The 226424-nt window shown below is 71.7% G+C and carries 208 protein-coding genes, 2 tRNA genes and 1 riboswitch (2 of these 211 only partly in view); of the genes, 67 read left to right on the forward strand and 143 right to left on the reverse strand.

The window, feature by feature from the left end; genetic code table 11:
- Window positions 1-16 carry the start of an HAD family hydrolase gene (locus AC4BGC_RS11910; protein ID WP_490555935.1) on the reverse strand. Its footprint begins 674 nt before the window's first position, so 16 of the gene's 690 nt are visible here — the first part of the coding sequence; it begins with the start codon at window positions 14-16; the stop codon falls past the left edge of the window.
- A gap of 29 nt (window positions 17-45) precedes the next feature.
- Window positions 46-276 carry a hypothetical protein gene (locus tag AC4BGC_RS11915; RefSeq protein WP_490555937.1) on the reverse strand — a complete coding sequence of 77 codons (231 nt, stop codon included), beginning with the start codon at window positions 274-276 and terminating at the stop codon, window positions 46-48.
- 75 nt (window positions 277-351) lie between these two features.
- Here AC4BGC_RS11915 and AC4BGC_RS11920 point away from each other — a divergent pair, with 75 nt between their 5' ends.
- Window positions 352-1053, forward strand: a complete 702-nt coding sequence (locus tag AC4BGC_RS11920; RefSeq protein ID WP_490555938.1) for a hypothetical protein — start codon at window positions 352-354, stop codon at window positions 1051-1053.
- Window positions 1040-1633 carry a TetR/AcrR family transcriptional regulator gene (locus AC4BGC_RS11925; RefSeq protein WP_490555940.1) on the forward strand — a complete coding sequence of 198 codons (594 nt, stop codon included), beginning with the start codon at window positions 1040-1042 and terminating at the stop codon, window positions 1631-1633. The genes AC4BGC_RS11920 and AC4BGC_RS11925 overlap by 14 nt, the downstream gene beginning before the upstream one ends.
- A 15-nt stretch (window positions 1634-1648) precedes the next feature.
- Here AC4BGC_RS11925 and AC4BGC_RS11930 read toward each other — a convergent pair whose 3' ends face one another.
- Window positions 1649-3415, reverse strand: a complete 1767-nt coding sequence (locus AC4BGC_RS11930; RefSeq protein ID WP_490555942.1) for a proline--tRNA ligase — start codon at window positions 3413-3415, stop codon at window positions 1649-1651.
- A gap of 89 nt (window positions 3416-3504) precedes the next feature.
- Between AC4BGC_RS11930 and AC4BGC_RS11935 the strand changes: the two genes are divergently transcribed.
- The gene (locus AC4BGC_RS11935; protein WP_490555944.1) at window positions 3505-4140 is read left to right on the forward strand and encodes a nucleoside/nucleotide kinase family protein; all 636 of its coding nucleotides are present in this window, start codon (window positions 3505-3507) and stop codon (window positions 4138-4140) included.
- A gap of 99 nt (window positions 4141-4239) precedes the next feature.
- On the opposite strand, the gene AC4BGC_RS11940 is transcribed toward AC4BGC_RS11935, so the two are convergent.
- Window positions 4240-4608 carry a DoxX family protein gene (locus AC4BGC_RS11940; protein ID WP_490555945.1) on the reverse strand — a complete coding sequence of 123 codons (369 nt, stop codon included), beginning with the start codon at window positions 4606-4608 and terminating at the stop codon, window positions 4240-4242.
- Window positions 4609-4627: 19 nt separating this feature from the next.
- On the reverse strand, window positions 4628-5473 hold the full coding sequence (locus AC4BGC_RS11945) for a GNAT family N-acetyltransferase (protein ID WP_490555947.1): 846 nt from the start codon (window positions 5471-5473) through the stop codon (window positions 4628-4630).
- A gap of 70 nt (window positions 5474-5543) precedes the next feature.
- Between AC4BGC_RS11945 and AC4BGC_RS11950 the strand changes: the two genes are divergently transcribed.
- Window positions 5544-6299: a hypothetical protein gene (locus AC4BGC_RS11950; protein ID WP_490555949.1), complete on the forward strand. Its 756-nt coding sequence runs from the start codon at window positions 5544-5546 to the stop codon at window positions 6297-6299.
- A gap of 16 nt (window positions 6300-6315) precedes the next feature.
- Here AC4BGC_RS11950 and ispG read toward each other — a convergent pair whose 3' ends face one another.
- From ispG to AC4BGC_RS12005, 11 genes are all read right to left on the reverse strand, one after another.
- Window positions 6316-7446: a flavodoxin-dependent (E)-4-hydroxy-3-methylbut-2-enyl-diphosphate synthase gene (ispG, locus tag AC4BGC_RS11955; RefSeq protein ID WP_490557180.1), complete on the reverse strand. Its 1131-nt coding sequence runs from the start codon at window positions 7444-7446 to the stop codon at window positions 6316-6318.
- Window positions 7447-7493: 47 nt separating this feature from the next.
- A complete protein-coding gene (locus AC4BGC_RS11960; RefSeq protein WP_490555950.1) occupies window positions 7494-8810 on the reverse strand; it encodes a M50 family metallopeptidase in 1317 nt (438 codons plus the stop codon).
- 10 nt (window positions 8811-8820) lie between these two features.
- Entirely contained in the window at window positions 8821-9939 is a 1119-nt protein-coding gene (locus AC4BGC_RS11965) for a 1-deoxy-D-xylulose-5-phosphate reductoisomerase (protein WP_490555952.1), read from the reverse strand.
- A 35-nt stretch (window positions 9940-9974) separates the two neighbouring features.
- Complete coding sequence (locus AC4BGC_RS11970; protein WP_490555954.1) at window positions 9975-10493, reverse strand: AMP-binding protein; 519 nt, start codon at window positions 10491-10493, stop codon at window positions 9975-9977.
- A gap of 34 nt (window positions 10494-10527) precedes the next feature.
- Window positions 10528-11532 (reverse strand): adenylate/guanylate cyclase domain-containing protein, encoded by a 1005-nt coding sequence (locus AC4BGC_RS11975; RefSeq protein WP_490555956.1) that lies wholly within the window; start codon window positions 11530-11532, stop codon window positions 10528-10530.
- 4 nt (window positions 11533-11536) lie between these two features.
- Window positions 11537-11947 carry a Crp/Fnr family transcriptional regulator gene (locus AC4BGC_RS11980; RefSeq protein WP_490548231.1) on the reverse strand — a complete coding sequence of 137 codons (411 nt, stop codon included), beginning with the start codon at window positions 11945-11947 and terminating at the stop codon, window positions 11537-11539.
- A gap of 86 nt (window positions 11948-12033) precedes the next feature.
- On the reverse strand, window positions 12034-13158 hold the full coding sequence (rlmN, locus tag AC4BGC_RS11985) for a dual-specificity RNA methyltransferase RlmN (RefSeq protein ID WP_490555957.1): 1125 nt from the start codon (window positions 13156-13158) through the stop codon (window positions 12034-12036).
- A 90-nt stretch (window positions 13159-13248) separates the two neighbouring features.
- A complete protein-coding gene (locus AC4BGC_RS11990; protein ID WP_490555958.1) occupies window positions 13249-13521 on the reverse strand; it encodes a hypothetical protein in 273 nt (90 codons plus the stop codon).
- A gap of 230 nt (window positions 13522-13751) precedes the next feature.
- Window positions 13752-14051 carry a hypothetical protein gene (locus tag AC4BGC_RS11995; RefSeq protein WP_490555959.1) on the reverse strand — a complete coding sequence of 100 codons (300 nt, stop codon included), beginning with the start codon at window positions 14049-14051 and terminating at the stop codon, window positions 13752-13754.
- Entirely contained in the window at window positions 14048-15676 is a 1629-nt protein-coding gene (locus AC4BGC_RS12000) for a radical SAM protein (protein ID WP_490555960.1), read from the reverse strand. The genes AC4BGC_RS11995 and AC4BGC_RS12000 overlap by 4 nt, the downstream gene beginning before the upstream one ends.
- The gene (locus AC4BGC_RS12005) at window positions 15673-16449 is read right to left on the reverse strand and encodes a prolipoprotein diacylglyceryl transferase (protein WP_490555961.1); all 777 of its coding nucleotides are present in this window, start codon (window positions 16447-16449) and stop codon (window positions 15673-15675) included. The genes AC4BGC_RS12000 and AC4BGC_RS12005 overlap by 4 nt, the downstream gene beginning before the upstream one ends.
- A 73-nt stretch (window positions 16450-16522) precedes the next feature.
- On the opposite strand from AC4BGC_RS12005, the gene AC4BGC_RS12010 reads away from it, so the two are divergent.
- Complete coding sequence (locus tag AC4BGC_RS12010) at window positions 16523-17608, forward strand: DNA polymerase IV (RefSeq protein ID WP_490555962.1); 1086 nt, start codon at window positions 16523-16525, stop codon at window positions 17606-17608.
- Window positions 17609-17621: 13 nt separating this feature from the next.
- Here the strand turns inward: AC4BGC_RS12010 and AC4BGC_RS12015 are convergent, their stop codons facing one another.
- The 5 genes from AC4BGC_RS12015 to rpsB all read right to left on the reverse strand — a co-directional run bounded on the left by AC4BGC_RS12015 (window position 17622) and on the right by rpsB (window position 21796).
- Window positions 17622-18479 (reverse strand): phosphatidate cytidylyltransferase, encoded by an 858-nt coding sequence (locus AC4BGC_RS12015; protein ID WP_490548224.1) that lies wholly within the window; start codon window positions 18477-18479, stop codon window positions 17622-17624.
- A gap of 8 nt (window positions 18480-18487) precedes the next feature.
- Window positions 18488-19042, reverse strand: coding sequence for a ribosome recycling factor (gene frr, locus AC4BGC_RS12020; protein ID WP_490548462.1), 555 nt, complete (start codon window positions 19040-19042; stop codon window positions 18488-18490).
- A gap of 38 nt (window positions 19043-19080) precedes the next feature.
- Entirely contained in the window at window positions 19081-19824 is a 744-nt protein-coding gene (pyrH, locus tag AC4BGC_RS12025; protein ID WP_490548223.1) for a UMP kinase, read from the reverse strand.
- A 107-nt stretch (window positions 19825-19931) separates the two neighbouring features.
- Entirely contained in the window at window positions 19932-20750 is an 819-nt protein-coding gene (tsf, locus tag AC4BGC_RS12030) for a translation elongation factor Ts (RefSeq protein ID WP_490548222.1), read from the reverse strand.
- A 2-nt stretch (window positions 20751-20752) separates the two neighbouring features.
- On the reverse strand, window positions 20753-21796 hold the full coding sequence (gene rpsB / locus AC4BGC_RS12035) for a 30S ribosomal protein S2 (RefSeq protein ID WP_490555963.1): 1044 nt from the start codon (window positions 21794-21796) through the stop codon (window positions 20753-20755).
- Window positions 21797-22167: 371 nt separating this feature from the next.
- Between rpsB and AC4BGC_RS12040 the strand changes: the two genes are divergently transcribed.
- The gene (locus tag AC4BGC_RS12040; protein ID WP_490555964.1) at window positions 22168-22704 is read left to right on the forward strand and encodes a murein hydrolase activator EnvC family protein; all 537 of its coding nucleotides are present in this window, start codon (window positions 22168-22170) and stop codon (window positions 22702-22704) included.
- Here AC4BGC_RS12040 and AC4BGC_RS12045 read toward each other — a convergent pair.
- From AC4BGC_RS12045 to AC4BGC_RS12065, 5 genes are all read right to left on the reverse strand, one after another.
- Window positions 22701-24170 (reverse strand): MFS transporter, encoded by a 1470-nt coding sequence (locus tag AC4BGC_RS12045; protein ID WP_490555967.1) that lies wholly within the window; start codon window positions 24168-24170, stop codon window positions 22701-22703. The genes AC4BGC_RS12040 and AC4BGC_RS12045 overlap by 4 nt on opposite strands.
- A 123-nt stretch (window positions 24171-24293) precedes the next feature.
- Window positions 24294-25193, reverse strand: a complete 900-nt coding sequence (locus tag AC4BGC_RS12050) for a tyrosine recombinase XerC (RefSeq protein ID WP_490548461.1) — start codon at window positions 25191-25193, stop codon at window positions 24294-24296.
- A 107-nt stretch (window positions 25194-25300) separates the two neighbouring features.
- Window positions 25301-26446 carry a DNA-processing protein DprA gene (dprA, locus tag AC4BGC_RS12055; protein ID WP_490555968.1) on the reverse strand — a complete coding sequence of 382 codons (1146 nt, stop codon included), beginning with the start codon at window positions 26444-26446 and terminating at the stop codon, window positions 25301-25303.
- Window positions 26443-28059 carry a YifB family Mg chelatase-like AAA ATPase gene (locus AC4BGC_RS12060; protein WP_490555969.1) on the reverse strand — a complete coding sequence of 539 codons (1617 nt, stop codon included), beginning with the start codon at window positions 28057-28059 and terminating at the stop codon, window positions 26443-26445. Before AC4BGC_RS12060 ends, dprA begins: the two co-directional genes overlap by 4 nt.
- Window positions 28059-28424, reverse strand: coding sequence for a YraN family protein (locus AC4BGC_RS12065; protein ID WP_490555970.1), 366 nt, complete (start codon window positions 28422-28424; stop codon window positions 28059-28061). The genes AC4BGC_RS12060 and AC4BGC_RS12065 overlap by 1 nt, the downstream gene beginning before the upstream one ends.
- A gap of 260 nt (window positions 28425-28684) precedes the next feature.
- On the opposite strand from AC4BGC_RS12065, the gene AC4BGC_RS12070 reads away from it, so the two are divergent.
- Window positions 28685-29320, forward strand: a complete 636-nt coding sequence (locus tag AC4BGC_RS12070) for a TadE/TadG family type IV pilus assembly protein (protein WP_490548215.1) — start codon at window positions 28685-28687, stop codon at window positions 29318-29320.
- The gene (locus AC4BGC_RS12075; protein WP_490555971.1) at window positions 29317-31077 is read left to right on the forward strand and encodes a pilus assembly protein TadG-related protein; all 1761 of its coding nucleotides are present in this window, start codon (window positions 29317-29319) and stop codon (window positions 31075-31077) included. Before AC4BGC_RS12070 ends, AC4BGC_RS12075 begins: the two co-directional genes overlap by 4 nt.
- Window positions 31078-31084: 7 nt before the next feature.
- Here AC4BGC_RS12075 and AC4BGC_RS12080 read toward each other — a convergent pair whose 3' ends face one another.
- From AC4BGC_RS12080 to rplS, 4 genes are read right to left on the reverse strand one after another with little or no spacing between them, the layout of a single operon-like run.
- On the reverse strand, window positions 31085-31396 hold the full coding sequence (locus tag AC4BGC_RS12080; RefSeq protein ID WP_490548213.1) for a DUF2469 domain-containing protein: 312 nt from the start codon (window positions 31394-31396) through the stop codon (window positions 31085-31087).
- Window positions 31393-32151 (reverse strand): ribonuclease HII, encoded by a 759-nt coding sequence (locus AC4BGC_RS12085; RefSeq protein ID WP_490555972.1) that lies wholly within the window; start codon window positions 32149-32151, stop codon window positions 31393-31395. The genes AC4BGC_RS12080 and AC4BGC_RS12085 overlap by 4 nt, the downstream gene beginning before the upstream one ends.
- 7 nt (window positions 32152-32158) lie before the next feature.
- Complete coding sequence (gene lepB, locus AC4BGC_RS12090; RefSeq protein WP_490555973.1) at window positions 32159-32887, reverse strand: signal peptidase I; 729 nt, start codon at window positions 32885-32887, stop codon at window positions 32159-32161.
- Between the two features lie 36 nt (window positions 32888-32923).
- Entirely contained in the window at window positions 32924-33274 is a 351-nt protein-coding gene (gene rplS / locus AC4BGC_RS12095; protein ID WP_490548210.1) for a 50S ribosomal protein L19, read from the reverse strand.
- A 232-nt stretch (window positions 33275-33506) separates the two neighbouring features.
- Between rplS and AC4BGC_RS12100 the strand changes: the two genes are divergently transcribed.
- On the forward strand, window positions 33507-34592 hold the full coding sequence (locus tag AC4BGC_RS12100) for a DNA glycosylase AlkZ-like family protein (protein WP_490555975.1): 1086 nt from the start codon (window positions 33507-33509) through the stop codon (window positions 34590-34592).
- Window positions 34593-34595: 3 nt separating this feature from the next.
- Here AC4BGC_RS12100 and trmD read toward each other — a convergent pair whose 3' ends face one another.
- The 11 genes from trmD to AC4BGC_RS12155 all read right to left on the reverse strand — a co-directional run bounded on the left by trmD (window position 34596) and on the right by AC4BGC_RS12155 (window position 45299).
- On the reverse strand, window positions 34596-35765 hold the full coding sequence (gene trmD / locus AC4BGC_RS12105) for a tRNA (guanosine(37)-N1)-methyltransferase TrmD (protein WP_490555977.1): 1170 nt from the start codon (window positions 35763-35765) through the stop codon (window positions 34596-34598).
- A 1-nt stretch (window position 35766) separates the two neighbouring features.
- Window positions 35767-36276 (reverse strand): ribosome maturation factor RimM, encoded by a 510-nt coding sequence (rimM, locus tag AC4BGC_RS12110; RefSeq protein ID WP_490548207.1) that lies wholly within the window; start codon window positions 36274-36276, stop codon window positions 35767-35769.
- A gap of 146 nt (window positions 36277-36422) precedes the next feature.
- The gene (locus tag AC4BGC_RS12115) at window positions 36423-36665 is read right to left on the reverse strand and encodes an RNA-binding protein (protein WP_490548206.1); all 243 of its coding nucleotides are present in this window, start codon (window positions 36663-36665) and stop codon (window positions 36423-36425) included.
- A 5-nt stretch (window positions 36666-36670) separates the two neighbouring features.
- On the reverse strand, window positions 36671-37183 hold the full coding sequence (gene rpsP / locus AC4BGC_RS12120) for a 30S ribosomal protein S16 (RefSeq protein WP_490555981.1): 513 nt from the start codon (window positions 37181-37183) through the stop codon (window positions 36671-36673).
- A 150-nt stretch (window positions 37184-37333) separates the two neighbouring features.
- A complete protein-coding gene (locus tag AC4BGC_RS12125; protein ID WP_490555985.1) occupies window positions 37334-38125 on the reverse strand; it encodes a putative protein N(5)-glutamine methyltransferase in 792 nt (263 codons plus the stop codon).
- Window positions 38106-39179, reverse strand: a complete 1074-nt coding sequence (locus AC4BGC_RS12130; RefSeq protein ID WP_490555986.1) for an amidohydrolase family protein — start codon at window positions 39177-39179, stop codon at window positions 38106-38108. The genes AC4BGC_RS12125 and AC4BGC_RS12130 overlap by 20 nt, the downstream gene beginning before the upstream one ends.
- An 82-nt stretch (window positions 39180-39261) precedes the next feature.
- Complete coding sequence (gene ffh, locus AC4BGC_RS12135) at window positions 39262-40818, reverse strand: signal recognition particle protein (protein WP_490548202.1); 1557 nt, start codon at window positions 40816-40818, stop codon at window positions 39262-39264.
- Window positions 40819-40887: 69 nt separating this feature from the next.
- Window positions 40888-43113: a [protein-PII] uridylyltransferase gene (locus tag AC4BGC_RS12140; RefSeq protein ID WP_490548201.1), complete on the reverse strand. Its 2226-nt coding sequence runs from the start codon at window positions 43111-43113 to the stop codon at window positions 40888-40890.
- Window positions 43114-43158: 45 nt separating this feature from the next.
- Complete coding sequence (locus AC4BGC_RS12145) at window positions 43159-43497, reverse strand: P-II family nitrogen regulator (protein ID WP_490555988.1); 339 nt, start codon at window positions 43495-43497, stop codon at window positions 43159-43161.
- Window positions 43498-43632: 135 nt separating this feature from the next.
- On the reverse strand, window positions 43633-43971 hold the full coding sequence (locus tag AC4BGC_RS12150; protein ID WP_490548199.1) for a P-II family nitrogen regulator: 339 nt from the start codon (window positions 43969-43971) through the stop codon (window positions 43633-43635).
- Complete coding sequence (locus tag AC4BGC_RS12155; RefSeq protein ID WP_490555989.1) at window positions 43968-45299, reverse strand: ammonium transporter; 1332 nt, start codon at window positions 45297-45299, stop codon at window positions 43968-43970. The genes AC4BGC_RS12150 and AC4BGC_RS12155 overlap by 4 nt, the downstream gene beginning before the upstream one ends.
- A 229-nt stretch (window positions 45300-45528) precedes the next feature.
- Between AC4BGC_RS12155 and AC4BGC_RS12160 the strand changes: the two genes are divergently transcribed.
- Window positions 45529-46164 carry a TetR/AcrR family transcriptional regulator gene (locus AC4BGC_RS12160; RefSeq protein ID WP_490548197.1) on the forward strand — a complete coding sequence of 212 codons (636 nt, stop codon included), beginning with the start codon at window positions 45529-45531 and terminating at the stop codon, window positions 46162-46164.
- Here the strand turns inward: AC4BGC_RS12160 and ftsY are convergent.
- From ftsY to mutM, 7 genes are all read right to left on the reverse strand, one after another.
- A complete protein-coding gene (gene ftsY, locus AC4BGC_RS12165; RefSeq protein ID WP_490555991.1) occupies window positions 46161-47294 on the reverse strand; it encodes a signal recognition particle-docking protein FtsY in 1134 nt (377 codons plus the stop codon). The two genes, AC4BGC_RS12160 and ftsY, sit on opposite strands and share 4 nt — an antisense overlap.
- 110 nt (window positions 47295-47404) lie before the next feature.
- Window positions 47405-47695 carry a hypothetical protein gene (locus AC4BGC_RS12170; protein WP_490548195.1) on the reverse strand — a complete coding sequence of 97 codons (291 nt, stop codon included), beginning with the start codon at window positions 47693-47695 and terminating at the stop codon, window positions 47405-47407.
- 89 nt (window positions 47696-47784) lie between these two features.
- The gene (locus AC4BGC_RS12175) at window positions 47785-48258 is read right to left on the reverse strand and encodes an acyl-CoA thioesterase (RefSeq protein ID WP_490557181.1); all 474 of its coding nucleotides are present in this window, start codon (window positions 48256-48258) and stop codon (window positions 47785-47787) included.
- Entirely contained in the window at window positions 48258-49271 is a 1014-nt protein-coding gene (locus AC4BGC_RS12180; protein ID WP_490555994.1) for an AF_0692 family protein, read from the reverse strand. The genes AC4BGC_RS12175 and AC4BGC_RS12180 overlap by 1 nt, the downstream gene beginning before the upstream one ends.
- 55 nt (window positions 49272-49326) lie before the next feature.
- Complete coding sequence (smc, locus tag AC4BGC_RS12185) at window positions 49327-52884, reverse strand: chromosome segregation protein SMC (protein ID WP_490555998.1); 3558 nt, start codon at window positions 52882-52884, stop codon at window positions 49327-49329.
- A 195-nt stretch (window positions 52885-53079) separates the two neighbouring features.
- Complete coding sequence (locus tag AC4BGC_RS12190) at window positions 53080-53286, reverse strand: hypothetical protein (protein WP_490548191.1); 207 nt, start codon at window positions 53284-53286, stop codon at window positions 53080-53082.
- A gap of 79 nt (window positions 53287-53365) precedes the next feature.
- Window positions 53366-54229 (reverse strand): bifunctional DNA-formamidopyrimidine glycosylase/DNA-(apurinic or apyrimidinic site) lyase, encoded by an 864-nt coding sequence (mutM, locus tag AC4BGC_RS12195; RefSeq protein ID WP_490556000.1) that lies wholly within the window; start codon window positions 54227-54229, stop codon window positions 53366-53368.
- 160 nt (window positions 54230-54389) lie between these two features.
- Between mutM and AC4BGC_RS12200 the strand changes: the two genes are divergently transcribed.
- Window positions 54390-56015 carry an alpha/beta hydrolase gene (locus AC4BGC_RS12200; RefSeq protein WP_490556002.1) on the forward strand — a complete coding sequence of 542 codons (1626 nt, stop codon included), beginning with the start codon at window positions 54390-54392 and terminating at the stop codon, window positions 56013-56015.
- Between the two features lie 24 nt (window positions 56016-56039).
- Here AC4BGC_RS12200 and rnc read toward each other — a convergent pair whose 3' ends face one another.
- The 7 genes from rnc to AC4BGC_RS12235 all read right to left on the reverse strand — a co-directional run bounded on the left by rnc (window position 56040) and on the right by AC4BGC_RS12235 (window position 62612).
- Window positions 56040-56777 carry a ribonuclease III gene (gene rnc / locus AC4BGC_RS12205; RefSeq protein ID WP_490548188.1) on the reverse strand — a complete coding sequence of 246 codons (738 nt, stop codon included), beginning with the start codon at window positions 56775-56777 and terminating at the stop codon, window positions 56040-56042.
- A 14-nt stretch (window positions 56778-56791) separates the two neighbouring features.
- Window positions 56792-56977 carry a 50S ribosomal protein L32 gene (gene rpmF, locus AC4BGC_RS12210; RefSeq protein ID WP_490548187.1) on the reverse strand — a complete coding sequence of 62 codons (186 nt, stop codon included), beginning with the start codon at window positions 56975-56977 and terminating at the stop codon, window positions 56792-56794.
- A 75-nt stretch (window positions 56978-57052) separates the two neighbouring features.
- Complete coding sequence (locus AC4BGC_RS12215) at window positions 57053-57583, reverse strand: YceD family protein (protein ID WP_490556005.1); 531 nt, start codon at window positions 57581-57583, stop codon at window positions 57053-57055.
- Window positions 57584-57711: 128 nt separating this feature from the next.
- The gene (gene coaD, locus AC4BGC_RS12220; protein WP_490556008.1) at window positions 57712-58215 is read right to left on the reverse strand and encodes a pantetheine-phosphate adenylyltransferase; all 504 of its coding nucleotides are present in this window, start codon (window positions 58213-58215) and stop codon (window positions 57712-57714) included.
- A 13-nt stretch (window positions 58216-58228) separates the two neighbouring features.
- Complete coding sequence (rsmD, locus tag AC4BGC_RS12225) at window positions 58229-58801, reverse strand: 16S rRNA (guanine(966)-N(2))-methyltransferase RsmD (protein ID WP_490556010.1); 573 nt, start codon at window positions 58799-58801, stop codon at window positions 58229-58231.
- A complete protein-coding gene (locus tag AC4BGC_RS12230; RefSeq protein ID WP_490556013.1) occupies window positions 58798-60972 on the reverse strand; it encodes an ATP-dependent DNA helicase RecG in 2175 nt (724 codons plus the stop codon). The genes rsmD and AC4BGC_RS12230 overlap by 4 nt, the downstream gene beginning before the upstream one ends.
- A complete protein-coding gene (locus tag AC4BGC_RS12235) occupies window positions 60972-62612 on the reverse strand; it encodes a DAK2 domain-containing protein (RefSeq protein ID WP_490556015.1) in 1641 nt (546 codons plus the stop codon). The genes AC4BGC_RS12230 and AC4BGC_RS12235 overlap by 1 nt, the downstream gene beginning before the upstream one ends.
- A gap of 166 nt (window positions 62613-62778) precedes the next feature.
- On the opposite strand from AC4BGC_RS12235, the gene rpmB reads away from it, so the two are divergent.
- Window positions 62779-62964, forward strand: a complete 186-nt coding sequence (rpmB, locus tag AC4BGC_RS12240; RefSeq protein WP_348089035.1) for a 50S ribosomal protein L28 — start codon at window positions 62779-62781, stop codon at window positions 62962-62964.
- Between the two features lie 82 nt (window positions 62965-63046).
- Here the strand turns inward: rpmB and AC4BGC_RS12245 are convergent, their stop codons facing one another.
- The gene (locus tag AC4BGC_RS12245; RefSeq protein WP_490548181.1) at window positions 63047-64021 is read right to left on the reverse strand and encodes a thiamine-phosphate kinase; all 975 of its coding nucleotides are present in this window, start codon (window positions 64019-64021) and stop codon (window positions 63047-63049) included.
- A 123-nt stretch (window positions 64022-64144) separates the two neighbouring features.
- Between AC4BGC_RS12245 and AC4BGC_RS12250 the strand changes: the two genes are divergently transcribed.
- A complete protein-coding gene (locus tag AC4BGC_RS12250) occupies window positions 64145-64381 on the forward strand; it encodes an Lrp/AsnC family transcriptional regulator (RefSeq protein ID WP_490548180.1) in 237 nt (78 codons plus the stop codon).
- The gene (locus AC4BGC_RS12255) at window positions 64360-64890 is read left to right on the forward strand and encodes a DUF3515 domain-containing protein (protein WP_490556016.1); all 531 of its coding nucleotides are present in this window, start codon (window positions 64360-64362) and stop codon (window positions 64888-64890) included. Before AC4BGC_RS12250 ends, AC4BGC_RS12255 begins: the two co-directional genes overlap by 22 nt.
- Window positions 64891-64972: 82 nt before the next feature.
- On the opposite strand, the gene AC4BGC_RS12260 is transcribed toward AC4BGC_RS12255, so the two are convergent.
- Entirely contained in the window at window positions 64973-66085 is a 1113-nt protein-coding gene (locus tag AC4BGC_RS12260; protein ID WP_490556019.1) for a D-alanine--D-alanine ligase family protein, read from the reverse strand.
- A 45-nt stretch (window positions 66086-66130) separates the two neighbouring features.
- Here AC4BGC_RS12260 and AC4BGC_RS12265 point away from each other — a divergent pair, with 45 nt between their 5' ends.
- Entirely contained in the window at window positions 66131-67183 is a 1053-nt protein-coding gene (locus tag AC4BGC_RS12265; RefSeq protein WP_490556021.1) for a trans-sulfuration enzyme family protein, read from the forward strand.
- Window positions 67184-67202: 19 nt separating this feature from the next.
- Here AC4BGC_RS12265 and AC4BGC_RS12270 read toward each other — a convergent pair whose 3' ends face one another.
- Both AC4BGC_RS12270 and AC4BGC_RS12275 read right to left on the reverse strand, forming a co-directional pair.
- Entirely contained in the window at window positions 67203-68204 is a 1002-nt protein-coding gene (locus AC4BGC_RS12270) for an NAD(P)H-dependent glycerol-3-phosphate dehydrogenase (protein WP_490548176.1), read from the reverse strand.
- Entirely contained in the window at window positions 68201-68971 is a 771-nt protein-coding gene (locus AC4BGC_RS12275; RefSeq protein ID WP_490548175.1) for a lysophospholipid acyltransferase family protein, read from the reverse strand. Before AC4BGC_RS12275 ends, AC4BGC_RS12270 begins: the two co-directional genes overlap by 4 nt.
- 139 nt (window positions 68972-69110) lie before the next feature.
- Here AC4BGC_RS12275 and cofC point away from each other — a divergent pair, with 139 nt between their 5' ends.
- Window positions 69111-69734, forward strand: coding sequence for a 2-phospho-L-lactate guanylyltransferase (gene cofC, locus AC4BGC_RS12280; protein WP_490556023.1), 624 nt, complete (start codon window positions 69111-69113; stop codon window positions 69732-69734).
- Between the two features lie 68 nt (window positions 69735-69802).
- Here cofC and AC4BGC_RS12285 read toward each other — a convergent pair whose 3' ends face one another.
- The 3 genes from AC4BGC_RS12285 to leuC all read right to left on the reverse strand — a co-directional run bounded on the left by AC4BGC_RS12285 (window position 69803) and on the right by leuC (window position 72753).
- Window positions 69803-70579 (reverse strand): HU family DNA-binding protein, encoded by a 777-nt coding sequence (locus AC4BGC_RS12285; protein ID WP_490556025.1) that lies wholly within the window; start codon window positions 70577-70579, stop codon window positions 69803-69805.
- 132 nt (window positions 70580-70711) lie between these two features.
- Window positions 70712-71314 carry a 3-isopropylmalate dehydratase small subunit gene (leuD, locus tag AC4BGC_RS12290; protein ID WP_490556027.1) on the reverse strand — a complete coding sequence of 201 codons (603 nt, stop codon included), beginning with the start codon at window positions 71312-71314 and terminating at the stop codon, window positions 70712-70714.
- A 2-nt stretch (window positions 71315-71316) separates the two neighbouring features.
- Entirely contained in the window at window positions 71317-72753 is a 1437-nt protein-coding gene (leuC, locus tag AC4BGC_RS12295; RefSeq protein ID WP_490556028.1) for a 3-isopropylmalate dehydratase large subunit, read from the reverse strand.
- Window positions 72754-72858: 105 nt separating this feature from the next.
- Between leuC and AC4BGC_RS12300 the strand changes: the two genes are divergently transcribed.
- The 3 genes from AC4BGC_RS12300 to AC4BGC_RS12310 all read left to right on the forward strand — a co-directional run bounded on the left by AC4BGC_RS12300 (window position 72859) and on the right by AC4BGC_RS12310 (window position 76531).
- On the forward strand, window positions 72859-73581 hold the full coding sequence (locus AC4BGC_RS12300) for an IclR family transcriptional regulator (RefSeq protein WP_297605168.1): 723 nt from the start codon (window positions 72859-72861) through the stop codon (window positions 73579-73581).
- A 112-nt stretch (window positions 73582-73693) separates the two neighbouring features.
- Window positions 73694-74563 carry an NAD(P)H-binding protein gene (locus tag AC4BGC_RS12305; RefSeq protein WP_490556029.1) on the forward strand — a complete coding sequence of 290 codons (870 nt, stop codon included), beginning with the start codon at window positions 73694-73696 and terminating at the stop codon, window positions 74561-74563.
- Between the two features lie 153 nt (window positions 74564-74716).
- The gene (locus AC4BGC_RS12310) at window positions 74717-76531 is read left to right on the forward strand and encodes a DUF6752 domain-containing protein (RefSeq protein ID WP_490556030.1); all 1815 of its coding nucleotides are present in this window, start codon (window positions 74717-74719) and stop codon (window positions 76529-76531) included.
- A 45-nt stretch (window positions 76532-76576) separates the two neighbouring features.
- Here AC4BGC_RS12310 and AC4BGC_RS12315 read toward each other — a convergent pair whose 3' ends face one another.
- The 9 genes from AC4BGC_RS12315 to AC4BGC_RS12355 form a co-directional block, all read right to left on the reverse strand.
- Complete coding sequence (locus AC4BGC_RS12315; protein ID WP_490556031.1) at window positions 76577-77068, reverse strand: methylated-DNA--[protein]-cysteine S-methyltransferase; 492 nt, start codon at window positions 77066-77068, stop codon at window positions 76577-76579.
- A 17-nt stretch (window positions 77069-77085) separates the two neighbouring features.
- Entirely contained in the window at window positions 77086-78576 is a 1491-nt protein-coding gene (locus AC4BGC_RS12320; RefSeq protein WP_490556032.1) for an AlkA N-terminal domain-containing protein, read from the reverse strand.
- Between the two features lie 58 nt (window positions 78577-78634).
- Window positions 78635-78871, reverse strand: coding sequence for a hypothetical protein (locus tag AC4BGC_RS12325; RefSeq protein ID WP_490556033.1), 237 nt, complete (start codon window positions 78869-78871; stop codon window positions 78635-78637).
- 96 nt (window positions 78872-78967) lie between these two features.
- The gene (locus AC4BGC_RS12330; protein WP_490556034.1) at window positions 78968-79837 is read right to left on the reverse strand and encodes a sigma-70 family RNA polymerase sigma factor; all 870 of its coding nucleotides are present in this window, start codon (window positions 79835-79837) and stop codon (window positions 78968-78970) included.
- A gap of 117 nt (window positions 79838-79954) precedes the next feature.
- A tRNA-Glu gene (locus AC4BGC_RS12335) sits at window positions 79955-80030 on the reverse strand.
- Between the two features lie 69 nt (window positions 80031-80099).
- Window positions 80100-80171: transfer RNA gene (locus AC4BGC_RS12340), tRNA-Gln, on the reverse strand.
- A 105-nt stretch (window positions 80172-80276) separates the two neighbouring features.
- Window positions 80277-81353 (reverse strand): CPBP family intramembrane glutamic endopeptidase, encoded by a 1077-nt coding sequence (locus AC4BGC_RS12345; protein ID WP_490548162.1) that lies wholly within the window; start codon window positions 81351-81353, stop codon window positions 80277-80279.
- Window positions 81353-82870 (reverse strand): glutamate--tRNA ligase, encoded by a 1518-nt coding sequence (gltX, locus tag AC4BGC_RS12350; protein ID WP_490556036.1) that lies wholly within the window; start codon window positions 82868-82870, stop codon window positions 81353-81355. The genes AC4BGC_RS12345 and gltX overlap by 1 nt, the downstream gene beginning before the upstream one ends.
- A complete protein-coding gene (locus AC4BGC_RS12355) occupies window positions 82867-83664 on the reverse strand; it encodes a fumarylacetoacetate hydrolase family protein (RefSeq protein ID WP_490548160.1) in 798 nt (265 codons plus the stop codon). Before AC4BGC_RS12355 ends, gltX begins: the two co-directional genes overlap by 4 nt.
- Before the next feature lie 51 nt (window positions 83665-83715).
- Here AC4BGC_RS12355 and AC4BGC_RS12360 point away from each other — a divergent pair, with 51 nt between their 5' ends.
- The 3 genes from AC4BGC_RS12360 to AC4BGC_RS12370 are packed head-to-tail and all read left to right on the forward strand — an operon-like array spanning window position 83716 to window position 88524.
- Complete coding sequence (locus AC4BGC_RS12360) at window positions 83716-84207, forward strand: MmcQ/YjbR family DNA-binding protein (protein WP_490556038.1); 492 nt, start codon at window positions 83716-83718, stop codon at window positions 84205-84207.
- Between the two features lie 2 nt (window positions 84208-84209).
- On the forward strand, window positions 84210-85124 hold the full coding sequence (locus tag AC4BGC_RS12365) for a 3-methyladenine DNA glycosylase (RefSeq protein WP_490556039.1): 915 nt from the start codon (window positions 84210-84212) through the stop codon (window positions 85122-85124).
- A gap of 46 nt (window positions 85125-85170) precedes the next feature.
- Window positions 85171-88524 carry an ATP-binding protein gene (locus AC4BGC_RS12370; RefSeq protein WP_490556040.1) on the forward strand — a complete coding sequence of 1118 codons (3354 nt, stop codon included), beginning with the start codon at window positions 85171-85173 and terminating at the stop codon, window positions 88522-88524.
- A gap of 19 nt (window positions 88525-88543) precedes the next feature.
- Here the strand turns inward: AC4BGC_RS12370 and AC4BGC_RS12375 are convergent, their stop codons facing one another.
- The 8 genes from AC4BGC_RS12375 to AC4BGC_RS12410 all read right to left on the reverse strand — a co-directional run bounded on the left by AC4BGC_RS12375 (window position 88544) and on the right by AC4BGC_RS12410 (window position 98082).
- Entirely contained in the window at window positions 88544-89260 is a 717-nt protein-coding gene (locus AC4BGC_RS12375; protein WP_490556041.1) for a hemerythrin domain-containing protein, read from the reverse strand.
- 126 nt (window positions 89261-89386) lie between these two features.
- The gene (locus AC4BGC_RS12380) at window positions 89387-90778 is read right to left on the reverse strand and encodes an amidase (RefSeq protein ID WP_490556043.1); all 1392 of its coding nucleotides are present in this window, start codon (window positions 90776-90778) and stop codon (window positions 89387-89389) included.
- 45 nt (window positions 90779-90823) lie between these two features.
- A complete protein-coding gene (cimA, locus tag AC4BGC_RS12385) occupies window positions 90824-92395 on the reverse strand; it encodes a citramalate synthase (protein WP_490556044.1) in 1572 nt (523 codons plus the stop codon).
- A 217-nt stretch (window positions 92396-92612) separates the two neighbouring features.
- On the reverse strand, window positions 92613-93653 hold the full coding sequence (locus AC4BGC_RS12390) for a matrixin family metalloprotease (protein ID WP_490548153.1): 1041 nt from the start codon (window positions 93651-93653) through the stop codon (window positions 92613-92615).
- Window positions 93654-93776: 123 nt separating this feature from the next.
- Window positions 93777-95474 (reverse strand): protein kinase domain-containing protein, encoded by a 1698-nt coding sequence (locus AC4BGC_RS12395; protein WP_490556045.1) that lies wholly within the window; start codon window positions 95472-95474, stop codon window positions 93777-93779.
- A 22-nt stretch (window positions 95475-95496) separates the two neighbouring features.
- Complete coding sequence (locus tag AC4BGC_RS12400; protein WP_490556046.1) at window positions 95497-96579, reverse strand: branched-chain amino acid aminotransferase; 1083 nt, start codon at window positions 96577-96579, stop codon at window positions 95497-95499.
- Window positions 96580-96873: 294 nt separating this feature from the next.
- The gene (locus AC4BGC_RS12405) at window positions 96874-97932 is read right to left on the reverse strand and encodes a 3-isopropylmalate dehydrogenase (protein WP_490556047.1); all 1059 of its coding nucleotides are present in this window, start codon (window positions 97930-97932) and stop codon (window positions 96874-96876) included.
- Between the two features lie 24 nt (window positions 97933-97956).
- Window positions 97957-98082: a hypothetical protein gene (locus tag AC4BGC_RS12410; protein WP_490548148.1), complete on the reverse strand. Its 126-nt coding sequence runs from the start codon at window positions 98080-98082 to the stop codon at window positions 97957-97959.
- 359 nt (window positions 98083-98441) lie between these two features.
- Between AC4BGC_RS12410 and AC4BGC_RS12415 the strand changes: the two genes are divergently transcribed.
- Window positions 98442-99008 carry an O-methyltransferase gene (locus AC4BGC_RS12415; RefSeq protein ID WP_490556048.1) on the forward strand — a complete coding sequence of 189 codons (567 nt, stop codon included), beginning with the start codon at window positions 98442-98444 and terminating at the stop codon, window positions 99006-99008.
- Here the strand turns inward: AC4BGC_RS12415 and yczE are convergent, their stop codons facing one another.
- Entirely contained in the window at window positions 99009-99722 is a 714-nt protein-coding gene (gene yczE, locus AC4BGC_RS12420; RefSeq protein ID WP_490556049.1) for a membrane protein YczE, read from the reverse strand. It lies immediately after the preceding gene.
- 61 nt (window positions 99723-99783) lie between these two features.
- Between yczE and yczR the strand changes: the two genes are divergently transcribed.
- Window positions 99784-101217: a MocR-like transcription factor YczR gene (yczR, locus tag AC4BGC_RS12425; protein WP_490556050.1), complete on the forward strand. Its 1434-nt coding sequence runs from the start codon at window positions 99784-99786 to the stop codon at window positions 101215-101217.
- Window positions 101218-101244: 27 nt separating this feature from the next.
- On the opposite strand, the gene serA is transcribed toward yczR, so the two are convergent.
- Window positions 101245-102846, reverse strand: a complete 1602-nt coding sequence (gene serA / locus AC4BGC_RS12430) for a phosphoglycerate dehydrogenase (protein ID WP_490556051.1) — start codon at window positions 102844-102846, stop codon at window positions 101245-101247.
- Window positions 102847-102948: 102 nt separating this feature from the next.
- The gene (locus AC4BGC_RS12435) at window positions 102949-103665 is read right to left on the reverse strand and encodes a DsbA family oxidoreductase (RefSeq protein WP_490556053.1); all 717 of its coding nucleotides are present in this window, start codon (window positions 103663-103665) and stop codon (window positions 102949-102951) included.
- 149 nt (window positions 103666-103814) lie between these two features.
- Here AC4BGC_RS12435 and AC4BGC_RS12440 point away from each other — a divergent pair, with 149 nt between their 5' ends.
- The 3 genes from AC4BGC_RS12440 (at window position 103815) to AC4BGC_RS12450 (ending at window position 106210) form a co-directional block, all read left to right on the forward strand.
- On the forward strand, window positions 103815-104714 hold the full coding sequence (locus tag AC4BGC_RS12440) for an ABC transporter ATP-binding protein (protein ID WP_490556055.1): 900 nt from the start codon (window positions 103815-103817) through the stop codon (window positions 104712-104714).
- Window positions 104711-105577 carry an ABC transporter permease gene (locus tag AC4BGC_RS12445; protein WP_490556057.1) on the forward strand — a complete coding sequence of 289 codons (867 nt, stop codon included), beginning with the start codon at window positions 104711-104713 and terminating at the stop codon, window positions 105575-105577. Before AC4BGC_RS12440 ends, AC4BGC_RS12445 begins: the two co-directional genes overlap by 4 nt.
- A gap of 81 nt (window positions 105578-105658) precedes the next feature.
- A complete protein-coding gene (locus AC4BGC_RS12450) occupies window positions 105659-106210 on the forward strand; it encodes a GtrA family protein (RefSeq protein WP_490548139.1) in 552 nt (183 codons plus the stop codon).
- A 22-nt stretch (window positions 106211-106232) separates the two neighbouring features.
- Here the strand turns inward: AC4BGC_RS12450 and AC4BGC_RS12455 are convergent, their stop codons facing one another.
- From AC4BGC_RS12455 to AC4BGC_RS12490, 8 genes are all read right to left on the reverse strand, one after another.
- Window positions 106233-107798 carry a hypothetical protein gene (locus tag AC4BGC_RS12455; RefSeq protein ID WP_490556059.1) on the reverse strand — a complete coding sequence of 522 codons (1566 nt, stop codon included), beginning with the start codon at window positions 107796-107798 and terminating at the stop codon, window positions 106233-106235.
- Between the two features lie 64 nt (window positions 107799-107862).
- Window positions 107863-108219 carry a hypothetical protein gene (locus AC4BGC_RS12460; protein WP_490548137.1) on the reverse strand — a complete coding sequence of 119 codons (357 nt, stop codon included), beginning with the start codon at window positions 108217-108219 and terminating at the stop codon, window positions 107863-107865.
- Between the two features lie 99 nt (window positions 108220-108318).
- On the reverse strand, window positions 108319-108666 hold the full coding sequence (locus AC4BGC_RS12465; protein ID WP_490556060.1) for a DNA polymerase ligase N-terminal domain-containing protein: 348 nt from the start codon (window positions 108664-108666) through the stop codon (window positions 108319-108321).
- Window positions 108667-108791: 125 nt separating this feature from the next.
- Window positions 108792-109820, reverse strand: coding sequence for a ketol-acid reductoisomerase (ilvC, locus tag AC4BGC_RS12470; protein ID WP_490556062.1), 1029 nt, complete (start codon window positions 109818-109820; stop codon window positions 108792-108794).
- A 107-nt stretch (window positions 109821-109927) separates the two neighbouring features.
- On the reverse strand, window positions 109928-110482 hold the full coding sequence (gene ilvN, locus AC4BGC_RS12475) for an acetolactate synthase small subunit (protein WP_490548133.1): 555 nt from the start codon (window positions 110480-110482) through the stop codon (window positions 109928-109930).
- Window positions 110482-112239, reverse strand: a complete 1758-nt coding sequence (locus AC4BGC_RS12480) for an acetolactate synthase large subunit (protein ID WP_490548132.1) — start codon at window positions 112237-112239, stop codon at window positions 110482-110484. Before AC4BGC_RS12480 ends, ilvN begins: the two co-directional genes overlap by 1 nt.
- A 238-nt stretch (window positions 112240-112477) precedes the next feature.
- Window positions 112478-113149: a 4a-hydroxytetrahydrobiopterin dehydratase gene (locus AC4BGC_RS12485; RefSeq protein ID WP_490556064.1), complete on the reverse strand. Its 672-nt coding sequence runs from the start codon at window positions 113147-113149 to the stop codon at window positions 112478-112480.
- Window positions 113150-113172: 23 nt separating this feature from the next.
- Window positions 113173-113859, reverse strand: coding sequence for a GNAT family N-acetyltransferase (locus AC4BGC_RS12490; RefSeq protein WP_490556066.1), 687 nt, complete (start codon window positions 113857-113859; stop codon window positions 113173-113175).
- A gap of 22 nt (window positions 113860-113881) precedes the next feature.
- Here AC4BGC_RS12490 and AC4BGC_RS12495 point away from each other — a divergent pair, with 22 nt between their 5' ends.
- Complete coding sequence (locus tag AC4BGC_RS12495) at window positions 113882-115567, forward strand: aminotransferase class V-fold PLP-dependent enzyme (protein ID WP_490556068.1); 1686 nt, start codon at window positions 113882-113884, stop codon at window positions 115565-115567.
- A 12-nt stretch (window positions 115568-115579) separates the two neighbouring features.
- Here AC4BGC_RS12495 and AC4BGC_RS12500 read toward each other — a convergent pair whose 3' ends face one another.
- Window positions 115580-116140 carry a GNAT family N-acetyltransferase gene (locus AC4BGC_RS12500; RefSeq protein ID WP_490556070.1) on the reverse strand — a complete coding sequence of 187 codons (561 nt, stop codon included), beginning with the start codon at window positions 116138-116140 and terminating at the stop codon, window positions 115580-115582.
- 38 nt (window positions 116141-116178) lie between these two features.
- Here AC4BGC_RS12500 and AC4BGC_RS12505 point away from each other — a divergent pair, with 38 nt between their 5' ends.
- Window positions 116179-116484: an antibiotic biosynthesis monooxygenase family protein gene (locus AC4BGC_RS12505; protein ID WP_490548127.1), complete on the forward strand. Its 306-nt coding sequence runs from the start codon at window positions 116179-116181 to the stop codon at window positions 116482-116484.
- A gap of 4 nt (window positions 116485-116488) precedes the next feature.
- Here the strand turns inward: AC4BGC_RS12505 and AC4BGC_RS12510 are convergent, their stop codons facing one another.
- The 4 genes from AC4BGC_RS12510 to ilvD form a co-directional block, all read right to left on the reverse strand.
- Window positions 116489-116899: a VOC family protein gene (locus tag AC4BGC_RS12510; protein WP_490556071.1), complete on the reverse strand. Its 411-nt coding sequence runs from the start codon at window positions 116897-116899 to the stop codon at window positions 116489-116491.
- A 5-nt stretch (window positions 116900-116904) separates the two neighbouring features.
- Window positions 116905-117402, reverse strand: a complete 498-nt coding sequence (locus tag AC4BGC_RS12515) for an SRPBCC family protein (RefSeq protein ID WP_490548124.1) — start codon at window positions 117400-117402, stop codon at window positions 116905-116907.
- Window positions 117399-117767 carry an ArsR/SmtB family transcription factor gene (locus tag AC4BGC_RS12520; RefSeq protein ID WP_490556073.1) on the reverse strand — a complete coding sequence of 123 codons (369 nt, stop codon included), beginning with the start codon at window positions 117765-117767 and terminating at the stop codon, window positions 117399-117401. Before AC4BGC_RS12520 ends, AC4BGC_RS12515 begins: the two co-directional genes overlap by 4 nt.
- A gap of 101 nt (window positions 117768-117868) precedes the next feature.
- Window positions 117869-119572 (reverse strand): dihydroxy-acid dehydratase, encoded by a 1704-nt coding sequence (gene ilvD, locus AC4BGC_RS12525; RefSeq protein ID WP_490548121.1) that lies wholly within the window; start codon window positions 119570-119572, stop codon window positions 117869-117871.
- Between the two features lie 122 nt (window positions 119573-119694).
- Here ilvD and AC4BGC_RS12530 point away from each other — a divergent pair, with 122 nt between their 5' ends.
- Both AC4BGC_RS12530 and AC4BGC_RS12535 read left to right on the forward strand, forming a co-directional pair.
- Window positions 119695-120492: an HAD family hydrolase gene (locus tag AC4BGC_RS12530; RefSeq protein WP_490556075.1), complete on the forward strand. Its 798-nt coding sequence runs from the start codon at window positions 119695-119697 to the stop codon at window positions 120490-120492.
- Complete coding sequence (locus tag AC4BGC_RS12535) at window positions 120489-123050, forward strand: glycoside hydrolase family 65 protein (RefSeq protein ID WP_490556076.1); 2562 nt, start codon at window positions 120489-120491, stop codon at window positions 123048-123050. Before AC4BGC_RS12530 ends, AC4BGC_RS12535 begins: the two co-directional genes overlap by 4 nt.
- A gap of 4 nt (window positions 123051-123054) precedes the next feature.
- Here the strand turns inward: AC4BGC_RS12535 and AC4BGC_RS12540 are convergent, their stop codons facing one another.
- Window positions 123055-124137, reverse strand: a complete 1083-nt coding sequence (locus AC4BGC_RS12540; RefSeq protein ID WP_490548118.1) for a WD40/YVTN/BNR-like repeat-containing protein — start codon at window positions 124135-124137, stop codon at window positions 123055-123057.
- A 52-nt stretch (window positions 124138-124189) separates the two neighbouring features.
- Between AC4BGC_RS12540 and AC4BGC_RS12545 the strand changes: the two genes are divergently transcribed.
- The 4 genes from AC4BGC_RS12545 to AC4BGC_RS12560 all read left to right on the forward strand — a co-directional run bounded on the left by AC4BGC_RS12545 (window position 124190) and on the right by AC4BGC_RS12560 (window position 127278).
- On the forward strand, window positions 124190-124735 hold the full coding sequence (locus AC4BGC_RS12545) for a helix-turn-helix transcriptional regulator (RefSeq protein ID WP_490548117.1): 546 nt from the start codon (window positions 124190-124192) through the stop codon (window positions 124733-124735).
- Between the two features lie 113 nt (window positions 124736-124848).
- Entirely contained in the window at window positions 124849-125067 is a 219-nt protein-coding gene (locus AC4BGC_RS12550; RefSeq protein WP_490556078.1) for a hypothetical protein, read from the forward strand.
- 120 nt (window positions 125068-125187) lie between these two features.
- The gene (locus AC4BGC_RS12555; protein ID WP_490556080.1) at window positions 125188-126108 is read left to right on the forward strand and encodes an alpha/beta fold hydrolase; all 921 of its coding nucleotides are present in this window, start codon (window positions 125188-125190) and stop codon (window positions 126106-126108) included.
- 21 nt (window positions 126109-126129) lie between these two features.
- On the forward strand, window positions 126130-127278 hold the full coding sequence (locus AC4BGC_RS12560) for a PQQ-dependent sugar dehydrogenase (RefSeq protein ID WP_490556082.1): 1149 nt from the start codon (window positions 126130-126132) through the stop codon (window positions 127276-127278).
- Between the two features lie 7 nt (window positions 127279-127285).
- Here AC4BGC_RS12560 and AC4BGC_RS12565 read toward each other — a convergent pair whose 3' ends face one another.
- From AC4BGC_RS12565 to AC4BGC_RS12610, 10 genes are all read right to left on the reverse strand, one after another.
- Window positions 127286-128107 (reverse strand): ECF transporter S component, encoded by an 822-nt coding sequence (locus AC4BGC_RS12565; protein ID WP_490548112.1) that lies wholly within the window; start codon window positions 128105-128107, stop codon window positions 127286-127288.
- A complete protein-coding gene (locus tag AC4BGC_RS12570; RefSeq protein ID WP_490556084.1) occupies window positions 128104-129687 on the reverse strand; it encodes an ABC transporter ATP-binding protein in 1584 nt (527 codons plus the stop codon). The genes AC4BGC_RS12565 and AC4BGC_RS12570 overlap by 4 nt, the downstream gene beginning before the upstream one ends.
- Window positions 129671-130789: a CbiQ family ECF transporter T component gene (locus AC4BGC_RS12575; protein WP_490556086.1), complete on the reverse strand. Its 1119-nt coding sequence runs from the start codon at window positions 130787-130789 to the stop codon at window positions 129671-129673. The genes AC4BGC_RS12570 and AC4BGC_RS12575 overlap by 17 nt, the downstream gene beginning before the upstream one ends.
- Window positions 130786-131439, reverse strand: a complete 654-nt coding sequence (locus AC4BGC_RS12580) for a hypothetical protein (protein WP_490556088.1) — start codon at window positions 131437-131439, stop codon at window positions 130786-130788. The genes AC4BGC_RS12575 and AC4BGC_RS12580 overlap by 4 nt, the downstream gene beginning before the upstream one ends.
- Before the next feature lie 88 nt (window positions 131440-131527).
- A riboswitch (cobalamin riboswitch) is annotated at window positions 131528-131675 on the reverse strand.
- A 27-nt stretch (window positions 131676-131702) separates the two neighbouring features.
- Complete coding sequence (locus AC4BGC_RS12585) at window positions 131703-132671, reverse strand: hypothetical protein (RefSeq protein WP_490556089.1); 969 nt, start codon at window positions 132669-132671, stop codon at window positions 131703-131705.
- A complete protein-coding gene (locus AC4BGC_RS12590) occupies window positions 132668-134236 on the reverse strand; it encodes a prenyltransferase/squalene oxidase repeat-containing protein (protein WP_490556090.1) in 1569 nt (522 codons plus the stop codon). Before AC4BGC_RS12590 ends, AC4BGC_RS12585 begins: the two co-directional genes overlap by 4 nt.
- A gap of 1042 nt (window positions 134237-135278) precedes the next feature.
- Window positions 135279-136799 carry an Asp-tRNA(Asn)/Glu-tRNA(Gln) amidotransferase subunit GatB gene (gene gatB / locus AC4BGC_RS12595; RefSeq protein WP_490556092.1) on the reverse strand — a complete coding sequence of 507 codons (1521 nt, stop codon included), beginning with the start codon at window positions 136797-136799 and terminating at the stop codon, window positions 135279-135281.
- The gene (gene gatA, locus AC4BGC_RS12600; RefSeq protein WP_490556094.1) at window positions 136796-138355 is read right to left on the reverse strand and encodes an Asp-tRNA(Asn)/Glu-tRNA(Gln) amidotransferase subunit GatA; all 1560 of its coding nucleotides are present in this window, start codon (window positions 138353-138355) and stop codon (window positions 136796-136798) included. Before gatA ends, gatB begins: the two co-directional genes overlap by 4 nt.
- Complete coding sequence (gene gatC, locus AC4BGC_RS12605; RefSeq protein WP_490556096.1) at window positions 138352-138663, reverse strand: Asp-tRNA(Asn)/Glu-tRNA(Gln) amidotransferase subunit GatC; 312 nt, start codon at window positions 138661-138663, stop codon at window positions 138352-138354. Before gatC ends, gatA begins: the two co-directional genes overlap by 4 nt.
- A 49-nt stretch (window positions 138664-138712) precedes the next feature.
- Entirely contained in the window at window positions 138713-139120 is a 408-nt protein-coding gene (locus AC4BGC_RS12610; RefSeq protein ID WP_490556097.1) for a nuclear transport factor 2 family protein, read from the reverse strand.
- 105 nt (window positions 139121-139225) lie between these two features.
- On the opposite strand from AC4BGC_RS12610, the gene AC4BGC_RS12615 reads away from it, so the two are divergent.
- Window positions 139226-140128 carry an SGNH/GDSL hydrolase family protein gene (locus tag AC4BGC_RS12615; RefSeq protein ID WP_490556100.1) on the forward strand — a complete coding sequence of 301 codons (903 nt, stop codon included), beginning with the start codon at window positions 139226-139228 and terminating at the stop codon, window positions 140126-140128.
- 3 nt (window positions 140129-140131) lie between these two features.
- Here AC4BGC_RS12615 and ligA read toward each other — a convergent pair whose 3' ends face one another.
- Window positions 140132-142246, reverse strand: coding sequence for an NAD-dependent DNA ligase LigA (gene ligA, locus AC4BGC_RS12620; protein WP_490556102.1), 2115 nt, complete (start codon window positions 142244-142246; stop codon window positions 140132-140134).
- A gap of 96 nt (window positions 142247-142342) precedes the next feature.
- On the opposite strand from ligA, the gene AC4BGC_RS12625 reads away from it, so the two are divergent.
- Window positions 142343-143683, forward strand: coding sequence for an MFS transporter (locus AC4BGC_RS12625; protein ID WP_490548097.1), 1341 nt, complete (start codon window positions 142343-142345; stop codon window positions 143681-143683).
- A 126-nt stretch (window positions 143684-143809) separates the two neighbouring features.
- Window positions 143810-144589, forward strand: a complete 780-nt coding sequence (locus tag AC4BGC_RS12630; protein WP_490556103.1) for a hypothetical protein — start codon at window positions 143810-143812, stop codon at window positions 144587-144589.
- Window positions 144590-144615: 26 nt separating this feature from the next.
- On the opposite strand, the gene AC4BGC_RS12635 is transcribed toward AC4BGC_RS12630, so the two are convergent.
- The 4 genes from AC4BGC_RS12635 to AC4BGC_RS12650 form a co-directional block, all read right to left on the reverse strand.
- Window positions 144616-145155 (reverse strand): type 1 glutamine amidotransferase domain-containing protein, encoded by a 540-nt coding sequence (locus tag AC4BGC_RS12635; RefSeq protein WP_490556105.1) that lies wholly within the window; start codon window positions 145153-145155, stop codon window positions 144616-144618.
- Between the two features lie 59 nt (window positions 145156-145214).
- A complete protein-coding gene (locus AC4BGC_RS12640; protein WP_490556106.1) occupies window positions 145215-146186 on the reverse strand; it encodes a uroporphyrinogen decarboxylase/cobalamine-independent methonine synthase family protein in 972 nt (323 codons plus the stop codon).
- 72 nt (window positions 146187-146258) lie between these two features.
- Window positions 146259-147389, reverse strand: a complete 1131-nt coding sequence (mnmA, locus tag AC4BGC_RS12645) for a tRNA 2-thiouridine(34) synthase MnmA (protein ID WP_490556108.1) — start codon at window positions 147387-147389, stop codon at window positions 146259-146261.
- On the reverse strand, window positions 147389-148573 hold the full coding sequence (locus tag AC4BGC_RS12650; RefSeq protein WP_490556109.1) for a cysteine desulfurase family protein: 1185 nt from the start codon (window positions 148571-148573) through the stop codon (window positions 147389-147391). Before AC4BGC_RS12650 ends, mnmA begins: the two co-directional genes overlap by 1 nt.
- Window positions 148574-148659: 86 nt before the next feature.
- Between AC4BGC_RS12650 and AC4BGC_RS12655 the strand changes: the two genes are divergently transcribed.
- Window positions 148660-149004, forward strand: coding sequence for a GntR family transcriptional regulator (locus tag AC4BGC_RS12655; protein WP_490548090.1), 345 nt, complete (start codon window positions 148660-148662; stop codon window positions 149002-149004).
- A gap of 6 nt (window positions 149005-149010) precedes the next feature.
- On the opposite strand, the gene AC4BGC_RS12660 is transcribed toward AC4BGC_RS12655, so the two are convergent.
- Window positions 149011-149835, reverse strand: a complete 825-nt coding sequence (locus AC4BGC_RS12660; protein WP_490556111.1) for a hypothetical protein — start codon at window positions 149833-149835, stop codon at window positions 149011-149013.
- Between the two features lie 193 nt (window positions 149836-150028).
- Between AC4BGC_RS12660 and AC4BGC_RS12665 the strand changes: the two genes are divergently transcribed.
- From AC4BGC_RS12665 to AC4BGC_RS12685, 5 genes are all read left to right on the forward strand, one after another.
- Complete coding sequence (locus tag AC4BGC_RS12665; RefSeq protein ID WP_490556112.1) at window positions 150029-150712, forward strand: SipW-dependent-type signal peptide-containing protein; 684 nt, start codon at window positions 150029-150031, stop codon at window positions 150710-150712.
- Window positions 150713-150816: 104 nt separating this feature from the next.
- A complete protein-coding gene (locus AC4BGC_RS12670) occupies window positions 150817-151695 on the forward strand; it encodes a signal peptidase I (RefSeq protein ID WP_490556113.1) in 879 nt (292 codons plus the stop codon).
- A complete protein-coding gene (locus AC4BGC_RS12675; protein WP_490556114.1) occupies window positions 151682-152332 on the forward strand; it encodes a calcium-binding protein in 651 nt (216 codons plus the stop codon). The genes AC4BGC_RS12670 and AC4BGC_RS12675 overlap by 14 nt, the downstream gene beginning before the upstream one ends.
- 132 nt (window positions 152333-152464) lie before the next feature.
- On the forward strand, window positions 152465-154009 hold the full coding sequence (locus tag AC4BGC_RS12680; protein WP_490556115.1) for a sensor histidine kinase: 1545 nt from the start codon (window positions 152465-152467) through the stop codon (window positions 154007-154009).
- Window positions 154006-154704 (forward strand): response regulator, encoded by a 699-nt coding sequence (locus tag AC4BGC_RS12685; RefSeq protein WP_490556117.1) that lies wholly within the window; start codon window positions 154006-154008, stop codon window positions 154702-154704. Before AC4BGC_RS12680 ends, AC4BGC_RS12685 begins: the two co-directional genes overlap by 4 nt.
- On the opposite strand, the gene glyA is transcribed toward AC4BGC_RS12685, so the two are convergent.
- From glyA to AC4BGC_RS12770, 17 genes are all read right to left on the reverse strand, one after another.
- Window positions 154690-156051 (reverse strand): serine hydroxymethyltransferase, encoded by a 1362-nt coding sequence (glyA, locus tag AC4BGC_RS12690; protein WP_490556119.1) that lies wholly within the window; start codon window positions 156049-156051, stop codon window positions 154690-154692. The genes AC4BGC_RS12685 and glyA overlap by 15 nt on opposite strands.
- A gap of 16 nt (window positions 156052-156067) precedes the next feature.
- The gene (locus tag AC4BGC_RS12695; protein WP_490556121.1) at window positions 156068-156610 is read right to left on the reverse strand and encodes a carboxymuconolactone decarboxylase family protein; all 543 of its coding nucleotides are present in this window, start codon (window positions 156608-156610) and stop codon (window positions 156068-156070) included.
- Entirely contained in the window at window positions 156607-157491 is an 885-nt protein-coding gene (locus AC4BGC_RS12700) for an SDR family oxidoreductase (protein WP_490556123.1), read from the reverse strand. The genes AC4BGC_RS12695 and AC4BGC_RS12700 overlap by 4 nt, the downstream gene beginning before the upstream one ends.
- 29 nt (window positions 157492-157520) lie before the next feature.
- Complete coding sequence (locus tag AC4BGC_RS12705; RefSeq protein WP_490556125.1) at window positions 157521-158606, reverse strand: MlaD family protein; 1086 nt, start codon at window positions 158604-158606, stop codon at window positions 157521-157523.
- Window positions 158603-159733, reverse strand: a complete 1131-nt coding sequence (locus AC4BGC_RS12710) for an MlaD family protein (RefSeq protein ID WP_490556127.1) — start codon at window positions 159731-159733, stop codon at window positions 158603-158605. Before AC4BGC_RS12710 ends, AC4BGC_RS12705 begins: the two co-directional genes overlap by 4 nt.
- Window positions 159730-160806 (reverse strand): MCE family protein, encoded by a 1077-nt coding sequence (locus tag AC4BGC_RS12715; protein ID WP_490548077.1) that lies wholly within the window; start codon window positions 160804-160806, stop codon window positions 159730-159732. The genes AC4BGC_RS12710 and AC4BGC_RS12715 overlap by 4 nt, the downstream gene beginning before the upstream one ends.
- Window positions 160803-161777 carry an MCE family protein gene (locus tag AC4BGC_RS12720; RefSeq protein WP_490556129.1) on the reverse strand — a complete coding sequence of 325 codons (975 nt, stop codon included), beginning with the start codon at window positions 161775-161777 and terminating at the stop codon, window positions 160803-160805. The genes AC4BGC_RS12715 and AC4BGC_RS12720 overlap by 4 nt, the downstream gene beginning before the upstream one ends.
- Window positions 161774-162781, reverse strand: coding sequence for an MCE family protein (locus AC4BGC_RS12725; protein ID WP_490548075.1), 1008 nt, complete (start codon window positions 162779-162781; stop codon window positions 161774-161776). Before AC4BGC_RS12725 ends, AC4BGC_RS12720 begins: the two co-directional genes overlap by 4 nt.
- An 11-nt stretch (window positions 162782-162792) precedes the next feature.
- Complete coding sequence (locus AC4BGC_RS12730) at window positions 162793-163875, reverse strand: MCE family protein (protein WP_490556131.1); 1083 nt, start codon at window positions 163873-163875, stop codon at window positions 162793-162795.
- Window positions 163876-163879: 4 nt separating this feature from the next.
- A complete protein-coding gene (locus AC4BGC_RS12735; protein ID WP_490556133.1) occupies window positions 163880-164704 on the reverse strand; it encodes an MlaE family ABC transporter permease in 825 nt (274 codons plus the stop codon).
- Between the two features lie 9 nt (window positions 164705-164713).
- Window positions 164714-165511 carry an MlaE family ABC transporter permease gene (locus tag AC4BGC_RS12740; RefSeq protein ID WP_490557182.1) on the reverse strand — a complete coding sequence of 266 codons (798 nt, stop codon included), beginning with the start codon at window positions 165509-165511 and terminating at the stop codon, window positions 164714-164716.
- A gap of 5 nt (window positions 165512-165516) precedes the next feature.
- Window positions 165517-167421 carry a CocE/NonD family hydrolase gene (locus AC4BGC_RS12745; RefSeq protein WP_490556135.1) on the reverse strand — a complete coding sequence of 635 codons (1905 nt, stop codon included), beginning with the start codon at window positions 167419-167421 and terminating at the stop codon, window positions 165517-165519.
- An 82-nt stretch (window positions 167422-167503) separates the two neighbouring features.
- Window positions 167504-168526 carry an endonuclease/exonuclease/phosphatase family protein gene (locus AC4BGC_RS12750; RefSeq protein ID WP_490556137.1) on the reverse strand — a complete coding sequence of 341 codons (1023 nt, stop codon included), beginning with the start codon at window positions 168524-168526 and terminating at the stop codon, window positions 167504-167506.
- 18 nt (window positions 168527-168544) lie between these two features.
- Window positions 168545-169498 (reverse strand): electron transfer flavoprotein subunit alpha/FixB family protein, encoded by a 954-nt coding sequence (locus tag AC4BGC_RS12755; RefSeq protein WP_490548071.1) that lies wholly within the window; start codon window positions 169496-169498, stop codon window positions 168545-168547.
- Between the two features lie 42 nt (window positions 169499-169540).
- Entirely contained in the window at window positions 169541-170335 is a 795-nt protein-coding gene (locus AC4BGC_RS12760; protein WP_490556139.1) for an electron transfer flavoprotein subunit beta/FixA family protein, read from the reverse strand.
- A 184-nt stretch (window positions 170336-170519) separates the two neighbouring features.
- Window positions 170520-170897 (reverse strand): hypothetical protein, encoded by a 378-nt coding sequence (locus AC4BGC_RS12765; protein ID WP_490548069.1) that lies wholly within the window; start codon window positions 170895-170897, stop codon window positions 170520-170522.
- Between the two features lie 38 nt (window positions 170898-170935).
- The gene (locus AC4BGC_RS12770; protein WP_490556140.1) at window positions 170936-171715 is read right to left on the reverse strand and encodes an enoyl-CoA hydratase/isomerase family protein; all 780 of its coding nucleotides are present in this window, start codon (window positions 171713-171715) and stop codon (window positions 170936-170938) included.
- Between the two features lie 110 nt (window positions 171716-171825).
- On the opposite strand from AC4BGC_RS12770, the gene AC4BGC_RS12775 reads away from it, so the two are divergent.
- Window positions 171826-173055: an NRAMP family divalent metal transporter gene (locus AC4BGC_RS12775; protein ID WP_490556141.1), complete on the forward strand. Its 1230-nt coding sequence runs from the start codon at window positions 171826-171828 to the stop codon at window positions 173053-173055.
- 31 nt (window positions 173056-173086) lie between these two features.
- Window positions 173087-175270 carry a glycogen debranching protein GlgX gene (gene glgX / locus AC4BGC_RS12780; RefSeq protein ID WP_490556142.1) on the forward strand — a complete coding sequence of 728 codons (2184 nt, stop codon included), beginning with the start codon at window positions 173087-173089 and terminating at the stop codon, window positions 175268-175270.
- Between the two features lie 24 nt (window positions 175271-175294).
- Here glgX and map read toward each other — a convergent pair whose 3' ends face one another.
- Window positions 175295-176062 (reverse strand): type I methionyl aminopeptidase, encoded by a 768-nt coding sequence (gene map, locus AC4BGC_RS12785; RefSeq protein ID WP_490556143.1) that lies wholly within the window; start codon window positions 176060-176062, stop codon window positions 175295-175297.
- A gap of 9 nt (window positions 176063-176071) precedes the next feature.
- A complete protein-coding gene (glgP, locus tag AC4BGC_RS12790; RefSeq protein ID WP_490556144.1) occupies window positions 176072-178663 on the reverse strand; it encodes an alpha-glucan family phosphorylase in 2592 nt (863 codons plus the stop codon).
- Between the two features lie 108 nt (window positions 178664-178771).
- Between glgP and AC4BGC_RS12795 the strand changes: the two genes are divergently transcribed.
- The 5 genes from AC4BGC_RS12795 to AC4BGC_RS12815 are packed head-to-tail and all read left to right on the forward strand — an operon-like array spanning window position 178772 to window position 186687.
- Complete coding sequence (locus tag AC4BGC_RS12795) at window positions 178772-180769, forward strand: alpha-1,4-glucan--maltose-1-phosphate maltosyltransferase (RefSeq protein WP_490556145.1); 1998 nt, start codon at window positions 178772-178774, stop codon at window positions 180767-180769.
- A complete protein-coding gene (treS, locus tag AC4BGC_RS12800; RefSeq protein ID WP_490556146.1) occupies window positions 180766-182562 on the forward strand; it encodes a maltose alpha-D-glucosyltransferase in 1797 nt (598 codons plus the stop codon). The genes AC4BGC_RS12795 and treS overlap by 4 nt, the downstream gene beginning before the upstream one ends.
- Complete coding sequence (locus AC4BGC_RS12805) at window positions 182559-184022, forward strand: maltokinase N-terminal cap-like domain-containing protein (RefSeq protein WP_490548058.1); 1464 nt, start codon at window positions 182559-182561, stop codon at window positions 184020-184022. The genes treS and AC4BGC_RS12805 overlap by 4 nt, the downstream gene beginning before the upstream one ends.
- The gene (gene glgB / locus AC4BGC_RS12810; RefSeq protein WP_490556147.1) at window positions 184019-185899 is read left to right on the forward strand and encodes a 1,4-alpha-glucan branching protein GlgB; all 1881 of its coding nucleotides are present in this window, start codon (window positions 184019-184021) and stop codon (window positions 185897-185899) included. Before AC4BGC_RS12805 ends, glgB begins: the two co-directional genes overlap by 4 nt.
- A gap of 8 nt (window positions 185900-185907) precedes the next feature.
- Window positions 185908-186687, forward strand: coding sequence for an NUDIX domain-containing protein (locus tag AC4BGC_RS12815; RefSeq protein ID WP_490556149.1), 780 nt, complete (start codon window positions 185908-185910; stop codon window positions 186685-186687).
- Between the two features lie 1164 nt (window positions 186688-187851).
- On the opposite strand, the gene AC4BGC_RS12820 is transcribed toward AC4BGC_RS12815, so the two are convergent.
- On the reverse strand, window positions 187852-188229 hold the full coding sequence (locus AC4BGC_RS12820) for a hypothetical protein (protein WP_490556150.1): 378 nt from the start codon (window positions 188227-188229) through the stop codon (window positions 187852-187854).
- 39 nt (window positions 188230-188268) lie between these two features.
- Window positions 188269-189078 (reverse strand): co-chaperone YbbN, encoded by an 810-nt coding sequence (locus tag AC4BGC_RS12825; protein WP_490556151.1) that lies wholly within the window; start codon window positions 189076-189078, stop codon window positions 188269-188271.
- A gap of 176 nt (window positions 189079-189254) precedes the next feature.
- On the opposite strand from AC4BGC_RS12825, the gene AC4BGC_RS12830 reads away from it, so the two are divergent.
- A complete protein-coding gene (locus AC4BGC_RS12830) occupies window positions 189255-191306 on the forward strand; it encodes an ATP-binding protein (RefSeq protein ID WP_490556152.1) in 2052 nt (683 codons plus the stop codon).
- A gap of 22 nt (window positions 191307-191328) precedes the next feature.
- Here the strand turns inward: AC4BGC_RS12830 and icmA are convergent, their stop codons facing one another.
- On the reverse strand, window positions 191329-193041 hold the full coding sequence (gene icmA / locus AC4BGC_RS12835; protein ID WP_490556153.1) for a coenzyme B12-dependent isobutyryl-CoA mutase large subunit: 1713 nt from the start codon (window positions 193039-193041) through the stop codon (window positions 191329-191331).
- Between the two features lie 52 nt (window positions 193042-193093).
- Entirely contained in the window at window positions 193094-193711 is a 618-nt protein-coding gene (locus AC4BGC_RS12840) for a TetR/AcrR family transcriptional regulator (RefSeq protein ID WP_490556154.1), read from the reverse strand.
- 60 nt (window positions 193712-193771) lie between these two features.
- On the opposite strand from AC4BGC_RS12840, the gene AC4BGC_RS12845 reads away from it, so the two are divergent.
- The 5 genes from AC4BGC_RS12845 to AC4BGC_RS12865 all read left to right on the forward strand — a co-directional run bounded on the left by AC4BGC_RS12845 (window position 193772) and on the right by AC4BGC_RS12865 (window position 201544).
- Entirely contained in the window at window positions 193772-195025 is a 1254-nt protein-coding gene (locus tag AC4BGC_RS12845) for an oxygenase MpaB family protein (protein WP_490556155.1), read from the forward strand.
- Window positions 195026-195109: 84 nt separating this feature from the next.
- Window positions 195110-196900: an acetyl/propionyl/methylcrotonyl-CoA carboxylase subunit alpha gene (locus AC4BGC_RS12850; RefSeq protein ID WP_490556156.1), complete on the forward strand. Its 1791-nt coding sequence runs from the start codon at window positions 195110-195112 to the stop codon at window positions 196898-196900.
- Window positions 196901-197000: 100 nt separating this feature from the next.
- On the forward strand, window positions 197001-199667 hold the full coding sequence (locus AC4BGC_RS12855) for an FAD/NAD(P)-binding protein (RefSeq protein WP_490557183.1): 2667 nt from the start codon (window positions 197001-197003) through the stop codon (window positions 199665-199667).
- A gap of 48 nt (window positions 199668-199715) precedes the next feature.
- Window positions 199716-200075 (forward strand): hypothetical protein, encoded by a 360-nt coding sequence (locus AC4BGC_RS12860; protein WP_490556157.1) that lies wholly within the window; start codon window positions 199716-199718, stop codon window positions 200073-200075.
- 143 nt (window positions 200076-200218) lie between these two features.
- Complete coding sequence (locus AC4BGC_RS12865) at window positions 200219-201544, forward strand: HNH endonuclease signature motif containing protein (protein WP_490556158.1); 1326 nt, start codon at window positions 200219-200221, stop codon at window positions 201542-201544.
- Here the strand turns inward: AC4BGC_RS12865 and AC4BGC_RS12870 are convergent.
- The gene (locus tag AC4BGC_RS12870; protein WP_490556160.1) at window positions 201541-202344 is read right to left on the reverse strand and encodes an SDR family NAD(P)-dependent oxidoreductase; all 804 of its coding nucleotides are present in this window, start codon (window positions 202342-202344) and stop codon (window positions 201541-201543) included. The two genes, AC4BGC_RS12865 and AC4BGC_RS12870, sit on opposite strands and share 4 nt — an antisense overlap.
- A gap of 112 nt (window positions 202345-202456) precedes the next feature.
- On the opposite strand from AC4BGC_RS12870, the gene AC4BGC_RS12875 reads away from it, so the two are divergent.
- Genes AC4BGC_RS12875 through AC4BGC_RS12895 form a run of 5 tightly spaced genes read left to right on the forward strand, consistent with a single transcriptional unit; the run spans window position 202457 to window position 215405 of the window.
- On the forward strand, window positions 202457-211543 hold the full coding sequence (locus tag AC4BGC_RS12875) for a fatty acid synthase subunit beta domain-containing protein (protein WP_490556162.1): 9087 nt from the start codon (window positions 202457-202459) through the stop codon (window positions 211541-211543).
- Entirely contained in the window at window positions 211540-212016 is a 477-nt protein-coding gene (gene acpS, locus AC4BGC_RS12880) for a holo-ACP synthase AcpS (protein WP_490548040.1), read from the forward strand. Before AC4BGC_RS12875 ends, acpS begins: the two co-directional genes overlap by 4 nt.
- Window positions 212017-212020: 4 nt before the next feature.
- Complete coding sequence (locus tag AC4BGC_RS12885) at window positions 212021-214048, forward strand: carboxyl transferase domain-containing protein (protein ID WP_490548039.1); 2028 nt, start codon at window positions 212021-212023, stop codon at window positions 214046-214048.
- Between the two features lie 47 nt (window positions 214049-214095).
- Window positions 214096-214740, forward strand: a complete 645-nt coding sequence (locus tag AC4BGC_RS12890) for a TetR family transcriptional regulator (protein WP_490556163.1) — start codon at window positions 214096-214098, stop codon at window positions 214738-214740.
- Complete coding sequence (locus AC4BGC_RS12895) at window positions 214737-215405, forward strand: VC0807 family protein (RefSeq protein WP_490548037.1); 669 nt, start codon at window positions 214737-214739, stop codon at window positions 215403-215405. Before AC4BGC_RS12890 ends, AC4BGC_RS12895 begins: the two co-directional genes overlap by 4 nt.
- 1 nt (window position 215406) lies before the next feature.
- Here the strand turns inward: AC4BGC_RS12895 and AC4BGC_RS12900 are convergent, their stop codons facing one another.
- The gene (locus AC4BGC_RS12900) at window positions 215407-216066 is read right to left on the reverse strand and encodes a TetR/AcrR family transcriptional regulator (RefSeq protein ID WP_490548036.1); all 660 of its coding nucleotides are present in this window, start codon (window positions 216064-216066) and stop codon (window positions 215407-215409) included.
- Window positions 216067-216144: 78 nt separating this feature from the next.
- A complete protein-coding gene (locus AC4BGC_RS12905) occupies window positions 216145-216513 on the reverse strand; it encodes a VOC family protein (RefSeq protein ID WP_490556165.1) in 369 nt (122 codons plus the stop codon).
- A 53-nt stretch (window positions 216514-216566) separates the two neighbouring features.
- Here AC4BGC_RS12905 and AC4BGC_RS12910 point away from each other — a divergent pair, with 53 nt between their 5' ends.
- Complete coding sequence (locus AC4BGC_RS12910; protein WP_490556168.1) at window positions 216567-217418, forward strand: AraC family transcriptional regulator; 852 nt, start codon at window positions 216567-216569, stop codon at window positions 217416-217418.
- Between the two features lie 129 nt (window positions 217419-217547).
- On the opposite strand, the gene AC4BGC_RS12915 is transcribed toward AC4BGC_RS12910, so the two are convergent.
- On the reverse strand, window positions 217548-219131 hold the full coding sequence (locus AC4BGC_RS12915) for a SpoIID/LytB domain-containing protein (protein WP_490556169.1): 1584 nt from the start codon (window positions 219129-219131) through the stop codon (window positions 217548-217550).
- A gap of 92 nt (window positions 219132-219223) precedes the next feature.
- Window positions 219224-220645, reverse strand: coding sequence for an NAD(P)H-quinone dehydrogenase (locus AC4BGC_RS12920; RefSeq protein ID WP_490548032.1), 1422 nt, complete (start codon window positions 220643-220645; stop codon window positions 219224-219226).
- Window positions 220646-220734: 89 nt separating this feature from the next.
- Between AC4BGC_RS12920 and AC4BGC_RS12925 the strand changes: the two genes are divergently transcribed.
- From AC4BGC_RS12925 to AC4BGC_RS12940, 4 genes are all read left to right on the forward strand, one after another.
- Window positions 220735-221190 (forward strand): gamma-glutamylcyclotransferase family protein, encoded by a 456-nt coding sequence (locus AC4BGC_RS12925; protein ID WP_490548031.1) that lies wholly within the window; start codon window positions 220735-220737, stop codon window positions 221188-221190.
- Window positions 221191-221212: 22 nt separating this feature from the next.
- Entirely contained in the window at window positions 221213-222010 is a 798-nt protein-coding gene (locus tag AC4BGC_RS12930) for a purine-nucleoside phosphorylase (protein WP_490548030.1), read from the forward strand.
- A gap of 101 nt (window positions 222011-222111) precedes the next feature.
- Window positions 222112-222396, forward strand: a complete 285-nt coding sequence (locus AC4BGC_RS12935) for a hypothetical protein (protein ID WP_490556170.1) — start codon at window positions 222112-222114, stop codon at window positions 222394-222396.
- 46 nt (window positions 222397-222442) lie between these two features.
- Complete coding sequence (locus AC4BGC_RS12940) at window positions 222443-223009, forward strand: TetR/AcrR family transcriptional regulator (RefSeq protein WP_490548028.1); 567 nt, start codon at window positions 222443-222445, stop codon at window positions 223007-223009.
- Window positions 223010-223030: 21 nt separating this feature from the next.
- Here the strand turns inward: AC4BGC_RS12940 and AC4BGC_RS12945 are convergent, their stop codons facing one another.
- The 3 genes in view from AC4BGC_RS12945 to AC4BGC_RS12955 are tightly spaced (at most 23 nt apart) and all read right to left on the reverse strand, a layout consistent with a single transcriptional unit that may run on beyond the window.
- Complete coding sequence (locus AC4BGC_RS12945) at window positions 223031-224701, reverse strand: hypothetical protein (RefSeq protein ID WP_490556171.1); 1671 nt, start codon at window positions 224699-224701, stop codon at window positions 223031-223033.
- A 23-nt stretch (window positions 224702-224724) separates the two neighbouring features.
- A complete protein-coding gene (locus AC4BGC_RS12950; RefSeq protein WP_490556172.1) occupies window positions 224725-226038 on the reverse strand; it encodes a hypothetical protein in 1314 nt (437 codons plus the stop codon).
- Window positions 226025-226424 carry the final stretch of a hypothetical protein gene (locus tag AC4BGC_RS12955; RefSeq protein WP_490556173.1) on the reverse strand. Its footprint extends 755 nt past the window's final position, so 400 of the gene's 1155 nt are visible here — the last part of the coding sequence; the start codon falls outside the window, past its right edge; it ends in the stop codon at window positions 226025-226027. Before AC4BGC_RS12955 ends, AC4BGC_RS12950 begins: the two co-directional genes overlap by 14 nt.

Genomic DNA, 226424 nt, shown 5'->3' on the forward strand with positions numbered 1-226424 from the left:
AGATCACCGCGTCCACGCCACTCCTCCTCATCGGGCGCCCGCTCATCACGGGAGGTCCTGCGCACGCAGCGCCCTGCCACCACCCGGCGCCTCGGCGACCCGCAGCCGCGCTTCCTGGGGAGCATCGGTCCGGTCGCCGTTCTGTCCGGCGACGGCCAGCAGCAGCGGACCGTCCGCAGCCAGCGCCTCGGGCACGGCGCCCTCGGGCTGACCGGGCTCGAGCGCCGCCCGCAGCCGATCGTTGCGCGCCGCAGGGTGGGTGACTGTCTGTTGCATGGCCAGACCCTAGGGGCAGCCGGCTACGACGCGCCCTCTGGTCAATAATAGAGTGCTTGCTCTATTATTGACTGGGTGAAGACGAGCACCTACACGCTGCGTGACCGGGGCACCGACCTGGTGATCGAGACCTCGGTCGCGCGCGGGGAGAAGCGACCCAACCGGGCGCGCCTCCTCGTGGACGGCGTCGAGGTGGACGCCGGGGACGCCGAAGAGATCGGCCACGTGGACCTCGGCCAGGAGTCCGGACACCCTTCCCGGGTGACCTGGTGGTGGGTCGGGCGCGTCGCCGGCTGCGCCCGCGTGGAGCCGGGACACGGCGACGTACGCCGCCGCAGCGTCCCCTTCGCTCCCCCACCCGGCACCCGGGCCGCGAGGCTGCACGCGTGGGGTGAGGCACACCCGAACCTCTACGCCGCCCGGCACGTGGTCATCAACGTCGGCGGCACGCTCCTCGCGATCCTGGGCGTGAGCGCGCTGCTCCGGGCCCTGATCCCCGTCATCGACCTCGGCTGGTTGCCCGATGTGGACATCAACGCTCCGAAGTGGTTGGAGTACCTCGACCCGGGCCGCTACCTCGCACCCCTGTTCCAGTGGGTGCCGCCCCTGATCGACTGGCTGCTGGGGTGGATCCCCAACGTGGACCTCGGCTGGTGGAAGTACGTGATCGGCTTCCTGTTCGCGGTCTCGATCGCCGTGCAGGAGACCCGGCGACGCAAGCGGGTCACCGGGGAACGACGAGCCGCCGAGGGGGAGGACACTGATGAGAACCGTTGACCCCGCCCGCCATGCGGCCCGACGAGCAGCGATCCAGGACGCCGCCGCGGTCGTCTTCGCCGAGCGCGGCTACACCGGCGCCACGACCGCACAGATCTGCCGCGCAGCCGGGATCGGGTCGGGCACGCTGTTCCACTACTTCGGCGACAAGCGGTCGATCATGCTGGCGATCTTCGCCGAGGACGCGACCGTCAACAACGAGTTCATCGCGACCCTCGACGAGGACCACGCGATCGACGAGACGTGGCGCCTGCTCGCCCACCTGTGCCGCGACGCGGGTGACCCCTACGCTCCCGGCCTGGTGGGGGCGATGCTGCAGCTCGCCGTCAACGACGAGGAGTTCTCGGAGATGCTCGATGCGGGCGACGCACGGGTGCGCGCCGCGTTCGCGCGTCTGGTAGCACGCGCGGCCGCAGATGGGCAAGCCGACCCGGGGATCGACCCCGAGCGCGCGGGCCGGTGGCTGCTCGGCCTGGTGGACACGCTCTACCTGATGTCCGGCGACGCCGGGTTCGACGCGGACGCGGAGGTGGCCGAGCTGCGCCGGATCGTGGAGCGCTACCTCGCGCCGCGTGGGTGACGCGAGCGGCCCACGCTAGGAGCGCACCACCGCGACCAGGTGGTCGACCGCGTCGCCGACCGCGACCTCCTCGCGCTCCCCCGAGCGCCGGTCCTTGACCTCGATGTTGCCGTCCGCGAGTCCGCGCCCGACGGTGACGATCGTGGGTACGCCGATCAGCTCGGCGTCCTTGAACTTCACCCCGGGGCTGACCTTGGGCCGGTCGTCGTAGAGGACCTCGAGGCCGCGCGAGGACAGGTCCTCGGCGAGCTGGGCCGCGGCCTCGAAGATCGCCGGGTCCTTGCCGGTGGCGACGATGTGGACGTCCGCCGGGGCCACCTCGCGGGGCCAGATCAGGCCCAGCTCGTCGTGGTTGTCCTCCGCGATCACCGGGACCGCGCGCGAGACGCCGATGCCGTAGGAGCCCATCGTCACCGTGACGAGCTTGCCGTTCTCGTCGAGCACCTTCAGGTCCAGCGCCTCGGCGTACTTGCGGCCGAGCTGGAAGATGTGGCCCATCTCGATGCCGCGGGCGGTCGCGAGCTCACCGGACTCGCAGTTGGGGCACGGGTCGCCGTCACGGACCTCGGCGGCCTCGATGGTGCCGTCGGGGGTGAAGTCGCGGCCCACGACCAGGTCGAGCACGTGGCTGCCGGGCACGTCGGCGCCGGTGACCCAGCGGGTGCCCTCGACGATCCGGGGGTCGACGAGGTAGCGGATGCCGCTGCTCGAGGACTCGCCCAGCGCGGCGGGGCCGATGTAGCCCTTGACCAGCGAGGGGTGCTTGGCGAACTCGACCTCGTCCATCGCCTCGATCTCGGTGGGCTCCATCATCCCCTCGAGCCGCTTCTGGTCGACGTCGCGGTCACCGGGCAGCCCGATGGCCAGCGGCTCACGGGTGCCGTCGGCGTGCTTGAGCACGACCAGCACGTTCTTGAGGGTGTCGCCCGCGTGCCAGGGCCGGTCCTCGCGGGGCTGGTGCTCGTTGAGGTGGGCGACCAGGGTCGCGATCGTCGGGGTGTCCGGCGTCTTCTCCACGTGCGCGGCGGGCGCGTCGTCGTACGCCACCGGAGCGGGGGGCCGCACCTGGACCGCCTCGACGTTCGCGGCGTAGTCGCAGCTGGTGCACCGCACGTAGGTGTCCTCGCCGACGGGGCTGCTCGCCAGGAACTCCTCGGACTTGGAGCCGCCCATGGCACCGCTGGTGGCCTTGACGATCACGTAGTCGAACCCGAGACGGTCGAAGGTCTTCACGTACGCCGCACGGTGGGCGGCGTACGACGCGTCGAGGCCCTCGTCGGTGGTGTCGAAGGAGTAGGAGTCCTTCATCACGAACTCGCGTCCGCGGATCAGGCCCGCGCGAGGACGCGCCTCGTCGCGGTACTTGGTCTGGATCTGGTAGAGCCAGACCGGCAGGTCCTTGTAGGAGCTGTAGAGGTCCTTGACCACGAGGGTGAACATCTCCTCGTGGGTCGGCCCGAGGAGGTAGTCGCCGCCCTTGCGGTCCTTGAGCCGGAAGATGCCGTCGCCGTAGTCGGTCCAGCGGCCGGTCGCCTCGTAGGGCTCCCGGGGAAGCAGCGCGGGGAACTGCAGCTCCTGGGCGCCGATGGCGTCCATCTCGTCGCGGACGATCTGCTCGACCTTCTTGAAGACCCGCAGGCCCAGCGGCAGCCAGGAGTAGATGCCGGGTGCCGCCCGCCGGATGTAGCCGGCGCGGACGAGCAGCCGGTGGCTCGGGACCTCGGCGTCCACCGGGTCCTCGCGGAGGGTGCGGACGAACAGCTTGGACATACGAAGGATCACCGGGACAGGCTATCCGCGCCGGGCACGGTCCTCCGACCCGGTTGTGCCAGCACTCCCCCACGGACCGGACCACGCCTACGCTCACGCCCATGGACCTCGACGCCCTGGCCGAGCGGGCCCGCGCCCTGGCCGACAGCCGATCGGGGCGCGGGAGAGCGCTGCTGGGCCTGACCGGTCCCCCGGGCGCCGGGAAGTCGACGCTCGCCGAGGCACTGGTGGACCTGCTGGCGCAGCGCCACGACGAGCAGGCCGTGATCGTGCCGATGGACGGCTTCCACCTGCACGACGACGAGCTCGCCCGTCTCGGGCGGAGCGAGCGCAAGGGGGCGCCGGACACCTTCGACGTGCACGGCTACCTCGCCACCCTGCGACGGCTGCACGCGGAGACCACGCACCCGGTCTACGTCCCCCGGTTCGACCGCACCCGCGAGGAGTCCGTGGCCGGGGCCATCGCGGTCCTGCCCGAGCACCGGCTGGTGGTCACCGAGGGCAACTACCTGCTGCACAGCGACGGCGCATGGGCGCAGGTGCGGCCGCTGCTCGACGAGGTGTGGTTCGTGGAGGTGGACGAGTCGCTGCGCGTGGACCGGCTGGTCTCACGCCACGTCGCCCATGGAAAGGACCCCGGGTCCGCCCGGCACTGGGCGACGGTCTCGGACCAGGCCAACGCCGAGGTCGTCGCCCCTACCCGGGAGCGCGCCGACCTGGTGGTGCAGGTGGCCTAGGGCAGCGAGCGATCCGGATAGTCCGAGACGTTCCCGTTCCCATTCGGGCGAATTCACGACGGGAACGTCTCGGACTATCCGGCTCTGACGTGGGTGGACCTAGTCCCTGCCCGCGCGCCAGGCTGCCCGGATCATCGGGAGCTGGAGCGGGAGCCTTGCCAGGGTCAGGGCCTGGGCGGTCCGGTTGTTCGAGCGCAGGGCATCGCCGGCCATCTTCAGGTTGGCAGGGAAGACCCCCACCAGCAGGGCGGTGCTGGCGACCCCGGCCAGGCGGCGGGTGCGCGGGTACAGCATCCCGGCGGCACAGACCAGCTCGGCCACCCCACTGGCCAGGATCAGCTCGCGGTGGGCCGGGAGCGCCTTGGGCATCGCGGGGGCGAAGGTCCGGGGACGGACCAGGTGCACGGTGCCGGAGACGAGGAAGGCGCCGACGACGACGCGGGCGTCCACGGGGAGGGAGGAGGTCATCGCCGAAGGCTAGCCGCGCTCAGAACATCAAGGTGGCGAAGGCGCCGGCCTGTGAGAAGCCGACCCGCTTGTACGCCGCCCGCGCCGGGGTGTTGTGCGCGTTGACGTAGAGCGAGACCGTGGGCGCGATCTCGCGCAGGCAGGTCTCCACGACGGCCGCCATCCCGGCAGCACCGAGGCCCTGTCCGCGGGCCGCCGGGTCGACGTACACGCCCTGGATCTGACAGGCGCTCGGGGTCGCGCAGGCCACCTCGGCCTTGAACAGCACCTTGCCGTCCTCGATCCGCGAGAACGACCACCCGCGACCGATCAGCTGGTTGACCCGGGCCCGGTAGAGGTCCCGGCCACCGTCGACCTCCGGGGAGACGCCGACCTCCTCGGTGTACATCGCCACACAGGCGGGATAGAGGATCTCGGCCTCGGCCCTCGTCGTACGACGCACCAGCGGGTCGGGCCTCAGCAGCGGAGGCGTGCTGGTCACCAGGTGGGGCTGGTCCCAGCGCAGGTCCCGGGGGGCGGGCCAGTGCTCCCGCAGGCCTTCCCACAGCATCGCCACCGCGTCCTGGGGGCCCACGATCGTCGAGCTCCGCTGGACGGTGCGCGCCGCCCGTTCCGCGAACGCGGCACACGCGACCGCGGAGGCGTTCACCGGCACGAGGTTGGCGCCGACGTGGCACAGCGAGACCAGCCGGCCGTCCTCGGCGTACCCCCACATCTCACCGCCGAGCCAGCGGGTGTCGAGCTGGGTGATCCGGGTGCGGTAGTCGACGAACACGTTGGTGACCGGGTCCAGCGCGATCAGCGCCAGGGCCTCGGCGACATCACCGGGTCCCAGCACTCGAACGCTCTCGCTGGTCCGGACCACGCGGGGAGCCTACGACACAAGTCCCCCTCGTTCACCGCCGCGCGGCCCGCTGTGGGTCTACGGTGCCTGCATGCCCCAGAGCTGCCTGAGCGCCAGCGTCCGGATCCGCCCGGTTCACCTCGGCGTACGCCGCCCGTCCCTGGCTGCCGGGGTCCTGGTCACGCTCCTGCTCGGCCTGGCCGCGTGCGGCAGCGACACCGGGTCGGACGAGCCGGAGCCGCCCAGCCGGGCGGCCCTGGACTGTCGCGAGAAGTGGTCGGACCTGGAGCCGAAGGTCCAGGAGCCGGACGCAACGAGCACCCCCTCGGACCTCGCCTCCCGGTGGAACAGCGTCAGCGCCACCGTCGCGCACTACTCCGGGGCCGCGGGAAGCAAGGACTGCGGCGAGACGCTCGAGGAGCAGGAGGAGGCAATCGACGCGCTGGCCGCGTTCGGTGACCGGGTCGCACCCTTCGACATGGAGGCCCGGCTCGACCAGGTCAGGAGCGGTGCGCAGGAGTACGCCGCAGCGCCGCGGCCGACTCCCCCGTCCCCGAGCCCGGCCAAGGGGAAGAAGCCCGCCAAGGCGCCCCGGAACACCGCCCCGAGGCCCGCAGCGGTCGCAGCGGCCCTGAAGGTGCTCACCGAGCAGGCACCGCTGGCGAGCGGGCAGCAGGCGCCGGGCTGGCGGCAGGCCGGCGCGATCGATCTCGATGATCCGGCCGCCGTGGCCAAGGCGGTCAAGGACCTGGCGTTCCTGTCCTCGCAGAGCGAGGCCTACCTGGCGTGCACCACCGCGTTGACCACGATCCAGGCCGCGGCGCTCGCCGCAGCAGCCGCGGACTGAGCCTGCCGGGAGCCGGTCAGGAGATGCTGACCTGGGCGGTCGCGCCCTCCTCGGCCTCCATGCCCTCGGCGATCCGCATCGCCTCCTCGATCAGGGTCTCCACGATCATCGACTCCGGAACGGTCTTGATCACCTCGCCCTTGACGAAGATCTGGCCCTTCCCGTTGCCGGACGCGACCCCGAGGTCGGCCTCGCGGGCCTCACCGGGCCCGTTGACCACGCAGCCCATCACCGCGACCCGCAGCGGGACCTCGAGTCCCTCGAGCCCGGCGGTCACCTGCTCGGCCAGCGTGTAGACGTCGACCTGGGCGCGGCCGCAGGAGGGGCAGGAGACGATCTCGAGCTTGCGCGGGCGCAGGTTCAGCGACTGCAGGATCTGGATGCCGACCTTCACCTCCTCGACCGGGGGCGCGGACAGCGAGACGCGGATCGTGTCGCCGATGCCCCGGCTGAGCAGGGCGCCGAACGCGGTGGCGGACTTGATCGTGCCCTGGAAGGCAGGACCGGCCTCGGTGACCCCGAGGTGCAGCGGCCAGTCGCCGGCCTCGGCGAGGAGCTCGTAGGCGCGCACCATCACGACGGGGTCGTTGTGCTTGACCGAGATCTTGAAGTCGTGGAAGTCGTGCTCCTCGAACAGCGAGGCCTCCCAGACGGCCGACTCGACGAGCGCCTCGGGGGTGGCCTTGCCGTACTTCTCCATCACCCGCTTGTCCAGCGAACCGGCGTTGACCCCGATCCGGATGGAGGTGCCGTGGTCCTTGGCGGCCGCGGCGATCTCCTTGATCTGGTCGTCGAACTTCTTGATGTTGCCCGGGTTCACCCGTACGGCGGCACAACCGGCCTCGATCGCGGCGAACACGTACTTGGGCTGGAAGTGGATGTCGGCGATCACCGGGATCTGCGACTTCTGCGCGATCGCGGGCAGCGCCTCGGCGTCGTCGGCCGAGGGGCAGGCGACGCGGACGATGTCACAGCCCGATGCCGTCAGCTCCGCGATCTGCTGCAGCGTCGCGTTCACGTCGGAGGTCAGCGTGGTGGTCATCGACTGCACCGAGACCGGGTGCTCGCTGCCGACACCGACCTTGCCCACCTGGATCTGGCGGGTCTTGCGGCGTGGGGCCAGCACCGGAGGCGGAGCCTCGGGCATGCCGAGCGATACCGAAGTCAATTGCGTCTTCTTCCTTCTGGGTCGGACTACGTGAGCGAGACCGGCGCCACGATGTCGGCGAAGATCAGCACGACGCTCATCACCAGGATGAGCCCCGCCATCACATAGGTCACTGGTAGCAGTTTCGCACTGTCGACCGGACCTGGGTCGGGCCGGTTCAGCAGCTTGGCGAACCCGCGGCGGATCGCCTCGTAGAGCGTGGTCGCGATCCCGCCACCGTCGAACGGCGGCAGCGGCACCAGGTTGATCAGTCCGAGGAACAGGTTCAGCCCGGCCAGGAGCAGCAGCAGGGAGAAGAACCGGCTCGGGACCGAGTTCTCGTCCATGGAGGCCATCTCCCCGGCGACCCGGCCGGCGCCGACCACGCTCATCGGGCCCTCGGGGTCGCGCTCCTCGAGGCCCACCGAGGCGCGCGCGACGTGGTAGAGCTTCACCGGCAGCGTGCCGATCGCCTTGAGCGTGGCCCAGGTGCCGTCGACCATCGTGGTGACGACGTAGCCGGGTCCCTGCCGCTCCCTGACCTGCTCGGGCACCACGCCGAGGAAGCCCGCCTTGGTGATCTTCTCCGGGTCGTCGGGGTTCGGCCGGGTGGACACGACGGTGGTGGGGTGGAGGGTCCGCTCGGCGCCGTCGCGCTCGACCACCACGCTGGCGGTCTTGTCGCCGTTGGCGCGGATCTCGCGCTGGATCTGCTCCCACGAGTCGATCCGGTGCCCGTTGAAGGACACGATCCGGTCGCCCGGCTCGAACCCCGCCGCCTTGGCAGGCGCGACCGGGTCCTGGGCCGTGCACGTGCGCTGCGGCTGGTCGGCGTTCGCCTCGGTGACCGCGATCACGCACTGGGAGACGCCGCTGATCTTGGTCGTGGGCGTGGGGATGCCGTAGCCCATGAACACCACGCCGAAGAGCAGGAACGCGATGACGAGGTTGATCGCCACCCCGGAGCCCATGATGATCACCCGCTGCCACCAGGGCTTGTTGTAGAACAGCCGGTCGTGGTCGTGGGGATCGACGAGCTCGTACTCGGCGGTCCGGACGTCACTGACCAGCTGGGCGAACATCCCGGTGTTGCGGTCGCGCACCATCGAGGGATCCTCGTCGGGAGCAGGCGGGACCATCCCGATCAGCTTGCAGTAGCCACCGAGCGGGATCGCCTTCACGCCGTACTCGGTCTCGCCCCGGCGCGTGGACCACAGGGTGCGGCCGAAGCCGACGAAGAACTGGGTGACCTTGACGTTGAACAGCTTGCCCGGGATCAGGTGACCCATCTCGTGCAGGCCGATCGAGACCGCGACACCCACGGCGAAGACGAGTACGCCGAGCACATACATCAGCACGGTCATGTCGGGGTGCTCATCGGGTGGGGTCCTTCAGTGCTTGGAGGGTCTCCGCGCGTGCCCAGGCATCAGCGGCCAGCACGTCATCGACGGTGAGTTCTCGCGCAGATCCTACGTCGTGGGTGATGGCGGCGTGCCGCTCCAGAACCCGGCCCACCGTGTCGACGATGTCGACGAAGGCGAGCCGGCCGGTGCGGAAGGCATCCACGCACACCTCGTTGGCCGCGTTGTAGACCGCCGGGGCGGTGCCGCCCCGCTCCCCCGCTGCGCGCGCGAGGCGTACGGCGGGGAACGCCTCGTCGTCGAGGGGGAAGAACTCCCACGTCTGGGGGCGTGACCAGTCGACGGGCGGGGCGGTCTCCGGGACGCGGTCGGGCCACGCCAGGCCGAGGGCGATCGGGATCAGCATCGTGGGCGGGCTCGCCTGGGCCAACGTGGAGCCGTCGGTGAACTCGACCATCGAGTGCACCACGCTGGTCGGGTGCACCACGACCTCGATGCGGTCGAAGGGGATGTCGAAGAGCAGGTGCGCCTCGATCACCTCGAGGCCCTTGTTGACCAGGGTGGCGGAGTTGATCGTGACCACCGGGCCCATGTCCCAGGTGGGGTGGTTCAACGCCTCCTCGGGCGTCACCTCTGCCAGCTCCTCGCGGGTGCGCCCGCGGAACGGCCCCCCGCTCGCGGTGAGCACCAGGCGGCGTACCTCCTCGGCGCGGCCGCCGCGCAGGCACTGCGCGAGCGCGCTGTGCTCGCTGTCCACGGGCACGATCTGACCCGGTGCGGCCATCGCCGTGACCACGGGACCGCCGATGATCAGCGACTCCTTGTTGGCCAGCGCCAGCGTGTTGCCCGCCTCCAGCGCCGCCACCGTGGGGCGCAGGCCCACGGCGCCGGTGATGCCGTTGAGCACCACGTCGCAGGCCAGGCCGGCGGCCTCGGTGGAGGCGTCCTCCCCCAGCCCGGAGTACGCCGGGGCGAACTCGGCCACCTGCTGCTCGAAGAGCTGCTCCTGGGAGCCTCCCGCGGTCAGCCCGACCACCCGGAACCTGTCGGGGTTGGCCCGGACGACGTCGAGCGCCTGGGTGCCGATGGACCCGGTCGACCCGAGGATGACGATGTCGCGGCGCTCACTCACCGCGTCAGTCTCTCAGCAGGTCCGCGGCGATCGGCTCAGACCTGCAGCAGCAGCCGCAGCTCGGCCGCGTCGTACGGCGCGGCCGAGGCGGCCAGCACCTCGATCTGCTCGGCGACGCTCCGCTCCGGGGAGTACGCCGCCTCCGGGCTCAGCACGCGGCACGCCGCGGGGTCGGTGCGCCCGGCGCGGATCATCGTGTCCCACTCCAGGTCCGGGTCCTGGACGTCCTCGCCGCGCACCACCCGCGGCCGCCCACTGTCGGGGACCTCGGAGCCGGCGGAGGCGAGCACGACCGCGGCGTCGGGGGCGTCGGTGGTCCGCACCACACCGCCGACCCGGGCCGCGGCGAGTGCGGCGACCACCGCGTCCTCGTCGGAGTCGAGGTCGATGACCACCGAGGATCCTGGCTCCACCCCGAGTGCGGCGAGCACCCCGCCCAGCGCCGCCACCTCCTCGAGCAGGCGGGCGTGGGTCATCGTGCCCATCACCGGGTCGTCGAAGCGCCCGGCGATCACGGCGGCGTCGAGCAGGGCGAAGCTGACGTTCGGGGTCATGGCTGCAGGCTAGATCAGCCCCTGTCACGCCAGATCAGCCCGCTGGGTCCTTGCGGCGCAGCGCCCAGGGCTCCAGCCGGCGGTAGCCCTTGACCGAGGCGCGCCGTACCCGGCGCAGCTGGAACTCCTCGCTGTCCTGCAGCTGGTCAGCCAGGCCACGGTCGACCAGCACCCGGCTGGGGCGGACCGTCGAGGTCAGCCGTGAGGCCACGTTCACCACCGGGCCGAGCACGTCACCGAGGCGCGCCAGGGCGGGTCCCCAGGCCAGGCCCACCCGGACCTCGGGGAAGCGGTCGTCGCGGCCGGACTCCTCGGCCAGCTCGAGCCCGATGGCGGCGATCGCCTCGGGCCGGTCGGCGACGAAGAGCAGCTCGTCACCGATGCTCTTGATGATCCGGCCACCGTGGGCGGTGATGATCTCCAGGGAGCGCTCCTCGAAGTGGTCGACCAGCTGGCCGATCTCGGTGCGGGTCAGGGAGCGGCTCTGGCGGGTGTAGCCGACGATGTCGGCGAACCCCACGCCCATCGTGGTTCCGGAGTCGTCCCCGACGGCCTCCTCGTCCTCGTCCTGGGGGGCGGCCAGGAGCAGCCTCGCCGCCGCCGCGAGGACGTGCCGGCGCCAGACGTAGTTCTGCAGGGACTCCACGGCCGGGGTGACCTCGTCCATCACCTCGCGGAGCTCGTCGAGGCTCATCGCGTCGGGGTCGACGACCTTCGCCAGCAGCCCCATCTGCCACTCCGCGAGGCGGGCGAAGCTGCGGCCAAGGGTACGCACCAGCGCGGCCTCGTCCTCGGGGCCGATCATCCCGACCGAGAGCAGCTGCTCGGTCAGCCGCAGGGCCTCGAGGTCGGCCGAGGTGAACGCCGGGACATCGGCGCCGACCGCGCTGAACCCCAGCGAGCGCCAGCGCAGGCGGGCCTCCTCGAAGGAGATCCCCAGCTCGTCGGCGAGCTGCTGACCGGTCAGCGAGGGCTCCTCGCCCAGCAGGAAGACCTCGAGACGGTCGACCAGCTCGCGACGATCTCGACGCTCCGGCACCGGCTCAGGCCTTGGACTCGCCCAGCCGGTCGCTGGTGGTCCCGCGCAGGGCCTCGCCGAAGGCGGGCACCTCGTCGAGCAGCTCGGTGAGCGACTCCTTGGTGAAGTGGATGACCTCCACCGGGGTCAGGCTGACCACGCTCGCGGAACGCAGCTTGTGTCCCACGATGGCCATCTCGCCGATGACGTCGCCGGGACCGAGGCGCGCCACCTCCTCCTTGCCCTTGCGGACCGCGACCTCGCCGTCCACGATCAGGTAGGCCTTGTCGCCGGGGGTCTTCTCCCAGATCAGCGACCAGTCGGCCGGCAGGCGCAGGTGGCGACCCTTCTTGATCACCGTCTTGAGGTCCTTGTCGCTCAGGTCCTCGAGCCGATTGAGCTTCTTGAGCTGGGCCGGCTGCGGCTCTTCGGCCATCTGGGACTCCTCATCAGGGCGGTTTGGTCGGGAGCATCCTCCCGTCAACCCCACCCGGTGTCCACCAGGCCACGGCCCGGCCGGACTCAGCCCTCGGCTGCCAGCTGGCCGCAGGCCCCGTCGATCTCGCGGCCACGGGTGTCGCGGACCGTGGTGGAGATGCCCTTGGCCTCGAGGCGGCGCACGAACTCGCGCTCGTCGGCGGGGTCGCTCGCGGTCCACTTCGAACCGGGAGTGGGGTTCAGCGGGATCAGGTTCACGTGCACCCAGCCCCAGTCGCCGTAGGAGTTCAGCACGTCGCCGAGCAGGTCGGCGCGCCAGGCCTGGTCGTTGATGTCGCGCATCATGGCGTACTCGATCGAGACCCGGCGCTTGGTCACCTTGGCGTAGTTCCAGGCGGCCTCGACGGTCTCCCCCACCTTCCAGCGGGTGTTGATCGGGACCAGCTCGTCGCGCAGCTCGTCGTCGGGGGCGTGCAGGCTCAGCGCGAGGGTCACCGGGATGCCCTCGGTGGCGAGCTGGTTGATCCTCGGGACCAGTCCGACGGTGCTCACGGTGATGCCGCGGGCCGACATCCCGAGACCGTCCGGAGCCGGGTCGGTGAGCCGTCGTACGGCGCCGATGACCGCCTTGTAGTTGGCCATCGGCTCGCCCATGCCCATGAAGACCACGTTGGAGATCCGGCCGGGTCCTCCGGCCACCTCGCCGCGGGCCAGCGACCGGGCGCCGGCCACCACCTGCTCGACGATCTCGGCGGTGGACATGTTGCGCTGCAGGCCACCCTGGCCGGTGGCGCAGAACGGGCAGGCCATCCCACAGCCGGCCTGGCTGGAGACGCAGATCGTGGTGCGGCCCGGGTAGCGCATCAGCACCGACTCCACGAGCGCGCCGTCGAAGAGCTTCCACAGCGTCTTGCGAGTGGTGCCCTTGTCGGCCTCCTGCGTCTTCAGCGCCGTCATCAGGTGCGGCAGCAGCCCCTCCACCAGCTCGGCGCGCTGGCCGGCGGGCAGGTCGGTCATCAGCTCCGGGTCGTCGACCAGGCGCGAGAAGTAGTGCGTGGAGAGCTGGCGTGCCCGGAACCCGGGCAGACCGAGCTCCTCGAGCCGCGCCTTGCGCTCGGCCGGGGTCAGGTCGGCGAGGTGACGCGGAGGCTTGCCGCGCCCCTTGGGCTCCTCGAAGACGAGGGGAAGGGTCTTGATCGGTTCAGTCACAACCGCCCCATCCTCCCATCCGCGGGGCCCCGGCCACCAATCGTGGCGCCACGACTCCCCCGGATGCTCCGCCCGGCCCGGGCACCAGGCTCAGTTGTAGCTGTTCACCAGGGCCGCGAAGAGCACCACGCACGCGCCGGCGGCGAGGATGAGCAGGATCGCCGTCCCGGCCAGGAGCCCCAGCGCGAACCACCGGGTCCGTTCCACCACGACCATTGTGATGAACCCGCCGAACAGCGCCAACCCGAGCACGGCGTTGATCAGCGAACCGGCACCGTAGTCGCCCCCCAGTGCGTAGGCGAGCTGGGACAGGCCCCCCGAGACCAGGGCGACCACGATCCAGGCGGGGATGGCCAGCAGCACCCCGATCCAGAACCTCCACGTGTTCGAGTGCCCGCCGGCCGGGCCCCCGGGCGGCTCCCCGGGAGGGCCGCCGTAGGGGCCGGGAGGGCCGCCGTACGGACCGGGAGGGCCTCCGTACGGTCCGGGAGGGCCTCCGTAGGGGCCCGGAGGGCCGCCGTACTGTCCGGGCGGTCCCCCGTAGGGAGGGGGCGGCTGCTGCTGCGACATCGGGTTCCTCTCGGGAAGTGGGCTCAGCGGAGCGACGAGACGATGCCACCGGCAGCGGCGAGCGCCAGGGCAGCAAGATAGAGCAGCACCAGCCGGGTGTCCCCCAACTTGCATCGCGACCGCAGCAGGCCCTCGCGTCGCGCCTTGGCATATCCCGCCACGGCGAGCAGCGAGAACCCGAGCAGCGCCCAGGGCCCGAGCAGCCAGCCCAGCAGCGCCACCGTCGCGAAGACGCAGAGCTTCAGCGGGTCGAACGGGGGTTCCGCGGCGTCGGCCGGGGGCGTGTCGAGGTGGGGTGGGCGCACCTGGCGGGGGTCGCTCACCGGCGGACCTTCGGCGTGGGCAGCACCGGGAGACCGGCCTGTTCGCGGGCGGCCGCGAGCGGCACCCCGACGGCGGTGGAGATCCGGCTCCGGGACAGCGGCGCCCAGGCCTGCACCGCGCAGAACGGTGCGCACTGGTGGTCGCCGCTGGTGCCGTTGACGGTGGCGACGTGGACGCAGCACTGGGTGAGCCGCTCCTCGATCATCGTGTTCATGTCCATGAACGGCTTCACCGTGACCCGCAGCACGCGTTCACCCAGCATCCGGCGCAGCCGCTCCTGCTGTCCCGGCAGCCTGGAGGCCGCCAGCGTCGCGAGCGTGCCGATGCCGAGGTCGCAGTTGCTGCAGATGTCGCTCCAGATGGTCGCCATCGAGGGATGCGAGAGCGAGCTCTGCTCAGAGAGCAGGTCGAGCAGCGACCCCTTGACGACCGCGCGCAGCTGAGCGGGGATCGCGTCGTCGGCGATCCGGTTGGCGAGCACGTCGGGCTCGAGGTCCAGCCACTGCTTGAGCCGGTCGGCGCCGATCAGCTCTACCAGGGACTTCCAGGTGCCGGAGTCGTCGCGCAGCAGGTAGCCCACCGAGCAGCAGTGCGGGTGCGAGCACGGCAGGGCGGTCATGTCGCGCCAGGTCACCTGGCCGGCCGTCTGCTCCTCGAACCGGGTGAGCACCCCGGTGTGGGTGAGCCGGTCCATCGGGTCCAGGCCGGCGCTGCGCCCGGACCCGAACACCGGCTGGATGGTGACGCCGCCGACGTACGGCGTGTCCAGCGCGCGCTTGATCACGAACCCGATCTCGTCGTCGTTGACCCCCAGGGTGGCGGTCATCGTCAGCGTGGTGAAGACGCCGGCCCCGGAGAGCCGCTCGATCGCCCGCTCCTTGAACCTGCGGATGTCCGCGCCGCGGTGGTGGGTGGACGCCTCGGCGGACTCCCCGTCGTACTGCAGGTAGATCTCCACCCGCTCCCGGTGACGGCGAAGCGTCGCCAGCAGCTCGTCGTCCTGGGCGATCGCCAGCCCGTTGCTGTTCACCAGCACGCGCACCACGGGGCGTTCCGCGACCGCGTCCAGCAGCTCGGTCAGCTGCGGGTAGAGCGTGGGCTCTCCCCCGCTGAGCATGAGCACGTCGATGCGGCCGTTCTCCCGCGCGATCCGCGCGTCGATCGAGGCGAGCACCTGCTCGAGCGGGACAACCGAGGCCAGCGCGGGGGCGGAGGCCGCGAAGCACGTGGGGCACTTGAGGTTGCAGTGGTCGAGCAGGTCCTGGAGCAGGATGCAGGTGTGCTGGGTCTGCATCTCGGGCAGCCCGTCGGCGTAGGCCGCAGGCACGGGGGCGAAGTTGCCGGCGAGATCGGGGGTGTGCACCTTGGTGGGAGCGGTCCACTGCTCGAGGTAGCTGAGGATCTCCGGGGACTCGTCGTACATCGTCCGGACCAGGCCGTGGGTGGAGCAGCCGCGCTCCAGCCAGATCCGGTCCTCGCGCTCGACCAGCCACCCCGAGAGCCGCTGCACCTCGGTCAGGGGCCGCAGAGGCTCCTCCTCGTGGCACAGCGGGCAGAACGCGTTCACGTAGCGGTGGATGCGATCTCCGCGCAGGGGCATCCCTGGTCCGGTGCGGGTGCTCACTGGGAAACAGGCTCCTCGGGTCGGTCACGACTGGGGGCTCCGGCACGCACGTGGAGCGCGATGCGGAGCAGGACGAACGGAACGGTGACGGCCAGGAACAGCTGCGGCCGGGTGAGCCCCTGCCAGACGACCTCGTTGCCCCGGGTGAACTCCACCAGGAAGCGGAAGACACCGTACGCCGCCACGAACCACACGAAGCTCTCCCCCGGCGGCAGGTCACGCCGCCGGAGCCAGAACCAGATCACCGCGAACGCCGCGAGATGGAAGACGATCTCGTAGACGAAGGACGGGTGCAGGGGCACGCCGGGTTCCGCACCCAGGCGGGCTCCGTCGGCCGCACCCAGGGTGATCCCCCACCCGGAGCCGGTCGGCGTCCCCGGCAGCTCGGTGAGCAGGCAGCCGACCCGTCCCACGGCCAGGCCCAGCGCGACCGCCGGGGCGAACAGGTCGCCGGTGCGCAGCTGGTAGCCGCACAGCCGCTTGGCGACGTGCACCCCCAGCCAGGCGCCGACCAGGCCGCCCAGGATGCTGCGGTTGCCGTAGGCCCACTGCTCGACCAGCGAAGCGTTCTCGCGCAGGTCGACGTGCTGCAACCAGGTGCCCAGCCGCATCAGCAAGGCACCGCCGACCAGGGCACCGGTCACCACGATCAGCAGCCGGTCGTCGGTGTGGCCGCGCCGCCGGGCCTCGAGCACGAAGACGACCACCGCGGCGAGCACACCGAGGCCCACGAAGAGCGCGTGGGTCGAAACCCCCCAAATGTCCGGCAGCACCGGGCCAGCCTTCCATGAAAGGGCACGGCTCGGCATGAGCCCGGCTACTCAAGGTGTCGGGCAGGATGTCGTCGTGGCGCAGTGGGTGCTCCATGTGGACATGGACCAGTTCATCGCGGCCGTCGAGATCCTGCGGCGGCCCGAGCTCGCCGGCCTGCCCGTGATCGTCGGCGGGCGCGGTGACCCGACCGAGCGCGCCGTCGTCTCCACCGGCTCCTACGAGGCCCGGGAGTTCGGGGTCAGGTCGGGGATGCCGTTGCGGATCGCGGCCCGCAAGTGCCCCGAGGCCGTGTTCCTGCCGGTGGACAAGGAGGCGTACGACGCCGCCTCGGCCGTGGTGATGGACACGCTGCGCGCCATCCCCGGCGCCGTGGTGGAGGTGCTCGGCTGGGACGAGGCGTTCGTGGGGATCGAGACCCCGGACACGCCGGGCGCCCCCGAGGAGGTGGCCCGGGCGCTGCAGGCCGACGTGTTCGCGGCCACGGGGCTGCACTGCTCGGTGGGGATCGGGGACACCAAGGTCCGCGCCAAGATCGCCACCGACTTCGGCAAGCCGCGGGGCAGGTTCCGGCTGACCCGGGAGAACTGGTTCGCGCACATGGGCGAGCGCCCGACCCGCGACCTGTGGGGGGTGGGCAGCCGGGTGCAGCAGCGCCTCGCGGCCCACGGGATCGAGACCGTGCGCCAGCTGGCCGAGGCGCCCGAGGAGGTGCTCGTGGCCGAGTTCGGCCCGAACACCGGCCCGCACTACGGCCGCCTGGGGCGGGGTGTCTCCAGCGCCACGGTCGACGACACCCCGTGGGTGGCCCGGGCACGCGGCCGCGAGACCACCTACCAGCAGAACCTGACCGGCCCGGAGATCCCGGAGGCGCTGCGGGCGCTGGCCGAGCAGGTGGTCGTCGACATCCGCAGCGAGGGGCGAGCCTGCGCCCGGGTGCACCTCAAGGTCAGGTTCGCGCCGTTCTTCACGGTGAACCGCAGCCGCAAGCTGGCCGAGCCCACCTTCGACGCGAGTGTGCTGGCCGGGACCGCGGTCGAGCTGTGGGAGCGGCTCGAGGACGACCGGCCGGTGCGCCTGCTGGGGCTGCGGGCCGAGATGGTCCCTCCGGAGGGTGGCTACGAGCCGCCGCGCACCCACGGGCGGCGTGGCAACCCCTGATCGCCGGCCGTGCTCAGAGCACGAGGTAGTGGAGCAGCAGCCAGATCGGCGCCACCGTCGCGAGCAGCGAGTCGAGCCGGTCCATGATCCCGCCGTGGCCGGGGATGACCTGGCTCATGTCCTTGATGCCGAGGTCGCGCTTCATCACCGACTCGCACAGGTCGCCCAGGGTGGCCATCACCACCGTGATCAGGCCCAGTGCCACCCCGACCCACCAGTCACCCTCGAGCAGGTGCACCACGACGAGGTAGCCGACGGCGACGCAGGCGATCGCCGAGCCGGCGAACCCCTCCCAGGACTTCTTCGGCGAGATCACGGGGGCCATCTGGTGCTTGCCGAACAGCACCCCGGCGGCGTACCCGCCGATGTCTGAGGCGATCGTGACCCCGATGAACGCGATCACGGCGAGCGCGCCGTTGTCCTCGGCGAGGAGCAGCACCACGAACGAGGCCAGGAAGGGGACGTAGACCAGCGTGAACACCGCGGCGCTCGCGTTCTGGACGTAGCCGTCCACCCCGCGCCGCAGCAGCCACAGCATCGTGACCAGCGCCGTGACCGCCGTGGTCGCCACCAGGGCCGGTGCCCCGAAGAGGTAGGCGACCAGGATCATCACCACGGCCCCGAGCATCAGCGGCTCCTGCGGGATGTCGATCCCGCGGGTCAGCAGCGCCTTGTGCATCTCCCAGACGGCCACGACCATGGCCACCGCCACCAGCGCCACGAACGCGAGGTTCGCGAACGCCAGCGTCAGCACCACCGCCGCGACGAGCACCACGCCGGAGGCGATCGCGACGGGGAGGTTGCGCCCGGCACTGCGCTTCTTTCCGGGCTTCTTCTCGGGGTGCACCGGGGCGGCCGGGGACTCTGTCATCTGGTCGTTCACACCTCGAGCAGCTCTGATTCCTTGTGCTTGAGCATGTCGTCGATCTGGTCGGTGTGCTTCTTGGTCGAGGCGTCCAGCTTCTTCTCGGCGCCGGTGACGTCGTCCTTGCCGACCTCGCCGTCCTTCTCCAGCTTCTCCAGCGCCTGCTTGGCGTTGCGGCGGATGTTGCGCACCGAGACCCGGCCCTCCTCGGCCTTGGACTTGGCGATCTTGATGTACTCCTTGCGGCGCTCCTCGGTGAGCTCGGGGAACACGCACCGGATCAGCTTGCCGTCGTTGGAGGGGTTCACGCCGAGGTCGGAGTCGCGGATCGCGCGCTCGATGGCGCCCAGCGAGCCGATGTCGTAGGGCTGCACCAGGATGATCCGGGACTCGGGGGCGGTGAAGCCGGCGAGCTGCTGGATCGGCGTGGGCGTGCCGTAGTAGTCAACGGTCAGCTTGGAGAACATCGAGGGGTTGGCGCGGCCCGCACGGATCGCGGAGAACTCCTCTCGCGTGACCTCGACGGCCTTGGCCATCTTCTGGTCGGCGTCCTTCAGGGTGTCGTTGATCAACGCATCTCTCCTGTTGCTGGGCCTGGTTGCTGCGACTAGTTGTGGTGCTCGGACGTGCGGGCGGCGTCGCCGGTGCTCACGAGAGTGCCGATCTTCTCACCCTGGACCACCTTGAGGATGTTCCCCTCGGGGTGCATCCCGAAAACGACCATCGGCAGGTGGTTCTCCATGCAGAGCGCGAACGCGGTGGCGTCGGCGACCTGCAGTCCCTGCTGGAGCGCCTCGGTGAAGGTGAGCTCGTCGTACTTCATCGCGTCGGGGTTGGTCCGCGGGTCGGCGTTGTAGACGCCGTCCACTCCGTTCTTGCCCATCAGCACGACCTCGCACTTGGTCTCCAGCGCGCGCTGGGCGGCGACGGTGTCGGTGGAGAAGTACGGCATCCCGGCGCCTGCGCCGAAGATGACCACCCGGCCCTTCTCGAGGTGGCGGATCGCCCGGCGTGGGATGTAGGGCTCGGCGACCTGGCCCATCGTGATCGCGGTCTGCACGCGCGTCTCGATGCCCTCCTTCTCCAGGAAGTCCTGGAGAGCGAGGCAGTTCATCACGATGCCGAGCATGCCCATGTAGTCGGCGCGCGCCCGGTCCATGCCGCGCTGCTGGAGCTCGGCGCCGCGGAAGAAGTTGCCGCCGCCGGTGACGATGGCGACCTCGACGCCCGACCGCACGACCTCTGCGATCTCGCGGGCGATCTTCTGCACGACGTCGGGGTCGACGCCCACCCGTCCACCGCCGAAGACCTCGCCCGACAGCTTGAGCAGGACTCTCTTGTAGCCGCTCATCCGACCCTCCAGGTAGTTGATGGCCGAAGGCCGGCCCGATGCCTGCAGTGTGCGTGCATCGAACCGGCCTCCAACGTGTACTGAGCCGCCAACAGGTGACGGATGGATCAGGCTCCGACCTCGAAGCGTGCGAATCGCTTGACCTGCACGCCGGCGGCGTCCAGGACTGCCTTGACCGACTTCTTGCTGTCGGTCACCGACGGCTGGTCGAGGAGCACGACCTCCTTGTAGAAGCCGTTCAGCCGCCCCTCGGTGATCTTGGCGATCGCCTGCTCGGGCTTGCCCTCCTCGCGCGAGGTGGCCTCGGCGATGGAACGCTCCCGCTCGACCACGTCGCTGGGCACCTCGTCACGCGTGAGGTACTTCGGACGCATCGCTGCGACCTGCATGGCGGCGCCGCGGGCGGCCTCCTCGTCGGAGCCGTCGTACTCCACCAGCACACCCACGGCGGGGGGCAGGTCGGAGGCGCGACGGTGCATGTAGGACACGACGGGACCGTCGAAGACGGCCACGCGGCCGAGCTCGATCTTCTCGCCGATCCGGACCGCGAGCTCCTTGACGATCTCCTCGACGGTCTTGTCGCCGATCTTGACCGCCTTGAGGGCGTCGGCGTCGGCCGAGGAGTCCAGCGCCCCGGCCGCAGCGTCAGCGATCTGCTGGGCAGTGCTGATGAAGTCCTCGCCCTTGGCGACGAAGTCCGTCTCGCAGTTGAGCTCGACGAGCACGTTGCCGGAGGTGGCCACCAGGCCGGCCGAGGCGGTGCGCTCGGCGCCGCGCTCGGCAGCCTTCTTGCCCAGCTTGATGCGGAGCAGTTCGGTGGCCTTCTCGAAGTCGCCGTCGGCTTCCTCGAGGGCCTTCTTGCAGTCCATCATGCCGGCGCCGGTGTGGTCCCGGAGCCTCTTGACGTCAGCGGCGGAGATCGCCACGTTCAGTCCTCCTTCGTCGTAGCGGTGCCCTCGGCGGGGAGCGCCTCGGACGGCTCCTCCACTGCGGTGACGGCAGGCGTCACGGCAGCGACGGGCGCGTCGGGCTCCTGCGCCGCAGGTGCCTCGGTGGACTCGGGGGCAGCCTCGGCCTTGGGGGCCTCGGCGGCCTCCTTGGCAGCTGCGCCCTCGACGGAGGCCCCGGTCGCCTCGGCGGCGGGGGTGTCCTCGGTCTTGGTGTCGCCACCGGTGGCGGCGACGGCAGCCTTGTCGGCCTCGCCCTGGAGCAGGTCGCGCTCCCAGTCGGCCAGCGGCTCGTCGGTGCCGATGCCCTTGGCGTCACCGTCGGTCTTGGCACCCGAGCGGGCGATCAGGCCGTCGGCGACGGCGTCGGCGATCACGCGGGTCAGCAGGCCGACCGCACGGATGGCGTCGTCGTTGCCCGGGATCGGGTAGTCGACGAGGTCGGGGTCGCAGTTGGAGTCGAGGATCGCGATGATCGGGATCTTCAGCTTGCGAGCCTCCTCGACCGCGAGGTGCTCCTTGTTGGTGTCCACGATCCACACGGCCGAGGGCGTGCGGGTCATGTCGCGGATGCCGCCCAGCGTCCGGTCGAGCTTGATCTGCTCGCGGCGCATGAAGAGCAGTTCCTTCTTCGTGCGGCTGGACCCGGCCACGTCGTCGAAGTCGACGTCGTCGAGCTCCTTGAGGCGGTTGATCCGCTGGTGCACGGTCTGGAAGTTGGTGAGCATGCCGCCGAGCCAACGCTGGTTGACGTAGGGCATCCCGACGCGGGTCGCCTGCTCGGCGATCGCCTCCTGGGCCTGCTTCTTGGTGCCCACGAACATGATCGTGCCGCCCTTGGCCACGGTGTCCTTGATGAACGCGTAGCTGGTGTCGATGTAGGACAGCGACTGCTGCAGGTCGATGATGTAGATGCCGTTGCGCTCGGTCATGATGAAGCGCTTCATCTTGGGGTTCCAGCGACGGGTCTGGTGCCCGAAGTGGACGCCGCTCTCGAGGAGCTGGCGCATGGTGACGACTGCCATGGGGATTCTTTCCTGTTGTGTCGGAGCACGCTGGCGCGCACCGACTGGTTTTCAGTTCGGTTGCAGGACGTCCCCGGTGTCGCTGGGGATCCTGCCCTGACGTTCGTGCGGGGCCCGACCCTGTTGCCAGGGACTGAGAGCCCTCGCCCGTGTGACCCCGTCCTGCCAGGATCTGCAGGACGGCACGGATACGAGCGTGCGAAGTCAACCCACACGGGTTGCTGGCATCACTCTATCGGTGCCCGGTGGGGATGTCGAAACGAGGACCGGCCCGGCCGGCTGGCCCGCACACCCCCGGCGAAGCCCTCCCCCGTCCACAGGCGCTCGGGTCGGACACCGGGCTCGTGGCCGCCCCGCGGCACGCTCCCACCATGAGCCTGCTCCCCTCCCTCGTCCTCACTGTCACGACCCTGTTGCTCCCCCTGCCCCTGCCCGTCCTGCCCCTGACCGTCCAGGCCGGGCCCGCTCCCGTGCGGGACGGCGCCTGGCCGCTCTCCCCCAGACCACCGGTGGCGGAGGGATTCGACCCGCCGGACCGGCCCTGGGGGGCGGGTCACCGCGGCGTGGACCTGCGTGGGCACGCCGGCCAGCCGGTGCACTCCTCCCTGGGCGGCACGGTGACGTTTGCGGCGACGATCGCCGGCCGAGGCGTGGTCGTCCTCGACCACGGCGGCGTCCGCACCACCTACGAGCCGGTGACCGCCGGCGTCCGGGTCGGCGACACCGTCGGTCGAGGCGGCGTCCTCGGCACCCTGCAGCGCGCCTCGAGCCACTGCTTCCCCCGGGTGTGCCTGCACTGGGGGCTGCGTCGCGGTGCGACCTACCTCGACCCGCTGACCCTGGTCGGGGCCGGACCCGTGCGGCTGCTGCCGCTCACCGGCGCAGGCCCGCTCGATCCGCCCGGCTAGTGGGCCTTGGCGGCCGCAGCCTTGGCGGCCTCGGCGGCCCGACGGGAGAGCGGGATCGCGGCGGTGATCGCCACGCCGACGAACGCAGCCGCCGCACCGACGATGAAGCACAGTCGGAAGGCCGACTCGGTGGGGATCTCGAAGCCGCCGAGGCTCTTGGTGGACCCGGTCAGGATCATCGCCATCACGGCCGCCGCGATCGTGGTGCCCATCGAGCGCATCAGCCCGTTGATGCCCACGGCGGAGGCGGCCTCGCGCATCGGGACCGCGGCGAGGATCAGGGTCGGCATCGCGGCGTACCCGATCCCGACACCGGCGGAGGCGATGCAGGAGGCGATCAGCAGCTCCCAGGGAGTGTGCATCAAGAAGGCGGCCACGACGTAGCCCGAGCCGAGCACGCCCGCACCCAGCATCAGGGTCCGCTTGGCGCCGACCCGTTGCATCAGGCCGCTGGAGACGGGGGCGAAGACCAGCATCATCAGCCCGCCCGGCGCCATCCACAGGCCCGCCTGCAGGATGGTCTGGCCGAGGCCGAAGCCGGTGGCCTCGGGCAGCTGCAGGAGCTGGGGCACCACGATCGCCTGGGCCATCATCCCGAAGCCGATGGCGACCGCGGCCAGGTTGGTCAGCAGCACCGCCGGCTGAGCCGTGACCCGGAGGTCGCACAGCGGCTCCTCGACGCGGAGCTCGTACCAGCCCCACACCAGCAGGACCACCACCCCGCCGACGAGCAGGCCGAGCGTGCGCGGCTGGTCCCAGCCCCAGGCGTTGCCCTTGGTGATGGCGATCAGGGTGGAGACCAGGCCGACGGTCAGGCCCAGCGCGCCGACGACGTCGAGGGTGCCCCCGTTCGCGTCCTCGACGTGCGGCACCACGGTCGCCACGGCGATCGTCACCACCAGCGCCAGCCCGGCCGAGAGCCAGAACAGCGCGTGCCAGCTGAAGTCCTGGGCCACCCAGGCCGACAGCGGCAGGCCGATGGCCCCACCGACGCCCAGCGTGGCGCTCATCGAGGCGATCGCCGTGCCGGTCATCCGCGGTGGCGTGACCTCCCGCATCAGGCTGATGCCGACCGGGATGAACCCCATCGAGAGGCCCTGCAGCGTGCGCCCGACCAGCATCGGGGTGAGCGAGTCGGCCATCGCGCACACCAGGGAGCCGACCATCAAGATGGCCGCGCTGACCAGGAGCACCCGCTGCTTGCCGAGCATGTCGGCCAGCCGGCCCGCGATCGGCATCGTCACCGCCGCAGCCAGCAGGGTCGCCGTGATCACCCAGGACGCGTTCGCCGGAGAGGTCGACAGCAGCTGCGGCAGCTGCGACTGGATCGGGATGACCAGGGTCTGCGTCAGGGACGCGCTCAGCCCACCGAAGCACAGCACGACGACCGTGACCATGGCCTTGGTCGGTGCGGGGACCGGGTCGGACCCGGTGGGTCGCGCGGCGGTGGCGGGGTCGGTGGACATGCGTTCCTTCACTCAGCTGTCGTGGGAGCGCGCCGGCGGCACCAAACGCTTGCGGAAGTCAACTATGCGACGCGGGGTGCGTCAATAAGCGTCCCGCGAGAGCGGCTGTGACCTGTCGCACTCTCAGGCCCGGGGATGCGCCAGCCGGTAGGCCTGACGCAGGCGGTCGGTGGTCACGTGCGTGTAGATCTGGGTCGTGGACAGGGAGGCGTGCCCGAGCATCTCCTGCACCGTACGCAGGTCCGCCCCGCCCTCCAGCAGGTGCGTCGCGGCGGTGTGGCGCAGCCCGTGGGGGCCCATGTCGGGGGCGTCGGGCACCTCGGCCAGCCGGGCGTGCACCAGGGTCCGGACCGCCCGGGGGTCGATCCGGCCTCCTCTGGCGCCGAGGAACATCGCGGCGCCGGCGCCGGGGCGGAACAGCTCGGGTCGGCCGGTCTCGAGCCACAGGCCGAGGGCCCGGTCCGCCGGCACGCCGTACGGCACGGTGCGCTCCTTGCGCCCCTTGCCCAGGACCCGGACGACGCGGCGGCTGCGGTCGACGTCGTCGACGTCGAGGCCGCACAGCTCCCCCACCCGGATGCCGGTGGCGTAGAGCAGCTCGAGGATCGCGACGTCGCGGCGTCCCACCGCGCTGCCGTCGTCGGCACGGGCCGCCGCAGCCTCGAGCAGCTGGCGCGCCTCGGCTGCGTTCAGTGCAGGAGGCAGCGGCTTGTGCGCCTTGGGGCTGCCCAGGGAGGCCCCCGGATCGGTCTCCGCACGGCCGGTGCGCTGCGCCCACGCGGTGAACACCCGGACCGCGGTGGCCCGCCGGGCCATCGTGGTCCGCGCCTTGCCCAGGGTCTGCTGCTTGGCCAGCCAGCTGCGCAGCGTCCGCAGGTCCAGCGTGCCCAGGTCGGTGTGGCCCAGAGCCGCCGCGTGCTCGAGCATGCCCTGCACGTCACCGACGTAGGCCCGCACGGTGTGCGCGGAGAGGTCCCGTTCCGAGGCGAGGTGCCGCTCGTAGGCACCCAGGGCAACGGCCATCGGCTCCGGCAGCTCCTGGGGGTCCTCCACGAGCTCACCCTACGAAGCCCGGGACCGGCTGCTGCGCAGGCGCGACCGGACCAGGTCTGCCCAGGTCACTGTCGGGCTCAGGCGGAGGGCGCCTCGGCGGCGATCCGCCACCGCCCGAGCGAGTGCTCGACCAGGCCGGCCCGGTGCAGCGCGACGAGGGCCTCCTTGGTGCGCCCGTGGGCGATGCCTGCTGTCCGGGCGATCGCGCCCGAGTCGACCGCCTGCACCAGGGGCACCGCGTCGAGGACCTGTCGCTCGCGCGCCGGCAGCCGGTCGCGTGCGTGCTCGGGCTCGCGTGGGTCAGTCAGCGTGTGGCTGCCCACCGGTCCCACCGCCTCGAGCACCTCCTCCCCCGAGGTGACCAGGAGTGCGTCCCTGGCCCGGATCAGCTGGTGGACGCCCGCAGAGGGTGCGCTGGTCACCGGCCCGGGCACCCCCATCACGGTGCGCCCGAGCCCGGCTGCCCAGCTCGCGGTGTTCAGGGCTCCGCTGCGCACGGCCGCCTCGACCACGACGGTTCCCCGGGCCAGCGCCGCGATCACCCGGTTGCGGGCCAGGAACCGGATCCTGGTGGGCGCGCACCCGGGCGGCGCCTCGGAGACGACCAGGCCGACGTCGGCGATGTAGTCGATCAGGTTGCGGTGCGCGACCGGGTAGGCACGGTCGACCCCGCAGGCCAGCACCGCCACGGTCGCACCCCGGGCCGCCAGCGCGCCGCGGTGGGCGGCCTGGTCGATCCCGAAGGCGGCGCCGGAGACGACCGTCCAGGACTCTCCCGCCAGGGTCGCGGCGATGTCACCGGCCACGTCGCCGCCGTAGCTGGTCGCCGACCGGGAGCCCACCACCGCCACCGCCTGCCCGGTGACCTCACTCAGACGGAGCGGGCCGCGGCACCACAGGCCCACGGGCACGCCGCCGCGCTCGTGCAGGTGCGGGGCGAGCGCGAGGCCCTCCACCGCCTCGGGCCACTCCGCGTCCAGCGGTACGACGAACCTGATCCCCCGCGAGGCGGCACGCTCGAGCTCTCTCAGCGGGTCGACCGACGCGAGCCGCTCGGCGAGGTCGGCGCCGAGCTGCTGGTCGGCCGCCTGCGTCTGCAGGCCGGTGAGCACCGTGCGCGCCCCCAGCTCGTGCACGAGGTCGGTCAGCCGGGGATCGCCCGGCTCCCCGATCCGCGACAGCACCACCCGGGCCAGCCGCTCCTCCTCGTCGCTCCCGGTCATGCCGACTCCCCCGTCGAGTCGACCGGGTGCCGCGTCGGCAGGCTGCTCAGCAGCAGCGGGTCCGCCGAGCGCAGTCGCAGGGCGACGTCGAGCTCCTCGACCCCGGGCCGCTCGACCCCGGCCAGGTCGGCCACCGACCACGCGACCCGGTGCACCCGCACGGCGCCGCGACGGGTCAGCCGGCCGGCGTACACCTCGGCGTCGAGGCGCAGCTTGGCCGCATCGGTCACCGGCCACTGCTCGCGCAGCACCGGTCCCGGGGCCTGGGAGTTCAGCCGCCACGACTGGCCGGCGTAGCGCAGGCTCTGGCGCTCCCGCGCGAGCGTGACCCGGCTCCGGATCGCCGCGCTGGGCTCGGGCACCTCGAAGGGCAGCGGCGCGACCCGCTCGTGCCTCACCGGCTCGACGAAGCGGGTGATGTCGACCCGGTCGGCGATCGGACCCGAGATCTTGCGGCGGTACTCCCGGCGCTGGAGCTCGGTGCACGTGCAACGGTGGTCGCGGGAGTAGGGGTGGTACTCGCCGCACCGGCACGGATTGCACGCGAACACGAACATCGCCCGCGCCGGGTAGGTGGCGTCCTCCTCGCCGCGGGAGATCGAGATCTCGCCGGACTCCAGCGGCTCGCGCAGGGCCTCGACCACGTCGGTGGGGAACAGCGGGAACTCGTCGAGGAAGAGCACCCCGAGGTGGGCCTTGCTCACCTCCCCCGGCCGCACCCGGCCACTGCCGCCGCCGAGGATGCCCGTGCGGGAGGCGGAGTGGTGCGGCGCGCGGAACGGAGGCCGCACGATGCCCGACGCTCCGGCCGGAAGCGTGCCGCACAGCGAGTGCACCGCCATCAGCTCGAGCGACTCGTCCTCGTCGAGGTCGGGCAGCAGCCCGGGGAGTCGCTCGGCGAGGGTGGTCTTGCCCGACCCCTTCGGCCCGGTGAGCATCAGGTGGTGCCCACCGGCGGCCGCGACCTCGAGTGCGTAGCGGGTGTCGGCCATGCCCAGGACGTCTGACATGTCGAGGTCCTCGAGGCGCTCCTCGCCGCGCCAGCTGAGCAGCGGCGCCCCTGAGAGCGCCTCCACCTCGGGCGCTTCCGGCGGCTCCTTCCCCATGAGCAGGGCCACCACCTGCGCCAGGGACCGGATCCCGAAGACGCGAACTCCCGGCACCATCGACGCCTCCCCGAGCTGCGGTTCGGGGACATAGACGGTCTCGATCCCCCGGGCAGCCGCCGCCATCGTCATCGGCAGGACGCCCGGCACGCACCGGATCCGGCCGTCCAGGGTGAGCTCACCGATCATCGCCGCGCCGCGCAGGGACTCCTTGGGGAAGTTCGGGTCCGCGGCGGCCAGCACCGCCACCGCGATCGCCAGGTCGAAGTGCGGGCCGCGCTTGGGCAGGTCAGCCGGGGACAGCAGGATCGTGGTGCGCCGCGTGTTGGGCCAGACGAACCGGCTGTTGTTCACCGCAGCCCGGCAGCGGTCGCGCGCCTCGGTGATGGAGGTGTCCGGACGACCCACGAGGGCGGTGCCGACGAGGCCGTCAGAGAGGTCGACCTGCACGTCGACGACGTGGCCGACGGCGCCGTGCAGCGAGACGGTGTGCGTGGTGGCGACCATCAGCCCACACCTCGCACGTGCTCGAAGTCGGCAGCGCCGCGTTCGGCGAGCAGCACCCCGACGAGGTCGATCCGGATCTCCGGCGGGTGGACGTCGTGCTCCTCGAGCCAACGGGCGGCGAGGCGACGCAGCCGGGCGCCCTTGACGGGTGTCACCGCCTCCAGCGGGTGGCCGTATGCCGTGGAGCTGCGCGTCTTGACCTCACAGAACACCAGGACGTCGCCGTCGCGGAGCACGAGGTCGACCTCGCCCAGGTCGCACCGCCAGTTGCGGTCGACGAGGACCATCCCCTGCTCGACCAGGCGCCGTGCGGCCACCCGTTCGCCGTACGACCCGAGACTGGTGTTGCGTGCGCCGCTGCTCATGGCGCCACCCCACCGGGTCCCGGGCCTCGGTGCGCTGCCGCCGGCGGATCCTGTGGACGAGGGGGTGCTGTGCGGGGCCTGTGCACGTCAGCCGGCCGGCGCTGCGATCCCGCTCCGCCGCGCGGAACCCCAAGCCAGGTCTCCGCAGACAGGTTTTCCCGATTCGTCCCCATTGACCGGTCGCTTTCGCCACAATGGTCCAGCATCCACGACATGGGCGGAACTGCCTTGCCTGCGATGCGTGAGGACAGGTGTGGACCATGTGGGTGCGACGCAGGCGCGACCAGCGCGGTGCCGTGGCCGTCGAGGCTGCCCTGATCACCCCGTTCCTGTGCATCCTGCTCTTCGGGATCATCGAGATGTCGCTGCTGATGCGTGACGCCGTGTCGGTCAACAGCTCGGTCCGGACCGGGGCCCGCATCGCCTCGGTCTCGGCCAACGCCGGTCCCGGCACCTGCGTCGCGAGCACGAACCCGCCGCCGTGCACGCCTGCCACCGCGCCGGCGCTGGCCCAGGCCGCCGCCGACGCGATCGCGCGAGCCGGCTCCGCGATGCCCAAGGACAGCATCGAGTGGGTGATGATCTACGACGCCAACGTGCACGGGTTCCCGTTGCCGGCCTCGAACAAGACCCTCACCTGCACCACCAACTGCGTGCGCTACGTCTGGGACAAGAACCTGGACAAGTTCCGGTTCGGGGGCGGCAGCTGGAACACGAAGACCACGGTCAACGCCTGCGTCAACGACCCCAACCGCAGCGCCGTGGGGATCGCCATGCGCGCCAACCACGCGTGGATGACCGGGTTCTTCGGCAGCGGTGTCGCGCTGAACGAGCGCAGCGTCATGCAGTTCGAACCACTGCCCAACGAGCAGTGCCTACCCAACAAGCACGCATGAGCACGCGGTGGCCGTTCCGGCGCGGGGCCAGGGACGAGAGCGGGTACGCCGTCATCCTGGTCGCGGTGTTCGCTGCCGCGGTGATGCTGCCGTTGTGCGCCCTCTCGGTGGACGTCGCGCGGATGTACGTCGAGATCGAACGGGTGCAGAACGCCGCCGACGCCGCCGCCATGGCCGGGGTGACCTTCCTCCCCGACGACCTGCCCGAGGCGGGGGACGCCGCGAAGGCCGTCTCCGCGCGCAACGGCTACCCCGACTCGGGACTGTCCAGGGTCGCCATCGGGCTCGGCGCGAAGCCGACCCAGCTGAAGGTGACCGTGTCCAGCACGATCACGAACAGCTTCGCGGCGGCGTTCGGGATCGGCACCACCACCATCACGCGCTCGGCACTGGCCGACTACAACGGCCCCGCCCCCATGGGCAGCCCGTGCAACACCTTCGGCAACGAGCCCAAGGCCGGAGCCGCGGAGACACTGGGCACGGGGAGCCAGCTCGTCGTACCTGTCGGCGGCGCCCCGTGCAGCACCACACCGAAGTTCTGGGGTGCGGTCGCCGGCCCCGAGACGCCGAAGGCGAACGGCGACGGGCTGATGACGCGCAAGTGCAGCAGTGGGAACTCCGGCTGCACCGGAACCTCCAACGACGAGTTCGACCCGCTCGGCTACTTCTACCTCGTACGCGTCGGCGCCGCGGCCGTGAACAAGCCGGTCTCGATCCAGATCTACGACCCGGCCTTCGTCGAGACCGGGGACAAGTGCGAGGTCGCCACCAAGCAGACCGACAACCCAACGGGCACCAAGCTGCGCGACAACATGAACAGCTACACCAACGACGGCAACGCCCGCTACGCCAAGACCGCGGGCCTCTTCTGCACCGGCGACGTCCTCAGCAACGACAACGCCGAGGCTCCCATCACCTCGTTCGTCCTCCGGCGCCCCACCGACACCTACCGTCCGGTCAACGGCACCCCGGTCACCGGCTGCGTGAAGCAGTACAAGGGCTACAAGGAGAACGACAACACCACCACGAAGCTCCGCCGGACCAGGGACAACAACCAGTCGAACGGCTCCTACACCGACGAGCTCGCCAAGGTCTTCCACCAGTGGGTGAACTTCTGCACCTTCACCCCCACCCAGGTCGGCGACCACTACCTGCAGGTACGCACGAACGTCGCGCTGGGCGGCTCGGCCGACGGTGCCGGCGGGTACTCCGGCTTCGCGCAGACCTACAACCAGATGGACGACAACAACAACGTCAAGGGCGACGGCAACAACCGGTTCGCCCTCCGGGTGACCGGTCCCAACAAGGCCGCGGTGTCGATCGCCGCCTGGGAGAACATGGGCATCTACGCGAACCTCGCGGGCGGCACCACCGAGTTCAACCTGGTCCGGGTGATCCCCGCGGCCGCGAGCAAGACCCTGCTGATCAAGTTCTTCGACGTGGGTGACGCCGAGAGCGCCGGCTCGATCAAGATCCTGCCGCCCACCGACTCGAACCTGCCCACGCCGCTGGTCGGCTGCACCGGCGCCGGCGTCTACAACGGGACGCTCACCAGCTGCCAGCTGACCGGCGTGGGCAGCAACTACAACGGGAAGTCACAGACGATCCGGGTCCCGATCCCGCCGTCGTACAACTGCACGTCCACCGCGACCGGTGGCTGCTGGTTCCGGCTCCAGGTGGCCTTCCCGAGCGGTGTCAGCGACACCACCACGTGGTCCGCCCGCGTCGAGGGCGACCCGGTCCGCCTGATCGAGTGACCCGGGCTCAGCCCTTGGGAGGCTCGATCTCGCTGTGGCTGAGCTCCTCGACGTTGACGTCCTTGAACGTGAGCACCTTGACGTTCTTGGCCAGCCGGCGAGCAGGCCGGTACATGTCCCAGACCCAGGCATCGGTCAGGGTGACCTCGAAGAACACCTCGCCCACCTCGGTCCTGGCCTTCACGTCGACCTGGTTGCACAGGTAGAAGCGGCGGTCCGTCTCCACGACGTACTTGAAGATCCCCACCACGTCGCGGTACTCGCGGTAGAGGTTGAGCTCCATCTCGGTCTCGTACTTCTCGAGATCCTCGGTGCTCATCGCAGAACCTCCTGCAGGTCGGCGTCTTCTGGTTCCCACAGCTCCAGCTGGGGCTCAAGACTGAGGGGCGGGGGGTCGATGATCCCGGCGGCTCGCCGCACGTTGACGAACCTCATCCGGTGGACGGGGCTGGGGCCGTGCTCCTCGAGCGCCTCGGTGTGCTCGGCGGTGCAGTAGCCCTTGTGCGTGGCGAAGTCGTAGGCGGGGTAGCGCTCGTGCAGCTGGCACATGATCCGGTCCCGGGTCACCTTGGCGATCACTGACGCGGCCGAGATGCAGGCGGCCACCCGGTCACCCTTCCACATCGCCAGGCCCGGCACCTCGAGGCCGTCGACGGGGAACCCGTCGGTGAGGACGTACGCCGGCCGCTGGTCGAGCCGCGCGAGCGAGCGCCGCAGCGCCTCGACGTTGGCGACGTGCATCCCGAGCCGGTCGCACTCCCCCGGCTCGACGACGACCACCGACCAGGCGAGCGCCCGGCGCAGCACCTGCTCGTAGCAGCGTTCGCGCGCCTTCGCGGTGAGCAGCTTGGAGTCGTTGAGCTCCGGGACCAGCCCGGACCTGCCCTCGGGCAGGATCACCGCGGCGGCGACGAGCGGGCCGGCGCAGGCGCCGCGTCCCGCCTCGTCCACCCCGGCGACCGGGGACAGCCCGGCACGGCGCAGTGCGCGCTCGTAGCCGTACAGGCCCGCGTCGCGGCGCACGGTCGAGCCGCGCGGCAGGTTGCCGACGGGTCCCGGAGCAGGAGTGGTCATCGGTTCGTCATCTCGAGTCGGGAACGTCCTCGAAGGTCTTCGGCCGGTCGATCAGCTCGCCCCGCTTGAGCGGCCAGATCAGGGAGAACACCTTGCCCACGACGAGGTCCTGGTCGACGAAGCCGCCGCCGGGGCCGCCCATGTGACCACGGGAGTCGTAGGAGAAGGGACGGTTGTCCCCCATCATCCACAGGTGGCCCTTGGGCACGATCCGGTCGAACTCGACCTCGGACGGGACGACCCCCTTGGGTAGGTACGCCTTCTCGTCCAGCGGCTGGCCGTTGACCGTCATGCGGCCCTTGGAGTCACAGCACACGATCCGGTCCCCGCCGACGCCGACGACCCGCTTCACCAGGTGACCGCCCGTCGGGTAGAGCCCGATCCGCTCCATGAACCCTGTCACCGGTGACCGGGACGCGGGTGTCTCGGCCCCGTCGAGCCAGCCGCCCGGGTCCTTGAACACCACGATGTCCCCGCGGCTCGGTGACGCGCTGCCCCAGTAGGACACCTTCTGCACCAGGATCCGGTCGTTCTCGACGAACTGCGGTTCCATCGAGGGCGAGGGGATGTAGAACGCCTGGACGAACAAGCTCTTGATGATGATCGCCAGCACGAGGGCGAGGCCGAGGAGCAGGATCGTCTCCTGCCACAACGGCATCGGCTTCTTCTGCGCCTTCTCGCCGGGCTCGTCGCCGGACCGGTCACTCGGGCCCAGGGTCTCGCCGACGTTCGTCACGATGAGAGCCTAACCGGCCCAGAGGGCCCGAGTCGCTCAGGAGTCGCGGCGCTCCTTGATCTTGGCAGCCTTGCCGCGCAGGTTGCGCAGGTAGTAGAGCTTCGCGCGACGAACGTCACCACGGGTGACGATCTCGATCGAGTCGAAGATCGGGGAGTGCAGCGGGAAGGTGCGCTCGACACCGACACCGAAGGAGACCTTGCGGACCGTGAAGGTGCGGCCGATGCCCGAACCCTGGACCCGGAGCACGACACCCTGGAAGACCTGGAGCCGCGAGCGGTTGCCCTCGACGACCTTGACGTGGACCTTGATGGTGTCGCCGGCCCGGAAGTGCGGGACGTCGTCGCGCTTGAGGGCGCCGTTGAGCTCGTCGATTACGTTCGACATGGTGTGTCTCCTCGTGACTGCCACAGGTCACCCACGGATGTGGTTGATTGATTCGGGTGGTCAGCGGTACGCCGTACGGCCCGCCCCCTGTGGCAGGTGGACCGTGAGCACCGACCGGCAGAAACCGGTCGCGTGTTCTGGCTCGCTGAGCCAAGGACCGATTTTGCCACAGGCGTGGGTCCGGGGGCGAATCGTCCTCGACCGGGTCCGCGCGGGTTGCTAGAACATTGTCATGGAGATCACGCGCGAACAGGTCCTCCGGTTCCGGATCCATGCCCAGCAGCTCGACCGCGAGGACACCGGCGAGACCTCCACCGCGGCTCGTGTGCTGGACCTCGGGGTGCAGGAGACCGGTCCCGACGGCGCGCTGTGGGCCCTCGCCCTGCGCGGGTTCACCCCGGATCCGGACGCACTGCTCACCGCCTGGACGATCCGGGGCGCCCCGCACGCCTACCGGCGCTCACAGGCCGCGGCGGTGGCCGCCGCCGTGGCACCGGTCTCTGAGGCCGATGCCGCCAAGCGGATCTACGCCGCCGCGAAGCCGCTCAAGGAGGCCGGGATCGCGGTCCTCGACGCGCTGGAGGTCATCGCCGAGGAGATGCGCGCGGTGGTGACCGCTCCCACCGTGAAGGGAGACCTGTCCGGCGCGCTGAACCAGCGCCTGCCCGAGCCCTACCTGCGCTACTGCCGGCCGTGCGACGCGATCCACCTCTTCGAGCAGCCGTTCCGGCTCGCGGCACTGAGGGCCGGGCTCGAGCTGCGGCCGCACACCTCACCGCCGGTCCTGGAGCCCATCCCCGGCTGGCGCGGGCCGGCGCCCACGGTCGACCCGGTCCTGGATCCGGTACGGGCGGTGCTGCGGCTCCTGGGTCCCGCGACCCCGCAGCAGGTCGCCGGCTACCTGGACTCCCCTGTCGCGGACGTGAAGGCGCGGTGGCCCGAGGACGTGGCCGAGGTGACGGTCGAGGGCGAGTCGCGCGACGTCCTCACCGCCGACGCGAGCACCCTCACCGACCCCCCGGACGTCTCCGGCGTGGTCCGGCTGCTCGGGCCCTTCGACCTGTTCCTGCAGGGACGTGACCGCGAGCTGGTCGTGCCCGACCCGCCCCGGCGCAAGGACCTGTGGCGCACCCTGGGCCGCCCGGGCGCGGTGCTTGTCGGCCACGAGGTGGCCGGCACCTGGCGCCCGCGGATGTCGGGCAAGAAGCTGCGGCTGGCCGTGGACCCGTGGTCGGAGCTCCCCGACCTCACCGAGCAGGCCGAACGGCTGGCGGCGTTCCGCGGCGTGAGCTTCGCGGGGTTCATCGGGACCGGGTAGTCCCTAGCCGCGTCTCCTGGTCAGGCGTACGGCGCCGGGCGCCTCCGGGGCCGGCCCGCGGAGGCGGTAGCCGGCGGCCCGGTAGAGGCGGAGGTGGCGCTTGCTCCCGGCTGCGGTGAGCAACGAGAGCTCCTGCACGTCGTCGGGAGCCGCGTCCTCGATCGCGGAGAGCAGGAACCGGCCGAGACCGCGGCCCTGCAGGTCGGGGGCGGTCATCAATCGGCCGATCTCCCAGGTCTCCCCGGTACGACGCCCGCGGACCGCGCCCACGAGCCGGCCCTCGATGCGGAGCACCAGGGTGGTCCACTGCGCCAGCCAGGCCTGCACGTCGGCGAGGTCCTCCGCAAGCACCGCCTCGTGGAGGTCGGGGCCCGCCTGCTGCGCCTGCGCCCAGCAGGCGCGCTGCAGGGTGAGCAGCTCGCCCGCGTCGGCGGGCACGGCCCGGCGGACCTGTCCAGCGAGGTCGTCGACGGTCACCGCCTGCGAGGCGTGGGCGAGGTCGGGTCGACGCTCGGCGGTGCGGCGTACGGACTCGGTGTGGCGCCAGCGGGCGATCCGCGCGTGGTCGCCGGAGAGCAGCACCTCGGGGACCTCGTGGCCCCGCCAGACCGCGGGCTTGGTGAACACGGGGTACTCCAGCAGCCCGTCGGTGTGCGACTCCTCGGCCAGTGACTCGGCGTTGCCCATGAAGCCGGGCAGCAGCCGGGCCACGGCCTCGACCATCGCGAGCACGGCCACCTCTCCCCCGTTGAGCACGTAGTCGCCGATGGAGAGCTCCCGGACCTCCATCCGCGACGCGGCCTCGTCCATCACCCGCTGATCGATGCCCTCGTAGCGCCCGCACGCGAACACGAGGTGCTCCGCGCCCGCGAGCTCGGCGGCGACCGCCTGGGTGAACCGCTCCCCCGACGGGGTCGGCACCACCAGGATCGTGCGCTGGGTGCCGCCGGCGGTGAGGTCATCGAGGGCGGCGCCCCACGGCTCGGGCTTCATCACCATGCCCGCGCCCCCGCCGTAGGGGGTGTCGTCGACGGTGCGGTGGCGGTCGTGGGTCCAGTCGCGCAGGTCGTGCACGTGCACGTCGACCAGGCCCTTCTGCTGGGCCTTGCCGAGCAGGGAGAGCCGCAGCGGCGCGAGGTACTCGGGGAAGATCGAGACGACGTCGAGGCGCACGTCAGAGCTCGTCGAGGATTCCGGAGCGGTCGTCGATGACGATCCTGCCGCCGCGGACGTCGACCTCGGGCACGAACACCGAGACGAACGGGAACAGGATCTCGCGGTCGGGCGCACGGATCACGAGCAGGTCCTGGGCAGCACCGTGCTGGACCCGATCCAGCTCGCCGACGACCTCTCCGTCGACCGTCTCCACCCGCAGCCCGACCAGCTGGTGGTCGTAGAACTCCTCGGGGTCCTCGGGCAGCTCCTCCGGGTCGATCGGGCAGGTGAGCTCGAGCCCCCGGGCGGCCTCGGCGGCGTTGCGCCCGTCGAGCTCCTCGAACCGGACCACCAGCTTGCCGCTGTGCGTCCGCGAGCCCGCCACCGTGAGGTCACCGCTCGAGGCCCGCAGCACCTGCCCCACGGCGAACCGGCGAGCCGGCTCGTCGGTACGCGGCTCCACGAACACCTCGCCCCTCAGCCCGTGCGCGGGCCCGATCCGCCCGACCACGACATAGTCCTCGGCCACTGCTGCTCCTTCTCGGTGACGTGGGTGGGTGGGCCGGTTTCCCAGGTGATGAACCCAAACTGCCTCTTCACACACCGCACGCGGTGTGTGAAGAGGCAGTTTGACCTCTAGACCTGGGAAACCGGCCGAGGCTCAACGCTGTGCGACTAGCGCTTGCGGTCGACGTCCACGAAGTCGATACGTGCCCCGCCACGGCCGGCCAGGGAACTGACCACCGTGCGGAACGCGGTGGCCGTGCGGCCTCCGCGCCCGATGACCTTGCCCAGGTCCGAGGGGTGCACGCGTACTTCGAGGATGGAACCCCGGCGCAGCTGCTTGTCCTCGACGACGACGTCGTCGGGGTGCTCCACGATCCCGCGGACCAGGTGCTCCAGGGCGTCGGCGAGCATCTGGGTCAGGCCTTCTCGGCGTCGGCCGCGTCAGCTGCGGGGGCCTCGGCGGCAGGGGCCTCGGTCTTCTCGGCCTCGGGCTCGTCGGCCTTGGCCTCGGCGGACTTGTCGACCGTGGTGGACTCGGTCATCTTCTTGGTCTTTTTCTTGGTCACCGCGTCGCCCTTGGGCTCGTTGGCGGCGTCCTTGAGGGCCTCGTTGAAGAGCTCCTGCTTGTCGCGCTTGGGCTCCTTGGTGCGGAGGGTGCCCTCGGCGCCCGGCAGGCCCTTGAACTTCTGCCAGTCACCGGTGACCTTGAGGATCGCGGCAACGGCCTCGGAGGGCTGCGCGCCGACGCCGAGCCAGTACTGCGCCCGGTCGGAGGTCACCTCGATGAACGAGGGCTCCTCCTTGGGGTGGTACTTGCCGATCTCCTCGATGACCTTGCCGTCCCGCTTCTTGCGGGAGTCGACGACGACCACGCGGTAGTGCGGCTGGCGGATCTTGCCCATGCGCTTCAGACGAATCTTGACGGCCACGTTTGTGGTGTCTCCTTGAGAGTGTGTAGTGATGGGGTCCGCGCATCCCGGTGGGGCCAGGTGCGGTGAAACCCGGTGGGCGTGCGCTGTCCGGGTGAGAGGGCCCGGGCGGCGTACGGCTCAGCCCCTTAGTCTGCCAGACATCGCCCGTCAGGCTGAAATCGCCCGTACGACGGTGGACTCCTCGCGCTCCAGGACGTCCCCGCGGAGCCCCGCGTGCTCGCAGGCGCCGAGGGTTCCGGACGCCTGGCGCCGGCTGGTCTCGATCAGCAGCGACCCCCCGGGAGCCAGCCACCCGGGCGCCTCCCGGGCCACTCGGCGGTGTACGTCGAGCCCGTCGTGGCCCCCGTCGAGGGCGACGTGGTGCTCGTGCAGCCGCGCCTCGGGCGGCATCAGGGCGATCTCGTCGGTGGGGACGTAGGGGGCGTTGACCACGAGCACGTCGATCCGCCCGCGCAGGTCGGAGGGCAGCGCGCCGTACAGGTCCCCCTCGTGCACCTGCCCCATCGTCACGTTGAGTCGGGCGCAGGCCACCGCGGCGGGGTCGAGGTCACCCGCGTGGACCTCGACGGCGGGCAGGCGGGCCGCGATCGCCACGGCGAGGGCCCCGGTGCCGCAGCACAGGTCCACCACGACCGGCCGGTCCGTCCGGGATGCCGCCTCGGTCGCCGGGCCGACGAGGGCCTCGGTACGCCGGCGCGGGACGAACACGCCGGGCGCCACCCTGATCCGCAGGCCGCAGAACGCGGCCCAGCCGAGCACCTGCTCCAGCGGCTCGCCGGTGACCCGCCGGGCGAGCGTCGAGGCGAGGTCCTCGGGCGACCCGGCCGCCTCCTGGAGCAGGACTGCCTCCTCCCCGGCGAACACGCAGCCGGCAGCACGCAGAGCCGCGACGACCTCCGGGTCGGGCAGCTGGTCGGGGTCAGCCGACGACGTTGCCACGCAGCACGATCCGCTTCGGCTCGGCGAGCACCCTGACGTCCTCCAGCGGGTCACGGTCGTAGACCACGAAGTCCGCGGTGGTCCCCTCGGACAGGTAGCCGTCCAGGCCGAGCCACTCGCGCGCACGCCAGGACCCCGCACCCAGCGCCTCCTCGGTGGACATCCCCAGCCCAGCGAGCGCGACCACCTCGCCGGAGAGGTTGCCGTGCCGGGAGACGCCGCCGCCGTCGGAGCCCGCGTAGATCGCCACGCCGGCCTCGTGCGCGGCCATGATCGTGTCGCGCCGGCGACGGTGCAGCTCGGTCATCGTCTCGGAGTACGCCGGGAACCTCTCGGCCCCGGCCTCGGCGTACTGGGGGAACTTCTCCAGCTGCATCACCGTCGGCACCAGGGCGGTCGAGCCAGCGACCATCTGGTCGATCAGGTCGGGGGTGAGGCCGGTGCCGTGCTCGATGCAGTCGATGCCGGCGTCGAGCAGGCCGGGCAGCACGGCCCGGCCGAAACAGTGCGCGGTGACCTTGGCGCCGTGCTCGTGCGCGACCCGGATCGCCTCCGCGAACGCCTCCGGCGGGAACGACGGGGCGAGGTCGCCCTCGTCACGGGAGATCCAGTCCCCCACCAGCTTGACCCAGCCGTCGCCGCGCTGCGCCTCCTGGGCGACGTACGCCGGGAGCTCGTCGGGCTCGACCTCGTGGGCGTAGTTGCGGATGTAGCGCTTGGTGCGCGAGATGTGCCGGCCCGCCCGGATCAGCCGCGGCAGGTCCTCACGCTCGTGGATCCAGGCGGTGTCGGCCGCGGAGCCGCAGTCGCGGATGAGTAGCGCACCACCGTCGCGGTCCTCGATGGCCTGCTGCTCGGTCGCCTCGTCGCTGATCGCCCCGTTGTCGTCGAGCCCGAGGTGGCAGTGCGCGTCGACCAGTCCCGGGACGATCCAGCCCTCGGCCACCGTCTCGGCGCCGGCCTGCGGCTCGTAGGTGACCAGCCCGTCGACGACGTACAGGTCACGAGCTTCACCGGTGGGCAGCACCGGCCCGCGAAAACGTTGAACAGCCATGGCGGGGACGTTACTACCGTCCCGGGCCGGAGCCGGTTTCACCTCCGCGTCAGGGCCGGAGCCGGTTTCCCAGGCCCAACCCCTACTTCAGGTACTTCGAGAGGTCCGGCAGCTGGGAGGGGTCGAAATCGGCGGGGAGCTCCTGGCCGGGCTCGAGGCCGAAGGCGCTGCCGGCTGCGGCAGGCTTCTCGGCGGCGCCGGACTCGAGCTGGGCCCGCTTGGCCGGGTTGCCGGAGACGCGCTTGCCCTTGGCCTTCTTGGCCTGGGGTGCCTGCCGGCCCTTGGCCTTCTTGCCAAGGCCCATGCCGGGCGCGCCGGGAAGGCCGGGGGCGCCGCCGCGGGCCATCTGCATCATCATCTTGCGGGCCTCGAAGAACCGGTCGACGAGCTGGTTGACGTCGGAGACCTGGCGGCCGGAGCCCTTGGCGATCCGGGCGCGGCGGGAGCCGTCGATCATCTTGGGGTTGGCCCGCTCGGCCGGGGTCATCGACTGGATGATCGCCTGGATCCGGTCGATCTCGCGCTCGTCGAAGTTCTCGAGCTGGTCGCGGAACTGGCCCATCCCGGGGAGCATCCCGAGCATCTTGGTCAGCGAGCCCATCTTGCGGACCTGCTGCATCTGGTCGAGGAAGTCGTCGAGGGTGAACTCGCCGCCCTGGCCCTGGAGCTTCGCCGCGGCCTTGGCCGCAGACTCGGCGTCGAAGGTCTTCTCGGCCTGCTCGATCAGGGTGAGCAGGTCACCCATGTCGAGGATGCGCCCGGCCATCCGGTCGGGGTGGAAGAGGTCGAAGTCGGTGAGCTTCTCGCCGTTCGAGGCGAACATCACCGGCTTGCCGGTCATCTGCGCGATCGAGAGCGCGGCGCCACCGCGGGCGTCGCCGTCGAGCTTGGTGAGTACGACGGCGTCGTACCCGACTCCGTCGAGGAAGGCCTGGGCCGTCCGGACGGCGTCCTGGCCGATCATCGCGTCGACGACGAAGAGCACCTCGTCGGGAGTGACCGCGTCGCGGATGTCCGCGGCCTGCTGCATCAGCTCCTCGTCGATGCCGAGCCGGCCGGCGGTGTCGACGATGACCACGTCGTGCAGGGTGCGCCGCGCCTCCTCGACACCGTTGCGGGCCACGGACACCGGGTCACCGACCCCGTTGCCCGGCTCGGGGGCGTAGACGGTGACTCCCGCGCGCTCGCCGTTGACCTGGAGCTGCTTGACCGCGTTGGGGCGCTGCAGGTCGGCCGCGACGAGCATCGGGCTCTTGCCCTGGCCCTTGAGCCACAGCGCGAGCTTGGCGGCGAGGGTCGTCTTTCCGGCTCCCTGGAGACCGGCGAGCATGATCACGGTCGGCGGGGTCTTGGCGAACCGCAGCCGCCGGGTCTCGCCGCCGAGGATCGAGATGAGCTCCTCGTTGACGATCTTGATGACCTGCTGCGCCGGGTTCAGCGCCTGGCTGACCTCCGCGCCACGGGCCCGCTCCTTGACCGCAGCGACGAACTCCTTGACCACCGGGAGGGCGACGTCGGCCTCGAGCAGGGCAAGACGGATCTCGCGCCCCGTGGCGTCGATGTCGGCCTCGGAGAGCTTCCCCTTGCCGCGGAGGTTCTTGAAGGTGTCGGAAAGACGATCAGAAAGCGTGGCGAACACGTGTGTTGTTCCTCAGGGGCCGGTGGTCAGGACCAGAGGACAAGGTTAGCCGCACCGCGTTCCTGGCCCTCATCGCGGCGCAAAGGTGTCCACCAGCGCCTGTCGCACCACGTGCGCCGCAGAGGCCGCCCGCTCCTCCGAGAGCGCCCCTGCGTAGGCCTCCTGGACGTAGAACGCGTCCACCGCCTGGGGCCCCAGCGTCGAGACGTGGGCCGACCTCACCGAGATCTCCATCCGCGCGAGCGCGGAGCACACGGTGTGGATCAGCCCGGGGCGGTCCGCTGAGCGCACCTCGATCACGGTCGCCCGCGGCGAGGCGTCGGGGCGTACGGCGACCGACGGCTCGAGCTTGACCGGGCGCACCCGGCGGAGCCGCTCGGCCGCGTCGATGCGACCGTCCACGATGGCCTCCATCCGCTGCCGGAGCAGGATGTCGTCGAGGCCGGTCTCGGCCACGTCCCACACCGAGACCCCGAACCCGTCCTGGGTCCAGGCACGGGCCGCACGCACCGAGACCTTCTGCAGCGCCAGGGTCGCGGCCGCGTCTGCCAGCAGACCGATCCGGTCGCGCGCCACGACGGTCAGCTGGCAACCGTCGGGCGAGTCGACCGCGACCACCGAGACCGCGTCGGGGTCGGCACGCACCCTCTCGGGGATCTCGATCTCCGTGGCGTCGTCGTCGGGGAGCGGCTCGTCGGCGAGTACCGCCCCGGCACGGCGTACGAGCGTCTTGACCAGGGAGGCCCGCCACCGGGTCCAGGCCTTCTCCGAGGTGGCCCGTGCGTCGGCCTCGGTCAGGGCCGCGAGCAGCTCGAGCTCCTCCCGGTCCGCGACCTTCGCCGTGACCAGCCCGATCGTGGCCGGGTCGTCGGGGTCGCGGGTGGTGGCCGTCTCGGGGAGCAGCAGATGCCAGCGGACCAGCGCCCCGATCAGCTCCACCTCGCGGCTGTCGAAGCCGATCCGCTCGGCGATCTCGCGGGCGATCGGCGCTCCGGCGACGCAGTGCTCGGTGAGCTGGCCCTTGCCGATGTCGTGCAGGAGCGCGGCCACCATCAGCACGTCGGGACGAGCGACGCGACGGATCAGCGCCGACGCCTCGATGCAGGTCTCCACCAGGTGGCGGTCCACGGTGAACCGGTGCACCACCGACGCGTGCGGCAGCAGGCGCACCCGCTCCCACTCGGGGAGGATCAGCTCGAGGGCACCGGTCTCGTCGAGGGTCTCCCAGACGCCGAGCAGCCCCGGTCCGGAGGCGAGCAGCCGCACGAACAGGTCGCGGGCCTCGTCGGGCCACGGGTCGGGAAGGGGCGGACTCTCCCGCACCAGGCGTGCGGTCGCCGTGGGTGCCAGCACCAGGTCGCGCTCGGCGGCCTCCGTGGCCGCGCGGAGCAGCAGCAGCACGTCCTCGGCCGGTTTCGCGCCGCGGTCGAGCACTACCTCCTCGTAGGAGACGGCCAGGCCCGGCGCGATCGGCTCCAGCCGCGGGCGTCGCGCACCCACGCTCGGGCGCCGTTGCACCGCCTCGGCGCGGCGCCAGGTCAGCCGGGAGAGGTGGGTCAGCCGCCGGGCGATCCCGCGGGTGTGCACCTGGGCCGCGCGGGCGTCGGGGAGGCCCAGCAGCGGGGCGATCTCCTCCCAGTACTCCGGTGCCACGCGGTCGGTCGCGCGGCCGGCCACCGTGTGCAGGGCGTCGCGTACGTCGAGCAGCGCCACGCGCGAGCGCTCCAGGTCGCCGTGCGGTACGTCGACCAGCCAGCTGGCCACCAGCGCCTTGAGCACCGTGGCGTCGCGCAGGCCGCCCACCGACTCCTTGAGGTCGGGCACGGAGGCGTGCGCCAGCTCACCGCTCGTCCGGCCGCGCGCCGCGACCAGCTCCTGCAGCTCCCCCAGCCGGGTGCGCGCATCGCGGCGCCACTGGGTGAGCACGGCGGTGCGCAGGCGCAGGGTCAGGTTCGGGTCGCCGGCGAGGTGCCGGGCGTCGAGCAGCCCGGTGGCGACCCGGAGGTCCGCCGCGGCCTGCTCGAGCACCTGGCCCACGGTGCGGACCGAGTGGTCGATGTTGGCGCCGGAGTCCCACAGCGGGTACCAGATCCGGGCAGCCCAGTCGCCCGTCTCGAGGCCGTCGTCGTGGACCAGGACCAGGTCGAGGTCGCTGAACGGGGCCAGCTCCTGGCGGCCGTAGCCGCCCACGGCCATCAGGGCGACGCCCGTCTCGGGGCACCCCGCGGTCTCGAACGCCGAGAGGCAGAGCTGGTCCGCAGCCCGCGTCCGTTCAGCGCGATCGGCTGCGCTCACGCGCGACCAGACGTGCAGTGGGGCCTGTGACCCAGCTGTCCCATCTCAGATGGCCGACTCGTCGCGGTCACCGGTGCGCACCCGGACCACGGCCTCGCAAGGCGTGACCCACACCTTGCCGTCGCCGATCCGGCCCGTGGCTGCGGCCCCGACGATGGCCTCGGTGACCGCCTCGACGTTGGCGTCGTCGAGCACGATCTCGAGACGGATCTTGGGCACCAGCGCGACGTCGTACTCGGCACCCCGGTAGACCTCGGTGTGCCCCTTCTGCCGGCCGTAGCCGCTGACCTCGCTCACGGTCATCCCGGTGACGCCCACTGCCTCGAGGGCCGCACGGACTTCTTCCCACTTGTGGGGCTTGATCACTGCAGTCACGATCTTCATGGCTCACCTTCTCAGTCCAGTGGTCCCACACGTTGAATGGCCCGCGGGCACGTTTCCCCCTTTCTGCAAGGGAAACGCGCCCGCGGGCTTCGATGGTCGAGCTCCGGCCGGGTGGAGCGGCCGGTCACCGCTCGGTCAGATCGCGGCTTCGTCGCGGTCGCCGGTGCGGACCCGCACCACGCTGTCCACGGGCGAGACCCACACCTTGCCGTCGCCGATCCGACCGGTCTGCGCCGACTTCACGACGATCCCCGCGACGTCCTCGACGTCGCCGTCGTCGACGACGATCTCGATCCGGATCTTCGGCACCAGGGCGATGTCGTACTCCGCGCCCCGGTAGACCTCGGTGTGGCCCTTCTGCCGGCCGTAACCGCTGACCTCGCTCACGGTCATCCCGGTCACCCCGAAGGCCTCGAGCGCTGCCCGGACCTCTTCCCACTTGTGCGGCTTGATCACCGCGGTCACGAGCTTCATGCGTTGACTCCTCTCGCCTCGGCGTTGGCCTGAGCGGCCGCGCCCGATATGCCATGGCCACTGCCTCCGCCGAGCGAGGCGAAGTCGTAGGCCGACTCACCGTGCTGGCCGAGGTCGATGCCCTCGTTGACCTCTTGCTCCTCGTCGACGCGCCACCCGATCGTGTACTTGATGGCGAAGCCGATGATCGCGGTGAAGACGCCCGCCCAGGCGATCGCCACCAGGGCGCCGAGCGTCTGGTCGCCCAGGGAACCGAAGCCGCCGCCGTAGAACAGGCCATCGATGCCGCCCGCGCCCTCCGAGGTGGAGAACAGGCCGATCAGCACCGTGCCGACGATGCCGCCGACCAGGTGGACGCCGACCACGTCGAGGGAGTCATCGAGGTTGAGCTTGTACTTCAGTCCGACGGCCCAGGCACAGACCCCGCCTGCGATGGCGCCGATGGCGATGGCACCCGTGATGTCCACGGCTCCCGCCGCCGGTGTGATGGCGACCAGGCCGGCGACGATGCCCGAGGCCGCGCCCAGGGTGGTCGCCCTGCCGTGCAGCAGCCGCTCGATCAGCAGCCAGCCGAGGATCGCTGCCATCGTGGCCAGCGTGGTGTTGGCGAAGGTCCGTCCGGTCTCGCTGATGAACTGCTCCATGTTGGCCGCAGCACCCTTCTCGGTCCCCCAGTCGTCACCGAAGACGATCGAGCCGACGTTGAAGCCGTACCAGCCGACCCACAGCAGACCCGCCCCGAGCATGGTCAGCGGGAGGTTGTGCGGGCGCATGGGGTCGCGCTTGAAGCCGATCCGCTTGCCGATGATCAGCGCCAGCACCAGGCCGGCGACACCGGCGTTGATGTGCACGGCCGTCCCGCCTGCGTAGTCCTGGGCGCCGATCTTCGTGCAGATCAGCGCCGCGTCGGAGCAGCTGAACACCATGTGCGCCAGCGGGAAGTAGGACAGGGTCACCCACAGCGGCAGGAACACGATCCACGCGGAGAGCTTCACGCGGTCAGCGATGGCACCGCTGATCAGCGCGCAGGTGATCACCGCGAAGGTCAGCTGGAACATCACGTAGATGTAGTCGGAGGTCTCCACGCCCTTGAGCCCGAACAGCTCGAAGGGGTTGGCGAAGAGCAGGCCGTCGCCACCGAAGGACATTGACCAGCCCCACAGGACGTAGATGATGCCGACGATCGCCATCGCGATGTACGACATCATCATCATGTTCAGAACGGACTTGGCACGGGTCATTCCGCCGTAGAACAACGCCAGACCTGGCACCGTCATCATCAAGACGAGCGCGGTTGCGATCAGCATCCACGCGTAGTAGCCATCCATGGAACCTCCAGTGGTGAGAGAGCAAACAGGGCCGCGCGCGCCGACGACTGCGCTGTCGTACGCCGCTTCCCCCGGGTTGGGCGCAACTCTCGTCTGCGCAGGTTTCAGTGGTCGGCGACGCGTGTTTCGCCTGCGTCACACCTGGCGCCCTTGTGTTACGGCCCGGTGAAATGCCCCCATTTCGGAAAAGGCCGTACGGGGCACGCCAACCGAACTTATGCTCCCCACTGTGGACACTGGCATCATCGACGCGACGGGAGCGGGTGTGAGCGCCTCAGCAGCCCCCGAAGTACGCCGCAAGCGTGGCCGTCCGCGCGACCCCGAGGCGGACGGGCGCATCCTCGCCGCCGCCTCCTCGCTGATCCTGTTGCACGGCTTCGACAACATGACCGTCGACGAGGTGGCCGCGACGGCCGGCGTCGGCAAGGCCACCGTCTACCGGCGCTGGGCACGCAAGGAAGACCTCGCCGTGGCGGCGATGGAGCAGCTCTACCGCGACGAGATGCCGATCCCGGACACGGGCACGATCCGCGGGGACCTGTTCGCGATGTACTCCGCGGCGCTGAGCTTCATCCACTCCCCCGCCGGCACGAACTACATCCGCACCACGATCAAGGAGTCGATGCGCGACGACCGGATCGCCACCCTGTACCGCGAGGCCAGCCAGCGCGCTGAGGCCAACGCCGTCGGGGTCTTCGAGCGGGCGATCGCCCGCGGCGAGGCGCGACCCGACATGCCGATGAAGGCCGCCGTCCAGCTGATCGTCGGCATCATGGCGAACCGCGCCATCTCCGGTGAGTCGATGCCGGGCATGGACGAGATCGACGAGCTCGTCGAGTTCGTGCTCCGCGGAGTCGGCGCCTAGCCCTGGTCCAGCAGGGCGTCCACGAAGGCCTCGGGGTCGAAGGGCGCGAGGTCGTCGGCACCCTCTCCGACACCCACCAGCTTCACCGGGACTCCCAGCTCACGCTGCACCGCAACGACGATCCCGCCCTTGGCGGACCCGTCGAGCTTGGTCAGCACGATGCCGGTCACCTCGACCACGTCGCGGAACACGCGGGCCTGGACCAGCCCGTTCTGACCCGTGGTGGCGTCGAGCACCAGCAGCACCTCGGAGACCGGCGCCTGCTTCTCCACCACCCGCTTGACCTTGCCGAGCTCGTCCATCAGCCCGGCCTTGTTCTGCAGGCGGCCGGCGGTGTCGATGACCACGACGTCGACGCCGCGCTCCACCCCCGCGCGGACCGACTCGAACGCCACGCTGGCCGGGTCGCTGCCCTCGGGACCCGTGACCACGTCGACGCCCACCCGCTCGCCCCAGGTGCTCAGCTGCTCGGTGGCCGCCGCCCGGAAGGTGTCGGCCGCACCGAGCACGACGCTCTTGTCCTCGGCCACCAGGACGCGCGCGAGCTTGCCCACCGAGGTGGTTTTGCCGGCGCCGTTGACCCCGACGACGAGCACGACCGCGGGAACCCCGTCCTTGGCGGTCGTGGCCAGGGAACGGTCCATGGCCGGGTCGACCAGGGCGAGCAGCTCCTCGCGCAGCACCGCCGCGGCCTCGGAGGCACCGACGCCCTCGACCCGCATCCGGCTGCGCAGCCGCTCGACCAGCTCCTGGGTGGGGGCCACCCCCACGTCGGCGGTGATCAGGGTGTCCTCGATCTCCTCCCAGGTGTCCTCGTCGAGGCGGTCGCGGGACAGGAGCAGCAGCAGGCCGCGGCCGAGGCCGCCCTGCGACCGGGAGAGGCGCTGGCGCAGCCGGACCAGCCGGCCCGCGGCGCCTTCGGGGCGCTCGAGGGTGGTGACCCCGGCGGACGGCTCCTCGGTCGGCGCCTCGGGTGGGGCCTCCGGGGTGATCGTGCCGCCGGGAGCGGTGGGCGGCAGGTCGCGCGACGGTGGCTGCCGGCGGCCGTTGATGAAGGCCACCGTCCCGATGACGACCCCCACCACGAGGATCGCGACGGCGAGGATGATCCAGATCAGGAGCTCACTCATGGCCGGCCCCCCGCAGACGGGGCGAGCTGGCAGGCAGGTGCGTGAGGGTTCATGAGGCGATCCAATCAAACAGGCGGCCGGACAGCCTCAGCGGTGCGTGCCCGACCGGTCTAGGCAGCCCCGCGGTGATGGTGATGAGGCCGTTCGTCCGTCACCGCGTCCCGGGCGTCCGGCACCGAGTCCTCGGCGTCCTCGAAGTCCTCGTCCGTCTCGGCGACGTACGCCGGAGCGAGCACGATGTCGGGCTCGAGCACCGGCAGCGCGTCCGCCCACCTGCGCAGGGACTCCCCGAACTCGGGTTTGTACGGCATCTCGAGACCACGGTAGGGATACGCGGCGTACAGCATGATCACTGCACTGATCCCGAGCGCAAACAGCAACATGAGCACGAACACGACCATGGGTGCCCCTCGGTTTGAAGCGATGGTCCGGCGTCATGTCAAGTCTCCACGCCGGCCCAAAGCGGCCCGAGTGCTCCCGTGGGGGCTGCTCAGTCGCGCAGCAGGGGTACGACGGCCGCGCGGATCTGCTCGGGAATCGGCCGCACCGCTCGCCCGGCGCCGGCCTCGCCGGTGTTGTCCACGTATACGTGCACGAAGCGCCCCTCGGCGGCGGCCTCGGCCCCCTCGCGCTCGGGATCTCCCTGGAACAGGCCGATCCGGTAGATCACCGAGGACGTGCCCACCTTGTCCACAACCAGCCCCATGTCGACCGGCGCGGGATAGCCCATCTCCGAGAAGTAGCGGCAGCTCACCTCCGCCACCACCCCGACCGCGTCCAGCGAGCGGATGTTCACGCCGGTCGCCTCCGTGAGGTGGGCGTTGACCGCGGTGTCGATCAGGTCGAAGTAGCGGGCGTTGTTCATGTGGCCGTAGACGTCGTCGTCGGACCACCGGGTGGTCGCCTGGCGCCACACGGCGTAGTCACTGCGGCGGGGGCGTGCGGGTCGCTCGGTCACGCGCATCATTGTGCCGGTCCCAGAGCGGGATCCCGCTCTCGGGTGCGCGCGCGGAGCAACGCACCGAGAGCGAGCACGAGCAGGAGGACGACGACGTTCTGGACCAGCTTCCCCGCGGGGTCCCCACCTGGGGGCGTCGGCACCAGGAACCCGATCATGGTGCGCTCCAGGACACCGCCGAACGCGAATGCCACCAGGTGCCGCGTGGTCCAGTCCGGCGATCTCGCACACCGGACCAGCAGGACCCCGGCCGTGATCGCCGACCCCCACACCATGACCAGTCCGACCCAGGAGGCCGGCGCCAGGTCGAAGAGCCCCATCAGCACGAACCCAGCGATGCAGAGCACGGCCGGCGCGCCGGCACCTCTCCCCTGGACCCTGGTAACCGGCCCACCGAGCGGGGTGAAGGCGGCGGCGGCCAGCGTCAGCGCCAAGGCGAGGGAGAGCCCGTACCTGGCCGTCGACACCTCGGCTTCGGGCCCACGCTCGTCGAAGTGGATCAACGTGGCGACCCCCACCGCGAGAGCGGTCAGCACGGCAATTCCCCACCGGCCCAACCACGGGCGCCCGCGTCCTGCCGGCAGCAGCGCCTCGACGACCACCATCGGCGCGGCCAGGCTCATCACCACGTGACCCAGGGCCCAGGACGACAGTGCGAGGACGCTGACGCCCGCGATGGTGACCCCGCGGATGTCACCCCAGAGCTCGATCTCCTCGGCCGTCTGCGGGATCCACAGCGACAGGTCCACCCACGTCGGCATCAGGACCCCGACGGCGCCGGCAAGCAGCAGCCGTCCGGGCCACCCACGACCGGTGCGTACGGCGATCTCGCGGATCAGCAGGCCCACCCCGCCGTACAACGGGGCCAGGAAGGCAATCAGGAACAACGTCCCGCCGAGCTCGCCGGTGATGTCGAGGTAGGACTGGATGATCTCGGCGAACACCGGTGCCCCGAACAGCAGGCAGAGCGCCCCGATGGTCCGAGTGCGCCCGTCTGCCAAACCCGGCGATTCGCTCACCCCAGGAACACTAGAGTGAACGCTCTATTAATGCACGACCGTGCGCGGGCGGGCCTCAGGCCGGCTGCTGCTCCCGGAGACGCTGGCTGATCACCGCGGAGACGCCGTCGCCACGCATGGTCACCCCGTAGAGGGCGTCGCCGACCTCCATCGTGCGCTTCTGGTGGGTGATCACCAGGAGCTGGGAGTTCTCGCGCAGCTCCTCGTAGATCTCCAGGAGCCGGCCGAGGTTGGTGTCGTCCAGAGCGGCCTCGACCTCGTCGAGGATGTAGAACGGCGAGGGCCGCGCCTTGAACAGCGAGACCAGGAACGCCACCGCGACCAGGGACCGCTCGCCTCCCGAGAGCAGCGAGAGCCGCTTGACCCGCTTGCCGGCCGGACGGGCCTCCACCTCGATGCCGGTGTTGAGCATGTCGCCGGGCTCGGTCAGCACGAGTCGGCCCTCGCCGCCGGGGAACAGCCGGGCGAACGTGGAGTCGAAGGCCCGGCTCACGTCGGCGTACGCCTCGGTGAAGACCTGCTCGACCCGCTCGTCGACCTCGGTGACGATGTCGAGGAGGTGCTTGCGGGTGTTGCGCAGGTCCTCGAGCTGCTCGGTGAGGAACCGGTGCCGCTCCTCCAGCGCCGAGAACTCCTCGAGCGCCAGCGGGTTGATCCGGCCCAGCTGGGCAAGCGCACGCTCGGCGCTGCGCAGCCGCTTGGTCTGCTCCTCGCGGTCGTAGGGCACCGGGGGCGGCGGCTCGGCGTCATCCCCCGCGGCCGACGTCTCGAGGTCGATGTGCGGGACCGGCTGGTCGGGGCCGTAGTCAGCGACCAGTCCCTCGAGGTCCATCCCGAGCTCCTCGAGGGCTCGCTCCTCGAGCTGCTCGATCCGCATCCGCTGCTGGGTGCGTGCCATCTCGTCGCGGTGCACCGAGCTGACCAGCTCGTCGAGCTCGCGCCCGAGGTCGCGCAGCCGCACCCGGGTCTCGCGCAGCTCCTGCTCACGCCCGGCGCGGGCCTGCTCGACGCGGGTCCGCTCCGCGGCGGCCAGCGCCACGGACTCCTCGAGCCGCGCGAGCACGACGGCCACGCCGCGGCCGACGGCCTCCGCGACCCGCCCCTCGCGCAGGAGCTGCTCGCGGCGGGCGATCGCGGCGGCCCGGGCCTCGCGCTCCCTGCGCGCCGTGCGCAGCAGCGAGTCGGCGCGGCCGTGCAGGGCTCGCGCACGCTCCTCGGTGGTGCGCAGGGCCAGGCGGGCGTCCATCTCGGCCGCCCGGGCCGTGCGTGAGGCCTCTGCGAGACGCTCGCGCTCGCCGGTGTCGGGCTCCTCCTCGGGGGCGTCCTCGGCCGCGGCGAGGCGCGCCTCGAGGTCGGCCAGCCCCTCGAGGTCCTTGTCGCGGGCCACCCGCGCCGCGTCGATCGCCTGCTCGAGGCGGGCCGCCTCGGCGCGGGCGTTGCGGACCTGGGAGCTGTACTGCCCGAGCTCCTCGGCGACGGCTGCCAGGGTGGCGTCCGACTCGTGGAGCTTCGCCAGCGCGACATCGGCCCGGCGCAGGGCCTCCTCGCGCTCGCGCTCGAGGGTGGAGACGTCGAAGGTGAGCCGCTCGACGGTGTGCGCCGCGGCGGTGAGCTGCTCGGTGGCCTCGTCGACCGCCGCCTGCACCTCGAGCAGGCTGGGCTGGGCCGAGGATCCGCCGGCGGCGAAGTGGGTGCCGAGCAGGTCTCCCTCGCGGGTGACCGTGGTGAGGTCCGCCGCGTCGTGCACCAGCGCCCTGGCGGCGGGAAGGTCCTCGACCACCGCCACCTTGTGCAGCAGCCGGGCCAGCGCAGGGCGGAGCTCGGCCGGGCACTCCACGACGTCCACGGCGTACGCCGCACCCGACGGCAGCCCGGGCCAGGAGGCGTCGTCGGCGCTGGCTCCGCCGAGCAGGATGCCGGCCCGGCCGAGGTCGTCGTCCTTGAGGTGCGCGATCGCCCCGATGGCGGCGTCCACGTCACGGAAGGCGACGGCGTCCGCAGCGCTGCCCAGGGCTGCCGCCACGGCCGCCTCGTAGCCGGTCCGGACGCTGAGCAGGGCCGCCACAGAGCCGAGCAGCCCGCTGACCGGCTCGGTGGCCGCGAGCAGGGCACCGGCGCCGTCCTTGCGGTTCAGGCCGAGCTCGAGGGCCTCCTTGCGGGCGGTGAGCGAGCTGCGCTCCCGCTCGGCAGCGGTGAGGTCGCCGCGGATCTTGGCCAGCCGGTCCTCGATGTCGGCGAGGTGGGCGCTGGCGGCCTCGTGCTCGGCGTCGAGCCCCTCCTCGCCCGCGTCGAGGCTGGCGACCCGGGACTCCAGCGAGGTGAAGTCCTGCTGGGCCCGCTCGGCACGCGCCACGACGTCGGCCTGCGCCTGGGTGAGGCGGCCGACCTCCTCCTCGGCGGCCGCCGCCCGGCTCCGCAGCCCGTTGACCTGGCCGTGCAGGCGCGCCATCCCCTCGCGGCGGTCCGCGGCAGCGCGCTGGAGGCCCGCCACCCGGCGCTCCTCCTCGGTGAAGGCCTGCTCGGCGGCCTGCCGAGCGGTGACCGCCGCCTCGAGCGCGGTCCGGTTCCCGGCCACCTCGGCGTCGATCGCCTCCTCCTGCGTGCGCGCACGGGCGGCCTCGGCCTCGAGCTCGTCGGGGTCGCGGCCGGCCGGCACCTCGGGCTGGGACGCGGCGTTGCGGACCCGCTCGGCCGCGAGGCCGGCGGTGCCACGGAGCCGTTCGCGCAGGCCGGAGAGCCCGAACCAGGTCTCCTGGGCGCGGGAGAGCGCCGGCAGGTCCTCGCGCAGCGCGGCCTCGAGGGCGGCCTCGGTCTCGCGGGTGGCGGCCAGGGCAGCCTCGACCTCCGCGCGACGCTCCAGCAGCACCGTCTCGTCGGCCAGCTCCTTCTCCAGGGCGGTGCGGGCGGTGACGAGGTCGTCGGCCATCAGTCGCGCCCGGGCATCGCGGACCTCCGCCTGGACCGTCTGCGCCCGGCGGGCGACCTCGGCCTGGCGCCCCAGCGGCTTGAGCTGGCGGCGGATCTCGCTGAGCAGGTCGCTGAGCCGGGTGAGGTTGCCCTCGGTCGAGTCCAGCTTGCGCAGCGCCTTCTCCTTGCGCTTGCGGTGCTTGAGGACGCCCGCGGCCTCCTCGATGAACCCGCGCCGGTCCTCCGGGGTCGCGTGCAGGATCGAGTCGAGCTGGCCCTGCCCGACGATCACGTGCATCTCGCGCCCGATGCCGGAGTCGCTGAGCAGCTCCTGGACGTCGAGCAGGCGGCAGTTGCTGCCGTTGATGGCGTACTCCGAGCCGCCGTTGCGGAACATGGTCCGGCTGATCGTGACCTCGGTGTACTCGATCGGGAGAGCACCGTCGCTGTTGTCGATGGTCAGGGTCACCTCGGCACGACCCAGGGGCGGGCGGCCGGAGGTCCCGGCGAAGATGACGTCCTCCATCTTGCCGCCGCGCAGCGACTTGGCGCCCTGCTCCCCCATCACCCAGGCGAGCGCGTCGACGACGTTGGACTTGCCCGAGCCGTTGGGACCGACGATGCAGGTGATGCCCGGCTCGAGGTCCAGGGTCGTCGAGGACGCGAAGGACTTGAAGCCCTTGATGGTGAGGCTCTTCAGGTACAACGTGCGCTCCCTGCCAGTCGTCGAGGTCCGACATCTGCTGGACGCGGCATCATCTCAGACCGGACAGGCCTGGCTCCGCGACGGGGAAGGTCAGCGCCTCGACCCTAGCCACCGGGGTGCGGTGATCCGGGGAGGCGTGCCGGTGTGTGCCCGAGGACCAGCCGGCCCCGTGAACGGGACCGCGTCGGACCGTGGTCAGGAGTGAGCGAGGCTTCCGTCGCGTGCGACCGCCTGGTCGACCGACTCGGAGGCGACCGCGGCGAGCGCGTCGTTCTCCTTCTGGAGCCGCAGCACGATCTGCTCGAGGTCTGCCACCCGCTGACGCAGGGCACGGTTCTCGAGCAGGAGACGGGTCGCCTCGCGAGGGTCGCCGCCGATGGAGCCGAGTAGCGCCTTCGCCATGAAATGTGCCTTCCGAAAAAGCCGAGATGTATGGCCCGCCCGGGCCGTCTACAAGAGTCTCATGGGCACGGCACCCCCATCAACCCCGCGGGCGGCGGGGAGCGGGCTGGCAGACCGGGCAGAAGAACGAGGAGCGGTTCATGAACGTGGCCCGGCGGATCGGCGTACCGCAGCGCAGGCAGGGCTCGCCCTCGCGGCCGTAGGCCTTCAGCGAGCGGTCGAAGTAGCCGCTCTCGCCGTTGACGTTGACGTAGAGCGCGTCGAAGGAGGTGCCGCCCTGGGCGAGCGCCTCCAGCATCACCGCGCGGGCGCCCTCGATGACCGTCCCCACCTCGCGCTTGCTGAGGCGGGATCCGGGTCGCTCGCCGTGCACCCGCGCCAGCCACAGGCCCTCGTCGGCGTAGATGTTGCCCACGCCGGAGACCACGTTCTGGTTGAGCAGCAGTCGCTTGATCCCCGACTGGCTGCGCCGGACCCGGGTCACGAAGGCGGCCTCGTCGAACTCCTCGTCCAGCGGGTCGCGGGCGATGTGCGCGATCTCGGAGGGGACCACCGCACCCCCGTCGGAGATCGCGAGGCCACCGAACATGCGCTGGTCGACGAAGCGCAGCTCGAGCGGCTCGCCGGCCTGCGGGGCGAGGACGAACCTGACCCGCAGGTGGCGCTCGTCGGGGGCGCCGGGCCGCTGCACCAGCAGCTGGCCGCTCATCCCGAGGTGGCCGAGGAGGGCGTCGCCGCCGTCGAGGGAGAGCCACAGGTACTTGCCGCGGCGGTGGGCGCCGGTGAACGACTGCCCGGTCAGGCGGGCGGCGAAGTCGGACGCGCCGCCGGCGTGGCGGCGTACCGGACGGGGGTGGAGGACCTCGACGTGCTCGATCCGGTGCCCCAGCACGTGGGCCTCCAGGCCGCGTCGTACCACCTCGACCTCGGGCAGCTCGGGCATCGCACCTCCTCGCGCTCGGAACAGGCCCCGAGTCCGGGAACCCCCTGGAGACCATCGAGTGGCCCATACTGTCAAAGTGCCTCCACCGGACGGCGCGGAGAGCCGACGTCCACGGGTCAGGGCGGGTCGCCCGAGACCTGCGCGCTGGCCGCTGAGGAGCGTGGCCGAACGCTGCCGCTACACCCTCCCGGGACTGTGGACGGCACTCGTCTTCGCGCTGCTCTCGTTCACGCCCTCGCTCCTCCCCCGACCGGCGGTCTTCCAGGGCGCCCTGGCCGGCATCGACGGGGCCCTGGGCTACGGGCTCGGGCTGCTCGGCGCCTGGGTGTGGCGTGAGTACGCCGACCGCGACCCCCGTCCACCCTCGGCGAGGTCCTGGCGCATCCTCGCGATCGCGGCTCCGGTGCTGGCCCTGGTCGGCACGCTGCTCGGCCTGCGCTGGCAGCGGCAGAGTGCCGACCTGATCGGGACCGATCCCGCGGGGCTGTGGTCGCTGCTGGTGGTCCCGGTGGTCGCAGGCCTGGTCTTCGTCGCGCTCGTGGCGCTGGCCCGGGCCGTGCGCACGGCGTACCGCAGGCTCTCGGCCCGGCTGCAACGCCACATGGGCAGGCGGGCAGCCCGGGCCACCGGCCTCGTGCTGCTGACCACGTTCCTGGCGCTGACGCTCACCGGGGTCGCGTGGAACTGGGCGATCAGCGCCGTCGACAGCAGCCTCGCGGTCAGTGACCTGACCACCCCGCGCGGGGTCACCGCACCGGAGACCGGCCTGCGCTCCGGCGGTCCGGGGTCGCTGATCGAGTGGGACACCCTGGGGCGCGAGGGCCGCACCTTCACCGGTCGAGGCCCCGACGCCGAGGACATCACGGCCCTGACGCAGGCACCCGCCCAGGAGCCCATCCGGATCTTCGCCGGCACCGCCTCGGCCGAGGGCACCGAGGCCCAGTCCAGGCTGGCGGTCCGGGACCTCGCACGCGCAGGGGGCTTCGAGCGCAAGGCGCTGCTCGTGGTGACGACCACCGGGAGCGGCTGGGTCGAGCCGAGCGCGGCCAGCAGCTTCGAGTACCTGACCGGTGGGGACTCCGCGATCGTGGCGCTGCAGTACTCCCACCTGCCGTCGTGGCTGGCCTTCCTCGTCGACCAGCGCAAGGCGCGCGACGCGGGCCGGGACCTCTTCGACGCGGTCTACAGCCGATGGTCAGGGCTCCCGGCCGACCAGCGGCCGAAGCTCTACGTCTTCGGCGAGAGCCTGGGCTCCTTCGGCGGCGAGAACGCCTTCAGCGGCGAGGTCGACCTGGGCAACCGGACCGACGGCGCCCTGTTCGCGGGCCCACCGAGCTTCAACCCGCTGTATCGCGACTTCGTGGACGGTCGCGACTCCGGCAGCCCCGAGGTGGAGCCGGTCTACCGGGACGGACGGACCATCCGCTTCGCCAACCGGGCCCGCACCTCCATCCCGCCGACCGACCGCGCCTGGAACGGGACCCGCGTCGTCTACCTCCAGCACGCCTCGGACCCGGTCACGTGGTGGAGTCCCGACCTGGTGCTGAACCGGCCGGACTGGCTGGAGGAGGACCGGGGTGCCGACGTCTCGGACTCGATGCGCTGGGTGCCCCTCGTCACGTTCTGGCAGGTGTCGGCCGATCTCGCCCTGGGGTTCTCCAACCCTCCCGGGCACGGGCACAACTTCAGCGGTGAGCACATGGATGCGTGGAACGCGATCATCCGGCCGCAGGGATGGGGTCCCGCCCAGCTCGAGGAGCTGCGTGGGTTGCTGCGCCGTGGGTAGCCGGACCGCGGGGCTTGAGAAGCCTCAGGCCTGGTCCGCGGTGTGCTCGTCGACCGACGGCGGCAGCTCCTTGCTCAGGGTGCGGTAGGCCGACTCGGCCGCCTGCTGCTCGGCCTCCTTCTTCGACCGGCCCACGCCGTGGCCGTGCAGCCGGTCGGCCACCCTGACCTGGGCGGTGAACGTCTTCATGTGATCGGGCCCCGCGTCCTCGATCACGTACGCCGGGACGCCGAGGGCGTGCAGGGCGCTGAGCTCCTGCAGGCTCGTCTTCCAGTCGAGGCCGGCGCCCATGGCCGCAGCGGCCTCGAGCATCGGGTCGAAGAGCAGGTGGATCAGCCGTCCGGCGCTCTCGAAGCCACCGGAGAGGTAGACGGCGCCGATCAGCGCCTCCACCGTGTCGGAGAGGATCGAGGCCTTGTTGCGGCCGCCGGTGGACTCCTCGCCCTTGCCGAGCCGGATGTGCTCGCCGAGCCCGATCGTGCGGGCGACCTCGGCCAGGGCGCGGGCGTTGACCACGGCTGCCCGCAGCTTGGCCAGCCGTCCCTCCGAGAGGGTCGGGTGGGTCACGTAGAGCGTCTCGGTGATCACCACGCCGAGCACGGAGTCGCCGAGGAACTCGAGCCGTTCGTTGGTCGGCAGGTTGCCGTTCTCGTAGGCGTACGAGCGGTGCGTCAGGGCAAGCTCGAGGAGCTCGGGATCCAGAGTGGGATTCCCGAGCGCCTCACGCAGCTCGTTGCTGTCGGGCCGACCCGATGCTGACAACCTGGAGCTCGTGGTCAGAGGACCTGACGGCGGTCAGCCTTGGCGCCGTACTGACCACACTGGGGGCAGGCACGGTGCGGCAGGTGCTTGGAGCCACAGGCGGGGTTGGAACAGGTCACGAGCGAGGGCACGACGGCCTTCCAGGCAGAACGACGGTGCCGCGTGTTCGAACGCGACATCTTCCGCTTCGGGACAGCCACGGTTGCTCCTTGAGTTCGAGGAAAGTTCTTGGGTGATGCGGTCTTCGGCGGGTGCCGACGGTGGTGCTGGTGGTGCTAGTCCTGCTCCGGCTCCACCGCGACGTTGCCGAGGGCGGCCCACCTGGGGTCCACCGGCTCGTCGTGGTGGTGCTCCGGGTCGTCCGCGAGCCGCGCGCCACACTCGACGCACAGACCCGGGCAGTCGTCCCGGCACAGCGGCTGGAACGGCAGTGCAAGCACCACCGCGTCCCGCAGCAGTGGCTCGAGATCGATCAGATCGTCCTCGAGCCGGCTGACCTCGTCGTCCTGTTCGTCACCGCGTGCTGCGTCTCCGGAGTCGTCGTAAACGAACAGTTCCTGGAGGTCGACCGAGATGTTGTCCGTGATCGGCTCCAGGCACCGTGCGCACTCCCCTTCCAGCACGGCTTGCGCCGTGCCGGTGACGAGCACACCTTCCATGACCGCCTCGAGCCGCAGATCGATGTCGATCTTGCTGCCCTCGGGTACGCCCAGGATCTCGATGCCAAGCTCTGCAGGTGCTTCGGCGGAGAATGTCTTCTTGCGTTGCGACCCCGGGCGGCGGCCGAGCTCGCGGGTGTCGAGCACGAGCGGCGCTCTCGGGTCGAGACTGCGCAAAGTTTCACTTCCGTCTTGGTACATGCAGAACCTGCGGCAGTCTACCGGCGACCCGCCACCGAGCCAAAACGCGGGAAGATCCTCCCGCGTGAGGTGGATCAGGAGCCGTCCTCGGCGGCGCGCTCCGCGAGCCGCTCGGTGAGCCGGGTGAGCACGTCCGGCGGGATCAGTCCGGAGACGTCTCCCCCGAACGTGGCAACCTCCTTGACCAGCGAGGAGGCCAGGAAGGAGTACTCCGGGCTGGTGGGGATGAACACGGTCTCCACGTCGACCAGCGAGGAGTTCATCTGGGCCATCTGCAGCTCGTAGTCGAAGTCGCTCACCGCCCGGAGCCCCTTGACGATGGCGCGGATGCCGCGCTCCTCGCAGAACGTGGTGAGCAGGCCCTCGAAGCCCGCCACGGTCACGTTGGGGAAGTCCGCGCAGGCCTTCTCGAGCATCGACATCCGCTCCTCGGCCGTGAACAGCCGGGCGCGGGACTTGCTCTTGTTGACCCCCACCGCGACGACGACCTCGTCGAAGAGCAGCGAGGCCCGCGAGATGATGTCGATGTGGCCGTTGGTCACAGGATCGAACGATCCCGGGCACACGACTCTGCGCACGGGGCGCTCCTCATCAGGGTTCGGGGACATCGGCGCGAACGTACCAGAGCACCGTCTCGCCGTACTTGCGCTCCCGGTCGCGCACCAGTCCCGGTGGCCACGCCGGCTCGGGGCTGCGCACCGAGCGCTCGACGACGAGCACGGCTCCCGCGGCGAGCCACCCCTGGTCGAGGAGCTGGGCCAGGACGGCCTCGAGGTCCGCGTTCTCCAGCGGGTACGGCGGGTCGGCGAACACCACGTCGTAGGGAGCCAGCGGCGGCTGTCCCAGCACCCGCGCCACCGGAAGGGCGAGGGTCTCGACCTTGTGGAAGTGCAGGGCGGCGGCGTTCTCCTGCACCAGCCTCGCCGTACGCCGGTCCGACTCCACCGCGGTCACCACGCCGGCACCACGTGACATCGCCTCGAGCCCGACCGCTCCGGAGCCGGCGTAGAGGTCGAGGAAGCGCAGGCCCCTCAGCGAGCCCAGGTCGGACTCCAGCGCCGAGAACAGCGCCTCGCGCACCCGGTCGGAGGTGGGCCGGGTGCCCTCGCCGGGGGGTGTCTTGAGCCGGCGGCCGCCCGCGGAGCCGCCGATGATGCGGGTCATGTCTTCTCCAGGTACTCCGCCTGCTCGGACTCCTCGAGCAGGCGGGTCGCGGCGGCCAGGGCAGGGGTGCTGGACAGGTCCGGGTCGGCGGCCAGGTTGGCCTTGGCCGCGGCGCGGGCACGGGTGATCACGTCCTCGTCGCGGAGCACCGAGAGCAGCTTGAGCCCCGAGCGGCCCCCGCTCTGCTCGCTGCCGAGGACGTTGCCCTCGCGGCGCTGCTCGAGGTCGATGCGGGAGAGCTCGAACCCGTCGCGGGTCCCGGCCACGGCGAGCAGCCGCTCCATCGAGGGGCCGGCCGGGTCCGCGGCGCTGACCAGGAGGCAGAGACCGTTGTGCCCGCCCCGGCCGATCCGGCCACGGAGCTGGTGCAGCTGGGAGACGCCGAAGCGGTCGGCGTCGAGGATGACCATCACCGTGGCGTTGGGCACGTCGACGCCCACCTCGATCACGGTGGTCGAGACGAGCACGTCGACCTCGCCCGCGGCGAACGCCTGCATCACGCGGTCCTTCTCCTCGGGCGCGAGCCGGCCGTGCAGCATCTCCACGCGCAGCCCCGAGAGCGCACCCGCGGCCAGCTCCGGCGCCAGCTCCTCCACCGCCCGCAGCGGCACCTTGACCTCGGGGTCCTCAGTGCCCTCGTCGGGGTCGATCCGGGCGCACACGACGTAGGCCTGGTGGCCGGCCGCGACCTCCTCGCGGACCCGCTCCCAGGCGCGCTCGAGCCACTCCGGGCGGGCCAGGATGGGGACGACGGTCGTCTGCACCTCGCCGCGGCCGGCCGGGAGCTCGGAGAGCGTGGAGGTGTCGAGGTCCCCGAAGACGGTCATCGCCACGGTGCGCGGGATCGGGGTCGCCGTCATCACGAGCACGTGCGGCGGGAGCCCGGCCTTGGTGCCGAGCGCGGCGCGCTGCTCGACCCCGAACCGGTGCTGCTCGTCGACCACGACGAGGCCGAGGTCGGCGAACTGGACGTGCTCCTCGAGCAGGGCGTGGGTGCCGATGACGATCCCGGCCTCCCCGCCCGCCGCCTCGGCCAGCGCCTGCCGGCGGGCGGCGGCGTTCAGTGAGCCGGTCAGCAGCGCGACGCGGGTCGCGCCCTCGGCACCGCCGAGCAGGCCGCCCTCGGCGAGGTCACCGAGCATGCCGAGCATGGAGCGGTGGTGCTGCTGGGCGAGCACCTCGGTGGGGGCCAGCAGCGCGGCCTGCCCGCCGGAGTCGACCACCTGGAGCATGGCGCGCAGCGCGACCACGGTCTTGCCCGACCCGACCTCGCCCTGGAGCAGCCGGTGCATCGGGTGGCCGAGGCCGAGCTCGCCTGCGATCTCCTCCCCCACGTCGCGCTGCCCCTGGGTCAGGGCGAACGGCAGCCGCTGGTCGAACCGGTCCAGCAGCCCGCCGGGCCTGCCCGGTCGCGGGTTCGCGACGGTGGACTCGACGGCCGCGCGGCGCCGGGCGAGCACGGTCTGGGTGATGAACGCCTCGTCGAACTTGAGCCGCTTCTCCGCGCTGGCCTTCTGGGCGTAGGTGTCCGGCCGGTGGATCCAGCGGTACGCCGGCCCGGCCGCGATCAGGTCCTCGGCCTCCCGCACCGCCTCCGGGAGGACCTCCGGCACCTCCTCGACGAGGTCGAGCGCCATCCGGATGGTGTCCTCGAACTGCCAGGTGTTCACCCCCGCCACCGAGGCGTAGAGCGGGATCAGGTCGGGCATCTCGGCGAGGTCGTCACCGGGACCGCCGTACATCCTGGAGGCGGGGTTGGTCAGCTGCCACTGGTGGTTGAACCACTTCAACCGGCCGCTGAAGACGCCCACGCTCCCGACGGGCAGCTCCTGGGTGGCGCGCCAGTCGGCGGTGGTCTGGTGCTTGTCGAAGTAGGTCAGCAGCAGGCTGCCGCCCTCCGCGCGGACCCGCACCTCCAGCCGGTAGGCGGTACGCCGGGTGCGCTTGTCCTGGTAGGGCTTCTGCGCCGACGAGACCACCTCGCCCACCAGGGAGAGGATGTCTCCCTCGGTGAGCTCCTCGAGCTCGCTCAGGGAGCCCTTGCGCACGTAGCGGCGCGGATAGATGCCGAGGAGCTGGCCGACGGTCTCGACGCCGGTGGCCTTGACGATCTTCTTGTAGTGCTTCCCCCCGACCGCCGCGACGGGTGAGTCCCACGAGACCTGGACCACTACTCCACCGCCATCAGCAGGGGGTAGCGCTCCTGCCCACCCTGGTAGAGCACCACGTCCACCCCGGGATGGGCCCGCTGGACCCAGTGCTCGCAGGCCTGCGCGAGGTCGCCCGCCTCCGATCCGGCCACGAGCGTCACCAGCTCGCCGCCGCCACCGAGGAGACGCTCGAGCACGCCGGTCGCGACCTCGTAGAGGTCCTCGCCGACGATGGCGAAGTCGCCGTGCACCACGCCGAGGATGTCGCCCACGGCACAGGGACCGGCGGTGGTCATCGCCTGCTTGGCGGCCACCGTGACCGCGCCGTCGCGGGCGCCGCGCGCCGCCGAGGTCATCTGCACCACGTCGCTCTCCAGCGGGCGTCCGGGCTCGTGCACGGCGAGCGCGGCGATGCCCTGGACCTGGGCCCGCGTGGGGATCACCACGACCTGCACCCCTCTGGCCTCGGCCTCGTGGGCCGCCGCCTCCGCGACGCCGATGGTGTCCGGGTCGTTGGGCAGGACGATGACCTCCTTGGCGCCGGTCGCCTCGATCGCGGCCAGCACCTCCCCCGTGCTCGGCCTGCTGCCCGGTCCGCCCCGCAGGACCTCCGCGCCGGACTTCTCGAACAGCTCCGCCAACCCCGGGCCGGCGGCCATGATCACCAGCTTGCGGCCCTGGCGCTCGGACCGCTTCTGCCTGGCCCGGGCGACCTGCTCGGCGAAGTGCGTGACCGCGATCCGTCGCGGCACCCCCGCACGGATGCCGGCCTCGACGGCAGCGCCCACGTCGTCGACGTGGATGTGCACGTTCCACAGTCCCTCGCCACCGACCACGACCAGCGAGTCGCCCAGCGGCGCCAGCTCCTCGCGCAGCTGGGGGATGTCCTGGTCGTCGGCCTGCAGGAGGTACATCACCTCGTAGGCGGGGCCGTCCTCGGTCAGGTCGTCGGTGGGCACCCTGACCACCGGGATCGCCGGGTGACCGACCCGCGGCGTGGCCGAGGCGGCCCGCTTGCCGGTGATCGCCGACTCGGCGGAGTCGAGCACCACGCACAGCCCGCGGCCGCCGGCGTCCACCACCTCGGCGTCCTTGAGGACCTGCAGCTGGTCGGGAGTCCTCGCCAGAGCCTCGCGGGCAGCGGTCGCCGCGGCGCGGACGACGTCGCCGAGGCGGTCCTCCGGCACCTCCGCGGCCTCGGCGGCCGCCTGCGAGGCGGCCCGCGCGACGCTGAGGATCGTGCCCTCCACCGGCTTGCCGACCGCGGAGTAGGCGGCGTCGGTGGCCAGGGCCATCCCCTCCGCGAACACGGCCGCCGACCGGTCACCGGGCCCGGCCTGGCCGATCCGGCGCAGCAGGGCCCCGACGAGCTGACTCAGGATCACCCCCGAGTTGCCCCGGGCGCCGAGCAGCGCGCCGCGCGAGTAGGCGTGCAACGCCGCACGGAGGTCGTCGGGGTGCTCCTCGAGGGCGTGGACCAAGGCGTCCCGGGCCGACTCCACGGTGAGGAACATGTTGGTGCCGGTGTCGCCGTCGGGCACCGGGTAGACGTTGAGGGCGTCGATCTCCTCACGCGCGGCGGCGAGCCCGTCCACCGCGAGGTCGGCGAACCGGCGTACGACGTCGAGGTCGAAGGTGGCGACCTCTTCGCGTGCTGGCATACGTCGTACTCCTGGCGGGTGAGGGTGAGGGATCACCGTAGTTGTTCAGTCTCGATTCGCGTCGAGACACGGCTCTGAGTTAGTCTCGTGAGGTTGTCCGGACCGCTCACTTCGGTGAGTTCCGGACCCCCCGATCTGAATCCCAGAACTATCCGAGGAGTGCACGGTGGCTGCCGTCTGCGACATCTGCGCCAAGAAGCCCGGTTTCGGCAACAACCGTCCCTGGTCGCGCAAAATCACGAAGCGTCGCTTCGACCCGAACATCCAGCGTGTGCGCGCGACCGTGAACGGTGCGCCCAAGCGTCTCAACGTCTGCACCGGCTGCCTGAAGGCCGGCAAGGTCACCCGCTGACCGTCTGACAACACTGCCTGACGGCGCACCCTGCTACTCGGGTGCGCCGTTTCGCTGTACCCGGATCCAGCGGCCGAACGGCTCAGCCGAAGTGCGACCAGCCCGCCGGGCCGTCGTACGCCGCTCCGTCGACCGTGATCCCGGCGACATCGTCGCCGGCCTGCGTCACCTGGCCGATCACGGTGAACCCCTCGGGCAGGGCCACGCCCGCGGGGAAGGTGGCCGCGATCGCGTGGTCGTCTCCTCCCCCGAGGATGAACCGCATCGGGTCGACCCCGAGGGCCGAGCCCACGGCGTGCATGGCGTCGGCGAGCTCGAAGGCGTCGCTGCGCACGTCGATCACCACGCCCGAGTCGCTCGCGATGTGCCCGAGGTCGGCCAGCAGCCCGTCCGAGACGTCGATCATCGCGGTGGCGCCACCGTGGGCGGCGAGCGGTCCCGCGGCGTAGGGAGGCCGGGGCCGCTGGTAGGCCTCGACCAGGGCGCGTGGGGAGCGGAACCCGCGGCCGAGCACCGCGAGGCCGGCGGCGGCCCAGCCCTGGCGGCCGGCCAGTGCGACCACGTCGCCGGGCTGGGCGCCGCTGCGCAGCACGGGCGCCACCTCGCAGGTGCCCATCACCGTCACCGCGACCACGACCTCGCTCGCCGTGGTCAGGTCGCCGCCGACGATGCTGGCCCCGACCAGGGCCGCCTCCTCCGCGATCCCGTCGGCGAGCTCGAGCATCCAGGCGACCGGTAGGTCCTGGGGAGCCCCGAGCCCGACGGTCAGCGAGTGCGCCGTACCGCCCATGGCGTTGATGTCGGAGAGGTTGGCGGCCGCCGCCTTGCGACCGATGTCACGTGCGGGTGCCCATTCGCGGCGGAAGTGCCGGCCCTCGACGAGCAGGTCGGTGGAGACCACGACGTGTCCCCGCGGCGTACGCAGCACCGCGGCGTCGTCCCCCGGGCCCACGAAGACCTGCGCTCCCTGCTCGAAGCGACCGGTGAGGGCGGTCACCAGACCGAATTCCCCCACGTCGGCCAGGGTGGCGCCGGCGGCGAATTGCGAGGAGCTCATGGACCCATCCCACCAGACCCTCCCGACGTCCCCGGCGGGGCCGTCGGTTCCACCCCGGCAGGGTGTCGGGTAGGTTGCGAGACGGTTCCGACGTACTTTTCCGATCCACCGAGGGAGTGCCACATGGTCGTGCAGGCCTACATCCTGATCCAGACCGATGTCGGCAAGGCCGCCGAGGTCGCCCAGCGGATCACCGAGATCAAGGGCGTCGTCCTCGCCGAGGACGTCACTGGTCCCTACGACGTCATCGTTCGTGCCGAGGCCCGCAACGTCGACGAGCTGGGCAAGCTCGTCGTGGCCAAGGTCCAGACGCTCGAGGGCATCACCCGCACGCTGACGTGCCCCGTCGTACACATCTGAGCCTCCCGCCGCGACGCCTGCTGCCCCGGCAGCACGCTCGACCCGGACGCCCGTCAGCCCTCGGGCTGGCGGGCGTCGTCGCGCTCGTCGTGCTCACCGGCTGCAAGGTCGGCGTGCCGGACACCGACGTGCCCGCGTCCCAGCGCGAGGCGTGCGCCGCCCTCGTCGACGACCTGCCCGACTCGGTCTCGGACCAGGAGCGGCGCGAGACCAAGGGCAATCCCCTCGGCGCCGCCTGGGGCGACCCGCCCATCGTGCTGCGCTGCGGCGTCGGCGAGCCCGAGGACTACGACCCGATCGTCGGCTGCCAGACGGCCAACGACCTGGACTGGTTCGTCCCCTCCGAGGGGATGGATGACCAGGACGTCGACGTGGTGATGACCACCTACGGCCGGGTCCCGGCCGTCGAGGTGCGGCTCCCGGCGCGGTACCGGCCCCCGGTCGCCGCCATGGTCGACCTGGCCGACGCCATCGAGGCGCACACCAAGGTGGTCAAGCGCTGCTCCTAGAACCCCATGTAAATCGGGGTTATGGACGCTCGACAAGGGCCGTGCCGGGTGGAAACCGTGCACAGCCCTCGACAAGTCGCTGCTAGCGCAGCCCGGTGCTCCGCTCGGTGGCCAGCTGCACCAGCCGCTCGACCAGCTCGGGGTAGGTCAGCCCCGAGGCCTGCCACAGCAGCGGGAACATCGACGTGGCGGTGAAGCCCGGCATCGTCTCGACCTCGTTGAGCATCACCCGGCCGTCCGGGAGCACGAAGAAGTCGACGCGGGCCAGGCCCTCGACGTCGAGCGCCTCGAAGGCGCGCACCGCCAGCGTGGTCACGCTCTCGGTCACGTCCTCGTTCAGGGAGGCGGGGATCTGGAAGCTCTCCTCGAGGTACTTCGCCTCGAAGTCGTAGAACGCGTGCTCGGCGCCCACCTTGATCTCGGCGATCTCGCTGGTCTCGGGGTCACCGCCGCCGAGTCCCTGGAGCACGCCGATCTCCACCTCGCGGGCGTTGACCGCCGCCGTCTCGACGAGCACCTTCGGGTCGAAGCGCCGGGCCTCCTCGATCGCCGCGTCGAGCCCCTCGGCGCTGTCCACCCGGGTGATGCCGAAGCTGGAGCCGGCCCGGGCGGGCTTGACGAACACCGGGTAGTCCAGCGCCTCCACGGCTTCGCGGACCGCGGCCGGGTCCTTCTCCCACTGGCGCGGGCGCACCAGCACGTAGGGCAGGACCGGCAGGCCCGCGGCCAGGAAGACCTGCTTCATGAAGTGCTTGTCGGTGCCCACGGCGCTGGAGAGGACGCCGGCGCCGACGTAGCGCACGCCGGCCATCTCCAGCAGGCCCTGCAGGGTCCCGTCCTGGCCCCAGGGCCCGTGCATCACCGGGAAGACCACGTCGACCTCGCCGAGCACCTTGGGGACGTCCCCGGGCTCGGTGACGACCAGCCCCTGACCGTTGACCAGGGTGATCTCCCGCTCCCCGGACACCGAGGGCAGCTCGCCGCCGGGGCCGAGCGCGAGGTGGCCGGGCTCGACCGACTCGAGCACCCAGCGGCCGTCCCGGGCGATGCCGACGGGAACGACGTCGTACTTGTCCTTGTCGATCGCGGCCAGCACGCTGCCGGCCGAGATGCAGGAGATGGAGTGCTCGCTGGAGCGCCCGCCGAAGATGACCGCCACACGCGGCTTGCGGGCCGGTACCGAGGAGCTGCTCACCCGCCCGACCCTACCGGCGGAGCCCCTGACAAATACGCTGGCGACATGCGCCCTGCCACCCAAGCTGTCCATGTCGGTCGTCCACCCCACGAGGCCGACCAGCCGCTGAACACGCCGATCACGATGGCCTCGACGTACGTCGCGGGTGGTGACCGCGAGTACGGCCGCTACACCAACCCCACCTGGACGGCTTTCGAGGACGCCCTCGGGGCGTTGGAGGGCGGCCGCTGCCTGGCCTTCTCGAGTGGCCTGGCAGCCGTCGGGACGATCTTCGACCTGGTCGGCAACGGGGAGAAGGTGGTGGCCCCCCGGCACTGCTACAACGGCGCCCTGATGCAGCTCGGCGACCTCGAGCTGCGCGCGCGCGTCGCTCCCGTCCTGGTCGACATCACCGACACCGAGGCCGTCAGCGCCGCTTGCGAGGACGCCTCTCTGGTGTGGCTGGAGTCCCCCACCAACCCGGCGATGGAGATCGCGGACATCCCCGCGATCACCGAGGCCGCCCACCGGGCCGGCGCCTACGTGGTCGTCGACAACACCTTCGCGACGCCGGTCCTGCAGCAGCCGCTGGAGTGGGGCGTCGACCTGGTGGTGCACTCCGCCACCAAGTACATCTCCGGGCACTCCGACGTCCTCATGGGGGCCGTGGTCACCCGCGACGACGCGCTCCACGGGGTGCTCAAGGGCCGCCGCGACCTCTACGGGGCGATCCCCGGCACCTTCGAGGCCTGGCTGGCGCTGCGCGGGCTACGGACCCTGCCGCTGCGGATGGAGCGGGCCCAGGCCAACGCCCAGGAGCTCGTACGCCGGCTGCGGGAGCGCCCCGACGTCGCCGAGGTCCGCTACCCGGGCTTCGGGGCGATGATCTCGATCGTGCTCCCCCACGGCGGTGCGGCCGACCTCGTCCAGCACGGCACGCAGCTCTGGGTCTACGCCACCTCGCTCGGCGGCGTCGAGTCCACCCTGGAGCGGCGCCGCCGCTGGAAGTCCGAGCCCGGCAGCATCCCCGAGGGCCTGCTCCGCCTCTCGGTGGGCATCGAGGACGTCGAGGACCTCTGGGAGGACCTCGAGCAGGCGCTGGACTCGGCGAAGGGCTAGCGAGCGCCGTACCGCTGAGTCAGTCCCGCTCGTGCTTGGTGTCGCGGGCGATGAAGGCGTACATCATGTCCCGGGCGCTCATCTCGCCGGCGACCACGGCGGCCACGTGCTGGGCCACCGGGGCGTCGACGCCGTTGCGGTCGGCGAGGTCGTAGATCGAGGCGCACGACTTGGCGCCCTCGGCCACCTGCCTGGTGGAGGCGACGATCTCCTCGGTGGTCATCCCCTGGCCGAGCTTCTCGCCGAACGTGCGGTTGCGCGAGAGCGGGGAGGAGCAGGTCGCGACGAGGTCGCCGAGGCCGGCCAGGCCCATCAGGGTGAGCGGGTCGGCGTCGAGCTTCATCGCCAGGCGGGCGGTCTCGGCCAGGCCACGGGTGATCAGCGAGGCCGTGGTGTTGTCGCCGAAGCCCAGGCCCACCGCCATCCCCACGCACAACGCAACCACGTTCTTGTAGGCGCCGCCGAGCTCGCAGCCGAGGACGTCGGTGCTGCGGTAGGGCCGGAACGCCTGGGAGTGGCACAGGTCCTGCAGGCGCGCGGCAACCGACTCGTCGGCACAGGCGATCACGCTGGCCGCGGGTTCGCGCAGGGCGATCTCGCGGGCGAGGTTGGGTCCGCTGACGACCGCGATCCGCTCGGGACCGGCACCGGTGACCTCGGCGATCACCTCGCTCATCCGCTTGGTGGTGCCGAGCTCGATGCCCTTCATCACCGAGACGAAGACCGCGTCGCTCGGCATCACGTCGGTCCACTGGCCGAGGTTGTGGCGCAGGGTCTGCGAGGGCACGGAGAGCACCACGAACTCGGCGTCGGCCGCGGCCTCGGCGGGATCGGTGGTGGCACGGATGGTCTCGGGGAGCTCGATGCCCGGGAAGTACTCGGCGTTCTCGTGACGCTCGTTGATCGCCTCGCACACCTCGGGCCGGCGTCCCCAGATGGTGACGTCGTTGCCTGCGTCGGCCAGCACCAGGCTGAACGCCGTGCCCCACGATCCGGCTCCGAACACCGCGACCTTGCTCATCCCTGGTTCCACCGCTTCTTCTTGAGAGGGTTTCCGATCTCGGTCACGCCCGACTGCCTCGGGTCGAAGCGTACGGCGGGCGCCTGCTCGCCGCGCAGCTCCTCCACCAGCGACGTGATCGCCGCCATGATCCGGTCCGTCGCCGTGTGCAGCAGCTCGGCCGTGACCGGCTGGCCGAGCAGGTCGTCGAGGTCGACCGGGTCGCCGACCTTGTAGTGCGCCGTACGCCGCGGGAACACGTGCGGGCGCAGGGTGTACGCCGGAAGGATGTCCTGGGCCCCCCACTGACCGACCGGGATAACCGGCGCACCGGTGGCCAGGGCGATCCGGGCCGCGCCGGTCTTGCCGCGCATCGGCCACCCGTCCGGGTCCTTGGTGATGGTGCCCTCGGGGTAGACCCCGATGCACTCGCCCTGACGGACCGCCTCGACGGCCGCCTGGAACGCACTGGCGGCCCCCTCGCTCATCCGGGAGACGGGGATCTGGCCCGCGTCCCTGACGATGTGCTTGACCACCGGCGTGCGGAACAGCGCGTCCTTGGTCAGGTAGCGCACCAGGCGCCCGTGCTCGTAGAGGAAGTGCCCCAGGGTCAGCGGGTCGATGTGGGAGATGTGGTTCACCGCCACCACGCAGCCGCCGGTGGCCGGGATCTTCTCGCCGTCGATCCAGTCCCGCCTGGTCAGCGTCAGCAGGGTGGGCTTGACGATGACGACGACCGTCCCCCACGCCCAGCCGAGCTTGTGCTGCAGCCGCCGAACCTTCGCCACCAGACCTCCTGATCTCCCGTCCCTGCGTCTCGCGACCCTACGCCCTGACCACCTCCGGAGACGCTGAAGCGGGGCTGACCCGCGCCCGTTCGTGTGGGCTCGTCGCCCTCGGCCGCGACGTGCTGAGAGGATCGGGCCGATGCCCCAGACGTTCGCGCTCCTGATGCCGGTGAAGACCCTCACCCTGGCCAAGTCGCGTCTGGAGGTACCCGCCCCGGACCAGAGGGCGCCCCTCATGCGCGCCTTCGCGCTCGACGCGATCACCGCGGCACGCGAGGCGGCCTCGGTCACCCAGGTCTACGTCGTGACCGCCGAGCCGGGCTTCGAGGTCGACGGCGCGATCCGCCTCGAGGACGAGGGCGCCGGCGACCTGAACCGGGCCCTGGAGCTCGCCTCGCTGCGGGTGCGACTGCTGCACCCCCACCTGGGAGTGGCCGCGATGTGCGCCGACCTGCCGTGCCTGACCTCCGCGGACCTCGACGTCGCCCTGGGGTCGGGGGTCACCCCGCGCTGGTTCGTCGCGGACGCCTCCGGGGACGGTACGACGCTGCTCGCCGCCGGTCCCGGTGTGGACCTCGATCCTCGTTTCGGTGCGGACTCGGCCCACCGCCACGAGGTCTCCGGGGCCAGGCCGGTGCGCGCCGAGGTGCCGACGTTGCGCATGGACGTCGACACCCGGGCCGACCTCGCCCGGGCGATGCGCACCGGGGTGGGTGCGCACACCGCGCAGGCGCTCGGCCCGGTCGACCTGCCGCGTTCGTGAGTCCCCGGGCCCGGACGCACGAACGGCGGTGACCCTTCCGGGTCACCGCCGCTGCGCTGGGGCGTGGTTCAGGACTTCTTCGCGGTGCTCTTCTTGGCCGGGGACTTCTTGGCGGTCGAGGAGCTCGTCGACTTCTTCGCCGGCGAGGACTTCTTGGCCGCGGACTTGGCCGCCGTGGACTTGGTGGCCGAGCTCGACGAGGCCTTGGTCGCGGCCGACTTCGTGGTGGAGGCCTTCTTGGCGGTCGAGGTGCTCGTCGACTTCTTCGCCGGCGAGGACTTCTTGGCCGTGGACTTGGCGGGAGCCTTGGTAGCAGCCGACTTCGTCGTGGAGGCCTTCTTGGCGGTCGAGGTGCTCGTCGACTTCTTCGCCGGCGAGGACTTCTTGGCCGTGGACTTCGCAGGAGCCTTGGTCGCCGACGACTTCTTCGCGGCCGACTTCTTGGAGGTCGACGACGAGCCGGCCCCGGTGGCCTTCTTCGCAACAGCGGCCGTCTTGCGCACGGTCGGCTTCGCGGCAGCCGGGGCCGCCTTCTCCACCGCGGCGAGGGTCAGCTTGGGCAGCTTCTTGGCTCCGGAGACGACGTCCTTGAGCTGCGCACCGGCCTTGAACGCCGGAACGGCCTTCTTCTTGGCCTTGATCCGGTCACCGGTCGCGGGGTTGCGCACCCACCGGGCGTCCCGGACGCGCTTCTCGAACGAGCCGAAGCCCGTGATGGCGACCTTCTCGCCGCGAGCGACCTCGCGGGTGATGGTGTCGAGCACCGACTCGAGCGCGTGCGCGGCCGCCTTGCGGTTGCCTTCGTAACGAGCTGCGAGCGCGTCGATCAACTGACTCTTGTTCACAAGCTTCCCTTCCGTGAACGTCAGCCGAGCCACGATGCCCGACTAATCCCTTGCACGCTAGGGAAAAGTGACACCCACCACAATGGGAAAGGGGCGTGTCGCAGGAGTTGTTCTGCGGAAAACCCCATCAGATCAGTGAATTGTGGCCGGTTTCCACGATGGGCGGCTCTTCTCGAACCGCTCGATGTCCTCTTCGTGCGAGAGCGTGATGCCCACGTCGTCGAGTCCTTCCAGCAGCCGCCACCGGGTGTAGTCGTCGATGTCGAAGGAGTCGACGATCGCGTCAGGACCCTCACCAGCCTTGACGGTTCGCGTCTCCAGGTCGACGGTCACGGTCGCTCCGGGGAACTCCTCGAGGTAGTCCCACAGGCGCTGCACGACCTTCTCGTCGACCTGCGCGGCGACCAGTCCGGCCTTGCCGGAGTTGCCGCGGAAGATGTCGGCGAAGCGCGGGCTGATCACGGCACGGAACCCGTAGTTCTGCAGGGCCCACACGGCGTGCTCGCGCGAGGAGCCGGTGCCGAAGTCGGGTCCGGCGACGAGGACCGAGCCAGCGGCGTACTCCGGCCTGTTCAGCACGAAGGCCGGGTCGGCGCGCCAGCCTGCGAAGAGCCCGTCCTCGAAGCCGGTCCGGGTGACGCGCTTGAGGTAGACGGCCGGGATGATCTGGTCCGTGTCGACGTTGCTGCGGCGCATCGGGACGCCGACACCGGTGTGGGTGCGGAACTTCTCCATGCTCAGGCCTCCTTGCCGATGGGGCTCGTGGTCGCCGGCGCGGGCAGGTCCGCGGGCGAGCTGAGGGTGCCGCGCACCGCGGTGGCGGCGGCCACGGGGACCGAGACGAGGTGCGTGCGTCCGCCCTTGCCCTGGCGTCCCTCGAAGTTGCGGTTCGAGGTCGATGCGCTGCGCTCACCGGGGGCGAGCTGGTCGGGGTTCATCCCCAGGCACATCGAGCAGCCGGCGCCACGCCACTCGGCCCCGGCCTCCTTGAAGATGGTGTCGAGGCCCTCCTCCTCGGCCTGCATCCGGACCCGGAACGAGCCGGGTACGACGAGCAGCCGGGTGTCCGGGTCGACGGTCCTGCCCTGGAGGATCTCCGCGGCGAGGCGCAGGTCCTCGATGCGGCCGTTGGTGCACGAGCCGACGAAGACCGTGTCGACCTTGACCTCGCGCATCGGGGTGCCGGCCTCGAGCGCCATGTACTCCAGCGCCTTCTCGGCGCCGATGCGGGCGTCGGCGTCCTCGAACCCGGCCGGGTCCGGGACCACGCCGCCGAGCTGCACACCCTGGCCGGGGTTGGTCCCCCAGGTGACGAACGGCGTCAGCGTCGAGGCGTCCAGGACGATCTCCTCGTCGAAGACCGCGTCGTCGTCGGTGACCAGGGACTTCCAGTGCTCCACGGCGGCGTCCCAGTCGGCACCCTTGGGCGCCTCGGGCCGGCCCTTGATGTAGTCGAAGGTCGTCTGGTCGGGAGCGATCATCCCCGCCTTCGCGCCCCACTCGATGCTCATGTTGCACACCGTCATCCGGGCCTCCATGGAGAGCGCCTCGATGGCGGGGCCGCGGTACTCCACGATGTAGCCCTGCCCGCCGCCGGTGCCGGTCTGCGTGATCAGGGCCAGCACCAGGTCCTTGGCGGTGACGCCCTCGGGCAGGGAGCCGGTGACCGTGACGGCCATCGTCTTGGGGCGGGCCTGCATCAGCGTCTGGGTGGCGAGCACATGCTCGACCTCGGAGGTGCCGATGCCGAACGCGATGGCGCCGAAGGCCCCGTGGGTGGAGGTGTGAGAGTCCCCACACACGATCGTCATGCCGGGCTGGGTCAGGCCCAGCTGCGGGCCGATGATGTGCACGATCCCCTGCTCGACATCTCCCAGTGGGTGAGAGCGCACGCCGAACTCGGCGGTGTTCTTGCGCAGAGTGTCCACCTGGGTGCGCGAAACGGGGTCGGCGATGGGTTTGTCCCAGTCCAGGGTGGGGACATTGTGGTCCTCGGTAGCCAGGGTGAGGTCGGGGCGGCGTACGGTGCGACCTGCGAGCCGCAGCCCGTCGAATGCCTGGGGTGAGGTGACCTCGTGGATCAGGTGGAGATCGATGTAGAGGAGGTCCGGCTCGCCCTCGGCGCTGCGGACGACGTGCTCGTCCCAGACTTTTTCCGAAAGCGTCTTACCCATATCCGAATCCCTCCTGGTTCGTTCATCATGCTGAACAGTTCTCACAAAGACGTGAGCCCGATCCTAACCGTTGCATCCCATACTACGAGACGGCAGTATTAGAATATGGACAACACAAGTGGAGTCGGCGTCCTGGACAAGGCCGCCCTGGTACTTGCTGCACTGGAGTCAGGTCCTGCCACCCTCGCCGGACTGGTCGCCGGCACAGGATTGGCGCGTCCCACGGCCCACCGCCTCGCGGTCGCCCTCGAGCACCACCGGCTGGTGGCACGCGACATGCAGGGGCGCTTCGTCCTCGGCCCACGCCTCGCGGAGCTCTCGGCCGCCGCCGGCGAGGACCGCCTGCTCGCCACCGCCGGCCCGGTGCTGGCCCGCCTGCGCGACATCACCGGCGAGTCCGCCCAGCTGTGGCGTCGCCAAGGTGAGCACCGCGTGTGCGTCGCAGCGGCAGAACGCCCCAGCGGCCTGCGCGACACCATCCCGATCGGTTCCCAGCTGACCATGCGCGCGGGCTCCGCCGCCCAGGTGCTGCTCGCCTGGGAGGACCCCGAGCGGATGCACCGCGGGCTGCAGAACGCCGCCTACTCCGCGACCGCCCTGGCCGGCATCCGTCGCCGTGGCTGGGCGCAGTCGATCGGCGAGCGCGAGCAGGGAGTCGCCTCGGTGTCCGCACCGGTGCGCTCCCCCAGCGGCAAGATCATCGCCGCAGTGTCTGTCTCGGGACCCCTCGAGCGGCTCTCCCGCCAGCCCGGCCGGATGCACGCACCCGCCGTGCTCGCGGCCGCCGAGCGCCTCTCCGAGTCGCTGCGCCGCGCCGCGGCCGAGTAGCACCCACGAGTGACGGCCTCCAGCCACGGGGGCCGGCCACCCGGTCCGGCGGGTTTCGGACACGGCAACCGCAGAGGGTGTGCTGCACGGCGCCGGATGGCACAGTGCGCCCATGAGCCAGGCAGCCGGCAGGAAGCGCGTCCTCGTGACCGGCGTCCGCGGCAAGACCGGCGACCCGCTGGCGAGACTTCTCGCCTCCCGCCCCGAGGTCGAGGTCCTCGGTGGCAGCAGTGACCCCTCCGCTGTGCGCATCGACGGAGTCCGGCCGATCGCGTTCTCCTGGGACGACCCGGAGGGCTGGGCAGCGGCAGTCGAGGAGACCGACGCGGTCTACGTCGTACGCCCGGACCGGCCGGAGGCGCCGGAGCTGATCCGCGACCTCCTCGCCCGGACGCCGGCGACTTCTCGCGTGGTGCTGCTCTCGGAGCAGGACGCGGACTCCGTCGGCCCCGAGGGCTGGGCGCCGCGTGCCGAGCGCGCCGTCCGGGAGAGCAGTCACGACTGGACCATCCTGCGCCCCAGCTGGTTCATGCAGGTGTTCACCGATCCTCGCTTCTTCCGCGACCAGATCGTCCGCGGCGAGGACCTGGCGTTCGCCGCCGGCGGCGGCCGGATCGCGTGGATCGACGCCCGCGACATCGCCGCGGTGGCCGAGCAGGCCCTGCTGGACGGCCGTCACGGCGGCCGGACCTACGAGCTCACCGGCCCGCGAGCACTCGCACTGACGGAGACCGCCGACCACCTCTCCCGCGTGGTCGGCCGCCCGGTCGAGATCCGCGAGGTCTCGGTGGAGGACGCCGTGGCCGGGACCGAGGGCTTCGAGCGCGACCTGAACGTCCTCACGTTCGAGCGGGTCGCCGCAGGCAGCTTCGCGACGGTCACCGACACGGTGGAGCAGGTCACCGGGACCCCCGCACGCAGCCTGGAGACCTTCCTGCTGGACAGCCGATCCACGCTCTCCGGCACGACCGGGAACGGATGACCCGATGACGCGCACTCGCGCAGTGGCTCGCGAGCGCGACACGGGTCATTCACGCCCGCGCGGCTCGCCGGGGCCTAACGTGTGATCAGCCCCAGGGTTTAAGTGTAGTCTTCCACTCGACTTTCATTCCTGGGATGTCCGATCGGAGCCCACATGCCCCCGGCCCTCGTGTCCGCGATCGTCACCGACGAGCACGTCGTCATCCCGGCCGCAGGCCACGACCCGGTGGTGGTCTCCTTCGACGGGAGATACGTCTGGTCGTTCGTCCCCGACCGTGACGGCGTCCGCACCCGCGCGGGCCGCCGGATCGACTGGCCCCAGGTGATCCGCCCCCTGCTCGACGGCACCACGCACGTGCGGCTGGCCGGCAGCGACGACGAGCAGGTGCACTTCGACGGCCCGGTCTCCTTTCGTGGCAACACCGCGCGGCTGGAGCTGCGGGACGCGCACGGGCACCCGCTGGCCCTGGACAAGGCCGGGCACCTGACCCGGGTCTTCTCCGAGACCGGCGACGACGTACGCCGGCAGATCGCCGAGGGCACGGCACGCGCGATCGCCGACCTGCGCGACAAGGTCGGGATCGACGCCCACGTGAGCTACGGCTGCCTGCTCGGAGCCGTCCGTTCCGGGGCGATGATCGGGCACGACTCCGACTCCGACCTCGCCTACCTCAGCGCACACACGCACCCGGCCGACATCATCCGCGAGTCGTTCCGGATGGAGCGCGAGATGCGCGAGCTCGGCTGGAAGGTGGTCCGGATGTCCGGGGCCGACCTCAAGCTGTTCCTGCCGCTGTCCGACGGGAGGAACGTGCACGTCGACGTGTTCGGTGCCTTCCACGTCGAGGGCGTCTTCTACCAGCTCGGCGGGCGCAGCGGCCACCTCCCCCGCGAGGCCCTGACCCCCGCCTCGACGGTCGTCCTCGAAGGCGTGGAGCTGGCCGCGCCGGCGGACCCGGAGGCGGTCCTGGAGTTCCTCTACGGGCCGAGCTGGCGGGTCCCGGACCCGGCGTTCCAGCCCGTCGACCCCCTGCCTGGCCTGCGCCGCCTCGACGGGTGGATGCGCGGCTTCCGCACCCACGTCATCCCCTGGAACGAGCTGCTGCGCTACCGCAAGGACGAGATCCCGCGCAAGGGATCGACGTTCGCCTCCTGGGCACGCTCGCGGATGCCCGAGGCCGCCGTTGTCGTCGACCTCGGCACCGGCAACGGCCGCGACGCCGCCTGGTTCAAGCGGCAGGGGCACCGCGTGGTCGCCGCCGACTTCGCCGGCACCGCCGTACGCCAGGCCGCGCGCAAGCTCTCCCGCGGCGACCAGGAAGCCGACGTGCGCGTCCTGGTGCTCAACGACACCCGGTCGGCCCTGCTCATCGGTGCGGAGCTGTCCCGTGAGAGCGAGCCGCCGTGGCTCTACGCACGGGGCCTCGCCGGGTGCCTGGACCAGGAGGCCCGGCGCAACCTGTGGCGGCTCGGCTCGATGGCCCTGCGCCGCGGCGGCGCGCTGTTCCTGGAGTACGCCGAGACCGGCAAGGGCCTCCCCGGCGTGACCACCGACGGACTGGTCAAGCGGCTCGACACCGACGAGCTCGTGCGCGAGATCGAGGCCGCCGGCGGCCGGGTCGTGCACCGCGAGTCCGGCCCCGGTCTCGACCTCTTCGACCAGCCGGACCCCCGCACTGCCCGCCTCGAGGTCCGCTGGACCCCGGAACCATCCACCCACCACCGTTCAGGAGCCGCCATGACCAGCGACAGCACTCCCCCGCCCCGCGGGCTGCTCCGCACGGCAGCCTCGTTCCCCGAGCTGGTCCGCGACCTCAAGGAGGCGGTCCACGAGAACCGGCGGCTCAACCGGCGCATCGCCGAGCTCACCGACGTGGTCGCCGAGCTCCTGATCCCGATCGCCGACCGCGACGAGGCCAAGGTGCAGGAGCTGCTGGAGAACTACCGCCGCACGACGCTCGCCCCCTGACCCCCCGCTGGCGCTGCTCAGAACAGGCCGCTCAGAACAGGCCGCTCAAAAGAGGGCGTCCTGCTCCAGCTCCAGCAGCAGCTGCTTGCGCGGGATACCCCCGGCGTAGCCGGTGAGCATCCCGTTCGCCCCGATCACCCGGTGGCACGGCACCACTATGGGAACCGGGTTGCGGCCGTTGGCCAGCCCCACCGCTCGCGACGCGGCGTTGGTCATCCCGAGCCGACGGGCGATCTCGCCGTACGACGCGGTCTCGCCGTACCCGATGAGGCGCAGCTGCTCCCACACCCGGTGCTGGAAGTCGCTGCCCCGGGGGGCCAGCGGCAGGTCGAACTGCTTCAGGTCCCGGGCGAAGTACGCCGCCAGCTGCTCCACCGCGCTGAGGAGCAACGGGTCGTCGTCCACCCGCTCACCGATGGGCAGCCCCACCGGCGACGCCTGGAACGGCGTGTACTCGATCGCCGCGATCGCCCCGTCCCGGGCCACGATCCGCAGGTCGCCGACCGGGGATCTCGTCACGGTCCACATCGTCGTCATCTCCTGCTCCCTCGTCCTCACCCTATGTCCGCCTCTCTCCCTGGTCGCAGGTCCCCGAGCACGACCGACCACAGCCGCATCAGCGCGTAGGAGCGCCACGGCCGCCAGCCCTCGCTGCGGCTCACCACGTCCGACAGCCCGAGCCGGCGGGCGGCGTTGCGCACGCCGACGTCGGTGGGCAGGAACGCGTCCGGGTCGCCGAGCGCGCGCATGGAGACGTAGTCGGCCGTCCAGGGGCCGATGCCTCGCAGCGCCAGCAGGGCTGCCCGGGTCCCGGCCCGGTCGGCGCTGCGGTCGAGCCGCACCTCACCGCGCTCCAGCGCGGCGGCGAGACCGGTGAGCGCCCGGGCGCGGGAGCGGGGCATCCGCAGTGCGGCCGGGTCCTCGGGGTCGATCGCGGCGAGCCGCGCGGCCGTCGGGAACAGGTGCGTCACCTCGTGGTCGCCGTCGAGACCCAGCGGGTCGCCGTGTTCCTCGACGAGGCGCCGCGTTGCGGTGCGGGCGGAGGCGAGGCTGACCTGCTGTCCCAGCACGGTCTGCACCGCGAGCTCGGCACCGTCGGGGTGCCCGGGGACGCGCAGTCCAGGTTGCGCCGCCACGAGCACCGCGAGCACCGGGTCCTCGGCCAGGGCCTCGTCGACCGCACCCGGGTCGCAGTCGGCGTCGAGCACGCGTCGGGTGCGCTCCATCGCCGGTGCGAGGTCCCGGGCATCGGCCAGGGTGAACGTGCAGGGCACCTGTCCCGGCGTCGCCTCCCCGAAGTGGACCCGGGCCACCCCGGGGCCGTGCGGGAGCCGCAGCGCGCGTTCGTACCAGCCCGGCCCGGTGGCCTCGAGCCCCGGCACGGCGTGGACCGCGAGGAAGAAGTGCAGGGCGTCGCCGGCGAACGGCTCGCGGACGGCTATCCGCGTGCGGATCGCGCCGGCGCTGCTCCCGTGGCGCCGGGAGGCTGCCCCTTGCCGCAGCCGCGTGGGCGAGGCGGCGTACACCTCGCGGACGGTGTCGTTGAACTGCCGCACGCTCGCGAAGCCGGACGCGAACGCGATCTCGGAGAACTGCAGGTCGGTGGTCTCGATCAGCACCCGCGCGGTCTGGGCGCGACGCGACCGGGCCAGTGCCAGTGGGCCGGCGCCGAACTCGCGGGTGACCAGCCGGTTGAGCTGCCGGGTGGAGTACCCGAGGGCACCGGCCAGGCCCTCCACCCCCTCCCGCTCGACGACGCCGTCGGAGACCAGGCGCATCGCCCGCGAGGCCACGTCCGCCGCGATGTCCCACTCCGGGGACCCGGGGGTGGCGTCGGGCAGGCACCTGCGGCAGGCCCGGAACCCGGCACCCTGGGCGCTGGCCGCGGTGCGGTGGAAGGACACGTTGCCCCGCCGCGGGGTGGTCGCTGGACAGGACGGACGGCAGTAGATGCCGGTGGTGTGCACCGCGGTGTAGAAGATCCCGTCGAAGCGACGGTCACGTCCCTTCACCGCGCGGTAGCAGGCGTCCTGGTCGAGCTCCATGCCTCCAGTCTGCGCGCGTGGACCTCCCGGTGCTAGCGGGAATCGGACGCAGGTGTGATCAGGTCTCGGGCAGGGCGGCGAAGGCCGCCTTGGCGTCGTTGTACCACCCCAGCGACTTCTTAGGGTGCCGCCAGCGGGACTTCATGGCGTCGCGTGCTTCCTGGTGGGAGGCGTCGCCGGCCTTCTCCGCCTCCTTGAGGTGCTTGTCCTGGGCCGCGATCACGTCGTCGGCCGTCTCTCCGTGGTGGGCCAGCTCGCAGGGGCCGCCCAGCTGGCGACAGGTCATGGTCTTCATCTCAGTTCATCTCCGGTTCTTCCTGGGTGTGCTCTCACTCCTACGACGATCGCGACAGCGCAGGTGTGACCGAGAAGCTGAACGGCGAGACGACCTTCACCGCGGGTCCCCTGCCCTGCGCTTGCGGACCTGCGTGAGCAGGTCCTGGTCGGCGCGGAAGTCGATCCGGCGTACCCGTCCCCCGGCCACGGCGAAGTCGAAGGCCACCCGGGCCACGCCGCGGTCGAACCAGGCCGCCCCGGGCCGGTCGCCGAGAAAGACCGGCAGCGCGGACTGCGCCGCTCCGTTGAAGAACGTGGCCACCTCCTGCTGTCCCTCCATGAGCGCCGGGGTGCCGAGCAGGACCGCGGCCTCGTCGCCGACCACGACGACGTCGGGGGCGAGCAGCTCGAGCAACCGGGTGAAGTCACCCTCGCGGGCGGCGGCCATGAAGGCGTCCACCACCGCCCAGTCGGCCAGCTGGTCCTCTCCCGCCGGCTGGACCACCTTGGCGCGCGCCCGCGAGGCGAGCTTGCGTGCGGCCACGGGCGTGGTCTCGAGCACGGCCGCGATCGTGGGGAACTCGAAGCCGAAGCTGTCGTGGAGCACGAAGGCCACCCGTTCTCGAGGCGAGAGCCGGTCGAGCACCACCTGCAACGCCACCCCGACCGTGTCGGCCAGGGCGACCTCGTCGGCGGGGTCGGCGGAGCCGGCATGGTCGGCCTCGGGACTGCCCTGCAGCTCGGTCTCCAGGTCGGCGTGCGGCACGGGCGAACGCGACCGAAGGCGGTCCAGGCACAGCCGGGTGGTCACCGTGGTCAGCCAGGCCGGCAGGTTCTCGATCACGGTCTCGGTGCCGTGCAGTCGCAACCACGCCTGCTGCACCACGTCCTGCGCCTCGGCCGGGTCGCCGAGCACCTTCGAGGCAAGACCCTGCAGCCGCGGCCGCTCGGCCTCGAAGGCTCGTGTCTGGTCGTCCTCGTCCATCGTGCCCACCACCATTTCCCAAGTCGCGCTCGAGAGGAAGACGTACGGCGGGACCCGGATGTGACAGGAACGACGAAGGGTCCTGCCCAGCTCTTGGCTGGTCAGGACCCTTCGTGTTGGTACCCCCGACGGGATTCGAACCCGCGCTACCGCCTTGAGAGGGCGGCGTGCTAGGCCACTACACAACGGGGGCCTGGCGATCTTGCTGAGAACCGACGAGACTCTATCGTTCGCTAACTTGTGAACCAAATCGTCGTGTTCGCTGGGGTACTAGGACTCGAACCTAGACTAACTGGACCAGAACCAGTCGGGCTGCCAATTACCCCATACCCCATGGGTTCGGCTCGCCCAGATCACCGGGCGAACCGAGGCACAAACATACACACACGCCCGGGCCCGCCACCAATCGGGGCGGTGTGACGTTGTCGTCTCCCCGCGTTCACGCGGCCTGCGGCTGGGTGCCGGGCACCGCGGGCGGTGCGGTCTTGTTGCGCAGCCCCATGCTGCGCGCCACGAGCAGCACCAGGACGAGGTAGACGCCGTTCTGGACGATGGTCACGGGTGTCTGCCACCAGGACACCTCCGAGACCGTCAGGGCCCCCTGGAGGTCGCCGAAGAAGATCGCGATGGCGAACGCCAGCAGGTTGTTGAAGATGTGCAGTGCGATCCCCGCCTCGAGCCCGCCGACCAGGATCACGGTGGCGCCGGCCATCAGGCCGAACGCGAACCGGTCGAAGAACAGCGGGGCGTTCTGGGCGCCGTGCGCCAGCGCGAACAGCGCGGAGGTGGCCAGGAGCGCGAACCCGACCGCCATCCGCACGGCCGCCTGCCGACTCAGGCCGAACGTCTCCGCGATCCCGTGGGCCAGGGAGCCGAACGCCTGCATCAGGTAGCCACGGAAGGCGTACTCCTCACCGAGCGCCTGCAACGGAGTCGTGAGCAGGATCACGATGCCGGTGGCCACCAGCCGGCCGGTGATCTCGTTGGGCTCACCGCTGACGCCGCTGGTGTTGTCCGGCAGCAGTGTGCTGAACAACACGGAGGCGATCAGCGCCACCACGGAGAGACCGAGGCAGGCGAAGAAGAACCCCCAGCGCATGCCGGGCATCACCGAGGACAGCCAGCGGGGCCGCAACCGGTGCAGGTAGCGGACGACCAGCATCGCCACCAGGGTCAGCGAGGCCAGGCTGAGGTTCAGGTAGAGCATCGAGGCCGGGGTGACCGAGGTGAGGCTGGCGGAGTCGAAGAAGCGATCCGCGAACGGCCCCGAGCCGCCCTCGACCGCGACTCCGAGCGCCAGGATCGGCATCAGCACGATCGGCATCAGGATCATCCCGCCCACGGCCAGGACCAGGATGCCGACGACCGGCCTCCACCAGGCGTAGTCCCAGGTGCGCAGCATCAGCGGGTACAGGCGCGGCTCCGGGTGCGGGTGCGCGATCTCGCGCTGGCTCCACTGCCGGGGAGCAGGTCCGTAGCCCGGCGCGGGGGGCTGCGGCGGGGGCGGGAAGGCCATCAGGGCTGCTCCCTCGCCACGTCCGCGGCGGCGAGAGGAGCGGCGTCGAGCCGAGCCAGCGACTGCTCCCTGCCGAGCAGCTCGAGCGACTCGAACAGGGGCGGGGAGACCCGGCGTCCGGTGACCGCGACCCGCACGGGGCCGAACGCGTTGCGCGGCTTGAGGCCGAGCTCCTCGACCAGCTTGGCGCGCAGGGCCTCGTCGATGGCGGCGGTGTTCCACTCGGGGATCGCGGCAAGGGCATCGCGTGCCGCCGCCACCACCCGGAGCCCGTCCTCGGTGAGCACCTTGGCCACGTCGGTCTCGTCGTAGACGACCTCGTCGAGGAACAGGAACGCCAGCATGTCCGCGCCCTCGCCCAGGGTGCCCACGCGCTCGTGGATCAGCACGCAGCCCTCGGTGATCTTGAGGCTCTCCTCCGGGGTCGGCGGGTCCTCGACCAGGTCGGCCTCGCGCAGGAACGGCAGCAGCCGCTCCTCGAGCTCCTCGAGGGGCAGCAGCCGCATGTGCGCGGCGTTGATGGCCTCGAGCTTCTTGAGGTCGAACCGGGCGGGGTTGGGGTTCACCCGGCGGATGTCGAAGGCCTGCGCCATCTCCTCCATCGTGAACACGTCGCGGTCCTCCGCGATCCCCCACCCGAGCAGCGCCAGGTAGTTCAGCAGCCCGGCCGGGAGGAAGCCGCGTTCGATGTACTCGCTCAGTCCAGAGCCGGCGTCGCGCTTGGAGAGTCGCTTGTTGCCCTCCCCCATCACGATCGGCAGGTGGCCGAAGCGCGGGGAGCCGGTGCCGATGCCCAGCGCCTGCAGGGCCGCGTAGACCGCGATCTGCCGCGGCGTCGAAGACAGCAGGTCCTCGCCGCGCAGCACGTGGGTGATCCCCATCAGCGCGTCGTCGACCGGGTTGACCAGCGTGTAGAGCGGGTCGCCGTTGGCGCGCACGATCGCGAAGTCGGGCACGTGCTCGGGCAGGAAGGTCACCTCGCCGCGGACGAGGTCGTCGAAGACGATCGGGCCGTCGGGGATCCGGATCCGGACGACGTGGGTGCGTCCCTCGGCCTCGAAGGCGCGTCGCTGCTCGTCGCTGAGGTCACGGCAGTGGCCGTCGTACCCCTGCACCTTGGAGCCGGAGGCCTTGCGGCGCGCGTCGACCTCCTCGGTGGTGCAGAAGCAGTCGTACGCCGAGCCGGACCCACGCAGCTTCGCGACGATGTCGCGGTAGATGTCGAACCGCTCCGACTGCTTGTAGGGGCCGAACTCGCCACCCACCCCGGGGCCTTCGTCGTAGTCGATGCCGAGCCAGGCGAGCGAGTCGATCACCGAGGCGTAGCCCTCGGGGGTGTTGCGGGCGAGGTCGGTGTCCTCGATGCGGAGCACCAGCGTGCCGCCGTAGTGACGTGCGAACGCCCAGTTGAACAGGGCCGAACGCACGTTGCCGACGTGCAGGTTGCCGGTCGGCGAGGGTGGGAACCGCACCCGGACCTGCTCGGGGGCGAGGCTGCCCAGGACTGGATCTGTCATCGTGAGACCACCTTGTTGCTCAGGTTGCCGATGCCCTGGATCGAGATCTCGACCTCGTCACCGGGGTTCATGGGACCGACGCCCTCGGGGGTGCCGGTGAGGATCACGTCGCCCGGGAGCAGCGTCATCACGCTGGACACGTGGGCGATCAGGGTGGGGACGTCGAAGATCAGGTCGGAGGTGCGTCCGTCCTGCTTCAGGTCCCCGTTGAGGAAGGTCTGCACCCGTAGGTCGCTCACGTCGAGCTCGGTCTCGATCCAGGGACCGAGCGGGCAGAACGAGTCGAAGCCCTTGGCGCGGGTGAACTGGCCGTCCTTCTTCTGCAGGTCGCGCGCGGTCACGTCGTTGCCCACGGTGTAGCCGTGGACGACGTCGGCGTACTTCTCCTTCGGCACGTCGCGGCAGATCCGGCCGATCACGACCGCGAGCTCACCCTCGAAGTGCACGTTCTCGCTCTGCCGTGGGTAGAACACCGGGTCGCCGGGGCCGACGACACTGGTGTTCGGCTTGATGAACATCAGCGGCTCGTCGGGGACCTCGCCACCCATCTCCGCGGCGTGGGCCGCGTAGTTGCGCCCGATGCCGACCACCTTGCTCCGCGGGAGCACCGGCGAGAGCAGCCGGGCGTCGCTGAGTCGGACCACCTCGTCGGTGGGCTGGAGGCCGACGTAGAGCGGGTCGCCCTGCAGCGGCGTGATCACCGACTCCTCGTCGGGGATGCCGAAGTCGTCGATGTCTCCGGTCACGATGCCGAAACGTGGGTCGTCACCTGTGGTGAACCTGGCGATGCGCATCCACCGAGCCTATCGACCGGTCGGCACCGCGGACGCATCAGCGTGCCGGCTGTGGAGATCCCCGGTCCGGCCGGTGCCGCCGGTGCGGCCACGGAGACCGGGATGTCGGCGCGGACGCCTAGGTTGGGGTTCATGGTGCGTGGACGTCCCGAGCCCGATCCCGCGCTCGTCACGCGGGTCGCGGAGCTCGCGATGCGCCTGCCCGGCGCCCACGAGGAGGACGCCTGGACGGGTGTCCGCTGGCGGGTCCGGCAGCGGACGTTCGCCCACGTCGTGGCGCTGCACCACGCGGATGCCGCCGATCGGCTCGGGGTCACCGACGGTCGCCCGGTGACGGTGGTGACCCTGCGCAGCATCGGCGAGGAGCTGGCTGCGCTGGTGGCGATCGGGCCGCCGTACCTCTCGTTCTTAGGAGACGACGTGGTCGCCGTCGTGCTCGACGAGGCCACCGACTGGCGCGAGGTCGGTGAGCTGGTGACCGAGAGCTACCGCCTGCTCGCGCCGGCCGGACTCGTCCGGGAGCTCGACGAACCGGCCACCTAGGGTTGGGTCCCGTGGAGATCCTCGACGAGCAGACCTGGCGCGCGCGTGCCCGCGCGCACGGGGAGCGCGTCGACACCTGGGTCCAGCCCCACCTCGAGCGCAGGCGGCGCGGCCAGAAGCACCCCGTCCACGACTTCCTGTTCACCTACTACTCCCAACGGCCGGCGGCCCTGCGCCGCTGGCACCCGGGTTGGGGCGTGACGCTCGTCGACGGAGCGGAGTACGCCGGGCTGAAGGGCTACCAGAGCCGGATAGTCCGAGACGTTTCCGTCGTTGCAGCGACCGAATCACGACGGGAACGTCTCGGACTATCCGTCTCGGTGGACCATCTCGAGTCGCAGCTCCCCGTCATCGAGTCGATCCACCGGCTGTTGGTGGCCACTGCGGGACGGCCGCCCACCCTGGGCTGCTTCGGGCTGCACGAGTGGGCGATGGTGCACCGGACCGACGAGGTGCGCCACGACTGGCCGCTCCGGCTGGGCGGAGCCGCCACCGACCGCGTCGTGGAGACCAGCAGGATCACCTGCTCCCACTTCGACGCGTTCCGCTTCTTCACCGACACCGCCCGGCCGCTGAACACCCTGCAGCCCGGGCACGAGGACCGCGCCTCCTTCGAGCAGCCGGGCTGCCTGCACGCGGGCATGGACCTGTACAAGCACGCGTTCCGGCTCACTCCCCTGATCGCCTCGGAGCTGGTCGCCGACTGCTTCGCGCTGGCGTGGGAGATCCGCGAGCTGGACATGCGCGCGTCGCCGTACGACTTCGCCGGGCTCGGCTTCACCCCGGTGCCGATCGAGACGCCCGAGGGCCGCCAGGAGTACGTCGCCGCGCAGCGCGGCTTCGCCGAGCGGGGAGCCCCGCTTCGCCGGCGGCTCGTCGAGGAGTGTGAGCGGCTGCTGGCCGCTGTCCCGGCCTGAGCCGCGACACCTGCCGCGGACGGCTCCGCGCAAATAGCATGCCTGCGTGCAGGTACGCGTACTGGGAGCGGTGGAGGTCCGGCTCGAGGAGCTGGACGTCGACCTCGGAACCCGCAAGCAGCGGGCCCTGCTGTCGGCGCTGGCGTTGCACGCGGGCCGCACGGTCCCGGTCGACACGCTCGTCGACCTGGTCTGGGGCGAGCGGCCGCCGGAGGCGGTGACCGCGGCGCTGCAGTCCTACATCGCCCGTCTGCGCCGGGTCCTCGAACCCGACCGGGCGCCCCGGGCGCCGTCGCAGGTCCTGGTGACCCGGCCGGGCGGCTACGCCCTGCGGGTCCTCGACGGCACCCTCGACGCGGCGTGGTTCGAGGCCGAGGTCTCCGAGGTGCACCGTCGCGTCGGAGCCCTCTCCGCGACCCCGGGCGGCCTGGATCGGGTCCGCGAGGAGGAGCTGCACGAGCTCGCCCGCCGGCTGCGGGCGGCGCTGGACCTGTGGCGGGGCGAGCCGTACGCCGAGCTCGAGGACGCCCCCGCGGTGCAGGCCCAGCGGGCCCGGCTCGAGGAGCTGCGCCTGGTCGCCCTGGAGGACCGGGCCGTGATCGAGCTCGCCACCGGGCAGCACGCGACCGCGGCCGCGGAGCTCGAGTCGCTGGTCCAGGCCCATCCGCTCCGGGAACGGCTCTGGGGGCTGCGGGCACTGGCGCTGACCCGGTCGGGACGCCAGGCCGACGCCCTCGACGCGCTGCGGCAGGTCCGGACCCTGCTCGCCGAGGAGCTCGGGCTGGAGCCGGGCGCCGAGCTCCGGGAGCTGCAGGCCGCCGTGCTCCGCCAGGACCCCTCGCTCGACTGGGTCGGCCGGCTCGCCGAGCCCGAGCCACAACCCGGACCCCACCCCGGCCCGCCGCTCGAAGACGCGGCTGCCTCGTCCGAGGAGGCTGCGTGGCCCCTGGTCGGCCGCGACCAGCAGCTCGCCGGCCTCGTCGAGCTCCTCGGCCAGGCCCGGGAGGGACGACCCCGGTTCGCCGTGCTCACCGGTGAGCCCGGGATCGGCAAGAGCCGGCTGTGCGACGCCCTCTCCGACCGGGCCCGGGAGGCAGGTGCCCGTGTGCTCGTCGGCCGCTGCTCCCAGGACGAGGGCGCCCCGCCGCTGTGGCCGTGGGCCGCGATCCTGCGCGGGCTCGGCGAGCAGCTGCCCTCCGAGGTGGCGGCCGGCAGCGAGGACTCCGCCGGCCAGTTCCGCGCCTGGGAGGAGATCGTCGACGCCGTACGGCGGGCGGCTGGCGACCTGCCGCTGCTGCTGGTCCTCGACGACCTGCACTGGGCGGACGCCTCGACGCTGCGGGTGCTGCGCCTGCTCGTGGAGACCGCCCGGGTCGAGCGCCTGATGGTGGTGACCACCTGGCGCGACCAGCCGGCACCGACCGGGGCCCTCGCGGAGGTCGCCGAGGTGCTCGCCCGCCGCCACGCCTGGCGTACGACGCTGACCGGGCTCGACGCCGAGGACGCCGGCCGCGTCGTCGCCTCCGTCGCCGACCTCACGCCGTCCGGTGCGCAGGCGGAGGCGCTCTGGCGGCGTACGGAGGGCAACCCGTTCTTCCTGGTGGAGTGTGCCCGGCTCGCCCACGACCGCGGCGACCTCGCCTCGCTGCTCACCGAGGCCGATCCCCCGGCTGCGGTGCAGGACGTGCTGCTCCGCCGGGTGGGCTCCCTGCCCGAGGACACAGCCCGCGCGCTGCGGACCGCGAGCGTCGCCGGGCGCCAGTTCGACGTGGCCACGTTGGCGCTGGTCCTGGACCGCGACGAGGAGAGCACCCTGGACGCGCTCGAGCCCGCGCTGGCCGCCGGCCTGCTGCGCGAGGACGGCGTCGACCGGTTCCGGTTCGCGCACGCGCTCGTCCGGGACACCCTCTACGGCTCGGTCTCGCGATCCCGGGCCGCCCGGTCGCACGCCCGGTTCGCGCAGGCACTGCGGGACCGGCCGGAGCGCGAGAGCGAGGTGGCCCGGCACTGGCTGGCCGCCGGTCCCGCCCACGCCGCGCAGGCGTGGCGAGCGTGCGTGGACGCGGCCCGGCGCGCCCACCGGGTGTTCGCCTACGAGGAGGCCGCCTCCCTGCTCCACGACGCCGTCGACGTCTTCGCCTCCGACCCGGACGCGTCCCGCCTCGAGCTGCACGACCTCCTCGTCGCCTACGCCCGCGCGCTCCAGCTCTCCGGCAACTGGCTCGAGCTCAGGCCGACCGTGCACCGGGCGATCCAGGCCGCGCACGAGCTCGACGACCTCGACCGGCTGGTCCACGCGGCCACCATGTCCCTGGACGGTGCTCTGTGGCAGGCCTCCACCCAGGGCGTGGTCGACCCGCTGGTCGTCGGTGCGCTGCGGGACGCGCTCGACCGGCTGCCTCCCGGCGACGGCGACGCGCGCTGCCGGGTGATGATCGCCCTGGCCGGCGAGATCTACTACGCCGCGACCCCGCAGGAGCGGGAGTCCCTGGCCGAGGACGCGGTGGCGATGTCGCAGCGCCTCGGCGAACCCCGCCTGCGGCTGTGGTGCTGCCTGACTGCGGCGACCACGATCTGGCGCGGCGCCAACGCCGAGCGCCGCCACCAGCTCCTCGACGAGGCGTGCGCCCTGGCCCGCGAGCTCGACGACCAGGCCGCACTCTCCACGGCCCTGACCCTGCGGGTCGTCGCGGACTGCGAGCTGGGCCGCCTCGAGCTCATGGACGCCGGGGTGCGCGAGGCGCGCGCCCAGGCCGAGCGGCAGCGCCACTTCTACGCCGAGCTGGTCCTGGACGGCCTGGAGATCCCATGGCTTGCGCTGCGGGGCGACTTCGCCGGCGCCGACGAGCGGCTCGACCACCTCGCCGGCCTCCGCGAGCGGGTGCAGCACGCGATGTACGACCACACGGTGGCGGGGTCGCTGGCGATGAAGCTGATGTGGACCGGTGACTACGAGCAGCTGGCGCAGATCTTGACGCTGATCGACCAGAACAGTCCCCTGCCCGTGCAGACGTTCGTCTCCGCGATCCTGTGCCGGATGGGCCGCTTCGACGAGGCCCGGGACTACCTCTCCACCAGCGAGGCCGAGCACCACCTCGACACGTGGTTCTCCCCGCTGATGTGGGCGACGTCGGCGGAGTCCGGGCTCCATCTCCGGGAGCCCGGACTCGCGGCCCCGGCGTACACCCACCTCGCCGAGCTGGCCGGCCGGCCCGCCAGCACCGGGTCCGTCGCGGCCATCGGGCCCGTGGACGCGTTCCTGGCGATGGCCGCCGAGGCGACCGGCCGGCGAGAGCTCGCCACCCGGCACGCCGAGGACGCGCTGCGCCTGTGCGAGCGATGGGAGATCCCGGTCTTCGCCGCGTGGTTCGCCGGGGTCCGGGCGGCCCACGGGTTCTGAGCCGACCCGGCTCGAGGGGTCAGGCGGCCCCGGAGAGGTGCCGGGTCGCCCGGGCCTCGAGGCGCTCGAACCGGCCCCGCGCCAACCGGAGCAGCAGCGCGAACGGGAAGCCGAACTCGGCCAGGACGCCGCGGAGCTCGGCCTCGGGCATCTGGTGGGCGACCCAGGGCAGCATCCTGAGCAGCGCGGAGAGGCTCTGGCCCTTGGTGAAGTTCTCCTTGGCCATGTCGTCCCACTGCTGCTGGGTGAGGTGCTTCTGCACCATCGTCATCGCGTCGGTCTCCTCGTGGCGCAGGTGCGCGGCGAGGCAGTCCCGGGCCGCGACCAGGCTGTCCGCGAGCCGGCGTACGACGTCCTCGTCGCTGGTGCTCACCACCTCCTCGAACCCGGCCGCGCACTCGGCCAGGATCGGGTCGATCAGCGCGTGCTCGGCCTCCATGTCGGCGAGGGTGGCCCGCTCGCCGGGGTCGGCGTACTCCAGCAGGAGGGGCCACAGGCCGGCGTCCTCGCCGGAGTGGTGGTGGTGCAGGTTGGCGCTGAACAGCTGCCAGCGCTCGGCCAGCGCGCGCCAGGCGTCACGGTCCTCCAGCGGCGTCACCGGGGCCGCGTCGGCGAACATCGCGAGGTCGCGGCGGAACGCGAAGTGCATCACGTACATCATCCGCACGTCGACGGGGCCGGGCGGCGCCGCCTCCTGGCGCGGCAGCAGGTACTGGTCGGGATGGGCGGTAGCCATGTCCATCGTGGTCCTCTCGGTCAGCACGCTCCCTGCGCGCTCTGGGAGCACCTTGCGCCGCGCCGCTTGAGGGTCACTTGCGGCTGACTTGCACCGGCCACCGGTCCGTCGACCCGGTCCGGGCGCTCACCACCCGGGCGGGGTGCGGTCGCGCCAGGGCATGGCCGCCTCGACCTGTGCGGAGAGGGACAGCAGCGTCGCCTCGTCACCGGGGCGGGTCGCGAGCATCACCCCGACCGGCAGTCCGTCGGGGGTCTGGTGGGTGGGCAGCGAGATCGCCGGGCTGCCGGTGACGTTCCACATCGAGGTGTACGGCGTGAACCGCTTCTGCGCCTCGAAGTCGCCCGCCGGGTCCTCGTCGTCGCGGATCGCCCCGACGGGCAAGGGCGGGACCGCGAGGGTCGGGGTGAGCACCGCGTCGTACGCCGAGACCGCGGCCAGGGTGCCCGCGGCGACCCGGCGCAGCTCCCCGATCGCGAGCCCGAACTCGGGGCCGCTCACCTCCGTGCCGCGGCCGGCGAGCCAGCTGGTCAACGGGCGCAGGCTCGCCCGGGCCTCCTGCGGCAGGTTGACCACCGAGAGCGCGGTGAGCACGGCCCAGCAGGTCTCGAAGACCGGCACCGAGGCCCGCGGCAGCGGGACGGCGATGTCGACGACCTCGTGCCCGGCCGACTCGAGCAGCCGGCTCGCGTCCTCCCAGGCCGCGAGGCACTCCGGGTCCACCGCGGTGTCCGCGATCACCGGCGCGCTGAACCGGGCGATCCGCAACCGGCCCGGCTCGCGGTCGCACGCCGCCAGGAACGACTCGGTTCCCTCGGGTGCCCAGAACGGGTCCCCCACCGCGCGGCCGGCCATCACGTCGAGCAGCGCGGCGGCGTCGCGGACGGTGCGGGCCAGGGACCCGTTGGTGGCCAGGCCGACGGGGTCGCCGTACATCGGTGCTCCGGAGATCCGCCCCCGCGTGGGCTTGAGGCCGACGATCCCGCAGCAGCTCGCGGGGATCCGGACCGAGCCGCCGCCGTCGGAGCCCTGGGCCAGCGGCACCAGGCCGCCGGACACCGCGGCCGCCGCACCGCCGCTGGAGCCGCCCGCCATCCGGGTGGTGTCCCACGGGGTCACCGCCGGGGGCGCCCCCTCGGGCTCGGTGTAGCAGGGCGAGCCGAACTCCGGCGTGCTCGTCTTGCCCAGGCTGACCAGTCCCGCGACCTCGATCCGCCGGACCACCTCGTCGTCGAAGTCGGGGACGTGGTCGGCGAAGATCGGCGAGCCGAAGCTGCTGCGGACCCCGTTGGTGGCGTTGAGGTCCTTGATCGCAGTGGGTACGCCGGCCAGCGGACCGTCCCCGACGGGGCGCGCGGACCGTGCCCGGTCGGCGGTGACGGTCACGAAGGCGCCCAGCCGCTCGGAGTGCTTCTCGATGCGGGCGAGGTGATGCTCGACCAGCTCCGCCGTGGAGGTCTCCCCCGCCCGGATCGCGGCGCCCTGCTCCAGTGCGGTGAGGTCGTGCAGCTCGGTCATGGCCGCGACGCTACCGCTCTGCGGCGCAGTGCCCAGGCGTCCGGCTCAGGCGCCGTGGCGCCGCAGCCCGAAGGTGAGGCTGTCGCGCAGCGCCCGCCAGGACGCCTCGATCACGTTGGGCCCGACGCCGACCGTGACCCACGACCCGACCCCGTCGGTGGTCTCGATCAGGACCCGGGTGATCGCGTCGGTGCCGTGGCCCTGGTCGAGGATGCGCACCTTGTAGTCGATCAGCTCGAACTTCACCACCTCGGGGTAGAGCTGCTCGATCGCCTGCCGCAGCGCGTGGTCCAGTGCGTTGACCGGGCCGTTGCCCTCGCCGGTGGTGACGATCCGGGCGCCGCCGGCGCGCAGCTTCACCGTGGCCTCGGAGACCGCCTCGTCGCCGGGGCGGGTCTCGGTGATCACCCGCCACGACTCGGTGTCGAAGTACGACGGACGGGCGCCCTCGACCTCCTCGACCAGGAGCAGCTCGAAGGACGCGTCCGCGGCCTCGAAGGTGTAGCCGCGCGCCTCCAGCTCCTTGACCCGCGCGGTCACCCGCTTGACCAGCTCGGGGTCGAGCACGAAGCCCAGCTCGCGGCCCTTGAGCTCGATCGAGGCGCGCCCGGCCATGTCCGAGACGAGCAGCCTCATGTCGTTGCCGACCCCCGCGGGGTCCATGTGCTGGTAGAGGTCCGGGTCGACCTTGATCGCGCTGGCGTGCAGGCCGGCCTTGTGTGCGAACGCCGACGTCCCCACGTAGGGCTGCCGCGACGCCGGCGGGAAGTTGGTCACGTCGGCGACGGTGTGCGCGATCCGGGTGGCCTCGCGCAGCATCCCCTCGGGCAGGACCTGCCGGCCCACCTTGAGCTCGAGGTTCGCCACCACGGTGACGAGGTCGGCGTTGCCGGTCCGCTCGCCGTACCCGTTGAGGGTGCCCTGCACGTGTGTGGCCCCCGCTCCCACCGCGGCGAGGCTGTTCGCGACCGCGCAGCCGGTGTCGTTGTGGCAGTGGATCCCGACCCGGACCCCGGTGGTCTCGACGACGTCGCCGACCACGTCGGCGACCCAGTCGGGCAGCATCCCGCCGTTGGTGTCGCACAGCGCGGCGACGTCCGCGCCCGCCTCGGCGGCCGTCCGCAGGACCTCCAGCGCGTAGGCCCGGTTGGCCCGGTAGCCGTCGAAGAAATGCTCGGCGTCGAGGAAGACCCGCTGGCCCTCGGCGCGCAGGTGGGACACCGTGTCGCGCACCATCGCGAGGTTCTCCTCGAGCGTCGTACGCAGGGCGAGCTCGACGTGGCGGTCGTGGGACTTCGCCACCAGCGTCACCACGCCGGCGCCGGAGTCACGCAGCGCGGCGACCAGCGGGTCGTCGGCCGCCCTGGTCCCGGCCCGGCGGGTGGCGCCGAACGCCGCCAGCTCCGCGTGCTGGAGGTCGAGCTCGGTGCGGGCCCGCCGGAAGAACTCGGTGTCCTTGGGGTTCGAGCCGGGCCAGCCGCCCTCGATGAACCCCACGCCCAGCCGGTCGATCTGTCGCGCGATCGCCAGCTTGTCGGCCACCGAGAGGTTGAGGCCCTCCTGCTGCGCGCCGTCGCGCAGGGTGGTGTCGTAGACGTGGAACAGGTCGCTGGTCATGGTGGTGGCCTTCTCGTGGGGCAGTTGCTGGGGAGCTCGTGCCGGCACCCGGAACGCAAAAGACCTCCTGTGGGGAACAGGAGGTCGGCGCGGCGGGTCCTGGCTGGTCCAGGAGCCGTCGCGCTAGGCGATGATGATGCGATGCAGCACGCGGCCGAGTCTGCCACATGCTCGCTGGGGGCCCCGGCCCTGCGGGCACCCCGGTGACCGGACCGGCTCAGCGGACCATCATCCGGTTGACTGCGGCGCGGCCGGCGCCGTACCGGTTGACCAGCTGCACCCGGTAGCAGGTGGAACCGGTCGCCTCGGCGCGCGGGTCCCGCCACACCCCGGCGGCGGCGGAGGCGTACGTCGTGCTGGCGTTCGGCGGGACGGCGCCGCAACGCTCGGCGGTCCAGGACCGGATCAGGACCCGGGTGCCCCAGGGGATCGAGGCGGGGCGCGCCCAGGTCACGGTGACGGGGGTGTGGGCTCCCCCGGTGACGGCGACCCGGGCCAGCGGCGCGGGCAGTGGGTCGATCGGGCAGTAGCCGTTGGGGGCCCAGGCACGGCCGCCGTAGATCCTCACGAACCGGCCGACCAGGGCACCGTCGATCGTGCGGCACTTGTAGAAGCCGGGCATGCTCGCCGGCAGCACCCCGCAACCGTCCACGTCGAGCACCGGGGACATCAGCGAGCACGGGGCGGAGGTGTGCTCGAAGCCGAGCACGTGACCGAGCTCGTGGGCGAAGATCCCCATCACCTGCACCCGGCTGTAGGCGTCCAGCGAGCTGACGCGGTTGTAGGTGGAGCTGAGCTGGACCCTGGCGCGCTTGGTCCGGCCGACGGTCGCCATCCCCGCGGCGCCGCCGATGTTGGCCATCGAGATCCGCAGCTTGGCCTTGCGGGGCTTGGCCGCGCGGACGAACTTGATGCCGCCGCCGCTGGCGTTCCACTTCGCGATCGCGGTGGACAAGCTCCAGTCCCACTTCGCGGGGACCGACTCGGTGTAGAGGATCCTGCGGCCGTTCCAGGCGAACGGCGCGCGGCGGGCGCGGCCGGCGGCGTGGGCGTGGGCGGTGTCCCCGTGGAAGCTCAGGGTGCGGCGCTCCTTGGCCGGCTTCGCGGGCTTGGCGGCGGGCTTCGCGGCCGCGGCGGCCTTGGTCACCACGGCGCTGGCCGGCGTCACGGCCACGACAGCGGGAGCCGCGACGAGCGCGAGCACCAGTGCCACCAGCAGGGCTGCTGGTCGCATCGACGAGGACTTCTGGGTGGGCACGTGCCAATAGTGCGACAAGCGCGCTACCGGCCCAATAGTACCGATTTTGCGCACTAGACCAGGGTGAGAATGTTCGAGTCGTTCCTTGTGCAGCGGCCCGAATGCTGCTGTAGGGCGGCTCGCTCAGCCCCAGGGCGCGGCCAGGGACGGCGCCCAGTTGGGGCCGTCACCGAGCAGCAGGCCGACCAGTACGGCGGTCCCGAGCAGGCACGCCCCCGCGACGACCCAGCCGCCGAACTCCGAGCGGCTCGTGCGTCGCACCAGACCGCGGGTCGTCTCGCGCACCCGGCCCGAGCCCGGTCCCCACCACAGGGCGGGGGCGAATCCGATGCCGGCGAGGAGCAGCCCCACCGCCGCGGGCTGACCGAAGAGGTAGCCGAGGGAGAACATCGCCAGTGCGGTCAGTCCGGCCCCGGCGATCAGCGACACCGTCCCGAAGGAGGCGAGCAGCAGGTAGCCCGGGGTGGACACGGCGGTCGTCGGGACGTCGTACCAGCGCGGCCGGCCACGGATCAGCCGTCGCCGGCCGTGCCGCTGGCGCGCCACCGAGGCGGTACGCAGGCCCAGCACCACGAGGGTCACCAGCGCCGTACCGAGGTAGGGGGCGTAGGCCACCAGGGCACCGCTCAGGGCGCCGAGCCCCACCAGCTGCAGCAGCTGCTGGGGACGGCTGCTCTCGCGCGGCGTCGGGGCGAGCCAGGGTGCGGGACCCGGTTGGACCTGGTCCCGGAACTGGTCCCGGAACTGGTCGCGAGCCGGCGGCGACAGCGGAGCCGGCTCGGTGACCGCCTCCGGGGGCTGCGCGGGCACCGCAACCACGGGTGACGGAACCACGGGTGACGGGGCTGCGGGCGGGTCTGCGGGTGCCGGGTCCGGGGGCAGTACCCGGGTCACCGGGGCAGGATCCGCCTGCGGTGACGCCGGACCGGCCGGCGCAGCCCGTGCAGCCGGCGCGAACGGCATCGTCCACAGCTCGGGGGCGGGGGCGGGACGCGCGGCCATGCGCGCGACGTGCTGCAGCTCGCGCACCGTCGAGCGCAGCTCGGCCACCGTCGGCCGCTGCAGGGGCTCGGGTGAGAGGCCGGCGCGGAGCAGCTCGGCGATCGGGTCGGGCACGCCCTGCAGGTTGTGCTCGCCGCGCCGTACCCGGTCCATCACCGCCATCGCCGGGCCGGTGCCGTACGGCGGCCGGCCGGTGGCCGCGTAGGCGACGGTCGCCGCCCACGCGTGCACGTCCGCGGCGGGAGTGGCCTCGTCGCCGTAGAGGATCTCGGGAGCGAGGTAGCCGGGCGTGCCGAGCAGCCACCCGGCCTGGGTGAACCGCGCGTCGTCGGCCAGGCGGGCGAGGCCGAAGTCGATCAGGACCGGGGAGCGACCCTCCATCAGCACGTTGGTGGGCTTCACGTCGCGGTGCAGCACGCCCACCCGGTGGACCGCCTCCAGCGCCTCGGCCAGCCCGTCGGCGAAGTGCAGCAGGTCGGCGCCCTCGACCGGCCCCTCCTCCGCCACGTGGTGGTAGAGCGAGAGCCCCGGCACATAGCGGGTGACCACGAAGGGCACCGGGCCGTGCGGGTCGGCGTCGAGGATCTCCGCGATCCGCGGGCTGATGATCCGGCGCAGCGAGCTGACCTCCCTGGCCAGCCGCCCACGGGCCTCCACGTCGCCGACCACGTGGGGTCGCAGCACCTTGAGCGCCACCCGGCGGCCGTCCGGCGCCAGGGCGAGGTGGACCACGCCCATCCCGCCCTCGCCGATCAGTGCCAGCAGTCGGTAGTCGCCGACGCGCGCCTCTTCGGGCGGGGGCGTGGGCAGGTTCGTCACCGGCCCAACGGTAGTCGGGCCATCAGCAGACCCGGTGCATCCACCCGAACGCGTCGTCGGCGCGGCCGTACTGGATGTCGACCAGGTCCTGGCGGATCTCCTTGGTCAGCGGGCCGGCCTCGGTGGAGCCGCCGACCTCGCCGCCGGCCCACTTCAAGGTGCCGACGGGGGTGACCACCGCAGCGGTGCCGCAGGCGAAGACCTCGGTGATCTCGCCGCTCGCGACGCCCTCGCGCCACTCGTCGATCGAGAACTTCCGCTCCTCGACCCGGTAGCCCTTCTTGGTGGCAAGGTCGATGATCGCGGAGCGGGTGATCCCCTCCAGGATGGTCCCGGTCTCGGGGGTGACGATGTGCCCGTCCTTGAAGACGAAGTACATGTTCATCCCGCCGAGCTCCTCGACGTACTTGCCCTCGGCGACGTCGAGGAAGACCACCTGGTCGCAGCCGTGACCGATCGCCTCCTGCTGCGCCACCAGGGAGCTGGCGTAGTTGCCGCCCGTCTTCGCCGCACCCATGCCACCGCGTCCGGCGCGGGTGTACTCCTCGGTCAGCCACAGCCTGAGCGGGGTGAGCCCGCCCGTGAAGTAGGACCCCGCAGGCGACGCGATCACCATGAACGTGGCGTGCTGGGCCGGCCGCACCCCGAGGAACACCTCCGAGGCGATCATGAACGGGCGCAGGTAGAGGCTCTTCTCCCCCTCCGGCGACGGGACCCAGCGGTGGTCCACCCGCACCAGGGCGTCGACCGCCTGCACGAAGTCCTCGGGGTCCAGCACCGGGAGCGCCAGCCGCTGCGAGGACCGCGCCATCCGCTTCGCGTTCTCCTCGGGCCGGAAGGTCCAGATCGACCCGTCCGCGTGCCGGTAGGCCTTCATCCCCTCGAAGATCTCCTGCGCGTAGTGCAGCACCGCGGAGGCCGGGTCGATGCTCAGCGGCCCGTACTTCGTGATCCGGGCGTCGTGCCACCCCTGCTCGCGCGTCCACTCGAGGCTGAGCATGTGGTCGGTGAAGTAGGTGCCGAACCCGGGGTCGGCGAGGATCTCGGCGACCTCGGAGTCGTTGCGCGGTGCGTCCGAGACGGTGGTGGTGATGTCGAGCGTCATAAGGGCACGCTATCTCTCGTCGATGTGGGTTTCGGAGTCACTCTCGGTGGCGCAACGGGGCCGGAACCACCACGGGGTCGGCTCCGGTCGTGCCGCCCAGCACCCCCTCAGTCGCTTGGCGGCCCGCGTCGCTCGGACTTCCCTGCCGTTCCCGGCCTGGTCTTCTCGCGCCGCGCGTCGCTTTTACGCTCCCTGTCGGGGGCCCTGGCCGTCCCGCCCGGAGCCGGGTTCGGCGGGTCCGGCACCGGGCCGCCGGGGCCGGGGCCGGGCAGCCCCGGTGACGAAGGGCCGGGGTCAGCCAGCGACGCGGGCGGCCACGGAGTCGCCGATCTCCGAGGTGCTGCCGCGCTCGCCGCCCTCGCGAGCGGCCAGGTCGGCCACGACCGCGTCCTCGACCTTGGCGGCTGCGTCCTCGAGGCCGAGGTGGTCGAGCATCAGGGCCACCGACAGGATCGCTGCCGTGGGGTCGGCCTTCTGCTGGCCCGCGATGTCGGGGGCCGAGCCGTGGACCGGCTCGAACATCGACGGAGCGGTCCGGTCGGGGTTGACGTTGCCGCTGGCCGCGAGGCCGATACCACCGGTGACGGCCGCCGCGAGGTCGGTGATGATGTCGCCGAACAGGTTGTCGGTGACGATCACGTCGAACCGGGCGGGGTCGGTGACCATGAAGATCATCGCGGCGTCGATGTGCATGTAGTCCACCGTGACCTCGGGGTACTCCGCGGCCACGCTCTGCACGAGCCGCCACCAGACCTGGCCCGCGTTGACGAGCACGTTGGTCTTGTGGACCAAGGTCAGCTTGCCGCGGCGCTTCTGGGCCCGGCGGAAGGCGTCGCGCACCACGCGCTCGACCCCGAAGGCGGTGTTCACCGACACCTCGGTGGCGATCTCGTGCGGCGTACCGGCGCGGAGGACACCGCCGTTGCCCGTGTAGGGGCCTTCGGTGCCCTCCCGCACGACGACGAAGTCGACGTCCCCGGGGGCGGCGAGGGGTGAGGCCGCACCGGGGAAGATCCGGTTGGGTCGCAGGTTCACGTAGTGGTCCAGCGCGAACCGCAGCTTGAGGAGCAGGCCGCGCTCGAGGAGCCCGGCCGGCAGCTTCGGGTCGTTGGGCTTGCCACCGATGGCGCCGAGGAGGATCACGTCGTGGTGGCGGATCTCCTCGAGCACCGAGTCCGGGAGCACCTCGCCGGTCGCGAGGTAGTGCTCCGCGCCGAGCTCGTAGCGGGTGGGCTCGAACTTGACGCCGGTCGAGGTGGCCTCGAGGACCTTGAGGGCCTCTGCGGTCACCTCGGAACCGATCCCGTCACCGGGGATGACGGCAAGCTTCACAGACTCGTTCGTGGGGGGCATGGACCAGATGCTAGTGGACCTGCATCAGTTGTCGTCCGGGCGCTGTCCCCCGTTGTCACGCAGGTCGAGCGCGGCCTGGAGGGCCTGCCTGCTCCACGAGCTGTCCGGGTTGTTCCTGGCCGGTCCCCACTCGGGGTACATGTCGTACATCGTGCTTCTCCTGGAGTTGAGTCAGTCTTGAAAGGGGACTCCGGGAGGAGAGGAACCGCTCGACGCCGATGGATCACAAGGGCGGATGCGGTTCGCGAGAAATCAGGGGTGGGACTTCTGTGTCTCGCTCGCGGAGGGGTTGAGAGGCCTGTCGGCGGGTACGCCGAACTCCGCGGCGAGGTGGCCTATCGAATCGAGGCCCCGCCACGGCGGCAAATAAGTACGAAGTTCCTCCGCATGATGTGCGCAAGCCTACGCCTGCCTCCCAGCCGTTCGAAGCCGGGGACACGCCGCATCTCGCGATTCGAGACGACCGTCTCGTCGTTGGGATGGCCCGAGGGATTTGCGAGACTCGGGGCATGAGTGCTCCGCCTGAGGTCCCTGAGATCGTGTCCCGGGCGTTCGCGGTCTCGCGCCGAGCCGGCTACGTGTCCTTCTGCCGCAACGAGACCGGGCGGCTGCTCGCGACCCTGGCCGCCACGAGGTCCGGGACGATGGCCGAGTTCGGCACCGGCGCCGGCGTCGGCACCGCCTGGCTGCGCTCCGGCGTACGCCCCGGCACGCAGATCATCTCCGCGGAGGTGGACTCGGACCTCGCCGTCGCCGCGCAGGAGATCTTCCAGGACGACCCGCAGGTCGAGGTGCTCGCCGCCGACTGGTCGACGCTGCGCAACAAGGGGCCGTACTCGCTGCTGTTCCTGGACCCCTCGGTCCCCGAGGACGCCGACGTCGACGTGGTGGCCGACCTCGTCGAGCCCGGCGGCATCGTCGTGCTCGACGACTTCGCCCCCTGCCAGATGTGGCCGCCGATCACCGACGGCCGCGTCGACATGCTCCGCGAGAACTGGCTCCTCGACGAGCGCTTCGCCGCCGTCGAGGTGATGGTCGCCCCCGACGCCAGCGCCCTGATCGCCACCCGCCGCTAGTCACACCTCAGGGCGCCGCGCGGGCAGCTTCGCCTCGTTGAGCTCGACGATGCAGCGCGGCAGCATCACCTGGACCAGCGGACCGATCGCGAGGGTGTAGAGCACCGTGCCGACGCCCACGACTCCACCGAGGGCCCAGCCGACCGCGACCACCACGACCTCGAGGCAGGTGCGCACCACCCCGATGGGCATGCCGGTCCGCCGGTGCAGGCCGGTCATCAGCCCGTCCCGGGGACCGGGGCCGAACTGCGAGCCGATGTAGACGGCCGTGGCCAGCGCGTTCAGCACCACCCCGGCCACCATCAGCGCGGCGCGCTCCCAGAGCACGTCGGGGGTGTCCAGCACCTTGATGGTCGCGTCCGCGACGAGCCCGACGACCAGGGAGTTCGCGATCGTGCCCAGCCCCGGGGGCTCGCGCAGCGGGATCCACAGCAGGAGCACGACCAGGCTCATCACGATGACGGCGGTGCCGATGCTGATCGGCAGGTGCTCGGCCATCCCCTGGTGCAGCACGTCCCAGGACGCGTTGCCCAGCGTCGCCTGGATCAGCATCGCCAGGGTGATGCCGTAGAGCACCAGCCCGAGGGTGAGCTGCACCAACCGCCGCGGCAGCCGGCCCGCCCGGAGCTGGGCAACCGGGCCGAGGCGGGCCAGGTCGCGCACCCGACGGGGCACCGCGTCCCCCAGGGACTCGAGAGGGGGCTGGCTGGTCATTACCTCATTGGATCGCGAAGTGGTCTGGTCGCAAACATCCAATGCTGATTCACTGGTCTGCATGTCCCGCCTGATCTCGGCCCCCCGGATCGCCACCCTCCTCGGCGACTTCGACCGCTCCCCCGCCTACCGGGGCCTCGCCGAGGGACTGCGGGTGCTGATCACCGACGGCCGGGTCCCGGTCGGCGTACGACTTCCCAGCGAGCGCGACCTGACCGGGGCGCTCGAGGTCAGCCGGACCACGGTGACCCGCGCCTACGCGCAGCTGCGCGAGCACGGGTACCTGGTCTCGCGCCAGGGGTCCGGGAGCGTGGCCAGCCTCCCGGCGACCCGCGGGCACCGTGGCGACCACCTGCTGCCGCCGGGAGACCTCCCCGAGGACAAGATCGACCTCACCTGCGCCGCGCCGCTGCCCGGTCCGGGGGTGCTCGCCGCCTACGAGCGTGCGGTCGCGGAGCTGCCGGCGTACCTCGCGGGGACGGGCTACTACCCCTCCGGGCTGCCGGCGCTGCGCGAGGCCGTCGCGTCGTCGTACGCCGCACGGGGGCTGCCCACCAGCCCGGACCAGATCATGGTCGTGCCGGGGGCCATGGCCGGTGTCGCGATCTCGGCGCGGGCCCTGCTCGGCATGGGTGACCGGGCCGTCACCGAGAGCCCGACCTACCCCAACGCGATCGCGACGCTGACCCACTCGGGGGCGCGGATCGTCGGCGTCGACCTGCCGCGCGACGAGACCGACACCGACGCCCTGACCACGACCCTGCGCCAGGTGGCTCCTCGGGTCGCCTACCTGATCCCCGACTTCCACAACCCGACCGGCTCGCTGATGGGCCCTACCGGGCGGGCCGCGGTCGCCCGGACCCTTGCGCGGACCCGCACCACCCCGATCATCGACGAGTCGATGGTGTTGCTCTCCCTGGACGGCCAGGAGATGCCGCCGCCGTTCGCGTCGTACCTCGAGGACACCGTGAGCGTGGGCAGCCTGAGCAAGCCGTTCTGGGGCGGCCTGCGGATCGGCTGGATCCGGGTGCCGCCTGCACGGATGGACGCGTTCTTCCGTGCCCGGCTGACGCTGGACCTCGGGGCTCCCCTGCTCGAGCAGCTCGTGGCGACCGATCTCCTGCGCGACGGCGAGGACCTGCTCGGCCACCGGCGCGAGCAGCTGCGCGCCTCCAGGGACGCCGCCCTCGTCGCCGTCGGCCAGCACCTGCCCGACTGGCGGCCCACGCGGCCGACCGGGGGCCTGAACCTGTGGTGCGAGCTCCCGGACGCGCTCTCCACGGCGCTGGTGCCCCGCGCCGAGCAGCGCGACGTCCTCCTCGCCTCCGGGCCCAGCTTCGCGCCGGAGGGAGGCCTCGACCGGTTCGTCCGGCTCCCCTACACCCAACCGGCGCACGTGCTGGTCGACGCGATCGCCCGGTTGGGCCTGGCCTGGCGCGAGACCGTGGCCGACCCCGGCTTCACCCCCCGCCTGGCCCCGAACCTGGTGGCCTGACCGGGACGTTCGTGCCCGCTCGGCGAACTACTCGGAGAGGTCGACCCCGCGGACCATGTCGGCCGAGATGGAGGTGCGGATGTCCTCGAGCACCTCGGCGGTGACGGCGGAGTCGACGGAGAGTGCGACGAGGGCCTGGCCGCCCTTCTCGGCGCGGGAGACCTGCATGCCGGCGATGTTCACCCCGGCCTCGCCGAGGATGCGGCCCAGGGTGCCCACCATGCCGGGCCGGTCCCGGTAGGTGAGGAAGGCGAGGTGCTCGGTGGGCTCGAGGTCGACCACGAAGTCGTTGACCTCGACGAGGCGCTCGCGCTGGCCGATCCCGATCAGGGTGCCGGAGACCGAGACCTGCGACCCGTCGACCAGGGTGCCGCGCAGGGTGATCAGGTTGCGGTGGTCGGGGCTCTCGGAGTCGGTGATGAGCCGGACCTCGGTGCCGCGCTCGGCGGCGAGCAGGGGTGCGTTCACGTAGGAGACGTCGTGCTCCACCACCTCGCCGAAGACGCCCTTGAGCGCGGCGAGCTCGAAGACCTTGACGTCGTGGTCGGCGATCTCGCCGCGGACCTCGACGTCGATCTGCTGGGCGACCTCGCCCGCGAGGGCGGTGAAGATCCGGCCGAGCTTCTCCACCAGCGGGATCCCGGGGCGCACGTCCTCGGCGATCAGGCCGCCCTGCACGTTGACCGCGTCCGGCACCAGCTCGCCGGACAGGGCGAGGCGGACAGACCTCGCCGCGGCCAGGCCGGCCTTCTCCTGCGCCTCCGCGGTGGAGGCACCGAGGTGCGGTGTCGCCACGACGTTGTCCAGCTCGAACAGGGGCGAGTCGGTGCACGGCTCCTGGGCGAAGACGTCGAGGCCGGCGGCTGCGATCCGGCCGGTCTTGAGGGCGTCGTACAGCGACTTCTCCTCGACGATCCCGCCCCGCGCAGCGTTGACCAGCACCAGGCCGGGTCGGGCCAGCGCGAACTGCTCCGCGCCGATCAGGCCGATCGTCTCGGGGGTGCGGGGCAGGTGCACGCTGATGAAGTCCGACTCGGTCATCAGCTCCTCGAGGGTGACCATCCGTACGCCCATCTGGGCCGCGCGCCCGGGCTGCACGAACGGGTCGTAGGCGATCACGTCCATGCCGAACGCGGCCAGCCGGTGCGCCACGAGTACGCCGATCCGGCCCAGGCCCACGATGCCCAGGGTCTTCTCGAACAGCTCGGTGCCGGTGAAGTTGCTGCGCTTCCACTCCCCCCGGGTCAGCGCGGCGTGCGCCGGGCTGATGTGCCGGGCGGCGGCCAGCATCAGCGCGACCGCCAGCTCCGCGGCGCTGGTGATGTTGGCGGTCGGGGCGTTGACCACCATCACGCCGTTCTGGGTCGCGGTCCGCACGTCGATGTTGTCCAGGCCGACCCCGGCACGTGCCACCACGCGGAGCCGCCGCGCCGCACCCAGTGCCTCGGCGTCGACCCGGGTCGCAGAGCGCACCAGGATCGCGTCGGCGTCCACGATCGCCGCCAGCAGCTCGGCGCGGTCGGCGCCGTCGCAGTGCCGGATCTCGAAGTCGGGACCCAGGGCGGCCACAGTGGCCGGGCTGAGCTCCTCGGCGATGAGTACGACGGGCCGCGGACGGGTGTGGGTCACAGGGTTGGTCCTCGCATGGTGGACGGGATGCGTGGCCCGAGAGCCGCGGAGCACGGTGCCGTGCGGAGCCTCAACCCTACCTGCTGAGCCGTGCCCTCGAGCTCAGACCGGGCACCCGTCGGGACCGCAGATCTCGCCGTCGGTCGCCGCGGCGCCCACGTGCTCCAGCGTGGGGTGGGACTCGCTCCAGGCACGCTCCAGCACCTCGAGGAACGTGTCGGCGGGCTGGGCGCCGGAGACGCCGTACTTGCGGTCCACGACGAAGAACGGGACCCCGGTTGCGCCCAGGGAGGCTGCCTCCCGGACGTCGGCCTCGACCGCTTCGGCGTACTCCGCGCCGGCGAGCACGTCCTCGACCCGGGCTGGGTCCAGACCCGCCTGCTGCGTGACGTGGCGCAGGACCTCCGGGTCGGCCACGTTCTCCGCCCGCAGGAAGTACGCCGCGAGCAGCTCCTCCTTGAGCACCGACTGCAGTGCCGGCCCTCCGGCGTCGAGCGCGAGGTGGAGCAACCGGTGGGCATCGACGGTGTTCGCGCGCTGGGCCTCGGAGAGCCGGAAGATCAGCCCTTCCTCGGCGGCGACCGCCTCCACCTGCTCCAGCATCCGGCGACCGGCCTCCGGCCCGCCGCCGTACTTGTCGCCGAGGTGCTCCGCGACCGTCTGGTCGGGGACCCGCGGCGAGGAGGGGTCGAGCTCGAAGGAGCGGTAGACCACCTCGACCTCGTCGCGGTGCTCGAACCGCGACAGCGCCGTCTCCAGCCGCCGCTTTCCGATGTAGCACCACGGGCACACGACGTCCGACCAGATCTCGATCCTCATGTGTCGCACAACCACGCCGCGGGGTCCCGTGTTCCCGCCGCCCCCGGCGCGCACCCCCGGCTCCCCTGAGGCACCTCAGGGACGGCTCAGGGGTGAGTCCAGCAACCTCCCTGATGTGGCCGGACCCCGTCGGCGACGAGGCTCGGACCATGATCACGGTTGATTCCCTCACGAAGACCTACGGCCGCTTCACCGCCGTCGACGACGTCACGTTCACCGCCCGTCCCGGACGAGTGACCGGCTTCCTGGGCCCCAACGGGGCCGGCAAGTCCACCAGCATGCGGGTGATGGTCGGGTTGACCCCGCCCACCTCCGGCGACGTCCGCATCGACGGACGCCTGTACGCCGACCTGCCCAACCCGGGCCGCGAGATCGGGGTGCTCCTCGACGCGTCCGCGCAGCACGCCGGGCGCACCGGCCGCGAGATCCTCTCCATCGCCCAGCGCACCATGGGGATCCCCAAGGCGCGGGTCGAGGAGATGCTCGACCGGGTGAGCCTCACCGAGAACGAGGCCGGCCGGCGGGTGCGCAACTACTCGCTCGGCATGCGCCAGCGGCTCGGGATCGCCACGGCGCTGATCGGGGACCCCCGCGTGCTGATCCTCGACGAGCCGGCCAACGGCCTCGACCCCGCAGGGATCCGCTGGATGCGCGACCTGCTGCGCAGCTACGCCGACCAGGGCGGCACCGTGCTGCTCTCCTCGCACCTCCTCCACGAGATCGAGGTCATCGCCGACGACCTGGTGCTGATCGGCAACGGCCGCATCGTCGCCCAGGGCACCAAGGCCGAGCTGCTGCAGGCGGCCGGGACCGTCGCGCGCAGCGCCTCGCCCGACCGGCTCGCGCACGCGCTCGAGGCCGCCGGCATCACGGCGGCCGCGTCGCCCGACGGGTCGGTGCGCACCAGCGCCGACGCCGCCCGGGTGGGCCAGGTCGCCCTGGCCGCCGGCATCGCCCTGACCGAGCTCCGGTCCGCCGACGGAGCAGGGCTCGAGGAGATGTTCCTCGAGCTCACCGCACAGTCACAACGAGAAGGAGCAGCAGCATGAGGTCATTCCAGGAAACCGCCCGTCACGCCCTCGCCGACGCGGCGTCCCCGGATGCGGCCGGCCTGCCCGTCGAGCGCGGGGCGGCCCGGAGCGCCGCCACCCGGGCCGAGCCCGCTCCGATCCCGCTGGGCCGGGTCGTCGGGGTGGAGCTGCGCAAGATGTTCGACACCCGGTCGGGCTTCTGGCTGCTGGCGAGCATCGGCATCACGGCCCTGCTCGCCACCGGGGCGGTGATCTTGTTCGCTCCGGAGTCAGAGCTCACCTTCGAGACCTTCGCCAGCGCGATCGGCTTCCCGATGGCGGTGATCCTGCCGATGATCGCGATCTTGTCGGTGACCAGCGAGTGGAGCCAGCGCAGCGGGCTCACCACGTTCACGCTGGTCCCCCACCGCGGCCGCGTCATCTGGGCCAAGGCGATCTGTGCGGTGGGCGTCGGTGTCGCCTCCATGCTGGTCGCGCTCGTGGTGGGAGCACTGGGCAACGTGGTCGGCACGGCCATCACCGGCACGGAGACCGTCTGGAACGTCTCGGTGACCGAGTTCGCCCTGATCGTGCTGGCCAACGTCCTCGGCCTGCTGATCGGGTTCATGCTCGGGGTGCTGATCCGCAACTCGGCCGGCGCGATCGTGGCGTACTTCGTCTACTCCCTGGTGCTGCCCACGATCTTCGGGATGCTGGCCGCCTTCCAGCAGTGGTTCGCGGACCTGCAGGCCTGGGTGGACTTCAACTACTCCCAGACGGCGCTGTTCGACGGGACCCCCTCGGGAGAGCAGTGGGCCCAGCTGGGCGTCTCCGGTGCGATCTGGCTGGCTGCTCCGCTCGCGGTGGGGCTCTGGCTGGTGCTGCGCTCGGAGGTGAAGTAGCCGACCCGCCCCCGAGGCGGTGGTCCTCCCCTCGTCGTGGCGGGCGGGGTGGAGGACCACCGCCTCGGTACTGTCGGTCGGGTGCGACGGATCCGTGACTACGTGTTCGTCCGGCACGGCCAGAACTGGAAGCTGCTGTTCCGGTTCGCGGCCGTGGGCGGCACTGGCGTCGTGGTGAACCTGCTGGTGGTGATCGCGTGCAACAAGCTCGGCGCCGATCCCGACCACGTGGCCGTCGACCTGCCCGGCACCGACTTCAACGTCCGCTGGTACCACGTCTACGCCACGCTCGCGTTCCTGGTCGCGAACCTGTGGAACTTCCAGCTCAACCGGCGGTGGACCTTCCGCAGCTCGGTGCACGCCAGCTGGCGCCGCGAGTACGTCCCCTTCCTGGTCGTGGGGCTGGCGGGCCTGCTGGCCAACCTCGGGCTGCTGACGCTGATGCTCCACCCCGGTTCGCCCCTCGCCCTGCCGAGCGGGATCTTCGACGACTCCAGCGGCTTCCGGACCCGGCTCTACTGGGCGCAGCTGATCGCGGTCGGCTTGGTCACGCCGCTGTCCTTCGTGCTGAACAAGGTGTGGACGTTCTCCTCCGTGCGTGGGCTCTCGCGTGAGGCCGCCCGCCGCCCCTGAGTCGTCTCAGCCGGGCGTCGTCTCAGTCGGGCAGCAGCGACAGCGAGGGCGCCCGGGCGATCGAGGTGCAGCGCGAGTCCGCGGTCGCGTCCGGCCGGGGGTCCGGCACGGGGTGTGCCCGGCTCTCGTCCGCGCGCAGGAACACCATGGCCCCGCAGATCCGCGCGACCGGGCGGTAGTGCTCCCTGATCGCCGCGCCGATCGAGCCGGGCGGAGGCGTCCGGCGTACGGGCGCGAAGCTGACCACCCAGGTCGGCGCCTCCGGCCCGGCCAGCAGCCGCTCGAGCCGGCGACCCCGGGGATCGAGGGTGCGGGCCGGGAGCGCCCAGAGATGGGGGTACGGCGAGTCCAGGCCCGCGGCGTAGTTGACGTTCGACTGCCCCGGGAGGGTGACGATGGTGTCCTGCGGCGCGGACACGTCGGCGATCGCCTCCCCCACGAGCTCCTGGGCGGTCCGGGGAGGCGACGTCAGCAATACTGCCCAGGCGATCACGGCGCTGATCCCCGCAGCCACGCCCAGGACACGGATGAAGGACCCCCGGGCCGCCACGATCCCGGTCAGGGCTGCGACCGGCACCACGGGCTGGATCAGGTAGTGCAGCCAGTAGCTGGTCCCCGCGGCCACGGAGAACACGTCGAAGGCGAGCACCGCCAGGAGCGCCAGCACGTAGGCGTCGCGGTTGCGTCGCCGGAGTCCCGCGACGGTGACCCACACCGCGAGCAGCAGCAGCCCACTGAGCAGCGCCGCGGTGGTCATCGCGCCGAGCCGGTCCCAGGAGAACGCGGACTCCGACCCGACCCTGGACGCGGACGCCTCGGCGGCATCGAGGCGGAAGGGGTACATCGCGTAGAGGACCGGGCCCAGGCGGGTGCCGTGGGCCAGGGTCCAGGCGGCCACCACGGCACCGCCGGCGAGCGCGCCCGCCGCGAACGCAGCGGCGTGCCGCAGGGCGTCATCGGGGCGCAGCGAGCGCGAGAGCAGCCTCGCGAGCAGGGCGACCGCCACGAAGACGAACACGTCGGCGAGGTTCTGCTTGGTCAGGATCGCCGCGACCGCGAGCACCCCGCCCACGGACTGGAGCAGCAGCCCGCGGCGCCCGCCCGTGACGAGACCGCGCACCACGCACCCGATGCCGGCGGCGACGAACGGCGCGGCCACCAGCTCCCCGTCGACCATGAACGACCAGTGCAGCGGGGTGCAGAGGAGCGCTGCCCCCGTCACCGCCGCCCACCGGGCAGCGCGGTTTCCCGCAACCGAATGGGCGATCCAGGCGACACAGGCCACGGTGAGCGCCGCGGCCAGGGCCCCGAGGAGGCGCAGGGCGAGCAGGCCCCCGAGCCGCTCGGCCAGGCCGTAGAGGGTGATCAGGACCGGTGGCCGGTCGACCCAGTAGCCGCCGTACAGCCCTCCGTCGGCGGCGTGGCCCCCCAGGCGCCACCCACCACCGACCAGCAGGAACCCGCCCTCGTCGGGCCAGGCCGGGAGGTCGAGGAGCGGGATCCGGAGCGCGATGGTGGCGACCACGGCACCGCCGACGACCCAGCGGGTGGCGCGAGCGCCGTCGCTGCGCACCTCGCCGGGTCCCATGCAGCACAGGTTGCCACGTGGGGATGAGCGAAAACCTGGTGTTCAGCGCCTCGCGGCGCCCGTCTCAGTCCCTGGCCCCGGCACCCGTGTCGACCCTCGGGTCGTCGTCCGTCCCGCCGCCAGCTGTCGCCGTCCGGGCGCGGGACCCTGCGGTCAGGGCACCGATGCCGACGCCGAGGCCGGTGACGACCAGCAGCAGCCCGGCGATGCGCCACCCCTGCAGGCCGGACTCGTAGCGCCGGACCTCGCGGTAGCTCGCGGCGGTGATGGGGCACCCGGACGCGTTGTCGACGAACCCCGAGGGCGGCGATCCCGGCGCGAGACAGGTCGGCTCGGGCTTGCGCAGGTCCTGCAGGGCGAACGACGCGATGCCGAGCACCACGAGGACTGCTGCCACCACGACAGCGGGAGTGCGAGACATCTGACGACCTCGTGCGGTGGTGCCCGAACAGGTCCGGGCGACGGCGGCTGGCGGCCCGAGCCAGGGCAGGCAGAGGCTACCGGTCGCCGCCCGATCCGGTCACGGCTGTTCACGTGTCAGATGGACCAGCCAGTCCCGCCCGGTGTCGATCAGGGCGTAACGCCGCGCGCCGCCCCGTCCGTGCAGCACGAACACGAACCGCCGCTCGTCGCGGTTCTCGAGCTCCCACCAGCCCTCGTCGGCGATCCGCTTGTCGGCGTCGGTGTACGACGCGTGCCCGAGATCGTGGTCCGCCACCGCCACGGCGAGCCGGTCCCGCCGTACGTCGTCGGGCAGCCCCTTGGGCACCGCCCACGACCGCAGCACCCCGCCCTCCTCGAGCCGCAGGTCGAAGTGGTGGGTCGGCTTGTCGTGCTCGTGGAGCACGAAGACCGGGCGGTGGGTCATCTGGTGATTGTGGTGGGCGGGTGGGACGGTTTCCCAGGTCATGAACCGGAACTGCCTCTTCACACACCGTGTGAGGTGTGTGAAGAGGCAGTCTGGGTTCATAACCTGGGAAACCGGGAACCCCGTCAGCGGCCGGCGGTGCCCTCGACGTAGTCCGAGTCGTGGCTCTTGACCCAGGCCATCAGCTTGCGAAGCTCGCGACCGGTCTCCTCGATCGGGTGCTGCTCGCCCTTGGCGCGCAGCTCCTTGAACTCCTTGGCGCCGTTGTCCTGGTCGTCGATGAAGCGCTGCGCGAAGTTGCCGTTCTTGATGTCCTCGAGGACGGCCTGCATGTTCTCCTTCACGTGGGCGTCGATCACCCGGGGGCCGGAGACGTAGTCGCCGTACTCCGCGGTGTCGGAGACCGACCAGCGCTGCTTGGCGATGCCGCCTTCGTACATCAGGTCGACGATCAGCTTCAGCTCGTGGAGGCACTCGAAGTAGGCGACCTCGGGCTGGTAGCCGGCCTCGGTGAGGACCTCGAAGCCGTACTGCACCAGCTGGCTGGCGCCACCGCAGAGGACGGCCTGCTCACCGAACAGGTCGGTCTCGGTCTCCTCGGTGAAGGTGGTCTTGATGCCGCCGGCGCGGAGGCCGCCGATCGCCTTGGCGTAGGAGAGGGCGAGGTCCCAGGTCGTGCCGGACTCGTCCTTCTCCACCGCGACGAGCACGGGCACACCGCGGCCGTCGACGTACTCGCGACGCACGAGGTGGCCGGGGCCCTTCGGGGCGACCATGAACACGTCGACGCCCTCGGGCGGGGCGATGTAGCCGAAGCGGATGTTGAAGCCGTGGCCGAAGACGAGGGTGTCTCCCGGCGCGATGTTCGGCTCGACGGACTCGGTGTAGAGCTTGCGCTGCACGTGGTCGGGGGCGAGGATCACGATCACGTCGGCCTCTTCGACCGCCTCGGCCGGGGTGAGCACCCGCAGGCCCTCGGCCTCCGCCTTGGCGCGGCTCTTGGAGCCCTCGGGCAGGCCGATGCGGACGTCGACACCGGAGTCGCGCAGCGACAGGGAGTGCGCGTGCCCCTGGCTGCCGTAGCCGAGCACGGCCACGTTCTTGCCCTGGATCAGGGACAGGTCAGCGTCGTCGTCGTAGAACATTTCAGCCACAGGGGCTCTCCTTCATCTCGTGAATCTTGTTGGCTTGGTGAGGGTTGTGGACGGCTCCGGGGCGGCAGGACGCTTGATGAGCGTCCATAACCCCGATTTACATGGGGTCAGCCCGGGATCGAGTACGCCGCAGGGACGGACACCGGGACCGGGCGCAGGGTGCGCTCGGAGATGGAGCGGCTGCCCCGGCCGATGGCGACCATGCCCGACTGGACGAGCTCGCGGATGCCGAAGGGCTCGAGCACGGCGAGGAAGTCCTTGAGCTTGGCGGCGTTGCCGGTCACCTCGATCGTGACCGCGTCGAGGGCGACGTCGACCACCTTCGCGCGGAACAGCTGCACCGCGTCGAGGACCTGCCCGCGGGTGTCCGCGTCGGCCCTGACCTTGACCAGCAGGAGCTCGCGCTCGACGGACTCGCGGTCCTCGAGCTCGACGATCTTGATCACCTCGACCAGCTTGTTCAGCTGCTTGGTGACCTGCTCGAGCGGTGACGACTCCAGGCCGACCACGATCGTCATCCGGGAGATCTCGGGGTGCTCGGTCGGGCCCACCGCGAGGGAGTCGATGTTGAACCCCCGCCGGCTGAACAGGCCCGCGATGCGTGCGAGCACGCCGGGCTTGTTCTCCACGAGCACGGAGAGCGTGTGCTTGTGCGTGCTCATCAGAGATCGTCCTCCTCGAACTCGGGGGCCAGGTCACGGGCGTACTTGATCTCGTCGTTCGAGGTCCCGGCTGCGACCATCGGCCACACCATCGCGTCCCGCTCGACCCGGAAGTCGACCACGACCGGCACGTCGTTGATCTCCATCGCCTTGTTGATCGTGGCGTCCACGTCGGAGGGGTGGTCGCAGGACAGCCCGACGGCGCCGTACGCCTCGGCGAGCTTCACGAAGTCCGGCACCCGCTTGGACTGGAGGTCGGTGTTGGAGTAGCGGCCCTCGTAGAACAGGGTCTGCCACTGGCGGACCATGCCCAGCGACTCGTTGTTGATCACGGCCACCTTGATCGGGATGCCCTCGATCGTGCAGGTGGCGAGCTCCTGGTTGGTCATCTGGAAGCAGCCGTCACCGTCGATCGCCCACACCGTGGTGTCGGGGCAGCCGACCTTGGCGCCCATCGCGGCCGGAACCGCGAAGCCCATCGTGCCGAGGCCACCGGAGTTGATCCAGGTGTTCGGGTGCTCGTACTGCACGAAGTGGGTGGCCCACATCTGGTGCTGGCCCACGCCGGAGACGTAGATGGACTCGGGTCCGGAGATCGCGCTGAGGCGCTCGATGACGTACTGCGGGGCCAGGCCCTCGGCGGGAGCGTCGTACCCGAGCGGGTACTGCATCTTCACGCCCGCCAGGAACTTCACCCAGCCCTCGTAGTCACCGGTGGTGCCGGTGTCCTGCGCGGCCTTCAGCGCCATGATCAGGTCGGAGATCACCTCGCGGGCGTCACCCACGATCGGCACCTCGGCGAACCGGTTCTTGCCGATCTCGGCGGGGTCGATGTCGGCGTGGATCACCTTGGCGCCGGGGGCGAACGAGTCCAGGTTGCCGGTGACCCGGTCGTCGAAGCGGGCGCCGAGGCTGATGATCAGGTCGCTCTTCTGCAGCCCGGCGACCGCCGCGACGGTACCGTGCATGCCCGGCATCCCGAGGTGCTGGGGGTGGCTGTCGGGGAACGCGCCACGAGCCATCAGCGTGGTGACGACCGGGATCCCGGTGAGCTCGGCCAGGGTGCGCAGCTCCTTGGCCGCGCGCGAGCGGATCACGCCCCCGCCGACGTAGAGCACCGGGCGGCGCGACTCCAGGATCAGCCGGGTCGCCTCCCGGATCTGCTTGGAGTGCGGCCGCGTCACCGGCCGGTAGCCGGGGAGGTTGAGCTCGGTCGGCCAGGAGTAGGTGGTCTCGGCCTGCAGCGCCGACTTGGCGACGTCGACCAGCACCGGGCCGGGGCGTCCCGTGGAGGCGATGTAGAAGGCCTCGGCGACCACGCGCGGGATCTCGGCGGCGTCGGTGACCAGGAAGTTGTGCTTGGTGATCGGCATCGTGATGCCGCGGATGTCGGCCTCCTGGAAGGCGTCGGTGCCGATCATGCTGGCGCCGACCTGCCCGGTCACCGCGACCATCGGGACCGAGTCCATGTAGGCGTCGGCGATCGGGGTGACGAGGTTGGTGGCGCCGGGCCCGCTGGTCGCCATGCAGACGCCAACCTTGCCGGTGGCCACGGCGTAGCCCTGGGCCGCGTGTCCCGCGCCCTGCTCGTGCCGGACGAGGATGTGCCGGATCTTGGAGTCGTAGAGAGGGTCGTACGCCGGCAGGATCGCCCCTCCGGGGATCCCGAAGATGCTCTCGGCACCGGCACTCTCCAGGGACTTGATCAGGCTCTGCGCGCCGGTGACGCGCTCGCCCTCGGTTCCCTGCTCGGACATCGCACTCCTCTTCCTGCCTGGTTCAACCTGTCGTGTTTCGGCCAACAAAAAACCCCTCGAGCCTGTCGGCGAGCGAGGGGTGGACGCGTGGGGCGGAGGGTTCAGGCCCTCAGCTCACGCGTCGCGTGCGTACAAGGAGATCGAAACGCATGGGCACAAGGATGCCCTCGCACCCCTCACTGCTCAACTCAGTGTGCCATCAGTCCCGACAGGCGAGACACGTGCCCGCATCCTGAACCTAGTCACGCCCCTGCCAGGTGCAGATGCACGCTTGGTTGCCGTCGGAGTCGGCGAGCACCCAGAAGGCCGGGGCGTACTGGTCGGTGACCAGCCTCCCACCCGCCTCGAGCGCCGCCTCGATCCGGGTCTGGGCCACGTCGTGCGGCACGGAGACGTCGAGGTGCCAGCGCTGCCGGCCCTCGTCCTCGGAGTCGGTGGGCTGGAACCACACCGTCGGCGTGCGGGCTGCGGCGTCGGTGACCTGGTCGTCGTCGGAGGCCTCGTAGCCGAGGATCGCCGACCAGAACGGGGAGATCCGCCCCATGTCGGGGGTGTCGAGCGCGAGCTCGATCACGTCCGGCGCCCGGTCGGCCGTGGCCACCCCGGCCTCGTCGGCGAGGTCGCTGATGGTCCGGGCGAGCCGGATGTCGCGGGCGGTGATCGCGTTGACGTCGTGACTCTTCAGCGACACCGTCACGTGGGGGTAGCGAAGGTCCACGTCGGGGTGGTGGTCCGCGGCGTCGGCCGCCTCGGCGATCCGGGACACCAGCGCCGCGCCGGTGCCGAAGTCACCGGTCTCGTAGCGCACGGTGAGGCGGTCGAGCACCTTGCGCCAACCGGCCAGCCCCGACTCCGCGATCTCGGCCCCGGTGAGGGCCTTCCTGTCCTCTGCTGCCTTGCCCTGCGCCATCGCTGGCTCCTCTCAGTGTCGGTTCACCTGGTGTCCAGGCGCGCGTGCTGCCGCCCATGCTCGTCGAAACCGGCCGGTTCCAGCCAGGTCTCGAAAGCCGTCCTGATCCGCGGCCACTCGTCGTCGGTGATCGCGAACCACGCGGTGTCCCGGTTGCGCCCCTTGTAGACCACGGCGTTCCGGAAGACGCCCTCGAAGGTGAACCCGAGCCGCTCCGCAGCCCGGCGCGAGGGCTCGTTGAGGGAGTCGCACTTCCACTCGTAGCGGCGTACGCCGGCCGAGCCGAAGGCGTGCGCCGCCATCAGGTACATCGCCTCGGTCGCGGCGGTGCTGCGCCGCAGGGCCGGACCGTAGGTGATGTTGCCGACCTCCGCGGTCCGGTTGGCGTGGTCGATCCGCAGCCAGGTCGCGACCCCGACCGCGGTGCCGTCGGGGAGGACGATCGCCAGCGGCACGGTCGCCGGGAGGGCGTGCAGGTGGTCGAGGTATGCGGTGAACTCCGCCCGGCTGTCGAAGGGGCCCGCCGACATGTAGGTCCACACCGAGGGCGGCGAGTCGACGCACAGCGCGGCGTACAGCGCGTCGGTGTGCTGCTCGGCCAAGGGCTCCAGACGGCAGCTGCGGCCGGTGAGCGTCACCGGCCCCAGGGGGACGCCGGCGACCGGGTCGACGGGGTCGCCGACCGGTTGCCCGTGCACGTTGAATCGCATGCGCTGAGCCTAGAGTGAACAGATGACCGCCTCCCCCCTCCTGCGACTGATCCGGGACTCGGTGATCGGGGAGGACCACGTGATGCGCACCCCGTACGGCGACCGGCGGGTGACCTACGCCGACTACACCGCCTCGGGCCGCGCGCTGTCGTTCATCGAGGACTTCATCCGCGACGAGGTGCTGCCGAGCTACGCGAACACGCACACGGAGTCCAGCGGCACCGGCCTGCAGACCACTCGCCTGCGCGAGGACGCCCGGAGGATCATCCACGAGGCGGTCGGGGGCGACGAGGAGACCGTGGTGATCTTCGCCGGCTCCGGGACGACCGGTGCGATCTCCAAGCTGATCGGCGTCCTGGGCCTGCGGATCCCCTCGGCGCTGGAGGACCGGTACTCCCTGCTGGAGCAGATCCCGCCGCAGGAACGGCCGGTGGTGTTCATCGGCCCCTACGAGCACCACTCCAACGAGATCCCCTGGCGCGAGTCGATCGCGGACGTCATGGTGATCCCGCAGGACGCCGACGGCCACATCGACCTCGACGCGCTGCGCGCGGCCCTCTCGGACCATGCGGAGCGGCCGCTGAAGATCGGCTCGTTCTCGGCCGCCTCCAACGTCACCGGCATCGTGTCGAACACCGAGGCGATCACCCGGATCCTGCACGAGCACGGTGCCCTGTCCTTCTGGGACTTCGCCGCGGCGGCGCCGTACGTCGACATCGAGATGTGCCCCGGCGGCCCACAGGACCGGGCGGCGTACAAGGACGCGGTCTTCCTCTCACCGCACAAGTTCATCGGCGGCCCGTCGACCCCGGGGGTCCTGGTGGCGCGACGCGAGCTGTTCGGCAACCGGGTGCCCGAGGTCCCCGGCGGCGGCACGGTGGCCTACGTCAACGACGACGACCACGCCTACCTGCCCGACCCCGAGCACCGCGAGGAGGGCGGCACTCCCGCGATCATCGAGTCCATCCGCGCCGGCCTGGTCTTCCAGCTCAAGGAGGCCGTCGGGGTGCCGGCGATCCGCGCGGCCGAGGAGCGGTTCCTGGGCCGCGCCGTGGCCGCGTGGCGCCAGGAGCCCGCGATCGAGATCCTGGGCAACCTCGAGGCGCCGCGGCTCTCGATCGTCTCGTTCGTGGTGCGCGCGCCCTCGGGCCGCTACCTGCACCACAACTTCGTGGTCGCGCTGCTCAACGACCTCTTCGGCATCCAGTCCCGTGGCGGCTGCTCCTGCGCCGGGCCGTACGGCCACCGGCTGCTCGGGATCGACATGGCGCAGAGCCGGGAGTTCGAGCGCGAGATCACCGGCGGCTGCGAGGGCATCAAGCCCGGGTGGGTGCGGGTGAACTTCAACTACTTCCTCTCCGACACCGTCGCCGACTACATCGTCGAGGCGGTGCGCCTCGTGGCACGCGACGGGTGGCGGCTGCTCGGCGACTACCGCTTCGACACCACGAGCGGGGTCTGGACCCATCGCGACGGCCTGGTCGAGCCGCCGCTGCGACTGACCTCGATCACCTACGACGAGCAAGGGATGCACCCGCCGACGTCGCAGCTGACCGGTGACGAGTCCCTGCTCCGGCAGCACCTGCTCGACGCCGAGGAGATCCTCGCCGGCGCCGCCGAGCCCGACCTCACTCCCCCGGCCTCGGTCTCCGCCGACTTCGAGCACCTGCGCTGGTTCGACCTGCCCGCCGTCTCGGTAGCGCGCTGAGTGGCCGAGGACCTACCAGCGCCGTAGGAGGTGGTGGACCGTTCCCTCCCAGTCCGGGGCAATCGGGTCCGCGACGAAACCGGCCGCGACGGCGCATCGGCGGCTCGCGTGGTTGTCCTCGTCGATCCCGAGCGCGAAGACCCGCACGTCGGCCAGCTCCGGGGCCTCGACCCAGGCACGGAGCATCGCGGCGCCGTACCCCTGGCGCCACCGGCCCGGGTCGATGACGTAGGCGCTGCCCATCGCAGGCCCGGGCTCGACGCTGCTGACCACTGGTCGTTCGGGGTCCGAACCGTCGTACGAGGCCCAGGTGTCGTAGACCTCGCCACCGAGGTACCCGACCGGGACCCTGCCGGCCCAGGCGAGCCAAGCATGGTTGCGCAGCACCTTGCGGCCGCGGAACTCCTCGCCTGCGACCTCGCGTGCATCCAGGCGCAGCGCTCGAGCCGGCCACTCCGGGCCGCCGAGCCGCAGCTGGACCTCGGGGTCCTCGAACCACGCGCTCACGCGGTCGAGGTCGGCCGGCTCGAACGCGCGGAGCACGAGTCGGGTAGCGTCGGGAACCGCGGGCATGGTCGTCACGCTAGTCAGGGGTGACTAGCCTCGACCTCATGTCAGTCGTGAAGATCAACGCCATCTCCGTCCCCCCGCAGGCGCACGAGGAGCTGGAGAAGCGCTTCTCCAACCGGGCCCACAGCGTCGACGGCACCCCGGGGTTCCTCGGCTTCCAGCTGTTGCGGCCGGTCAAGGGCGAGGACCGCTACTTCGTGGTGACCCAGTGGGAGGACGAGGAGTCCTTCGCCGCCTGGCGCGACGGCCCGGCGATCGACGCCCACTCCGGTGAGCGCGCCAAGCCGGTGGCCTCGGGCGCGGACCTGCTGGAGTTCGAGGTCGTGATGGACGTGCGCCCCAGCTGACCCACTAGGTCGCGACGAGGTCGGGCATCGCGGGGTTGACCGCGATCTCCCAGCGGAAGCCGTCCGGGTCGGCGAAGTAGCCGGTGTAGCCGCCCCACTCGCGATGCCGCGGGCCGCTCACCTCCGCCCCCAGCGACCGGGCGAGGTCGAGGATCTCCTCGACCTCGGCCTCGGTCGCCACGTTGTGCGCCAGTGTGACCGGCACCGCGCCCTGGCCGCGGCGGATCGGGCCGACCTCGGACTCGAAGCCCTGCTCGGACCACAACGACAGCATCAGCCTCTCCCCTGCCCGGATCATCAGCACCTCGCCGGGGACGAACACCTCCGGGCTCCACCCGAGCCCGTCGACGTAGAACGCCCGGGTCCGGTCGAGGTCGGCGACGGCCAGGGTGATGAAGCTGATCCGCTGGTCCATCGCGGTCAGAGGGCCCCGTCGGCGAGCAGCGCGTCGAGCTTGGCGTAGCCGTCGTTCACACCGACGTCCATCCCGCTGGACAGCATGCCGTCGCGGGCCTCGAAGCTGTCGATGAGCGAGGTGGCGTGCAACCGGGTGACGCCGTCGCCGAGCTCCTCGAACCACATCGTCTCGAGCGAGACGCCCTCGGGCATGCCCTCGAAGGTGAAGGTCTGCACGAGCCGGTTCTCCCCGACCTCGTGGAAGCAGCCGTGGAAGCCGTACTCCTCGCCCTCGTGGATGTTGGTGAACCGCCAGCTGCCACCGGTGCGTGCGTCCCAGTGGTCGATCCGGGTCTCGATGCCGTCCGGGCCCACCCACTTCGCGTACAGGTCGGGGTCGGTGTGCGCCCTGAGCAGCTGCGCCGGGGTGGCGCGGAAGTCGCGGGTCATCCGGATCAGCGGGACCGACGGGTCGGCCTCGATCGTGGTGGTGCCGTCGGCGGTCTTCATGGTGGTGCTCATGATGCGGTTCCTTCCCTGCGGGTGTCGGCGTCGAGACCGTTCTCGGCGTCGTTCATCTCGGCCAGCACCGCGTCGAGACGGCGGTACCTCTCCTCGGCCTGCTGGCGGTAGCGCTCGATCCACTTGGTCATCAGGTCGAGCACGTCGGCCTCGAGATGGACCGGTCGGCGCTGCGCGTCCCTGCCGCGCGTGACCAGGCCTGCCGTCTCCAGCACCTTGAGGTGCTTGGAGACCGCCTGCACGCTCACGTCGTACGGCGCGGCCAGCTCACCGACGGTGGCGTCGCCCTCGGTCAGGCGGGCGACGATGTCGCGGCGGGTCGGGTCGGCCAGTGCGGCGAACACCTGGGACAGCTGATCGGGCATCTCGTCCTCAACTGATTGGTTGAATAAGTCGAGCCTAGGAAACAGCAACGCCCCTTGTCAACCATTCGGTTGACAAGGGGCGTCGCAGGCGCGGAGCGGGACTAGCCGCAGACGGCCCCGTGGGCCGCCGACTGCACCAGCTTGGCGTACTTGCCCAGCACGCCCTTGGTGTACTTCGGCGCGTTCGGGGTCCAGCCGTCCTTGCGGGCGGCGAGCTCGGACTCCTCGATGGCGACGTCGAGCGTCTTGCCCGCCACGTCGAGGGTGATCTGGTCGCCGTCGCGCACGAACGCGATCGGACCGCCGTCGACGGCCTCGGGGGCGATGTGGCCCACGCACAGGCCCGTCGTACCGCCGGAGAAGCGGCCGTCGGTGATCAGCAGGACGTCCTTGCCGAGGCCGGCTCCCTTGATGGCGCCGGTGATCGCGAGCATCTCGCGCATGCCCGGTCCGCCCTTGGGACCCTCGTAGCGGATCACCACCACATCGCCGGCGGTGATCTGCCCCTCGGTGAGCGCGTCGAGCGCGGCCCGCTCGCCGTCGAAGACGCGGGCGGTGCCGGTGAAGGTGGTGTCGTCGAAGCCCGCGGACTTCACCACGGCACCGTCGGGCGAGAGCGACCCGCGGAGCACGGTGATGCCGCCGGTCTTGTGGATCGGGGCGTCCATCTGGCGCAGCACCTCGCCGTCGAGCGGCTTGGGCGCGAGCGCCTCGAGGTTCTCGCGCATCGTCTTGCCGGTGACCGTGAGGCAGTCGCCGTGCATCAGCCCGGCGTCGAGCAGCGCCTTCATCACCACGGGGATGCCGCCGATCTTGTCGACGTCGTTCATCACGAAGCGCCCGAACGGCTTCAGGTCGCCCAGGTGCGGCACCTTGTCGCCGATCCGGTTGAAGTCGTCGATGGTCAGCTCGACCTCGGCCTCACGGGCGATCGCCAGCAGGTGCAGTACGGCGTTCGTGGAGCCGCCGAGCGCCATCACCACGGCGATCGCGTTCTCGAAGGCCTCCAGGGTCATGATCTGCCGCGCGGTGATCCCCTCGCGGAGCATCCCGACCACGGCCTCCCCCGAGCGCTGCGCGAACCCGTCGCGCCGGCGGTCGACGGCAGGCGGGGCGGCGGACCCGGGCAGGCTCATCCCGAGCGCCTCGGCGACGGCCGCCATCGTGTTGGCGGTGTACATCCCGCCGCAGGCACCCTCACCGGGGCAGATCGCGCGCTCGACGCGGTCGACCTCCTCGCGGGTGATCTTGCCGGCGAGGCAGGCGCCGACGGCCTCGAACGCGTCGATGATCGTCACGTCGTTGCCGTCGACCTGGCCCGGCAGCGTGGACCCGGCGTACAGGAAGACCGACGCGAGGTCGAGACGGGCGGCAGCCATCAGCATCCCGGGCAGGGACTTGTCGCAGCCCGCGAGCAGCACCGAGCCGTCCAGCCGCTCGGCCATCATCACCGTCTCCACGGAGTCGGCGATCACCTCGCGCGAGACCAGCGAGAAGTGCATCCCCTCGTGGCCCATGGAGATGCCGTCGGAGACCGAGATGGTGCCGAACTCAAGGGGGAACCCGCCCGCTGCGTGGACACCGACCTTGGCCGCCTTCGCGAGCCGGTCCAGGGACAGGTTGCAGGGGGTGATCTCGTTCCAGCTCGAAGCAACCCCGATCTGCGGCTTCACCCAGTCGTCGTCACCCATGCCCACCGCGCGGAGCATCCCCCGGGCCGCGGCCTTCTCCAGGCCGTCGGTGACGTCGCGTGAACGGGGCTTGATGTCGGGTGCGGAGCCCTGCGGAGAATCCTGCTGTGTCATGAGGTCGAGACTACTTCGGCGCCGTCGCACCCGGTCCTCCTGGTTCGCCCCTGGACCACTCTCGACACCCGGAGTAACGGGTCTCACTGCGCCGATCGCCCCGCTGGTCATAGCCTGATTGGGTGACCCCACCGACCGACGCCCCCGACGGCGATCACGGTCCAGTCGTCGACTGGGCCGACTACGACGCCATTCTCTTCGACCTAGACGGCGTGGTCACCCCCACCGCCGAGGTCCACATGCGTGCCTGGGCGGAGATGTTCAACACCTTCCTCGAGGAGTACGCCGAGGCGCACCCGGACACCGACGCGGACCTGGCTCCCTACACCGACGCCGACTACTTCGCCCACGTCGACGGGAAGCCGCGCTACGACGGGGTCCGCGACTTCCTGGACTCCCGGGGCATCTCCCTGCCCGAGGACGGCGGCTCGGACGACGAGCCCACCGTGACCCGGCTCGGTGACCGCAAGAACGACGCGTTCAACCACGTCCTGGAGCGCGACGGTGTCGTCGCCTACCCGGGCTCCGTGGCCCTGCTCGACCACCTCCGCGACCTGGGGATCCCGCTCGCCGTCGTGTCGAGCTCGGCCAACGCCCCCGCGGTCCTGGACTCGGCCGGGCTCGCCGACCGCTTCGCCACCGTCGTCGACGGCCGCGTCGCCACGGAGCTCGGCCTCGCCGGCAAGCCCGCCCCCGACACCTTCCTGCACGCGGCCGAGGTGCTCGGCACCACCGCCGCCGGATCCGTGGTGCTCGAGGACGCCGTCTCCGGCGTACGCGCCGGACGTGCCGGCGACTTCGGGCTGGTCGTCGGCGTCGACCGGGGTGCGGGTGTGCAGACCCTCACCGACGCAGGTGCCGACCTCGTCGTGGCCGACCTCGCGGAGACGGTCCCCGACACGAGCGGAGCCCGGGCGTGAGGACCCGCCACGTCAACAGCGACCCCCTCGACCGCGGACGGTTCCCGGTCGACCCCTGGCGGCTCGTCGAGCTCAACCACGACCCCGAGGACCTCGGCGTCACCGAGACCCTGTTCACCGTCGCCAACGGCTACCTCGGCATGCGCGGCAACCCCGAGGAGGGCCGCGACGCCTTCGCCCACGGCACCTTCATCAACGGCTTCCACGAGACCTGGGAGATCCGGCACGCGGAGGCGGCGTTCGGCTTCGCGCGGACCGGCCAGACCATCGTCAACGCCCCGGACGCCAAGCTGCTCAAGCTCTACGTCGACGACGAGCCGCTGACCCTCGGGACCGCCGACGTGGAGCACTACGAGCGCTCGCTGGACTTCCGCGACGGCGTACTGCGGCGCTCCCTGATCTGGCGCACCCCCTCGGGCAAGCGGGTCCGGGTCGAGTCCACCCGGATGGTCTCGATGACCCAGCGCCACCTGGCGGTGCTCACCCTCGAGGTCACCATGCTCTCGGGCGACGCCCCCATCGTGATCTCCTCCCAGCTGCTCAACCGGCAGGACGGCAAGGACGAGTACCACGACACGGTCCAGCCGATGGGCGATCAGGTCGATCCGCGCAAGGCCTCCGGCTTCGAGGGCCGGGTGCTGGTGCCCCGGATGCACTACGCCCGCGAGGACCGGATGCTGCTGGGCTACCAGTGCACCAACTCCCTGATGACGATCGCCGTGGCTGCGGACCACCACCTCGAGACCCCCGACGACTGCGAGACGATCCTCAGCGACGACCCCGACCTCGCCAAGAGATCCATCCGCGTCGACGCCAAGGAGGGCAACACCATCCGCCTGGAGAAGACGGTGGCCTACCACACGTCCCGGGGCGTGCCGGTGCGCGAGCTCTCCGACCGGTGCGACCGGACCCTGGACCGGGCTGCGCGCCACGGCGTGGAGCACTACCACCAGGAGCAGCTGGACTGGTACGAGCGCTACTGGGCTGCCACCGACGTGGAGATCGACGACGAGGTGCTCCAGCAGGCGATCCGGTTCAACCTGTTCTCCATCGCCCAGGCGAGCGCGCGGGCCGACCAGCAGGGCGTCCCCGCCAAGGGGGTCACCGGCTCGGGCTACGAGGGGCACTACTTCTGGGACAGCGAGATCTACGTCGCGCCGTTCCTGAGCTACACCCAGCCCGACGTGGCGCGAAACCTGCTCCACTTCCGCACCCGGATGCTCCCCGCTGCGCGGCACCGCGCCCGCGAGATGGCCCAGGCCGGAGCGCTGTTCCCGTGGCGCACGATCAGCGGCGAGGAGGCCTCGGCGTACTACGCGGCCGGCACCGCACAGGTGCACATCGACGCGGACGTCGCCTACGCGCTGACCCAGTACGTCGCGGCGACCGGCGACTGGGGCTTCCTGGTCCGCGACGGGATCGACATCCTCGTGGAGACCTCCCGGATGTGGGCCGAGCTCGGCTTCTGGCGCAGCAACGGCACGCCCTCGTTCCACATCCACGGGGTCACCGGCCCGGACGAGTACACCACCGTGGTGAACAACAACCTGTTCACCAACGTGATGGCTCGCTTCAACCTCGAGCAGGCCGTGGAGGCACTGGAGCGGATCCGCGAGGAGCACCCCACCGAGTACGCGCAGTTGGTCACCCGCCTCGACCTCGACGACGACGAGATCGAGGAGTGGCGCGCGTGCGCGAAGGGGATGGCGATCCCCTTCGACGAGGGCCTCGGCATCCACCCCCAGGACGACTTCTTCCTCGACCGCGAGGTCTGGGACCTCTCCCAGACTCCCGACGAGCTGCGGCCGCTGCTGCTGCACTACCACCCGTTGGTGATCTACCGGTTCCAGGTGCTCAAGCAGGCCGACGTCGTCCTCGCGCTGTTCCTGCAGGGCGACCGGTTCACCGCCGAGGAGAAGCGCGCCGACTTCGAGTACTACGACCCGATCACCACCGGCGACTCCACGCTCTCGGCCGTGGTCCAGTCGATCATCGCGGCCGAGGTCGGCTACCACGAGGTCGCCCACGACTACTTCCTGCAGGCGCTGTACGTCGACCTCGCGAACCTGCACGGCAACACCGTGGACGGCCTCCACGTCGCTTCGACCGGCGGCGTGTGGAGCGCGCTGGTCTTCGGCTTCGCCGGCATGCGCGACCGCGACCGCACCCTGTCCTTCGACCCGCGCCTGCCCGCCTCGTGGCCCCGGCTGCGGTTCCCGCTGAAGTGGCGCGGCTCCCAGCTGCGCGTGGAGCTGACCCAGGACGAGATCGCGTTCACCGTGGAGTCGGCCGGGGAGCCGGAGGGGGTGGGGCTCTCGGTGCGCGGCACGGAGTACGTCGTCACCGTCGAGGAGCCCCTGCGGGTGCCGCTGGAGCACCAGGGCGACCGCATCGACGGACTGCTCGGGGACAAGCCCATCCTCGGTGGCACCCGTGCCGACGGCACCCGGATCACCGCGGGTGTCCCGGAGCCGATCGACTTCGACGACCTGGGCGGCGACCTGGGGACCGATACGGCAGCGGCTCCGGTGGAGGTGCCCCCGGTCCCGCACGTGTGAGGGCTCAGAGGGCGGCGGCGCGCAGCGTCATCACGTCGGGGAGGTCGGAGACGACCTGGCTCCAGGACTCACCGCCGTCGGCGCTGCCCCAGACCGCGCCGTTGCGGGCACCGAAGTAGATCCCGGAAGCGTCGTGGGCGTCGGGCCACATCGCGTCGCGCATCACCGCGACGTAGAAGGAGTCGGGCAGGCCCCGGTCCAGCTCCTGCCAGCTCTCCCCCGCGTCCCGGGACCGCCACACGCGGGCCCTGCCCCCCGGCGGGTATCGGCCCGCGCCGTTGCCGATCGGGAAGACGTAGACGGTGTCGGGCTCGTGCGGGTGCACCACGATCGGGAAGCCGAAGTCGGAGGGAAGGCCCTCGGCGATCGAGGTCCAGGAACCGCCCTCGTCGTCGGAGCGGTATACCCCGCCGTGGTTCTGGAGGAACAGCCGCTCCGGGCGTGAGGGGTGCCGAGTGACCTTGTGCACGCACTGGCCGAACTCCGGGTACTGCTGGTCCTCGGGCAGGAAGTCGGCCCGGATGCCCTGGTTGCGCGGCGACCACGACCCGCCCCCGTCGGTGGTCTGGTAGACCCCGCCCGTGGAGATCGCGACGGTCACCGAGTCGGGGTCGGTGGGGTGCGGCAGGATCGTGTGGAACGCCTGGCCGCCGAAGCCGGCCCCCCACTGCGGGCGGTGCGGGTGGTCCCACAGGGCCTGCTCGAGGGCGAACGTCTCGCCCCGGTCGGTGGACTTCCACACCGCGCCGGGCTCGGTGCCGGCGTACACCACGTCCTCATCGGCTCCCGGGGCGAGCTGCCAGATGCGCTCCACGCTCGCGTCGGTCCCCTCGGGGAAGCGGACCCCGCCGTCGGCCGACTCGTGCCAGGTCTCGCCGAGGTCGTCGGAGTGGCGGACGCGGGGACCCAGCCACATCGAGGACGCACCGGCCAGCAGCCGGGGCGTCGGGCCGCGGGTGTCGATCATGCAGGAGTAGACCTCCTCCATGTCGAAGTGCGGCCCCGTCCAGGTCCAGTCGGTCCGCGCTGCGTCGGAGCGGCCGATCCACAGCCCCTTGCGTGTCCCCACCATCAGCACCGTCTGCACCAGAACCCCGCCTCTCGCATATTCCTATTAGGAATAGTAGCCTGACCCCACCATGGGTCAAGACCTGCCGGTGACGGCGTACGCACTGCTGGGGCTGCTCACCTTCGGCGACTCGCTGACCGGCTACGAGCTCAAGCAGCGCGCCGACCGCACGTTGCGCTACTACTGGGTCTCCCCCGCGATGAGCCAGGTGTACAGCGAGCTCGAGCGGCTGCACGCGCACGGCCTGGTACGCCGGTCGGGGGACGGCCGGACGTCGTCGTACGAGCTGACCCCGCAGGGTTCCGAGGCCCTGACCCGCTGGCTGCGCGACTCGCCCGTCGGCTTCCCGGTGCTCAAGCACCCCGTCGCGCTGCGCCTGCTGCTCGGCGCCCTGGTGGAGCCGGCCACGGTCACTGCCATGCTGCACGAGCACCTCGAGGCGCTGGAGCGCGAACGAGCCGACCTCGAGCAGGTGCGGGTCTCGCTGCGAGGGGTCGACCGCGACGGGGAGGCGTTCCGCTACCCGGCGCTCGTGGCGGACTGGGGGCTGTCCTACTTCGAGCACGAGCGCACGATCATCGAGGACCTGCTGCAGCGGATCAAGGACGGCGCCTGACCGGCGTTGTTCACACACTTGTCACACACCTGAGACCTCTCGGACTCCCCCACTGCCTAGCGTCTCGTTAACGACGTTGAGCACACAGCGCGGAGCAGCCAGGGGAGATGCACATGAACCAGATACTCGACTCGATGATGCGGCCCGTGACCAGGTGGGCCGAGCACAGCCAGCAGCAGGCGTGCCGCAACGCGATGGTGGCCTCCACCGCCCTGGCCGAGGTGCGGGCCGAGTGGGACGACGCCCAGGACTACGTCGAGACCACGCTCGCCCGGCGCAGTGCGAGCTTCGGCGAGGCCCACTCCCCGCACCGCGTGGCCCGGCTCGGCTGAGCCCACCGCGCGGACCGGGGCCGCGCGGCACCTCCAGCATCCGAGACGTGCCCGCTCGCCTGTTGGTGATCTCGCGCACGAACCGGCGCGGCCGCCCGGGGCCTGGGGCACAATCCCGCCATGGCTACCCCCGCGCCCCTGCACCTCGCGCCGTCGGACGACGACGGCCTGGCCCTGCGCTACTACACCGTGACCAGCGCGGACGGCACCGAGCTGCAGGCGTGGACCAACGACGCGGACGGGCCCACGGTGCTGTTGTGCAACGGCCTCGGCACCAACCCCTACGCGTGGCCGGCCCTGCTCGAGCCCGGGTGCGGAGTGCGGGTCATCTCCTGGAACCACCGCGGCACCGGGGAGTCCGAGCGACCGAGCGACCCCGAGCGAGTGGGCGTCGAGGCGTTCGTCGAGGACGCGGTAGCGGTGCTGGACGACGCGGGCGTGGACACCTGCGTGGCGATGGGCTGGTCCATCGGGGTGAACACGATGTTCGAGCTCGCCGTCACCCACCCGGAGCGGGTCACCGGCCTGTTCGCCGTGGGCGGGGTCCCGGGCGACACGTTCTCCTCGATGGGCGCCCCGATCCTCGTGCCGCGAGTGCTGCGCAAGCCGATCGCGGTCAACGTCGTGCGCGGCCTCAAGCTGGCCGGCAAGCCGCTCACCGCGGTCGCCTCCCGGCTGCCGATCGGGCCGACGACCTACCGGGTGCTCTCGCACTCGGGGTTCATGCTCTCGATGCCGGACCCCGAGCTGGCCCGGCACGCGATCCGAACGTTCCTGACCACGCCGATCGACTGGTACATGCACCTCGCGCTGCACTCCTCGCTGCACGGGCGGGTCTCGCTGCGCGACATCGCGGTGCCCACCAGCTTCATCGCCGGCAAGTACGACATCCTCGCCTCCGCGCACGACATGTCGACCGCGGCCGCACGGATCCCCGGCGCCAGCTACACCGAGCTGCCCGCCACCCACTTCATCGCGATGGAGCGTCCCGACGAGGTGCACGAGGCACTGCTCGAGCTCCTGGACCGCGTGTCCCAGTAGGGCGCTGGCTACGCTCGCGAGATGTTCCGGCTCGCCTCTCCCCTGGTCCTGCTCACGTTGCTCGTCTCCGGGCTCATCTTCGGGCTCGCCGGCTGCGGTGCCGACGAGGAGCCCCGCGCCGGCGACACGCCTGCTCCGGACCCCGGTTCGTCGAGCAGCACGTCGCCGTCGGCCAGCGCCACTCCCTCCGCGCCGCCGAAGGTGTCGGCCCGGCCGAAGGTGATCGGCACGGTCGCGGAGAACCTCGAGGCCCCGTGGGGGATCGCGTTCCTCCCCGACGGTACGGGCCTGGTGACCGAGCGGGACAGCGGCAAGGTCTTCACCGTCGGCGGCGGCAAGGTCGACCAGGTGGGCACCGTCGACCAAGCGGCACCCAACGGCGAGGCGGGCCTGCTGGGAGTGGTGGTGTCCCCGTCGTACGCCGAGAACCAGCAGGTGTTCCTCTACGTCTCCACCGACGAGGACAACCGCGTCCTGCGCACCACGCTGCGCGACGGGAAGCTCGGCGCGCTGAAGCCGGTGCTCACCGGCATCCCGCTGGGCAGCAACCACGACGGCGGCCGGATGATCTTCGGGCCCGACGGGATGCTCTACGTCTCCACCGGCGAGGCCGGCCAGCGCGACCTCGCCCAGGACCGCGACTCCCTCGGCGGCAAGATCCTGCGGATCACCCCCGAGGGACGGCCGGCGCCGGGCAACCCCTTCCCCGGATCCCCCGTGTGGAGCTGGGGCCACCGCAACGTCCAGGGACTCGCCTTCGACGACGACGACAACCTGTGGGCCTCCGAGTTCGGCGACAGCACCTACGACGAGCTGAACCTGATCGAGAAGGGCCGCAACTACGGCTGGCCCGTGGTCGAGGGGATCGGCAGGGAGCCCGGGATGACAAACCCGCAGGTGACCTGGTCCACCGACGAGGCCTCCCCCTCGGGGCTGGCGTTCCTCGGCGGGCGGCTGTGGCTGGGCGCCCTGCGCGGCGAGCAGCTGTGGCGGGTGGACGTGAACGGGAAGAAGGCGAGCGGGGAGAAGGGATTCCTGGTCGGCAAGTACGGCCGGATCCGCACCGTGGCCGCCGCCCCCGACGGCAACCTGTGGGTGAGCACCTCCAACCGCGACGGTCGTGGTGACCCGGCTGAGCAGGACGACCGGATCCTGCTCGTCCGTCCCTGAATCCTGGTCAGGCCTGGTTGACGCTGGCCCGTCGTACGGCGCGGCGCAGGGTGGCGAGCACGGCGGGGCCGAGCAGCACCAGCGCGATCGAGTTGGTGATCGCCCGCCCGGTGTCCCAGCTGCCCGTCGAGGTGAGCAGGGTGTAGATGCCGAAGCGGTGGAGGTTCTCCAGCAGCGGCGCTCCGGGGACGAACGAGATTCCCCCGGTGTGCCCGGGGAGCTCGATGCCGAGCAGAAACGGCCAGCTGGACATGTTCATCGCGAGGCCGAAGGCGTAGGCGGCCACGACCCCGTAGGCGATCAGCATCGCGATCTCCCAGCGTCCGGTGACCCGGCGCGGCAGCAGCCCGGCGCCCATCCCGACCCACGCCGAGGCGAGCATCTGGAACGGTAGCCAGGGGCCGACCCCGCCGGTGAGCAGCGCCGAGGCGAACAGCGAGGTGCAGCCGAGCACGAACCCGAACCCGGCCCCGAAGACGCGCCCGCCCAGGATCAGCAGGAAGAACACCAGCTCGACCCCGGCCAACCCGGCGCTGAGCCCTCGCATCACCGCGTTGATCGCGGTCAGCACCCCGAGCATGGCGAGGACCTTGGAGTCCATCCCGCCCTCGGTGAACTCCGCGAGGCAGACGAGGATCACCACCGGGAGGAGCAGCACGAACACGAACGGCGCCTGGACCGAGCGCCCGTCCTCGCCCACCCTGACCAGCAGCGGCCACACGAACATCAGCACCCCGGCCAGCGAGGCGATCCCCAGCACCAGCAGGGACCTGGGTCGCAGCGGCACCGCCGCCGACGCGCGTGAGGTGATCCGGAGCGTGGCGCTCACCGCAGCGCCCCTGCCGCGACCACCTGGTCGACGGTGAGCCAGCCCGGCCCGAGGACCTTCTGCACCTGGGGCGCGAACGCCGGCGACTCCGCCACCACCCGTTCGGTCGGGCCCTCCGAGACCACCTCGCCGTCGGCGAGCACGACGACCCGGTCGGCCACCTGGGCGACGAACTCCACGTCGTGGGTGGCCACCAGGACGGTCCGGCCGTCGGCCTTGAGCGAGGCGAGGATCTCGCCCAGCGCGGCCTTGCCCGGGTAGTCGAGGCCACGGGTCGGCTCATCGAGGAAGATCACCCGCGGCTCCGCGCACAGCACGACCGCGAGCACCAGCGCGAGCCGCTGTCCCTCGGAGAGGTCACGTGGGTGCAGCGCGGGATCGATGCCGGGTGCCAGCCGGTCCAGCAGTGCGCGGGCACGTCCGGGCGCGGCCGCGTCCCGGTCCGCGGCGGCACACTCCTCCTCGACGGTCTCGAGGTAGAGCAGGTCGGCGGCCGTCTGCGGCACCAGCCCGACCAGCCGCCTGCGCGCCGGCGCGGAGAGCTCGGCGGGGTCCTTGCCGAGGACGGCCACGGAGCCGCCGCTGCGCTTGCGGCTGCCCTGCAACGCCCACAGAAGGGTGGACTTGCCCGACCCGTTGCGGCCCATCAGTGCGACGACCTCGCCTGCGTCGAGGTCGAGGTCGACGCCGCGGACCGCCTCCTGCCGCCCGTAGCTAACCCGCGTCCCGCGGGCGGCGAGCAGCCGCTCCCTTGTCCTGTCCGGGCTGGGGCTCGGGGCCGGCGCATGCAGCTGAAGGGGTACGGCGCGCCGGCGGGCGTCGCGCACGCTCAGCGGCAGCGGTGACCAGCCGGCCCAGCGGCCGAGCTCCACGATCGGCGGGGCGACGGGCGAGTCCGCCAGCATCTGCGCGGGGTCACCGGCGACGATCCGGCCGCCCTCGACCAGCACGATCCGATCGGCGAACGGCACCACTCGCTCCAGCCGGTGCTCCGCGAGCACCACGGTGACGCCGACGTCGTGCACCAGCCGGGTGAGCGTGGCCAGCACGTCCTCGGCGGCGGTGGGGTCGAGCGCGGAGGTGGGCTCGTCGAGCACGAGGAGGCGCGGGTGCATCGTCAGCACCGAGCCGATGGCCACGCGCTGCTGCTGTCCTCCCGACAGGGTCCGCAGGTCGCGGCGGCGCAGCTCGGCGATCCCGAGCAGGTCGAGGGTCTCCTCGACCCGGCGGCGCATGGTGGGTGCGTCCAGGCCGAGCTGCTCCATCCCGTAGGCGAGCTCCTCCTCGACGGTGTCGGTGACGAATCCTGCGGTCGGGTCCTGGCCGACGTACCCGACGAAGTGGGCGCGGTCTCGGGGCGGCAGGTGCAGGATGCTGGCGCCGTCGAGCAGGACGTCGCCGGTGAGCCGGCCCCCGGTGAAGGTGGGCACCAGCCCGTTGAACACCCCGAGCAGGGTCGACTTGCCCGCGCCCGTGCGGCCCGCGACCAGGACGAGCTCGCCCTCCTCGAGGGTCAGGTCGACGTGGCTGAGCACGGGGTCACCGTGGTAGCCGAAGGTGAGGTCACGCAGCTCCAGCACCGGCCACCTCCTCGACGCGGGTGACCGACTGCGACTGCAGGGGCTGCGGCGCCACCAAGGCCGCGACGAGCCCGAGGCCCACGACCACGAGCATGCCCGCGCTCATCGCCGGGACGGTGTCCAGCGCGGGGTGCAGCAGCGCGTCACCGCGCAGCACGCCGAGCACCCCGGCGGCCACGGCGAGTCCGCTCCCGGCGACCAGCAGCTCCTCCGGGCCCCAGTGGTCGGGGCGGTACCGGGTGCGGCGTACCCGACGGCCTGCGGACCAGAAGCCACCGGCCGCGAGCGCGATGCCGCCGAGCAGGCCGGGGACGGCCAGCCACTGCGGGGCGGTCTGGTCGAGCAGCGCGTAGGTGCCGACGCAGATCCCGGCGAGGCCGGCGATCATCAGCGCACCCGTCGTACGCCGCTGCCCACTGGTGAGCTCACCGGCTCGCCCGTAGCCGCGGGAGTCCATGCCGGCCGCCAGGGACATCGACCGCTCGAGTGCGTCCTCCATGACCGGCACGACGATCCCGCGCAGCCTCCCGATGCGACCACCCGGGACGCCGCGGAGCTGGCGCGCCGCACGCACCCGGCCCAGGCTGTCGGCCATCTGGGGCAGCAGCGCCACCGCGACCACGATGGCGGTACCGATCTCGTAGAGCGCCGGCGGCATCGACTTCAGCAGCCGCTTGGGGTTGGCCAGCGAGTTCGCGGCACCGACGCAGATCACGATGGCCGCCAGCCGCATCCCCTCGTAGAGACCCGCCAGCACCGACTCCAGGGTCACCGTCCCGAGCAGCCGGATGCCCGCGACCCACTCCGGCAGCGGGATCTCCGGGAGCTCCAGGAGGACGAAGCTCCCCGCGCCGCCGCCGAGGAGCACCCGGAAGAGCACCCGGATGCCGATGATGACCAGACCGAAGACCAGGTAGAGCCGGAACGACCGGGACCACGGGTGGTCGGACTTGCGCAGCGAAACAGTGAACCCGGCGACCGCCACCAGGAGCAGCAGCAACAGCGGGTTGGTGGTCGCGGTCGCCGCGGCGGCGAGGCCCAGCGCCCAGAGCCACCAGGCCCCGGGGTGCAGGTCCCTCGCCGGCCGGGACGTGGTGGTCATGCTCCCTGGCGCCGCCGGGTCACCATCACGGCGCCCACTCCCGCCGCGAGAGCGACCACGCCCAGGATCGGGACCCAGACCGGAAGACCGTCGTCCTCATCGGACTCGCTGGACTCACTGGACTTCGCGGCCGGCTCGGTCTCCGCGCTCTGCGGCGCCGCCGCACCCGTGGGCTCGGCTCCCGGTGACGCAGCCACCCGCGGGAACGCCGGCTTCTCGGAGGTCTGCCAGGCGAAGCCGACGTAGTCGCCGTCCTTGACCTTCAGCTGGTCGGCGCCGGTGGAGGCGTAGTCCCACTTCCCGTCGGCTCCCACGAACAGGCCCCAGTAGGCGTTGCCCGGCGGCATGTCCTGGCACTTGACGTCGGCCGGCAGCTTGTCGACCTGGCAGGCGACGCCGGGGAAGGCGCCGACGGGGGTCAGGTCGAAGCCGGCCTCCTCGAAGACCGCGGTCGCGGTCTTGCCCGCACCGTCCTGGACGCACTCCTGCTGGACGCCGTCACCGATCCCCTGGAAGTCGACGACGACGTTGACGCCGTCGCCTTCGCAGTACCCGGCTGCCTGCGCCGGGGCGGCGGTGAAGCCCACCCCTGCGAGGACGGAGAGGAGGAGTACGACCAGGGCTCGCCCGGGGTACGTCGTGATGTTCATGGTGGTCCTTCCCGCTGCAACAGCGGGAGCGACTGCCACCAGGACAGGGCCACCCGCTGCGTTCCGCGACAGCGTGCGTGGAGTGACGTCCACATCGGGTGCTCCGGCTCGCCGCACGAGGCGGCTCACGGTTGCGGGTCAGCGCCGGAGTTGCACCGGCTTCCCCCGTCTGCGGGCGTGACATTGACTTGTAGTGGGTGCCCGAAGGCCGGGCAACCGTAACACCAGTTCAGGGAGGTCTGAGCCGGGAGAGGCGAGAGGTCCTAGGCACCCCTCCGGTTGCGCAGCCACACCCCTCCGCCAGCGGCGCCGGCGAGTACGACGATCAACGTCGCCGGCACCCACAGCGGCAGCCCGCCGTCCTCCCGGTCCCCGAGCGACCCGTCCGTGGTGGCGCTGGCGAGGCCCTCCCCCGCGTCACCTCCGGAACCGGCCGCCGGGGTCGCACCGCTGTCGGGGCTCGTGGACGGCGACCCCAACGCCGAAGGAGCGTTCGTGGAGACACTCGCGCCCGCCGAGGGAACCGCTGCCGACGGGACCCCCGAGGCCGCCGGTCGTGCCGGCCCGGACTGGCCCGGGACCTGTGGCTTCGCCGTCGGCGCCTGCACGTTCCCCTGGTCCGGGGCCTCGCCGGGCGCCTTGGTCGGCTTGGTCGGCTTGGTCGGCTTGCTCGGGGCGGCCGGCTTGCTCGGTTTGCTCGGCTCGGCCGGTGCCTTGGTCGGGGCCTTGGTCGGGGCCACCGGGGCCCTGGCAGAAGGAGGCACACCAGGAACGTCGGTGTCGCCGCCGTTCTGGAAGCTCCACGCCACCGACCCGCCGTCGGGGACCTTCAGGGTGGACACCCCCGCGCTCGCATAGCTCCAAGTGGAGGCGCCCTTCTTCGCCCAGAACAGCCCCCAGTAGGCGTCCGCAGGCGAGGTGGTGGAGCAGTCGGCGCCCGCGGGCGCGGACTTCACCCGGCACACGAAGCCGCCCGAGCCGCCGACGTACTCCAGCGGGAACCCGGCTGAGGGAAAGATCGTGCTGGCGTACTTCCCACCTCCGTCGGGCGCACACGCGGTCTGGACGCCGCCTCCCGCGCCACGCCCGAAGTCGACGACCACGCTGACGCCACCGGCCGCGCTGCACTGTGCTGCCGACGCTGGCGGCACGACTCCCACCAGGCCGGCCGCCACGGCGAGCGCCGTGACGACCAGCCCGGTGAGGGTGTGCCTGCGCATCCGCGAGGTCACCGGACCACGCGGATCGTCCGGGCACCGCGGCGGATGTCGCCGAAGGCTCCGTAGGCGGCAATCCGTTTGACGCCCTTGGCGCGGCCGACCCGGAACTGCGCCTTGAACACACCCTTCGGTGAGGCGACCCCGCGACGGGTGGGCTTGCCCTTGTAGTACACGGTCGTCTTCTCACCCGGTGCCAGCCCGGCCACGGTGACGGTGACCAGCCGGGAGCGCTTGATGCGCTTCTTCGAGGTCCGCACCGCCAACTTCTTCGCGCCCAGCACCTTGACCGTGCGCGAGGCGCGGTGCCCGTGGTCGTCGACGACGGTGTAGGTGCGGGTCGCCGTACCCGCGGGCAGGGTGACGTTCTTCCTCCAGGTGGGGCCGGTGGCCGTGCCGGTCGTGGTGGCGACACCCGGGCCGGACAGCGTCAGCCGGTGACCCGCCCTGGTGCCCGAGACGCTCAGCGTGAGCGTGCTCCTCGCCTTCCGGTAGTCCGCGGGAGCCACCAGGCTCAGCGACCCGGTCGCGGAGGACGGCAGCCACCGCAGGGCCGAGAGGCTCTGCGCGGTGGCACGGACGAACACCGTCCGGCTGCGCTCGTCGAGGCCGTCGGCCGCAGCCTCCTGGTAGCTCGCGTCGTCCACGGCGACCGCCCCGATCTCGGCTGCCAGGCGGGCGGGGCCACCGTGGCGAGCCTGGTGCCGGTAGAGCCAGGCCGCTGCCTTCTCCGACGCGGCGTTCCCACCGAGGGCGCGTGCCGCGAGGCCGGTCGCGTTCGCGTTGCCGGCGCCGGACGCGCTCCACGAGCCGTCGGCCCGCTGCTGGCCGGCCAGCCAACGCCGCGCCTTGGCCACCGCGGCCGACACGGCCGGGTTCCCGGTGACCGACGCCAGCTCGACCACAGCGAGCGCCGTGGCGTCGACGGAGGGGGCACTGGTGCCCTCGACGCAGTCGTTGCCGGTGGTGAACGAGTCACGCAGGTAGCCCGAGGGACACTGCTGGCGGAGCAGGAACGAGGTGACGTCCGCGGCCTTGGTCGATCCCGCGGTCGCGAGGGCGCGCGCCGCGAAGACCTGGGAGACGACACTGTCGTAGGCGCCGGTGAGCGCCCCCGCCCGGCCGGTGCTGGTGTCCACCTTGGACTCGACCCGCCCGACCAGGTCCCCGGGACCGAAGGTGGCGGGGTTGCGCCCGGCCAGGTCTGCGAGGACCAGCAGCTTGGCGGCCTGACCGGGCCCGTAGCCGGCGTACTCCGCTGCGTCGTCCTCGACCGCGTCGGTCATCTTCTGGACCGCTGCCGGCTGCTGGCCAGCCTCGACGAGGGACTCGACGGCGTCGATGGTCAGGCCCTGGTCGTCGTAGAGGACCCAGTCCCCTGAGCCGGCGTCCGCGTAGCCGCTCTGCAGCAGGCCGTTGCTGGCCTGAGCGACCAGCCAGGCTGCCCCTGTCTGGACACCCACCGGGTCGCGCGGGGCGGCCTGGGCGGGCGTGGTGGCGAGGATCGCGCCGGAGATGACCAGGCCTGCGGAGGCGACGTACGCCCCGAGCCTGGTGGTGGTGCGCGCAGTTGTGCGCATGAGTTGGTTCCTTCCCGCTGCACAGCGGGAGGCACACATGACTCGTGGACCACCCGCTGCTTTCCACGACAGCGTGTGTTCGAAGACGTCTGAAGTGGGTGCTCCGGCTCGTCGTCACTGCGAACAGATGACGACCTACGGTTGCGGGTCAGCGCCGGACTTGGACCGGCTTTCCCCAACGACGAACGTGATGGATGTGGAGTTGTGGCCCCGACGGGGCTGGCCGGACCGTAGCACGCCGAGCGGGCGTGAACAGACACGCCAGGTGGTGGGCCGGGCGTACGCGACCCCAAGGTGGTCGAGCAGCGAGCGCAGCCTTTCGCGACCACGCCGGGTGCGGCGGGAGGCAGGGTACGACGACCCTCCGATCGGGCGTCTCACGACCCCAAGGTGGTCGAGCAGCGAGCGCAGCGAGCGGCCAGTCGAGACCACGCCAGGCGAGCCGGAGGGCAGAGGTACGACGAGCCTCGGGTCGGGCGTCCGGCGACCCCAAGGTGGTCGAGCAGCGAGCGAAGCGAGCGGCCAGTCGAGACCCCGCCAGGTGATCCTGCACGTGCATCTCTCCGACGCAGCGATCCGCGGCGACGGCCTCCACATCGCCCGGGTCGAGAGCACCCGCACGGGGGTCACCGCCGAGCAGGTCCGTCACCCCGAGTGGTCTCGACTATCCGCTCGACCACCATGCGTCGCGTGCCCCGGCGTACGGCTGCCTGTCGAGTCGCCTGGAGTGGTCTCGACTATCCGCTCGCTTCGCTCGCTGCTCGACCACCATGGGGTCGCGTGCCCCGGCGTACGGCTGCCTTTCGGGTCACCCTGAGTGGTCTCGACTATCCGCTCGCTTCGCTCGCTGCTCGACCACCATGGGTCGCGTGCCCCGGCGTACGGGTGCGTATCGAGTCACCCCGAGTGGTCTCGACTATCCGCTCGTCTCGACTATCCGCTCGCTGCGCTCGCTGCTCGACCACCATGTGCTGGCTCGCTGCTCGACCACCATGGGGTCGCGTGCCCCGGCGTACCTCGACGACCTCGCTGCTGGGACTGGCTAGGCGAGGCGTTCCAGGATGAGCTCGCGGACCCGGCCGGCGTCGGCCTGGCCGCGCATCTCCTTCATCACCGCGCCGATCAGGGCACCGGCGGCGGCCACCTTCCCGTCGCGGATCTTGTCGGCCACGTCGGGGTTGGACTCGATCGCGCGGTCGACCGCGGCGCCGAGGGCACCGTCGTCGGAGACGATCGCGAGCCCGCGGGCCGCGACCACCTCGTCGGGGGTCCCCTCACCGGCGAGCACGCCGTCAAAGACCTGGCGGGCCAGCTTGTCGTTGATCGCGCCCTCGTCGACCAGGGCCTGGATCCGGGCCACCCCGACCGGGGTGATCGGCAGCGCGGAGAGCTCGGTGCCGAGCTCGTTGGCGCGGCGGGCGAGCTCGGAGAGCCACCACTTCCGGGCGCTCTGCGGCGAGGCGCCGGCGGCGATGGTCTCCTCCACTAGCGGCAGCGCCCCGGCGCCGACGGTGTCGCGCATCTCGAGCTCGGAGAAGCCCCACTCGGCCTGCAGCCGGGCGCGGCGCTCGCGGGGAGGCTCGGGCAGTGCCAGCCGAAGCTGCTCGACCCATTCGGGGTCGGGCGCGACCGGCACCAGGTCGGGCTCGGGGAAGTAGCGATAGTCGTCGGCGTCGGACTTCTCACGGCCCGAGGTGGTGACCCCGGTGTCCTCGTGCCAGTGCCGGGTCTCCTGCAGGATCGAGCCACCGGAGGCGAGGATCGCGGCCTGGCGGCCGATCTCGTAGCGAGCGGCCCGTTCGACCGAGCGCAGCGAGTTCACGTTCTTGGTCTCGGTGCGGGTGCCCAGAGCGCCGGTCCCGGCCGGGGCCAGCGACAGGTTGACGTCGCAGCGCAACGACCCCTGCTCCATCCGTACGTCGGAGACGCCGAGCCCGAGCAAAAGCTCGCGCAGCTGGGCGACGTAGGCACGGGCCACTGCCGGCGCCTTCTCACGCGCGCCCATGATCGGCCGGGTGACGATCTCGATCAGCGGGATGCCCGCACGGTTGTAGTCCACCAGCGAGTAGTCGGCGCCGTGGATGCGCCCGGTGGAGCCGCCGACGTGCAGCGACTTGCCGGTGTCCTCCTCCATGTGCGCGCGCTCGATCTCCACGCGGAAGGTCTCCGGGCCGTCCGGGCCGGCGATCTCGACGTCGGTCCAGCCGTCGAAGGCGATCGGCTCGTCGTACTGGCTGGTCTGGAAGTTCTTCGGCATGTCCGGGTAGAAGTAGTTCTTCCGGGCGAACCGGCACCACTCCGCGATCGAGCAGTTCAGCGCGAGGCCGATCCGGATCGCCGACTCCACGGCCTTGGCGTTGACCACCGGCATCGAGCCGGGCAGGCCCAGGCACGTGGGGCAGGTGTGGGTGTTGGGCTCGCCGCCGAAGTGCGCCGGGCAGCCGCAGAACATCTTGGTGTTGGTGTTCAGCTCGACGTGGACCTCGAGGCCCATCGCCGGGTCGAACTTCTCGAGCGCCTCCTCGAAGGACAGGTTCTCGACCGTCGTGGCTGAGCTGGTCATCGTGTGAGCCCCTTGTCGAGCTTGTCGAGCTGGTCGTCGAGCTTGTCGGGATCGAGCATCGGGCCGCCCCACTGCTGCTCGAGCACGGCCTCCAGGGCAGCGCCGACGCGGTAGAGCCGGTCGTCAGCCAGGGCCGGCGCCAGGACCTGCAGCCCCACGGGGAGGCCGTCCTCCTCGGCGAGCCCGACCGGCAGCGAGATGCCCGGGATGCCGGCGAGGTTGGCCGGGATGGTGGCGATGTCGTTGAGGTACATCGCCAGCGGGTCGTCGAGCTTCTCGCCGAGCTTGAAGGCCGTCGTCGGCGACGTGGGCGAGACGAGCACGTCGGCCTGCTCGAACGCGGCCTCGAAGTCGCGACTGATCAGGGTGCGCACCTTCTGGGCCTGGCCGTAGTAGGCGTCGTAGTAGCCGCTGGAGAGGGCGTAGGTGCCCAGGATGATGCGGCGCTTGACCTCGTCGCCGAAGCCCTGGTCGCGGGTGGCGCGCATGACCTCCTCGGCGCTGGGCGCGTCCACGCCCTCGGGCAGGACCCGGAGGCCGTAGCGCATCGCGTCGAAGCGGGCGAGGTTGGAGGAGGCCTCGCTCGGCATGATCAGGTAGTACGCCGCGAGCGCGTGCACGAAGCTCGGGCAGGAGACCTGCACGACCTCGGCCCCGGCCTTGACGAGCAGCTCGACCGCCTCATCGAAGCGCTGCTGCACGCCGGGCTGGTAGCCCTCGCCGCCGAGCTCGGTGACCACGCCGACCCGCAGGCCGCTGAGGTCGCCCAGCGCGCCCGAGGTGGCGGAGTCGACCACCGGCGGGACGGGCTGGTCGATGCTGGTGGAGTCGAGCGGGTCGTGGCCGCCGATGATCTCGTGGAGCAGGGCGGCGTCGAGCACGGTGCGCGTCACCGGCCCCGCCTGGTCGAGCGAGTTGGCCATCGCGACCAGGCCGTAGCGCGAGACGCCGCCGTAGGTCGGCTTCACCCCGACCGTGCCGGTGACCGCACCCGGCTGGCGGATCGAGCCACCCGTGTCGGTGCCGATCGCGAGCGGGGCCTCAAAGGCCGCGACCGCGGCTGCGGAACCACCACCGGACCCGCCCGGGATCCGGTCGAGGTCCCAGGGGTTGTGGGTCGGTCCGTAGGCGGAGTGCTCGGTGGAGGAGCCCATCGCGAACTCGTCCATGTTGGTCTTGCCCAGGATCGGCAGGCCGGCTGCCTTGAGCCGGGCGACCACGGTGGCGTCGTACGGCGGCACCCAGCCCTCGAGGATCTTGGAGCCGCAGGTGGTGACCAGGCCCTCGGTGGTGAGCACGTCCTTGACCGCGACGGGGACACCGTCCAGCGGCGACGCGAGCCGGCCCGCGGCCCGGCGCTCGTCGGAGGCCGCGGCCGCGGCGAGGGCGCCCTCGGCGTCGACCTGCAGGAACGCGTTGACCTCGCCGTCGACCGCAGCGATCCGGTCGAGGAACGCCTGGGTCAGCTCGACGCTGGTGGTCTCGCCCGATGCGAGCGCCTCAGCCAGGGCAGCACCGCTGCGCTGGACCAGGGGAAGACTCTTCGCGGCGCTCACTGCTCGTCACCCAGGATGCGGGGAACGGCGAAACGCTGGCCCTCGACCGCAGGGGCACCGGAGAGCGCCTGTTCGGGGGTGAGCGAGGGACGTACGACGTCCTCGCGGAACCGGTTCACCACCGGCAGCGGGTGCGAGGTCGGCGGGATGTCGTCAGCCGCGACCTCGCTGATCGAGGCAACGGACTCCAGGATCACCGAGAGCTGCGGAGCCAGGTGGTCCAGCTCCGCGTCGTCGAGGTCGATCCGCGCGAGGTCCGCGAGGTGGCGGACCTCCTCGCGGGTGATCCCCTCGGTGGGCTCAGGCATGGGTCGACCCAGCAATAGCAAGCATGGGCACCATCCTAGATGTGGCGCGTCACGCCCCACTTCCGGGCGGGTCGGGCCGGGCCGCCTGGTTCGGGGTCAGCGCCGTGCAGGCACAGCGCCAGCCTCCAGGTCGGCGGACGAAGACGTCGGTGGTCCACTCGTCGGCCGCGAACGGCTCGTTGCGCCACTCCCCGCGGTTGGTGCCGTGGGACAGGACGACGGCGATGTCGCCGTACACCCTGGCGTCGAGCAGCTCGAAGGCCATCTCGGAGTGGGTCAGGTCGCCTGACTCGACCATCGCGAGGAACGACCCCCGATCCCCCGGCCCACCTTCGGGCCCGACGATCACCCAGTCAGGCTCGGCGAAGGAGCCGATCCTCACCGAGTCGTTGGAGACGATGGCTTCCGCCCACTGGTCGAGCAGAGCCTGGAAGGTGGCGCGATCCTCGATGTCCATGCCATCCATCATCGGTGAGGCGTCCCCCTCGCGTCTTGGACGAAAGGGCGGGGCGCAGTTCCCCACCAGGCGGCGGATACGGTCGGGACCACAGACTGGAGGCACATGTACCGGCCCGAACCTGCGTCAGCACTGCGGTTGACCGCGCTGCTCTTCGCCCTGCTCCTCGTCGTGAGCGCCTGCTCCTCCACCGGCAGCAAGAATGCTGCGAGCACCGAGGAGAACGCCCCGTCCGCCCCTGCCGGGTCGATGACCTACGTCGCGCTGGGCGACTCCTACACCTCCGCCCCGCTGGTGCCGGTCACCGACGTGGCCAACGGCTGCTTCCGGTCCTCGAACAACTACCCCACGCTGGCGGCGCGCGAGCTCGGCGTCACGCTCGTGGACCGCAGCTGTGGCGCCGCGGAGACCAAGCACCTCATCGCCAGCCAGTACGCCGGAGTGGCCCCCCAGCTCTCCGCGCTCGAGGCCGGGACCGACCTGGTGACCATCGGGATCGGCGGCAACGACGGCGGCGTGTTCAACCAGCTGGTGAGCCGGTGCACCGAGCTGCGGGCCCAGGACCCGGCCGGCGCCCCGTGCGAGCAGGAGATGACGGCGGGCGGCGAGGACAGACTGCTCGCGACCCTGGCGCAGACGGCACCGCGGATCACCTCCGCCGTGCGCGAGGTGCAGCGGCGCTCCCCCGACGCGAAGCTCCTGGTGGTCGGCTACCCGGAGATCATCACCGCCGACGAGACCTGCGCCCAGCTGCCACTGGCCCGGGGCGACTACGCCTACGCGGCGAAGATCAACCGCGCGATGGTCACGATGCTGCGGGAGTCCGCGGAGACGACCGGGGCGACCTACGTCGACGTGTTCGGCGCCAGCAAGGGACACGGCATCTGCTCCAAGGACCCGTGGTTCAACGGTGCGGTCACCGACCAGAAGCGGGCAGCGGCCTACCACCCGTTCGCCGCGGAGCAGGCCGCCGTCGCGAAGCTGGTCGTCGCGGCGGCGAAGGGCTGAGCCTCACACCGAGCCGTTCTCGAGCAGCCGCTTGAACCCGGCCTCGTCCAGGATCGGCACGCCGAGCTGCTCGGCCTTCTCCGCCTTCGAGCCGGGGCTCTCCCCCACCACCACGTAGTCGGTCTTCTTGGACACGCTCGAGGACGCCTTCCCGCCCCGGGACAGGATCGCCTCCTTGGCGCCGTCGCGGCTGAACTCGACCAGCGACCCGGTCACGACCAGGGTCTTGCCCTCGAGGGTCCTCGGGGTGGACTCGTCGCGCTCGTCGGCCATGGTGACCCCGGCGGCCTCCCACTTGTCGACGATCGCGCGGTGCCAGTCGACCGCGAACCAGGCCACCACGGCCTCCGCGATCGTGGGCCCGACCCCCTCGGCCGCGGCGAGCTCGGCCTCGGAGGCGCCACGGATGGACTCCATCGAGCCGAACTCCCCCGCCAGCGCCCGGGCCGCCGTGGGACCGACGTGGCGGATGGAGAGCGCGACCAGGACCCGCCACAGCGGCGCCTGCTTGGCCTTGTCGAGGTTGTCCAGCAGCCGCCGGCCGTTGGCGGAGAGCACCGGTTGGTCGCCCTCGCCCTTCTTCGGCGCCCGGGTGAACAGCGGGGCCCGGAGCAGCTTCTCGGCGCCGAGGTCGAACACGTCGCCCTCGTTGTCGATCACCCCCGCGTCCAGCAGTGCCACCGCGGCCTCGTAGCCGAGGCCCTCGATGTCGAAGGCGCCGCGCCCGGCGACGTGGAAGACGCGCTCGCGCACCTGGGCGGAGCAGAACTGGTGGTTGGGGCAGCGCAGGTCCTTGTCGCCCTCCTTCTCCTGGGCCAGGGGCGTGCCGCAGGCCGGGCACTCGGTGGGCATCACCCACTCCGCCAGGCCCTCGGGACGCAGGCCGAGGACCGGCCCGAGGATCTCGGGGATCACGTCGCCGGCCTTGCGCAGGATCACGGTGTCGCCGGGGCGCACGTCCTTGCGCTTGACCTCGTGGGCGTTGTGCAGGGTGGCCATCTCGACCGTGGAGCCGGCCACCTTGGTCGGCTCCATCACCCCGAACGGGGTCACCCGGCCGGTGCGGCCGGTGTTGACCTCGATCGCGAGGAGCTTGGCGTTGACCTCCTCGGGCGGGTACTTGTACGCGATCGCCCACCGGGGTGCTCGGCTCGTCGAGCCCAGCCGCCGCTGCAGGCTGACGTCGTCGACCTTCACCACAACACCGTCGATCTCGTGCTCCACGTCGTGGCGGTGCTCGCCGTAGTGCTCGACGAACTCCTCCACGGCCTTGAGCCCCTGGACGACCTTCGCGCGGTCGCTGGTCGGCAGGCCCCAGGCCCGCAGTGCGGCGTACGCCTGCGACTGGGCCTTCGGCTCGAAGCCCCGGCGAGCCCCGATGCCGTGGCAGACCATCCCGACCGCCCGGGTCGCGGTGACCTTGGGGTCCTTCTGGCGCAGGGAGCCCGCGGCCGCGTTGCGGGGGTTGGCGAACATCGGCTTGCCGGCGTCGACCATCGCCTCGTTGAGCCGCTCGAAGGCCTTCACCGGCAAGAACACCTCGCCGCGGACCTCGATCAGCTCCGGGACCGGGAACTCCTCGCTGGACTTCAGCCGGTGCGGGATGGAGTCGATCGTCTTGACGTTGGGGGTCACGTCCTCGCCGGTGCGGCCGTCGCCACGGGTCAGGGCACGCACCAGCCGGCCGTCCTCGTAGAGCAGGTTGATCGCGAGGCCGTCCACCTTCAGCTCGCACAGGTACGCCGGGTCCGTGACGCCGTCACGCCCGAGGCGAGCGGCCCAGCTCTCGAGCTCCTCGAAGGAGAACGCGTTGTCCAGGCTCTCCATCCGCTCGAGGTGGTCGACCGGGGTGAACTCGGTGGAGACCGCGCCCCCGACCTTCTGCGTCGGCGAGTCGGGCGTGCGCAGGTCGGGGACCTGCTCCTCGAGCTCCTCGAGGCGCCGCATCAACAGGTCGAAGTCGGCGTCGGAGAGGGTCGGGTCGTCCTTGACGTAGTAGCGCCACCGGGCGTCCTCGACCTGCTCGGCAAGCACACGGTGCTCCTGGCGCAGGTCGGCGAGCGGGTCCTGCTCCGTGGTGTTGTCACTTGAGCTCTGCGTCTCGGTCACGGGGACCATCTTGCCGGGTGGCGCCGACAGGTGCCGAGCCGGACGAACGAAGATCGACGCGCCCGCAGCGGAATGCCAGCGGCCGGGAATTGGTTGCTACCCGCAATGTCTTCCTCCAGAACCGAGACCGGCGCGCGCCGGGTCCCGCTCCTCGTCGGCCTGCTGTTCGGGCTCGCAGGGCTGGGCAGCTCCTCGGCCGCGATCGCCCTGCCCGTGATGGGCGCCGACCTCGACGTGTCCACCGGTGTCGGTGCCTGGGCGATCAGCCTCTACGTGCTGATGCTGGCCGTGACCACCGCGCTCTACGGACGCATCTCCGACCTCGTCGGGATCCGGCTCCCCCTCGTCGCCGGGGTCACCTTGATGACCGTCGGCGCGCTGGCGGGGGCGCTGGCCCCCAACTTCGGGGTGCTGCTCGTGGCGCGTGTCTTCCAGGGCGCGGGCGCGGCCGCCGTACCCACCCTGGGCGTGGCAGTGGTGAGCCGGCTCTACTCCGGCTCGGCGAAGGGCGCGGCCCTGGGGCGTGTGGCCGGGCTGGCGGCAGCCGTGAGCTGCCTGGGCCCGCTGGCCGGCGGCCTGGTCGAGGGGCTCTTCGGCTGGCGCGCGGTGATCGCGCTCCCGATGCTCGGGATGCTGCTGGTCCCCCTGCTGTGGCGCTCGGTCCCGACCGAGGGCAGTGGCGCCCGGCTCGACCTGTTCGGCGGCGCCCTGGTCGCCGCGACCGCCGCCGGTGTGGTGCTCGTGGTGCAGTCGCCCTCGACCGGACCGGTCGTGGGCGTCGTCGGCGCCGTGCTGGCCGTGGTCGGCGTACCGGCCGTGGCCGCGTGGGTCCGCCGCCGTCCGCACGGCTTCCTGCCGCTCACGGTCATCCGGAACCCCGCTGTCGTGCGCAGCGCGCTGGCGGCCGCGGCCGTCCCTGCTGCCTGGTTCGGGCTGCTGATCGCGGTCCCGGCCGTGATGGTGGGCCAGGGCTGGGAGCCGTGGGAGGTGGGCGTGGCACTGGTCCCCAGCGCGGTCGCCGGGCTGCTGGCACCCCGGCTCGCCGGCCCGTTGCTCGCCCGGGTCGGCTCGACCCGGTCGCTGGCCGTGGCCGCGATCCTGTCCGTGGTCGCGATGCTCGTCGCCTCGCTCGGCGCCCACGTCGCCTCGGCCACGCTCATGGTGCTCGCGGTGGTCGTGGTGACCGTGGCGTTCGGCCTGGGACAGCCCGCGCTGATGGAGGCGGTCGGGGACGCGGTGGGCGACGACGTGCGCGGCGTCGCGCTCGGCGTGGCCAGCCTGTTCTTCCTCGTCGGCGGCGGCATCGGCTCAGCAGTGGTCGGGGGCCTGGGGTCGGTGCTCGGGATGCCCTACGCCCTGCTCCTGATCGCGATCCTGCCGGTCGCCGGCCTCCTGGGCCTGGTCCCGCAGCTGCGGGTCGCACCCGTGGGCCGCGTGCTCGACTGACCCACTCCAGTTCGACGCGAGCCGAGCCGAACAGGCATGGTGGGCGACGTCACGGCCACGGAACGAAACATCTGCGACCCCGGATGCGTCATACGACGTGGACCCACCCTCGACCCCACGGGACACATGGCACAGGAAACCGATGAACAACCCAAGCTAGGCATCTCCCCGGCGCAGGTCGCGGGCAGCGCCCTGGCGGCCGTCTCCGGCGCTGTCCTCGCCTCCTTCGCAGGCGTGACCGGCACCATCATCGGCGCCGCCGTCGGCAGCATCGTCGCCACGGTGGGAGCCGCGATCTACACCTGGTCGCTGCGGCGGACCAGCGCCGCCGTACGCCGCCGCGCCGCCCAGGTGCGCCAGACGGCGCTGCTGACCGGCCAGCAGCCGCGGACCGTGGCCCAGGGCCCGATGCGCTCCAGGAACAACACCGACGACCCGACCCCGGCGGAGCAGGCGGCTGCGGACGCGGAGGCGGACCAGGCCGACGAGGACCAGGACTCCGTGCGCCGTGCGCTGCCGTGGGGCAAGCTCGCCATCGCGAGCGTGGGCGTCACCGCGCTCGCCCTGGGCGGGATCACCACGTTCGAGGCGGTCACCGGGCAGCCGATCTCCTCGCTCGTGGGCGGGGACGACAGCAAGGGCACCACCGTGGGCAACGTCGTCGGCAAGAAGGAGCCGGCCGCCCCGCAGAAGCAGCAGCCCACCGAGGAGCGCAACACACCCCAGGACGAGTCCTCCCAGGCGCCGGAGCCCGAGCAGGACTCAGAGCCCAGCGAGGGTCCCGCGCAGCCGGAGAACTCGACGCAGCCCGAGCCCAGCGCCCCGGGCGAGCCGCTTCCGCAGCAGCCGGCTCCCTCGAGCGAGCCCGAGGGAGCCCCGCCGGCGGAGCCGTCCCAGGCCCCCTGACCCGGCCCCCTGAGGGGGCCGGGCGGTCAGCCCACCAGTGCGGTGCTGATCGCCTCGACGAACGCCGGGAGGTCGTCGGGGTTGCGGCTGGTGATCAGGGGGCCGTCCACGACGACCTCCTCGTCGACCCAGGTCGCGCCGGCGTTCTGCAGGTCCAGCGCCAGGCTCCCGAAGCTGGTCAGCCTGTTCCCCTCGGCGAGACCTGCGTTGATCAGCAGCCAGGGTCCGTGACAGATGACCGCGACGACCTTGTCGGCGTCGTAGGCCTCCTTGACGATGCTCTGGGCGTCCTCGTCGAGCCGCAGGTGGTCCGCGTTGACGGTCCCGCCGGGCACCACCACGGCGTCGAACACCGAGATGTCCACGTCGCTGAGGCTGCCGTCGACCTCGACCTTCTGGGTCTGCGTGGTGTCGCCCTCGACCGCCTGGATCGCGTTGCCGCTCGAGGAGTACACCTTGACCTCGGCCCCCGCCTTGGCGAGCTCGTCACGAGGCGTGACCAGCTCGGCCTCCTCGAAGTAGTCGGTCGCGATGATGGCGATCCGCTTGCCGTCCAGGTCGTCCATGTCACTCCTTCTCATCGGTTTGCCTGTGTCGTACCCAGCCGGGATCGATGACAAGCACGTCAGCCGATCTCGGCGGCCGCTTCCTGCAGTGCCCGCAGCGTGCCTGCGGCGTACGACGCACTCGCGCCCGCCATCCCGCACGACGGGGTGAGGACCAGCCGGCCCGCCACCTCCTCGGGGTCGAAGCCGAGCATGTCGAGCAGGCGCAGCACCCGCTCCAGCGGGGCCTTGACGGCCGGGACGTTCTCGCCGGTCGAGGCCACCACGCCCAGGAAGACCGTGGAGCCCTCGTCGATGGCGACGGCCAGGTCCTCGTAGGCGTCCACCGGCAGCACCGCGAGGTCGACCGAGACTCCCCCGGCACCCGAGCGCCGCAGCAGCTCGATCGGTACCTCCGCCGCGCAGCAGTGCACCAGCGTCGAGCGGGAGCCGGCCGCACCGAGCACCCACTCCAGGGACTCCTGCGCCTCCGGCGGCTTCACCGAGCGGTGCCGGCTGAACCCCGACGCCGTGGGCACCTGTCCCCCGAGGACGTAGGGCAGCGCGGGCTCGTCGACCTGGAGCCACAGCTCGGCGCCCGGCACGCGGCGCTGCACGTCGTCGAGGTGGACCGCGACCCCTTCGGCGAGTGCCTGCGCCAGGTCGCGCCTGGCGCCGAGGTCGGAGAGGACCTTGTCGCCGCGGGGCTTCTCGACGGTGGCGGCCAGCGTCCAGGGCCCGGCCACCTGGACCTTCAGCGGACCCGCGTAGCCCTGGAGCTGCTCCTCCAGCACGTCGAGGTCCTGCGCCAGGAGCGAGCGCGCCCGACGGTGGTCGACGCCGGCGGCGTCGGTGAGCCGCCAGCCCGCGGGCTGCAGGTCGAAGCCGAGGTGCGCCACGACCGCAGCCGCCCGCCCAGTCAGGTCGGCGGCCGGTCCACGGGCCGGGAGCTCGGGCAGGAACGGCATCCCGGTCAGGGCGTCCGCCGCGACCTGCACCGACCTGGTGAAGTCCACGCCCGGCATCGAGCCGATGCCGGTGGCCGCGGTCACGTGGTGGTCCTGTGGGGGCCGGCGGGACCCCACAAATGTTGGATCGGAACGTCGAAATGGCCGCTCAACACGTCACAACCCAACATTTGTGGGGACGGGACCCGTCCGCCGGGTGGAGGTGATCGTGGCCGAGCCGACCACGCGGGAGCCGTCGTAGACCACCACGGCCTGGCCGGGGGCGATGCCGGAGGCTGGGTCGAGGAGGTCGACCTCGACGTTGTCCTCGACGACGGTGAACCGGGCGCGGTGCTCGGCGCCGTGGGCGCGCAGCTGCACCGAGCAGTCCAGGGGTACGCCGGGAGCAGGGGCCGTGCCGCACCAGCGGGGACGGATCGCCTCGAGGCCGGAGACCTCCAGGGACTCCCGCGGGCCGACCGTGACGGTCCCGGACACAGGCTCGATGTCGAGCACGTAGCGGGGCTTCCCGTCCTCGGCAGGGGTCCCGATCCGCAGGCCCTTGCGCTGCCCGATCGTGTAGCGCCAGGACCCCTCGTGCTCGCCGAGCCGCTCGCCGTCCTCGGTGACGATCGAGCCGCCGCTGTTGACGCCTCGGCCGGACTCGGCGAGCTTGTCGGCCAGCCAGCCGCCGGTGTCCCCGTCGCTGATGAAGCAGATGTCGTGGCTGTCGGGCTTGGCCGCGACCGCCAGGCCGCGCCGGGCGGCCTCCTCGCGGATCACGGACTTGGGGGTGTCCCCCAGCGGGAACATCGAGTGCGCGAGCTGGTCCTGGGTGAGCACACCGAGCACGTAGGACTGGTCCTTGGACATGTCCTCGGCCCGGTGCATCTCGATCAGCCCGTCGGCGCCGGTGCGCAGCTGCGCGTAGTGCCCGGTCACCACCGCGTCGAAGCCGAGCCCGATCGCCCGGTCCAGGACCGCGGCGAACTTGATCTTCTCGTTGCAGCGCAGGCACGGGTTCGGCGTACGGCCCTCGGCGTACTCGCTGAGGAAGTCCTCGACGACGTCCTCGTGGAAGCGCTCGCTCATGTCCCAGACGTAGAACGGGATCCCGATCACGTCGGCGGCGCGGCGGGCGTCGTTGGCGTCCTCGATGGTGCAGCAGCCGCGGGCACCGGTCCGGTAGGACTTCGGGTTGCGGGACAGCGCGAGGTGGATGCCGGTGACGTCGTGGCCCTGCTCGGCGGCGCGAGCAGCGGCGACCGCAGAGTCGACGCCGCCCGACATGGCTGCGAGGACCCGCATCAGCGCCTCGAGGACTGGGTCGCGTTGCGGGCGCGGGCCACGACCGGGCCGATCGCCGCGACGAGCGCGTCCACGTCGTCCTGCGTGGACGTGTGCCCGAGCGAGAACCGCAGCGAGGACCGCGCGAACTCCTCCGAGGAGCCCATCGCGAGCAGGACGTGTGAGGCCTGGGGCACGCCGGCGTCGCAGGCCGACCCCGTGGAGCACTCGATGCCGCGCGCGTCCAGCAGCATCAGCAGCGAGTCGCCCTCGCAGCCGGGGAACTCCAGGTGGGCGTTGCCGGGGAGCCGGTGCTCGGGGCCTGGTTCCGGGTCGCCGTTGCAGATCGCGTCCGGCACCTCGCGGCGTACGCCGGCCACGAGCTCCTCACGCAGCACGGAGAGCCGCTCCGCGAGCTCGGGCTGCTGCTCGACGGCCAGCTCGCAGGCCACCGCGAACCCGGCGATGGCCGGGGGGTCGATCGTGCCCGAGCGGATGTCGCGCTCCTGGCCACCGCCGTGCAGCAGCGCGGTGGGGTGCAGCTCGCGCCGCACGAGCAGGGCGCCGACCCCGTAGGGGCCACCGATCTTGTGCCCGGTCACCGTCATCGCGTCCACCCCGGACGCCTCGAAGTCCAGGGGCAGCTGGCCGAGCGCCTGCACGGCGTCGGTGTGCACGGGGATGCCGTGCGCGTGGGCGATCTCGACGACCTCGCGGATCGGCTGCACCGTGCCGACCTCGTTGTTGGCCCACATCACCGTCACCAGCGCGACGCTGTCGGGGTCGGCCTCCAGCGTCGCCCGGAAAGCCTCGACGTCGAGGCGCCCGAGCTTGTCGACCTCGACCAGCTCGACCTTGGCGCCCTCGGTGGCCAGCCACAGCAGCGGGTCGAGGACGGCGTGGTGCTCGATCGGGGTGCTCAGGATCCGCACGCGGCGCTGGTCCTCCGCGCGCCGGGACCAGAACAGGCCCTTGACGGCCAGGTTGTCGGCCTCGGTGCCGCCGGAGGTGAACACCACCTCACCGGGACGGCACCCCAGGGCACGGGCGATCGTCTCGCGGGACTCCTCGACCACCCGCCGGGCATGGCGGCCCGAGGCGTGCAGGGAGGACGCGTTGCCGACCCGGCCGAGCTGGGCAGTCATCGCGGCTGCCGCTTCGGGGAGGATCGGCGTCGTCGCCGCGTGGTCGAGATAGACGGTCATCGCTGGCCCAGCCTACGGCGTACCGCGTGGTGGTCCGGTGGCGCAGCCGGATTGACACAATGCGTGGTACGAATGAGACTCGGCGGGTGATCACCATCGATGCCCAGTCACCCGAGCCGCCGTACGTGCAGGTCCGCGAGCAGGTGCGCGCCCAGGTGGCCTCCGGGGAGCTGGCGCCGGGCACCAAGCTGCCGACCGTACGCCGCCTGGCCGGCGACCTCGGGCTGGCGACCAACACCGTCGCGCGCGCCTACCGGGAGCTGGAGGCACTGGGCGTGATCGAGACGCGTGGGCGCGCCGGCAGCGTGGTCACCGGAGCCGGAGTGGACCGGGCGGCGCGCCAGGCGGCCCACGAGTACGCGGCCACGCTGCGCTCGCTGGGACTGGACGCGGAGGCAGGGGTGGACCTGCTCAGGCAGGCGTTCGACTGAGAGCCCTCAGGCGCGGTGCCGACCGGCCGGCACCGCGACCGCGCGCCGCTTCCTCGACCGCCACGCCAGCCCGGCCCCCGGGACGACCAGCGCCGTCGCGAGCAGCAGGACCCACAGGCTCACGGTCGCGCCCGTCATCGGCAGCGCCACCTGCGGGCCCCCGGCCAGCGGCCCCAGGACGGCCGAGCCGGAGGACGGGCCGGCGACTTGGGTGTGCCCGGCGTCGCCGGCTCCCACCGTGCCCGGCGGACCGGCGACGACGGTGCCCCCGTGCGCGGACTGGGCGTGCAGACGGGTGCCGAAGGAGACGGTGTCGGTCATCGTCGAGTTCGTCGCGGCCTCCGGGAGCGTGACCGTCATCCGCAGGGACCAGGTGGCCCCGGCGGGCATCTCGTCGGTCAGCCGCACGCCCGCGTCCAGCGCGGAGAAGGGGCCGCTCCACAGCGGCACCGGGCCCGACTCGTCCAGCCGCTCGACCCCGACCTGCAACCACCCGGAGAGCTCCCCTCCGTCGGCCTCGCAGCGCTCGTCCGGCTCCCGGGTCTCCGGTCGCACGCACCCGTTCTCCTCGTCCGTGACACCGAAGGAGGACAGGTCGACATGGGCTTCGGAGGGCGAGTCGTTGCGTAGCCCGAACGTGGCCGCCCGCGTCAGGCCGGGCACCAGCCGGCCCACGTCCAGGAGCGGAGCACCCGGTTCGTGAGTGAAGCCCCGGCCGTCACCCGGCACGTCGACGAGCAGGCCCGGAACCGCGGCGGTAGCAGGCGCAGCGGAGCTGCACAGCACGGCAACCACGGTCGCGGTCAGAACCAGCAGGCGGCGCAAGGTCATCCCTCGTCTCGGGTCGGTCAGGGACCCGTCACTGTGCCAGCGCCACGTCCGTGCGACATCCCCAATCCTGAGGAAACGCGGCTCCGCGTCGCTTTCAACAATTCTGGTGATGCGACGGACGCGGCCCGACGGCGAGGCTCTGGGCAATCGCAAACCACCGCCGCGACTGCGGCATCTGCAGGGGAGAAAAACCATGAACAAGAAGATCCTCCGGGGCAGCCTCGCCGGCGTCGCCGTCATCGCCCTCGCAGCCGGCGGCAGCACGCTGGCCGCATGGTCCGACTTCGACGAGATCACCGGCAACAAGGCAGGAGCCGGTGTCCTGAAGCTGAACCTCGGCCCGAACGGGAGCAGCGACTTCAAGTTCGACGAGGTCAAGATGGCCCCAGGCCAGATCGGGACCCAGCGCAACGTGTACGTCGCCAGCAACGACGGCGACTCGACGCCCAGGGGCAAGCTGTTCATCAGCCTCAAGGATGTGAAGGGGATCGAGGACGGCTGCAACGGGAACGCCGAGGTCCTCGCGGACCCCGACTGCGCCGACACCTCGACCGCCGGCGAGTTCATCAGGGACGCAACCCTGCAGGTCACCTCCTACGCGGTGAACAGCCCCGGACTGTGCAACCAGGACTCCCAGCCCTCTGGCAAGATCGTGACGGGTCAGCAAGGCCTCTTGCTGAATGCGCCCCAGCCTGCGCACGAGGTCACGGGTGACGGCACCGTAAAGTACGGCCTCAATGGCGTGAATCTCTCCTCCCTGGCTCCCGGCCAGGGCATCTGCGTGTCGATGACGCTGAACCTCGGCCGCCAGGTCTCCAACGCCTCGCAGGGCGACGCCGCCTCGTTCATCACCAGGTTCGAGCTCGAGCAGGCTTAGTCCGGCACGCCGAAGACTCCGAGCGCCTAGCGCCACGCAGGTGGGGCCGTCCCAACACCGGCCCCACCTGACCGCCCGAACCGGACACGAGAGCGAGCAGGACCATGGCACGGGACACCACCCCCCGCACGGCGAGGCAGGCAGCGCAGCTGCTGGCTCGCTGGGTGACCCGCCTGGTCCTGCTCGCTTTCGCGCTGCTCGTGATCAGCGCGCTGGTTGTCGTGGTGGTGCTGCCCCGCGCCACCCACGGAAGCGCCCTGACCGTGCTCACCGGCAGCATGACACCGGAGATCCCGGTCGGCTCGGTCGTGGTGATCCGTCCGGTCGACGCCGGGACGCTGGGTGTCGGCGACGTGGTCACCTACCAGGCCGAGCCCGGCAAGCCCGTCTTCATCACCCACCGGATCCTGAAGATCGACACCACGACGACGCCGACGACGTTCGTCCTGAAGGGCGACGCCAACCGCGGGGCGGACCTCGACCCCGTGGTGCCCGACCAGATCCGCGGTCAGGTCTGGTTCCACGTCCCCTACCTCGGCACCATCCGCGACGCCCTGCACGGCAAGGGCGGCATCACCCTGGTCGCGATGATCCTCCTCGGCGGCTACGCGCTGAGCCAGCTCAGCGCGGGCCTGCGGGACCGCAAGGCGCAGGCCGCTCCCGGCACGGCCGGGGCCGGCGACATCGCGGTCAACCGGTTGCTGGTCCTGGCGCACCTGGACAAGCGGCGGTTCACCTCGCGCACCGGCCTCTCCCCCGACGACCTCGCAGACCGGTGGTCGGCCGCGGTGGTGCACGAGGACGACACCAGCTGCCTGTTCCTCCTGACGCCCACACCTGAGGCGGTCGCCGTCACCCTGGAACGGCTCCACGACGTGCAGCCGCTGCAGCTCCGGATCATCGACCAGCCCGGCGCCCTGTCAGGTATCGAGGCCAGGACGCTGACGCAGACCCGCGGGGAGGACCACCGTGCGCACGCATAGAGCAGCGGCCGGAGCCGCAGCTGCACTCGCCGCCCTCACCCTCGGCGCCGCGCTCGGTGGTTCGCCCTCGACGTACGCCGCCTACTCCGACCACGTCGAGGTCCGGAGCACCGCCGGGGCCGGTGTCTGGGCCCCCGACCCGCCCGCAGCCTGCGGCCCGGGCGAGAGCTACGACGGCGTCCTGTGGGGCACCACCGGTGACGACGTCCTGCGCGGCGGACCCCGACCGCAGATCATCATGGGCCTCGGTGGCGACGACGTGCTCGAGGCCGGCAGCGGCCAGGACTGCCTGGTCGGCGGCCCCGGCGACGACCGGCTCCGCGGCACCGGCGCGCACGACATCCTCATCGGCGGCCCCGGCCAGGACCACCTGTCCGGCGGCCCCACCCTCGACCACCCGGCCGTGGGCATGCCTGTCTCCCCCGCGGCAGGCATGCCCACCTCTCCTTCGGCACCGGAGCCGGCCCCCGAGACGGCCCAGAAGCCGACGCCCACCCCGACGCCTGCCCCGCAGGCCCCCGCTGCGCCGGTCGTCCCAGCCCCGGTCGTCCCAGCCCCGGCCGCCCCGGAAGCACAGCCGCCCGAGCCGGGGGCGGAAACGCCCGAACAAGCCGTCGCGGACGCCCCAGAGGACTAGACCGTCCACCGGGACGAACAACCTTCTACAGTGTCGAAAAGGACGTTCCGCCCGCCTGAAACGGCATGTCAGGCCGTTGGGAGGCCCTCGGCGGCGCTCGCGCGACGCCCTGTCGGCATGCATCCTCCTCCCATGGGGGGAAACCAAGGCGCTTCGACAGCGGCGCCGCCACACCCGGTGCCGGTCATCGCCGGCGGTCTGGGCATCGCTGTCGTGCTGCCGGGACTTCTCGTCACCGGCCACCTCCGGACGCCGTGGGACCTGACGCTTCCCGGTGGAACGGCGAGCTGGGTGGTCACGGTCGCCTGCCTGGCCGCCGCGCTGTTCCTCGCCGCCGGGGTGCTGCGACTGGTCACCTGGAGGGTGACCGGTGACCCCCGCAGCGAGCTCGTCGGCGCGGCTCACGTCCTGATGGCGTGCATGTGCCTGCCTCTGGGGGCCCTCGGACGCGTCATCGCCCCCGACCACGAGGCCTTCATGCTCGGCGTGGCCCTGCACGCCGTGGTCTCCGTTACGGCGATGTGGCTGGTGGCCCGGGCCCTGCGACCCACCGAGGAGCCCACGCCCGAGCAGTCCCGCCGCTTCGGTGACCAGCTCATCACCCTGGGCACCGGCGCACTCCTCCTCGTCGCGGTGGTCGAGGACCTCGCCGTGCTGGCCGCCGGGGCCGGGCTCGACCGCTCGACGCTGGCCCGGGCTGTGGCCGTCACGGTGGCGATGGGTTGGGTGCTGCTCAGCGCGCGGGCCGCTCTGGACGTGAACCACTGGGCCCGGCAGTCCGCCCCTCTGCTGTGGGGGATGGGGCTCGCGCAGATGGTGAGCATGGTCGACAGCGGTCGCACGACCGGCTGGACGCTGGCCGGCGTACTCGTCTGCGCCGCGGTGGCAGCGGCGGCGACCGTGCTCGCCGTGACCGCCTTCGGGGAGGCCCTCACCACCGAGGCCGAGGAGACCACCGAGCTCGCCCGCTGGCGCGAGCAGCTCGCCCACGACGCCCGCAGCGCCTGCCTGGGCCTGCGCGCCGCGATGGAGATCCTGGAGCGGTACGACGGCCGGGTGGATCCCGCGGTCACCGCCAGCCTGCGGGTGGCCGCGCTCCAGGAGGTCGGCCACATCGAGCACCTGCTCACGCGCTCGTCCACCGAGCCGTGCGAGACCTTCGACGTCACCGAGGTCGTGCGGGCGGTCTCCGCGGCGGCACGACCGCTCGGCACCCTGGTCACCGTGCACGGTGACCCCGCGACGGGGCACGGGCGCGCTCAGGACCTGGTCGCGGTGCTCAAGACGCTGCTGGTGAACGCCCAGACCCACGCACCGGGCAGCGCGGTGACGATGCGGGTCCGCGCCACGTCGTCCGGGGTGGTGATCGCCTGCTCCGACAACGGTCCCGGGCTGGGGACGGCCGACCCGGCACGGCTCTTCGAGCGCGGCTACCACTCCTCCGGCAGCCCCGGCTCGGGCCTGGGCCTGCACCACGCACGCGAGCTGATGCGCGACCAGGGCGGAGACCTCGTGCTCGCCGCCACCGGCTCGGGAGCCGGCTTCGAGGTGCTGCTCCCCTCCGCACCGGCACCGCAGGGCACGCGCCCCACGGCGCACGTCCCGGCCCAACGCACCCGCTCCACCGTCGCGGCGGCCGCCGCCCTGACCCCCCTGACCCCGGTCGGCACCCGATGAGCCTCGCCAGCACCGAGACGCGAGAGCCGGCGCCGGACCACCGGCCACACGTGGTGCTCGTCGACGACCACCAGCTCCTGACGCAGTCGCTGGCCGTGGCCCTGGAGATGGAGGGGCTCTCCTGCTCGGTGGCGCCACTGCAGGACCGCGACGGCCTGCTCCGGACCGTGGCCGAGACCGCAGCCGATCTCGTGCTGCTCGACCTGGACCTCGGGGGCGCGCTGGGAGACGGCTCGCTGCTCGTCGCGCCGCTGGTGCGCTCCGGCGCCCGTGTGCTCGTCGTCTCCGGGTCCGTGGACCCCGACCAGATCGGCCGCGCCATCGAGAACGGCGCCGTGGGGGTGCTGGACAAGGCAGCGACGTTCACCGTGCTCCTCGACACAGTGGTCGCCGCGGCCAGGGGCCGGCAGGTGCTGGACCCCACGCGGCGCAGGGACCTGGTCGAGGAGACACGCGCCCGGCGTGCCTGCCACAACGAGGCGGTGGCCCCCTTCGAGCGGCTGTCCACTCGCGAGGACGAGGTCCTCCGGGCGCTCGCCGAGGGGCACTGCGTCACCACGATCGCGGAGGCGGCGTACGTCTCCGAGGCGACGGTGCGCTCCCAGGTGCGGGCGGTCCTGACCAAGCTCGGCGTCACCTCCCAGCTGCAGGCGGTCGCGCTCGCGCACCGCTGCGGGTGGCTACGGCAGCGGTGACTGCCCAGGTGACTGAGCCGTGAAGTGCACCTCGGTGTAGGCCGAGCGCCACTCGGTGACCTCGGCGCCCACGGCCTCGGGGTCGTCCTCACGTAGTCCGCGGGCGAGGAAGCCCGCCAGCGTGGGCATCTGGTCCTCGCCCATCCCGAGGCGGGTGAGCTCGGGCGTCCCGATCCGCAGTCCGTTGGTGTCCCCGGGCACGGCCGCCGTCGGGAGACCGATGCCGCAGGTGAGCAGGCTGGCCCGCCGGAGCCGGCGCGAGGCGTTCTGCCCGCCGCCGTACGCCGCAGCCAGCACCGCGAACTGGTGCGACTCGGTCCGGCCCCGCTCGGTGGCGAACACCGGCACGTCGAGCAGCTCGAGCTCCCCGGCCAGCCGCGTCGCGTTGGCCACCATCGCCGTCGCGTAGCCGGGGCCGGCGGCCACCCAGTCGTTCATGGTGACGGCCAGCGCGGCGATCCGGCCCGCGTCGGAGTTCGCGGTCAGGCCGGGGTAGGCGATCGCGTCCAGCCGGCGGGCCAGCTCCTCGTCGTCGGTGACGACGAGTCCCCCGGCCGGGCCGCCGAGGCTCTTGTAGGTGCTCATCGTCATCAGGTGCGCACCCTCGCGCAGCGGGTTGGGCCAGGCACCGCCGGCGATCACCCCGCACAGGTGGGCGGCGTCGAAGAGCACCTTCGCGCCCACCTCGTCGGCGATCTCGCGGATGGCGGCGACCGGGTGCGGGAGGAGGTTCAGGCTGCCGCCGATGGTGATCAGCCGGGGCTTCTCGGCCCGGGCGGTGTCGGCGAGGGCGTCGAGGTCGACGGTGTAGCTGCCCGGGTGCACCTCGGCCGGGATGCTGCGCAGTCCGTAGAGACCGGCGGCGCCGGGACCGTGGTGGGTGACGTGGCCGCCGATCTCGGCCGGCGGGGAGATGATCGAGTCGCCCGGGGAGCAGGTGGCCATGAACGCGTACAGGTTGGCCAGCGCGCCCGACCCCACGCGCACCTCGGCGAACCTCGCGCCGAAGACCCGGGCGCTGAGCTCGGCCGCGATCACCTCGATCTGCTCGATCGCCTCGAGGCCGGTTTCGTACTTGTCGCTCGGGTAGCCCAGGCTCGCCCGCGACCCCAGGCCCCGCGAGAGCAGTGCCTCGGCGTGCGGGTTCATCACGTTCGTGGCCGGGTTGAGGTTCAGGCAGTCGCGGTCGTGGATCCGGTGGTTCTCACCGACGAGGCGCTCGATCTCGGCGTACGTCGCGGCCGGGTCCAGACCCGCGACCGCGGAGCTGACCGCGCTCACCCGCTCCTCGACGAGGGCGGGGGTCCAGGGGCGAGGCGCGAGGCTGCGGGTCACGGGTGCCGACATGCAGCACAGTGTGGCCTCAGCCGCGGGGTTTGTCCGGTTGCACGCGCAGTGTGTGCAGGGTCGTCGCCAGCATCTCGTAGTGCCCCACCAGCAGCAGGAACTCCAGCCGCGCCCGCTCGTCGAGCTCGGCGCACAGCGCAGCCCAGGTGCGGTCACTCAGGTCGCGCTCGCGGTGCAGCTCGTCGGTCGCGGTCAGCAGCAGCCGCTCGCGTGCGGACCAGCCAGGGTCCTCGGGCCCCTCGGTCACCCGGTCGATCTCGGCCTCGCTCAACCCGGCCCGCCGGCCCAGGCGACGGTGGTGGGCGAGCTCGTAGTCGCTGCGCGCCAGGGTGGCGACCCGCAGGATGACCAGCTCGCTCTCGCGCCGGGGCAGCCTGCCGCCGGGCATCAACCGTCCGGCGAAGTGCAGCCACCCCCAGAACAGCCCCTTGTTGCGCCCCAAGGTCAGGAAGATCGCCGGCGGCTCGGTGCCGGTGACGCGGCCGGCGGCACCCGCGAACAGCCAGGTCACGATCCCGACGTCGCGGCGCCTCCCGGGCGTCAGTCGCGCGGTGCTCATGCGGCCTCCTCGCGCCGGGCGGCCTGGACGGCGGGAAGCGCCTTGTTGGCGCCGTAGTTCATCCCGCGCATCAGCAGTGCGTAGACGCGGGGCAGGTGCCGCTGCACCGCGTGGATGAGCCAGATGTCGCGCGAGGTGTAGACCCAGTACCGGTTGCGGCGTACGCCTTCGAGGATGGCGGCCGCGGCCTCCTCCGGGGTGGCCGCCGAGTCGCGGAAGTGCTTCTGCAGCCGCAGGAACGCCTTGCCGCCCTTGTCCACCCCGGCGATGTCGACGGTCTCGGTCAGCGGGGTGGCGACCGCGCCGGGGCAGACCAGGCTGACCCCGATGCGATGCCGCCGCAGGTCGAAGCGGAGCACCTCGGAGACGCCGCGCAGGCCGAACTTGCTGGCGCTGTACGCCGCGTGCCACGGCATCCCGATGATGCCCGCCGCCGAGGACACGTTGACCACGTGTCCGCCGCGACCCGCCTCGATCATCGGCGGCACCAGCGTCTCGATCACGTGGATCGGGCCCATCAGGTTGATGTCCACCAGCCGCTGCCACTGCCGGTGCTCCAGCGACTGCACGGTCCCCCAGGTGGAGATCCCGGCGATGTTCATCACCACGTCCATCGCGCCGTGCTCCGCGGTGAGCCGGGCCGCCACGGCACGTACCGCCTCGTAGTCGGAGATGTCCGCGGCCTGGACGAGGCCGACCTTCCCACCGGCCTCGCGGATCTCCCTCGCGGTCTGCTCGACCAGGTCGGCCTGGACGTCGGTCAGGTGGACCCTGGCTCCCTGCTGGGCGGCCAGCTGCGCCGTGGCCCGGCCGATGCCGCTGGCGGCTCCGGTGATGAACACGTCCTTGTCCGCCAGCGTGCGGGTCCTGCGCTGCAACATGGGTCTCCTCGAGGTGTGGTGGTGCACGGTCAGCGGTTCAAGGGGGGTGGCGTGTGCTGCGCGCCGCGCCAGTGCCCGCCCCCGGGGCGGCAGTGCCCCTCGGTGTTCAGGGGCTGCCGGTCGGTGGAGGTGGGGTCGCGACGCGGGGTGCCGTAGGAGCACTGGCGCTCGCCCTGGAGCAGGAGGTCCACGTCGAGCCAGCCGTCGTTGAAGGCCGAGGAGAACCGGGACGCGCCGTAGTCCAGGCTCGTGGTGAGCTCACGCACATGCGGGTCCCTGTCGGCCAGCAGCCCGGTCAGCCGCCCCAGGGCGGCGAGGGTGCCGGGCAGGACCTCCTCGAGGTCCTCGGCGAGCAGCGCCATCGTGTCGAGGTCAGCGGGCGCCGTGGCCAGGATGCGCCGGAACTCGGGGTCGAAGTCCGCCAGCCAGTCGGTGAACTGCTTGGCGGAGCCGGAGAACTGGGCGAGCTTGTCGCGGTGGCTGGCCAGGACCTCCCCGGTGATCCTCCCGTTGCGCAGCAGCCGGGCCGTCTGCGGCCACGCCTCATCGAGGGTGGTGGTCAGCTTCTCGGTCGAGTCGAGCAGGGAGTCGAGCTCGCCGTCGATGCCGCCGGTGGCCAGGGTGAGCTCGTCCAGCACCACCCGAAGGTCCTTCTCGTCCACGTGCGAGAGCACGTTGTCCAGGCCGTCGGCTGCCTGCGCCAGCGAGACCGGCAGGTCGTCCGCGGTGGCCTTCACGACGTCGCCGTCGGCGAGGTACGGGCCCTTCGCAGCGTCCGGCTGGAAGTCCAGGAACTGCTCCCCCACCGGCGAGAGGCTGCGCACGGTGGCCCGTGCGGTGCGCGGGACCCGGGTGTCCTCACGCAGCGAGACGGTGGCCACGGCGCGCCCGTCCGCGAGGCCGACGTGGGTCACGGTGCCCACCCGGACGCCGCGGTAGCTGACGGGCGAGCCGTCGAAGAGCCCGCCGGTGCGGGGCAGCTGGACGGTGACGCTGTCCGGCCGGCGGGTGAGCGGGACGTCGAGCACGACGCCGAGCAGGTACGCCGTGCCCACGACGAGCACCGTGGAGAGTCCCACCACGCTCATCAGGGAGCGGTTCAGGTAGCGCCTCATCGGGTGCCTCCCGCCGGGGCGAGCGTCCCGCCGAGGCCCGGCAGCGCGGGCAGCTGCGGGAGCCCGGGAAGCTGCGGCAGGCCGGGGACGGCGGGCAGACCGGGCACGGCGGGCAGACCGGGGAGGACGCCGCCCGGCTCGCCGGGTTCGACGGCGCCGCCACCGTTCCCGCCCAGGACGCTGTCCATGTGCAGCAGGAACTTCAGGTTGAGGTAGTCGGTCGGGGAGCGGTCGTCGATGCGCAGCGCGAAGTCGTTGATGATGTCGAGTCCCGGCACGATCTCTCCCTGCGCACCGAGCACCTCCTCGAGCACGGGCCCCAGCTCGCGGACCACCAGGGTGAGGTCCGCACGGGTCCGATTGACCAGCCGGTTGGAGACCAGCGCCAGCCGGTCGCTGTGCCGCAGCAGCCGGGCGAGGTCGTCGGTGTTCTCGGTCAGGGCGCGGGCTGCCGGGCGCAGCTGCTCCAGCGCCTTGTTCAGCGTCACCTCACGCCGGTCCAGGGTCTTGGAGGCGCGGTTCAGCGCGACCAGCACGCGGTCGATCTCCCGGGTGCTGCGCAGCGCCTGCCGCAGGAACTCGTCGGTCTCCGAGAGCAGCCCCTTGGTCACCCCCACGCGCCCACCGAGCGCGGTGTTCAGCTCGGAGACGATCGTCTGCACCTGGCCGAGGCTGCCCCCGTTGATCAGCAGCGAGGCCGAGGCGAGCGTGTCCTCCACGGTGGCCGAGGTGGTCGCGGCGGGCCCCTCGACGAGCGCGTTCTCGGCCAGGGGTGCGCCCTTCTCGGCGGCGAGCACGTCGACGTACATCTCGCCCAGCGCGGTGGTGTAGCGCAGCCGGAAGGCGCTGCCCTCACGGAGCCTGGTGGTGTCGTCGATCGCCATGTCCACGCGGGCCCGGTAGTCCTCCGGACTGACCCGCAGCACCTTGCCGACGACCACTCCGCCGAGCTTCACCGGTGCCCCGTCCGGAAGGTTGAGCGCGTCGTCGAAGACGGCGCTCAACCTCCACTGGTCCGACCCCACCACCGAGGGGCGCACGCTGGCGCCGACCCCGCAGCCGCCGGTCAGCAGCGCGCCCGCGAGCACCGCGACCAGCGTGACCGCCCACGTCCCTGTGCGCCTCATCGCCCCGTCCCTCCCAGCACGGCGCCGAGCAGGCCGCCGAACAGGTCACCGACGTCCGGGTCGGTGCCGAGCTCGGCACACACGAACGGCAGGGCCCCGCAGACCTCGCCCGTGACCTCCTGCGCCGGCGAGAGGTGCTCGACCGGCATCTTGACTTGCAGCCGGTCGTTGTCGCCGATCGCGTCGCCGATGTTGCGGAACGTGAGCGGGGAGACCTCGACGGCCTCGGCGAGCTCCTTCTGGTGCTCGAGCAGGCTCGTGGTCACCTTCGTGAGCCCCTTGAGCGAGCCCTTCAGCTGGACCCGGTGGGTCTTGACGAAGGTGGCCAGGGACCGCAGCGCCCGGCTCAGGGACAGCAGCGAGCGGCCGAAGTTGTTCCGCTCGTCGGCGAACAGGTCGGTCGCGTCGCTCACGCTGGTGATGAACTCGTCCACGACGCCCCGGTTCTTCGCCACGAGCGCGGTGAGGTCGTCGAGCCCGTCGATGGTGCCCACGAGCTCCCCGCGATGACCCGACAGGGCCTTGGCGGCGGCGGAGAGCTCCTTGACGGTCGCGTTGGCGTCGGCTCCGCGCCCCTGGAGCGCCTCGGCCCCCGCGGACAGCAGCCCCTGCAGGGCCTCGGCGTTCCCGTTCTCGCCCGCGATGCCGGTGCTGAAGTCCCGCAGCGAGGCCAGCACCTCGTCGAACTCGACGGGCGTCCGGGTCCGGGTGACCGGGATCCGCGCTCCGGACGCGAGGCGCTTGCCGGGGGCGAAGGCGGGGGTCAGCTCGACGTAGCGGTCGGTGGCCACCGACCTGGCCACCACGACGGCGCCCACGCTCGCCGGGACGTCGACGTCCTCGCGGAGCTCGAGGCGGACCTCGACGACCTTGCCCTTCGGCGTGATGTCGGTGACCTCGCCGACGGGTACGCCGAGCACGCCCACGTCGTTGCCCACGAACAGGCCGGCGGAGTCGTCGAACTCGGCGACCACCTCGAGCGTGCCTCCGCGCATCGGCGCGCAGCCGCCGGTGGCCAGGAGCAGCGCCAGGGCCAGGACCAGCGCCAGGGGCCTGCAGCGGGGGCGGGTCATCGGCAGTCTCCCTTCAGCACGCACTCCAGGTTGTCCGGGGTCGCCCCGGGGATGTACTGGTCCAGCCACGGCCCGGTGCCGGCAGCGTTCGCGAAGTAGCGCGCGGAGACGGCCAGCGACTTGACCGTCCGCCCGACGTTCTTCTCCTGCTTCTGGAGCAGGGCGATCACCTTGTCGAGGTCCCGCAGCGTGGGGCCGATGTCGGCCTTGGTGTCCTCGATCACCCCGCGGAGCTGGTCGCCGAGCTCGGCGAGGTCGCGCAGCAGCGCGTGGATGGTCGCGCGCCGGGCGCGCAGCGTGTCCAGCAGGAGGTCCGCCTGCCTCATAAGCGGGATCAGGTCGCTGCCGCTGTCGCTGAGCTGTCGGGTCACCCGGCGGGCCGCCACCAGCAGCTCGCCGAGCTGGCCGGACCTGTCGGCGATCACGGTGGAGAGCTGACGGACGCCGTCGAGCGCGGGCCCGAGCTCTCCGCCGGAGGCCTCCAGGGTGGTGGCGAGCTGACCCAGCGACCTCTCGATCGTCACCGTGTCGAACGCCCCCATCTCCGGCACGCCCTGGTCGATGACGTCCTGGAGGTTGAACGGGACGCGGGTGCGGGCCAGGGGGATCGTGTGCTCGCGCAGGTCGCCGGAGCCGCGGGGCGTGACCATCAGGAAGTGGGTGCCGAGCAGGGTCGCCACCTTGACCTCGGCCTCGGTGCGCGAACCGAGGTCGATCGCCTTGTCGAGGATGAACCGCACCCGGACCTGGTTCTTCCCGAGCTCGATCGCCTTGACCTCGCCGACGCCGACGCCGGCCACCTGGACCTCCTCCCCGACCCGCAGCCCGCCGGTGTGCTCGAGGACGGCGGTGTAGCTGTCCGAGCCGGGTGAGAGCCGGGCCATCGCCAGCACCAGCACCCCGGCCAGGGCGACCACGGCGAGGCCGACGAGCCCCACGCTGAAGCGATCCCGTTCGGCCAGCAGCTTCATGCGCACGCTCCGGTGTAGGGGCCGGACTCGCCGACCCAGACCTTCTGGCCCGCCACGGCGACGCCGAGGTTGCACAGGTAGACGTTGAGGAAGCCGCCGTAGGACATCGTCCGGGCGAGCGAGCTGAACATGAGGGGCAGCCGCTCCAGCGCCTTCTCCAGGCGCGGCTGCTCCCGGGCGAGCAGGGCCGTGGTGTCCTTCAGTGCCCGGACGTCGCGCTTCAGCCCGGGGCGCAGCTCGTCGAGCAGCGAGGTGGTGCTCTCCACGAGCTCGCCGAGGTGGTCGATGGAGTTCGCGAAGGTCTTGCGCTCCCCCGCCAGCCCGGTCATCAGCTTGCGCAGCTGGACGACGGTGGCGTCGAGCTCGGAGGACTGGTCGTCGAGGTTCTGCAGCACGGGGGTCAGGTTGGCCAGGACCTCGCCGAAGATCTCGTCCCGCCCGGCGAGGTACTTCGTGGCGTCGGCGGTGTTGCGCAGCAGCGACTCCACGGTGCCGGACTCCCCCTGCAGCACCGCGATCATGTTCCTGGCGAGCTCGTTGACCTCGGCGGGCTCGAGCACCGCGAACAACGGCTCGAAGCCGTTGAGCAGCGCGGTGAGGTCGAAGCCGGGGCTGGTGTTGGCCAGCGCGATGTCCGAGCCCGCGGGCAGCACCCGGCCGCGCTTGCCCTCGGCGGGTGCGCTCAGCGCGAGGTACCGCTGGCCCAGCAGGTTCTGGTAGCGCAGCGTCAGCTGGGTCCGCTCGTGGACGACCTGGTCCGCCCGGATCGAGAAGCGCACCCGGGCTCGGGTGTTCTCGACCACCTCGATCGAGTCGACCCGCCCGACCTTGACGCCGGCCACGCGTACGTCGTCGCCCGGGCGCAGTCCGCTGACCGCCTCGAACCGGGCCGACCACTCGGTCACGTCCCCGCCGGGGGCGTTGGTCATCATCCGCAGCAGCCCGACGAACAGCAGCCCGGAGACGACCGCGAACACCGTGAACTTCACCAGGGTGGGGCGCATCCCGACCACGCTCAGCACCCCCGTCCGCGGTGGGAGCCGAACCGGGGACAGTCCGCGGACCCGTACCCGGGATCCTCCTGGAGCTGCAGGTTGCCGTCGATCTGCAGGTAGCGCCCCTGCTTGAGCGCCAGGTTGAACCCGTCTGCGAGCCCGATCACCGAGACCACCCCGTCGACGAGCTGCACCCGTCCGTCGTAGAGCGCGTCCACGACCACCGCACTGCGCACCAGCACGTCGACCAGACCCTTCTCGTTGGCGCTGAGCACGCCGGAGGTCTTGGAGAAGGTGCGCGAGCCGCTGCGGACCAGGTTCTTGAAGTCGGCCTCGCGGTCGACCAGGGTGCGGGCCGCCACGAGCGCGTTGTCGGTGGCGTCGAACAGGTCGGGTGCGTAGCGCGCGAACGCCTCCAGGTTGGTCGCGAGCAGCTCGAGGTTGCGGCGTACCAACGGCATCTGCGGGTTCAGCCGGGACAGGTAGCGCTCCAGGACCACGATGCTCCGGCCGAGCCGCTCCCCGTTCCCGTCGAGGGCTCCCGCGAGGCCCTGCAAGGTGCTCGCGAGCCGTGCCGGACCCAGCGCGCCCACCACCCGGTCCAGGCCGTCGAGGACGGTCTGGAGCTCGAGGGTCTGCTTGCTGGTGTCCTGCGGGATGCGCTGCCCGGCCCGGAGCGAGCCGGCCCCGGCACCAGTCCTCCCGCCGCGGGAGACCAGGTCGACGAACGAGGTCCCGAACACGCTCGCGGGCAGGATCCTGGCGTGTACGTCGCCCGGCACCTCCTTGGCCACGCTCGGGGTCAGGCGCAGCGCGACCGCCACTGTGGAGGCTGCCCCCAGGTCGCCGTCCGCGCGCTCCAGGCTCGCCACCTTCCCGACCAGCACCCCCTTGTACTTCACGTCGCTGCCAGGGACCAGCGCCCCACCGGCGGTGTCCACCAGCACGGTGGCGTCCAGGCGGTCGGTGAAGGTGCCGCGGCCGAGCAGCACCAATCCACCGACCAGCATGGCCAGGGCGGTCAGGAAGACGGTGCCGCGCGCGGCCAGCGTGGACCGGGCGGGCTCGCGGTCGCGGGAGCGCAGGAGGTCGAGGAGGCTCATCGGGTCAGCCCGAGATCCGGAAGCCGGGGTCGTTGCCCCAGAAGACGAGGGTGAGCAGCATGTCGACCAGGACCACGATCACGATGGACGCGCGGATCGCCCGGCCGGTGGCCTCCCCCACGCCCTGGGGACCGCCGGAGGCGCGGAAGCCGTACCAGCAGTGGATCACGGTCACCAGCAGCGCGAACACCAGGATCTTGACCACCGAGTAGGCCACGTCCCGCCCGGAGATGAACGTGTCGAAGTAGTGCTGGTAGGTGCCCGGCGACTGGTCGAAGAGCACGGTGACCGCAAGCATCGAGGCGATCCAGGAGCCGATCAGCCCGATCAGGTAGAGCGGGAGGATCGCGAACATGGCGGCGAGCACGCGGGTGGTGACCAGGAACCGCAGCGGGTGGACTGCCATCACCTCGAGCGCGTCGATCTCCTCGTGGGTGCGCATCGACCCGATCTGGGCGGTGAACCGGCAGCCGACCTGGGCAGCCAGCGCCAGGGCGGCGACCAGCGGTGCCAGCTCCCTGGTGTTGACCGAGGCGGAGACGAACCCGGTCAGCGGGGCGAGGCCGACGAGCTCGAGGCCGGAGAACCCCTCGATGCCCAGCGAGGTGCCCGCGGAGACCGCGAGCAGCACCATCACGCCGATGGTGCCGCCGCCGACGACGATCGCACCCGAGCCCCAGCTGATGTCGGCCAGCTGACGCAGCACCTCGGCGCGGTAGTGGCGCATCGTGTAGCGCACCGAGCCCAGGGTGCGCAGGGCGAAGGTGATGACGTCACCCGCGGTGACCAGGGTGTCCGTGGCCACCCGCTGCATGCTCCGCTGTGCCATCGCCGTCGCCTACGCGATCCGCTGGGGCACGAGCATCACGTAGGCCTGGGTCATCGCCACGTTCACGATGGCCAGCACGATGAAGCTGAGCACGACCGACTGGTTGACCGCCTCGGCCACGCCTCGTGGCCCACCTGTCGCCCCCAGCCCCTTGTGCGCGGCGACGATCGTGGCGAGGAACCCGAACACCGCGGCCTTGAGCTCGGCGAGCAGCAGGTCGGTGGGTGCCGAGAACGCGACGAAGGAGCTGAGGTAGGTCCCCGAGCTGACGTTCCCGCCGCCCACGTTGAGCGCGTAGCCGGTGCCGATCGCGGTCACCGCGACGACCACGTTGAGCAGCAGCGCCACCCCCACGGCGGCGACGATGCGCGGGGCCACCAGCCGGTTGACCGGGTTCAGGCCCATCGAGCGGAGGGCGTCGACCTCCTCGCGGATGGTCCGGGCACCGAGGTCGGCGCACAGGGCGGAGCCGACCGCCCCGGCGATCATCAGCGAGGTCACCAGCGGCGCTCCCTGACGGAGTACGCCGACCCCGTTGACCGCTCCGGAGAAGGAGGAGGCGCCGATCTGCGCGGCGACCCCGCCCACCTGCACCGAGACGATCACGCCGAAGGGGATCGCGACCAGGATCGTGGGCAGCAGCGAGACCCGGGTCATGAACCACGCCTGGAAGAGGCACTCGCTCCACGAGAACCGGCGCCCCACGATGTCGGTCGCCGCCGCCTTCACCCCCTCCACGGCCAGCACCATCATCGAGCCGGTGGTGACCACTCCCGCGCGGGACCGCGTGCGCAGGCCCGCGCTCATCGTGCTCACGGCTCGACGACCAGGTCCAGGAACGACGGGGTGGTCGCGTTGTGCTGGATCCGGTAGATCCCGCCGAGCAGGTTGCCCTGCAGCATGGGCGGCGGCAGCAGGTGCGGCGTGTCCCCGGTCTTGACCAGGATCCGCAGCTCGTGGCCCGCGGGGACGGTGTGGAAGACCGGGCGGATCTCCACGTCGTGGCGCACCGCCGGCCCCACGGGGACGGGCCGCGCGGACTCCTTGGTGTAGGCGCGGTGCGGCAGGATCCAGCCACCCGGGAGCCCGGGCCAGCTCTGCTCCTTCACGACCGTTCGCTGCGAGCCGAGGAGGTCGCCGCTGCTGATCTCCAGCGAGGTGCCGTCGGGAGCCACGTCCTGGAGGTCGACCGAGAGCATCGTGTCGGGGCGGGTCGAGGTCAGCTCCAGGGCCAGGCCCGCGGGGCCGGCCAGTCGCAGCGGCTTCGCCAGCGGGCCGGTGGTGTAGCTGACCTCACCGGGCTTGTCGAAGGCCGTGTCGGGGAAGGGCTTGCAGGCCTTGTACAGCTCCCGGAGCGCACCTGCTCCCCATTGGTTCAGCGAGGTGCTGCAGCCCAGCGAGAGCCCGGTGTAGGCGATCGTCGAGGAGCCGGTCGCGGCCGTCGGCTTCGCCGTGGCCAGCTTCCTTCCCGGCTGGAGGTGCAGTCGTCTCGTCGTACCGGCCTCGCTCGGGTAGGAGGCTCGGCGGTAGCTCGCGCCGCCGGGCTCGATGACCTGCATCGGCTTCCTCGTGTCCAGGATCCCGGTGTCCTTGCCCTTGAGCCACTGGTCGAACCAGGCCAGCTGCACCCGGTCCAGGTCCTGGCCCTCGCCCTGGTTGCCGTGGTCCCAGGGCCCGAACATCAGCTGGAACCGCGGCGAGACCGGCTGGTCGCGGAGCATCGGGGCCGTCACCGAGCGACCGGCCCAGGCGTTCTGGAGGCCGCTGTAGAGCAGCGGCTCACCTCGCTGGAAGACGTCGAAGAGGCCGCCGACGAGGTGCACCGCGACGCCGTTCCTCACGATCTGCGGGAGCACCCGCTGCGGGGCCCGGGCCTGCCAGTAGGCGCTGTCGTAGACGCGTCCCTGCTGGAGCACGGCGTCGAGGCCGGTCTGGAGCTCGAACGGGATGCCGGCCATCGCGTGCTCGACGGAGAGCAGCGCGGCCTCGAGTGGGTTGTCGGCCCGCTCCGCCAGCGGGGTGAGCGTGCGCAGGCCGAAGTACAGCGCGATCAGCCCCAGGCTGGACTCCATGTTGACCAGGCCACCGCTGGAGAACAGGTCACGGAACGGGTCGGCCGCGGTGGCGATCGGGAAGATCGCCTTGAGCGGGGAGTTCGGGCCCACCTCCGCGGCGGTGAACATCTGGTCGATTCCGAGGTAGGAGCCTCCGGTGGCACCCACCTTGCCGGTGCTGTTCGGGAGCTTCGCGGCCCAGCGCACCAGCTCGGCGCCGTCGCGCGCCTCCACCTCGCCGAAGAGCTGCGACTGCCCCTGGCTGCCGCCCGTGCCGGCGACGTCGACCACGGCGAAGATGTAGCCGCGCTTGATCAGGTAGGGGCTGGCCGGGTCCTGCACCTTCTTGCCGTACGGCGTCTGGACCAGGATGACCGGGAACGGTCCCTTCGCCGGGGTGCTCGTCCCGGGCTCCGCCGGCGCCAGCACCCGGGCGCGCAGCACGCGACCGTCGCGCATCGTGATCGGGATGTTCTCGGTGGTGACGATGTCGTAGCGCTCGGGCCCCGGCGCCCAGCCCGCCCCGGTCGCCGCAGTCGCCCCGGTCGCCGCCGTCTGGCCGAGCACCGGTGCCAGCACCGCCACCAGGGCGAGGACGGTGGCGGCGAGCGCGGCGCGGAACAGCCGCGTCCGGTCCTCGGGGCGCGAAGTGTGGTGGGTCACATCGCCTGTAACGTCCGGTGTATCTGTGAGTTACGCCTCGATTGGGATTCACTTCCCCGCGGACACGTCTCGGAACGCGCGCTCACCCGGGTGCGAGCAGCAGCCGTGCCACCAGTGCCTGGTGGTCGGAACCCGGCACCGTGTGCACGCTGGTGGACACGGCTGCGACCTCCTCGCTCAGCAGCACGTGGTCGATCGTGAGCAACCGCCAGGGCACCCGGCCCCCGGCCACCGACCTCTCCCCCGCCGTCGGCCAGGTCGGCTGCCAGCCTGCGTTCGCCTCCACCGCGGCACTGTGCAGCCCGGTGTCCAGCAGGTCGCGCATCACGCCGTGGTCGAGGGTGGCGTTGAAGTCGCCGACCAGCACCTGCGGTCCCCGCACCGCCGTGGTCGCGGCACGCAGCACCTCGAAGTCGTGGCGCCAGCCGGCGTTGCTGATCAGCGGCATCGTGGTGTGCACCGCCGTCAGCCAGAACGGCGTGGGAGCCGCCACCCACATCTGATGGGCTCCGGAGCCGACGTCGAGCTGCCGTTCCCGGCTCAGGGCGTACGCCGAGAGCACCACCGTGCCCCGGGCACCGCTCACGGCGCGACCGGCCTGGTGGGGCAACGCGCTGTCGGGACCACCGATCCCTCGGCTGGCGAGCGCCCGCACGGCCTCCGGCGTGGCCTCGGAGAGCACGACCACGTCGGGGTCCTCGCGCTCCACCATGCGAACCGTGGCCTCGAGGTCGGCACTGCCCAGCTGCAGGTTGAAGCCGATCACGACCAGGTCGGGATCCCCGGTCCCGGCTCTGCCGGCGAAGGACGGCGCCAGCCAGGCGGCGTGCAGCGCCAGCCCCGCCAGGGAGAGCACCACGCCCGTGGTGAGCACGCGTCGCGCGGTGGTGGTCGTCGCCCGGCGCTGCAGGCAGAGCAGCGTCACCAGGGCCAGCGCGTAGCCGAGCACCGCCCACGGGGCGAAGGAGGCGGTGAGCGCGAGGAGCTGCACCTCGGAGCCCAGCACCCTCGCCAGGGAAAGCACCAGGCAGCCGGCCAGGACCGCCAGGGCGACGAACGCCCCGGCGTACCTGACCGGCTGCCTGGTGGTGCTGAACGGTCTCACGACCGCACTGGGACCGGATCAGCCCTTGCGCTTGGTGATGTCCTCGGTGGCGGTGGGCAGCACCGTGTGCAGGTCACCCACGACGCCGAAGTCGACGAGCTCGAAGATCGGCGCCTCCTCGTCCTTGTTCACCGCGACGATGGTCTTGGAGGTCTGCATCCCCGCGCGGTGCTGGATGGCACCGGAGATGCCGGCCGCGATGTAGAGCTGGGGCGAGACGACCTTGCCGGTCTGGCCGATCTGGAAGGCGTGCGGCTTCCAGCCGGAGTCGACGGCCGCACGCGAGGCGCCGACAGCGGCACCGAGCGAGTCGGCGAAGTTGTCGACCTCGTCGAAGTTGCCGCCCGTGCCACGACCACCGGCGACCACGATCGCGGCCTCGGTGAGCTCGGGGCGACCCGATGCGGCGCGGGGCTGGGAGGCCACGATCTTGGCCTTCTTCGCCGAGTCGGAGATCGTCGCTGCGAACTCCTCCTTGGCGCCGGCACCCTCGGACTCCTCGGGAGCCGCGGAGTTGGGCTTGACCGTGATGATCGGGGTGCCGTGGGTGATCTTGGACTTGACGGTGTAGCTGCCGGCGAAGACCGACTGCGTGGTCACCGGGCCCTCCTGCACGTCCACGGCGTCGGTGATCACACCGGAGCCGAGCTTGATCGCGAGGCGGCCGGCGATCTCCTTGCCCTCGGAGTTCGACGGGATCAGGATCGCCGCCGGGCTCGTCTTCTCGGCGAGCTGCTGGAGCGCCTCGGCCTTGGGGGCCACGAGGTAGCCCTTGATCTGCGCGTCGTCGACGACGTAGACCTTCTCGGCGCCGTACTTCTTCACCGACTCCACGACACCGTCTGCGGCGTCAGCCGCACCGATGAACACCGCGGAGGGCTCACCGAGCCGCTTGGCGATGGTGAGCAGCTCGAGGGTGGGCTTGCGGACCTTGCCGCCGACATGGTCGACGAGTACCAGAACTTCAGACATTTCTTCGATTCCTCCGAAAGACTCAGCTGCGCAGAAGGGGGGTCAGATGAACTTCTTGGACGCGAGGAACTCGACGAGCGCCTTGGCGCCCGACCCGTCCTCGTCGGCGACGACCTCGCCCGCGGTGCGCGGCGGACGCTCCTCGGTGTCCTCGACCTGGGTCCAGGCGGCGGCGAGGCCGACCTCGCCCGCGTCGACGCCGATGTCGGCCAGCGACCAGGTCTCCAGCGGCTTCTTCTTCGCGGCCATGATGCCCTTGAAGGAGGGGTAGCGGGCCTCGCCGGACTGGTCGGTCACCGACAGCACGAGCGGTGCGGTGGCGCCGATGACCTCGGTGGAGGTGTCGCCGTCACGCTTGATCCGGAACTCCTTGCCCTGGCTCTCGATCACCGAGCCGAGCGTGACCTGCGGGAGGTCGAGGCGCTCGGCCAGCATCGCCGGGATCACGCTGCCGGTCGCGTCGGTCGAGGCCATGCCGCAGACGATCAGGTCGACCTCAGCCTCCTCGCCGAGCTTGCGGATCGCGCCGGCCAGCACCGCGGAGGTGCCGAGGTAGTCCGAGCCGGCGATCGCGTCGTCGACCACGTGGACGCCCTTGTCGGCACCCATCTGCAGCGCCTTCTTGATCGCGTCGGAGGCGCCCTCGGGACCGACGGTGAGCGCGGTCACCGTGGAGTCCTCGTTCTTCTCCTTGAGCTGCAGGGCCTGCTCGACGGCGTACTCGTCGAGCTCGGAGAGCAGACCGTCGACACCGACCCGGTCCACGGTGTTGTCGGACTCGAAGTGCCGATCGGCGGTTGCGTCGGGAACGTACTTCACACAGATGACAATGTTCATGACTCACACGGCCCGAAGTGGGCCCCTCCTGAACTAGAGACGGATGAGGTTTCTCGCGGAGAAGCTGCATGCTTTGCCGGCGGCCTCGGTTGAGGTTACCGCCGAGTTGCCTACCTGGGCACAGGTGCACCGGGTGGGGTCAGTCACAGTGATGCGACTGCCCGGGGAACGTTAGCCGGAAGGTCTAGCGCGAGCTCTTGGGCGCGATCACGTTCGCGAGCACCCGGCCGATCACCAGGTAGACGACCGCAGCGATGCCCCAGTTCAGCAGCGCGTTCTTCGCCTCGGCGTTCTTGCCGGTGAAGTCGAAGATGCCCTCGTCACGGCTGAACGGACCAGAGACCGCGTCGGCCACGCTGGTGATGAACTCGACGATCGTGTTCTGCTCGTTGATGTTGTTGCGCAGCACCACGAGCACCGCACCGAGGGCGAGGATGGTCGCCAGCGCCGCGAACACGATGCGTACGACGCGGGCCGCACGGGACCGGACCGCCGCCTGGGAAGCAGAGAACCGGTCCTTGCGGGTTCCCTCGGATTCGTCGGTGCTTGCTTTCGGCGACACGGGGCGCTCCTGGTGGTCAGCGAGATCGGATGAGGCGGTCAGCGACCCTCGAACTGGGCCTTGCCGGGCCCATTGTGGACGAAGGAGTCCATTCCTGCGCTGCGGTCTTGCGTAGCGAACAGGGCGGCGAACTGCTGGCGCTCGATCTCCAGGCCCGTGTCGAGGTCGACCTCGAGCCCCCGGTCGATCGATTCCTTGGCCGCGCGGACGGCGTACGTCGCCGCCTTGGTGAACTGCGCGGCCCAGGCCACCGCCTCGTCGTAGACCTGTTCGGCCGGCACGACCTTGTCCACGAGACCGATCCGCAGCGCCTCGTCGGCCTTCACGAAGCGGCCGGTGAAGATGATGTCCTTGGCCCGGCTGGGCCCGACGAGCCGGCTCAGCCGCTGGGTTCCGCCGGCTCCCGGGATGATCCCCAGCAGGATCTCCGGCTGGCCCAGCGTCGCGTTGTCGGCAGCGATCCGGATGTCGGCGCACAGCGCCAGCTCGCACCCACCGCCGAGGGCGTAGCCGGTGACCGCGGCCACGACGGGCTTGGGGATCCGGGCGACGGCGGTGAAGGAGCTGGTGAGGCCGTGGGAGCGCTTGACCATGTCGGTGTGCGACATCGCGGCCATCTCCTTGACGTCGGCCCCGGCCGCGAAGACGCGCTCGCCGCCGTAGATCACGACCGCCTTGACGTCGTCGCGCTCGGTCGCCTCGGCGGCGGCCGCGCGGATCTCCTCCTGCATCTGGGCGTCGAGCGCGTTCATCTTCGGGCGGTCCAACCGGATGGTGCCGACCCCGTCGGCGACCTCGAGACGGACGAACTCCCCCATGACTGCTCCTCACACGTAGACGGCTGTGCGGTCAACCTATCCCCGACCGGCCCGGTTCAACCTCCGGCGGACCTCTGGACCCGAGGGGCCGGCATTCATACGGTGGGTCGATGGCCCAGAGCACCGCGGCGGAGGCAGAGCCCCACGCACTGAGGTCCACCGGCCGGGTGGGCTTCCTGGGCGCCATGTTCCTGATGGCGACCTCGGCCATCGGGCCGGGATTCCTCACCCAGACCACGACGTTCACCGTCCAGCTCGGCGCCGCGTTCGCGTTCGCGATCCTGGTGTCCCTGCTCGTGGACGTGGCGATCCAGCTCAACGTCTGGCGCATCGTCGGAGTCTCCGGACGCCGGGCCCAGGACCTGGCGAACGCCGCGCTCCCCGGCAGCGGCTTCCTGCTCGCCGCGCTCGACGTCTTCGGCGGGCTGGTCTTCAACATCGGCAACGTCGCCGGCACCGCGCTCGGCCTCGAGGCGCTCTTCGGGCTCGACGTGGGGGTCGGCGGGGTCGTCTCGGCACTGGTCGCGGTCGCGGTGTTCCTGGTCCGCCGGGCCGGGTTGGCGATGGACCGGCTGGTGGTCCTGCTGGGCGTGCTGATGCTCGGGCTCACGACGTACGTCGCCATCAGCACCACCCCGCCGGTCGGGGACGCACTGGTGCAGTCCGTGGCGCCGGAGACGATCAGCTTCCTCGCGATCACCACGCTGATCGGCGGCACCGTCGGTGGCTACATCGTGTACGCCGGCGCGCACCGCCTCGTCGACAACGGGATCCAGGGCGTGGAGAACGTCCGCGAGATCACCCGCGCCTCGGTCCTCGGCATCGCGATCACCGGGCTGATGCGGGTGGCGCTGTTCCTCGCGGTCCTCGGCGTGGTCACCTCAGGGGCCTCCATCGACGAGGGAAACCCCACCGCCTCCGCCTTCGACGCGGCGCTCGGCGACGTGGGCAAGATCGTGTTCGGCGCGGTGATCTGGAGCGCGGCGATCACGTCGGTGATCGGGGCGTCGTACACCTCGACCTCGTTCCTGAAGGTCCTCGGCGGGTGGGTCACCCGGTGGGAGCGGTGGATCGTGGTCGGCTTCATCGCCACCTCGACGCTGCTGTTCCTGCTGCTCGGGGCCGAGCCGGTGAAGCTGCTGGTCTTCGCCGGCGCCTTCAACGGGCTGATCCTGCCTGTGGGCCTCGGGCTGCTGCTCTGGGTCGCCGCCCGCCGCCGGGACCTGATGGACGGCTACCGCTACCCGAGGTGGCTGATCGCGATCGGCGCCGCGGCCTGGGTGCTGACCATCTACCTCGGCTACGAGTCGCTGACCGGGCTCGGGGACCTGTTCGCCTGACCCACCTCGCCCGGGGGACATAATCAGCCGAATGACTCCAGGGACGTGGTCGGCGACCGACGAGAGCGTCGCGGTGTGGCCCGGGCGCGCCTGGCCGCTCGGCGCGGCCTGGAGCGAGGAGTCCACCAACTTCGCGGTGTACTCCCCCGAGGCGACCGCGCTGTGGGTGGCGCTGTTCGACGAGGACCCCGCCACCGGCGAGCTGGTGGAGACGCGGTTCGAGCTCACCGAGCACACGCTCGGGATCTGGCACGGAGCGCTGCCCGACCTTCCCCGGGGCCAGCGCTACGGGTTCCGCGCCGACGGCCCGTGGGACCCCGACGCCGGACTGCGGTTCAACGCCGCCAAGCTGCTGCTCGATCCCTACGCCCGCGCGGTCTCCGGCGGGTTCCGCACCGACCCGGCGGTCTTCGGGCACGTGCGCACCGACGACGGGGTGGACCACCTCTCCCTGCGCGACGACCGCGACTCCGCGCCGTACGTCGGCAAGGCGGTCGTGGTCCACGACGAGTTCGACTGGGGCGAGGACCGCCCGATGCAGCGGCGCTGGCGCGACACCGTCATCTACGAGCTGCACGTCAAGGGCTTCACGAAGCTGCACGACCGGGTCCCCGAGGAGCTGCGCGGCACGTACGCCGGGCTCGGGCACCGGGTCGTCACCGACTACCTCAACGACCTCGGCGTGACCGCGGTGGAGCTGCTGCCCGTCCACGAGTTCGTCTCCGAGCCGCGGCTCGCGGAGCTCGGCCTGACCAACTACTGGGGCTACAACTCCCTCGGCTACTTCGCCCCGCACGCGGCGTACTCCTCCTCCGGCGACCGCGGCCAGCAGGTCACCGAGTTCAAGCAGATGGTCAAGGACCTGCACGCCGCGGGGATCGAGGTGATCCTCGACGTGGTCTACAACCACACCGCCGAGGCCGGGGCGGACGGGCCGACGCTGAGCTTCCGCGGGCTCGACGACCTCGGCTACTACGCCCGCAGCTCCCCCGACCCCCGCGACCGGCACCAGCCGGACACCTACTGGGACATCACCGGCTGCGGCAACACCGTGGCTGCCGACCACCCGCCTGCGCTGCGGCTGATCCTGGACTCGCTGCGCTACTGGGTCACCGAGATGCACGTCGACGGGTTCCGGTTCGACCTGGCCTCGGCCCTGGCCCGAACCGGCCACGAGGTCGACATGGCCTGCCACTTCCTGACCACGATCGGGCAGGACCCCGTGCTGCGGCACGTGAAGCTGATCGCCGAGCCGTGGGACGTCTCCAGCGACGGCTACCGCGTCGGGGAGTTCCCGCCGCCGTGGGTGGAGTGGAACGACCAGTACCGCGACACGATGCGCGACTTCTGGCGCTCCTCCGGCGACGGCGTGCGGACCGTGGCCACCCGGCTGGCGGGCTCCTCGGACCTCTACCTCGACGACGGCCGGTCGCCGTACGCGTCGATCAACTTCATCACCGCCCACGACGGCTTCACCCTGCGCGACCTGGTCTCCTACGACCACAAGCACAACGAGGCCAACGGGGAGGGCAACCGGGACGGCACCGGCAACAACCGCTCCTGGAACTGCGGCGTCGAGGGCGAGACCGACGACCCCGAAGTGATCGCGCTGCGGCACCGCCAGGCCGCGAACCTGATCGCGACGCTGTGCCTGTCCGCCGGGGTGCCGATGATCACCGCCGGCGACGAGCGCGGCCGCACCCAGCGCGGGAACAACAACCCCTACAACCAGGACAACGAGATCTCCTGGGTCGACTGGCGACCCGACGACGCCTGGCTCGGCACCTTCGACATCACCCGGGCGGCGCTGCGGATCCGCCGCGACCACCCTGCTCTGCGGCAGCGGCACTGGTTCGAGGGCCGTCCCACGATCGTCGGCGGACCCAAGGACCTGGCCTGGATCCACCCCTCGGGCCGCGAGATGACCGGCGACGACTGGCTCGACGGCGGCCTGCACGTGATCGGGATGTTCGTCTCCGGCGACCCGCTCCGCTCCCCCGGCCCGCGCGGGGAGCAGCAGCACGACAGCAGCTTCCTGCTCTGGCTCAACGGCTCGCCGCAGGAGTGCACCGTCACCTTCCCCTCCAACCAGTGGGTCCAGCGCGGCGTCGTCGTGCTCTCCACCGACCCGGGCAACCCGATCGGGGTCGAGGTCACCGCCGGCGCCAGCACCGTGCTGGCGGCGCGGAGCCTGGTGCTGCTCGAGCAGACCTGAGCCGGCGTACGCCGGGCCGCGGGATCAGTCGCGGGCGGTGAGGACGAGCGGCTCGCCCTCGGTGACGGCGATCGTGTGCTCGGAGTGGGCGCCCCGGGAGCCGTCGCGGCTGCGGATCGTCCAGCCGTCCTTGTCGGTGTAGATCTCGTCGGTGGTGTGCAGGAACCACGGCTCGATGGCGATCACGAGGCCGGGCCGGAGGGCGTAGCCGCGACCGGGCCGGCCGTCGTTGGCCACGTGCAGGTCGCCGTGCATGGTGCGTCCCACGCTGTGCCCGCCGAACTGGAGGTTCACCTTGAGCCCCTCGGCGTGGGCGACCTCGCCGATGGCCGCGGAGATGTCGCCGAGCCGGTTGCCGGGGACAGCGGCGGCGATGCCGGCGTCGAGCGCACGGCGGGTGGTGTCGATCAGCGCGAGGTCGCGCGGGTCCGGCGTACCGACGACCAGGCTGAGCGCGGAGTCCGAGACCCACCCGTCGACCGAGCAGGCGAAGTCGAGGCTGAGCAGGTCACCGTCGCGCAGGGCGTAGTCGTGGGGCAGGCCGTGCAGGACGGCGTCGTTGACCGAGGTGCACAGCGACTTGCCGAACGGCATCGCCCCGAAGGACGGGTGGTAGTCCACGTAGCAGGAGACCGCGCCCCGCTCGCGGATCATCCGTGCAGCGAGCGCGTCGAGGTCGAGCAGGTTCACGCCCACGTCGGCCGCCGCCTCGAGTGCGGTGAGCACCTCGGCGACGAACCGGCCGGCCGGCTTCATCTGCTCGATCTCGGCCGGGCTGCGTAACTCGATCACGTGGCGAGCCTAGGCCAGGACCACCAGACCGAGCTCGGCCGGCGAGGCCAGCGCGGGGTGCCGGGGCAGGACCCGCACCGTGTAGCCGAACGAGCCGGCGCGGTTGAGCTGGACGTGCCCGTCGAAGCGGTAGCGGCCGCCCTCGTAGTTCTCCCCCGGGGTGAGCGAGGTGGTCGTGGTGTCGACGAGCTCGTCCTCGCCCCTGACCCGGCCGTGCACCACCTCGACGTCGACGTCGTCGGGCGAGAGGCTGCCGAGCGAGACGAAGACGTGCAGGTCCATCCCGCCGCCGATCTCCGGGGCGTCGGAGAGGCCCTCGGTCTCCACGTGGTCGATGTGCACGCCGGACCAGCCGGCGAGCACGCGCGACTTCCATCCCGCGAGGTCGGTGGCCCCGGCGTAGGAGTCGTTCATCGCCCGCGAGGAGAGCGCCGCAGGGGCGTAGAGCCGCTCGACGTACTCGCGCAGCATCCGCGTGGAGAGCACCTTGGGGCCGAGCGACTTCAGCGTGTGCCGGACCATCTCGATCCACCGGGGCGGCACGCCGGTCTCGTCGAGGTCGTAGAACCTCGGCGCGACCTCGTTCTCGATCAGTTCGTAGAGCGCGTTCGCCTCGAGGTCGTCACGCAGGTCGGGGTCCTCGACACCGTCGGCCGACGGGATCGCCCAGCCGTTGCTGCCGTCGTACCACTCGTCCCACCAGCCGTCGAGGATGGAGAGGTTCAGGCCGCCGTTGAGGGCCGCCTTCATCCCCGAGGTGCCGCAGGCCTCGTAGGGCCGCAGCGGGTTGTTCAGCCACACGTCGCAGCCGGGGTAGAGCGGCTGCGCCATCGCGATGTCGTAGTTGGGCAGGTAGGCGACGCGGTGCCGGACCTCGGGGTCGTCGGCGAGCTGCACGATCGCCTGGATCAGCTTCTTGCCGCCGTCGTCGGCGGGGTGCGCCTTGCCGGCCATGATCAGCTGCACGGGCCGTTCCGGGTGCAGCAGCAGGCGCTTGAGCCGCTCGGGGTCGCTGAGCATCAAGGTGAGCCGCTTGTACGACGCCGCCCGCCGGGCGAACCCGATCGTGAGCACGTCGGGGTCCAGGGCCGTCTCGGTCCAGCCGAGCTCCGCCTGGGACTGGCCTCGCTTGATGCAGGACTTGCGGAGCCGGGCGCGGGCGTCGAGGACGAGGCGCTGGCGCAGCTCGCGCTTGGTCGCCCACAGGTCGACCGACGGGACCTCGTCGACGACGTTCCAGACGTCGGCGGCGTCGGAATCGGTGTTCGCACCCTGCTTGCGGGCGAGCTCGAAGACCTCGCGCGCCACCCAGGTGGGAGCATGCACGCCGTTGGTGATCGAGGTGATCGGGACCTCGGCCTCGTCGAAGGCCGGCCACAGCCCGTTGAACATGCCCCGGCTGACCTCACCGTGCAGCTCGGAGACGCCGTTGGCGCGCTGGGCGAGCCGGAAGCCCATCACGGCCATGTTGAACACGCCGCTGTCACCACCGCTGTAGTCCTCGGCGCCGAGCCGCAGGATCCGGTCGGTGGGTACGCCGGCCACCGGGCTCTGCGCGCCGAAGTACTGCTCGATCAGCTCGCGGGGGAACCGGTCGATCCCGGCGGGGACGGGGGTGTGCGTGGTGAACACCGTGCCGGCGCGGGTGACCTCGACGGCCGTGTCGAAGTCGAGCCCGGGCCCGCCCTCGGCGACGGTCAGCTCGCGGATCCGCTCGAGCCCGAGGAAGCCGGCGTGGCCCTCGTTGGTGTGGAACACCTCCGGGTCCTCGGCGCCGGTGATCCGGGAGAAGGCGCGCAGGGCACGGACGCCGCCCACGCCGAGCAGCAGCTCCTGGAGCAGCCGGTGCTCGGTGGTGCCGCCGTAGAGCCGGTCGGTGATCTCCCGCAGCGGGCCGGGGTTCTCCTCGATGTCGGTGTCGAGCAGCAGCAGCGGGACCCGGCCGACGTGGGCGACGAACACCCGCGCGGTCAGCTCGGCGTCCCCCGGGACGGAGATGTGCACGTGGGCGGGCGTGCCGTCGGCCTCGCGCAGCAGCGTGATCGGCAGGCCGTCGGGGTCCAGCACGGGGTAGCTCTCCAGCTGCCAGCCCTCGCGGGAGAACTGCTGGCGGAAGTAGCCGTACTTGTAGAGCAGGCCGACGCCGATCAGCGGCACCCCGAGGTCGCTGGCGGTCTTGAGGTGGTCACCGGCGAGGATGCCGAGACCGCCGGAGTACTGCGGCAGCACCGAGGTGATGCCGTACTCCGGGGAGAAGTAGGCGATCGCCTTCGGCAGCGCAGCGCCCTCGTCAGCCCGCTTCTGGGCCTCCTGGAACCACCGGTCGCCGGTGAGGTAGCCCTGCAGGTCGGCCTCGGCAGCGCCGAGCAGCTGCAGGAACGTCGCGTCGCCGGACAGCTCCTCGAGCCGGGCGGTGGACACGGCGCCGAGCGTCTTGACCGGGTCGTGGCCGCTCTCGCGCCAGATCTCGGGATCCAGCGCCGCGAACACGTCCTGGGTCTCCGGGCTCCACGACCACCGCAGGTTGGTGGCCAGGTCCCCCAGCGCTCGCAGCGGCTCCGGCAGCACCGGACGGACGGTGAATCGTCGAATGGCTCGCACCGGAGCACGCTAACCCAACTCTTGGAACGATCAAACCGTGGGTTGCATCACGCCCATCCGCAATGGACCCGTTTGCGTCATCGGCCGGACTTCGTAAGTGTTGGGAGCATGGTCAACACCCGCATCGGGCGCATCCCGGTCATGGACGTCAAGCCCCTCGTCGAGTGCGGGCGCTACCCCGCGAAGGCCTCGGTGGGCGAGTACTTCGACGTCACGGCGCTGGTCTTCCGGGAGGGACACGACCAGCTCGGCGCCGAGGTCGTGCTCATCGACCCCGGCGGCGTACGCCGGCCTCCGCTGCGGATGCACGACGTCGGCGGCGACGAGGTGTCGCGGATGGCGGCCACCGTGTGCCCCGACGTCGAGGGCGCCTGGACCTTCGAGGTGCAGGCCTGGAGCGACCCGCTCGGGACCTGGCTGCACGACGCCGGCATCAAGATCCGCGCAGGCGTCGACGTGGAGCTGATGTTCACCGAGGGCGTGCTCCTGCTCCAGCGGGTGCTGAAGCAGAAGCTCGACAAGGCGGAGAAGGCGCTGGTCAAGGACGCCGTGAAGGGGCTCGGAGACACCAGCCGTCCGGCGGAGGCCCGGCTGGCGGTCGCGGAGTCACCGGCCCTGGCCCAGGTGTTCGCCGCGCACCCGCTGCGCGACCTGCTCACCACCGAGGGACCCTTCCCGTTCTTCGTCGACCGCGAGCGGGCCCTTTTCTCCAGCTGGTACGAGTTCTTCCCGCGCTCCGAGGGCGCCCACGTGGACAGCACCGGTGCCGTGGTGAGCGGCACCCTGCGCACCGCCGCGGAGCGGCTCCCGGCTGTCGCCGCGATGGGCTTCGACATCATCTACCTGCCGCCGATCCACCCGATCGGCGAGGTGAACCGCAAGGGACGCAACAACACCCTCACGCCCACCCCCGAGGACGTCGGCTCCCCGTGGGCGATCGGGAGCAGGCACGGTGGCCACGACGCGATCCACCCCGACCTCGGCACGATCGAGGACTTCGACGCTTTCGTGGAGCAGGCCCGTTCCGTCGGCCTCGAGGTCGCCCTCGACTTCGCCCTGCAGGCGGCGCCGGACCACCCCTGGGCGACCGAGCACCCGGAGTGGTTCACCACTCGTGCCGACGGGACCATCGCCTACGCCGAGAACCCGCCGAAGAAGTACCAGGACATCTACCCGATCAACTTCGACAACGACCCCGAGGGGATCTACGCGGAGGCCGAACGGGTGCTGCGCCACTGGATGTCGCACGGCGTGCGTGTCTTCCGCGTGGACAACCCGCACACCAAACCGGTGGCGTTCTGGGAGTGGCTGCTGGGCCGCATCCGGGCCACCGACCCGGACGTCATCTTCCTCTCCGAGGCGTTCACCAAGCCGCCGATGATGCACGCGCTCGGGATGGTCGGGTTCCACCAGAGCTACACCTACTTCACCTGGCGCAACACCCGCCACGAGATCGCGTCGTACCTCGAGGAGGTCTCGCACGAGTCCTCGGCGTTCATGCGCCCGAACTTCTTCGTGAACACCCCCGACATCCTGCACGCCTACCTCCAGCACGGCGGTCCCCCGGCCTTCCGGATCCGCGCCGTGGTCGCGGCCACCGGGTCGCCGAGCTGGGGGGTGTACGCCGGGTTCGAGCTCTACGAGCACCTCGCCCTGCGCCCCGGCACCGAGGACTACCTGGACTCGGAGAAGTTCCAGATCAGGATCCGCGACTGGGAGGCCGCCGAGCGCGAGGGGACCACGCTCGCGCCGTACCTCACCCGGCTCAACGAGATCCGCCGCGCGCACCCGGCGCTGCAGCAGCTGCGCAACGTGACGATCCACTCCAGCGACGACGACGCGGTGCTGGTGTACAGCAAGCGGGTTTCGACAGGCTCCCCCAGCGGGCATGACACGGTGATCGTGGTGGTCAATCTCGACCCCCACGGACCACGCACCACGACGGTGCACCTGAACATGCCCGCACTCGGGCTGGGCTGGGAGGACACCCTGAACGTGCACGACGAGATCAGCGGCCAGGACTGGCAGTGGGGCGCGCACAACTACGTCCACCTCGACCCCTTCGTGGAGCCCGCGCACGTGCTCTCGGTCAGGACGCCGGTGTGAGCGAGGTCTCCAGCGACGCGACCGAGAGCGGCGTACTCCCCAGCACCAGCGGTGGACCCACCGCGGCGCACTTCGAGCAACCCGACTGGTTCAAGACGGCCGTGTTCTACGAGGTGCTGGTGCGGTCCTTCAAGGACTCCAACGGCGACGGCGTCGGCGACTTCCGCGGGCTGACCGAGAAGCTCGACTACCTGCACTGGCTCGGCGTGGACTGCCTGTGGGTGCCGCCGTTCTTCTCCTCGCCGCTGCGCGACGGCGGGTACGACGTCGCCGACTACACCAACATCCTCCCCGAGGCCGGGACCGTGGACGACTTCCACGAGTTCCTCGACGAGGCGCACAAGCGCGACATCCGCGTGATCATCGACTTCGTGATGAACCACACCAGCGACCAGCACCCGTGGTTCCAGGCCAGCCGCGAGGACCCCGACGGGCCCTTCGGCGACTTCTACGTGTGGTCCGACACCGACGAGCTCTACGAAGAGGCGCGGATCATCTTCGTCGACACCGAGCCCTCCAACTGGACCTGGGACCCGGTCCGCCAGCAGTACTACTGGCACCGGTTCTTCTCCCACCAGCCGGACCTCAACTTCGACAACCCCAAGGTGATGGAGGCGATGCTGGAGGCGATGAGCTTCTGGCTCGACATGGGCCTCGACGGCTTCCGGCTCGACGCCGTCCCCTACCTCTACGAGCGCCCGGGCACAAACGGCGAGAACCTGCCCGAGACCCACGAGGCGCTGCGCCAGGTGCGCCGCTACGTCGACGAGCACTACCCCGGCCGCGTGCTGCTCGCGGAGGCCAACCAGTGGCCCTCCGACGTCGTCGACTACTTCGGCGGCAAGCGCGACCCGGAGTCGGGCGAGTACCTCAGCGCCGGCGACGAGTGCCACATGTGCTTCCACTTCCCGGTGATGCCGCGCATCTTCATGGCCGTACGCCGGGAGAACCGGTTCCCGATCTCGGAGATCCTCGAGCAGACCCCCGCGATCCCCGACGGGTGCCAGTGGGGCATCTTCCTGCGCAACCACGACGAGCTGACCCTCGAGATGGTCACCGACGAGGACCGCGACTACATGTGGGACGAGTACGCCAAGGACCCGCGGATGAAGGCCAACATCGGCATCCGCCGGCGGCTGGCTCCCCTGCTCGACAACGACGTGAACCAGATGGAGTTGTTCACCGCGCTGCTGCTCTCCCTGCCCGGGTCCCCCGTCCTCTACTACGGGGACGAGATCGGGATGGGCGACAACATCTGGCTCGGTGACCGTGACGGCGTACGCACCCCGATGCAGTGGACCCCGGACCGCAACGCGGGCTTCTCGGTCGCCACCCCGGGCCGGCTGCACCTACCGGTGAACCAGGACCCCGTCTTCGGGTACCAGAGGGTCAATGTCGAGACCGAGCTGGACAACTCCTCCTCGCTGCTGCACTGGACGCGGCGGATGATCCAGGCACGCAAGCAGCACCCCTGCTTCGGCCTGGGCGGGTTCACCGACCTCGGAGGGTCCAACCCCTCGGTGCTCTCCTACGTGCGGGAGTACACCGACGAGACGGGGTACACCGACACCGTGCTGTGCGTGAACAACCTGAGCCGGTTCCCCCAACCGGTCGAGCTCGACCTGCGGCGCTGGGAGGGCGTGCGGCCGGTGGAGCTCCTCGGCGGGGTGCGGTTCCCCGAGGTGGGCGAGCTGCCCTACCTGCTCACCCTCGGCGGCTACGGCTTCTACTGGATCCGGCTCCCGCAGGCCGAGCCCCAGGCCGAGGCCCTCGGCGAAGGGAGCCCCGCGTGACCCTGGACGACCACACCCCCACGACATCCACCACCCCGTCCCCGGGCACCGAACCGCTGGAGCAGGCCCTGGTCGACTTCATCGGCGAGGCCCGCTGGTTCGGCGGCAAGGGTCGCGCCTTCTCGGTCACCGACGTGCGCGTGGCCCAGCTGCGCGAAGGCGAGCCGCGGGTCAGCATCGCGCTGATCACGCTCTCCTTCGAGGACAGCTCCGCCGGCCCGGGACAGGTCGCGGAGACCGCGGTCTACCAGGTCCCGGTGTCGTCGTACACCGAGGCGCAGGAGCGGCTCGGGCACGCGTTCATCGCGATGGTGGAGGACCGCCACGTCTACGACGCGCTCCACGACCGCGCGGCCACCCACCTGTGGCTGGAGGCGTTCGCCGCCGCGGCCGCCACCGGTTCGGAGCAGCTGGGCCCCGAGGTCACGTTCCACCGCTGCGGCGAGCACGACCTGGATCTCACCGCCCACTCCACGCTGTTTCGCGGCGAGCAGAGCAACTCCTCGGTGGCCTACGGCGACGACTCCCTGATGAAGGTCTTCCGCCGGATGACGCCGGGGGTCAACCCTGACATCGAGATCCACGAGGCGCTGACCCGCAGCGGGACCCACAGCATCGCCGAGCTCTACGGCTGGGTGGAGCTCGAACCGGTCACCCCGGACGGCGAGCGGCTGCAGCTCGCGATGCTCTCGCAGTTCCTGCGCACCGCCAGCGACGGCTGGGAGCTCGCCCTCGCCAGCGCTCGCAACCTGTTCGCCGAGGCCGACCTGCACGCCGACGAGGTGGGCGGGGACTTCGCCGGCGAGGCCCACCGCCTCGGCGTCACCGTCAGCGAGATCCACGAGCTCCTGCGCGATCAGTTCGGCACCGAGCCGCTCGACGCGGCCGCCACCGCCGAGGCCATGCGGCAGCGCCTGGCCGACGCGGTGGGCGTGGTCCCGGAGCTCGCGGGGCACAGCGAGACCCTGCACGAGGTGTTCGCCCACGTGGCCGACGCCTCCGGCGACGTTCAGCGCATCCACGGCGACCTCCACCTGGGCCAGACCCTGCGGACGTCGCTGGGCTGGAAGCTGGTCGACTTCGAGGGCGAGCCCGCCAAGCCGCTCGCCGAGCGACGGCTGCCGGACTCCGCCTGGCGCGACGTCGCGGGGATGCTGCGCTCCTTCGACTACGCCGCGAAGTCCGTCGCGAAGGACCTCTACTCCTCCGAGGATCCCGGCCCCCAGATCAGCTACCGCGCCAAGGAGTGGCTCGACCGCAACCGCACCGCGTTCCTCGAGGGGTACGTCGAGCGGCGGCTGGAGCGCGGCGAGCCCGGCCTCACCGACAGCGAGCGACTCCTCATCGACGCCTACGAGGCCGACAAGGCCGTCTACGAAGTCGTCTACGAGGCGCGCAACCGTCCCAGCTGGCTGGACATCCCCCTGCAGGCAATCGACCGGATCGGAGACCGTTCATGAGCGAGACCACGATCGGCGAGTTGGACGTCCACCTCATCAACGAGGGCCGCCACGAGCAGCTCTGGCAGGCGCTGGGCGCCCACGTGGTCCCCGGCGGGACCGTGTTCCGGGTCTGGGCACCTTCGGCGCTGGAGGTCCAGGTCCGCGGCGAGTTCAACGGCTGGGACGGCGGCAGCAATCCGCTGGTCCACGTCGGCACCTCCGGCGTCTGGGAGACCTTCGTCCCGGGCGTCGCGTCCGGCGACGGCTACAAGTTCCACATCCGCGGAGCCGACGGCGTGTGGCGCGACAAGGCCGACCCGATGGCCTACTACACCGAGGTCCCCCCGGCGACGGCGTCGCGCGTCTTCGAGAGCAAGCACGTGTGGACCGACGACGAGTGGATGGCCGTGCGCGCCGCCGAGTCACGTCCCGAGCAGCAGCCGATGTCGATCTACGAGGTGCACCTCGGCTCGTGGCGCAAGCGCGAGGGCGGCGAGCCGCTGAGCTACGACGACCTGGCCGAGCAGCTGACGGCGTACGTCGTGGAGATGGGCTTCACCCACGTCGAGATGCTGCCGGTGATGGAGCACCCCTTCGGCGGTTCGTGGGGCTACCAGGTCACGTCGTACTACGCCCCCTCGTCGCGCTTCGGCGACCCCGACGGCTTCCGCCGGCTGGTGCAGGCCCTGCACAACGCCGGGATCGGCGTGATCGTCGACTGGGTCCCCGCGCACTTCCCCAAGGACGAGTTCGCGCTCGCCCGCTTCGACGGGACCCCGCTCTACGAGGACCCGAACCCGAGCCGCGGCGAGCACCCCGACTGGGGCACCTACGTGTTCAACTTCGGGCGCAAGGAGGTCCGCAACTTCCTGGTCGCGAACGCGCTCTACTGGCTCGAGGAGTTCCACGTCGACGGCATCCGCGTCGACGCGGTGGCCTCGATGCTCTACCTCGACTACTCGCGCCAGCCCGGCGAGTGGGAGCCGAACATCCACGGCGGCCGGGAGAACCTCGAGGCCGAGCACTTCCTCAAGGAGCTCAACGGCACCGTCTACAAGCGGGTCCCCGGCGCGATCACCATCGCCGAGGAGTCGACCTCCTGGCCCGGCGTCACCCAGCCGACCTCGGCGGGCGGGCTGGGCTTCGGGTTCAAGTGGAACATGGGCTGGATGCACGACAGCCTCGACTACATCTCCCGCGACCCGGTCCACCGCGGCTACCACCACAACCAGCTCACGTTCAGCATGGTCTACGCGTTCTCCGAGCAGTACGTGCTGCCGATCAGCCACGACGAGGTCGTGCACGGCAAGGGGTCCCTGCTGCGGAAGATGCCCGGAGACCGGTGGCAGCAGCTGGCCAACGTGCGCGCGTTCCTGTCCTGGCAGTGGGCCCACCCGGGCAAGCAGCTGATCTTCATGGGCACCGAGTTCGCCCAGGACCAGGAGTGGGCCGAGCAGCGCTCACTCGACTGGGGGCTGCTGGAGGACCCCGACCACATCGGCGTGCAGCGCCTGGTGACCGACCTGAACAGCGTGTACGCCGGCTCGACGGCACTGTGGTCCCAGGACACCGCTCCCCAGGGCTTCCAGTGGATCGAGGCCGACGACGCCAGCCACAACACGGTGGCGTTCGTCCGGTGGGGCTCGGACGGCAGCGCCCTGGTCTGCATCACCAACTTCTCCGCGATCCCCCACGAGGGCTACCTCCTCGGGCTGCCGTTCGCGGGTGAGTGGAGCGAGGTGATCAACACCGACGCCGAGATCTACGGCGGCTCCGGCGTGGGCAACCTCGGCACGGTCACCGCCCACGAGACCGCCCACGGCGGCCAGCCCGCATCCGCCCGGCTGCGGATCCCTCCCCTCGGCACGCTGTGGCTCAGCAGCCAGCGCCGTTGAGTCGCGCCGTGTCCGCCGAGCTGACCCCGATCGCCCCGGGCGTCGTACGCGTGTCCTGGACCGCAGACCTGCAGGCGAAGGGCCTGCGTGCGTCGGCCGACGAAGTACGCCGCGTCGTGGAGTCGGCGTTCAAGGGCGGCAGCACCCGCGTGGAGACCCACGTGGACCCCGACGACGAGGCGGCGCAGCGGGTGGCGACGTTCGCCGGTCTGATGCGCGAGGGCGTTGCCAGAGGCGTCTCGGACGAGTCCGACCGGATCGTCTACGCACGCCTGGCCGACGACACCCCGTTGGAGGACCCCAAGGGCTTCCGCTCGCTGCTGAACTCCTTCCTCCCCCGCAAGCGCGCGATCAGCCAGCTGTTGGTGCGCTCCACCGACGGTCGGGTGCTGCTGTGCCAGCTCACCTACAAGCGCGACTTCGACCTGCCCGGCGGCGTCGTCGAGGTCAGCGAGTCCCCCCAGCTCGCCGTGGAGCGCGAGGTCGAGGAGGAGCTCGGCCTGAAGGTCACCGCGGGCCGGCTGCTGCTCACCGACTGGCTGCCCCCGTGGGGCGGCTGGGACGACGCGCTCTGTCTGGTCTTCGACGGCGGCGAGCTGGACGCGGGCGTCGTTGACACCATCGTCCGCCAGGAGCGCGAGATCCGCTCCGTCGGCTTCTACACCCCGGCCGAGGTCCGCGAGAAGTGCGCCGACTTCACCTCCCGGCGAATAGACGCAGCCCTCCGCAACCTCTCCGACACCCCCGGCCCGGCGTACACAGAAAGCGGCCGCGGCCTCCCCACCTGAGCACGTCGCTGGGCTGGTCGAGCAGCGAGCGGAAAGTCGAGACCACGCCGGGGGCGGGGTACGCCGGGGCGGGGTACGCCGCTGCGCCGACCACTAGGTGGTCGAGCAGCGAGCGAAGCGAGCGGACAGTCGAGACCACGCCGGGTGAGCCGGCAGCCAGACGTACGACGGCAGAGGCTCCGTGCTCGCAGACGTGCGCCGGGGACACGCGACCCTAGGTGGTCGAGCAGCGAGCGAAGCGAGCGGACAGTCGAGACCACGCCGGGTGAGCCGGCAGCCGGACGTACGACGGCAGAGGCTCCGTGCTCACAGACGTACGCCGGGGACACGCGACCCTAGGTGGTCGAGCAGCGAGCGAAGCCTTGCGTCGAGCAGCGAGCGCCAGCGAGCGGACAGTCGAGACGAGCGGATAGTCGAGACCACGTCGGGTGAGGCGAGAGCTAGAAGTACGCCGAGGGGCGGGCGTACGCCGGGGCGCGCGGCCCCTAGCCCGGGTGGAGAACACCGCACCGGGGTCAGCGCCGAGCAGGTCCGCACCTGGTGCGCCAACCCGGACACGGCGGTGACCGTGAAGCCGGTGATCGACCTCAACGACCACATCAGTGTGAACGCCTACGAGGTCCCCGACCGGTTGGACCCGGCCGGCGCGCAACTGCGACTCCGAGCATTGTGTGCCGCATGACCGGGGTGGGACCACGTGCAGTTGCAACATCGCGCCGATGTGCCGGAAGCACCATCGGCTGAAGACACACTCGACCTGGGGCTACACCACGTTGGAGCCCGGGACCTTCTTGTCGACCAGCCCGCACGGGCTCCAGTTCCTGCGAGATCACCACGGGACAGTTGATGTCACCGCGGATCGGCCGCCGCCGCAGCCAGACGCACCACCGCACTTCTACTGACTCAGCCCCTCTGCGCGGCGTGGGTCTGCCTGCTGCCTCGCCTGAGTGGTCTCGACTGTCCGCTCGCTTCGCTCGCTGCTCGACCACCGTTGTGGTCGCGTGCCGCGTCGTACCGACGGCCGGATCTCGCTGCCGGCGTACGTGTGCCTGCGGGCTCACTTGAGTGGTCTCGACTATCCGCTCGCTCCGCTCGCTGCTCGACCACCTTGGGGTGGCGTGCCCCGGCGTACGCCTGGGACCACCGTGGGTCGCGTGCCTGCGGTCAGTCGTCGTCGGGGGGGTCGGTGGGGCGGGGGGCGATGGTGCGCCAGCCGGTGCGCAGGACCTTCTGGAGCATCTGGGCGTTGATCCAGGCGGTTGCGGTCCAGACCAGGACCCAGACGATGCCTGCCGGCCAGGAGAGGTCGCCGGGGTCGGCGCCGGAGGCGAAGCCGACCGCCAGGCTCGCGTAGAAGGCGACCCACAGCGCGAGGAGGCTCAGCGGGAGCGCGAGTACGACGAGCGCGAAGTACCACGCCTCGGAGCCCTCCACGAGGGCCATCAGGGAGACCGCGCCGACCGTCGTCACGTAGAGCTGCCCGATGCCGGAGAGCGGCGTCGTGGCGAGCGTGGTGGCGGGCCCGTCATCCATGGTGAACATCGTGGCACGCTGAGCCAGTGCGTGGGCGGCCAGAAGCCCTCAGAAGAGCGCGGAGGCGAGGTCCCGGCGGGCCCGGATCACCCTCGGGTCGTCGTTGCCGACGGCGCCGAAGAGCCCGATCAGATGCGTACGCGCGGCGTCGCGCTCGTTGCCGGACGAACGTCCCACCAGCGCGACCAGGCGGGCGAACGCGTCCTCCACGTGCCCGCCGAGCAGGTCGAGGTCGGCCACGAGCGTCTGGGCGTCGACGTCGTCCGGGTTCGCCGCGGCGGCGGCGCGGGCCTTGTTGAGGTCCACCCCCTCGGTGCGCTGGAGCACCTTGGCCATCGCCAGGCCGGCTGCGGCCTCGGTGTCGGCCGGGTTGGCGTCGACCAGCTTCTGGTACTCCGCGACCGCACCCACGATGTCGCCGCGCTCGAGAGCGTCCTGGGCCGGGAAGTAGCGGGGGTCGAGCTGCTCCTCCCCCGTCTCCTCGTCGATGGTCCCGGTGCCGCTGCGCGGCTGGTGGCGACCGGTGACCCCGCTGGCGGTCAGCTGCTGGAGGACCGAGGTGAGGGCCTGCCGGAGGTCCTCGAGGGGAGCCGAGTTCTGCAGCAGGGGCACCGGTCGGCCCTGCGCCACCAGCACCACCAGGGGCACCGAGGGGATCTGCATCGCCTGGGCGATCTGCGGGGAGGCGTCGATGTCCACCCGCCCCAGCAGGAAGCGCCCCTCGAACTCCGTGGAGAGGGTCTGGATCGACTCGGCGAGCTGCACGCTCTCCGGCGACCGGGAGGGGCTCTCGAAGGAGAGCAGGACCGGCGCGGTCCGCGACGCCTCGAGCACCTCCTGGAAGTTCTGCTCGTTCACCCGTACGGCGTACGCGTGGCTCTGCGGGACGGATCCGGAGGCGTCCTGGGCAGATCCCTGCAAACCAGACAAATCAATCGCACCGGGGCGGGAAAAGGGCTGCTGGGTCATATCTCCATCGTCTCAACTGGTCGCTTGCGCTGTGCGGGGTCTCGTGAGGTGACGATACTGAACCCGTGGGAGAGGCAGAACGGCCTGGGTCGGTCGTGCCCGCCTCCCTGCGCACTGCCCTGTGGGTGACGGCGTTCACGCTGGCCAGCCTGCTGGGCCGCGCCGTCGTCGTCGGCCCGGAGCAGATCGGGCTGGTGTGGCCCGCAGCGGGCGTGGCCGTCGTCTGGCTGGCCAGCAGCAACCGGCGCCTGCTACCGATCGACGTCGCACTGATGTCGGCCGCCACGATGTTCAGCCTCGCGGTGACCGAGGGCGGCGTCATCCGCTCCGTCCTCTCGCTCTCGGTCGTCTTCCAGACCCTGGTGGCGCTGTGGCTGCTGCGCCGACTGGTTCCCGGCATCTGGGGGACGGGCGGGCGCGTCCCGCTGACGCGCCTGGACCAGTTCGGCCGGGTCCTGGTGGCGATCACCGCCGCCGCCCTGCTCACGGCCGTGCTCCGCTCCGCCGTGAGCTCGCTGGTGCTGTCCACCGAGAGCCTGGACCTCCTGGTCGGCAGGTTCGGGCGGCAGGCCTCGGCGATGGCCACCGTCGGCGTCGCCGGCCTCCTCCTCGGCGGCTGGATCACCGAGCGACGCGACCGGGGCCTCCCCCTGGTCGAACCCACGCCGCGGTCCTCCCTCGCCCACCTGCTGGGCATCGAGTCCGTGGCCGCCCTGATCTTCGTCGCGTTCTGGCTGACCCCGGAGATCCCGACCACCTACGTCCTCAGCCTCACCGTCGTCTGGGCGGCGCTGCGCTTCAGCCCCCTGGTGACCGCCCTGCACTGCCTGGTCGTCGGCGTGACCACCGTGTTCATGACCATCAACGGCTTCGGGCCGATCGCGAACGTGGGCGACCCCACGACGCGCGCCCTGATGGCCCAGCTGTTCGTGGTCGCCCTGATGGTCACCGGCCTCACGATCGCCCTGATCCGTCGCCAGCTCACCGAGTCGATCACCCGACTGGAGACCTCAGAGGCGGCCCTCGCGCTGCGGGCCGACGAGCTCGACCTGGTGATGTCCCACCTCGACGACGGCGTGGCGATCATCGAGGAGGGCGGGCGGGTGCTGCACACGAACCCCGCCATGCGTACGTCGTTCGGCTCCGCCCCCGACCAGCCGTTGGACCACGTGGACGCGGAGTCCCGGCGCGCAGGCCAGACGTACTACGCCGACGGCCGCCTGGTCCCGGAGGCGGAGAAACCCCACTCCCGGGCGCTGGCAGGCGAGTCGGTGGACGGGGAGGAGTACCGCCACGTGAGCCCCCAGGGAACGGTCAGGTGGCTGCAGATCTCGGCGTCCCCGGTCCCCCACGCCCCCGGCACTCCACGGCGGGCGATGGTGGTGGTCCGCGACATCACCTCGGTCACCACGCACCGGGAGTCCCTGATCTCGTTCGCCGGCACGGTCGCCCACGACCTCAGCAACCCGCTCAACGTGATCGACGGCTGGGCCGAGCTCCTGGAGGAGGACTTCTCGGCGGGCGACACCCCCCTCGCCGTCCGGTCGGCGCCGATGGTGCAGCACATCCGCGCCAGCGCGGCCCAGGCGCGAAGCCTGATCCGGGACCTGCTCGCCCACACGGTCGCCCGCGACCAGGCCCTGGACTGCGAGCCGATCTCGCTGTCCGTCCTGGTCGAGCACCTCGCCGCCGCCCGTGACCAGCCCGGCAACGGCGGCGAGATCGTGGTCGGCGACATGGTGGACGTCTGGGCCGACCGGCTGCTGCTGAGCCAGGTCCTGGACAACCTGATCGGCAACGCGTTCAAGTACGTCGCACCCGGGACCGTGCCGCGGGTGTTCATCGAGGCCTGCCGGATCGACAGCGGCTGGGCGCGGGTCACCGTGCGCGACAACGGGATCGGGATCCCGCCCGCGCAGCGCGAGCGCATCTTCGACCGGTTCCACCGGGCCCCCACCGACGGCTACCAGGGCACCGGTCTCGGGCTGGCGATCTGCAAGCGCATCGTGCTGCGCCACGGCGGCAGCATCTCGGTCAGCGCGAACCCGGACGGTGTCGGCAGCTGCTTCGAGCTGACCCTGCCGATCACCGCCCAGGCGCTGCAGAGCGCCACCTGAGCGATCCCCCCCAGCCCGTGGCTCAGAAGCGCGCGGGCTCCCGGTACTCGCCCCACTCGCGGCGCAGCGCGTCACAGATCTCGCCGAGCGTCGCCTCGGCGCGGCACGCCTCCAGCATCGCGGGGATCATGTTGCGGTCCTCGCGGGCGGCGGTGAGCATCTCCTCGAGCGCCGCGGTGATCGCGGCCTGGTCGCGACCGGTCCTGCGCTCGGCGAGGATGCGCACCTGCCTGGTCTCCACCTCGTGGGAGACCCGCATGATCTCGAGGTCGCTGGTCACCGACTCGGGGAGCACGTTGACCCCGACGACCTTCTTCTCCTTCTTCTCCAGCGCGATCTGGTAGGCGAAGGCGGCCTCGGCGATCTCGGCCATGAACCAGCCGTCCTCGATCCCGCGCAGCAGGCCCTGGGTCACCGGGTCGCCACCGTTGCGAGCCGACTCGGCGAGCGCCTCGGTCTGGTCGTGGCGCAGGCTGGAGCCGCCCATCTCCAGGATCTTGTCGAAGATGGCGTTGGCCTCGGCCTCGATCTTGTCGGTGAGCGCCTCGACGAAGTACGACCCGCCCAGCGGGTCCGCCACGTTGACCACGCCGGTCTCCTCCATGATCACCTGCTGGGTGCGCAGCGCGATCTCGGCGGCCTGCTCGCTGGGCAGTGCCAGCGTCTCGTCGAGGGCGTTGGTGTGCAGCGAGTTGGTGCCGCCCAGCACGGCAGCCAGAGCCTGGATGCCGGTGCGCACGACGTTGTTGTAGGGCTGCTGCGCGGTCAGGGAGACCCCCGCGGTCTGCGTGTGGAACCGCATCCACTGGGCCTTCTCGGTCTTGGCGCCGTAGACGTCACGGACCCAGCGGGCCCAGATGCGACGGGCCGCCCGGAACTTCGCGATCTCCTCGAAGAAGTCGAGGTGGCTGTCGAAGAAGAAGCTCAGCCCGGGGGCGAACTCGTCGATGTCCAGGCCGCGCGAGAGGCCGAGCTCGATGTAGCCGAAACCGTCGGCCAGGGTGAAGGCGAGCTCCTGCGCAGCCGTGGAGCCGGCCTCACGGATGTGGTAGCCCGAGACGCTGAGCGGCTTGTACGCCGGGATGTTCGTCCCGCAGTACTCCATCAGGTCGCCGATCAGCTTCAGGTGCGGCTCGGGCGCGAACAGCCACTCCTTCTGGGCGATGTACTCCTTGAAGATGTCGGTCTGCAGGGTGCCGTTCAGCTTGGTGGTGTCGGCGCCCTGGCGCTCGGCGGCGACGAGGTACATGCAGAACACCGGCACGGCGGGCCCGCTGATCGTCATCGAGGTGGTGACCTCGTCGAGCTTGATGCCGTCGAAGAGCACGTCCATGTCGGTGGCGGAGTCGATCGCCACGCCGCAGTGCCCGACCTCGCCGAGGCTGCGCGGGTCGTCGGAGTCGCGGCCCATCAGTGTGGGCATGTCGAAGGCCACCGAGAGGCCGCCGCCGCCGCGGCCCAGGATCATCTTGTAGCGCTCGTTGGTCTGCTGGGCGTTGCCGAAGCCGGCGAACTGGCGGATCGTCCAGGTGCGGCCGCGGTAGCCGGTCGCGTAGAGGCCGCGCGTGTAGGGGAACTCCCCGGGCCACTCGGACTCGTCGGTGCCGTACGCCGGCTCGACCTCCACCTGCGACAAGGTGGTGAAGTCGGCGTCGCGGACCTTCCCACCGCTCAGGGCGGCGTCGTAGCGCTGCTGCCAGCGCTGGCGGGCGTTCGGAGTGGCGGAGGAGTCCATGAGGGGATCGTAGGTCCCACGGGTGCGCGCGGACCACAGCGTGACGAACGCCTCAGTGGTCGAGTCCGATCAGCAGCATGTCGGCGACCAGGCGGAGCAGGTGGTCCCGGTCGAGGTGCTCGGGCCGCTCCAGCGCGATCCGCAGGCACGCGTTCAGGGTTACACCCATGGCGAGGTAGAGCCGGGCGTCGAGCTCCTCGCGCGGCAGCCCAGGCTGGTGCCGCAGCACGAACAGCCGGGTGAACTCGGTCAGCTGGCGCTCGATCTCCGGCAGCGTGTTGGCCTGGGAGCCCAGCGGCACCTCGTCGATCAGCGCCACCAGCAGCGCCCGGTGACGCTCCAGCCCGGCGACCAGGGTCTCCAGCACCCGCTCGATGCCTTCCCGGGGACCTGCGTCCAGGGAGTCCAGGATCGCGGTGGTCAGGCTGCTCAGGATCTCCTGGTTGACCCGCTCGCGCAGCTGCTCGACCAGCTCGGTCTTGTCGGCGAAGTATCGGTAGAGCGACCCGATGCTCACGTCCGCCTCCGCGGCCACGCGGTTGGTGGACATCGCGGCGTACCCCTCGCTGGCCAGAACCCGAGCAGCGGCCTCCAGGATCCGGTCGATCATCTCCTGGGAGCGGCGCTGGAGGGGTCGTCTGCGCAGGTGGGCGCCCTGGTCGGCACTCATGGTGTCCGCTGGGCAGAACGCGAGTAGAAGTCGAGCATTTGCTCACTTTAGGGTCGAGGCATGTCCTCGACAACCCCGGCACACCTGTCCCCCGGCCGCTTCGTCGACCTGCCGACCCCGACCCGTTGGCGCTCCTCGCCCGAGTGGTCGGACCGGGTAGCTGCTCCGCTGAAGCTGGTCGCCGGGCCCGGCGCGGTGCCCGGACCCGAGGAGACGGCCCGGCTGAAGCGGGGGCTGCTCGAGCGCGACGACGTCGGGGACACGTTCGTGCGCGCGGTGCGAGAGGACCGCACTGCGACGATGAAGCAGTTCCGGCAGGCGCTGCACCACGGCGTGGACTCGGTGCCCGACGCACCTGAGCCGCTGCGCGCGCTGTTCGACGCGGTCGAGACCCGGCCCGACTGGGTCGACGACGAGCTGCTCGAGCGCGGGGCCCGGTTCACCCGGCGGTTGGGCTGGGACGCCAACGACATCCTGGGCTTCGGCTCCCTGCTCGGCGGCTACCGCAGCGCCGCCGCCCTGGAGCCGCTGGTCCGCTCCGGGCGGCTCTCCAGCGAGACCACGCTGCAGCGCGTCGGCGAGACCGGCGCCTGGTGGCTCGCGGTGACCACGCCCGGCGGCCTCGCCCGGACAGAGCCCGGCTGGCAGCTGACCGTGCACGTCCGGGTGATGCACGCCTTCGTCAACTACCAGCTCGAGCGGGCCGAGGACTGGGAGTGGGACCTGCGCGGGGTGCCGATCAACGCCTACGACCAGGCCAGCACGCTGGGCACCTTCTCCACCTCCTACCTGCTGCACGCACGCCTGCTCGGCATCCGGGTCCCGCGCCGCGACTCGGAGGCGGTGATGCACCTGTGGTCCTACATCGGGTGGCTGATGGGGGTGCCGGACGAGTGGCTGCCGCGCACCGAGCGCAAGGGCCGCACCGTGCTCTACCGGATGCTCTCGGCCGATCCCGGCCCCGACCGGAGCAGCCGCGAGCTGGCCGCCGCACTGATGAGCGCGCCCGAGCACTACCCCGACATCCCTCGCTGGCGGCGCACCTACGAGCGCGAGCGCGGCCTGAGCGCCTCGTCGGTACTGGTCGGCCCCTCGGGGATGAAGGAGCTCGGCCTCCCGGTCCGGCCGCCGTGGTACCCGGCGTATCGGATCGCCGCGAACCTCTTCTGGACCCACCTGGTCGGCCGGCTGCCCGGCGGCAGCCAGGCGCTGGACCGCCGCGCCGCGCGCGCCCTGGTCCGTCACGACCGGCTCCTGTACGGCGACAAGCGCCCCGGAATCGGCGTCGCGGACCCCTCCGTCGGCAACAGCTGACGCCCAGAAGCCGGGACCCGTCGAGGCGCACCGAGGTGGCGCAGTAGTCTCCGGATGGATCACCGGAGCCCAACGAGGAGAGTCGTGCCAGACGTCAAGCCGCTGCAGAAGGTGCTGATCGCCAACCGTGGCGAGATCGCAGTCCGTGTCATCCGCGCATGCAAGGACGCCGGCATCGGCAGCGTGGCGGTGTACGCCGAGCCCGACCGCGATGCCTTGTTCGTGCGCCTCGCCGACGAGGCCCACTCCCTCGAGGGCGCCACCCCGGCGGACTCCTACCTCGACATCGCCAAGATCGTCGCCGTCGCGGAGAAGTCCGGCGCTGACTCCGTGCACCCCGGCTACGGCTTCCTCGCCGAGAACGCCGACTTCGCCCAGGCCGTGATCGACGCCGGCCTCGTCTGGATCGGCCCCACCCCGGCCGCCATCGACGCCCTCGGCGACAAGGCGAAGGCCAAGCACATCGCGGAACGGGCCAAGGCTCCCCTGGCCCCCGGCACCAAGGACGCCGTCAAGGACGCGGACGAGATCATCGCGTTCGCCGAGGAGAACGGCCTGCCGGTGGCGATCAAGGCCGTCTACGGCGGCGGTGGCCGCGGCCTCAAGGTGGCCCGCACGATCGAGGAGATCCCGGACGCCTTCGAGGCGGCCGTGCGCGAGGCCGTCGGTGCCTTCGGCCGCGGTGAGTGCCTGGTCGAGAAGTTCCTCGACAAGCCGCGCCACGTGGAGACCCAGTGCCTCGCCGACAAGCACGGCAACGTCGTGGTCGTCTCCACCCGCGACTGCTCGCTGCAGCGCCGCAACCAGAAGCTCGTCGAGGAGGCCCCCGCGCCGTTCCTCACCGACGCCCAGCTCACCGAGCTCTACGAGAGCTCCAAGGCGATCCTGCGCGAGGCGGAGTACGTCGGCGCCGGCACCTGCGAGTTCCTCGTCGCCGCCGACGGCACCATCTCCTTCCTCGAGGTGAACACCCGCCTCCAGGTCGAGCACTGCGTCTCCGAGGAGGTCACCGGCATCGACCTCGTCCGCGAGATGTTCCGGATCGCCGCCGGCGAGGAGCTCGGCTACGACGACCCGGAGATCCGCGGCCACTCCATCGAGTTCCGGATCAACGCCGAGGACGGCGGGGCCAACTTCATGCCCGCTCCCGGCACGCTGACCAAGTGGTCGCCCCCCGCCGGACCCGGCGTCCGCGTCGACGGCGGCTACGAGGAGGGCGAGACCATCCCCGGCGCCTTCGACTCCCTGATCGCCAAGCTGATCGTCACCGGCCGCGACCGCACCCAGGCACTCGAGCGGTCCCGCCGCGCGCTGGCCGAGTTCGGCGTCGACGGGATGCCGACCGTGATCCCGTTCCACGCGGCCGTGGTCTCCGACCCCGCCTTCATCGGCACGCCGGTCGAGGCGCCCGAGGACTTCAGCGTCTACACGCAGTGGATCGAGACCGACTTCGACAACCAGATCACCCCGTACGCCGGCGACTCGGCCGAGGCGCCTGAGCCCGACGAGCGCAACAAGGTGACCGTCGAGGTCGGCGGGCGCCGCCTCGAGGTGGTCCTCCCGGCCGGGCTCGCCAGCATGGGCGGGGGCGGCGGCAACGGCAACAAGAAGCCGAAGCGCGCGGGCGGCAAGAAGGCCGGCGCCGCCGTGTCCGGCGACTCCGTGACCTCCCCGATGCAGGGCACCATCGTCAAGGTCGCCGTCGAGGAGGGCGCGACCGTGGCCGAGGGCGACGTGATCGTGGTGCTCGAGGCGATGAAGATGGAGCAGCCGCTGAAGGCCCACAAGGCCGGCGTCGTGTCCGGCCTCAAGGCCGAGGTGGGCTCGGGCGTCACCAACGGCGAGGTCGTCTGCGAGATCAAGGACGCCGAGTAGCCGATCGAGTGTGACCCACCCGTCGGGCGTGGATGGTGGCCCCGGACGAATTGTTTGGTAAGTTAATGCACCAGATTACTAGACTTTACGGGTGGTGCACATGCACGAAGCTGCGCGGGGCGAAGGCGATTGCTGCGTGGTGGTGGTCGGGGCCGGTGCTGCCGGCACCCTGACCGCCTCCCACCTCCTCACCAGCCTGTCGCAGCGCTACCAGGTCGTCCTGGTGGACCCCTCCCCCACGACGGGTCGCGGCGCGGCGTACTCCACCGGCGACGACCGGCACCTGCTCAACGTCCCCGCGAGCGGGATGAGCGCGTTCCCGCGCGACCCCGAGCACTTCTTCCGCTGGGTGCGCAACCACCACGACCCCGGCGCCCAGCCGCAGGACTTCGTCCCGCGCCGGGTGTACGGCGACTACGTGGCCGGGCTGCTGAGCACGGCGGCGGAGTACCCCGGCAACGCCCGCCTGGACCGGCGTACCGACTCCGTGACCGGGCTGGACCGCCGCGGCAACGCGTTCGTGGTCCGGCTGGCCTCGGGCCAGTCGGTCGTCGCGCGTGCCGTCGTGCTCGCCACCGGCGCCACCCCGGGCACCGACTGGGCACCCGCGCAGCTGCGCGACAGCGAGCTGCTGGTCGATGACCCGTGGACCCAGGAACTGCCCGAGGGCGACCTGCTGCTGGTCGGGACCGGGCTGACCATGGTCGACGTCGCCATCGCCGCCGATGCGCCGGGACGCACGCTGCACACCGTCTCGCGCCGCGACCGGCTGCCGGCCGTGCACCGGATGCCGACCACCCCGGCGGTGCCCCCGCCTCCCGGGATCACCCGGATCGGCTCGCTCGCCGAGCTGCGCGAGGTGGTCCGCGACCACGTGGAGCGCACGGTGGAGGAGACCGGCGACTGGCGCGCGGCCCTCGACGGCCTGCGACCGGTCACCGCCCAGCTGTGGCAGGGGCTCGACGAGGAGGACAAGCGCACCTTCACCGCGCGCGACGCCCGCGAGTGGGACGTACGCCGGCACCGGATGCCCCCGGTGACCGCCGGCCGGCTCGGTGCGATCGCCGCGTCCGGGCGCCTGGTCCGGCACGCCGGAACGGTGACCGACGCCCGCCCCACGAAGTCCGGGGTCGAGGTGACCCTCAGCGACGGCCAGCGGCTCGAGGTCGCCGGGGTCGTCAACTGCACCGGCCCGGTCGGCACGGTGGCCAAGGACCCGTTGTTGGTCACGCTGGCCCGCGACGGCCTCGTCCGGCCCGGGCCGTCGGGCCTGGGCATCGACACCGCCGACGACGGCCGCATCCTCGGCGTACTTCCTCCCAGCGTGCCGTTCCACGCCCTGGGCACCCTGCGGCGCGGCAACCTGTGGGAGACCACGGCGATGCCCGAGATCCGCGAGCAGGCCTACGAGGTCGCCCGTGCGGTCGTGCGTGCACTGCAGGGCGAGACCAGCCGGCGGCCCGTCGACACCTACGGGCTCACGCTCACGACCGAAGGCGCGGCGGCCGCGGCGTACAACGACGCGCTCGGGCGGCTGCTCCGCCTCCAGGACGGCGTCGAGGCGGGCCTGGAGGCCGCCGTGGCGCTGGACCCGGGCTTCGCCCACGCCCACGCGGCCCTGGCGTTGCTGGGTCACGAGTGGGGCGCGACCGGCTCCTGGCGCGCCTCGCTGCGGGCCGCCCACATCGCCGCGGCCGACCGCGACCTCGACGACCGCGAGGTCAGCTTCCTCGACGCCGTCACCGTGCGGCTGCGCTCCGATGAGCCCACCGGCGCCGCCGCACTCCTCCGGCACATCCGGCTCTTCCCGCGCGACGCCCTCGCGGTGAGCGTCGTGGTCCCGACGGTCGCCTTCGGCGGCCTCACCTCGGGTCCCCAGACGGCCGCGCTCGTGGAGGGTCTCGGTCGCAGCTACGGCGACGACTGGTGGTACGCCGGGCAGCTCGCGTTCGTGCGCCAGGACCAGGAGCGATGGGCCGAGGCGGAGGCGCTGGCGTCGTACGCCCTGTCGGTGGAGCCGGCCTCCGGCCACGCCGCGCACGCGCAGGCCCACGTGTTCTACGAGACCGGCCGGCACACCGAGGGACTGGCCTGGCTCGACGAGTGGATCCGCACCCGAGGCCCTGAGGCCAACCACCGCTCGCACTTCTCCTGGCACGCGGCGCTGCACGAGCTGGCGCAGGGCGACCTGGCTGCGGTGCGCCGTCGCTACGAGCGCGAGCTCTCCCCGCCCCAGGTCACCGGCTCCCGGGCCCTGGTCGACAGCGGCTCGCTGCTGTGGCGCTGCCAGGTCACCGACTCCTGGCAGGGCGTGCTGCCCGGCGCCGCGGTGTGCGAGGCCGCTCCGGACGGCTGGCTGATCAGCCCTCCGACCGCGTTCGCCGCGCTGCACTCAGCACTCAGCCTCGCCTCCGCCCGGGACCAAGTCGGCCTGGCCGCCTTGCGGACCACCTCGCTCGCGCACGCCGACGCCACCTTCCGTGAGGTCGTCGCCCCCGTGTGCCGCGCACTGCAGGCGATGGTCGAGGGCGACCACGGCTCCGCGGTCGTGCATCTCGAGGCGGTCCTCCCCCGCGCCGAGGCGCTCGGCGGGAGTGCGGCCCAGCGCGACGTCCTGGAGGACACGCTGATCCACGCCCTCGTGGCCTCCGGCCAGGCCGAGCGGGCGGCAGCGGTGCTGGACCGGCGCCTGAGCCGTCGCCCGTCCCCCCTGGACGCCCGGCGCCGTACCGCCCTCGCGACTGACGTCACGAGGACCCGGGGCTAGTTCTCCGGGTTCGGGACAGGGGGGCACCACCTGCCCCACGATGGTGGCGTGCCCGACGACGACCGGCTGCCGTTCGCCCTGAACGACCACGACGTGCCGCTGCACGTCGGCAACTTCTTCTACTACGTGCGGGCTGTCCGTCGCGGTGAGACGTTCACCGGTGGCCCCAGCGGCCTGGAGGAGCTGCTGGTCCTGGTGCCGCTGTACCTGGTCTTCGGCAGGCTCATCGAGCGGTGGCAGGAGCAGCAGCCCTGGAAGGTCGGCGTGGTCCGGATCGAGGGCGACCGCTGGGGTCCGACCGGATCCGTCAAGGTCGTCCACAAGGAGCCGGGGACCGGCCTGGAGGTCCCGACTGCCCGCATCGCGGAGCTCGCCGAGCTTGTTCGCGCCGGGGAGTTCGCGGGCTGATTCGCGCGCTCGCTGGCGTGGGTCTCGGGTCGGGACGCATGGCCAGGCGTCGTTTCGCGGCTCTCGGCAGGAGCCGCGAGATAGTTCTCCACAACCTCGAACAGGTGCTCGATTGTGTCGGTGATCACACCTAGAGTTGGTTCATGGCCGGCACCAAGACCCTCTCCGCTCCAGAGGTGCTGGACGCCGTCCGCCAGGCTCGCGCCGACAAGCAGGCCGCCGAGATCCGCGAGCTGCAGCGGACCGTCGACTGGGCCCTGCTGCACCCCTGCCCCGATGACGAGTGGCCCGCGCACTGGGGCCAGGTCCCCGCCGACGGTGAGCACGTCTGCACCCTCGCCGGACCCGGCGCGCCCCTGGTCTCCGAGCTCGCCGTCGCCGGCCTGGGCGCCGCCCTGCACATCACCCTGGACGCCGCCAGGCAGCTCCTCGCCGACGCCCTCGAGCTCGCCTACCGGCTGCCGCGGCTCTGGGAGCACGTCGTCGCCGGGCGGGTCCCGGCCTGGCTCGCCCGCCAGATCTCCCGGCACACCCACGACCTCTCCGAGGAGGCGGTCGCGTTCGCGGACCGGCTGATCGCCTCGACCCCGGCGAAGGTCCACCTCGTCGACGCCGAGCAGCTGGTCGACGAGGCGCGGCTCTACTTCGACCCCGACCGCGCCGCCGACGAAGAGCAACACCGCCGCCAGGCCCGCGGGGTGCACCTCCACCGCACCGGCCGTACCTCCCCCGGCACCACCGACGTCGCGATGACTCTCGACACCCCCGACGCACTGCTGTTCGACCAGACCCTGAGCCGCATCGCCGGCGAGCTCAAGGGCCTCGGCGACACCGACCCCCTCGACGTGCGACGGGCGCGGGCGGTCGGGATCCTCGCCGATCCGCAGTACGCCCTCGACCTGCTCTCCGGGCGCGACGCCGCGCCCTCACAGGGTGGGACCGGCAACCTGGATCTCTACGTGCACCTCACCCCCGCCGACCTGATCGGCACCGGAGCCTGCACGATCGAGCACTACGGCGCCGCCACCACCCGCCTCCTCGAGGAATGGCTCGCCCGGCACGCCGACGCTGGCGGCAAGGTCGTCCTGCGGCCCGTCATCGACCTCGACGCCGGGAGCGCCGACCCCGCCGCCCGGCCGGTCGACGCACACGACCCACCCGCGGCCATGCGCGAGCTCTGCGTCCTTCGCGACGCCCACTGCGTCTTCCCCGGCTGCCGCCGCGACAGCAGGAGCTGCGACCTCGACCACATCACCGCCTACCTGTCGATGGACGACGGCGGACCACCGGGCCAGACACATCCCGGCAACCTCGCCCCACTGTGCCGGAGCCACCACCGGCTCAAGACGTTCACCGCCTGGGACTACAAGCGCCTCGACGACGGCAGCTACACCTGGACCTCGCCCACCGGCCACCAGTACGTCGTCCGGCCCGTGTCGCGGCGGCCGCCCAGCGCTTCACCCAGCTAGTCGCGCAGTCCCGGGTGGACCCTGGCGAGCACCGAGGCGAGGAGCCTCTTCGGGGCGACCGTGGAGAAGGCGGCGCCGACCTGGTTGGCGAGGCCGGGGATGATCACCAGGGTCCCGCGGTCCAGCCCCTCGACGGCGGTCTTGGCGACCTGGGTCGCCGGCACCCACATGATCGCGGGCAGGGCGCCCTCGGCCTCCCCCTCGCCGAAGCCGGCCGCCTCCCCGAACCCGGTCTCGACCGGTCCGGGGCACAGCACGCTGGCCGTGACGCCGGTGCCGCGCAGCTCGGCGTGCAGGCTGCGGGTGTAGGAGAGCACGAAGGCCTTGCCGGCGCCGTACCCCGCTTGCCCGGGAAGCGGCTGGAAGGCGGCGGTCGAGGCCACGTTGAGCACGGCCCCGCTGCCCCGCTCGACCATGGCGGGCAGGAACCGGGAACACAGGTCGGCGACCGCGGCGACGTCGACCTCGATCATCCGCAGCTCCGCCTCCGGGTCGCTGCGGTGCACCGGGCCCAGGGTGGAGAACCCCGCGTTGTTGACCAGCACCTGGGGAGTCAGACCGCGCGAGTCCAGCTCGGGGAGCAGACCGGCGCGGTCGGCACGGTCGGCGAGGTCGGCGGGTACGACGTGCGCGGTGGTGGGCAGCTCGTCGGCCAGGGCCTGCAGCCGCTCGGCCGACCGGGCCACCAGGACCAGCTCGTGACCGCGCCGGGAGAGCTCCCGGGCGATCTCGGCGCCGATCCCGCTGGAGGCTCCGGTGATCACGGCGACATGGGCGGATTTCGGGGAGGGGAGGGCCATTCCGGCAGCCTAGGACCGGCCTACTGACGGGTAGAAGAAAAGTCGAGGGAAATCTCATGAAAAACGTGAGGAGGACTTCAAGTTCAGGCGGGAAACATGATTGACTCCTCACATGACCCAGCTCCCCCCCACCACGCTGACCCAGGACCACGCCACACCCGAGCGGGGCCGCACCCTGGCCGACCGCCTGATCGAGGGCGAGGAGTTCGCGATCACCTTCGGCGGACAGGGCACCGACTGGTTCGCGACCCTGGCCGAGCTCGTCGAGGAGCACGCCGACACCTCCCGGGTGAGCACCCTGGTCGAGGAGTCCGCCGCCCGGATCGCGCCGGTGGCCGGCGAAGTCGCCGCCGCCCTCCCGCGCCCGTTCACCCCGCACACCTGGCTCGCGCAGGAGGTCACGCCCGCGACCGCGGACACCGTCAACCCTGCCCTCGGCATGCCCGGGGTGCTGCTGACCCAGCTCGCCACCCTCGACCTCCTCGCCGGGGAGGGCTTCGACCTGACCAGGGTCGCGCCCGTCGCGAGCGTCGGGCACTCGCAGGGCATCTTCGGCGTCGCGGCGCTCGCCGGCCGTCGTGAGGGCGACCGCGACAGCGACGTCGACCTGATGGCGATAGCGCGCCTGATCGGTGCCGCGGCGGCGATCGTCGGCCGCCGGGTCGGCCTGGTCCCGCACGGCGAGGACTCCCCCATGCTCGCGATCAGCGGCGCCGACCTCGACCAGGTCCGCGACCTCGTCGCCGGCGTCTCCGAGAACGGCGACGCCGCCATCGTCGCCGCGGTCAACGGGCCCCGTCGCGTCGTGGTCAGCGGCACCATCGACGCGCTGCGCCGCGTGCGCACCGCCGTCGAGAAGCGCGCCGCCGCGGAGGCGGCACAGATCGACGCCAAGACCCGTGGCGGCCGGGCGTTCGCCCCGACCCTCGAGCCGATCCGGGTGGCCCTCGGCTTCCACCACCCCGCCCTCGCTCCCGCCGTCGCGATGGCACGCGACTGGGCCCAGGCCTGCGGCCTCGACGCCGGCCTCACCGAGCACCTCGCCCGCGCGATCTGCGTGGAGACCGTCGACTGGCCGCGCGAGCTCACCGACGCCGTGGGCCCGGAGACCCGCTGGGTCGTGGACCTCGGTCCCGCCGACCTCTCCGCCAAGATGACCGCCCGCTCGCTGCGCGGGCGCGGCGTCACCGTGCTCCCGGCCGCCACGGCCGCCGGGCGCGACCAGCTGTTCACGCCGGGCGCGACCGTGCCCGAGGCGGCCGACTGGTCGGCGTACGCACCCAGGCTGATCGACCGCGGCGACGGGTCCCCCGTCGTGGACACCAAGTTCACCCGCCTCACCGGGAAGTCGCCGATCCTGCTCGCCGGGATGACCCCGACGACCGTCGACCCCGAGATCGTGGCGGCCGCCGCCAACGCCGGCCACTGGGCAGAGCTCGCCGGCGGCGGGCAGGTCACCGAGGAGATCTTCAAGGCCAACCTCGCCCGGCTCGGCGAGCTCCTCGAGGAGGGCCGCACCGCCCAGTTCAACACCCTGTTCCTGGACCCCTACCTGTGGAAGCTGCAGGTCGGTGGCCAGCGCCTGGTGCAGAAGGCCCGGCTCGCGGGCGCCCCGCTCGACGGACTGGTGATCAGCGCCGGCATCCCCGAGCTCGAGGACGCCGAGGCGATCATCGAGGACCTGCACGAGTCCGGCATCAGCCACGTCGTGTTCAAGCCGGGAACCGTCAAGCAGATCAAGCAGGTGCTGTCGATCGCGCGTGCGGTCGACACCAACGTGATCATGCACATCGAGGGCGGCGTCGCCGGGGGCCACCACTCCTGGGAGGACCTCGACGAGCTCCTGCTCGCGACCTACCCCGACCTTCGCTCGGTCGAGAACCTGGTGGTCTGCGTGGGCGGCGGCATCGGTACGCCGGACCGCGCGGTCGACTACCTCACCGGCGCCTGGGCGACCGCGCACGGCGAGGCGGCCATGCCGGTCGACGGCGTGCTGATCGGCACCGCCGCGATGGCGACCAAGGAGGCCACCACCTCGGCCTCGGTCAAGCAGCTCCTCGTCGACACCCCCGGCATCACGACCGCCGTCAACGGCGGCTGGGTCGGCGCGGGCCGCAGTGACGGCGACGTCACCTCCGGGCGCAGCCAGCTCGGTGCCGACATCCACGAGATCGACAACGCCGCCTCGCGCTGCGGCCGCGTCCTCGACGAGGTCGCCGGCGACGCCGAGGCAGCCGCCGCCCGCAAGGACGAGCTCGTTGCCGCGATGGCCCAGACCTGCAAGCCCTACTTCGGCGACGTCGCGGAGATGACCTACGAGCAGTGGCTGCGCCGCTACGTGGAGCTCTCGGGCCCGACAGGCTCGACCAGCAAGGGCTGGGTCGACGTCACGTTCCGCTCCCGCTTCGAGGCGATGCTCGACCGCGCACTGGCGCGCGTGCACCCCGCGACGGCCGGTCCCATCGACCGTCTCGACGCCGATCTCGACTCCCCCTCGGAGGCCATCGACACGCTCGTGGCCACCCACCCCGAGGCCCTCAGCTGCCGGCTCCACCCCGCCGACGTGCAGTACTTCCTCGAGATCTGCCGTCGGCCGGGCAAGCCGGTCAACTTCGTCCCCGTGATCGACGCCGACGTACGCCGTTGGTGGCGCTCGGACTCGTTGTGGCAAGCCCACGACGAGTCCTACGGGGCCGACCAGGTGATCGTCATCCCGGGCCCTGTGGCCGTGGGTGGCATCACCGTGGTGGATGAGCCGGTGGCCGACCTGCTCGACCGGTTCGAGGCAGCGATCGTCGAGGACCTCCGTGGTCACGACGTCTCCTCCCACGCTGCCGTGAGCCGGAGCACCGTGGGTTCCGGCACCACGCCCCTCGACGCCGCGTTCACCTCCCAGGACGTGGTGTGGGCCGGGCGCGTGGTGCCGAACCCGCTGCACCGCCTGAAGGGACTCCCCCAGGGGACGACCTTCGAGCTGGTGCCCGACGGTGACGACGCCGCGATGCTGCGGGTCCCCCTCTCGAAGGGTGACCTGGAGCTGCGCGTCGACCTGTCCGGGGTCTCGAGCGGGCGGCTCCCGGTGATCTCCACCGAGGCGGCCACCGAGGCGATGGGCGCCCTGCTGGCGCTGACCGCCGGCGGCACCCTGCCCGAGGTCGTCGAGGACACCGCCGTGCTGGAGGCGACCTGGACCACCGACCGCGCTGCGGACCACATCGGCGTCACCAGCCCCACCCGCACCCGCCGCGGCGACGCCGTCGCGGACCCGCAGGAGCAGTCCGTCCCCGACGCCCTGGTGGGCCTGACCTGGCCGGCCGTCTTCGCCTGCATCGGCCCCGTCGAGGGCCTCCTCGACCTGGTCCACCTCGACCACCGGATCGAGATCTCCAAGGTGCCCGCCGACGGCGACGCGCTCACCGTCACCGCACGCCGCAGCAACGTCGCGGACACCAGGGCCGGGCGCGTCATCACCGTCGACATCACGATCACCGACGCCTCCGAGCAGGACGCGACCGTGGCGACGCTGCAGGAGCGGTTCATGGTGCGCGGCCGCGTCGGCACCGCCGAGCTGACCGCCCCCCGGTCGCTGGCCACCGACGTGCAGGACACGCCGCGGGCCCGGATGGACCGGTTCAAGGTCACCGCACCCGAGCACATGGGTGCGTTCGCCGCCGTGAGCGGCGACCACAACCCGCTGCACACCGAGCCCGCCGCCGCCCGGCTCGCAGGCTTCGACGGCCCGATCGTGCACGGGATGTGGCTCTCCGCCGTGGCGCAGCGTGCTGCCGCCTCGGTGGGGGCGACCCACCACCCGCGGCCGATCCGCAGCTGGTTGACCCGCTGGGTCTCCCCGCTGCTGCCCGGCGCCGAGGTGGAGATCACCGTCGAGCGCACCGGCGTCCTCGGCGGGGACACCGCCGTCGAGGTCACCTGCCGCGCCGACGGCGAGCTGACCATGGTCGCCGAGGCACTGGTCGCGGCACCGCGTACGACGTACGCCTTCCCCGGCCAGGGGATCCAGAGCCAGGGCATGGGCCTGGAGGCACGCACCCGCTCCGCCGCGGCCCGCAAGGTCTGGGACCGCGCGGACAGCCACACCCGGGAGGCGCTCGGCTTCTCGATCCTCGCGGTCGTGCGCGACAACCCGATCGAGCTGTGGGCCGACGGCGAGCTGCACCGGCACCCCGACGGCGTGCTGTTCCTGACCCAGTTCACCCAGGTCGCGATGGCGACCCTCGCGGTGGCGCAGGTCGCCGAGATGCGTGAGGCCGGCGTCTTCGTCGAGGGTGCGATCACCTGTGGCCACTCGGTCGGCGAGTACAACGCGCTGGCCGCCGTCACCGGCATCCTCCCGCTGGAGGCGCTGCTGGAGATCGTGTTCCGCCGCGGCATGGCGATGCACCACCTGGTGCCGCGCGACGCGCAGGGCCGCAGCAACTACCGGCTCGCTGCGATCCGCCCCTCGCAGATCGACGTGGCCGACGACGACGTCTCGGCGTTCGTCTCGGAGGTCGCCGCGTCGTCGGGTGAGTTCATCCAGATCGTCAACTACAACCTGCGTGGCTCGCAGTACGCCATCGCCGGCACCGTCGCCGGCCTCGAGGCGCTCGAGGAGGTCGTCGAGGAGCGCCGCGCCCGGGTGGGCGGCAAGCCCGCGTTCATCCTGGTGCCGGGCATCGACGTGCCGTTCCACTCCTCGGAACTGCACGCCGGGGTCGAGGACTTCCGGCAGCGTCTCGACGACCTGCTGCCCGCGGTGATCGACCCGTCGCTGCTGGTGGGTCGCTACATCCCCAACCTGGTGCCGCGGCTGTTCACCCTGGACCGCGACTACGTCCAGGAGGTCGCGGACCTCGTCGACTCCCCGCTGCTGAAGCCGGTCCTCGAGGACTGGGCCACCTGGGAGGCCGACCCCGCCCGCCTCGGGCGCGCCCTGCTGATCGAGCTGCTCGCGTGGCAGTTCGCCAGCCCGGTCCGCTGGATCGAGACCCAGGACCTGCTCTTCGGCGCCCCCGAGCACGGTGGCCTCGGCATCGAGCAGTTCGTCGAGGTCGGCGTGGCCAACGCGCCCACGCTGGCCAGCCTGGCGGCACAGACGACCCGGCTCCCGTCGTACGACGGGGTCGCGCCCCGGATCGTGAACTCCTCGCGCGATGCGGCTGTGGTGTTCGCGACCGACACGCCCATGCCCGAGGAGGAGCCGGAGGAGGTCTCGACCGCCGAGGCCGCACCGGCACCGGAGAAGACCGCCGCGCCCGCCGCTCCTGCTGCACCGGTGGCCGCTGCCGGGGCGGAGCGGCCCGCGGACCTGAGCTACACGGCCGCGGACGCGACCCGGACCCTGGCCGCACTGCGGACCAAGGTGCGCCCGGACCAGATCGGTCCCGCCGACACGATCGAGGCACTGTGCGACGGCGTCTCCTCGCGCCGCAACCAGCTGCTGGTCGACCTCGGTGCCGAGCTGTCACTGGGTGCGATCGACGGCGCGGCCGAGGCGGAGTGGAAGGCACTGTCCGCGACCGTGACCAAGCTGGCCCGCACCTACTCCCCCTTCGGGCCGGTGCTCACCGAGGCCGTCAGCGAGCAGCTGCGCAAGTTCGCCGGTGCGGCCGGCAGCAAGCCCGCCGCTATCGCGGACCGGGTGCGCGAGACCTGGCAGCTCGGCCCCGGCTGGGTGGCGCACGTGTCCGCCGAGCTGGCCGCCGGCCTGCGCGACGGGGCCTCCACCCGTGGCGGGTCGCTGACCTTCTCGAACGGCTCGGGACCGATCGACCTCTCCGACCTGAACGCCGTCGTGGACCACGCGGTCCAGGCCGTCGGCCAGGCGCAGGGTGTCTCCGTGAGCATGCCCGCCGCCGCAGGTGGCGAGGGCGGCACGGTCGACTCCGCTGCGCTCGACGAGCTCAGCGGCACGATCATCGGGCACGACGGCATCCTGGCCTCCACGGCCAGGCACCTCCTCGGCAAGCTGGGGCTGGCCGAGGACGGCGTCGCCGCCGAGGAGCAGGACCTCGACGCCGAGCTCGTGCAGCTCGTCGAGTCCGAGCTGGGCACCGACTGGGCCCGCAAGGTGGCGCCGTCCTTCGACGCCAGGCGCGCGGTCCTGTTCGACGACCGCTGGGCCTCGGTGCGCGAGGACTTCGCCCGGGTGTGGGCCGGTGACGAGGACGCGTGGACGCGCAGCTTCGTCGGTCTCGACCCCGCGGCCCGGGCGCAGGCAGGCTGGTGGCTGGACCGCGCCCGTCGCGAGCAGCGCACCGACCTGGTCTCGTTCTACGGCGGCGCCATCTCGGCGGCCGACCGTGACCTGGAGTGGGCCGACGACGTCGCCGTGGTGACGGGTGCTGCTCCCGGCTCGATCGCCGGCGCCGTGGTGGCCGACCTGCTCCGCGGGGGCGCCACGGTCGTGGCGACCACCTCGCGCCTGGACAAGGACCGGCGGGAGTTCTTCCGCGGCCTCTACCGCGACCACGCCTCGAACGGCGCCGCCCTGTGGGTGCTGCCGGCCAACCTGGCGTCGTACGCCGACGTCGACGCGCTCGTGAAGTGGATCTCCTCCCCCGTGGTGGAGTCCGCCGGCGGCATGAAGACCGAGCTGCGACCGGCACTCTCCCCCACGCTGGTGTTCCCGTTCGCGGCCCCGGCCGTGCAGGGGACCGCCGCCGACGCCGGCCCCCGGGCCGAGGTCGAGTTCCGCGTCCTGCTCTGGGGCGTGGAGCGCCTGGTCACCGGCCTGGCCGCCCAGGGCGCCGAGCACAAGCTCGGCCGGAGGGTGCACGTCGTACTGCCCGGCTCGCCCAACCGTGGCCGCTTCGGCGGCGACGGCGCCTACGGCGAGGCCAAGGCCGCGTTCGACGCGTTCGTGCAGCGCTGGCAGGCCGAGCGCGACTGGTCCGCGCGGGTCTCCCTGGCCCACGCCCACATCGGCTGGGTCCGCGGCACCGGCCTGATGGGTCACAACGACCCGCTGGTCGACGCCGTGACCGAGGCAGGGGTCCGCACCTGGTCCCCGGCCGAGATGGCCGCCGAGCTGCTCGAGCTGTGCAGCGCCGAGTCCCGGCGTACGGCGTCCGAGGCACCGATCGTGGCCGACCTCACCGGCGGCCTCGGCGAGGCCGACCTCGACCTGGCCGCACTGGCCAGGGAGGCGCAGGCCGCAGCGTCGAGCCCGGCCGCCGACGAGCCCGAGGCCGAGAACGTGCTGCACGCGCTGACCCACCCCGCGGGCTACGGCGTCGTCCAGCCCACGATGGACTGGCCCGAGCTGCACACCGCCCCCGAGGACATGGTCGTGATCGTCGGCGCCGGCGAGGTCGGCCCGATGGGGTCCTCGCGCACCCGGTTCGAGCTCGAGGTCGAGGACCGCCTGTCCCCGGCCGGTGTGCTCGAGCTGGCGTGGACGACCGGGCTGATCGTCTGGGAGCACGAGCCGGTGGCCGGCTGGCACGACGTTGCGACCGGTGAGCCGCTCACCGAGGCCGAGGTCGTGGAGAAGTACGCCGAGCAGATCGAGGGCAGCGTCGGCATCCGCCGCTACCGCGACGACGGGGCGATGATCGACGGCACCGCGCCGCTGATGGTGCCGGTGTTCCTCGAGGAGGACACCTCCTTCGTGGTGCGCACCCGCGACGAGGCCGACGCGATGGTGGCGGCGTCTCCGAAGCACACCCGGATCACCCCCACCGCGGACGGCGACTGGCTGGTCACCCGACTGGCCGGCAGCGAGATCCGGGTCCCCCGCAGGTTCAAGCTCTCGCGGTTCGTGGGAGCCCAGATCCCGGACGGCTTCGACCCCAAGGTCTGGGGCCTCGGCTCGATGACCGAGTCGACCGACCGGCTGGCGGCCTGGAACCTCGTGGCCACGGTGGACGCGTTCATCTCGGCCGGCATGGAGCCTGCGGAGCTGCTGCGCCACATCCACCCGACGAGGTTCGCCAACACCCAGGGCACCGGCATCGGCGGGATGCAGTCCACCCGCAAGATGTACGTCGACGCGCTGCTCGGTGAGCAGCCGCCGAACGACGTGCTGCAGGAGGCGCTGCCGAACGTGATCGCGGCGCACACCGTGCAGTCCTACCTCGGTGGGTACGGCTCGATGGTGCACCCGGTCGCCGCGTGCGCCACCGCCGCCGTCAGCGTCGAGGAGGGTGTGGACAAGATCCGCCTCGACAAGGCCAGCGTGGTCGTCACCGGCGGCTTCGACGACCTCGGCATCGAGGGCATCCTCGGCTTCGGCAACATGAGCGCGACGGCCGACACCGCCGACATGCTCGCCCGGGGCATCGACGAGCGCCACGTCTGCCGGCCCAACGACCGTCGTCGTGGCGGGTTCGTCGAGGGCCAGGGTGGCGGCACCGTCGTTCTGGCCCGCGGTGACGTCGCGGCGGAGCTCGGGCTTCCCGTGCTCGGGGTCGTGGCGTACGCCGGTTCCTTCGCCGACGGCATCCACACCTCCATCCCCGCGCCCGGCGTCGGGGCCCTGGGAGCCGGGATCGGTGGCGCCTCCTCGCCGCTCGCCAAGGGCCTCGCCGCCCTGGGCCTGGGCGCCGACGACGTGGCCGTGGTGTCCAAGCACGACACCTCGACCGCGGCCAACGACCCCAACGAGTCGCAGCTGCACGAGCGGCTCGCCGGCGCCCTGGGGCGCACGGTGGGTGCGCCGCTGTTCGTGGTCAGCCAGAAGTCGCTGACCGGTCACGCCAAGGGCGGTGCTGCCGCCTTCCAGCTGATCGGGCTGTGCCAGATGCTGGCCGGCGGCGTGGTCCCGCCCAACCGCGGGCTGGACTGCGTCGACGAGGTCCTCTCGGAGAACGAGCACCTCGTCTGGCTGCGGCAGTCGCTGGAGACCGGCCCGATGCGGGCCGGGCTGCTGACCAGCCTCGGCTTCGGGCACGTCTCGGCGCTGGTCGCGGTGGCGCACCCCGGCGCCTTCGTGGCCGCGCTCACCCCGACGCAGCGGCAGAGCTGGCAGCAGGCGGCCACCGAGCGCCTGGTGGCCGGCGAGGCACGCAGGCTGGACGCCATGTGCGGCGGCGACCCGCTGTTCCGCAAGGCCGAGAAGCGCCGGTTCGCCGACAGCGACCTCAAGCGCACGAAGGCCGACGAGACCGCGATGCTCATCGACCCGCGTGCCCGTCTCGGGGCGGACGGCGTCTACGCCCGGGCCGATTCCCGGGCCACAACTGGGGTCCAGGCATGACGGGCGTGGCCCCGGAGATCGTGGAGGCCCTGCCGGAGACTGCCGGTGTCGGCGTCGACCTCGTCGGCGTCGAGGCGTTCGCCGAGCAGCTCGACCAGCCCGGCACCCGGTTCGCCCGCTCGTTCACCGCAGGTGAGCGGCGCGCGGCCCGGGCCGGCTCGGACGGAGACTCCTCCCCCGGCTCGTTCCGGGAGGCCGAGAGCCTCGCCGCCCGCTGGGCGGCCAAGGAGGCGGTGGTCAAGGCGTGGTCGAGCACCTGCTTCGGCCACCCCGAGGTGATCGACCCCGAGCACGTGGACCTGCGCGAGATCGAGGTCCGCACCGATGCCTGGGGCCGGCCGGCGATCCGGCTGCACGGCGCCATCGCGGAGTCGATGGCCGGCTACCGGGTGCTGGTCTCCCTCTCCCACGACCCCACCGCCGGCCCCGGCGGCACCGCCATCGCGTTCGTCGTGCTCCAGCAGGAGGGCTGAACCCATGTCCCACCACGTCACCACCACGCTGCCCGGCCTGGTCGTGCGGACCCTGGTCGCCGACGGCGAGCGGGTCCGCGAGGGCCAGGGCATCCTGATCACCGAGACGATGAAGTGCGAGCAGACGCTGGTCGCTCCCGTCGACGGCACCGTGGCGCTGTCCTGCACGGTCGGCGACGTCGTCGAGCCCGGTCACCTGGTCGCCCTGGTGACACCGGTGCGCGCCTCGAAGCCCGCTCCGGTGAACCTGCGCGGTCCCCGTCCCCTGTCCCCGCAGGCGGTCGTCGACCTCGTCTGCGGCCCGCACGCCGACCCCCGTCTCGGGCCGTCCGCGCGCAGCGGCACATTTGTGGAGTACGACCTCGCCGAGACCCCCGCGATGTTCGCCAACCCCTCTCCCGGGGACAGGCTGGTGCGCGTCGAGCCGGGTCACCAGCGGGAGTGCGGGGTGATGATCGGCGTGATGACCCACGTCGTCGACGGCCACCCCGACGGCATCTCGCGCGTGTGGATCGGCGGCGACCCCGGTCGCTCGATGGGTGCGGTCGCCGAGGCCGAGTGCCGGCGGATCCTCGCCGCCATCGACCTGGCCGAGCGGCTCGGCGTACCCCTGGAGTGGGTGGCGATCTCCGCGGGCGCCCGCATCGCCTGGGACTCCGGCACCGAGAACATGGACTGGTGCGCGGCGGTGGTCGCGCGCCTGATCACGTTCACCCAGGGTGGCGGCCAGGTCGTCGTCGTGGTGAGCGGGATCAACGTCGGCGCGCAGTCCTACTGGAACGCCGAGGCCACCATGCTCGGGCACCACAAGGGCATGCTGATCATGCTGCCCGACCAGGCGATGGTGCTCACCGGCAAGCGCGCGCTGGCCCTGTCCGGTGGCGGCACCCACGCGACCGACGCCCACATCGGCGGGTACGACGAGGTGATGGGCCCCAACGGGCAGGCCCACCACAAGGCGGCCACGATGATCGACGCCTACCGGATGGTGTTCTCCCACCACTCCCTGTGCAGCCGTCGTCGCGACGGCCAGGCCCCTGCGGTCGCGTCCAACGACCCGCTGGACCGCGACATCACCTCGGACCGCTACACCGAGACCGAGCCGTTCGAGACCATCGGCGAGGTGCTCGACAAGGTCACCCACCCGGGCCGCAAGCAGGCCTTCGCGATGCGCCTGGTGATGGGCTCGGTCGTGGACCGCGACGCCCCCGTGCTCGAGCGCTGGACCGACATGGCCGACGCACGCGGCACCATCGTGTGGGACAGCCGGATCGGTGGCTCACCGGTCTCCGTGGTCGGGATCGAGGCACGGCCGGTGAAGTCCGACACCGGCGACCACTGGCTCTCCGCCTCCACGCTGCACCCGGAGGGCTCGCGCAAGGTCGCCAAGGCGATCAACGCCGCGTCCGGCAACCGCCCGGTCGTGGTGCTCGCCTCGCTGTCGGGCTTCGACGGCAGCGCCCGTTCGATGAAGGGCCGCCAGCTCGAGTTCGGCGCGGAGATCGCCCGCGCGGTCACCAACTTCGAGGGCCCTCTGGTGGTCGTGGTCCTCGGGCGCTTCCACGGTGGGGCCTACGTGGTGTTCTCCAAGGCGCTCAACCCCGACGTGCGGATCCTCGCCCTCGACGGTGCGTTCGTCTCGGTGATCGGCGGTGACGCCGCGGCCGGCGTGGTCTTCGCCGGGGAGCTGAAGAAGCGCGAGGCCGCCGCCATGGCCGAGGACCCGTCCCAGGACCCCGTTGCCGTGCACCGCCGCGAGCGGGCCGCCCTGGCCCGGAAGTTCGACGAGGTCCACGACGTGCATCGCGCCGCGAAGGTGGGGTCGATCGACGAGGTGATCGACGTGCACGAGGTGCGCTCCAGCGTCGCCCGGCTGATCGGGGCCGGGGTCGCCGACGCACCCACCCTGACCGGGGGCTGGGTGCCGGCCAGGCAGCTGGTCCCGACCGGGCAGATCCCCGACACCGCAATCGTGACCGGGGTCGACGCCGGCTGGAACTCCGGCGTGGGCGCGGTGGTCGAGGAGCGCTGACCCCGGGGGCGTTGACTGCCGTTACTCACGCGAGTAACTTTTTACTCATGCGAGTAACAGAGTCCGGCGAGACCCGCTCCCCCGCCGCGACGGCCAGGCGGGCCCAGATCGTCGCGGCGACCATCGAGGTGATCGCCGAGCTCGGGCTCGGCCAGGCCTCGTTCAGCCGGATCGCGGACCGGGCCGGGCTCTCCAGCACCCGGCTGATCTCCTACCACTTCGCCGACAAGGACGAGCTGATCGGCGCCGTGACCCGGACGGTGCTCGAGGACATCACCGCGTACGTCGCCGGGCACATCGAGACGGCCGAGCGCGACGCAGAGGCCAGGGGGGTCCCCAACGCCACCGGCATCCTGCGCGCCTACATCACCGGCAGCGTCGAGTTCATCGCCGGCCACCGCTCCCAGATGCAGGCCCTGATGCAGATCGTGCTCTCCGGCGCTGCCGCCGGCGCAGTCCCCACCGGGGAGCAGACCAGCACCCCGCTCGAGGGGCTGCTGCGTCACGGCCAGTCGACCGGCGAGTTCCGTGACTTCGACGTGGTCCCTGTGGCCGCCGCCGTCCAGCGCTCCATCGAGGGATTCGCCTTCCTGCTCGCGGCGCAGCCCGACCTGGACCCCGACCTGCACGCGACCGAGCTGGTCGAGCTCTACGTCCGCGGGGTGCGGGGTGACGGACCGGGCGCGTCATGAGCACGCCGGCCGCGGAGCGGAGCAGCACCCGTCCGCGCTGGCTGCGTGTGCTGCTCGTGGTGCTCGACTTCGTGGTGCCGGTGGCGTTCTTCTACCTCCTGCGTGCTGCCGGGGTGAGCGCCTACCTCGCCCTGCTCGTGGGCGCGGGGGCCTCGCTGGTGAGCGCCGCGGTCAGCCTGGTCCGGGGCCGCCGGCTCAACGGCGTCGCCGCGTTCATGGCGACCATGATGCTGCTGAGCACGCTGGTGGCGCTGGTCGGCGGCAGCCCACGGTTCCTGCTGGCGCGGGAGGCGTGGCTCACCGGGGTCGCCGGGGTCTGGTTCATCGCAAGCTGCCGGATCGCACCGCGCCCGCTGGCCTACTCCTTTGCCCGCGCGGTGGGAGAAGGGCGCTTCGGCTGGCCTCCTGACTGGGAGCGCCACTGGCACCGGGCACCACGCTTCCGCCGGATGTGGCGCGTGGCCAGCCTGGCGTGGGGCGTCGGCACCCTGGCCGACGCGGCGCTGCGGTGGGTGATGGCGTACTCGCTCCCGATCGACCTCGTCCCCGTGCTGACCCAGGTCCTGCTCGTGGCCACGGCCGTCGTGCTGTTCGTCGGGACGAACGTCTACTACGTCGTCTCGGGCGCGATGAACCCTCGCTCCCGGCTCTACGAACCGGCCTGAGTCAGCTGGTCGAGAGCTTCTTCTTCGCAGCCTCGGCCTCGGCGGCCATCAGGTAGCCGGTCAGCATCGTCTTGAGCTGGACCACCGCGTCGGGGTGCGACTGCCCGTCGCGGATCGAGAAGTTCAGCATCGAGTAGGTGACGTGCACGAGCACCTCCGCGATCACCTGACGGTCGGCGATCTTGGAGCCCGGCGTGAGCGGGGCGAGCAGTCGGGTGACGTGCGCCGCGAGCTCGCGCTCGTGCTCGGCGGCGATCGCCCGGGTCGGCGGGGTGGCCTGCATCGCCAGCCAGACCGCGCGCCGCGACGGGTCCGTGCGCCACAGCAGGGCGAGGTGGTCGAGCAGCCGCTCCAGCAGCTGCGCCCAGTCCAGGCTGGGGATCTCGGCCGCGAACGCCTCCAGCTCGGCCTGCACGTTGGCGGTGTCGAGGCGGTCGAGCTCGCAGATGATGGCGTACTTGTTGCCGAAGAACTGGTAGAGCGTCCCGATCGGCACGCCTGCCCGCAGCGCCACCTGCTCGGAGGTGAACGACTCGAACCCGACCTCGACCAGCAGCGCCCGCGCGGCCCGCAGGATGTCGTGGAAGCGCCGGCGGCTGCGTTCCTGCGACGGTCGACGGCGCGGCAGGAACTCCGCGGGGTCGTGCGCCTGGGTGGTCATGACCTTCAGGTTACTTCGAAGTAGGCCCTGGAGGCGGGACTTTAGGCGCCACGCACGCCCTTCGAGACGGCTGCGCCGCTACCCCCAGTTCTCGGCCTTCGTCAGGCAGAACGGGTGGCCCGACGGGTCGAGCAGCACGCGCCAGGTCTCCCCCGGCTGCGGGTCGGCGAGTGTGGCGCCGAGCTCGACGGCGGCCCGCTCGGCCTCGTCGAGGTCGTCGACGGCCAGGTCGAGGTGGAACTGCTTGCTGCCGTTCTCGTTGGGCCAGCCGGGGGCGGCGTACCCCTCGACGCGGCCGAAGCCGAGGGCCAGGTCGGGGCCGGTGAGCATCGCGTACTCCTTCTCCGCGTGCTTCACCTCCCAGCCGAGCAGGCCGGACCAGAACCGGGCGCTTTCCTCGGGATCGGCGCAATCGAGAGTCATCATGGCCAGCCGTGCGGCGCTCATCGGGAGTCTCCTTCGTCTCGGGTGTGTCCCTGCAGCCTCCTAGGATCCGAGGGGTGCGCGATAGGAGAAAGGCGACAGGCCCCGCCCCGACGGCGACCACCGCGGGGGTGCTGCGCCCCGACCAGTTCGCCCGACACGCGCACCTCGAGCGCGCCGTCTGTGCCCCCGACCTGGCGCCCTGGGTGGAGAACTACTGGTCGCTGCGCTGGGAGCTGCCGCCCGGCACCTCCTACCTGAGCTCCACGCTCCCCCACCCTGCCTGCAACCTGAGCGTCGAGCGCGGCGACCGGCGCGCGGAGGTCGGGGAGGAACCCGTGGTGGTCACCGGGGTGGTGACCCGGCGCTTCGACGTGACGATCCGCGACCAGGGCTGGGTGTACGCCGCCAAGTTCCGCCCCGGCGGGCTGGCCGCCCTCACCGGCAGGCCGGCGCGGCCGCTGCGCGACGCCACTGTGCCGGCGCATGATGTCCTCGACCCCACGATCACCGCGCCGCTCGCCGGCCTCGGGCCCGACCACTCGGGCGAGGAATGCCGCCACACCTTCGACGAGGTCCTCAGCCGCATCGCCACGACGCCCTCTCCGGAGTATCAGCTCCTTCTCGACGTGATCACGGCGATGCTCGAGGACCGCTCCCTGATCCGCGTCGCCCAGGTCGAGCAGCGTTGCGGCGTGGGCACGCGCTCCCTGCAACGACTCTTCGAGCGCTACGTCGGCGTCAGCCCCAAGTGGGTCCTGTCCCGCTACCGGATGCACGACGTGGTCACCGCGCTCGACGCCGGGTACGCCGACTCCCTGGCCGACCTCGCCGCCACCTACGGGTGGTTCGACCAGGCCCACTTCACCCGCGAGTTCACCGAACTCGTCGGCGTGCCCCCTGGGGCGTATGTACGACGGGAGGGGTAGGGGTGACTGGAGGGTTTGTCATCTGACCCTGATGGCGCTTCCCGCGTAAGCATCGCCGCGGATCTGCCGACGAGCCGCATCGAGACTCAGCCGTGCGCCAGCCCCGCGACGTCACGCGCGCCGCCCCCGCTACCGAGTGAGGACCACCCGCACTTTCCCCTTGCCGTTCTTCTTCACCGACATCACGGCGCGCTCGAAGCGGACCTGGAGGCGCTTGCCGACCCGCTGCTGGGATGTGACCGGGAAGCCGAGGCGGGCGGGACCGCCGCGGCGGGCGTAGACCTTGACGAACTTGCCTCGCAGCTCGCGGGCGGCCACGCCGTTCCTGGCGTAGATGCGGCCCTTCTTGAAGTTCCGGGCGCGGCCGCCGGGCACGGCGTACTCCGGGCCCTTCGGCTTGCCGAGCACCGAGCGGTTGCCGCCGAGGGCGCGCCAGCGCTTCGTGATCGCGGACTCCGGAGCGGGCGTGACCGCTCGCGGCGGCGTCACCGCTCGCGGCGGGGTGACCGAACCGGTCGCACCGGAGCCGAACCGGAACCAGTGCGAGCGCAGACCGAACTTCGAGCGGAAGGTGGTCCCGCTGAGGGTGACGTTGCTCTTGCTGCCGTCGAGGACCAACTGCTCCACCCGGCCGGCCCAGTCGCCGTTGCCGTCGCGGCGGGTGACCTTGATCCGCTGCAGGGTGCCCACCCCCGGATAGGCCTTCTGGATCGCCGCGCGGGTCAGCGACTTGGTCCAGGTGTGCACCGGGTTGCCGCTGTGTCCGTCGTAGGGGTCGGCCTTGGCGACGAGGTACGGCATGTTCCCGGCGGCGAGCCAGCCGCCGCTGCTGGAGCCGAACTGCGTGAACGCGGGCTTGCCTTGGTGGGCGAGGATCTGGCCGGCGGTCGCGGCGACGGCGGCGTTGCCGCGCGCGTCCTCGGCGGCCAGTCCGCCGTACACCTGGCAGGAGGTGGTGTCGCAGGTCTGGTAGTGCCGGTTCAGGTTGTCGGCCCGGTCGCGGGCGGCGTACGTGCGCGCGGCGACGGCCTGCGCCTGCACGGCCGCGGGCGCCCAAGAGGTGGGCATCTCGCGCGGGACCACGCCGCGCACGTAGTCCTCCAGGCTGACCACGTTGACCGTGTCGGAGCGGCTCAGTCGCAGGGTGCCGCGGTAGGTGCGGGTGGTGCCGGCGACCCGGAGCGTGAGGGCGGCGGGGCCGTGGAACTCGGCCTCACCCTTCAGCGTGCGGTGCGCGCGCCAGGCGCCGTTGTCGTAGTCCAGCACGGTGTTGGCGCCGACCGTGCGGAGCCGCCAGGTCTTGAGGCCGGCGATCGCGGGCAGCGCGTACGACGTGCCGCTGGCCACCTCGCGGACCGCGAGCCTGGCGGCGGGGAGCACCCGGACGTCGTTGTCGGTGTCGGCGGAGATGAGCGCGCGGATCGTCCCGCCAGCCGTCGCGGGCGTGGTCCCCGGGTAGTAGAACGCGAGGATCCGGCGGTGATCGAGCCCCTGCTTGGCGGCCCCCTGGGCGCCGTACTGCGACATCCCGCGGCCGTGGCCGAAGCCGTGACCGGTCACCGACACTTTGCCGTTCGCCGGGACCTGGTAGCTCTCGGAGACCGCGCGAGCCGCCGCGTGGGCAGGGCTCGGAGCGAGGGCGCCGGCCGCCGCCGTGGCGAGCACCACGACTCCTGCGGCCGTGACCCGGAAGCGGTGTGCAATGGAAGACATCGTGACCCCGGTGACCCGTCGAGAACAGGAACCCGGTCAGTATCACCGCTTCTTGCGCGGCATTTGTCCGCTTTTGGAAAACCCGGTGAGGATCAGACGGGCGAGTGGTGCAGCCTTCGCGCGGCCTCGGCGACCGAGCCGCTCATCGAGGGGTAGACGGTGAAGGCGTGCGCCAGCTGGTCCACGGTCAACGACTCCGCGACCGCGATCGAGATCGGGTGGATCAGCTCGCTGGCCCGCGGCCCCACCACCACCCCGCCGACGACGATCCCGGTGTCAGGCCGGCTGAACAGCTTCACGAAGCCGTCGTGCACGCCCTGCATCTTGGCCCGGGGGTTGCCGGCGAGGTCGAGGCGCACGCACTCGGCCTGGATCTCCCCCTCGTCGACGGCCTTCTGCGACCAGCCGACGGTGGCGATCTCGGGGGCGGTGAACACGTTGGAGGAGACCTGCTTGAGCTCGATCGGGGTGACCGCGTCGCCGAGAACGTGCCGCATCGCGATCCGGCCCTGCATCGCCGCGACACTGGCCAACATCAGCACGCCGGTGCAGTCGCCGGCGGCGTACACCCCGCGCGCGGTGGTGCGCGAGACGCGGTCGACCATCACGAAGCCGCCGTCGTCGACCCGTACGCCGGCCTCCTCCAGGCCCAGGTCGTCGGTCTTGGGGATCGAGCCGAGCGCCAGCAGGCAGTGGGACCCGGTCACGGTGCGCCCGTCGGTCAGCTTCACCGTGACCTCGTCGCCCTCGCGGGTCACCGACTCCATCCGCGACCTGGAGAGGACCTGCATGCCGCGCCTGGTCAGCACGTCCTCGAGGACGGTCGCCGCGTCGGCGTCCTCCCCGGGCAGCACCCGGTCGCGCGAGGAGACCAGGACGACCTCGATGCCGAGAGCCATGTAGGCGCTGGCGAACTCCGCCCCGGTGACCCCCGAGCCGACCACGATCAGCTTCGAGGGGGTCTCGGTGAGGTCGTAGACCTGCTCCCAGGTGAGGATCCGCTCCCCGTCGGGCTGGGCGGTCGGCAGCGTCCGCGGGGCCGCGCCGGTCGCGAGCAGCACGGCGTCGGCCTCGAGGGTCTCGGTGCCGCCGTCGGGCAGCTCGACCTCGACGGTGGAGGGACCGCGGAGCCGGCCGCGGCCGACCAGCACCTTGACGTCCTCGCGCTCGAGGCGCCGGCCGATGTCGGCCGACTGGTCGCCGGCGAGCCGGAGCACCCGCTTGTTGACCCGGGCGAGGTCGACGACCACCTGGTGCGCGGCGTCGCCCTGCCGGTCCTCGAAGCTGACGCCGAGCTCGGGGGCGCCGGCGAGGTCGGTCATCAGCTCGGCGGTGGCGATCAGCGTCTTGCTCGGGACGCAGTCGGTGATCACCGCCGAGCCGCCCAGCCCGTCGCTGTCGACCACGGTGACCTCGGCCCCGAGCTGCGCCGCGACCAGCGCCGCCTCGTAGCCGCCCGGTCCGCCGCCGATGATCACGACGCGGTTCGCCTGCCCGAAGTGAGGTGTCGTCACCACCTCATTGTGTCGCATGTCCGCCCGTCCGGTGGCGCCCCTTAGTCTTGCCGGGTGACACGCCGCTGTCTGATCCCGCAAGGAGCTCGATGACCCTGTACGCCGCCTACGGGACCAACCTCGATCCCGCGCGGATGGGCGAGCGGTGCCCGCACTCCCCGTTGCGCGGCACCGGCTGGCTGATCGGGTGGCGTCTCACCTTCGGCGGCGAGGAGCACGGCTGGGACGGCGCGCTCACCACGATCGTCCAGGATCCCTTCGAGCAGGTCTTCGTGGCGATCTACGACGTCACCGACGAGGACGTGCACGCGCTCGACGGCTGGGAGTCCGCGGACACCGGCCTCTACCGCAAGACCAAGGTGCGGGTCTCCACGATGGACCAGGAGGTCGTCGTCTGGGTCTACGTGCTCGACGCGTTCGAGGGCGGCCTCCCCTCGGCCACCTACCTCGGCACCCTCGCCGACGCGGCCGAGGCCGCCGACGCCCCCGCCGACTACGTCAGCGCCCTGCGCTCCCGCCCCTGCCGCTCCAACTTCGGCGGCTGAGCCACCAACTAGGCTCCGTGTCGTGACCCAGACCTACACCGAAGCCGCTGAGGAAGCCGCCCGCGTGCTCGCCGAGAAGACCGGCGTCGCGCGGCACGACGTCGCCCTGGTGATGGGGTCGGGATGGCTGCCCGCGGTCGACGCACTGGGTGAGTCCACCGCGGAGATCAGCTCCACCGACCTGCCCGGGTTCGCGCCGCCGGCGGTGGCCGGGCATGCCGGCAAGATCCGCTCGGTGCGCTCCGGGGACCGCAACCTCCTGGTGTTCCTGGGGCGGACCCACTTCTACGAGGGGCTCGGCGTGCGCCCGGTCGTCCACGGCGTACGCACCGCTGCGGCGGCCGGCTGCCACACGGTCGTGCTCACCAACGGCTGCGGCGGGCTCGACGAGCGCTGGTCCCCCGGCACGCCCGTGCTGATCTCGGACCACATCAACCTCACCGCGACCTCGCCGATCGAGGGTGCGAACTTCGTCGACCTCACCGACCTCTACAGCGCGCGCCTGCGCGAGCTGTGCCGCGAGGCCGAGCCGACCCTCGACGAGGGCGTCTACGTGCAGCTCCCCGGCCCGCACTACGAAACCCCGGCGGAGATCGGGATGATCCGCGCCATCGGCGGCACCCTGGTCGGGATGAGTACGACGCTCGAGGCGATCGCTGCCCGGGAGGCCGGGATGGAGGTGCTCGGCATCAGCCTGGTCACCAACCTGGCCGCCGGTATCACCGGGGAGCCGCTCAACCACGCCGAGGTGCTCGAGGCCGGCCGGTCCGCCGCGACCCGGATGGGCGACCTGCTGGGCGGCATCGTCCCCCGCATCTGAGCCGCACCCTGGCCCACCTGTCTAGCCGTGCACCGCGGACGCGCCGTTGACATCGTGTGAAGCACCCCGATATCGATGTCGGACACGAACTCGGAGGGCACATGAGCGATTCGGACACCAAGGACGAGAGCACGACCGACGAGAACGAGGACTCCGGCACCGGGCTCGACGTCGAGTCCGAGCCCGACGAGGAGACCAAGAAGGAGATCGAGGAGGAGCGCGAGCGCCGCCTCGACCCGGAGAACCGCCCCGACAACGTCGAGGTGGACAACACCCCACGCGACTTCGACGTGGAGCGCGGGCAGTTCAAGGACAGCGACGACTACGACGACAACGAGCCGGCGCCGTTCAGCGATCCCGAGGACCCGAACAACGACGACGCCTGACGGTCGTCCTGCGCCCTCGCGAGGACCAGAGGCGTAGATTCGCCTGATGCCCAAGATCATCGGTGCCACCCTCGAGGAGCACCGGCTGCAGATTCGCCGTCGCGTCTTCGCGGCGTTCGAGCAGCTGCTCGCCGAACGCGGTTTCGATGCCCTCACGATGGCGGACCTCGCCGCTGCGGCGGGGATCGGGCGCACGGTGATCTACAACCACTTCGCCGACAAGGACGCTGTGGTCGTGGCCTTCGCTGCGGACGAGACCACGCGCTACCTCAATCGGCTCGAGATGGAGCTGGCCGGTGTCGAGGACCCGGTCGAGCGCCTGCGTACCTATGTCCGCCACCACGGGACCGCGGCCCAGGACTTCCATCTCGGGCTGGGGCCGGAGCTCTACAGCATGCTCTCGCGCGAGTCCGCGGGTGCGATCCGTGAGCATGTGGTGGCGCTCGAGGACGTGCTCCGCGAGATCCTGGTCGAGGGGATGGACTCGGGCGTGTTCGCCCGCACGGACCTTTCGGCCGCCGTGTCCCTGGTGCACGCGTGCCTGCAACCCCGACACCTCGACGCGGACGCCGTGGAGGCGTTCGTGCTGCGAGGTGTCGGGGTCAGGTCCTGATCGGCAACCGGACCAGGCGGGCTACCTCCGGGTGACCGTCAGCGTCCGGCTCCCCGACGAGGGAAGGTAGTTGCCGGAGCCGAGGTACCTCAGCTGTGCCTTCCACCTGCCCTTGGCCACCTTCGGCAGGGCGATGTTGACCCGGCCGCTGGCGAACCAGCCGCTGGTGACCACGCGGCGCTTCTTGCCCTTGCTGAGCACGACCTGCACCTTGCCGCTCGCCGCGGGCGAACCCGCCCGGGCGGGACGTACGGCGACGGTGAGGATGCCGGCCTGCTTCTTGGTGGCGCGTCGGGCCACGGCGTGGCTGAGCACCGTGGCGCCCTTGGCGATCACGACCCTGCGGGTGACCGTGGCGGGCTTGCGCACCGCGTCCCCGCTGTAGCTGAAGGTGAGCACCCGCGCGCCGGCCCACAGGTTCTTCGGCAGCACGAACCGGGCGGTCCCGCCGGACAGCGTCGCCGTCCGGGCCGTCCCCGCGCCGCTCAGCCGGACGGTCCCGGTCCCGGAGGCGACCTTGACGACGTACGCCGGGGAGGTGGCCAGCGCAAAGCTGGCGGGTCCGCTGATCGAGACGGCTGCCGCGGAGCGGAGGGCGGAGTAGTCGATCGCCAGCGGGGTCTCGGTGTCCTGGCTGGCGTCGGAGTAGCTGTGCGCGCGCCAGGTGTAGACCGAGTAGCGCTTGCTGCGGTCGAGCTTGGCGGCCGGGACCGTCAGGGCCCTGGTGAACTCGCCGGCGGTGATCTGGCTGCCACTGACCCAGTCGACGGCGACGAACGAGGCCATCCCGTGCTCCCGGTCCGACACGTCCGGGAGGCCGCCCGAGGGGGCCACCCCGACGTAGACGCCGTCGTCACCCGGGTTCGACCCGGGGCTGAAGCCGATCCCCGAGACCTTGACCTGCACACCTCCGGTCGGGCTCTGCGAGGTGATCGCTGCGGTGACGTCGGGGGCTCCCAGCTGCGCGACGATCTGCGCCGGCCTCTTCTTCTCCGCGGTCGCGCTGGTCGCATGGAAGTGTGCGCGCACACCCTTGGTCAGCTGACCCAGGAAGGAGGGGGCGAAGGACTTGCCGTCCACTGGGGTGCCCTCGGCCAGCTCGAGCCTGGTCGCATCCGCGCTGCCGGCGGGCAGGACCCCGTCCCAGGCCGGCGTGGTGGTGCGCGTCCGGTACCCGCCGGTGTCGGCCACGGTGCCGGTGGTCCCGAACGTGGTCACCACCACCTGTGCCGGGTCCGTGGAGGCCTCGGAGCTGCCCATGCCGGCGGCGTTCCTCGACGAGACCTCGGCCTTGAGGCTCCCGCTCCCGTCGGCGTTCACGGTGACCGTCGGGTTCGCGATCGTGACCCGGTAGTACTCGGTCCCGGAGTTCACGAACGCGCCGGTGACCGATCCCGCGTACGTCGTGGTGACGACGGCGTCGGAGCTGACGGTCGTGGTGCCGCCCGGGAAGGTGACGACGCCGTCGGCGTCCTCGAGCGCCCCGCCGCTGAGCACGTGGGTGGAGAGGTGGTCGTCGAACTGCTGCGAGATCTCCCACTTCAGCACCGGCGCAGCGGCCGTGGCTGCCGAGGCCGGAGCCGCCGTCAGGGTGAGGGACGAGGCGACCAGCGCCGTGACGGTGGCCGAGGCCCAGGTCAGCGAACGGCGCCGCGACTGCGCGCGTGGCAGCCTCGGGGTGGTGGCGGGCATGGTGTTCCTTTCAGAGGGGTGGGTCAGCCGCGAGGGCGCGGCTGGGCGGTGCGGAGGAAGAACAGGGGCCGGCGCCCGAGGGTGGCGAGCGTGACCAGCCCGGCCACGACGAGCAGGCCCAGCCCGGTCGCCCACCAGGCGCTCCCCGTCCCGGAGCCGGCACCTGCCGGCGGGGTGGCGACGAGTCGCAATGGCACCGCAGCCCCGGGGCCGGAGGTGGCGGCGACCGCGGCAGCCATCGGCGGGAGCACCTCTGCACCGGCGACGGGCACTGGTGCCGGCAGCACCGGAGTCGAGCTGGGTGGGAGCTGCGCCGAGGAGGTGCCCGCGACCGACGAGCTCGCGGTCGCTCCGGAGGCACCCGACGCGCTGCCGGCCGCGACAGCAGGTGCCGGCGGCGCCGCGTTCTCCACGACCGGTGCGGCCGGAGGCGCGGTGGGCACCGGCGCGGCCGCCCCGGGTCCGAAGGAGACGGTCACCGGGAGCGCGACCTTGTAGGCGTCCGTGGAGGCACCGGTCGAGCACCAGTACGCCGCCGTGCCGACGCGGTTCATGTAGCTGATGAACGACTGCGGGAAGGACCCGAAGGCAGCCCCACCGGCTTCCTGTCCGACGCCGGACACCGTGACGCCGCGGTAGGCGGCGTCGGCCGTGAACCCGTCCTCGCCCAGCTCAACCCCCGGCAGGTCGGCCAGGGTCACCCGCTGGGCCGGGAGCGGCTCCCAGAGCGAGGTGTCGTCCTGGGAGGACCCGTAGCCGCTCAACGTCGCGGTGAGGCGGCCCTTCCCCTCGGCGACCTCGAGCACAGGGTCGGAGACGTAGAAGAACGACATGCCGGAGTAGAGGAGGACGGTGAAGTCGCCGGTCCACTCGAGCTTCGCGGTCCCCGCCACCCGGTCGACGGTGCCGCTGCCACCGGAGAGGACCACCTGATGGTCACTGAACTTCCCGGAGGTCGGGGCGCCGAGGGGGCTTCCGTCGGCAGTGGTGGAGAGCCCAGCCCAGGTGGCCGGCTTCCAGGAGCTGCCGTTCGACTTCTCGACCGCCACGTTGCCGACGGACTGGCGCCAGTCCCCGCGGGCCAGGGTGGTGCCGCCCCGGCCCGGGTTAGGCACCTTGCCGGCCGAGAAGAAGTTCTGGGTCCCGGGCGCCCACGCCGAGTTGTTGGCCTCGTTGCTCAGGCCCCATCGGAGCACGGCGTTCTCCAGGGTGGTGGCCTCTGCGGCGTCCGCGGCTGCGGCCGGCCCACCGACCAGGGTGGTCGAGGCAGCGACGAGACCGGCGAGGAGACCGGCCAGCCCGATCCGGAGTCCGGTACGGCGTTCACGCGGCGACATGACGCCTCCTGACGCGACGTACGGCGAGCAGCACTGCCGCGAGCAGGACGAGGGCCGCGGCGATGACGAAGGCCTTCTCCCACCACGAGGCACCGTCGGTGGACTCGGCTCGGGCCTGGTCCGAGGCGACCGCGAACCGGACCGACGGCGCACCCTCGATCCCGACCAGTCGCAGCTCGTGGGTGCCGGGCGCGGTGTCCGCCGGCACCTGGAGCAGCCCGGCCACCTGGCCGGTCGCTCCCGCGGTGAACGGCCCCGCCCCCGCATCGCCGTCGTCGAGCACCGCGCTGACCTGGGCACCGGGACGGATCCCGGCAGCGGTGAAGGCAAGGATCTTGCCTGCTCCCGCCGAGGCCCGGTCCACCTCAAGCTTCGCTGCGCCTCCC

It is taken from the genome of Nocardioides sp. Z38_18, from assembly GCF_058215695.1.

What these genes read in the sequence shown, in the direction of transcription:
- AC4BGC_RS12150 (WP_490548199.1), bottom strand. Translation starts at nt 43,971, where the DNA reads ATGAAGCTCGTGACCGCGGTGATCAAGCCGCACAAGTGGGAAGAGGTC.
- AC4BGC_RS11980 (WP_490548231.1), bottom strand. Translation starts at nt 11,947, where the DNA reads ATGGCCGAAGAGCCGCAGCCGGCCCAGCTCAAGAAGCTCAATCGGCTC.
- AC4BGC_RS12575 (WP_490556086.1), bottom strand. Translation starts at nt 130,789, where the DNA reads ATGACCACCACGTCCCGGCCGGCGAGGGACCTGCACCCCGGGGCCTGG.
- AC4BGC_RS12015 (WP_490548224.1), bottom strand. Translation starts at nt 18,479, where the DNA reads ATGACAGAGTCCCCGGCCGCCCCGGTGCACCCCGAGAAGAAGCCCGGA.
- AC4BGC_RS12380 (WP_490556043.1), bottom strand. Translation starts at nt 90,778, where the DNA reads ATGACCGAGCTGCACGACCTCACCGCACTGGAGCAGGGCGCCGCGATC.
- AC4BGC_RS12670 (WP_490556113.1), top strand. Translation starts at nt 150,817, where the DNA reads ATGGCACGGGACACCACCCCCCGCACGGCGAGGCAGGCAGCGCAGCTG.
- AC4BGC_RS12500 (WP_490556070.1), bottom strand. Translation starts at nt 116,140, where the DNA reads ATGCCCGCGGTTCCCGACGCTACCCGACTCGTGCTCCGCGCGTTCGAG.
- AC4BGC_RS12465 (WP_490556060.1), bottom strand. Translation starts at nt 108,666, where the DNA reads ATGACCCACCGCCCGGTCTTCGTGCTCCACGAGCACGACAAGCCGACC.
- AC4BGC_RS12265 (WP_490556021.1), top strand. Translation starts at nt 66,131, where the DNA reads ATGCGCCCTGCCACCCAAGCTGTCCATGTCGGTCGTCCACCCCACGAG.
- AC4BGC_RS12175 (WP_490557181.1), bottom strand. Translation starts at nt 48,258, where the DNA reads ATGCGCGTGACCGAGCGACCCGCACGCCCCCGCCGCAGTGACTACGCC.
- AC4BGC_RS11925 (WP_490555940.1), top strand. Translation starts at nt 1,040, where the DNA reads ATGAGAACCGTTGACCCCGCCCGCCATGCGGCCCGACGAGCAGCGATC.
- AC4BGC_RS12695 (WP_490556121.1), bottom strand. Translation starts at nt 156,610, where the DNA reads ATGAGCACCGCGCGACTGACGCCCGGGAGGCGCCGCGACGTCGGGATC.
- AC4BGC_RS12310 (WP_490556030.1), top strand. Translation starts at nt 74,717, where the DNA reads ATGCCCCCGGCCCTCGTGTCCGCGATCGTCACCGACGAGCACGTCGTC.
- mnmA (WP_490556108.1), bottom strand. Translation starts at nt 147,389, where the DNA reads ATGCGGGTCCTCGCAGCCATGTCGGGCGGCGTCGACTCTGCGGTCGCC.
- AC4BGC_RS12650 (WP_490556109.1), bottom strand. Translation starts at nt 148,573, where the DNA reads ATGACCGTCTATCTCGACCACGCGGCGACGACGCCGATCCTCCCCGAA.
- AC4BGC_RS12355 (WP_490548160.1), bottom strand. Translation starts at nt 83,664, where the DNA reads ATGCGCATCGCCAGGTTCACCACAGGTGACGACCCACGTTTCGGCATC.
- AC4BGC_RS12900 (WP_490548036.1), bottom strand. Translation starts at nt 216,066, where the DNA reads ATGACCACCCAGGCGCACGACCCCGCGGAGTTCCTGCCGCGCCGTCGA.
- AC4BGC_RS11960 (WP_490555950.1), bottom strand. Translation starts at nt 8,810, where the DNA reads ATGACCGTGCTGATGTATGTGCTCGGCGTACTCGTCTTCGCCGTGGGT.
- AC4BGC_RS12145 (WP_490555988.1), bottom strand. Translation starts at nt 43,497, where the DNA reads ATGAAGATCGTGACTGCAGTGATCAAGCCCCACAAGTGGGAAGAAGTC.
- glgX (WP_490556142.1), top strand. Translation starts at nt 173,087, where the DNA reads ATGACTCCAGGGACGTGGTCGGCGACCGACGAGAGCGTCGCGGTGTGG.
- yczR (WP_490556050.1), top strand. Translation starts at nt 99,784, where the DNA reads ATGTCCCGCCTGATCTCGGCCCCCCGGATCGCCACCCTCCTCGGCGAC.
- AC4BGC_RS12245 (WP_490548181.1), bottom strand. Translation starts at nt 64,021, where the DNA reads ATGAGCTCCTCGCAATTCGCCGCCGGCGCCACCCTGGCCGACGTGGGG.
- AC4BGC_RS12455 (WP_490556059.1), bottom strand. Translation starts at nt 107,798, where the DNA reads ATGGGACCCGGCGAGGTGCGCAGCGACGGCGCTCGCGCCACCCGCTGG.
- AC4BGC_RS12625 (WP_490548097.1), top strand. Translation starts at nt 142,343, where the DNA reads ATGTCTTCCTCCAGAACCGAGACCGGCGCGCGCCGGGTCCCGCTCCTC.
- AC4BGC_RS12250 (WP_490548180.1), top strand. Translation starts at nt 64,145, where the DNA reads ATGGTCGTGCAGGCCTACATCCTGATCCAGACCGATGTCGGCAAGGCC.
- AC4BGC_RS11940 (WP_490555945.1), bottom strand. Translation starts at nt 4,608, where the DNA reads ATGACCTCCTCCCTCCCCGTGGACGCCCGCGTCGTCGTCGGCGCCTTC.
- AC4BGC_RS12130 (WP_490555986.1), bottom strand. Translation starts at nt 39,179, where the DNA reads ATGGCTGTTCAACGTTTTCGCGGGCCGGTGCTGCCCACCGGTGAAGCT.
- AC4BGC_RS12155 (WP_490555989.1), bottom strand. Translation starts at nt 45,299, where the DNA reads ATGGATGGCTACTACGCGTGGATGCTGATCGCAACCGCGCTCGTCTTG.
- AC4BGC_RS12480 (WP_490548132.1), bottom strand. Translation starts at nt 112,239, where the DNA reads ATGTCCGAGCAGGGAACCGAGGGCGAGCGCGTCACCGGCGCGCAGAGC.
- yczE (WP_490556049.1), bottom strand. Translation starts at nt 99,722, where the DNA reads ATGACCAGCCAGCCCCCTCTCGAGTCCCTGGGGGACGCGGTGCCCCGT.
- AC4BGC_RS12845 (WP_490556155.1), top strand. Translation starts at nt 193,772, where the DNA reads ATGTCCTCGACAACCCCGGCACACCTGTCCCCCGGCCGCTTCGTCGAC.
- AC4BGC_RS12775 (WP_490556141.1), top strand. Translation starts at nt 171,826, where the DNA reads ATGGCCCAGAGCACCGCGGCGGAGGCAGAGCCCCACGCACTGAGGTCC.
- AC4BGC_RS12345 (WP_490548162.1), bottom strand. Translation starts at nt 81,353, where the DNA reads ATGGCCTTCCCGCCCCCGCCGCAGCCCCCCGCGCCGGGCTACGGACCT.
- ftsY (WP_490555991.1), bottom strand. Translation starts at nt 47,294, where the DNA reads ATGAGTGAGCTCCTGATCTGGATCATCCTCGCCGTCGCGATCCTCGTG.
- AC4BGC_RS12270 (WP_490548176.1), bottom strand. Translation starts at nt 68,204, where the DNA reads ATGAGCAAGGTCGCGGTGTTCGGAGCCGGATCGTGGGGCACGGCGTTC.
- rplS (WP_490548210.1), bottom strand. Translation starts at nt 33,274, where the DNA reads ATGTCGAACGTAATCGACGAGCTCAACGGCGCCCTCAAGCGCGACGAC.
- AC4BGC_RS12170 (WP_490548195.1), bottom strand. Translation starts at nt 47,695, where the DNA reads ATGGTCGTGTTCGTGCTCATGTTGCTGTTTGCGCTCGGGATCAGTGCA.
- AC4BGC_RS12890 (WP_490556163.1), top strand. Translation starts at nt 214,096, where the DNA reads ATGCGAGTAACAGAGTCCGGCGAGACCCGCTCCCCCGCCGCGACGGCC.
- AC4BGC_RS12520 (WP_490556073.1), bottom strand. Translation starts at nt 117,767, where the DNA reads ATGCCCGATCAGCTGTCCCAGGTGTTCGCCGCACTGGCCGACCCGACC.
- AC4BGC_RS12315 (WP_490556031.1), bottom strand. Translation starts at nt 77,068, where the DNA reads ATGACGACGATGTGGACCGTGACGAGATCCCCGGTCGGCGACCTGCGG.
- AC4BGC_RS12555 (WP_490556080.1), top strand. Translation starts at nt 125,188, where the DNA reads ATGGCTACCCCCGCGCCCCTGCACCTCGCGCCGTCGGACGACGACGGC.
- ilvN (WP_490548133.1), bottom strand. Translation starts at nt 110,482, where the DNA reads ATGAGCACGCACAAGCACACGCTCTCCGTGCTCGTGGAGAACAAGCCC.
- AC4BGC_RS12460 (WP_490548137.1), bottom strand. Translation starts at nt 108,219, where the DNA reads ATGTCTCGCACTCCCGCTGTCGTGGTGGCAGCAGTCCTCGTGGTGCTC.
- AC4BGC_RS12865 (WP_490556158.1), top strand. Translation starts at nt 200,219, where the DNA reads ATGGCCGGCACCAAGACCCTCTCCGCTCCAGAGGTGCTGGACGCCGTC.
- AC4BGC_RS12440 (WP_490556055.1), top strand. Translation starts at nt 103,815, where the DNA reads ATGATCACGGTTGATTCCCTCACGAAGACCTACGGCCGCTTCACCGCC.
- AC4BGC_RS12615 (WP_490556100.1), top strand. Translation starts at nt 139,226, where the DNA reads ATGTACCGGCCCGAACCTGCGTCAGCACTGCGGTTGACCGCGCTGCTC.
- AC4BGC_RS12115 (WP_490548206.1), bottom strand. Translation starts at nt 36,665, where the DNA reads ATGCTCGCCGACGCCCTGGAGCACCTGGTCCGCGGGATCGTGGAGCAC.
- glyA (WP_490556119.1), bottom strand. Translation starts at nt 156,051, where the DNA reads ATGTCGGCACCCGTGACCCGCAGCCTCGCGCCTCGCCCCTGGACCCCC.
- AC4BGC_RS12735 (WP_490556133.1), bottom strand. Translation starts at nt 164,704, where the DNA reads ATGGCACAGCGGAGCATGCAGCGGGTGGCCACGGACACCCTGGTCACC.
- AC4BGC_RS12705 (WP_490556125.1), bottom strand. Translation starts at nt 158,606, where the DNA reads ATGAGGCGCTACCTGAACCGCTCCCTGATGAGCGTGGTGGGACTCTCC.
- AC4BGC_RS12935 (WP_490556170.1), top strand. Translation starts at nt 222,112, where the DNA reads ATGAGCGATTCGGACACCAAGGACGAGAGCACGACCGACGAGAACGAG.
- AC4BGC_RS12515 (WP_490548124.1), bottom strand. Translation starts at nt 117,402, where the DNA reads ATGAGCACCACCATGAAGACCGCCGACGGCACCACCACGATCGAGGCC.
- AC4BGC_RS12050 (WP_490548461.1), bottom strand. Translation starts at nt 25,193, where the DNA reads ATGGCCGTTGCCCTGGGTGCCTACGAGCGGCACCTCGCCTCGGAACGG.
- AC4BGC_RS12885 (WP_490548039.1), top strand. Translation starts at nt 212,021, where the DNA reads ATGTCCCACCACGTCACCACCACGCTGCCCGGCCTGGTCGTGCGGACC.
- AC4BGC_RS12700 (WP_490556123.1), bottom strand. Translation starts at nt 157,491, where the DNA reads ATGTTGCAGCGCAGGACCCGCACGCTGGCGGACAAGGACGTGTTCATC.
- glgB (WP_490556147.1), top strand. Translation starts at nt 184,019, where the DNA reads ATGAGCGAGACCACGATCGGCGAGTTGGACGTCCACCTCATCAACGAG.
- gltX (WP_490556036.1), bottom strand. Translation starts at nt 82,870, where the DNA reads ATGACAGATCCAGTCCTGGGCAGCCTCGCCCCCGAGCAGGTCCGGGTG.
- AC4BGC_RS12550 (WP_490556078.1), top strand. Translation starts at nt 124,849, where the DNA reads ATGAACCAGATACTCGACTCGATGATGCGGCCCGTGACCAGGTGGGCC.
- AC4BGC_RS12320 (WP_490556032.1), bottom strand. Translation starts at nt 78,576, where the DNA reads ATGGAGCTCGACCAGGACGCCTGCTACCGCGCGGTGAAGGGACGTGAC.
- AC4BGC_RS12085 (WP_490555972.1), bottom strand. Translation starts at nt 32,151, where the DNA reads ATGACCACTCCTGCTCCGGGACCCGTCGGCAACCTGCCGCGCGGCTCG.
- AC4BGC_RS11915 (WP_490555937.1), bottom strand. Translation starts at nt 276, where the DNA reads ATGCAACAGACAGTCACCCACCCTGCGGCGCGCAACGATCGGCTGCGG.
- rpsB (WP_490555963.1), bottom strand. Translation starts at nt 21,796, where the DNA reads ATGGCAGTCGTCACCATGCGCCAGCTCCTCGAGAGCGGCGTCCACTTC.
- AC4BGC_RS12060 (WP_490555969.1), bottom strand. Translation starts at nt 28,059, where the DNA reads ATGGTCGCCACCACGCACACCGTCTCGCTGCACGGCGCCGTCGGCCAC.
- AC4BGC_RS12905 (WP_490556165.1), bottom strand. Translation starts at nt 216,513, where the DNA reads ATGAGCGCCGCACGGCTGGCCATGATGACTCTCGATTGCGCCGATCCC.
- AC4BGC_RS12855 (WP_490557183.1), top strand. Translation starts at nt 197,001, where the DNA reads ATGCACGAAGCTGCGCGGGGCGAAGGCGATTGCTGCGTGGTGGTGGTC.
- AC4BGC_RS12770 (WP_490556140.1), bottom strand. Translation starts at nt 171,715, where the DNA reads ATGGGGGAGTTCGTCCGTCTCGAGGTCGCCGACGGGGTCGGCACCATC.
- leuD (WP_490556027.1), bottom strand. Translation starts at nt 71,314, where the DNA reads ATGGAGAAGTTCCGCACCCACACCGGTGTCGGCGTCCCGATGCGCCGC.
- AC4BGC_RS12410 (WP_490548148.1), bottom strand. Translation starts at nt 98,082, where the DNA reads ATGTACGACATGTACCCCGAGTGGGGACCGGCCAGGAACAACCCGGAC.
- AC4BGC_RS12435 (WP_490556053.1), bottom strand. Translation starts at nt 103,665, where the DNA reads ATGAGGATCGAGATCTGGTCGGACGTCGTGTGCCCGTGGTGCTACATC.
- AC4BGC_RS12630 (WP_490556103.1), top strand. Translation starts at nt 143,810, where the DNA reads ATGGCACAGGAAACCGATGAACAACCCAAGCTAGGCATCTCCCCGGCG.
- AC4BGC_RS12040 (WP_490555964.1), top strand. Translation starts at nt 22,168, where the DNA reads ATGAGCCTGCTCCCCTCCCTCGTCCTCACTGTCACGACCCTGTTGCTC.
- AC4BGC_RS12075 (WP_490555971.1), top strand. Translation starts at nt 29,317, where the DNA reads ATGAGCACGCGGTGGCCGTTCCGGCGCGGGGCCAGGGACGAGAGCGGG.
- AC4BGC_RS12545 (WP_490548117.1), top strand. Translation starts at nt 124,190, where the DNA reads ATGGGTCAAGACCTGCCGGTGACGGCGTACGCACTGCTGGGGCTGCTC.
- AC4BGC_RS11970 (WP_490555954.1), bottom strand. Translation starts at nt 10,493, where the DNA reads ATGACCCCGAACGTCAGCTTCGCCCTGCTCGACGCCGCCGTGATCGCC.
- AC4BGC_RS12560 (WP_490556082.1), top strand. Translation starts at nt 126,130, where the DNA reads ATGTTCCGGCTCGCCTCTCCCCTGGTCCTGCTCACGTTGCTCGTCTCC.
- rsmD (WP_490556010.1), bottom strand. Translation starts at nt 58,801, where the DNA reads ATGACCCGCATCATCGGCGGCTCCGCGGGCGGCCGCCGGCTCAAGACA.
- AC4BGC_RS12740 (WP_490557182.1), bottom strand. Translation starts at nt 165,511, where the DNA reads ATGAGCGCGGGCCTGCGCACGCGGTCCCGCGCGGGAGTGGTCACCACC.
- AC4BGC_RS12895 (WP_490548037.1), top strand. Translation starts at nt 214,737, where the DNA reads ATGAGCACGCCGGCCGCGGAGCGGAGCAGCACCCGTCCGCGCTGGCTG.
- AC4BGC_RS12635 (WP_490556105.1), bottom strand. Translation starts at nt 145,155, where the DNA reads ATGGACGACCTGGACGGCAAGCGGATCGCCATCATCGCGACCGACTAC.
- AC4BGC_RS12235 (WP_490556015.1), bottom strand. Translation starts at nt 62,612, where the DNA reads ATGCCAGCACGCGAAGAGGTCGCCACCTTCGACCTCGACGTCGTACGC.
- AC4BGC_RS12725 (WP_490548075.1), bottom strand. Translation starts at nt 162,781, where the DNA reads ATGCGCCCCACCCTGGTGAAGTTCACGGTGTTCGCGGTCGTCTCCGGG.
- AC4BGC_RS12660 (WP_490556111.1), bottom strand. Translation starts at nt 149,835, where the DNA reads ATGACCTTGCGCCGCCTGCTGGTTCTGACCGCGACCGTGGTTGCCGTG.
- AC4BGC_RS12510 (WP_490556071.1), bottom strand. Translation starts at nt 116,899, where the DNA reads ATGGACCAGCGGATCAGCTTCATCACCCTGGCCGTCGCCGACCTCGAC.
- acpS (WP_490548040.1), top strand. Translation starts at nt 211,540, where the DNA reads ATGACGGGCGTGGCCCCGGAGATCGTGGAGGCCCTGCCGGAGACTGCC.
- AC4BGC_RS12485 (WP_490556064.1), bottom strand. Translation starts at nt 113,149, where the DNA reads ATGGCGCAGGGCAAGGCAGCAGAGGACAGGAAGGCCCTCACCGGGGCC.
- AC4BGC_RS12065 (WP_490555970.1), bottom strand. Translation starts at nt 28,424, where the DNA reads ATGAGCAGCGGCGCACGCAACACCAGTCTCGGGTCGTACGGCGAACGG.
- AC4BGC_RS12505 (WP_490548127.1), top strand. Translation starts at nt 116,179, where the DNA reads ATGTCAGTCGTGAAGATCAACGCCATCTCCGTCCCCCCGCAGGCGCAC.
- AC4BGC_RS12330 (WP_490556034.1), bottom strand. Translation starts at nt 79,837, where the DNA reads ATGGACGAGGACGACCAGACACGAGCCTTCGAGGCCGAGCGGCCGCGG.
- AC4BGC_RS12580 (WP_490556088.1), bottom strand. Translation starts at nt 131,439, where the DNA reads ATGAACATCACGACGTACCCCGGGCGAGCCCTGGTCGTACTCCTCCTC.
- AC4BGC_RS12300 (WP_297605168.1), top strand. Translation starts at nt 72,859, where the DNA reads ATGGACAACACAAGTGGAGTCGGCGTCCTGGACAAGGCCGCCCTGGTA.
- pyrH (WP_490548223.1), bottom strand. Translation starts at nt 19,824, where the DNA reads ATGAGCGGCTACAAGAGAGTCCTGCTCAAGCTGTCGGGCGAGGTCTTC.
- AC4BGC_RS12445 (WP_490556057.1), top strand. Translation starts at nt 104,711, where the DNA reads ATGAGGTCATTCCAGGAAACCGCCCGTCACGCCCTCGCCGACGCGGCG.
- AC4BGC_RS12325 (WP_490556033.1), bottom strand. Translation starts at nt 78,871, where the DNA reads ATGAAGACCATGACCTGTCGCCAGCTGGGCGGCCCCTGCGAGCTGGCC.
- AC4BGC_RS12190 (WP_490548191.1), bottom strand. Translation starts at nt 53,286, where the DNA reads ATGGCGAAGGCGCTACTCGGCTCCATCGGCGGCGACCCTCGCGAGGCG.
- AC4BGC_RS12685 (WP_490556117.1), top strand. Translation starts at nt 154,006, where the DNA reads ATGAGCCTCGCCAGCACCGAGACGCGAGAGCCGGCGCCGGACCACCGG.
- leuC (WP_490556028.1), bottom strand. Translation starts at nt 72,753, where the DNA reads ATGGGTAAGACGCTTTCGGAAAAAGTCTGGGACGAGCACGTCGTCCGC.
- AC4BGC_RS12795 (WP_490556145.1), top strand. Translation starts at nt 178,772, where the DNA reads ATGGTCAACACCCGCATCGGGCGCATCCCGGTCATGGACGTCAAGCCC.
- AC4BGC_RS12405 (WP_490556047.1), bottom strand. Translation starts at nt 97,932, where the DNA reads ATGCCCCCCACGAACGAGTCTGTGAAGCTTGCCGTCATCCCCGGTGAC.
- AC4BGC_RS12755 (WP_490548071.1), bottom strand. Translation starts at nt 169,498, where the DNA reads ATGTCTGAAGTTCTGGTACTCGTCGACCATGTCGGCGGCAAGGTCCGC.
- ispG (WP_490557180.1), bottom strand. Translation starts at nt 7,446, where the DNA reads ATGCCCGAGGCTCCGCCTCCGGTGCTGGCCCCACGCCGCAAGACCCGC.
- gatC (WP_490556096.1), bottom strand. Translation starts at nt 138,663, where the DNA reads ATGCCTGAGCCCACCGAGGGGATCACCCGCGAGGAGGTCCGCCACCTC.
- AC4BGC_RS12375 (WP_490556041.1), bottom strand. Translation starts at nt 89,260, where the DNA reads ATGGCTACCGCCCATCCCGACCAGTACCTGCTGCCGCGCCAGGAGGCG.
- AC4BGC_RS12400 (WP_490556046.1), bottom strand. Translation starts at nt 96,579, where the DNA reads ATGACGCTCGACATCACCACCACCGTCTCGGACGCACCGCGCAACGAC.
- icmA (WP_490556153.1), bottom strand. Translation starts at nt 193,041, where the DNA reads ATGGACTCCTCCGCCACTCCGAACGCCCGCCAGCGCTGGCAGCAGCGC.
- AC4BGC_RS12730 (WP_490556131.1), bottom strand. Translation starts at nt 163,875, where the DNA reads ATGAGCCTCCTCGACCTCCTGCGCTCCCGCGACCGCGAGCCCGCCCGG.
- cimA (WP_490556044.1), bottom strand. Translation starts at nt 92,395, where the DNA reads ATGACCAGCGACCTGTTCCACGTCTACGACACCACCCTGCGCGACGGC.
- AC4BGC_RS12710 (WP_490556127.1), bottom strand. Translation starts at nt 159,733, where the DNA reads ATGAGGCGCACAGGGACGTGGGCGGTCACGCTGGTCGCGGTGCTCGCG.
- AC4BGC_RS12045 (WP_490555967.1), bottom strand. Translation starts at nt 24,170, where the DNA reads ATGTCCACCGACCCCGCCACCGCCGCGCGACCCACCGGGTCCGACCCG.
- ligA (WP_490556102.1), bottom strand. Translation starts at nt 142,246, where the DNA reads ATGGTCCCCGTGACCGAGACGCAGAGCTCAAGTGACAACACCACGGAG.
- AC4BGC_RS12080 (WP_490548213.1), bottom strand. Translation starts at nt 31,396, where the DNA reads ATGAGCACCGAGGATCTCGAGAAGTACGAGACCGAGATGGAGCTCAAC.
- AC4BGC_RS12820 (WP_490556150.1), bottom strand. Translation starts at nt 188,229, where the DNA reads ATGTTCACCATGGATGACGGGCCCGCCACCACGCTCGCCACGACGCCG.
- mutM (WP_490556000.1), bottom strand. Translation starts at nt 54,229, where the DNA reads ATGCCCGAGCTGCCCGAGGTCGAGGTGGTACGACGCGGCCTGGAGGCC.
- cofC (WP_490556023.1), top strand. Translation starts at nt 69,111, where the DNA reads ATGCCCCAGACGTTCGCGCTCCTGATGCCGGTGAAGACCCTCACCCTG.
- AC4BGC_RS12715 (WP_490548077.1), bottom strand. Translation starts at nt 160,806, where the DNA reads ATGACCCGCCCCCGCTGCAGGCCCCTGGCGCTGGTCCTGGCCCTGGCG.
- AC4BGC_RS12925 (WP_490548031.1), top strand. Translation starts at nt 220,735, where the DNA reads ATGACCCTGTACGCCGCCTACGGGACCAACCTCGATCCCGCGCGGATG.
- AC4BGC_RS12870 (WP_490556160.1), bottom strand. Translation starts at nt 202,344, where the DNA reads ATGGCCCTCCCCTCCCCGAAATCCGCCCATGTCGCCGTGATCACCGGA.
- AC4BGC_RS12760 (WP_490556139.1), bottom strand. Translation starts at nt 170,335, where the DNA reads ATGAACATTGTCATCTGTGTGAAGTACGTTCCCGACGCAACCGCCGAT.
- AC4BGC_RS12940 (WP_490548028.1), top strand. Translation starts at nt 222,443, where the DNA reads ATGCCCAAGATCATCGGTGCCACCCTCGAGGAGCACCGGCTGCAGATT.
- AC4BGC_RS12305 (WP_490556029.1), top strand. Translation starts at nt 73,694, where the DNA reads ATGAGCCAGGCAGCCGGCAGGAAGCGCGTCCTCGTGACCGGCGTCCGC.
- AC4BGC_RS12680 (WP_490556115.1), top strand. Translation starts at nt 152,465, where the DNA reads ATGGGGGGAAACCAAGGCGCTTCGACAGCGGCGCCGCCACACCCGGTG.
- AC4BGC_RS12950 (WP_490556172.1), bottom strand. Translation starts at nt 226,038, where the DNA reads ATGTCGCCGCGTGAACGCCGTACCGGACTCCGGATCGGGCTGGCCGGT.
- AC4BGC_RS12490 (WP_490556066.1), bottom strand. Translation starts at nt 113,859, where the DNA reads ATGCGATTCAACGTGCACGGGCAACCGGTCGGCGACCCCGTCGACCCG.
- AC4BGC_RS12840 (WP_490556154.1), bottom strand. Translation starts at nt 193,711, where the DNA reads ATGAGTGCCGACCAGGGCGCCCACCTGCGCAGACGACCCCTCCAGCGC.
- AC4BGC_RS12875 (WP_490556162.1), top strand. Translation starts at nt 202,457, where the DNA reads ATGACCCAGCTCCCCCCCACCACGCTGACCCAGGACCACGCCACACCC.
- AC4BGC_RS12070 (WP_490548215.1), top strand. Translation starts at nt 28,685, where the DNA reads ATGTGGGTGCGACGCAGGCGCGACCAGCGCGGTGCCGTGGCCGTCGAG.
- AC4BGC_RS11950 (WP_490555949.1), top strand. Translation starts at nt 5,544, where the DNA reads ATGCCCCAGAGCTGCCTGAGCGCCAGCGTCCGGATCCGCCCGGTTCAC.
- AC4BGC_RS12720 (WP_490556129.1), bottom strand. Translation starts at nt 161,777, where the DNA reads ATGAAGCTGCTGGCCGAACGGGATCGCTTCAGCGTGGGGCTCGTCGGC.
- dprA (WP_490555968.1), bottom strand. Translation starts at nt 26,446, where the DNA reads ATGACCGGGAGCGACGAGGAGGAGCGGCTGGCCCGGGTGGTGCTGTCG.
- gatB (WP_490556092.1), bottom strand. Translation starts at nt 136,799, where the DNA reads ATGACCAGCTCAGCCACGACGGTCGAGAACCTGTCCTTCGAGGAGGCG.
- AC4BGC_RS12100 (WP_490555975.1), top strand. Translation starts at nt 33,507, where the DNA reads ATGGAGATCACGCGCGAACAGGTCCTCCGGTTCCGGATCCATGCCCAG.
- AC4BGC_RS12590 (WP_490556090.1), bottom strand. Translation starts at nt 134,236, where the DNA reads ATGCGCACAACTGCGCGCACCACCACCAGGCTCGGGGCGTACGTCGCC.
- ilvD (WP_490548121.1), bottom strand. Translation starts at nt 119,572, where the DNA reads ATGACACAGCAGGATTCTCCGCAGGGCTCCGCACCCGACATCAAGCCC.
- AC4BGC_RS12610 (WP_490556097.1), bottom strand. Translation starts at nt 139,120, where the DNA reads ATGGACATCGAGGATCGCGCCACCTTCCAGGCTCTGCTCGACCAGTGG.
- AC4BGC_RS11935 (WP_490555944.1), top strand. Translation starts at nt 3,505, where the DNA reads ATGGACCTCGACGCCCTGGCCGAGCGGGCCCGCGCCCTGGCCGACAGC.
- AC4BGC_RS12495 (WP_490556068.1), top strand. Translation starts at nt 113,882, where the DNA reads ATGACCGCCTCCCCCCTCCTGCGACTGATCCGGGACTCGGTGATCGGG.
- AC4BGC_RS12415 (WP_490556048.1), top strand. Translation starts at nt 98,442, where the DNA reads ATGAGTGCTCCGCCTGAGGTCCCTGAGATCGTGTCCCGGGCGTTCGCG.
- AC4BGC_RS12665 (WP_490556112.1), top strand. Translation starts at nt 150,029, where the DNA reads ATGAACAAGAAGATCCTCCGGGGCAGCCTCGCCGGCGTCGCCGTCATC.
- AC4BGC_RS12945 (WP_490556171.1), bottom strand. Translation starts at nt 224,701, where the DNA reads ATGCCCGCCACCACCCCGAGGCTGCCACGCGCGCAGTCGCGGCGCCGT.
- AC4BGC_RS12915 (WP_490556169.1), bottom strand. Translation starts at nt 219,131, where the DNA reads ATGTCTTCCATTGCACACCGCTTCCGGGTCACGGCCGCAGGAGTCGTG.